General features: G+C 72.0%; 116 protein-coding genes, 2 tRNA genes, 1 rRNA gene and 1 pseudogene (1 of these 120 only partly in view). 86 read left to right on the forward strand and 34 right to left on the reverse strand.

The annotated features are described in order from the left end of the window. From ACFQRF_RS03725 to eccD, 9 genes are all read right to left on the reverse strand, one after another. Positions 1 to 36,990, reverse strand: partial view of an ADP-ribosyltransferase gene (locus ACFQRF_RS03725; protein WP_379868782.1) — the 5' portion only. The gene continues 30,099 nt to the left of window position 1, outside the view; only the first 36,990 of its 67,089 coding nucleotides appear in the window; its start codon is at positions 36,988 to 36,990; its stop codon lies beyond the left edge, outside the window. A gap of 11 nt (positions 36,991 to 37,001) precedes the next feature. After that, a complete protein-coding gene (locus ACFQRF_RS03730) occupies positions 37,002 to 37,382 on the reverse strand; it encodes a hypothetical protein (RefSeq protein ID WP_379868784.1) in 381 nt (126 codons plus the stop codon). A gap of 118 nt (positions 37,383 to 37,500) precedes the next feature. Next, a complete protein-coding gene (locus ACFQRF_RS03735) occupies positions 37,501 to 40,950 on the reverse strand; it encodes a hypothetical protein (protein ID WP_379868786.1) in 3,450 nt (1,149 codons plus the stop codon). Positions 40,951 to 40,959: 9 nt separating this feature from the next. Further along, entirely contained in the window at positions 40,960 to 41,331 is a 372-nt protein-coding gene (locus ACFQRF_RS03740) for a YbaB/EbfC family nucleoid-associated protein (protein WP_379868788.1), read from the reverse strand. Next, positions 41,243 to 44,554, reverse strand: coding sequence for a hypothetical protein (locus ACFQRF_RS03745; RefSeq protein ID WP_379868790.1), 3,312 nt, complete (start codon positions 44,552 to 44,554; stop codon positions 41,243 to 41,245). The genes ACFQRF_RS03740 and ACFQRF_RS03745 overlap by 89 nt, the downstream gene beginning before the upstream one ends. 106 nt (positions 44,555 to 44,660) lie before the next feature. Continuing rightward, positions 44,661 to 44,960: a WXG100 family type VII secretion target gene (locus ACFQRF_RS03750; protein ID WP_379868792.1), complete on the reverse strand. Its 300-nt coding sequence runs from the start codon at positions 44,958 to 44,960 to the stop codon at positions 44,661 to 44,663. Positions 44,961 to 45,054: 94 nt separating this feature from the next. Further along, positions 45,055 to 45,381 carry a hypothetical protein gene (locus ACFQRF_RS03755; RefSeq protein WP_379868794.1) on the reverse strand — a complete coding sequence of 109 codons (327 nt, stop codon included), beginning with the start codon at positions 45,379 to 45,381 and terminating at the stop codon, positions 45,055 to 45,057. Positions 45,382 to 45,412: 31 nt separating this feature from the next. Beyond that, the gene (gene eccB, locus ACFQRF_RS03760; protein ID WP_379868796.1) at positions 45,413 to 46,861 is read right to left on the reverse strand and encodes a type VII secretion protein EccB; all 1,449 of its coding nucleotides are present in this window, start codon (positions 46,859 to 46,861) and stop codon (positions 45,413 to 45,415) included. 4 nt (positions 46,862 to 46,865) lie between these two features. Then, positions 46,866 to 48,269: a type VII secretion integral membrane protein EccD gene (eccD, locus tag ACFQRF_RS03765; RefSeq protein WP_379868798.1), complete on the reverse strand. Its 1,404-nt coding sequence runs from the start codon at positions 48,267 to 48,269 to the stop codon at positions 46,866 to 46,868. Between the two features lie 225 nt (positions 48,270 to 48,494). On the opposite strand from eccD, the gene eccCa reads away from it, so the two are divergent. Further along, on the forward strand, positions 48,495 to 52,463 hold the full coding sequence (eccCa, locus tag ACFQRF_RS03770) for a type VII secretion protein EccCa (RefSeq protein ID WP_379868800.1): 3,969 nt from the start codon (positions 48,495 to 48,497) through the stop codon (positions 52,461 to 52,463). A 103-nt stretch (positions 52,464 to 52,566) separates the two neighbouring features. Here the strand turns inward: eccCa and ACFQRF_RS03775 are convergent, their stop codons facing one another. Further along, complete coding sequence (locus ACFQRF_RS03775; RefSeq protein ID WP_379868801.1) at positions 52,567 to 53,898, reverse strand: S8 family serine peptidase; 1,332 nt, start codon at positions 53,896 to 53,898, stop codon at positions 52,567 to 52,569. Positions 53,899 to 54,894: 996 nt separating this feature from the next. Between ACFQRF_RS03775 and ACFQRF_RS03780 the strand changes: the two genes are divergently transcribed. From ACFQRF_RS03780 to ACFQRF_RS03835, 12 genes are all read left to right on the forward strand, one after another. Then, positions 54,895 to 55,398, forward strand: coding sequence for a hypothetical protein (locus tag ACFQRF_RS03780; protein ID WP_379868803.1), 504 nt, complete (start codon positions 54,895 to 54,897; stop codon positions 55,396 to 55,398). Then, on the forward strand, positions 55,392 to 56,258 hold the full coding sequence (locus ACFQRF_RS03785) for a hypothetical protein (protein WP_379868805.1): 867 nt from the start codon (positions 55,392 to 55,394) through the stop codon (positions 56,256 to 56,258). The genes ACFQRF_RS03780 and ACFQRF_RS03785 overlap by 7 nt, the downstream gene beginning before the upstream one ends. Positions 56,259 to 56,522: 264 nt before the next feature. Then, on the forward strand, positions 56,523 to 57,188 hold the full coding sequence (locus ACFQRF_RS03790; RefSeq protein WP_379868807.1) for an SAF domain-containing protein: 666 nt from the start codon (positions 56,523 to 56,525) through the stop codon (positions 57,186 to 57,188). Continuing rightward, the gene (locus tag ACFQRF_RS03795; RefSeq protein WP_379868809.1) at positions 57,188 to 57,934 is read left to right on the forward strand and encodes a hypothetical protein; all 747 of its coding nucleotides are present in this window, start codon (positions 57,188 to 57,190) and stop codon (positions 57,932 to 57,934) included. Before ACFQRF_RS03790 ends, ACFQRF_RS03795 begins: the two co-directional genes overlap by 1 nt. Next, the gene (locus ACFQRF_RS03800; protein WP_379868811.1) at positions 57,931 to 59,295 is read left to right on the forward strand and encodes a CpaF family protein; all 1,365 of its coding nucleotides are present in this window, start codon (positions 57,931 to 57,933) and stop codon (positions 59,293 to 59,295) included. The genes ACFQRF_RS03795 and ACFQRF_RS03800 overlap by 4 nt, the downstream gene beginning before the upstream one ends. Further along, a complete protein-coding gene (locus ACFQRF_RS03805; RefSeq protein WP_379868813.1) occupies positions 59,292 to 60,164 on the forward strand; it encodes a type II secretion system F family protein in 873 nt (290 codons plus the stop codon). The genes ACFQRF_RS03800 and ACFQRF_RS03805 overlap by 4 nt, the downstream gene beginning before the upstream one ends. Positions 60,165 to 60,279: 115 nt before the next feature. Continuing rightward, positions 60,280 to 61,182, forward strand: a complete 903-nt coding sequence (locus tag ACFQRF_RS03810) for a type II secretion system F family protein (protein WP_379868815.1) — start codon at positions 60,280 to 60,282, stop codon at positions 61,180 to 61,182. 41 nt (positions 61,183 to 61,223) lie between these two features. Continuing rightward, positions 61,224 to 61,394 (forward strand): hypothetical protein, encoded by a 171-nt coding sequence (locus ACFQRF_RS03815; RefSeq protein WP_379868816.1) that lies wholly within the window; start codon positions 61,224 to 61,226, stop codon positions 61,392 to 61,394. A gap of 2 nt (positions 61,395 to 61,396) precedes the next feature. Then, positions 61,397 to 61,792, forward strand: coding sequence for a TadE/TadG family type IV pilus assembly protein (locus tag ACFQRF_RS03820; RefSeq protein WP_379868818.1), 396 nt, complete (start codon positions 61,397 to 61,399; stop codon positions 61,790 to 61,792). Next, positions 61,789 to 62,211, forward strand: a complete 423-nt coding sequence (locus ACFQRF_RS03825) for a TadE/TadG family type IV pilus assembly protein (protein ID WP_379868820.1) — start codon at positions 61,789 to 61,791, stop codon at positions 62,209 to 62,211. The genes ACFQRF_RS03820 and ACFQRF_RS03825 overlap by 4 nt, the downstream gene beginning before the upstream one ends. After that, a complete protein-coding gene (locus ACFQRF_RS03830) occupies positions 62,208 to 62,663 on the forward strand; it encodes a TadE/TadG family type IV pilus assembly protein (RefSeq protein WP_379868822.1) in 456 nt (151 codons plus the stop codon). Before ACFQRF_RS03825 ends, ACFQRF_RS03830 begins: the two co-directional genes overlap by 4 nt. A gap of 18 nt (positions 62,664 to 62,681) precedes the next feature. After that, a complete protein-coding gene (locus ACFQRF_RS03835) occupies positions 62,682 to 66,095 on the forward strand; it encodes an OmpA family protein (RefSeq protein ID WP_379868824.1) in 3,414 nt (1,137 codons plus the stop codon). Positions 66,096 to 66,172: 77 nt separating this feature from the next. Here ACFQRF_RS03835 and ACFQRF_RS03840 read toward each other — a convergent pair. Both ACFQRF_RS03840 and ACFQRF_RS03845 read right to left on the reverse strand, forming a co-directional pair. Continuing rightward, positions 66,173 to 66,265: pseudogene (locus ACFQRF_RS03840) on the reverse strand (DUF397 domain-containing protein); the annotation flags it as partial. 24 nt (positions 66,266 to 66,289) lie between these two features. Further along, on the reverse strand, positions 66,290 to 66,844 hold the full coding sequence (locus tag ACFQRF_RS03845; RefSeq protein WP_379868826.1) for a DUF1697 domain-containing protein: 555 nt from the start codon (positions 66,842 to 66,844) through the stop codon (positions 66,290 to 66,292). A gap of 132 nt (positions 66,845 to 66,976) precedes the next feature. Between ACFQRF_RS03845 and ACFQRF_RS03850 the strand changes: the two genes are divergently transcribed. Next, entirely contained in the window at positions 66,977 to 67,201 is a 225-nt protein-coding gene (locus ACFQRF_RS03850; protein WP_379868827.1) for a hypothetical protein, read from the forward strand. Between the two features lie 87 nt (positions 67,202 to 67,288). On the opposite strand, the gene ACFQRF_RS03855 is transcribed toward ACFQRF_RS03850, so the two are convergent. From ACFQRF_RS03855 to ACFQRF_RS03870, 4 genes are all read right to left on the reverse strand, one after another. Further along, positions 67,289 to 68,629, reverse strand: coding sequence for an enolase C-terminal domain-like protein (locus tag ACFQRF_RS03855; protein ID WP_379868829.1), 1,341 nt, complete (start codon positions 68,627 to 68,629; stop codon positions 67,289 to 67,291). Between the two features lie 221 nt (positions 68,630 to 68,850). Beyond that, entirely contained in the window at positions 68,851 to 69,843 is a 993-nt protein-coding gene (locus ACFQRF_RS03860) for a CehA/McbA family metallohydrolase (protein ID WP_379868831.1), read from the reverse strand. A gap of 221 nt (positions 69,844 to 70,064) precedes the next feature. Further along, the gene (locus ACFQRF_RS03865) at positions 70,065 to 70,382 is read right to left on the reverse strand and encodes a winged helix-turn-helix transcriptional regulator (RefSeq protein ID WP_379869038.1); all 318 of its coding nucleotides are present in this window, start codon (positions 70,380 to 70,382) and stop codon (positions 70,065 to 70,067) included. Positions 70,383 to 70,429: 47 nt separating this feature from the next. Beyond that, on the reverse strand, positions 70,430 to 72,181 hold the full coding sequence (locus ACFQRF_RS03870; RefSeq protein WP_379869039.1) for an ABC transporter ATP-binding protein: 1,752 nt from the start codon (positions 72,179 to 72,181) through the stop codon (positions 70,430 to 70,432). A gap of 108 nt (positions 72,182 to 72,289) precedes the next feature. On the opposite strand from ACFQRF_RS03870, the gene ACFQRF_RS03875 reads away from it, so the two are divergent. The 3 genes from ACFQRF_RS03875 (at position 72,290) to ACFQRF_RS03885 (ending at position 76,078) form a co-directional block, all read left to right on the forward strand. Next, complete coding sequence (locus tag ACFQRF_RS03875; RefSeq protein WP_379868832.1) at positions 72,290 to 72,859, forward strand: TetR/AcrR family transcriptional regulator; 570 nt, start codon at positions 72,290 to 72,292, stop codon at positions 72,857 to 72,859. Between the two features lie 295 nt (positions 72,860 to 73,154). After that, positions 73,155 to 74,135, forward strand: coding sequence for an aldo/keto reductase (locus ACFQRF_RS03880; RefSeq protein ID WP_379868834.1), 981 nt, complete (start codon positions 73,155 to 73,157; stop codon positions 74,133 to 74,135). A gap of 719 nt (positions 74,136 to 74,854) precedes the next feature. Then, positions 74,855 to 76,078 carry a styrene monooxygenase/indole monooxygenase family protein gene (locus tag ACFQRF_RS03885; RefSeq protein ID WP_379868835.1) on the forward strand — a complete coding sequence of 408 codons (1,224 nt, stop codon included), beginning with the start codon at positions 74,855 to 74,857 and terminating at the stop codon, positions 76,076 to 76,078. Positions 76,079 to 76,322: 244 nt separating this feature from the next. On the opposite strand, the gene guaD is transcribed toward ACFQRF_RS03885, so the two are convergent. The 3 genes from guaD to ACFQRF_RS03900 all read right to left on the reverse strand — a co-directional run bounded on the left by guaD (position 76,323) and on the right by ACFQRF_RS03900 (position 80,256). After that, on the reverse strand, positions 76,323 to 78,653 hold the full coding sequence (guaD, locus tag ACFQRF_RS03890) for a guanine deaminase (protein WP_379868837.1): 2,331 nt from the start codon (positions 78,651 to 78,653) through the stop codon (positions 76,323 to 76,325). 564 nt (positions 78,654 to 79,217) lie between these two features. After that, positions 79,218 to 79,308, reverse strand: a tRNA-Ser gene (locus ACFQRF_RS03895). Between the two features lie 528 nt (positions 79,309 to 79,836). Beyond that, positions 79,837 to 80,256 carry an ATP-binding protein gene (locus ACFQRF_RS03900; RefSeq protein WP_379868839.1) on the reverse strand — a complete coding sequence of 140 codons (420 nt, stop codon included), beginning with the start codon at positions 80,254 to 80,256 and terminating at the stop codon, positions 79,837 to 79,839. A gap of 167 nt (positions 80,257 to 80,423) precedes the next feature. Here ACFQRF_RS03900 and ACFQRF_RS03905 point away from each other — a divergent pair, with 167 nt between their 5' ends. From ACFQRF_RS03905 to ACFQRF_RS03940, 8 genes are all read left to right on the forward strand, one after another. Further along, positions 80,424 to 80,735 (forward strand): putative quinol monooxygenase, encoded by a 312-nt coding sequence (locus ACFQRF_RS03905; RefSeq protein WP_379868840.1) that lies wholly within the window; start codon positions 80,424 to 80,426, stop codon positions 80,733 to 80,735. Next, positions 80,728 to 81,930: a helix-turn-helix domain-containing protein gene (locus tag ACFQRF_RS03910; RefSeq protein WP_379868842.1), complete on the forward strand. Its 1,203-nt coding sequence runs from the start codon at positions 80,728 to 80,730 to the stop codon at positions 81,928 to 81,930. Before ACFQRF_RS03905 ends, ACFQRF_RS03910 begins: the two co-directional genes overlap by 8 nt. Positions 81,931 to 82,075: 145 nt before the next feature. Next, positions 82,076 to 82,483, forward strand: coding sequence for a plasmid replication, integration and excision activator (locus ACFQRF_RS03915; protein WP_379868844.1), 408 nt, complete (start codon positions 82,076 to 82,078; stop codon positions 82,481 to 82,483). Between the two features lie 132 nt (positions 82,484 to 82,615). After that, a complete protein-coding gene (locus tag ACFQRF_RS03920) occupies positions 82,616 to 82,864 on the forward strand; it encodes a hypothetical protein (protein WP_379868845.1) in 249 nt (82 codons plus the stop codon). After that, positions 82,864 to 84,276, forward strand: coding sequence for an FtsK/SpoIIIE domain-containing protein (locus ACFQRF_RS03925; protein ID WP_379868847.1), 1,413 nt, complete (start codon positions 82,864 to 82,866; stop codon positions 84,274 to 84,276). The genes ACFQRF_RS03920 and ACFQRF_RS03925 overlap by 1 nt, the downstream gene beginning before the upstream one ends. After that, positions 84,276 to 85,949, forward strand: coding sequence for a replication initiator (locus ACFQRF_RS03930; RefSeq protein ID WP_379868848.1), 1,674 nt, complete (start codon positions 84,276 to 84,278; stop codon positions 85,947 to 85,949). Before ACFQRF_RS03925 ends, ACFQRF_RS03930 begins: the two co-directional genes overlap by 1 nt. Then, positions 85,946 to 86,161 (forward strand): helix-turn-helix transcriptional regulator, encoded by a 216-nt coding sequence (locus ACFQRF_RS03935; RefSeq protein ID WP_379868850.1) that lies wholly within the window; start codon positions 85,946 to 85,948, stop codon positions 86,159 to 86,161. The genes ACFQRF_RS03930 and ACFQRF_RS03935 overlap by 4 nt, the downstream gene beginning before the upstream one ends. Then, complete coding sequence (locus tag ACFQRF_RS03940) at positions 86,158 to 87,543, forward strand: tyrosine-type recombinase/integrase (RefSeq protein WP_379868852.1); 1,386 nt, start codon at positions 86,158 to 86,160, stop codon at positions 87,541 to 87,543. Before ACFQRF_RS03935 ends, ACFQRF_RS03940 begins: the two co-directional genes overlap by 4 nt. A 191-nt stretch (positions 87,544 to 87,734) precedes the next feature. Here the strand turns inward: ACFQRF_RS03940 and ACFQRF_RS03945 are convergent. Beyond that, positions 87,735 to 87,806: transfer RNA gene (locus ACFQRF_RS03945), tRNA-Arg, on the reverse strand. A gap of 106 nt (positions 87,807 to 87,912) precedes the next feature. Here ACFQRF_RS03945 and ACFQRF_RS03950 point away from each other — a divergent pair. From ACFQRF_RS03950 to rho, 8 genes are all read left to right on the forward strand, one after another. Then, on the forward strand, positions 87,913 to 88,296 hold the full coding sequence (locus ACFQRF_RS03950) for a response regulator transcription factor (protein ID WP_379868854.1): 384 nt from the start codon (positions 87,913 to 87,915) through the stop codon (positions 88,294 to 88,296). Next, positions 88,293 to 89,582, forward strand: a complete 1,290-nt coding sequence (locus ACFQRF_RS03955) for a DALR anticodon-binding domain-containing protein (protein WP_379868856.1) — start codon at positions 88,293 to 88,295, stop codon at positions 89,580 to 89,582. Before ACFQRF_RS03950 ends, ACFQRF_RS03955 begins: the two co-directional genes overlap by 4 nt. Positions 89,583 to 89,681: 99 nt before the next feature. Beyond that, positions 89,682 to 91,073 (forward strand): diaminopimelate decarboxylase, encoded by a 1,392-nt coding sequence (lysA, locus tag ACFQRF_RS03960; RefSeq protein ID WP_379868857.1) that lies wholly within the window; start codon positions 89,682 to 89,684, stop codon positions 91,071 to 91,073. 117 nt (positions 91,074 to 91,190) lie between these two features. Continuing rightward, complete coding sequence (locus tag ACFQRF_RS03965; RefSeq protein WP_379868859.1) at positions 91,191 to 92,483, forward strand: homoserine dehydrogenase; 1,293 nt, start codon at positions 91,191 to 91,193, stop codon at positions 92,481 to 92,483. A 104-nt stretch (positions 92,484 to 92,587) separates the two neighbouring features. Continuing rightward, entirely contained in the window at positions 92,588 to 93,484 is an 897-nt protein-coding gene (locus ACFQRF_RS03970; protein ID WP_379869041.1) for a 3-methyladenine DNA glycosylase, read from the forward strand. Between the two features lie 201 nt (positions 93,485 to 93,685). Then, a complete protein-coding gene (gene thrC, locus ACFQRF_RS03975) occupies positions 93,686 to 94,750 on the forward strand; it encodes a threonine synthase (RefSeq protein ID WP_379868861.1) in 1,065 nt (354 codons plus the stop codon). Between the two features lie 34 nt (positions 94,751 to 94,784). Continuing rightward, complete coding sequence (thrB, locus tag ACFQRF_RS03980; protein WP_379868862.1) at positions 94,785 to 95,768, forward strand: homoserine kinase; 984 nt, start codon at positions 94,785 to 94,787, stop codon at positions 95,766 to 95,768. A gap of 435 nt (positions 95,769 to 96,203) precedes the next feature. Then, a complete protein-coding gene (rho, locus tag ACFQRF_RS03985) occupies positions 96,204 to 98,219 on the forward strand; it encodes a transcription termination factor Rho (protein WP_379868864.1) in 2,016 nt (671 codons plus the stop codon). A 161-nt stretch (positions 98,220 to 98,380) separates the two neighbouring features. Here rho and ACFQRF_RS03990 read toward each other — a convergent pair whose 3' ends face one another. Beyond that, complete coding sequence (locus ACFQRF_RS03990) at positions 98,381 to 98,764, reverse strand: PIN domain-containing protein (RefSeq protein WP_379868866.1); 384 nt, start codon at positions 98,762 to 98,764, stop codon at positions 98,381 to 98,383. Then, on the reverse strand, positions 98,761 to 99,039 hold the full coding sequence (locus ACFQRF_RS03995; protein WP_379868867.1) for a hypothetical protein: 279 nt from the start codon (positions 99,037 to 99,039) through the stop codon (positions 98,761 to 98,763). Before ACFQRF_RS03995 ends, ACFQRF_RS03990 begins: the two co-directional genes overlap by 4 nt. A 293-nt stretch (positions 99,040 to 99,332) precedes the next feature. Between ACFQRF_RS03995 and ACFQRF_RS04000 the strand changes: the two genes are divergently transcribed. The 20 genes from ACFQRF_RS04000 (at position 99,333) to ACFQRF_RS04095 (ending at position 117,518) form a co-directional block, all read left to right on the forward strand. Further along, the gene (locus ACFQRF_RS04000; protein ID WP_379868869.1) at positions 99,333 to 101,123 is read left to right on the forward strand and encodes an L-lactate permease; all 1,791 of its coding nucleotides are present in this window, start codon (positions 99,333 to 99,335) and stop codon (positions 101,121 to 101,123) included. Between the two features lie 262 nt (positions 101,124 to 101,385). After that, the gene (locus tag ACFQRF_RS04005) at positions 101,386 to 102,675 is read left to right on the forward strand and encodes a serine hydrolase domain-containing protein (protein ID WP_379868871.1); all 1,290 of its coding nucleotides are present in this window, start codon (positions 101,386 to 101,388) and stop codon (positions 102,673 to 102,675) included. A gap of 177 nt (positions 102,676 to 102,852) precedes the next feature. Beyond that, positions 102,853 to 103,062, forward strand: a complete 210-nt coding sequence (gene rpmE, locus ACFQRF_RS04010; protein ID WP_379868873.1) for a 50S ribosomal protein L31 — start codon at positions 102,853 to 102,855, stop codon at positions 103,060 to 103,062. A gap of 147 nt (positions 103,063 to 103,209) precedes the next feature. Then, on the forward strand, positions 103,210 to 104,277 hold the full coding sequence (gene prfA, locus ACFQRF_RS04015) for a peptide chain release factor 1 (RefSeq protein WP_379868874.1): 1,068 nt from the start codon (positions 103,210 to 103,212) through the stop codon (positions 104,275 to 104,277). Next, positions 104,274 to 105,131 (forward strand): peptide chain release factor N(5)-glutamine methyltransferase, encoded by an 858-nt coding sequence (gene prmC / locus ACFQRF_RS04020; protein WP_379868876.1) that lies wholly within the window; start codon positions 104,274 to 104,276, stop codon positions 105,129 to 105,131. Before prfA ends, prmC begins: the two co-directional genes overlap by 4 nt. A gap of 165 nt (positions 105,132 to 105,296) precedes the next feature. Continuing rightward, positions 105,297 to 106,097, forward strand: a complete 801-nt coding sequence (locus ACFQRF_RS04025) for an L-threonylcarbamoyladenylate synthase (RefSeq protein WP_379868877.1) — start codon at positions 105,297 to 105,299, stop codon at positions 106,095 to 106,097. A gap of 270 nt (positions 106,098 to 106,367) precedes the next feature. Then, positions 106,368 to 106,994, forward strand: a complete 627-nt coding sequence (locus tag ACFQRF_RS04030) for a hypothetical protein (protein ID WP_379868878.1) — start codon at positions 106,368 to 106,370, stop codon at positions 106,992 to 106,994. Between the two features lie 188 nt (positions 106,995 to 107,182). Then, on the forward strand, positions 107,183 to 108,364 hold the full coding sequence (locus ACFQRF_RS04035) for a glycosyltransferase family 4 protein (protein WP_379868880.1): 1,182 nt from the start codon (positions 107,183 to 107,185) through the stop codon (positions 108,362 to 108,364). 223 nt (positions 108,365 to 108,587) lie between these two features. Then, positions 108,588 to 109,046 carry a hypothetical protein gene (locus tag ACFQRF_RS04040; RefSeq protein WP_379868881.1) on the forward strand — a complete coding sequence of 153 codons (459 nt, stop codon included), beginning with the start codon at positions 108,588 to 108,590 and terminating at the stop codon, positions 109,044 to 109,046. A gap of 87 nt (positions 109,047 to 109,133) precedes the next feature. Further along, a complete protein-coding gene (locus ACFQRF_RS04045) occupies positions 109,134 to 109,352 on the forward strand; it encodes an AtpZ/AtpI family protein (protein ID WP_379868883.1) in 219 nt (72 codons plus the stop codon). Positions 109,353 to 109,446: 94 nt separating this feature from the next. Beyond that, positions 109,447 to 110,310, forward strand: coding sequence for a F0F1 ATP synthase subunit A (gene atpB / locus ACFQRF_RS04050; RefSeq protein ID WP_379868885.1), 864 nt, complete (start codon positions 109,447 to 109,449; stop codon positions 110,308 to 110,310). Positions 110,311 to 110,420: 110 nt separating this feature from the next. Continuing rightward, positions 110,421 to 110,630 carry an ATP synthase F0 subunit C gene (gene atpE / locus ACFQRF_RS04055; RefSeq protein ID WP_181874303.1) on the forward strand — a complete coding sequence of 70 codons (210 nt, stop codon included), beginning with the start codon at positions 110,421 to 110,423 and terminating at the stop codon, positions 110,628 to 110,630. A 59-nt stretch (positions 110,631 to 110,689) separates the two neighbouring features. After that, positions 110,690 to 111,226 carry a F0F1 ATP synthase subunit B gene (locus ACFQRF_RS04060; RefSeq protein ID WP_379869043.1) on the forward strand — a complete coding sequence of 179 codons (537 nt, stop codon included), beginning with the start codon at positions 110,690 to 110,692 and terminating at the stop codon, positions 111,224 to 111,226. Next, positions 111,226 to 112,035, forward strand: a complete 810-nt coding sequence (locus tag ACFQRF_RS04065; RefSeq protein WP_379868886.1) for a F0F1 ATP synthase subunit delta — start codon at positions 111,226 to 111,228, stop codon at positions 112,033 to 112,035. The genes ACFQRF_RS04060 and ACFQRF_RS04065 overlap by 1 nt, the downstream gene beginning before the upstream one ends. Positions 112,036 to 112,110: 75 nt before the next feature. After that, positions 112,111 to 113,754: a F0F1 ATP synthase subunit alpha gene (atpA, locus tag ACFQRF_RS04070; RefSeq protein ID WP_379868887.1), complete on the forward strand. Its 1,644-nt coding sequence runs from the start codon at positions 112,111 to 112,113 to the stop codon at positions 113,752 to 113,754. Between the two features lie 3 nt (positions 113,755 to 113,757). Continuing rightward, complete coding sequence (locus tag ACFQRF_RS04075; RefSeq protein WP_379868889.1) at positions 113,758 to 114,675, forward strand: F0F1 ATP synthase subunit gamma; 918 nt, start codon at positions 113,758 to 113,760, stop codon at positions 114,673 to 114,675. 4 nt (positions 114,676 to 114,679) lie between these two features. Then, a complete protein-coding gene (atpD, locus tag ACFQRF_RS04080) occupies positions 114,680 to 116,122 on the forward strand; it encodes a F0F1 ATP synthase subunit beta (protein ID WP_379868891.1) in 1,443 nt (480 codons plus the stop codon). Between the two features lie 94 nt (positions 116,123 to 116,216). Beyond that, positions 116,217 to 116,630 carry a F0F1 ATP synthase subunit epsilon gene (locus tag ACFQRF_RS04085; protein ID WP_379868892.1) on the forward strand — a complete coding sequence of 138 codons (414 nt, stop codon included), beginning with the start codon at positions 116,217 to 116,219 and terminating at the stop codon, positions 116,628 to 116,630. 19 nt (positions 116,631 to 116,649) lie between these two features. Beyond that, positions 116,650 to 117,132 (forward strand): DUF2550 domain-containing protein, encoded by a 483-nt coding sequence (locus tag ACFQRF_RS04090; RefSeq protein ID WP_379868894.1) that lies wholly within the window; start codon positions 116,650 to 116,652, stop codon positions 117,130 to 117,132. 77 nt (positions 117,133 to 117,209) lie between these two features. After that, positions 117,210 to 117,518 carry an MTH1187 family thiamine-binding protein gene (locus ACFQRF_RS04095; RefSeq protein WP_379868895.1) on the forward strand — a complete coding sequence of 103 codons (309 nt, stop codon included), beginning with the start codon at positions 117,210 to 117,212 and terminating at the stop codon, positions 117,516 to 117,518. 39 nt (positions 117,519 to 117,557) lie between these two features. On the opposite strand, the gene ACFQRF_RS04100 is transcribed toward ACFQRF_RS04095, so the two are convergent. Beyond that, on the reverse strand, positions 117,558 to 118,154 hold the full coding sequence (locus tag ACFQRF_RS04100) for a cob(I)yrinic acid a,c-diamide adenosyltransferase (RefSeq protein ID WP_379868897.1): 597 nt from the start codon (positions 118,152 to 118,154) through the stop codon (positions 117,558 to 117,560). Positions 118,155 to 118,420: 266 nt separating this feature from the next. Beyond that, a complete protein-coding gene (locus ACFQRF_RS04105; protein WP_379868898.1) occupies positions 118,421 to 119,125 on the reverse strand; it encodes a FadR/GntR family transcriptional regulator in 705 nt (234 codons plus the stop codon). Positions 119,126 to 119,277: 152 nt separating this feature from the next. On the opposite strand from ACFQRF_RS04105, the gene ACFQRF_RS04110 reads away from it, so the two are divergent. Further along, positions 119,278 to 120,612 carry an SLC13 family permease gene (locus tag ACFQRF_RS04110; protein ID WP_379868900.1) on the forward strand — a complete coding sequence of 445 codons (1,335 nt, stop codon included), beginning with the start codon at positions 119,278 to 119,280 and terminating at the stop codon, positions 120,610 to 120,612. A 192-nt stretch (positions 120,613 to 120,804) separates the two neighbouring features. Next, a complete protein-coding gene (locus ACFQRF_RS04115; protein ID WP_379868902.1) occupies positions 120,805 to 122,295 on the forward strand; it encodes a carboxyl transferase domain-containing protein in 1,491 nt (496 codons plus the stop codon). 103 nt (positions 122,296 to 122,398) lie between these two features. Here ACFQRF_RS04115 and ACFQRF_RS04120 read toward each other — a convergent pair whose 3' ends face one another. Both ACFQRF_RS04120 and nucS read right to left on the reverse strand, forming a co-directional pair. Continuing rightward, complete coding sequence (locus ACFQRF_RS04120) at positions 122,399 to 123,937, reverse strand: M28 family metallopeptidase (RefSeq protein WP_379869044.1); 1,539 nt, start codon at positions 123,935 to 123,937, stop codon at positions 122,399 to 122,401. 272 nt (positions 123,938 to 124,209) lie between these two features. Beyond that, on the reverse strand, positions 124,210 to 124,887 hold the full coding sequence (gene nucS, locus ACFQRF_RS04125) for an endonuclease NucS (protein ID WP_379868904.1): 678 nt from the start codon (positions 124,885 to 124,887) through the stop codon (positions 124,210 to 124,212). A gap of 261 nt (positions 124,888 to 125,148) precedes the next feature. Here nucS and ACFQRF_RS04130 point away from each other — a divergent pair, with 261 nt between their 5' ends. After that, positions 125,149 to 125,535 (forward strand): SCO5389 family protein, encoded by a 387-nt coding sequence (locus ACFQRF_RS04130; RefSeq protein ID WP_379868905.1) that lies wholly within the window; start codon positions 125,149 to 125,151, stop codon positions 125,533 to 125,535. A gap of 73 nt (positions 125,536 to 125,608) precedes the next feature. On the opposite strand, the gene ACFQRF_RS04135 is transcribed toward ACFQRF_RS04130, so the two are convergent. After that, the gene (locus ACFQRF_RS04135) at positions 125,609 to 126,622 is read right to left on the reverse strand and encodes an LLM class flavin-dependent oxidoreductase (RefSeq protein WP_379868907.1); all 1,014 of its coding nucleotides are present in this window, start codon (positions 126,620 to 126,622) and stop codon (positions 125,609 to 125,611) included. A gap of 168 nt (positions 126,623 to 126,790) precedes the next feature. Here ACFQRF_RS04135 and ACFQRF_RS04140 point away from each other — a divergent pair, with 168 nt between their 5' ends. The 5 genes from ACFQRF_RS04140 to ACFQRF_RS04160 all read left to right on the forward strand — a co-directional run bounded on the left by ACFQRF_RS04140 (position 126,791) and on the right by ACFQRF_RS04160 (position 131,677). Next, on the forward strand, positions 126,791 to 128,005 hold the full coding sequence (locus tag ACFQRF_RS04140) for a 3-hydroxyacyl-CoA dehydrogenase (RefSeq protein ID WP_379868909.1): 1,215 nt from the start codon (positions 126,791 to 126,793) through the stop codon (positions 128,003 to 128,005). Between the two features lie 60 nt (positions 128,006 to 128,065). After that, positions 128,066 to 128,380, forward strand: a complete 315-nt coding sequence (locus ACFQRF_RS04145; RefSeq protein ID WP_379868910.1) for an ATP/GTP-binding protein — start codon at positions 128,066 to 128,068, stop codon at positions 128,378 to 128,380. Positions 128,381 to 128,438: 58 nt separating this feature from the next. Then, on the forward strand, positions 128,439 to 129,170 hold the full coding sequence (locus tag ACFQRF_RS04150; protein WP_379868911.1) for an alpha/beta hydrolase: 732 nt from the start codon (positions 128,439 to 128,441) through the stop codon (positions 129,168 to 129,170). Between the two features lie 417 nt (positions 129,171 to 129,587). Continuing rightward, on the forward strand, positions 129,588 to 129,989 hold the full coding sequence (locus ACFQRF_RS04155; RefSeq protein WP_379868913.1) for a DUF485 domain-containing protein: 402 nt from the start codon (positions 129,588 to 129,590) through the stop codon (positions 129,987 to 129,989). Further along, positions 129,986 to 131,677, forward strand: coding sequence for a solute symporter family protein (locus ACFQRF_RS04160; RefSeq protein ID WP_379868914.1), 1,692 nt, complete (start codon positions 129,986 to 129,988; stop codon positions 131,675 to 131,677). Before ACFQRF_RS04155 ends, ACFQRF_RS04160 begins: the two co-directional genes overlap by 4 nt. A gap of 147 nt (positions 131,678 to 131,824) precedes the next feature. Here the strand turns inward: ACFQRF_RS04160 and ACFQRF_RS04165 are convergent, their stop codons facing one another. Both ACFQRF_RS04165 and mce read right to left on the reverse strand, forming a co-directional pair. Then, positions 131,825 to 133,135 (reverse strand): DivIVA domain-containing protein, encoded by a 1,311-nt coding sequence (locus ACFQRF_RS04165; RefSeq protein ID WP_379868916.1) that lies wholly within the window; start codon positions 133,133 to 133,135, stop codon positions 131,825 to 131,827. A 440-nt stretch (positions 133,136 to 133,575) separates the two neighbouring features. Continuing rightward, positions 133,576 to 134,058, reverse strand: a complete 483-nt coding sequence (mce, locus tag ACFQRF_RS04170; protein ID WP_379868918.1) for a methylmalonyl-CoA epimerase — start codon at positions 134,056 to 134,058, stop codon at positions 133,576 to 133,578. 49 nt (positions 134,059 to 134,107) lie between these two features. On the opposite strand from mce, the gene ACFQRF_RS04175 reads away from it, so the two are divergent. From ACFQRF_RS04175 to ACFQRF_RS04245, 15 genes are all read left to right on the forward strand, one after another. Continuing rightward, positions 134,108 to 135,295, forward strand: a complete 1,188-nt coding sequence (locus ACFQRF_RS04175) for an acetyl-CoA C-acetyltransferase (protein ID WP_379868920.1) — start codon at positions 134,108 to 134,110, stop codon at positions 135,293 to 135,295. A gap of 73 nt (positions 135,296 to 135,368) precedes the next feature. Continuing rightward, positions 135,369 to 136,319, forward strand: coding sequence for a methylmalonyl Co-A mutase-associated GTPase MeaB (gene meaB / locus ACFQRF_RS04180; RefSeq protein ID WP_379868921.1), 951 nt, complete (start codon positions 135,369 to 135,371; stop codon positions 136,317 to 136,319). Between the two features lie 115 nt (positions 136,320 to 136,434). Beyond that, on the forward strand, positions 136,435 to 136,959 hold the full coding sequence (locus ACFQRF_RS04185) for a MarR family winged helix-turn-helix transcriptional regulator (protein ID WP_379868923.1): 525 nt from the start codon (positions 136,435 to 136,437) through the stop codon (positions 136,957 to 136,959). A gap of 77 nt (positions 136,960 to 137,036) precedes the next feature. After that, entirely contained in the window at positions 137,037 to 138,728 is a 1,692-nt protein-coding gene (locus ACFQRF_RS04190; RefSeq protein ID WP_379868924.1) for an acyl-CoA mutase large subunit family protein, read from the forward strand. Between the two features lie 84 nt (positions 138,729 to 138,812). Beyond that, positions 138,813 to 139,742 carry a tetratricopeptide repeat protein gene (locus ACFQRF_RS04195; RefSeq protein WP_379868926.1) on the forward strand — a complete coding sequence of 310 codons (930 nt, stop codon included), beginning with the start codon at positions 138,813 to 138,815 and terminating at the stop codon, positions 139,740 to 139,742. Positions 139,743 to 139,936: 194 nt separating this feature from the next. After that, positions 139,937 to 140,650, forward strand: a complete 714-nt coding sequence (locus ACFQRF_RS04200) for a cytidylate kinase-like family protein (RefSeq protein WP_379868928.1) — start codon at positions 139,937 to 139,939, stop codon at positions 140,648 to 140,650. Positions 140,651 to 140,857: 207 nt separating this feature from the next. Then, entirely contained in the window at positions 140,858 to 142,261 is a 1,404-nt protein-coding gene (locus ACFQRF_RS04205; RefSeq protein WP_379868929.1) for an NAD-dependent malic enzyme, read from the forward strand. 35 nt (positions 142,262 to 142,296) lie between these two features. Then, positions 142,297 to 142,881, forward strand: coding sequence for a YqgE/AlgH family protein (locus ACFQRF_RS04210; RefSeq protein WP_379868930.1), 585 nt, complete (start codon positions 142,297 to 142,299; stop codon positions 142,879 to 142,881). Positions 142,882 to 142,937: 56 nt separating this feature from the next. Then, on the forward strand, positions 142,938 to 143,189 hold the full coding sequence (locus ACFQRF_RS04215; RefSeq protein ID WP_379868931.1) for a DUF3039 domain-containing protein: 252 nt from the start codon (positions 142,938 to 142,940) through the stop codon (positions 143,187 to 143,189). 430 nt (positions 143,190 to 143,619) lie between these two features. Continuing rightward, positions 143,620 to 144,405 (forward strand): class E sortase, encoded by a 786-nt coding sequence (locus tag ACFQRF_RS04220; RefSeq protein WP_379868933.1) that lies wholly within the window; start codon positions 143,620 to 143,622, stop codon positions 144,403 to 144,405. 7 nt (positions 144,406 to 144,412) lie between these two features. After that, complete coding sequence (locus tag ACFQRF_RS04225) at positions 144,413 to 144,697, forward strand: hypothetical protein (protein WP_379868934.1); 285 nt, start codon at positions 144,413 to 144,415, stop codon at positions 144,695 to 144,697. 134 nt (positions 144,698 to 144,831) lie between these two features. Beyond that, entirely contained in the window at positions 144,832 to 146,550 is a 1,719-nt protein-coding gene (locus tag ACFQRF_RS04230; RefSeq protein WP_379868936.1) for a DEAD/DEAH box helicase, read from the forward strand. 190 nt (positions 146,551 to 146,740) lie between these two features. Continuing rightward, positions 146,741 to 147,709: a zinc metalloprotease gene (locus tag ACFQRF_RS04235; RefSeq protein ID WP_379868938.1), complete on the forward strand. Its 969-nt coding sequence runs from the start codon at positions 146,741 to 146,743 to the stop codon at positions 147,707 to 147,709. Between the two features lie 213 nt (positions 147,710 to 147,922). Next, positions 147,923 to 150,334: a serine/threonine-protein kinase gene (locus ACFQRF_RS04240; protein ID WP_379868940.1), complete on the forward strand. Its 2,412-nt coding sequence runs from the start codon at positions 147,923 to 147,925 to the stop codon at positions 150,332 to 150,334. A 122-nt stretch (positions 150,335 to 150,456) separates the two neighbouring features. Beyond that, positions 150,457 to 151,467, forward strand: coding sequence for a tryptophan--tRNA ligase (locus ACFQRF_RS04245; protein WP_379868942.1), 1,011 nt, complete (start codon positions 150,457 to 150,459; stop codon positions 151,465 to 151,467). A gap of 458 nt (positions 151,468 to 151,925) precedes the next feature. Here ACFQRF_RS04245 and ACFQRF_RS04250 read toward each other — a convergent pair whose 3' ends face one another. Both ACFQRF_RS04250 and ACFQRF_RS04255 read right to left on the reverse strand, forming a co-directional pair. Further along, the gene (locus ACFQRF_RS04250; RefSeq protein WP_379868943.1) at positions 151,926 to 152,498 is read right to left on the reverse strand and encodes a nicotinamidase; all 573 of its coding nucleotides are present in this window, start codon (positions 152,496 to 152,498) and stop codon (positions 151,926 to 151,928) included. A gap of 37 nt (positions 152,499 to 152,535) precedes the next feature. Beyond that, a complete protein-coding gene (locus ACFQRF_RS04255; RefSeq protein ID WP_379868944.1) occupies positions 152,536 to 153,843 on the reverse strand; it encodes a nicotinate phosphoribosyltransferase in 1,308 nt (435 codons plus the stop codon). Positions 153,844 to 154,069: 226 nt separating this feature from the next. Between ACFQRF_RS04255 and clpS the strand changes: the two genes are divergently transcribed. Both clpS and ACFQRF_RS04265 read left to right on the forward strand, forming a co-directional pair. Continuing rightward, complete coding sequence (gene clpS / locus ACFQRF_RS04260; RefSeq protein ID WP_379868945.1) at positions 154,070 to 154,360, forward strand: ATP-dependent Clp protease adapter ClpS; 291 nt, start codon at positions 154,070 to 154,072, stop codon at positions 154,358 to 154,360. A gap of 58 nt (positions 154,361 to 154,418) precedes the next feature. Next, positions 154,419 to 154,964 (forward strand): DUF2017 domain-containing protein, encoded by a 546-nt coding sequence (locus ACFQRF_RS04265; RefSeq protein WP_379868946.1) that lies wholly within the window; start codon positions 154,419 to 154,421, stop codon positions 154,962 to 154,964. 48 nt (positions 154,965 to 155,012) lie between these two features. Here ACFQRF_RS04265 and ACFQRF_RS04270 read toward each other — a convergent pair whose 3' ends face one another. After that, positions 155,013 to 155,828 (reverse strand): GH25 family lysozyme, encoded by an 816-nt coding sequence (locus tag ACFQRF_RS04270; protein ID WP_379868948.1) that lies wholly within the window; start codon positions 155,826 to 155,828, stop codon positions 155,013 to 155,015. Positions 155,829 to 156,178: 350 nt separating this feature from the next. On the opposite strand from ACFQRF_RS04270, the gene ACFQRF_RS04275 reads away from it, so the two are divergent. The 5 genes from ACFQRF_RS04275 (at position 156,179) to ACFQRF_RS04295 (ending at position 159,967) form a co-directional block, all read left to right on the forward strand. Beyond that, complete coding sequence (locus ACFQRF_RS04275; protein WP_379868950.1) at positions 156,179 to 156,601, forward strand: M67 family metallopeptidase; 423 nt, start codon at positions 156,179 to 156,181, stop codon at positions 156,599 to 156,601. 172 nt (positions 156,602 to 156,773) lie between these two features. Continuing rightward, positions 156,774 to 157,052: a MoaD/ThiS family protein gene (locus tag ACFQRF_RS04280; protein ID WP_379868951.1), complete on the forward strand. Its 279-nt coding sequence runs from the start codon at positions 156,774 to 156,776 to the stop codon at positions 157,050 to 157,052. A 5-nt stretch (positions 157,053 to 157,057) separates the two neighbouring features. After that, positions 157,058 to 158,005: a PLP-dependent cysteine synthase family protein gene (locus ACFQRF_RS04285; protein ID WP_379868953.1), complete on the forward strand. Its 948-nt coding sequence runs from the start codon at positions 157,058 to 157,060 to the stop codon at positions 158,003 to 158,005. Between the two features lie 112 nt (positions 158,006 to 158,117). Further along, on the forward strand, positions 158,118 to 158,966 hold the full coding sequence (locus ACFQRF_RS04290) for a thioesterase family protein (RefSeq protein WP_379868954.1): 849 nt from the start codon (positions 158,118 to 158,120) through the stop codon (positions 158,964 to 158,966). A 212-nt stretch (positions 158,967 to 159,178) separates the two neighbouring features. Continuing rightward, positions 159,179 to 159,967: an MBL fold metallo-hydrolase gene (locus ACFQRF_RS04295; protein WP_379868956.1), complete on the forward strand. Its 789-nt coding sequence runs from the start codon at positions 159,179 to 159,181 to the stop codon at positions 159,965 to 159,967. Between the two features lie 12 nt (positions 159,968 to 159,979). Here ACFQRF_RS04295 and ACFQRF_RS04300 read toward each other — a convergent pair whose 3' ends face one another. Then, the gene (locus tag ACFQRF_RS04300) at positions 159,980 to 160,690 is read right to left on the reverse strand and encodes a hypothetical protein (protein WP_379868957.1); all 711 of its coding nucleotides are present in this window, start codon (positions 160,688 to 160,690) and stop codon (positions 159,980 to 159,982) included. 250 nt (positions 160,691 to 160,940) lie between these two features. Here ACFQRF_RS04300 and rph point away from each other — a divergent pair, with 250 nt between their 5' ends. Both rph and rdgB read left to right on the forward strand, forming a co-directional pair. Beyond that, a complete protein-coding gene (gene rph, locus ACFQRF_RS04305; protein WP_379869046.1) occupies positions 160,941 to 161,618 on the forward strand; it encodes a ribonuclease PH in 678 nt (225 codons plus the stop codon). Positions 161,619 to 161,626: 8 nt separating this feature from the next. After that, entirely contained in the window at positions 161,627 to 162,247 is a 621-nt protein-coding gene (rdgB, locus tag ACFQRF_RS04310) for an RdgB/HAM1 family non-canonical purine NTP pyrophosphatase (protein WP_379868959.1), read from the forward strand. A gap of 49 nt (positions 162,248 to 162,296) precedes the next feature. On the opposite strand, the gene ACFQRF_RS04315 is transcribed toward rdgB, so the two are convergent. Then, entirely contained in the window at positions 162,297 to 163,544 is a 1,248-nt protein-coding gene (locus tag ACFQRF_RS04315; RefSeq protein WP_379868960.1) for an Nramp family divalent metal transporter, read from the reverse strand. Positions 163,545 to 164,407: 863 nt separating this feature from the next. On the opposite strand from ACFQRF_RS04315, the gene ACFQRF_RS04320 reads away from it, so the two are divergent. Next, positions 164,408 to 164,506 (forward strand): 16S ribosomal RNA (locus ACFQRF_RS04320); the annotation flags it as partial.

The following is a 164,506-nucleotide window of genomic DNA, read 5'->3' on the forward strand; positions in this document are numbered from 1 at the left end:
CTCCGGCGGGACCTGGGACGGCCGGGGCGGTGGGGCGGGTGCATCGGTCTGGACGGGGGGAGCGGCGGGCGCCAGAGGCACGTCGGCCCGGGGGGACGGCCGCCAGCCCGCCGGAGGCCGCCACCCGGTGGGGACCACCTCGGCCTGGACCAGCCAGCGATCCCCGACCCGCTGGACATCGTGGATCACGTACGTCGTGTTGCGCGGCAGCACGAGTTCCTGCTGTTCGGGGAACGGGCTGTCCGGCACGTTCATCACGTTCAGCGCGGGGTAGCCCTGTGGCACCTTGAGCATGACGGTGATCGGCCGTTCGGAGAACGTGATGCCCTCCGACGCCATCGAGGTCGACTGGTAGGCGACGTCGGTCAGCGTCCGCCCGACGATGGCGTACATGCTGTCCGGGTCGTGCGCGTACGCGCCCACTTCCGGGAGCGCCTTCGCATTGCGGAAGACGATCACCGTGTCCGGGGTCGTGGACTTCTGGATGGCGCTGTCGACGCGCTCGACCGTCCTCGCCAGCTCGGCGCGGGCCTCCGGCGAGAGGTCGGGCCGCTCGCCGTGCAGTGCCCCGTTGATGTATCCGCCGTGCATCGCGTATTCGATGACGCCGTAGTGCTCGTCCGGCGTGAGCGGGGGGACCGTGAAGTTCTGCGCCCACGCCCGGGCGTCGGCCTCCGAGCCGAACCGGATGGCGTTCGCCATGCCGGTTCCCCAGTACGCGGTCCAGTCCGCGGCCGGCGGTGCCGCGGTGTGGGCCGGCGCCGGGACGGAGCCCGGGGAGGAGTGCTGCTGCCCGGTGCCCGCGCTGGACGAGCCCTCGCCGTGGCCGAACGTGTCCCGGGCACGGTGCCCGAACCTGCGCAGCCGCTCGCGCACGGGGAACGCCGTGATGTCGCTGCTCTGTGCGCCGGTGATCGCGCGCATCTGGGCGTCGGCGATGGCGTTGTAGCGCGCCGTGTGGGTGGCGGCGCGATCGCGGGCGGCGGCGGCCTGCTCGGTCAGTTCGTCGGCGCGCGCGGCGTCCTGGGGCCGGTGCGCGGTGGCCTCGTCCGTGAGGCGCACGGCGTCCCGGTAGGCGTCCAGGGCCTGGCGGAGTTCACTGCGGGCGAGTTCGCCGAGCGCCCGGGCGTGGGCGAACCGTCCCGGGTTCGGGGCGTCGTTCTCGGTTCCGCTGTCCGCTCGATCGATGGTCGAGGTGGCGAAGGACTGACCGGCGGTGTCGGGGATCGCGGGGCTGTGCCGGTCAGGGGTGCCGTCGTCGTTGAAGGTGCCGCCGTTCTGGGTGAAGCGTTCGCGGGCCTGGTCGAGGGCCGATCGGGCGTTGTCGAGTTCGGCCTGGGCGCGGGCCATTTCCTCCCGCGCGGTCTCGGTGCCCATGCGGCTGCCGCGGGCGTCGTCGAGGCGGGCCTGGGCGAGGTCGATCTCGGCTTCGGCGGCGGTGACGCGGCGCTGCGCGGCGTCCACGAGCCCGCCGAGGTAGGAGGGGTCGTCCTCGGTCAGGCCGAAGTTGACGCGGGCGGTCTCCAGGTCCGTCTCGAACCGCACCACCTCGGCCTGGGCGCGGGCCACCTCGGCGCGCGCCTCGTCCACGGATCGGCCGCCGTGGCCGCCGTTCGGAGTGGCGTCCGTGAGCGCCTGGTTGACGGTGAGCGTGTCGTTCCAGGGGAGCGCGTGGCCGGTCAGCGGATGGGCGTCGGGGTCCCGCTCGGAGTCGGTGTCGGACCGGCCGTCGTCCGTGCCGGAGTCCTCGACCAGGGAAGGGACGGACTCGCTGGAGGTGTCCGAGGCGGCGTCGGAACCGAAGTCATCCGCGTCGCTGTCGGAGAAGAGCGTCGCGGAGTCGTCGTCGGCGTCGCTGTCGACGAGGGTCGCCGAATCGTCGGAGAAGAGGGACGTGGCCGCGGTACTCGCGGAGCCGGCGCTCTCCGAGCCGGAGTCGTCGCTGTGGATCGAGGAGACGTCGCCACCGGAGTCTGCGGCGCCGGGCGCGGTGGCCGGGTTGTCGAAGGCGTCGTCGTCGCGGGTCTGGTGCTGCTGCTGGGCCCAGTTGGTCCAGTTCCAGGAGGGTGCGTCCGCCCAGTTCCAGTCGACCGACTCCGTCTCGGAGAACACGCTGTCGGAGTCACCGTCGTACCCGTCCTCGGACGGTGCGGGCGACGCGGACCGCCCTGCCGCCTCGTCATCCGGCGTCGCCGGTGCGGGACGGTCCGGGGCGCCGTCGGTGGTGGAGGTGCCGCCGGCCCGGGTGAAGCGGTCACGGGCCTGGTCGAGGGCCGATCGGGCGTTGTCGAGCTCCGTTCGGGCGCGGGCGAGTTCCTCGCGGGCGTTCTGGGTGCCGCTCAGGCTGCCCTGGGCGTCCTCCATGCGGGCCTGGGCGAGGTCGACCTCGGCCTGGGCGGCGGTGACCCGGAGCCGGGCGGCTTCGACCAGCCCGCCGAGGTAGTACGGATCGTCCTCGGACAGGTTCTGGCGTTCGCGGGCGTTCTCCAGCTCGGTCTCGTAGCGGACGACGTCGGTCTGCGCCTGAGCGACCCGGGCGCTCGCGTCGTCCACCGGCCGGCCACCGGCGTCGGGCCGCGTGCCGGTTCCGGAGGGGGCGGCGGTGCCGGGCCGGGCGTCCGGACTCGGGTCGGTGAGCGCCGGGTAGATCCGCACGTCGTAGCCGTCGCCGGGGTCGCCATCCGCGTGGCGGGCGTCCCTCCCCTCACTCAGCAGCCCGAGGAGGTCCAGCACCTCCTCGTCGGTCCAGTTGACGACCTGCTCATCGTCCTGGTCGCGGCGGTCGTCGTTCGTGCCGATGCCACCGGGTTCGTCGTCGCCGCCCTGCGAGGGCAGGGGCGGGGGCACCCGCAGGGCCGGGGGGATTCTGGCGCCGTTCGCCGCCAGGAGGTCGAAGACGTCGTCGAGCGCGCCGGAGTGGTGCCACTGGTCCCACTGCTCGCGGATGCGCCGTTCGATTCCCTCCTGGAGAAGCGCCTCGATCTCGGGCGCCTCCTGAGCGGTGCTGCGGAAACGCGCGACGAGATCCGGCATCGGGACGCCCTGCTTGAACTCGAGATAGGCGTTGAAGAGCTTCGCGGCGCTGTCGCGATCGAGCCGGGTGTCCCGTTGCAGGCGATCCGTGATCCCGTCGCCCAAGGACGCGGATGGGTCGCGGGGCACGGCGGGCGGTGTGTTGTCGACGAGGAACGGATCGATCTGGGTCCAGAGGCCGTCGGGGATGGGCACGCCGTTGGTCTGGAGTGTGCCGGTGGCCCAGAAGAGCGACCCGGATCGGCGCCAGCGGTCCCATTGGTCCAGCAGGGCGGGCGCGACCTCTTCGGGCAGCGGGACGCCGTTGACGTGGTGGTTGTAGTAGGCGGTGAAGAGCGGGAAGGCGGCTTCGGGGGGCAGGTCGGGGTGCAGGCTGGTGCTGAGTTCCCGGGTGATCTCGTCCTGGGCCTGCTGGGGGATGTCGGTGGGGCGGGGCGCGGTGTGGATCTGGGGGCCCGGGTCGAAGGGATCGATCTGGGTCCAGAGGCCGTCGGGGATGGGCACGCCGTGGGTTTGGAGCGTGAGGTGGGCCCAGAAGAGCGACCCGGATTGACGCCAGCGGTCCCATTGGTCGAGCAGGGCGGGTGCGACGTCTTCTGGGAGTGGGACGCCGTTGACGTGGTGGTTGTAGTAGGCGGTGAAGAGCGGGAAGGCGGCTTCGGGGGGCAGGTCGGGGTGCAGGCTGGTGCTGAGTTCCCGGGTGATCTCGTCCTGGGCCTGCTGGGGGATGTCGGTGGGGCGGGGCGCGGTGTGGTTCGGGAGGCCGGGGTCGAAACCCAGGAGGGACGGGTCGATGAACACCGGGAAGGCCCGCACGGGGTCGTGCTGCCCGGCGCGCTGGTCGGCCGGTAGGTCGGCGGGCAGCGGCTCGGGCGTCCGCGTGCTGCCGGACTCGTGCGCACTGTCGCGGCCGGCGTCACCGGTCGGCTGCGGGCCGAGAGCCGCGGAGAAGCGCGCCAGCAGGTCGTCGGAGACGGCCGGCGCCGGGGTGGTGGCGGGGCGGGCGTCCTCCGGTGTTCCGGTGGCCGCCGGGCGAGGGGCGGCGGAATCGGTGCCGGACGTCTGCGGCTGCACGGCGGGCCGGAACGTCTCCGGAGCCGGAGGCCGGCCGGTGTCCCCGGGCACCGTGGGCGCGGGGCGCACCGGGGAGCCTTCGGGGGTGAAGGTGCCGCCGTTCTGCGTGAAGCGGTCGCGGGCCCGGTCCAGGCCGGTTCGGGCGGTGTCGAGTTCGGTCCGGGCGCGGGCCATCTCGTCCCGCGCCGTTTCGGTGCCCATGCGGCTGCCGCGGGCGTCCTCCAGGCGCGCCTGGGCGAGGTCGATCTCCGCCTGGGCGGCGTCGACCCGGCGCTGCGCGGCCTCCACGAGCCCGCCGAGGTAGTAGAGGTCGTCGTCGGCGAGGTCCAGGTTGGTCCGGCTCTGCTCCAGGTCGGTCTCGAACCGCACGACGTCGACCTGGGCGCGGGCCACCCGATTGCGCGCGTCGGCCACCGCGCGGTCGGCCGATCCGTCCGGCGCGGTGCGCGGCGCCGTCGGGTCCACCTCCACCCGCATGACCGTGACGTCGCCGGTCGGCTGGTTCGCGGGCGGCGCCGCCGTCGGCGTGTTCGCCCGGCCGGCCTCGCCGAACTCCGGCAGCCGTACGGTGCGCGGCCCGGACGTGTCTCCCGGCGACTCCTGTGCGGCATCGTCGGCCGGGCCGGTGCGCACGGCCGGGTCGCCGATGTGCCGCCGGGCCTTCCCCAGCTCGCCCCACCAGGTGTCGAACTTCTTCTCGAAGTCCTCGCGGGCCTTGCCGTACGCCGTTTCGGCGTCCTCGTACTCCGTGCGGGCCGCACGGGCGTCCGCCACGGCGTTGCGGAGGTCATCCCGTGCCCGGGCGATGACCTCCACGTCGCGCTCGGTCTCGTCACCGTCGCGGCGCGCCCCGTCGGCGAACCTGCTCGCCGCGGCGAGCGCGTCCCGCGCGTCGTCGACGGCGCGGTCGGCCGCGGTGAGCCGGTCGACCAGCTGCGGCAGTTTGGCGCGCTCCGTGTAGTACTTCTTCTCGGCGGTGGAGAGATCCTTCTGCGCCTTGGCGACGGCGTCCCAGGCCCGCGTCCACTCCTTGGCGTCCTCCGGGTCCTGGGGCAGCAGCCCGAGCTCACGGGCGTCGGACTCGTTGATCCAGCCGGTGACCCTCGACGGCACGCTCGCCATGCCGATGGTCGTCCCACGGCCGAAGCCGGGGATGCGGCGGTGGGTGTACTGCGCGGCCATGACCCAGTCGGTGGGGACCGAGACCAGGTAGGAGCGCTTGGAGTCGGCCGGGGGGCTGTTGACGGTGTGCCCGCCGTCGGCCTCGTCGTCGGTGCGGGTGGCGCGGTCGCCGGTGCCCGTGTCGAAGCCGAGCTGGCCGGACAGCAGGACGGTGTCCCCGCGCATTCCGTCGGAGGTGGTGCCGCCGGTGGTCCCGCCCTGGGCGGCGCCCGGACTCCCCTCGGTGAAGATGCCCGCCGGCCGGATCGCCATACCCCCGCCGGTGGAGCCGGACGTGGGGACCGCGGTGGACGTGGTGGTGCTGTGCGAACGGAGGTCCTTGGCCTGAGAGTCGACGGCGACGTCGATGACGGTGGCCTCGTGGTACCGCGGCTTCGCGCCGAGCTTCCACTCGGTCCGGCCGATGTCGAGCAGGTCGACCCCGTCCGGCTCGGCGGCGTCGTTGAAGTAGGCCCGGACGGCGTCCCGGTTGATGTTGCCGCTGATGGGGTCGTTGTCGCGCCGGATCCCGGCCTTCTTGATGGCGTGGTCCTTGGCCTGCTGGAGCGCCGCGGAATCGAGATCGCCGGTGTGCGACCAGCCGTGGGCGCGGGCGATCGCGACGTATCCGGCGTCGGTGATGCCGTGGCCGTCGGCCTCCACCGAGAGGGGGATGAACTTGATGGTGGGACGGTCGGCCGATCCGGACCGTCCGTCTTCGGGGGTCCAGTCCCGGATGGCGTCCCTGAACAGGGCCGGGGCGGTCTCCGGCCGCGGCGTCGGTGCGGTCCCGCTACCGCGCTCATCGCGCCGGGTGCCGTCCTGCCCGTCGGAAGCCGGGGTCTCGGCCGTCCGCTCGGTGGCGACCGTGGTGCCGTCCTGCCCGTCGGAGGCCGGGGTCTCGGCCGTCCGGTCGCCGGTGGAGCCGTCACCGTCCTGGCCGCCGGTACCGGAGCCGGTGGTGCCGGTTCCGGCCGGGGTGTCCTTCGCGGTGAGGTAGGCGGCGTGGAACGACTCCTTGACGGTGGCGTAGTCGCCCTCAAGGGTGAACCGGCGGCTGCCGTACTCGACGGTGAGCCGGATGTGCTCCGGTGTCTCGGCGACGGCGTAGGGGCCGATGAGTTCGGAGATCCAGGTGGTGGTGTCCTTCTCCGCCGTGCTCGTGTTCTCGCCCTCGGAACTGGAGACCCCGATGCGCGGCGCCGGTGTGATGTTCGTGAAGCGGTTCGGCGGGAGCTCGCTGGGCAGGTTCCGCGGCTGGTCCCCGCCGGGCAGCGGCGTGGGGATCAGCGGCGCGACCTCGATGCGCGTGCCGGTGCTGGAGCTCTCGCCCTCCTTCTCCTTGGTCTTGCCGGCCAGGGAGATCTCGTGCCCGAACGTCGCCCCGCCGCCGGCCCGGGTGATGCTCGGGCGCCCGCGGACCGTCTCCACCTGGATGGTCGCGTCGCGGGTCTGGTTGTCGAACTCGACGCGCGGCCGCTCCCGCCGGTCGTCCCCCTGTCCCCGGGAGGCGCGGCCCTCGTCGGCGTACAGCTTGACCGGAACGCTCTTCGGCGCCTTTCGCGCGGTGGCGTGCGCGTTGATCTCGGCCAGGACCGCCTCGCGGCTCTCGCCGGTCAGTACGTAGTTGTCCTGCTTCAGCCGGTCGGCGAGTTGCACGCCGAGCGGGTCCGCCCCGGCCCCCGGCGGGGGAGTCCGCGGGACGCTCTTCAGCCGCTGGCCCCGGTCCTCGAACCCCGGCCGCACCTCGAACCGGTCCGGGCGCAGGTCCGGGTTGGGCTGCGGCTCGGTCCGGCCGGTGCTCCGGCTCTCCGGAGTTCCGGTCTCGGCGCCGTCCGGGGGCGTCTCAGGTGGGAGGTACCGGTCGTTGACGAGCCCCGCGTCGTACAGATCGGGCAGCGGCGCGTAACCGAACTCCTCGTTGCCGATGGTGTGCTGGAAGCCGCGGTGCTGGTCCCCCTTGGCGTGGCGGGGGACGTTCATCATGAAGTCGAAGTCGCGGCGGACCTCGGCGACCTCGGTCTGCCGCACGTCCGAGTTGTAGGTCCGCACCCCGCCATGCGGCTTGAAGCTCGTCTTCTCCGTGAAGGTCGCGGACTCCGACGTGCCGTCGCTCCACCCGCGGCCCAGGCTGAACAGGTTCCACGCCGCCTGGATGCTGGGGTTGCTCGCGTCGTTGGCGCGGAGCAGTCCCCGGTTGGGGTCGTTCGGCCCCTGGGCGTTGCGCGCGGAGTTGGCGCTTTCGTTCGGGTTGCCGATCGCGCGCACGTCGCCTTCGAGGGACAGGCTCTTGGAGGTGCCCGCACTCCGGCTGATGCTGGTCTCCTGCTGCGTGGTGAACTTCAGCGTGGAGTTCGGCAGCAGGTCGTGGAAGGCCACGTTGGTGCGGTCGGCGAACAGCGCGACGGTCTGCCGGCCGCTGAGGAAGAATCCGCGCAGCCAGTTGCGCGTCCGGTGCCCGGGCGAGGTCGAGAACAGCCGCTCGGCGTGTCCGGCCAGGGTCTCCCCGGAGAAGAAGGTCGGGAAGAAGTCGTGGCCGGCCGGACGCTTGAGGAAGCGCTGCAGTCCGGCGGCGCCGGCGAGGATCTCATAGACCCGCTGGCGCTGGCTGCGGTCGCCGGTCGCCGAGCTGATGTTCGACGTGTACGTGGGGATCTGGTTCAGCGCGGCGGTCAGCGGTGTCCGGGCCGGGGCGTCCGGCCGGCCGCCGTTGATCATCCGCCGGGCCGCGTCCGGGGTCAGCTTGACGGACTCGTTCCGCGCGGGCGCGTCGACGGCGCTCTCCGGCTGCGCTTCCCGGGCCGTCTGGTCGGGCTGGGCGGGGGTCTCCAGCTCCATGCGGGCGGTGATGCGTACCGGCTGGCCGTTGGCGTCGGTCATGAGGTCGACGCGGTGGCCGTCGTAGCGGTTGGGGCCGCGCTCGTCCTGGGGCCGGAAGGTGTCGCGGGCGGAGCCGGTGCGTACTTCGCGCTGGTCCGGGGGGAGGTCGTCGAACTTGCGGAACTTGCCCATCTCGGCGTGCAGGTCGATCCGGTACGACCAGATGTCGGTGTCGCCCTTGTGGCTGAACGCCGCGGTGCGCTTCTCGGACTGGCCGGTCTCCAGGCCGGTGCTCGTCGAGTACGACCCCTGCGCCCGGACCCCGCCGCCGGCCTGGAGCCGCGGCATCAGCCGGGCGTCCCGGTCGCCCATGTCCCGGAACATCGCGCGCACCCGCACGCCGAGAGTGTGGCCGCGCTCGTGCTCCTCGCTGCGCTGCCGGCCCGCGGTCCCGGCTCCGGAGTCGGCGGTGCGGTTCTTGGTGACGGTGCCGCCGAACTCCCGGTCGTGCGGGGTGGCCGTCAGCCGCACGGTGACGATGTCGGGGAGGAACCACCCTTCCTTGTCCGGGTTCCAGGGGTTGAAGTTGCTGAGGTCGGGATTGACCTGGGCGGTCTCGTAGAGGTGCAGGTCGACGCCCTCGTTGAACCAGTCGCCGGTCTGGCCGCGGCCGGTCAGGTTCTGCTCGGAGATCGTCTCCAGGACGCGAGCCGTGTTGTAGATCGCGACGGGGTGGCTGCGGCGGAAGTGGTTCTCGCGGGAGAAGAACGCGTCGTCGTGCTCGTCGCCCGGCCGCAGCGCGTAGTCCTCGCGGGCGCGCGCCATCTCGGGCACCACGAGGCCCGGGTACCTGCGGGCGATCCCGTCGAGCACCTGCTGGGCGTAGGCGTCGAACACCGTCCGCGGCGGGGCGGTGGCCCGCTCCCCGTCCGGCGGGGTCCCGGCCGGGTCCGCCGTGCCGGTCTCCCGGCCGTCCTGGCGCACGGTGTCGCTCTCCGGCCGCGCGGTGGCCGGCGCCTCGGTGGTCCGCGGAACATCGGACGCCGTGTCCGACGCCGTGTCCCGCGCCGTGTCCGGCTCCCGGGAGGCGTACCGGTTGCCGTCCTCCCAGGTGATGCCGCGGATGGTGGTTCCGCCGAGGTGGTCGGGGCGGTCCCGGCGCAGGTGCGGGTAGACCGGGGCGTGGTCGCGGCGTGCCTGTGCGTCGGCGTCGTTGCGGTGCGGGTCGGCCAGGAGCTGGGCGTCGTCGACCGCCAGCACCTCGACCGTGTTCCCCGTGAACCGGTGCGGGGTGTCCTCGCCCTCGAACTGCAGGTAGTAGTTCCGGCGCACGTCGTAGATCGCCGCGTCGCCGGTCTTCGCGATCGCGTTGGACGTGCCGCCCGCGCTCCGCGAGTTCCCCACGGACCGGTCCCGGTCGTGCCGGTAGTCCACCATCGGGACGTCGAGCCGCAGCAGGCTGCCGAGGATCTGCACGACCGCGCCGACGCCCAGGCCCGCGCTGAGCCCGCTGTTGCGCTGGAGTGAGCCGTCGGCCTCCTTACCGGTCTCGGTCTTGCGGTCCAGATCCAGCTTCGTGGGCTGGTCGTCGAATCGGCTGAACCTCTCGGGGACCGACCACATCTTCGCGAGGTGCTCGCGGCCGCTGTTGTCGGTGACGACGAGGGGCACCGGTCCCCGGGTGAGGTCCGGCAGCATGTCGCGGATCGAGTCGTCCGACAGCGCCTCGCGGATGTCGTCGGCGTTCTTCGGGTTCGGCTTGTAGTGCCGGAGGAAGTTCGGCAGCGTCGCGTCCTTGAACCGCTGCCAGAGCGTCCGGGACCGCGGCCGGTTGACGTGGTCGACCACCCAGTCGGTGAAGGACCGGGAGTCCGGGCCCGTGTGGCGGATGCCGTTGACGGCCGCTCCATGCGTCCCGGCGGCACGCGGGCCGACCGGGTTGCCGGCCGGCGCGGTGTCTGAGGCGCGCGGGGCGAAGGGATCGTGGAGCGTGAACTCCGCGGGCGCCTCGGTGGTGGTGCGGTCCGCGAGTTCCACGGTCATGGTGATGCCGTCGTCCTGCCGGAACGACGTGGTTCCGGAGAAGGGGATGTCCTCGCCGTCGGTGGACTCGGCGGAGTCGCTGGACTCGGGGGCGGCCGTGTCCGGCGTGACGGTGAGCTCGGCCGTCAGCGAGGTCGAGTAGTCCACCGCCTTGCCCGAGACGGCCGTCTCCGTCTTGGCGCCGACGCTCTGGTTGACCGTCTCCGAGACGGACGGCTGGTTCCACGAGACCTGCAGCATCGGCACGATGGCGGGACCCGCGCGCCCGATGGGCACCACGTCCATCGGGCTGATCGTGACGGACCCGCCCAGGCCGCGCTGGGCGCTGCCGCCGCGCGTGTCGGTGTGCTTGGTGTCGCGCGAGGTGCCGTCCGCGCTGTAGGCGTTCGGCGTGCCGTCATCGAGCTTGGCGCGCGGATCGCCCACGCGGCGCCAGTCGTTGCCCGTGGACCGCAGCCGCAGCTTGACCTTGCCGTTCGCGGTGTTCACGGTGTGGCCGTCGTGGCTGAAGAACGGGTAGGGGTCGCGGGCGAAGTCGGCCTTGAACCGCGCCCGGGCGTCCGCGTCGAGATCGCCGAACCGGTTCAGGACGGCGTCGATGCCGCTGAGATCGCCGTCCGTCACGTTCAGCTTGACGCGGTGCGGGTCCAGCAGCTCACTGCCGAGCAGGTGGTCGAGCTGCCGGGAGTAGGTGCCGAGGTCGTCCTCCCGGGTCTTGCCGGGCACGTCTTCGAGGGCGTCGACGCGCGGCTGCAGGCGGCGGATCGTCTCCGCGGCCTCCTCGGACAGCTCGCGGCCCTCCGTGCGGTACTCGTCGAAGGACGCGGCCTTCTCCCGGTCCTCGGCGGACTCCTGCGCCGCGTTCCGCTCGCCGTCGCGGACGACGGCGCTCGCGCGCTCCCACTCGGTGTTGCGCTGCTCGTACGTGCTCTGGGCGTCGCTGACCCGCTGTTCGGCGGTGGAGATCTCCTCGGGCAGCGCCGCCGCCCGGTCGCGGGCCGCGGCCTCCGCGGCGGCGTCGCCGTCCCGGACCGCGCGGTCGATCGTCGCGGGGAGACCCGCCTGCTCATCCAGCAGGGCGTCGCGGTCCCGCACCGCGCGGTCCCGCACGCCCGCCGCCTCGTCGCGGGCGCGCCGCGCCTCTTCGGCGGCCGACCGGTGGTGGTCGGCGAGGGCGTCGCGCAGTCCGTCCCGGATGCCGACCAGCCGCTGACCGGCGTCCGCGGCGCTCTGGAGAAGGTCGCCGTAGGCCCGCCCGGCGCGGGCGAGGTCGTACTGGTCCCGCAGCAGGTTGCGCTCGTCCCGCTCCCGGATGTCGCGCGCCTTGCGCAGCTCCTCGTCGGCGTCATGGACGGCGCGGTCGTGCGCGGACGTCCGCTCCGAGAGGATGTGCCGTTCCCGGCGCACCGCGTCATGGTCGCGCTCGGCGGTGCGGACGTCGTCCGCGAGACGCTCCTCGTCCCGCTGCCGCCGGCCCCGGGCGGTGCGGAGGGCGTCGTCGGCCTCCCGCACCATCCGGTCGGCGCGGGCGTTCTCGGCGTCCCGGTCCTGGTCCGCCTGGCGTTCGACCGCGTCGGCCCGGGCGTTCGCGGCCTCCGGGTCGGCGGACCGGCCGGCGGCGGTGCGGATTTCGGCGGCCTGGTCGAGGGCCGCGCGGTGTGCGGCCTCGGCCGAGGTGCGAATACCGGCCGCGTTCCGGGCGGCCTCCTCGCGGGCCTGCTCGGCGTCGCGCAGCGCGTCCGCGGACCGCCCGAGGCGCTCGCGGGACTCCGCCGCCCGGCGGTCGGACTCGGCGGCCCGGCGCTCGGCGTCGGCGACACGCGTCCGGTGGCGGTCCACCTCGGTCTGCCGGTCCGTCCGCGCCTGGTTCGCGGCCTCTTCGGCCTTCTCGTGCTTGGACGTCGAGGAGGTGACCGCTTCCTGGGAGTCATCGACCCGGGTCTCGGCCCTTTCGAGGTCCGCGGCGGCCTCCTGCACGCGCTGCCGCAGGTCGGTGTAGGCGGTGTGGGCGGCGGCGGCCTCGTTCTGCCGTTGCCGCACCGGCTCCGGCAGCGGCTCCGGCTGCTCCGTGCCCGTCACCGCGAAGTCGCGGACGACAGGGGCGTGCGGGTCGTCGTACTCTCCGGCCGGCCGCTCGAAGGGCGGGATGCTCTGGTTCAGCGCCGATTCCGCGACCGCGTCCACAGGGGCGGACAGCAGATCGCCGGTGGCCCGCGACGTGGAGGGGACGGCCGGCGCGCTCGTCGTCAGGTCGAAGAGCGCCCAGACCTCCGGGGACTCCAGGTCGGGGACGGACTCGGCCAGGTCGCGGAAGCCGTTGGAGCTCTCGACGGTCTGCGGGTCGGGGGTGCGGTCCGGTGTGCCGCCGGTGGTCGTGGTCGTGGCGGAGTCGAACCGGATGGGGGTGTCGGGGGTGCCGTCGGGGCGGTAGGAGCCGCCGGCGCGCTCGAAGTTCTCGCGGGCTCGGTCGAGGTCGGCTTGGGCGCGTTGGAGTTCGTTCTGTGAGCGCTGGTCTTGTTCTGGCGCGCGGGCTTCGCTGAGGTTGCCGTCGCGTGCGTCTGCTTTGAGGGCTTGGGCGAGGTCGATCTCGGCTTGGGCGGCGGTGAGGCGGCGTTGGGCGGCTTCGACCTTGCCCCCGAGGTAGCTGAGGTCGTCGTCGGCCAGGCCGAGGTCGCGGCGGGTGTCCTCCAGGCCCGTTTCGAAGCGGAGGACGTCGGCGTTGGCACGTCCGACGCGGGCGTACGCGTCGTCCACCGGCGTCGGGGGCGTGCGGTCGCCGTCGGTGGCGTCGCGCGGGACCGGGACGCTCGGGTCGATCTCCGCCCGCATGACGGTGACGTTGGTGCCGCCCCGGCGCGTGGAGGGGCCCGGGTCGGAGGTGGGAGCCCCGCGACGGGTGGACGGGCCCGGGTCGGAGCCGGGATCGCCCCGCCGGCCGGTGCCGGCGTCGTACAGCGAACCGTCGATGGGGGTGCTGCTGCCGGACTCGTGCGGCGAGCTCACGGTGGGGGTCGCCGTGCCGGACCAGGCGCCGGGGTGGCCGATCGTGGCGCGGGCGCGGTCCAGCGCGTCCCGCCAGGCGGCGAACCGCTTCTCGAACTCCCGCCGTGCCTTCTGGTAGTCCCGCTCCGCGGCCGTGTAGTCGTCGAGCGCGTCCCGGTCGCCGGGGTCGGCGAGCAGCCGCCGGACCAGCGGCGGCAGCTTGGCGCGCTCCTCGTAGTAGGTCTTCTCCGCGTCGCCCAGCCTCTCCTGGGCGTCCGCCACCCGGTCCCACGCCTTGGACCGGGTCTGGTCCAGCAGGCCGAGGGCACGGGCGTCGCTCTCGCTGATCCAGCCGGTGACCGTGGACGGGGCCTCGGCCATCCCGCGCGTCGGCTGCCGGCCCAGACCGGGGATCGAGCGGTGCGGCACCTCGGCGGACACCACCCAGTCGACCGGGACGGTGACCAGGTAGGAGCGCTTGGACGTGGCGTCCGGGCCGGGCACCGGGTGGTCGCTGTCGGTGCGTCCGTCGGTGCGGGTCCCGCTGCGCTCTCCGCTGGGGTTGAGGTCGGCTCCGCCGGCCAGGCCGGCGCTACGGGTCGGCGCGGTGGGGGTGTCCTGCGGCGGATCGTCGGCGGTGGTCCCCGCCGGCCGGAGCGGGATGGAGCCGCCGGTGCTGCCCGCCTCGGTGACCGCCGACGTGTGCGAGGTGCTGGTCGAACGGGACTCCTTGGTGGAGGAGTCGACGGCGACGTCGATGAGGGTGGCGCGGTCGGTGTGCAGGTTGGCACCGAGCCGCCAGCGGGTCCGGCCGATGTCGAGGAGTTCCGTGCCGTCCTGCTGACGCGCGCCGTTGAGGTAGGCCTTGAGGGAGTCGTCGTTGATCGTGGTGAGGACGGGGTCGTTGTCCGGCCGGATCCCCGCGTTCCTGATGGCGTGGTCCTTGGCCCGCTGGATGTCCGCGGGCTGGAGGTCGCCGGTGTGCTGCCAGCCGTGGGCGCGGGCGATCGCGACGTAGGCGGCGTCGGTGACGTTCGTGCCGTGGTCCTGGACGGTCAGCGGCGCGATCGGCACGTCCGGCCGCCGGCCGTCGCCGTCCGGCCGCGGCGCCCGGTTGCGCCAGTCCTGGATCGAGCCGTCCAGTCGCCCGGTCGGGTGCACCACCCGTGGCGCCGGCGCCGGGCCGTTCCCCTGTGCGGCGCCGCGCTCGTCGGTGCCGGCGCCGTCCACGAGTTCGAGGTAGGCGGCCGGGAAGGACTCCCGGATCGTGGCGTAGTCGCCCTCGATGGTGAAGGAGCGGTCGCCGTACTCGACCGTGAGCCGGATGTGCTCGGGGGTCTCGGCGATCGCGTACGGGCCGTCCACCTCGGTGGTCCAGGTGGTGGTGGTCTTCTCGGTGTCGCTGTCGGTGCGGGTGGTCGAGGACGCGCCGGCGACGTTGGGCGCGACCGCGACGTTGGTGGGGCGGTCCCGCGGGAGTTCGCTGGGCAGATTCCGCTGCTCATCCGATCCCGGGAACGCCGTCGGGAAGATCTCCGCGACCTCGAAGCGGGTGGCCCTTCTCGTGGTCCCGGGCTTGTTCACCGTGTCGGAGGTCGCCAGCGACGTCTCGTTGCCGAACGTCGCCTTCCCGCCGAGGTCGGTGACCGTGGGGCGGCCGCGCACCGTCTCGACCTTGATCGTGCCGTGCCGGATCTGGTTGCCGACCTCGACGCGCCGGTCCGCGCCGTCCGGCCCCCGGGAGGCGCGGTTCCCGAGCGCGACCAGCTTCACGTCCAGGGTCTTGGGCGCCCCGCGGCCGGTCGTGTGCGCGGTGATCTCTTCCAGGACCGCCTCGCGGCTCTCGCCGGTCAGCATGTAGTTGTCCCGCCGCAGCCGGGCGTCGAGCTGGACGCCGGTGGGCCGGTGGCCGGTGCCGCCCTGCCCGTCGGGGTTCGGTACCGGCCGCGGCAGGCTGCCCAGGTGCTGACCCGCGCTCTCGAACCCGGGCCGGACCCGGAACCGGTCGGTGCCGAGCCGCGGGTTCGGCTGCGGACCCGCCTCGCCGGTGGCGGGGTCGTACCGGTCGTTGACGAGCCCCGTCCGGTACAGGGCCTGTGCGGGCGCGTAGCCGAATTCCGCCTGCGCGGCGCCGAACTGCTCGGCGCGGAAACCGTCGTCACCGGGACGCCGCGGGATGTTGACCGCGAAGTCCCAGTCCTTGCGGATCTCGGCCGCCCCGGTGATGCTCAGGTCCGCGGTGTAGGGGACGCTGCCGCCCTGCGGCTGGAAGCTCGTCTTCTGTGAATAGGTCGCCGACTCCGCCTGCGACGTGGCGGAGATGGTCCGGGACCCGGTGAAGGGGTTCCAGACCGCCTGCGTGGTGGGGGCGTTCGCCTGGTCGGCGCGGAGCCGGTCCGAGCCCTGTGACGCGCGCAGGCCCTCGGCGGACGGGTTGGGGTTACCGGCCCCGCGCGCCTCGGTCTCGATGCCGCCCGTCCAGGAGGAGCCCTTGCTCCGGGTGATGTTCGTGTCGTGCTGCGAGCTGATCTTGACGGAGGAGTTCGGCCGCGGGTCGTGGAAGGTGGCGTCGGTGCGGTCGGCGAACAGCGCGGTGGTGTGCCGGCCGCTGAAGAAGAAGTCCCGCATCCAGTTCCGCGACCGGTACCCCGGAGGGGCCGTGAACAGCCGGTCGGAGTGCGAGGCGAGCTGCCCGCCCGCGTAGTGGGCGGGGTAGAAGTCGTGCCCGGCGCGTTCCTTGAGGAACCGCTGCAGCCCCGGAGCACCGTCGAGCACCCCGTAGACCCGCTGCCGCATGTCGACGTCGCCGACCGTGGTGCTGATCTTCTGGGTGTAGGTCGGGATCGTGTCGAGCGCCTCGGCCCGCGGCGTGCGCTGAGGGGCGTCCGGCCGGCCACCGTTGATCATGTTCCGGGCGCTGTCCGGGCCCAGCCGGGTGGAGTCCGCCTGCTCCGCCTCCGGACGGGCCGGCGCCTCGGTCTCGCGGGCGTGCGGGTCGAGCTGGGCGGGGGTCTCCAGCTCCATCCGGGCCTGGAGGTCGACGGGCCGCCCGTTCGCCGTGGTCATCAGGTCGACGCGGTGCCCGTCGTACCCGGAACGGACCGGCGGGGTGCCGGGCGGCAGGTCGTCGGCCTTGCGGAACTTGCCCATCTCGGCGTGCAGGTCGAGGTCGTACCGCCAGATGTCGGTGTCGCCCTTGTCCTGGAACTCCGCGGCGAGCTTGTCGGCGCCGCCGGTCTCCAGACCGCGGCTGGACGAGTACGTGACGTGCGCCCGCACGCCGGCGCCGCCCTGGGTGCGCGGCATGCCGCGCGGGTCCTGGCCGGGGATGTCCCGGTACACGGCCCGGGCCCGCACCCCGCCGGTGTGCGACCGGCCGTGCTCCTCGACGCGGCTGCGCCCTGAGGTGCCCTCGGTCGACCCCGACGTGTGGTTCTTGGTGATGGTGCCGCCGAACTCTCGGTCGTGCGGGGTGGCCTTCAGCCGCACGGTGACGATGTCGGGGAGGAACCAGCCCTCCTTGTCGGGGTCCCTGGGGTTGAAGTTGCTGAGGTCGGGGTTGAGGACGGCGGTTTCGATGAGGTGGACGTCGATGCCCTCGTTGAACCACTTGTCGGCCTGCTCCTGGTCGGACAGGTTCCGCTCGGAGATCGTCTCCAGGATGCGGACGGTGTTGTACACCGCGACGGGGTGGCTGCGGCGGAAGTGGTTCTCGCGGGAGAAGAACGCGTCGTCGTGCTCGCCCGCCGGCCGGTGTGCGAAGTCGTCCTTCGTGCGCGCCATCTCGGGCACCACGAGGCCGGGGTAGGTGCGGGCGATCCCGTCGAGCACCTGCTGGGCGTAGGCGTCGAACACGGTGCGGGGCGGCGGTGCGGCGGTCCCGCCACCGTCGGCGGCCGGCTGCCCGGCGGGGTCCCACGGCGTGTAGCGGCGGCCGTCGCGCCAGGTGACGCCGCGGACGGTGGTGCCGCCCAGGTGGTCCGGGTGGTCCCGGCGCAGGTGCGGGTAGACGGGGACGTGGTTGGCGCGGTCCCGGGCGTCGGCGTCGTTGCGGTGCGGGTCGGCCAGGAGCTGGGCGTCGTCGACCCCGAGCACGTCGACCGTGGTCCCGGTGAACCGGTGCCGGGTGGCCTCCCCGTCGAACTGCAGATAGACGTTGCGCCGCACGTCGTACATGGCGGTGTCACCGGTCTCGGCGGCCATGCTGGTGGTGCCGCCGGACGAGCGCCCGTTGCCCAGACCCCGCGACCGCTCGTGCCGGTAGTCGAACATCGGGAGTTCGATCCGGAACAGGCTGCCGACGGTCTGCAGCACCGCGCCGATGCCGAGGCCGGGGCTGAAGGTGTCGCTGCGCAGGAACCGGCCGTCGGTGGACTTCGCCGAACTGGTCTTGTCCTTCAGGTCCAGCTTGGCGGGCGCGTCCGGGATCCGGGCGAAGTCGGTGGGGACCGACCACATCTTCGCGATGCGGGTCCGCCCGGTGTTGTCCACGAACGACAGGTACTCCGGCCCCCGGGAGGCGTCCCGGAGGATGTCCCGGATCGAGTCCTCGGACAGCTGCTCGCGGATGCGGTCGGCGCGGGCCGGGTCGGGGCGGTGCCGGCGCATGAAGTTCGGCAACCGGTCCTTGACCGCGTCCCACAGGCTCCGCCGGCGCGGCTGGTTCAGGTAGTCGGCCACCCAGTCGGCCATGGTCGTGGGCCGGCCGGCCGGTCCCTGGGCGTTGTCCGGGGCGTGGTAGATGCCGTTCACCTTCGCGGTGTGGCCGCCGGGCGCCCTGGTGCCGATGTCCTGGGCGCCGTCCTGCCGCGGGCCGGAGGCGAACGGGTCGTGCAGTGCGAAGTGGTCCGGAGCGTCCGAGGCGCGGTCACCGAGCTCCACGGTCATGGAGAGCCCGTCGCGTTCCTGGACCGTCTGGTGCGTCTGGAGCGGTACGCCCTGGCCGTCGCCGTCCGTCCGGCCCGGGTCGACGGTCAGCTCGGCGACCAGGTCGGTCGTGTAGCCGACGTCCTTGCCGCCGATGCTCGTCTCCGTCTGCGCCGACGTCTGCTGCCCCACCGTCTGGCTCGTGGAGGGCTGGTTCAGCCCGACCGAGAGCGAGGGGTTGATGGCCGGGCCCACGATCAGGCCCGGGCCGGCCGGCATCGGGTTGATGTAGATGCCGCCGCCCACGGTGCGGCGGTTGGCCCCGCCCCGGGTGACGGTGTGGCTGACCTCCCGCGCGGCGGTGTCGGCGTTGCCGAGGTCCGGCGCCGAATCGCTCGGCCGGACGCGCGGGTCGCCCGACCGGCGCCAGTCGTTGTTCGCCGAGCGCAGCTTCAGGGTGACCGAGTCGTCCCCGATCCGTACGGTGTGTCCGCGGTCGCTGTAGAACGGGTATGGATTGTCGGCGAAGTCGGACCGGAAGCGGTCGGCGAAGCGGTCGAAGCCGGTCAGACCGGCGGGCAGGCCGGGCCGGAACCGGTCCAGCAGGTTGTCCAGCGGGCTCCGCCCGTCGGGGCCGGAGACGTTCAGCCGGACCCGGTTGCGCTCCAGCACCTCGCTGCCGAGCAGGTGGTCGAGCCGGCGCGAGTAGCTGCCGAGATCGTCCTCGCGGCTCTTCCCGGAGTCGCGCTCCGCGGCGTCCACCCGCCGCTGGAGGTCGTCGGCCCGCTCGGCCGCCCCGTCCAGCTCCTCGACCCGGACGCGGTCCTCCTGGTAGCGGGTGCCCTCCTGCTGGGCGTGCTTGCGGGCCGTGTTGTACTCCCGCTGGACCGTGGCGAGGTCGTTCTGCGCCTGCCTGGCCTCCTGCTCGCGCTGCCGGAACTCCGATTCGGCGCGCCGGTACTCCTGCTCGGCCCGGACGCCCTCTTCGGGCAGCGTCCGGGTGCGCTGCTCGACGTACTCCCGCTGCTCGTCGTACCGGCGGACGGCCTCAGCGTCCGCCGGGTCGGGGTCGGTGTCGTTCAGGTGCTCGATGAGCCTGCGGATCCGGTCCCGCTCCCGCCGGAGACCGTCCAGGCGCCGCTGCGTCTCGTCGCGCTTCTCGCGTGCCTGATCACGCGCGGTGTCCGCGGCTTCGGAGGTCTCCGAGTAGTGGGACAGCCGCGCGTCGTGGTAGGCGCGGAAGGCGCGGTTCCACGCCTGGCCGGTTTCGAGGCCGCGTTCCAGGGCGTCGCTCAGCTCGTCCTGCGCGCGGGCGAGGTCGAGCTGATCGCGCAGCCGGTTGCGGTCGTCGCGCTCCATGGCCTCGCGGGCCTGCCGGAGCGCGTCGTCGGCCGCGGTCGAGGCGCGGCCGTGGCGGGAGGCGGTCTCCCGCCGGACGTCCCCGTCGCGCTGGGCGGCGCGCGCGTCGCGATCAGCGGTGCGGGCGGCGTCCCGCGCCGCCTCGCGGGCCCGCCCGGCGTCCGCTTCGGCCTGGCGGCGGGCGTCGTCGGCCGCCTTCTCGATCCGGGCGGCCTCGCGCTCGGCCTCGGTGGCCTCCGCGCGCAGCGCGGCCGCGTCATCGCGGGCGCTCCGCTGCTGAGCCGGCGATCCGCCTTGCGCGTCCCGCAGGACCTGGGCGGCCTGCCGCCGGGTGTCCTCGGCTTCGCCGCGAAGCCGGGCGGCCGTGGCGCGCGCCTCGCGCTGCTCCTCCCGGGCGGTCTGGACGGCCTCCTGAGCCTCCTCCGCCCGCGCCCGGGCGGCCTGCGCGTCCGCCCAGGACCGGTCCGCCCGGGCCTGCGACGCGTCGGCGCGTCCGGTGGTGCGTTCCACCTGGCGCTGCTCTTCCGCCCGGGGACGCTCCGCGGCGGCGAGGGCTTCGTCGTACTTCTTCTTGGACGTCCGGTAGGCGTCCTCGGAGTCCTTCGCCCAGGACTCGGCCTGCTCGACACGGCGCGCGGCGGCGTCCGCGTCCGCCCGGGCGGAGTCGACGTCGGCCGCCCGCCGGTTGACGTCGGCCGCGAGGTCGCGGACGTGGTCCGGTTCCGGGCCGCGCGGCCCCTCCGTCTCGGGGCTCTGCGAGGTGGAGGTGCCGGTGCCCTGGTTCTGCGCCTCCGAGGGCTGGGCCGTCGTGCCCTCGTCGCCGTCTCGGGGCGCCTGCGGATCCTCCCCCGGGTCGGCGGACGGCGCGCCGCCGCGATGGGTGAGGGTGTCACTCCAGCCCGCGCCGGGCGTGGCCTGCTGCAGGGCGTCGAGGGCGGGCTGCAGGACACCGCTGTCCCGCCAGTGGCGCCACGCCTCCTGGAGCAGGGCCGCCCGCTCCTGCGGGGTCGCGCTGCGCGACCCACCGGCGCGGTCGGGCGCTTCGATGCCCCCCAGGCTGTCGGCGACCTGTTCAAGGCTGTGGCCGCGTACGTGGTGGTCGTAGTAGGCGCCGAGAATCTCGCGCGCCGTCCCGGGATCGGCGAGGATGCCGCCGGCGCGTGTCAGCGGGGCGATGGCCGGGTCGGGGAGGTCGGCGACGCGGACGGGCACCCGGTACGGGACGGGTCCGCCCTTGTCGTCGGTGGGACGGTCGAGCGCGGGCCGGACGATGTCGGTGAGCTGGTCGATGTGATGCTGGCGCAGCCCGGCGAAGGACGTGTCCGTCCGCGCCATGATGTTCGCGGGGGCGTCGTCCACCCTGGATTGGTCGGGACGGGCCCGCAGCACGCTGGGGTCGCTGTCGGCCGCCCGGAAGTACTCGTCACGGAGCCCGAACATGTGCAGGATCTCGTGCACGATGCTGGCCGGGCGCCCGTCCACGGACCAGTTGCGCATGCTGTTCCGGGGGACGGCCCCGTTGACCGTGGGGTGCCAGGTGACCTCGTAGTCGGCCGGCCCCGTGACGCCGGGGTCGTCCACGTTCAGGACCCGGAGGTGGAGCTGGTCGCCCGCGGTGCCGTCCCGGTCGGTGAGCCGGTACTGCTCGTTGGCGAGCTGGTCGAGCTTCTGCCGGACCGCCGCGAAGCGCTCGGCGATCAGCTCGGGGGCGATCCCGTTCCGGTCGAACTTGACGCGGATGGTGAGCTCGGCGACGTGGGTGGGGCCGTCCGGTGTGCGGTGTTCCGGAGGAATGGGGATCCGCCGGACCTCCATGCGGCGCGCCGTCTTGAAGCCCACCATCTTGCTGGGGACCACGCGTTCCGGCACGCCGTCCGGGCGCCCCGGGACGTCTCGGCCGGCGGGATCGCCGACGTGGGTGGGGCGAGCCGGACGGGAGGAGCTTCTGTAGTCGCCGCCGATGATGACCATGCCGGAGTCGGCGGCCCGCGAACCGATCGTGGTGACGGGCGCTCCATCACGGCCGCCCTCCCAGGCGCTGATGGGCGCGAGTCCCGGGTACCTGTGAGCCGGCCGGCTGGTGGGCTCCGCGGTGAGCGCGGAGATTCGGGACAGGGCGGCGGCGGTGACCCGAGGCGGGGAGGCGTCGCGGACCGCGTCCTGCTGGGCGGGGTCGTGGAGGCGGAGCCGCTGGATCCGGGCGTCGATGACGTCGGTGAACGCGCGGTAGGCGACGGCTTCGGCCCGCATGGTATCGGCCTCGGCCCGGCGGGCGGTGTCGTGCGCCGACGGCGTGGTGCCGGGGGCCGCCGGCGGAGGCGTGGGGTGCAGGTCCCGGGCTTCCCGCTGGTACGCCATGGCCTCTGCGGCCCGTTCGCGGGCCTCGGCCAGCTTGGCCAAGGCGCCGGGCAGGTCGCCGCGTGCGGCGAGGCCGCCGGCCTGCGACCGCGCGGTGCGCGCGATGTCCGCTACGGCCCGGGCCTCCTCGCGCGAGTCCTGGGATTCGACCCAGTCGTCGTCCGTGGGATCGGGGAGGCCGCGGGTGGCCCGGGCCTCCTCCTCGTTGGCCCGTCTCAGCTGCTCTTGCGCGTTGGTCTCATCACGCTCGGCCTGGGCCTGCGTCCGGTCGGCCTGGGACCGGGTGGATTCGGTGAGGCCGAACCACGCCAGGATGTCGGGTCCCACCGTGGTGTGGCCGGGGCGCGTCCCGGTGGTGGTCGCCGGGTCGTCCCATTGGACGTGACCGTGGTAGGACGACCGGTCGGGCACGTCGGCGGGGTCGAGCAGCTCGACCTTCAGCCGGAGTTCGCTGCCGTCGCGCAGCGTGTAGGGGACGCGTTCCCGGGTGCCGCCCTGGCCGTCAGGGATCGGCCGTCCGTCGTTGATCTGGGATTCGAGGTCCCTGACCAGCCGTTGCTCGGCCTGCCGGGCGGTGTCCGGGTCCACTCCGGCGGGCGGCCGGTGGCGCACCAGCCGTACCTTGACCTCCACGATGTCGCCGCCGTCCCGGTGGATGCGGTTCCACTCGAAACGCGGTGCGACGGGGCGCGGGCCACGCTGGGTGATGCGAGCGGGCAGCGTGGTCCCGTCGTCCGTCGTGACGGAGAAGACCTGGGACTGGCCGGGGATGTTGCCGAACTTCTCCGCCATCGACTCGGGGAGCGGCACGGAGCGGCCGGTGGGGTCGACGATGCTCTCCCAGCCGTCGCGCGGTGGCGGGAAGCCCACGCTTTCGAGGCCGTGCAGGGCGTCCAGGAGCGCGCCGCTCTCCCGCCAGTAGGCGGTGACGTCGAGGAATCGCTGCTCCGCGTCGAGGTCGCCTTGGAAGATGCTGTCGAGGCTGCGCCCGTCGACGTGGTGGTCGTAGTACGCCTCCAGCAGCGTGGCGGCCTCGTGCCCCTTCAGACCGTCGCGTCCGCCGATCACCGGATCGTCGTCGGGAGCCTGCGGGAGGTCGTCGGTGGTAAGGGGGACCCTGGGCGCGCTGGTGTACCGGGCCAACATGGACGCGCCATCGGCCGCCGTCTCGGGTGTCGTGGTGGCGGGCCGGACCGGTGAGCCGTCGGGGTGGTAGCTGCCACCGGCCTGGGTGAACCGTTCGTGCGCCCGGTCGAGGTCGGCGCGGGCGCGGTCGAGTTCGCTCTGAGCGCGGTTCAGCTCGCCGCGCGCGATCCGGGGGCTGGCGTCGCCGTCGCGGGCGGCGTCGATGCGCGCCTGGGCGAGGTCGATCTCGGCCTCGGCCGCGGTGACGCGGCGTTCGGCGGCCTCGATGAGCCCGCCGAGGTAGTACGGGTCGTCATCGGACAGGTCACGGGCGGTGCGGATGTTCTCCAGGCCCGTCTCGAACCGCACGACGCCGGCCTGGGCGCGGGCGACACGGTCGCGCGCCTCGTCCACGGAACGCGTCTCGGTCCGGAAGGGCGCGGCATCGCCGGGGCGGCCGTCCGGGTCGGGGTCGGTGAACGCCGTGTAGACCTGGACGTCGTCGTCGGAGGACTCGTCCATGTCCTCGTCGGAGTCGGAGTCGCGGGTCGAGCCTTCCTGGTACCCCTCGTGGATGTCGCCGTAGGGGGAGGGCGACCAGTCGGGGCCGGGGGTCCAGCCGAGGGGGACGATCTCGGCTTCGAGGAACCACAGGGGCTTCCGCTCGCCGCTTTCGGGCTGGACGGCTTCTTCCCGGTAGGCGGCGTGGAAGACCATCGTGGTGTTGCGGGGCAGGATGATCTCGCGTTCCCCGGCGGCGGTCTCCACGAACGGCATGGTGCTGAGACCGTCGTGCCCGGCGGGCACCCGGATGGCGATGTAGACGTCGCGTTCCAGCGGGCTGGTGGCGCCCAGCGAGCCGGACAGGTAGCCGGGGTCGGTGTAGACCTGGCCCACCAGATTCCGCATGGCGGCGGGGCTGTCGACGTTGCCGCCGAGCATGTTGATGAAGTCGGTGTTGACCCCGCGCTGCATGATGAACGGCTGCGGGAACGGGCGGTGGGTGAGGGCGCCGTCCAGGTTGGCGACCATGTTGAGCAGGCGTGCGCGGTCCTGGGGCGGGAGCTGGCCTTGGCCGCGCAGCGCGCTGTTGACGAAGTCGAAGTCGTCGCGGGCGTAGCTGCGGACGGTATCGACCTGGTGCGGGGGGAGCAGGTCCTGCACGCGGCTGCCACGGTCCTGGCCTTCGAGTTCCCGGATGGAGAAGTAGCCGGCCTCCTCGTCGGAGAGACGGTTGGTGCCGCCGCGGCTCATCCCGGTGCCGGTGGCCGGAAGTTCCGCGGGGCCGGGGTTCCAGGTCCGCGGCGCCGGGATGAGGCGGGGCCAGGCGGTGTCGGGGACGGGGACGCCGCCGTACTGGCTGAGGGTGTCGAAGGCACGGAACAGGTCGCCGGTGCGGTGCCAGTGGTTCCACTGACCGCGCAGCGCCTGTTCGACCGAGCCGGCGTTGTTCGGGTCGCCACCGGTGAACCGGGCGACGACGTCGCCGAACGGGACCCCGCGCATGACGGCGTCGTGGTACCCGGTCAGGAACGGTAGGGCCAGGTGCGGTTTCAGGCCGGGAAGCATGTGCTGCCCGAGTTGGGCCCCGACATGGGACTGGACCTGGGCGGGGGTGGCGGGCGGCACGGTGGCCTGGGTGCTCGGCCCGGCCTCCGCCGGGTCGGTGAACACCATGTTGACCTCGGCCACCGGGTTGTTCTGCCACTCCCGCAGTGCGGCGTCCGCCCGGTCGTCGGTGGGGGTGGTCCGGGAGGGCGGCACGTCGGTGGTCGTGGACGGGCGGGTCTCGTCGGCGTCGGGAGTGACGTGCGGGGTTCCGGCCGCGATGACCGGCGGCTCGGGTGCGGGCCGGACCGGTGTGCCGTCGGGGTGGTAGGTGCCGCCGGCGTGGGTGAACCGTTCGTGCGCCTGGCCGAGGTCGGTGCGTGCGCGGTCGAGTTCGGTTCGGGCGCGGTTCAGCTCGCCGCGCGCCAGTTCGGTGCCGGTGCGGCTGCCGCGGGCGTCCTCCAGGCGTTCATGGGCGAGGTCGATCTCGGCCTCGGCGGCGGTGACCCGGCGTTCGGCGGCCTCGATGAGCCCGCCGAGGTAGTACGGATCGTCGTCGGCCAGGCCGAAGTTGCGGCGGGTGTCCTCCAGGTCGGTCTCGAACCTGACCACGTCCGCTTGCGCGCGCGCGACGCGGTCCCGCGCCGCGTCCACCGGCCGGCCGTCGGCGTCCGGAGGTGTCGCGGTGGCCGGGACCGGCTCGGTGCGCACCGTGTAGACGTTGACGTCGTCGTCGGAGTAGTCGTCGAGGTCGTCGTCGGAGTCGCGGGTGGAGCCTTCCTGGTACCCCTCGTGGATGTCGCCGTAGGGGGAGGGCCGCCAGCCGGGGCCGGGCCTCCAGCCGAGGGGGACGATCTCGGCTTCGAGGAACCACAGGGGCATGCGGTCGCCGCTTCCGGGCTGAACGGCCTCGGCCTGGTAGGCGGCGTGGAAGACGATCGTGGTGTTGCGGGGCAGCAGGATCTCGCGTTCCCCGGCGGCGGTCTCCACGAACGGCATGGTGCTGAGGCCGTTGTATCCGGCGGGCACCCGGATGGCGATGTAGACGTCGCGTTCCAGCGGGGTGGTGGCACCCAGCGAGCCCGACATGTAGCCGGGGTCGGTGTAGACCTGGCCCACCAGATTCCGCATGGCGGCGGGGCTGTCGACGTTGCCGCCGAGCATGTTGATGAAGTCGGCGTTGACACCGCGCTGCATGATGAACGACTGCGGGAACGGGCGGTGGCCGAGCGCGCCGTCCAGGTTCTGGACCATCGGCAGCAGCCGGGCGCGGTCCTCGATGGGGAGGTAGCCCTGGCCGCGCAGCGCGCTGTTGACGAAGTCGAAGTCGTCGCGGGCGTAGCTGCGGACCGTCTCGATCTCGTGCGGGGGGAGCAGGTCCTGCACGCGGCTGCCACGGTCCTGGCCTTCCAGGACGCGAATGGAGAAGTAGCCGGCCTCCTCGTCGGAGAGACGGTTGGTGCGGTGGGTCATGCCCACGCCGCCCGGTTCGCTCGCGTTGGGCGTCCATGGGCGGGGTGGGGGCAGCAGCGTGGTCCAGGAGGGGTTGGGCACGTAGACGCCACCGGACCGGTTGAGCGTGTCGAACGCCCAGAACAGGTGGCCGGAGCTCCACCACTGGCCCCACTGGTTGCGCAGTGTCTGTTCGACCGATGCGTGGGCGCTGGGGTCGCCGCCGGTGAATCTCGCGACCACGTGGGGCATCGGCACCCCGTTGACGTGGTTGTCGTAGAACGCGGTCAGGAAGGGGTACGCGTGGCCGGGGTTCAGACCGGGGGCCATGCGCTGCCCGAGCCCGGCGGCGATCTGCGCCTGGACCTGCGGATCGATGGTGCCGGGCTGCGGCGTGGTGAAGTGAGCGCCCGTGGGGATGGTGGTCGGCGGGTCGGTGAACGCCATGTTCACCTGATAGCCGGGATCGCTCCGCCACTCCTGAAGGGCGCGCTCCTCCCGTGAGCCGGGGTCGGTCCTCCGGTTCGCCGTCCCGCTCTCGGTGTTCTCGACGGTCTGCGGGTCGGGGGTGCGGTCCGGTGCGCCGCCGGTGTCCGTGGTCGTGGTCGTGGCGGAGTCGAACCGGACGGGGGTGTCGGGGGTGCCGTCGGGGCGGTAGGAGCCGCCGGCGCGGTCGAAGTTCTCGCGTGCCCGGTCGAGGTCGGTGTGGGCGCGCTGGAGTTCGTTCTGCGCGCGGTCCAGTTCGCCGCGCGCGGTCTCGGTGCCGGTGCGGCTGCCGCGGGCGTCGTCGAGGCGCGCCTGGGCGAGGTCGATCTCGGCCTCGGCGGCGGTGACCCGGCGCTGGGCGGCCTCCACGAGCCCGCCGAGGTAGGAGAGGTCGTCGTCGGCCAGGCCGAGGTCGCGGCGGGTGTCCTCCAGACCCGTTTCGAAGCGGACGACGTCGGCCTGGGCGCCGCCCACGCGGGCGCGCGCCTCGTCCACCGGCGTCGGGGGCGTCCGGCCGTCGGCCGTGGCGTCGCGCGGGGCCGGGACGCTCGGGTCGATCTCCGCCCGCATGACGGTGGGGTTGGTGCCGCCCCGGTGCGTGGAGGGGCCCGGGTCGGAGGTGGGAGCGCTGCGGCGCATGGGGGGCGCCGGGTCCGGTGCACGGAAGTAACCGCCGCCACGTCGGCTGGAACCGGGGTCGCCGGGAGGGACTTCCCGCACTGGGGTGAGGGGAGCGGAACCGTGCTCTGAACCGTGCGGCGACCGGCCCGACCTCGGGGTGCTGAACCCGGACTCCGCGGCTTCGGGGTGGCCGATCGTGGCGCGGGCGCGGTCCAGGATGTCCCGCCAGGCGGTGAACCGCTTCTCGAACTCCCGGCGCGCCTCGTCCGTGGCCTGCTCGGCGGCAGCGTAGTCGGCGCGGGCCTGCTGGTCTCCGGGGTCGGCGAGCAGCCGCCGGACCAGCGGCGGCAGCTTGGCGCGCTCCTCGTAGTAGGTCTTCTCCGCGTCGCCCAGCTTCTCCTGGGCGTCCGCCACCCGGTCCCACGGCTTCGAGGGCACGTTGTCGAGCAGGCCGAGGGCGCGGGCGTCCGCCTCGCTGACCCAGTCGGTGATGGTCGACGGGGCCTCGGCCATCCCCTGGGTGGACTGTCGGCCGATGCCGGGAATCGAACGGTGCGGGACCTCGGCCGTGACGACCCAGTCCATCGGGATGGACACCAGGTAGGAACGCTTGGACGTGGCGTCCGGGCCGGGCACCGGGCGGTCGCTGTCCGTGCGGGTGTCGGTGCGGTTGCCACCGCCATCACCGCTGGGGTTGAGGGCGGTCTGGCCGGCCACGCCCGTGCTGAGCATGCGGGCGGTGGGGTCGTCCTCCGGCGGGGCCTTCCCCGTCGTTCCCGCCTCACGGAACGGGGCGGAGCCGCCGGACGTGGCGGTCGTGCCGACCGTGGTCGAGCGGGAGGTGCCGTGCGACCGGGAGTCCCTGGTCGAGGAGTCGACGGCGACGTCGAGGACGGTGGCGCGGTCGGTGTGCAGGTTGGCCCCGAGCCGCCACTTGGTGGAGCCGATGTCGATGAGCCCGACGCCGTTGCCGCGCTTGGCGTCGTTGAGGTAGGCCTTGAGGGAGTCCTCGTTGATCGTCGCCGGGACGGGGTCGTTGTCCGGCCGGATCCCCGTCTTCTTGATGGCGTGGTCCTTGGCCCGCTGGATGTCCGCGGGGCGGAGGTCGCCGGTGTGCTGCCAGCCGTGGGCGCGGGCGATCGCGACGTAGGCGGCGTCGGTGACGTTCCTGCCGTGGTCCTGGACGGTCAGCGGCGTGAACGTCGCGTCCGGCGGCAGCGCGGCCCCGTCCGGCCGCGGCGCCCGGTTGCGCCAGTCCTGGATCGAGCCGTCCAGGTTCCCGTGCGGGTTCCGCAACCGGGGCGGGGGAGCGGGCGCGGTCGGCCGCCGGCCGGTGCTCTCGCCTTCCCCGGACGTGTTCCGCCCGCCGGGACCGACGGAGGGGCGGTCGGGCAGCACGTCGAGGTAGGCGGCCTCGAAGGACTCCTGGACGGTGGCGTGGTCGCCCTCGATCGTGTAGGAGCGGCCGTCGTAAGAGACCGTGAGCCTGATGTGCTCAGGGGTCTCGGCGATGGCGTAGGGACCGGTGAGCTCGGTGGTCCAGGTGGTGCCGTCCTTGCCCGTCGTGGTGTCCGTGCGGCTCGTCCCGGACGACGCACCGTAGGTGGGGGCGGGCGTGACGTTGATGAGCCGGTTGCGGGGCAGCCCGCTGGGCAGCTCGCCGGGCTCGTTCTGGCCGGGCAGCGGAGTCGGCACCATCGGTGACAGCTCGAACTGCGTCCCGGTGCTCCTGGACGCGGAGTCGGTGTCGCCCTGCGAGGTCGACAGGGTCGTGTCCTCGCCGAACTTGCCCTTGCCGCCGAGGTCGGTGATGACCGGCCGGCCGCGGACGGTCTCGACCTTGATCGTGCCGTGCCGGATCTGGTTGGTGGTCGGCCCGTCGACGCGGAACAGCTTGACGTCCAGGGTCTTGGGCGCGCCGCGGCCGGTGATGTGCGCGGTGATCTCGGCCAGGACCGCCTCGCGGCTCTCGCCGGTGAGCCCGTAGTTGTCCCGTCGCAGCCGCGCGTCGAGCTGCACACCCGTCGGAGTGCGGCCACCGCCGGCCCCGTGCGGCCGGGGCGTGCTGCCGAGGTGCGTGCCCTGGTCCTCGAAGCCGGGGCGGACCCGGAACCGGCTGGTGTCGAGGTGCGGATTGGGCTGCGGCTCGGCCCGGCCGGTGGTCTGCCCGTTGGCGGGCGGCACGTACCGGTCGTTGACGAGACCGGCCTGGTAGGCGGAGCGCGCCGGGACGTAACCGAACTCGGCCCGGTCGGCGGTGAACCGCTGGCCGCGGTAGTCGGCGCCGCTGGTGTGCCGCGGGATGTTGACCGCGAAGTCCCAGTCCTTGCGGACCTCCGCCGCGCCCGTGACGTTCAGGTCGGCGGTGTACGGGATGGCGCCGCCCTGCGGATCGAAGCTCCGCTTCTGAGAGTAGGTCGCCGACTCCGCGTTGCTGTGGCCGGAGGTCCACGACTTGGTGAGGGGGTTCCAGGTCGGCTGGAAGGTGGGGGCGTTCGCCTGGTCGGCGCGGAGCCGGTCCGGCCCCTGTGACGCGCGCAGGCTCTCGGCGGACGGGTTGGGGTTGCCGGCGCCGCGGACCTCGGTCTCGATGCCGCCCGTCCAGGAGGAGCCCTTGGTGCGGCCGATGTTCGTGTCGTGCTGCGAGCTGATCTTGAGGGAGGAGTTCGGCCGTGGGTCGTGGAGGGTGGCGTCGGTGCGGTCGGCGAACAGCGCGGTGGTGTGCCGGCCGCTGAAGAAGAAGTCCCGCATCCAGTTCCGCGACCGGTGACCCGGGGCCGGGGGCATCAGGTGCTCGGCGTTCGCCGCGAGCTGGTCCTCGGAGAAGTGCGTGGGCACGAAATCGTGCGAGGCCGGCCGTTCCTTGAGGTAGCGGGGCAGACCGGGGGCCTTGTTGAGCAGGCCGTAGAGCCGCTGGCGCAGGTCGACGTCCTCGACCGTGGTGCTGATCTTCTGGGTGTAGGTCGGGATCGTGTCCAGACCGGCGGCCTGGGGCGTCCGGGCCGGGGCGTCCGGCCGGCCGCCGTTGATCAGATCGCGGGCCTGGTCGCTCCGCAGCCCGGTGGTGTCGTCCTGCGCGCGAGTGTCCTGCCGGGTGGGCTCGGTCTCGCGGGCGTGCGGGTCGAGCTGGGCGGGGGTCTCCAGCTCCATGCGGGCGGTGATGCGTACCGGCTGGCCGTTGGCGTCGGTCATGAGGTCGACGCGGTGGCCGTCGTAGCGGTTGGGGCCGCGCTCGTCCTGCGGCCGGAAGGTGTCGCGGGCGGAGCCGGTGCGCACTTCGCGCTGGTCCGGGGGGAGGTCGTCGAACTTGCGGAACTTGCCCATCTCGGCGTGCAGGTCGATCCGGTACGACCAGATGTCGGTGTCGCCCTTGTCCTTGAACTGCGAGCCGAGCTTGTCGGTACCGCCGGTCTCCAGGCCACGGGTGGACTGGTGCGTGACGTGTCCCCGCACCCCGACGCCCCCCTGGGCGCCCGGCATCGCCCGGACGTCCTGGCCGGGGATGTCGCGATACACCCCCCGGACCCGGATCCCGCCCGTGTGCGACCGGCCGTGCTCCTCGTGGCGCTTGCGTCCGGAACTCCCCTCGGTCGAGACCGAGGTGTGGTTCTTGGTGACGGTGCCGCCGAACTCCCGGTCGTGCGGCGTCGCCGTCAGCCGCACCGTGATGATGTCGGGGCGGAACCAGCCCTCCTTGCCGGGGTCCCAGGGGTTGAAGTTGCTCAGGTCGGGATTGATCTGGGCGGTCTCGTAGAGGTGGACGTCGACGCCCTGGTTGAACCAGTCGTCGGCTCGGGATTGGTGGGACAGGTTCTGCTCGGAGATCGCGTCCAGCACCTTGAAGGTGTTGAGCACCGCCACGGGGTGGTTCCGCCGGAAGTGGTTCTCCCGGGAGAAGAAGGCGTCGTCGTGCTCGCCCTCCGGGCGGTGCGCGAACTCGTCCCTCGGACGCCCGAGGTCGGGGATCACGAGACCCGGGTACCTGCGGGCGATGCCGTTGAGCACCTGCTGGGCGTAGGCGTCGAACACGGTACGCGGCGAGGGGACGTCGTCGGACGCCTCGTCCCTGCTGGACGCGCCGTCGCCCTCGTCGGCCACCGGCCGGCCGGCGTACCGGTTCCCGTCCTCCCAGGTGATGCCCCGCACGGTCGTGCCGCCCAGGTGCTCGGGCTTGTCCCGGCGCAGGTGCGGGTAGACGGGGACGTGGTTGGCGCGGTCCCGGGCGTCGGCGTCGTTGCGGTGCGGGTCGGCCAGGAGCTGGGCGTCGTCGACCCCCAGCGCTTCGACCGTGGTCCCGGTGAACCGGTGCGGGCTGTCCTCCCCGTCGAACTGCAGGTAGAAGTTCCGGTTCACGTTGTACATGGCCGTGTCGCCGGTTTCGGTGGCCATGCTCGTGGTGGCGCCGGACTGCCGCGAGTCGCCCAGACCGCGCTCGCGGTCGTGCCGGTACTCGAACATCGGCAGTTCGATCCGGAACAGGTTGCCGACGGTCTGCAGCACGGCGCCGAAGCCGAGCCCGGGGCTGAAGACGTCGCCGCGCATGAACTTGCTGTCGGTCGTCTTCGCCGAGCTGGTGCCGTCCTTGAGGTCCAGCTTGGCGGGAGCGTCCGGAATCCGGGTCAGGTCGGTGGGGACCGACCACATCTTGGCGATGCGGGACCGCCCGCGGTTGTCCACGAGTTCCAGGTAGACGGGACCGTGTGTGGAGTCCCGCACCAGGTCGCGCACCGCGTCGTCGGAGAGCTGCTCACGCACCCGGTCGGCGCGGCCCGGATCGTTGGCGTGGCTGCGCACGAAGTCCGGCAGGAACGTGTCCTTGACCCACTGCCACGGGGTCCGGCTCTCCTGGTTGATGTGGTCGGCCACCCAGTCGGCCATGGTCGTGCGCGGGCCGCCCGCGCCTTCCTGCGCACCGTCCTGGGCGGGGGCGTGGTAGACCCCGTTCACCTTCCCGGTGTGGCCGGCCGGCGCGCGTGCGCCGATGTCCTGGGTGCCGTCCGGCCGCTCGCCCGAGGCGAACGGGTCGTGCAGTCTGATGCGGTCCGGCGCCTCGGACGTGCGGTCGCCGAGTTCCACGGTCATGTTCAGACCGTTGGGGACGTTGACCCGGTTGATGTCCTGCAGGGGCGCACCCTGCTGCCCGTCGCCGTCGCCGGGCGCCGGGTTGCGGGTCAACTCGGCGACCAGGTCGGCCGTGTAGTCGTTCCGCGCGCCCCCGACCGTCGCCTCGGTCTTGGTCGAGGTGTCCTGCCCGACCGTCTCGCTCGCCGACGGCTGGTTGAACGCGAACGCGAGCGAGGGGTTGACGGCCGGCCCCACCGTCACGCCCGTGGCGGGCTGCATGGGGTTGATGTAGACGCCGCCGCCCACGGTGCGGCGGCTGCCCGCGGTCCGGCTGTCGGTGTGGCCGATCTCCCGGCCGGCGGAGTCGGCGTTGCCGAGGTCCGGCACCGAGTCGTCCCGCCGGGTACGCACGTCGTCGGACCGGCGCCAGTCGTTGTTCGCCGAGCGCAGTTTCAGGGTGGCGGAGTCGTTCCCGCTCCGCACGGTGTGGCCGCGGTCGCTGAAGAACGGGTACGGGTTCGACGCGAAGTCCGACGCCAGGCGGGCGCGGAGGTCATCGGTCAGGTTCCCGTCGAACCGCTGCAGGAGGGCGTCGATCCCGGTGCGCCCCGCGGGGTCCGGCACGTCCAGCCGGACCCGGTCGCGCTCCAGCAACTCGTTGCCGAGCAGGTGGTCGAGCCGCCGGTTGTAGGTGCCGAGGTCCTCCTGGCGGGTCTTCCCGGAGTCCCGCTCCGCGTCCGCCACCTGCTGCTGGAGGTCCCGGATGTTCTGGGCGGACTCGGGCGACCGCAGGTCGTCGGCCCGCGACGCGCGCTCGTCCAGCGCGTCGCGCTCCTGGAGGGCCTGTTCCCGGGCCTCCTGGGTCTCATGCCGGACCCGCTCGGCGTCCTCCTGGGCCTGCTGGAACTCTCTTCTGCGCTGCCGCCACTCGGTCGTGGCGTCGTCGAACCGCTCCTGCGTCTCCCGGATCTGTTCGCGCAGGTCACGAGCGCGCTCGTTGGCCCGGGGGCGCTCGGCCTCGAACCGCTCGGGATCGGTGTCGCGCAGCCGCTCCATGTACGCCTGGAGCCGCCGGCCCTGCTCGTTGAGGCGGGTCAGGTCGTCCCTGGCCGCGCGCCGCTCCTCGGCCGCCTCGTCGAGCGCGTCCCGCGCGTTTTCGGCGGCCTCCGCGAAGTGCGTCATCCGCGCCCGGTGGTACTCCCGGTACGCGTCGAGCCACCGGCGGCCGGCGCCTGCGGCGTCCCGGAGCGCGGTTCCGAGGTCCTGCTCCGCGCGGGCGAGATCGAGCTGGTCGCGCCACATGTTGCGCTGGTCGCGCTCCATGGCCTCGCGCGCGTCTCGGACCGACTCGTCGGCCGCGGCGACGGCACGGTCCTGGCGGGAGACCGTCTCCCGCCGGACGTTCTCGTCGCGCTGCCGGATGCGCGCGTCCTGTTCGGCGGTCCGGGCGGCCTCTCGCGCCGCATCGCGGGCCTGCTGGGCGGCCTCCTCGGCCCGGGTGCGGGCGTTGTTCGCCTCCGTCTCGACCTGGGTGGCCCTGCGTTCCATCTCCGTCGCGTCCGCGCGGAGATCGTTCGCCGCGTCGCGCGCACTGGCCTGGCGGGCCGGCGAGCCGCCGCGAGCGTCCCGCAGGATCCGCGCGGCCTCCTGCCGGGCGTCCGCGGCGTCCGTGCGCAGGCCGGTGGCCTGCCTGCGCGCCTCCCGCTGCTCGTCCCGGGCGTCGTGGACGGCCTCCTCGGCCCGCTCCGTCTGCTCCCGGGCCTCCCGGGCGGCCTGCTCGGACTGCTCGGCCTGCTCCCTTGCGGCGTCCGCCCGGTCGGTGGCCGCGTCCACCTGGCGCTGCTGCTCCGCCCAGGTGTCCTCCGCGGCGGTCTGGGCGTCGTCGTACTTCTTCCTCGACGCGTTGTAGGCGTCGGTGGAGTCCTTCGCCCAGCCCTCCAGCTGCCGGACGCGCTGCTCGGCGTCCTCGACCTGCCGGCGTGCGGTGTCGAGTTCGGTGGCGCGCAGGTCGGCGTCCGCCCTGAGGTGCTGGATGTTCTCCGGCAGCTGAGGCAGCGGGCGCGGTGCCGCCTGCCCGTCGCCCTCGTCCTCGGAGCCGGACTCGGACTCGGAGTCCGAGACGTCGTCACCGTCGGCGTCGGACGCCGCCTCGTCGTCGCTGCCGGACTCCTGGTCGTCGCCGGGTCGGCGCACGGGGCCGCCATCGGCACCCTGGCCGTCCTCTGCGGGCGACCGGGTGGTCTCGTCCTGCCGGACGGGGCCCGATTCCAGGGCGGGGCCGGGCAGGTGCTGGTCGGTCGCCGTGCGGGTACGCGAGGAGCCGGGGTCGCCGTACAGGTCGTCGCCGTCGGACTCCGCGTCGCTCTCCGGCCCGGTGTGCGGCCGCCCGGTCGTCTCGGTGGGCGGTGCCGTCGTGCGCGAGGAGCCGGGGGCCTCCTCGCCGGACGCCGTGCGGAGCCCCTGCCGCGAGGTGTCGGAGCCACCGCCCTCGGTGGAGCGGTTCGGCGGGGCGGCGCCGCTCTGCTGGCCGGTTCCGCCGGTCCCGGAAGTGTTCCCTTGCGGCGCCGGCTGCCCGGCGGCCGGTGGCGGAGCGGTGCTGTTCTGTCCGTTGCCGTTCGCGCCGTTGGTCTGGATCTCGGGCACCGCGTAGACCTGGACGACGTTCTGGCCGCCCTGCCCCAGGCCGGGCAGGAAGTCCGGACCGGTGGTCTGCTGCCCCGGGTTGAGGATCTGGTTGATCAGCGACATGACGTCCGAGCCGTCACCCGGGGAGGTGCGGTTCTGGCCGGACGGCTGCTGGCCCTGCGCGTTCTGCGGTGCGGGGGACTGCTCCGGAGCCGGGGTGCGCCGCTCCTCCGGTGTGGGGTCGTCGCGCTGCTCGGGGGCGGGGACGTCGCGCTGGTCGCTGTCCGGCACGGGGGACTGCTCCGGAGCCGGGGTGCGCCGCTCCTCCGGAGCCGGGTTGCCGCGCTGTTCCGGCGCGGGGACGTCGCGCTGATCGTTCGTCCGGTCGCGGTCGGGCGGCGCCGGGGTCTCGGTGGAGACCGTGGCCGGGGGGCCGTTCGTGCCACGGTCGCTCCGGGGGACCGGGATCTCGATCTCGTCCTGGTCTCGCGCGCCGTCGCTGCCCCCGCGGCTGGAGGTGCCGCCGCTGGAGTCGTTGCCAGAGTCGTTGCCGCCGGAGTCCTGGCCGTCGCCGCTGCCGTTCGGCGCGGGCGCGCCCGACGGGGCGGGCGAGTTGTTCGGGCCGCCGGAGGCGGTGGAGTCGTTCTCCAGGGTCGGCGGGGGCGGGAGATCGATGGGCCCCATGTTCTTCAGGGCGTTGATGGCGGCGACGCCGCCCATGGTGGCCAGGACCTGCAGGCCGCCGCTGGCGGCGCCGGCCACCGCGGACATGCCGTTCGCCTTCCACTCCTGCTCCGGGGAGAACAGCAGGTTGGTGAGACCCTCGCCGACGTAGCCCTCGATGGCGCCGGAGCCCATGGCGAAACCGAGTTGCTGGAACCGGTCGGACCACCGGCTGCCGAACTCGTTGAGCGTCTTGGTGAGGGTGTCGTTGACACCGTTGGACAGGAAGTCCCGGGTGCTCTGCGGCAGCGGGGTGGGCTGGTTGGCGAGCACGTCGTCGAGGCTGCTGCGGAGTTCGGGCTTCCCCCAGTTCTTGGCGAAGGTGTCGGCGTAGTCGCTGCCGAGCTGGCGGGCGGCGTCGCGGCCGATGGTGTTGCCGAACTGGCGCTCGAACAGGTTCGCCATGTCGTCGCGGAACTGCCGGGCGGTCTTCGGGTCCAGCCAGCCGACGTCGTTGCGCCACGGGGCCAGGATCTGGTCCCCGTTCTTGCCGAAGATCGTGGACAGGTCCCGGTTGAAGTCGGGGGTGATCGCGCCGTCGGGGTTGTCGATGGGGGTCTCGCGCTCGCGCACGCCGAGCAGCGGGATGTCGTCCCCGGTGTCGTCGGCCACGCTGGACGGGATGTCGTCGGAGGCGTTGTCCGGGGTGGTGCGCGTGGCGTCGTCGGGCGCGTGGTTCCCGGTCGGGGTGGGTGTCGGGGTGTCGTCCGGCGCCTGTTCGGGGGTGTCGCGGGTGGGCGGGGTCTCGGTGACGTCGTCGGAGTCGTTACGCCCGGAGGAGGGAACGTTCGGGCCGTCCCCGAAGGCGTCCGGGCCCGTGACGTCGTCGGGGTCGGGCCGCGGCTCCGGCACCGTTTCGGGGGTGTCCCGGGGCGGGGGCGGCGTGTCGATGTCGAGGTCGCGGACCGGCGGGGGCGGGTCGATGTCGGCGAGGTCGTCGAGGTTCTTGCCGAGGATGTTGGACAGCTCTTTGCTGATGATGACGTCGAAGCCCGTGGAGAGCCCGGCGCTCAGCAGTCCCTCGACGACCCCGCCCAGGAGGGCCATCCGGGTGAGTTCGTCGTCGTTCTCCTCGCGGTTGCCCTGCGCGATCTGGATGCGCTGGATGATCGCGTCCATCGCGTAGGCGAACAGCACGGCGATGGCGATGTTGCCGAGGAGGGTCCACACCAGCCAGTTGAGGATGCGGCGGATCATCATGTTCCGGATGAACCGGAACATGGGGATCCAGGCCAGTGAACTGCCGCCCGTCCAGAAGGACATGGAGATGGCCCAGGCGATCTCCAGCGCCAACTGGATGAGCTGCGCGATCACCATCCATTTCGCGTACTCGACCTGGTTGGCCGCCTCTTTGGCGTACTTCTCGATCTCGGCGGCGAGTTCGGCGGCCTTCCCGACGTAGTCGTTCTTGCCGGCCGTGAACTGGTCCAGCGACTCCTGGAAGTACTCGTTGGAATGGCCGTCGAAGGTCACCTCGACCTTGCGGCGGAGAATGACGACGAGTTCGGGAAGGTCGGTTTCGAGGATGTATTTGGTGGTGCCGTAGACATCACCGAGCTGCCGCAACCGTGTCTCGTCCACCTTTGGCCACTTCGTGCCGGTGAGACCGTAGAACAGGTCGGCGAGTTCGTTGGGCAGCTCCATCCCCATGGCGGGCTAGTTCACCCTCTCCGCGGCCCGCCACCGCCACCGGGCGTGCCGCCGGGGTCGGTGTCGAAGTTGTTGTTCAGGCCCTCGGTGATGTCCAGGTTGGCGTCCTCGGAGTTCAGGAACGTCCGCCGGGTCTTCAGCGTCTCGTCGGCGGTGTCGTTGAACGCGGTGACCAGCGACCCGAGCAGTTCGTCCAGGTTGTCCAGCATCGGGGTGAGGTTCTTCTCCAGCTGGTCCCCGATCTCTTCGCCGCCCTCGTAAATGACCCCGAGGTTGGCGCGCTGCGCCCTCAGGTCCGTCCGGACCTTGTGCACGAGATTGCCGGCGTCGTAGATCTCATTACCGGCCCGGCCGAGTTCGTCGGGGTTGGCGCCGAAGTGGTGCTCCGCCATCGTCTGCTCCTTTCTGTTCCGTCCGGCGCTGCGTTCCGTGGCCCCGGCACCGGGACGCGCGCCGTCGAGGGCGCGCGTCCCGGTGCCGGACGTTGGACGTCCGTGTTCGGGAGGGAGATTACTTCTCTTCTTCCTCTTCTTCGTCCTCGGGCCCGTTGCCGCCGCCGTAGCCGCCGCCACCGCCACCGCCACCGCCGCCACCGCCGGTGCTCTGGGAGCCGAACGGCTGCCCCATGATCGCGGTGAGCTTCTGGGCGTTGAGTTCCTGGTCGTCCTCGAGATCGGACCACCTGAGCATGCTCTCGCTCAGTTGGGTCGAGATCCGCGTCATCTCCACTTCGAGCTTGTCCAGCTCGGTATAGATGTCCTTCAGGCCCTGGTCGACCCGCGACTGGAGCGTGCCGACGATGGGGAGGTGTTCGGGGTTCCCGGCGAGGAGGTGCGGGCCGCCCTCCTGGTAGGGCTCGAGATTCAGCTTGTGCGCGGCGGCCTTGTCCCGGATCCCGATCACGAAGTCCTCGTTGAACTTCTTGATCTCGCTCAGGCGGATCGTGGTGACGTCGCCCTCGGGGTCGCCGTTGCCGTTGCCGTTCCCGTTGCCATTTCCGTTCTCGTCGTCGCCCTCTTTCTTGTCGTCCTCCTCCTTGTTCTCCTCGTCGCCCTCTTTCTCCTCGTCGCCCTCCTTCTTGTCATCGTCCTCGTTCTTGTCTTCCTCTCCGTCCGGGTCTCTGGACTCGGTCGGATCCAGCCGCGTCGAGTCCTCCTCGTCCTCCTCGTCCTCCTCGCCGGACGGCTCTTCCCCCTCGGCTTCGGGGCTGCCCGTGCGCGGCGTGTCCTCGTCGCCGGGGGAGTCCTCCTCGCCGGGATCCGGCTCGTAGGGGGCGAGCGCCGACCGCGGCTGGCTCTGGCTCGTCTCGGGCTGCGGGGACGTGGGGTCGGTGCCCTCCTGGCCGTTGGAGGGGGCGTCCTCGTTCAGGACGGCCTGGACGGGCTCGCCGTTCTGTCCCCCCGGGCCCTGCTCCTGCTCCTCCGGTGGGGTGAGCGTGATCTCGCCCGTCTCCGGGTCGACCCCGACCTGGTTCTCACCCAGTTCGGCCCGGACCGCACCGGTCTCCGGGTCGACGATGATCCGGCCGTCGGGGCGGTCGACGATGATGTCGCCGGTCTCCGGATCGACGCTGATCCGCGCGTCACCGTCCTCCAGCGGGGTCCCCTCGCCAGGAGAGGTGCCGTCGCCGTTCCCCTCGGTGTCGGCGGGGTCACCGACGATGAGCTCGCCGGTCTCCGGATCGATGCGGACCCGGTCGTTGCCGGTGTCCATCGTGACCTCGCCCGTTTTCGGGTCGATGGTCAGGCCGTTCGGTCCGACGGTGATCTTGCCCGTCTCAGGGTCGACGGTCACCCTGCCGTTCGGGTTGCCGGGATCGCCGCCCTTCGGGGTGAAGACCAGCTCGCCGGTCTCCGGATCGGCCTGCAACTCGCCGACATCCGGGTCGACGGTCACGGACCCGTTCCCGTAGTCGACCTCGGTTTCGCCCGTTTCGGGGTCGGTGCGCACCGCGCGCGTGGGTTCCGCCTCGGCCGTGGGCTGGCCGGCGGCGGTCTGGGGGGTGCTCTGCGTCGGCTGCAGCAGCTCTCCCCGCTGCCGTTCTCCCGCCTGCAGCGGCTCGCCCTCCTGCGGCTGCTCACCCGCTCCCTCGCCGGTTCCGGGCTCCTGCCCCGAGACCTGCTCGGTGGGAGTGCGTTCGAGGCCGGGCTGATGGTCGGAGAGGCGCTCCATCTGCCTCTCGGGCTCCTCGCCCGGTGAGCCCTCGCCCGGTGAGCCCTCTCCTTCGGGGGTCTCCCCGGGGGCGGGGGTGCCCTGGCCGGTGGAGAGAGGGCCGGTGCCGGGGTTCGTGTCCCCGGCGGGGACCGTCTTGGTGGGGGTGCCGGGGCCCGGCTCGGGGGCGGTTCCCTCCTCCGCACCGGGCCGGTCGTCGTTCGCCGGCAGGGTCCGCGGCCGGTCTTCGGAGTCCCCGGCGGGGACGTCGTCGCGACCGTCGCCCTGTCCCCGGCCCTGCGGCGCGTCCTGCTCCGGGGTGTGCCCCTGGTTCGGCGGAATGCCGGGGTTCGTGTCCCCGGCGGGGACCGTCTTGGCCGGGGTGCCCGGGCCCGGCTCGAAGGCGGTTCCCTCCTCCGCACCGGGCCGGTCGTCGCCCGCGGGTAGCGTCTCGGGCCTGTCCTCGTCACCGGCGGGAACGGCGTCGTTGCCACCGCCGCCAGCGCGCTCCTGGTCCTCGGCGGGGGTGACGGTGACCTTGCCCGTCTCCGGGTCGACGCTGACACCACCGTCGCCGAGTTCGACGCCGACCGCGCCGTCCTCGGGGTTGATCGTGATCCGGCCCTCGGGGCGGAACACCTGGATGAGCCCGGTCTCCGGGTCGACCCGGACCAGCACCTCGCCGGGGTTGGGCATCGGCACGCCGACGCCGGTCGCGCCGAGCTCCGCCGCGGCGAGCGACGCCGGGTCGCCCATCGTCAGCATGCCGCTCTCCGGGTCGATGGCGAAGGCGCCCTCGGAGTCGAGGGTGACCTCGCCGGTCTCCGGATCGATGGTGACCTTGCCGGCGCTGTGCAGGATGCTGAGCAGCCCACTGTCGGGGTCGACGCTCACCTGCCCGGGCGGCGACACCGCCTTGCTGCCCTCGGGCGTGGCGGTGAACAGCCCGGTCTCGGGGTCCATGCCGATGTCGTGGTCGCCGTGGTCGATGTGCACCATGCTGGTGCCGTTGTCGACGGTGACCAGGCCGCTGTCGGGATCGATCTCGATGCCGGGGGTGCGGTCCTCACCGGTGCCGTCGGAGCTTGCGGGGACCGCCGGCTCGCCCTTCACCGAAGGGGCCGGCTCGCCGTACATGACCGGCTCCGCCGGGCCCGTCCGCATCGTCTCGGCCGGAATCGCGGGCTCTGCCCGGGTCAGGGGCTCCACCGGAATCGCGGGCTCCGCCCGGATCCGCTCGGCGGGCACCAGGGGCTCCAGCCGCTGCGCCTCTCCCTGCAGGGGCTCGCTGAAATCGTCCGCGGGGACCGAGCGCTCATTCGTCCGGTCGGGGTGGAGGGCGCGCGCGAACACCGAGGCGGTGTCCGTCGTCTCGGCCATAGGGGTCTGCTGCTGCGTGAGCTGCTGCTCCTCGACGGGATGCTGGTTCTCGCCGGTGTGGGTACCGCCCCCGTCCCCGCCGTGCCCGGGCTGGCCGGGCTGCTGGGCTCCGGGCCGGACCTCGTGCCGGGGCAGGTTCTGCTTCAGGGCCCGGAACGCCTCGACGGTCGCCTCGCCGTCCTCGCCCACGGTGACGATGCCGGTCTCGTCGTCGACGCGGACCGGCTGGTCGCCGGCGTCCAGCATCGTGACGTCGCCGTCGTCCTGCGTGATGCGCACGTCCCCGGTCGCGGGGTCGGTGCTGACGCTGTCACCGGCCGAGGCGGCGACCGGCGCCATCATGGCCACGGTCCGCAGTACCTCGCGCGGGGAACTCGGGTCGCCCTCCTCGGAGGGGACGGGGGTGGAGCTGTCCCGGTTCTCGGTCATGGTCGTCTCCTAGCCCGCCTCGGGGCGTTCGCTCCTGCCGGGCACGTCCGTGCCCATGGGGAAGGGGAGGTCGAGTTTGCCCATCATCTTCGTCGGGTCGATTCGACCGTTCATCGCGTCGGCCATGTTCACGCCCTCCGGGGCGAAGCGGCCGAGTGTCTCGGCGACGTGCGCGGACATCTGGTTGCGGGCGCGGTCGATGACGTCCTTGATCGCGCCGGCCAGCTCCGCGGGCGCCATCTGGCGGTACTTCTGCGTGGGGAACTTCAGCTCCACCAGCTCGCCCTTGGCGTTAACCTTCGCGCTCACCGCCCGATCCTTGGACACGGCCTCTTCGGTTGCCGACTCCAGGCTTGCGTTTGCCTGCGCGAACTCCGCCATCTGCGTCCGAAGACGTGCGAGTGCCTGTTCCACCTGTTCGGGCATCGATGTACTCACGTGCCGCTCCCTTCTTCTCTTCACCGGGCACGGGACGCCCGAGGACGGACTTGCGGTCCTTGCCGGCGGTGCCCCAGACCTTCTCGTCCTCCGATAGCCAGGTCGAGCGGTTGCGGTCCTGCCCGTTCTGCTGGCCCATGCCCGGCGGCATCATGGGCGGCATACCGCCGCCCATGGGGGCGCCGGCTCCGTTCTGCATCTGGTTCTGCGCCGAGGGGTTCGGCGATGTCAAAAAGCCGCTCTCGCCGGGGGCACCGGACGGCCCTCCCGCGCCGTTCTGCCCGCCGGGACCGGCGAACAGGCTGGAACGGTCGGACGAGCCGGGCCCCTGGCCTTCGCCGCCGAAGCCGCCCGAGCCGGGACCACTGCTGGTCGTGGGACCGCCGTAGTCCGGGATGTCGATCCGCGGCGGGGCGGGCAGGCCGGAGCCGCCGCCCGGTCCGCTGCTCGTGATGGGCAGCCCCGTCTCGGGGTCGATCCGCAGCCCGGTGTCGGGGTCGATCGGATAGGTCTCCCCGGTCTCCGGGTCGAACCTCATCTGGTACCCGGTGTCGGGGTCGTACGGCAGCCCCGTACCGGGGTCGATCGGGAAGGGCTGGCCGGTGTCCGGGTCCACCAGCACCGGCAGGCCGGTGTCGGGGTTGTACGGCAGCTCAGTGTCCGGATCGATGGGGAAGGGCTCGCCGGTCGCGGGATTGATCGGAATCCCGCTGTCGGGATCGGTCGGGAAGCCACCGCCGCCCGGACCGCTGCTCGTGATCGGTTCGCCCGTCATCGGGTCGATCCCGATCGGCCGGCCGGTGGACGGGTCCATCTGGATCGGCAGGCCCGTGTCCGGGTCGTACGGCATCCCCGTGTCGGGGTCGATGGGGTACGGCTGGCCGGTGTCGGGGTCCAGGGCGACGGGGAGCCCGGTGTCGGGGTTGTAGGGCAGGCCGGTGTCGGGGTCGATCGGGAAGGGCTGGCCGGTTTCGGGGTTGATGGGCAGCCCGGTGCCGGGGTCGGTGGGGAATCCGCCGGGGAAGCCTCCGCCGCCGGGGCCGCTGCTGGTGATCGGCTGACCGGTGATCGGGTCGATGCCGACCGGGCCGCCGGTCTCCGGATCGAACTGGATCGGCAGGCCGGTGTCCGGATCGACGGGCCCGCCGGTGATCGGGTCGATGGGGTACGGCTGGCCGGTGTCGGGGTCGAGGGCGACGGGGAGCCCGGTGTCGGGGTTGTAGGGCAGGCCGGTGTCCGGGTCGACCGGGAACGGCTCGCCCGTGTCCGGGTTGATGGGCAGCCCGGTGTCCGGGTCGGTGGGGAATCCGCCGGGGAAGCCTCCGCCGCCGGGCCCGCTGCTGGTGATCGGCTGGCCCGTCATCGGGTCGATCGGTGTCGGCTGACGCGTCTCCGGGTCGATCGCGACGGGCAGCCCGGTGTCGGGGTCGTAGGGCAGGCCGGTGTCCGGGTCGACCGGGAACGGCTCGCCCGTGTCGGGGTTGATGGGCAGCCCGGTGTCCGGGTCGACCGGGAACGGCGTCCGGTTGCCCGGCCCGCCGGTCCGCTGACCGGGCGGTGGCGGCATGCTGCCGTTACCGGGGCCCCCGCCCGGATACATGGGCGGGGGCGGCATGGTGCTGCCGTCGCCGGGGCCGCTGATGTCGCCGGGAGGTGGCGGCATGGTGCTGCCGTTGCCCGGCCCGCTGATGTCTCCAGGGGGTGGCGGCATGGTGCTGCCGCTGCCCGGCCCGCTGATGTCGCCGGGAGGTGGCGGCATGGTGCTGCCATTGCCGGGGCCGCTGATGTCGCCGGGGGGCGGCGGCATGGTGCTGTTGTTGCCCGGCCCGCCGAAGGAGTCGGTGGGCGGCGGCATGCCGCCGCCCCCGCCCGGGCCGCTGAAGGACTGCATGGGCGGCGGCTGGTACTGGTCGTTGGCCGGCGGCGGCAGGTCGCTGCCGCCACCCGGCCCGCCGTAGGTCTCCGTGGGGGGCGGCTGGTACTCGTTGTAGGGCGGCGGCTGGTACTCGTTCTCGGGCGGCGGCGGCCCCATGCCGCTGCCCGGCCCCGGACCCGGCGGCGGCTCGTACTCGTAGTCGGGCGGCGGCTCGAACTCCAGCTTGGGCGGCGGAGTGTTCATGTAGTCGTCGAGCCAGTCCGGCGGGTTCTCCCACGGGTTGTTGCCCCCGTTCGGCCCGCCCTCGCCCTCGGGCGGGGTGTACCCCGGCGGGTTGCTGCCCGGGGTCGGGGTGATCCGCTTGATCCGGCCGGCGATGGTGTCGTAGTGGGACTCCATCGTTTTGTGCAGCTCGGCGGCGGCCTCGATCACACCGTCGAGCTGCTTGCGCCAGCGGTCGTGCAGTAGCGCGTTGACCCGGGCGTCGGTCGCCGCGTCGCCCACGATGCCGTAGTCGTTCGTCTCCGGGTTGACGAGGACTTCCATCTGGTCGCGGCCCTCGTTGAACCGCAGGCCGGCGTTGGCGGTGTTGTACCAGTCGTAGACGAGTTCGTAGATGCCCTTGTAATTGGTGTTCCAGGCGTCGATCTCATTGGCCAGCGTCATGATCGCCGCCGTGATGCCGGGGCGGACGTCGTTGACGGCGTTGTGGAACACGTCCAGCTGCTGGGTCAGCGACTCCAGGTAGGTGCCCAGGCTGTACAGGTGGGCGGCGAACGCCGCGGCGCCGTCGCCCTGCATCGGGCTGTCGGGGACGTCGATCTCGTTGAACCGCTTGAAGATGCCGTCACGCTGAGTGGAGAAGAACTCGTCCGCGGAGGCGATCTCACCGGCGATGTCCCAGTGCGTCTGGGTCGCGTAGTTGCCGGAGCGCATCGAGTTGCCGACCACCGCGACGTTGCGCAGGTCGAGCAGCCGGTTCCGGAACTTGTTCTCCGCCGAGTCGGCGCCGTAGAGGTTGGGCTCGAACCAGTATCCGGAGTAGTCGGTGCCGCCGTAGTAGGACCACGTGTAGCCGGTCCACGTGGAGGTGGACTCGTTCCAGCTGAACCACAGGTTCATGTTGTTGAAGCTGTGGCCGTGGATGAAGTGGTCGTCCTCCCAGAAGTGGTAGTAGCCGTGGGTGAGCCAGGGGTCCTTGGTGACCTCGCTCATCGCGGGCATGGGCGGATGGTCTCCGTCGTCCTTGGAGTCCGCGAAGATGTTCATCGTCTCGTGCAACTCGGGCACGGGCTCCTCCTCGCCGTCTTCGCCCAGTCGGCCCACGTGGGGCGGTCACCGTCAGGGGAGGAGGGCGGCCACGGCAGGTCGTCCGGGACCGCCCTCCAGGGGTCGGCTACTGCAGCGCCTGCCAGCTCGCCGCCTCGCGGCGGTCGGTGTAGTCGTAGTTCTGGGCGATGTCGCCCAGGGCGAGCTGACCGCTGTTGAGCAGGGTGCGCATGTCCTCGACGTTCAGCCGCCACCGGGCGATCGCCGCGTCGAAGTCCTCCGCCGTGAAACCCAGGTTCTGCGATTTGACGGACATCATCTGCGTGGCGAGGGTCTCGATCGCGTTGGCGACGACCTCGGTCTGCTGGCGAAGCGCTTCCTCGCCCATGGTCGTGCCTGCGTACTGGATGGAAAAGCCGTCGGTCATGGGTCGTCCTTCTGCGTTGCGTGGATGGGCAACCGGGGCGGCTCATGGAACGCCGCGCGGACGCGGCCGGTCATGAGCCCGGGTGGATGGGGAATCAGACGCCGGCCTGGTTGGGGTTGAGCGCGCTGGTCCAGCTCGACGCCTGGATGACGTTGGAGTCCTCCATCGCGTGCATCGTGTTCACGGTGCCGCCGAAGGTGCTGATGAAGCCGTTCATCTCGTTGGTGATGAGCCGCAGCTCCTCCAGCCACAGCACGAGGGCCTCGAAGTACTTGTTGGCGGCCGCACCCTGCCAGGCGCCCCGGAGGCTGTCGCGCGTGTTGTCGACGCTGGTGTAGACGTTGTTGCAGGTGCCGTAGGCCTCCTGCAGGGCGGACTGCGCTAGCCGGTTGGCTGCATCCTGATTCTGCATCTGGGACATGGCCCGGATTCCTTTCGGTCGTCGGGTCGGTTCACTCGGGACAGTCGGTCTGCGGCGGCTCCGGATCCCGCGCCACGGGAAGCGGCGCGGCGTCAGGAGCCAGTAGTGGGCCGGTGGGGATCAGCCTCAGCAGCGACGTCGGCACGGCGGTGGCCGTGGCCGGGTCGAAACCGAGGGCGCCGACCGTGTCGGTGTCCGACACGGGGAACTTGGCGGCGGAATCCGTGACCACGTAGTAGGTCGGGGTCTCGGTGCTGCCGCCGACGGGCCGTGCCTCGACCAGGGCGCCGCCACCGGAGGGGATGCCCATGAGGTCGGGGGTGGGGCAGCCGGGGGCGATCGCCGGCGCCTCCTGCACCGGCCAGGCGCGGATGTCGTCGACCGGCCGGATCGCCAGGCCCAGGCCGCCGTCGGCGCCGAGCCGCAGGCAGGCGGTGTCGCCGTCGAGCGGGACCAGCTCCGGCGGGCTGGCCGGGAACGGGCTGTCGCCCGGGCGGTCGACGCCGCCGCCCTCGGCGAGCACGCCCCGCAGGTCGGCGGGCGTCAGCGGCACGGCGGTCGGGGTCTCGCCTCCGTAGGCGTCGGCCTGGACTGCGGGGTGGGTGAGGAGCAGCCGGGAGTCGGTGGCGGTGAGCGGGACGAGCCCGTCGCGGGTGAGCAGGTAGTACTGGTCCTGCTGCCCGTCACCGCCGACGACGAACACCTGGCCGACGGTGGCCGGGCGTCCGGCGATGGCCGGTCCCTGCTCGCCCAGACCGGCAACGGTGGGGGCGGCGAGGTCGGGGGCGGCCGGCACGGTGTCCAGGAAGGCGTCGGTCACCGGGAGGACGGGGCTGGTGCCGTAGCCGAGCGCCTCCAGCGCGCCGTTGTCGGTGTCCAGCCGCAGCCGGGTGCCGCGCCACAGCAGGTGGCGGTCGCCGTCGGGGTCGGCGACCAGCACCCCGAAGTCATTGGGGAGGGCGGCGGCGGTGGCCTCCGGGGTGACGGTCAGCGCCGTGCGGGCGTCGTGGTCCGAGGTCGGCGGGATGGCGCACAGCAGCCACGTTCCCGCCTCCCCGTCCGCGGCCGGCAGCGTGTCCGGGGCGCCGGGGATGCCCACCGCGCCGCCCTTGGGCACGCCCTCCAGGGATGCGCTCGACACCGACGCCACCGTCATCTGCGCGCCCTGGATCAGCCGGGCGGACGCGTAGTTGGCGACCGGCCGCAGCACGCCGTCGGCGTACAGGTAGGTGGCGCCCGTCTCCTTTTCGACGATGAGCCGCCCCTCCTGCCGCCAGGACTGGGCGCCGCCGGGGAAGATCAGCCCGAAGACCAGGAAGCCCACGCACAGGAGCGCGCCGATCGCCAGCCCGATGAAGCTGCCGTTGCGCGTGCGGCGCATCGGGGCGTCCACCGCGTCGGGATCGGCTTCGAGCATCGCCGTGCTGAGCCGCCCCACCACGAAGGTGTGCGCCTGGACCCGGTCGCGTCGTGTCTGCACGGGTTCACCCGCCGATTCCACGCAGGGCGGTGAAAACGCCCAGGTTGGCGAGCACGAGGGACAGCAGGGCGACGGCGAGCAGCGTCTGGATGATCTCCGCGGCGCGGCCCCAGTGCGGCAGCGGACGGCGGCCGGGCAGCGTCCACGAGACCAGTGCCAGCGAGGTCGTCACGGCGTACAGGCCGAGCAGGGTCAGCAGCCGCGCCAGCACGCCGACGTCCCAGACGGAGAAGAGCAGCAGGGTGGTCAGCCCCACGCACGGCGGCACGACCATGTACATCCGCTGCCAGGCGCTGGCCAGCCCGCGCGTCTGCAGCAGCATCACCAGCGCGAACACGATGCACAGCGTGACGGACACCCAGCCGGGGGTGCGCGCCAGCAGCACCAGGCAGCCGCCGAGGACCACGCCGGTCGAGGCGAGCAGTGCGCTCTGGTAGCCGTCGGCCAGCCGGGTCCGGTCCAGCACGTCGCGGGCCGGGTAGGGGTCGATGGCCTCCTGGAGCTGCTTGGGATTGGCCGGCAGCGGTGGCAGCCGCATACCGGAGATGCGGAAGGCGAGCTGCGGGGAGAAGGTGCTCAGCAGCAGGGCGAGCATCCCCACCAGCCCCGCGCACCCGGCGAGCGTGGCGCTGGGCAGGAACATCAGGCTGACGGCGAAGAGCACGCCGAAGATCTGGACGACGAGGGCCCCGAGGAAGAACGGCACCGATCCGGCGACCGCGGCGAGGCCGAGCACGGTCGCTCCGGCACCGGCCATGGAACCGGCGAGGATCCGGGCGCCGAGCAGCGAGGTTCCGGGCTCTCCGGCGGGCATGGCGGCCCCGGCCAGAGCCATGTAGAGGATCGCGGCCCCGGCCAGGCCGGTGGCCGCGAGCGGGTCGCCCATCGCCCGGGAGGCGGCCCAGGCGGCCAGCAGCATCAGCACCGCGGAGGAGGCCCCGATCAGCGCGGTCAGGCCGCCGGTACCGCCCAGGACGAGGACTCCGAGGCCGAGCAGCAGCACACCGAGGCCGAGGCCCTGCAGCAGCATCCGGGTGAACGCGGGCCGCCACCGGTCGGGGCGCTCGGCCATGCCGTTGGCGACACCGTCCACGAGATCGTCGAAGTGGATCGGGGGTAACTGGTCCCGGCGGGGACGAAGGTATAGCGTCTCGCCGTGGCACAGACCGAGCGAGCTGATCGTCTCGTCCTCGTCGAGCGGGTCGTCCCCGAGCTGCTGCAGCACCCAGCCGTCGTGCTCCAGGCCGCTCTCGTCGAGGTCCTCGCCTTCGTCACCCTCGGCGTACAGCACGAAGGTCGGCAGTAGCTCGGCGATGGGAACATCAGAGGGAGCGGCGATCTCGAAGGTGCGGCTGGGGGCTCGAATCACCAGCCTGCACAGCTCCGTGGCGGTGGAGGAGTCGCTCATGCGGGCCTACTCGTCGGGGGTACGGACTGCGCGGCGGACGGGAAGTGACGTTAACATCGCCCCATCCCTTTTGGAATTGGTTGAGACCAAGATTTTGGTCATGTGACTTTGGGTCGTAACGATACCGTTTTACGCGCGTGCTGTAGTGCATAGTCACACGGCGTATCTGAAATCCGGACATCTGATCCCAGACCGCCCCGTAGCGCTCCAGGAGGGCGTCATTCTGTGAGCACCATCCTCGTTCGCCGGCCTCCGCGCCGTCCGGGACCGGACATGCCGTCCGGCGATATCAGCCTGCAGGAGCCGCCGGAACTGCCGGAGATGCAGTCCAGCGTTTCGTCGGTCTTCATGTACCTGCCGATGGCGATGACCTCGCTGGCCATGATGATGCTGTTCATCCGGCCCGGCGGATCCGGCGGCGGAGTGATGCCCTACATCGCCGGCGGCATGATGCTGACCGGTGCGGTGCTGATGCTCGCCGGACAGTACGTGCGCACCATTCTGGAGCGCCGCCGCAAACTCAACGACGACCGGCGCGACTACCTGCGCTATCTGAACCAGATGCGCACCCGGCTGCGCCAGGTCGTCACCGAACAGCGCGACGCCATGCTATGGCGCGCCCCGGACCCGGACGCGCTCTGGGCGATCGTCCGCACCTCCCGGCTGTGGGAGCGCCGCTCCACCGACGACGACTTCGCCGAGGTACGACTGGCCGTCGGCGAGCAGGAGATGGGGATGACCATCTCCCCGGTGTCCTCCAAGCCGGTCGAGGACCTGGAACCGCTGAGCGCGCACGCGCTGCGGCGGTTCATCAGGGCCTACGCCACCGTCGAGAACCAGCCCATCTCGGTCTACCTGCGCGGCTACGCCCACGTGTCGCTGCGCGGTGACGCCGAGGCGTCCCGGGCGATGGTGCGGGCGCTCATCGGCCAGCTCGTCGTCTTCCACACCCACGACGACCTGCGGGTCGCCGCCTGCGTCGCCGACGACCGCCGCGCCCACTGGTCGTGGCTGAAGTGGCTGCCGCACGCCCAGCACCCCACCGAGCACGACGGGGCCGGTGCCCTTCGGCTCATCGCGCAGGACGCCGTCGAGCTGGAGGGACTGATCGGTGAGGAGTTCGCCGACCGCCCCCGGTTCGACCCGGCGGCAGCGCCCAGCCGCGACGAGCCCTACACGGTGATCATCGTGGACGGCGGGCAGATCCCGCCCGGGTCGCGGTTCATCGGCGGCGGGTTCCGAAACGCCGTCATCATCGACGTGGACGACCCCCTGCCGCCCGAGCACGACCCCTACACCCTGGGGCTGGACGTCGCGCGCGACCGGCTGCAGATGATCTCCCAGGACCACAGCGGCCGCACCGTGTACTCCCCGCTCGGCCGGCCGGACCGGCTCAGCCGGACCCGCGCCGACAGCCTGGCCCGGCTGCTCGCGCCGTACCGGGTGAGCGTCGCCCAGGAGATCACCGAGCCGCTGACCACCGACTTCGAGCTGACCACGCTGCTCGGCATCACCAACCTGCACGGCCACGACGTCCACCGGATGTGGTCGGAGCTGCACCCGAAGAACCGGCTGCGCGTCCCCATCGGGATGACCGCCGACGGCGCGCCCCTGGAGCTCGACCTCAAAGAGTCGGCGCTCGGCGGAATGGGCCCGCACGGCATGCTGATCGGCGCCACCGGGTCCGGCAAGAGCGAGCTGCTGCGCACCCTGGTGCTCGCCCTCGCGCTGACCCACTCCTCCGAGACGCTCAACTTCATCCTCGTCGACTTCAAGGGCGGCGCCACCTTCATCGGCCTCGACCGCCTCCGGCACACCTCGGCGCTGATCACCAACCTCGCCGACGAGGCCATCCTCGTGGAACGCATGCAGGACGCCCTGCACGGCGAGCTGGTCCGCCGCCAGGAGCAGCTGCGCGCCGCCGGCAACCACAGCTCCATCCACGAGTACGAGAAGGCACGGCAGTCCGACCCCACCATGGAGCCGATGCCCACGCTGTTCGTCGTGGTCGACGAGTTCAGCGAGCTTCTCGCGGCGCACCGCGACTTCATGGACCTGTTCGTCATGATCGGCCGGCTCGGACGCAGCCTCGGCGTGCACCTGCTGCTCGCCTCCCAGCGCCTTGACGAGGGGCGCATGCACCAGCTGGAGAGCCACCTGTCGTACCGGATCGGCCTGCGCACCTTCTCCGCGATCGAGAGCCGCGGCGTCCTCGGCGTCCCCGACGCGCACCAGCTGCCCTCCGCGCCCGGTAACGGCTACCTGAAGAGCGACACCGAGACCCTCACCCGGTTCAAGGCCGCCTACGTGTCCGGCCCGTACCACGCCCGGCAGCGCAGTAGCGCCCGCAGCGAAGTCCTCGCCGAGGTGGTGCCGTTCCTGGACGGCTACGTGCCGGGCCGGGCTCCGGTCCAGGAGGTCGAGGAGGAGGTGGCCACGGACGAGAACAGTGAACCGCTGCTCGGCGTCGCGCTCACCCGGCTGCACGAACAGGGACCGGCCGCCCGGCGGGTCTGGCTGCCGCCGCTCGACGTCCCGCCGCTCATCGACGAGCTGCTGGAGATGCTCGGCGTGACGCTCCCGGAGGGCGGCCTGCTCTGGTCCGCGGAGAGCAAGCTGACGGTGCCGCTGGGCATCATCGACCGCCCCTTCGAGCAGATGCGGCTGCCCCTCAAGGCCGAACTCGCCGGTGCCGGCGGCCACGTCGGTATCGCCGGCGGTCCCCAGAGCGGCAAGAGCACGCTGCTCGCCCTGCTCATGACCTCACTGGCGGTGCTGAACACTCCGGCCCAGGTGCAGTTCTACTGCCTGGACTTCGGCGGTGGCGTGCTGCAGGCGCTGAGCGGTCTGCCGCACGTCGGAAGCGTGGTCGGGCGCACGGACTCCCGGCGCATCAACCGCACCATCATGGAGCTGACCGAACTGCTCGACCGCCGGGAGGCGCAGTTCGCCGAGCACGGGGTCGACTCCATGGCCACCTACCGGCGCCGCCGGGCCGCCGGGGAGTTCGCCGACGACGTCTACGGCGACGTCTTCCTCGTCATCGACGGCTGGGCCACCATCCGGCAGGACTTCATGGACCTCATCGCGCCGATCCTGCAGATCGCGCAGCGGGGTCTCAACTACGGCGTGCACGTCGTCGCGGCGTCGCCGCGCTGGGCCGACTACCACAGCGGGGTGCGCGACCTGATGGCCACCCGCTTCGAGCTCCGCCTGGGCGACGCCGTCGACTCGATGGTCAACATGCGCAAGGCGAAGACCGTGCCGCGCATCGTCGGCCGCGGCATCACCGAGGACCAGCACCACTTCCTCACCGGCCTGCCGCGCGCCGATGGCAACGCCGACCCGGTCAGCCTGTCGGCGGGCATGACGGAGATCATCGAGCGGGTGCGCGCGGCCTGGGACGGCCCGGCGGCCCCTCCGGTCCGTACGCTGCCCCCGAAGCTGCGCGCGGCGGAGCTGCCCGCGTCCGAGCTCACCGCCGGGGGCGCACTGCGGGTGCCGCTCGGGCTGGAGAGCCGCCGGATGCAGCCGTTCTGGCACGACTTCTCCGCCACTCCGCACCTGCTGGTGGTCGGCGACACCGAGACCGGCAAGACGACACTGCTGCGGCACATCACCAACGCGATCCGCGCCCACTACAACCCGAACACCGCGCGGGTGGTGCTCGTGGACCAGCGCCGCGAGCTGTACGACGCCATCCCGTCCGAGATGCAACTCGGCTACGCGGTCGCCGCCGATCCGGCGCGCGAGATGATGGCCGCCGCCGCCGGGGCCATGAAGGAACGGCTCCCCGGACCCGACATCACCCCCGACCGCATCCGCAAGCGCGACTGGTGGTCCGGGCCGGAGCTGTTCCTCATCGTCGACGACCTGGAGATGATCAGCGGCAGCGGGCCGAGCCCACTGGCGCCGCTGCTCCCGATGCTCTCCCAGGGCGCCGAGATCGGCATGCACCTGATCGTGGTGCACGCGGCCGGCGGGTTCGGGCGCGCCTCGATGGAACCGGTCCTCCGCTCGCTCATCGACGGAAACACACCGGCCATCATGCTCTCCACCCCGCCGTCGGAGGGCATGCTGTTCGGCAACGTCCGCGCGCAGAACATGCCGCCCGGCCGGGCGCTGTGGATCTCCCGGCGCGATCCCGTCGAGGTCCAGCTCGCCATCGCCGAGGGCGCCGACTGGGACCGCTGACCCGAATGACGCTGGGGCCGGTGCACCGCACCGGCCCCAGCGTCATTCGGGCGTTCTCCGGCGCCCGGCCGGACGTGACTCGCAGGCGGACCCGGAGACCGGGTCAGGGGCGGTCGCCCGACGTACCGCCGGGGCCCCACCGGTTGTCGATGTCGGGCGGACGCTCGCCGGCCGCCGCCGGCCGCCACTTGCGGGCGCGCCCGTTGCGCAGGACCGCCGCGGCCAGGGCGGAGAAGACGACCACGAACCCGGCGGCGCCGACCACCGCGGCCGTTGTGGCGGCCTGCACCGAACCGCGGGGAGAGGGATCGGGGACGTACTCGTCGCCCGGCACGCGCGTGTCGCCGGCGGCCGGCCGGTTGGTCAGGGCGGCCAGCGGGTCGATCCGGCCGTGGCCGGACAGCGGGTCATCGGCGCCGCCGGGGGAGGCGTAGGCGGTCGAGGCGAGCCGTTCCCGCACCTGGGCCTCGGTCAGGTCGGCGGCGTGCGAGCGCAGCAGCGCCGCCGTGCCGGCGGCGAACGCCGCGGCCACGCCATCGCCGGCGCTGACGAAATGCCCGTCCCCGCCGGGGCCCACGCCCATGACCCGGTCGCCGGGCGCGGTCACGTCCACGCGGGCGGGCTCATCGTCCTCGCCCGTGAGCGGGGTCTCCAGCACCGGGACGCCCGCGACGTCGTGCGCCGCCACGCTCAGCACGTCGGGGTTCTGCGCCGGATGGCCGGGCAGCGGGCCGTCGGGGCCCTGGGCCGTCGCCGGGGCGACGACGACCGCGTCGGCGGCGACGGCGGCGGCCACCGCCTCGTCCAGCGCCGTGGAGCCCGCCAGCGCCGCCGTACCCACCAGGATCACGTCGGCGTCGGCGGCGACCGCGTCCCGGATGCCCGAGGCGATCTGGCCGGCGGAGGTGAGACCGGTGTCGCTCTCGCCGGTCGGCACGGCGGTGATCCGCGCCCTCGGCGCCACACCGACGAATCCGCTGTCGGACTGCGCGCGGGCGGCGGCGACTCCGGCGAGGAAACTGCCGAATCCGAGGCAGTCGGTGCCGGCGCCGGCCACCGCCCCGGAGAGTGCGCCCGCGCCGTCGTCGACGGCGGTGGCGAGGACGGCGACGGTCGTCCCCGAACCGCGGCTCAGTTCGTGCGCCTCGGCGAGCCCGAGGGCGTTGTGCGTCCAGGGTGCCTCGGCCACCACCTCGGCGCCGGCGCTCGCGCAGGGATCGTCCGGCGTCTTGAGCGAGGCGATCTGCGGCAGCGCGGCCGGTTCGGCGCTGGGTGAGGCGGAGGGCTCGGGACCGGCGGCATGCGCTGGGGCCGCCACCGGAACGAGGGCGAGCAGCGCGACGGCGGCCGTGCCGCGCAGCGGTGCGCGCAGGAGGGGCAGCGCGCGCCGCGCACCCGGCGAACGACGCCCGCGCGACGGGGCACGCCGCGTCATGGTCCGGTACTCCATCGGCAGGGTTCCCTTTCCAGGCTGCCGCTCGGGCTCGGGGCTCGAACACTCTAGCCATGTGCGCGGTGGCGTCCCGCAGGTGCTAGTGTCCCCCGGTCGGCGCCGGGCGCGGGGACCGCGGGGCTCGGGGCGCCGGGCCGGAGAACCCGGCCGCGGGCTCGCCGCACCGCCAGCATTCTCTTACCGCTGGACGAGCCGTGACATGGGAATACGTGGTGTCCCGAAGTTGAACGGCGAGAAGTTCCAGGTCGAGGGCTTGTGTGAGGTCTGCCACTTTCTTAGGCTCACGTGAAGCCAACGGGAAGAGCATATGATGCCACATGCGTCTGCCTCGGAGTGGTGAGCGGCCGGAGCGGCCCCGACGGGTCCTGTCCCAGGTCGGGGCGGCGGCGGGTGCGACCCGCGTCCTGCCCATCGAGGCGCGTCCGCCATCGCGAGATGGCATTTCGATAAAGAAATGGAGTCGGCAGCGACTCGAAATTAACCCGCCATTTTCATTTCAGACATCCAGGCGAACACGTCGATCACGGTGAACGCGATCGGCTCTTGGAACGTGGCCGGATATTCGGCGGCGGATGGAAACGTTGAACGCATCGGCGCCGGAACCCGGCCGCCGCATGAAGCGTTGCCATCGCCCACGCCGGAGGGGCGACTTCGGCGCGGAAACTCCAGCTGGCCGAGGGAAAAGGGTGCGGTCCGGGTGATCGTCCGGCGCCGCGCGGCCGCGATTCCGGGCGCTGTCCCGCCGGGGCGGGAGACGCCGGGCGGCAGCACCGACGCGGCCCGCTTTTCGGTCCGACCGTACTTTCCGGTAATGGTTGCCTTTACTCTTTCCGGCCTCTAGGATCGCTCACGGTAAAGGCCGGAGATCCGGCCGGATCCGGTCGAAAAATCGGTACCCGACACCGTTCGGGCCAGCGCATTTCCGCCCCCGGAATCTGGAACACCGCTGGTCAGAACGGATGGAACAGGGGTGAGGAGATGATGGCCTCCAGCGCGGGCCGCCGGACGACCGCGGTGGGATGCGCCGCGGTGCTCCTCCTCACCGCCGGCTGCGGGGGCTCGTCGGACTCCGCGACCGACCCGGCGGCGACCCCGGCCGCGAGCCCCGCCCCCGCGACCGAGGAAGCGGCGGTGCAGGCGTACACCGACATGTGGGACATCGTCGTGGCGGCCTCGCATGAGGGCGACGCCGATCCCGACGGTCTCGACCGGCACGCCACCGGGGATGCCCTCATCCTCATGCGCCATGCCCTCGAAGGGGCCGCCGACGCCGAGGTCACCGGCGAACCCGTCCTGAACCCTCGAACGGAGCTCACCGAGCCCGATCAGGTCGAGATCACCGACTGCGTGGACGACTCGACCTGGAACATCGGTGGCGGTGCCGGGGGAGCGGGGCAACGCCGCGTCGACGCCGCCGTCACCCACGACGGACTCGTCTGGCGCGTTTCCGAACTGCGAATCTGGGAGCCCGGCACATGTTGAGACGAACCTCCGCCACCGCGGTGGCGGTCACGACGATCGTGGTGATCAGCGCGGCCCCCGCGCACGCCCAGCCCTCCTCGTCCTCCTCCTTCCTCGGCCAGATCGAGTGCGGCACGAACGGCGGGAACGGGTGCACGGTCTCGATCCAGGGGGTGGAGGAGCGGGAGGGCTCCGCGGGGACCCCGGCCACCGGTGGCCAGGAGAGCGGCGGTCAAGCCGCGGGCGGGTCTGAGTGGGACCACGTCGACTGGGACGCCGTGGACTGGGACGCGGTCGACTGGGATGCCGTCGACTGGGACGCGATCGACTGGGACTCCATCGACTACAGCGGCGGGCAGCCCGAGGAGGGCCAGCCGCCGGTGAACCCCGAGCGGCTCATCCAGGAGGCCATGGGCTCCTTCGAGGTCCCCTCCCCCGAGATCGCCACCTCCCCCGGCGCCGGCTCGCCGGTCCTGGTCCGCACGCCGCTGTGGCTCTGGCTCGACCCGGAGTCGTGGGAGCCCGCCACCGCCACCGCCGAGATCCCCGGCTGGTCCCTCAGCCTCACCGCCACCCCCACCCAGGTCAAGTGGATCATGGGCGACGGCACCGAGCTGGTCTGCGACGGTCCGGGCACCCCCTTCGACCCGCAGCGGCACGACCCGGAGTCGGAGTCGCCCGACTGCGGCCACGTCTACGAGCGCTCCTCGGTCGGCGAACCCGGCGAGACGTTCACCGTGCGCGCCGAGATCTCCTGGGGGATCGACTGGGACTCCTCCGACGGCGGCGGCGGCGAGATGGCGCCGATCACCACATCGTCGGAGATCGACCTGCGGGTCCAGGAGTCGCAGAGCCTGGTCACCGACACCGGACGGAACTGACGGGCCGCGGCGCGCGTCGCCGGCCCGGCCGGGGCTCCCGGCTCCGCAGCCGCTCGGGGCTTTTCCGGCTCCGCAGCCGCTCCGGCTGAGCCCCGCCCCCGGACGACCCGCGTCGGCGGACCCGACCGATACCCGGGTGCCGTCCGCCCCGTGGCACGCGGCGCGCTCCGGTCCTCCCGGCCGGAGCGGCTGCGGCGCGGAAGACACGGACGGCACCCGCCGGGGGCGCGAGCCCCCGGAGAACAGACCTACGAGGAGAGTTTGGTGGAGACAGCGACGACCGGACCGAAGCCGCCCGCCGCAGGCGGGACCCCGGTCCGGCTGCTGGGGAGCGGGCCGCGGCGCTGGCGCTGGCTCGGGTTCGGCGTGGCGCTCATGGCGGCCGGCGGCCTGGTGGCCGCCGTCGCCGTCGAGGGGCTGGACGAACGCCGCGGCGTGCTCGTCGCGAGCGGTGACCTGCCCGCCGGCCACGTCGTCACGGCCGGCGACCTGCGGGTCGCACGGCTCTCCGGCACCGACGACCTCTCCGTGGTCGGCGAAGACCAGCTGGCCGCCACCGTCGGCCGCACCCTCACCGTCCCGGTCACCGAGGGCGCCGTGCTGCCCGAGACCGCGCTCGGCCCGGAGTCCGGCTACCCCGAGGCCGGCCAGGCGATGGTCGGCGCCTCCCTGCCGCCCGGCCGGTTCCCGGTCTCCCTGCGCGCGGGAGCGCGGGTGTCGGTCGTCGTCACCAACGGCCAGGCCGGCGGCGCCCGCGGCGCCGGAGTCGAGGCGTACGCCGCCCACGTGCAGACCTTCGAGGCCGCCGCGGCCGACGGCCCGGCCGTCATCGAACTGGTCGTCGACGCCGGTGATGCCGCGCAGATCTCCGCCGCGGCGGCGGCCGAGCAGATCACCGTGGTGCAGGTATCGCCGAACGGGGGCGCCTGATGCCCCGCACCGTGGCGCTCTTCTCCCTGGGCGGCGCCCCGGGCGTGACGACGCTCGCCATGGCGCTGGCCAGCGTGTGGCCGGAGGAGTCCGGGGCCGTGCTGGTGGAGGCCGACGCCGCGGGCGGCGACATCGGCACCTGGCACCGGCTGCCCGCCTCACCGGGACTCACCGACCTCGCCGCCGCCTCGCGGCACCGCCAGCCCGGTGCCGGTGAGGGGCCCGGCGCCCACACCCAGACCCTGCCCGGCGGGCTGGCCGTCTGCGTCGCTCCCGTCACCGCCGACCGCGCGGGGGGAGCGGTCCGGCTGCTCGCCGACAACGCCCCGACGCTCGCCACCGGCCCCGGCCCCGCGGTGATCGTGGACCTCGGCCGCCTCGCCCCGCGATCCCCGACCGCGCGCCTGGCGCTGCACGCCGACACCGCGCTCCTCGTCACCCGGGACGACACGGCGCAACTGCGCCGGGTCAAGGAGTCCGTCCCGGCGTTCACCGAGTCCTTCAGCCGGCTGCGGCTCGTGGTGGTCGGCGGCGGAGAGTCCGCCAAGGAGATCGCCAACGTCATGGGCATCCCGGTGCTCGGCCGGATCCGCTCCGACGACAAGGCCGCCGCCTTCCTGCGCGGCGAGCGCCGGATCTCCCGCCCGCAGCGCCGCCCGCTCTTCAAGGCCGCCGCCACCCTGGCCGGACGGCTGGCCGAGCCCACCTCGCCGGTGAGCCCCCAGCCCGCGGGGACGGCGGCATGAGCACCGACGAAATCCCCTTCCACGAGGACCCGGGCCAGGTCGTCGACCGCGACCTGCTGCGGCAGGTGGACGAGTGGACCGCCTGGGTCGCCGCCGAGGCCACCCGGCGGCTCAGCGCGTCGATGCGCGACGGTGCCGAGGAGACCGGACCGGAGCACCGCCGCCGCGCCGAGCGGGTCATCGCCCAGATCCTCGACCAAGTGGCCAGCGACGCGCTCTCCGAGGGGCGCCCGGTGCTCGACCCCGACACCGAGTCGATGATCGCCCGGCGGGTGCTCGCCCAGGTGTCCGGGCTCGGCCCGCTCCAGCCGCTGCTGGACGACCCCGAGATCGAGAACATCAATATCAACGGCACCAAGGTCTGGGTACGCTACGCCGACGGCCGGCGCGAACAGCGGCCCGCGGTCTTCCACAGCCCCGAGGAACTCATCGCCCTGGTGCGGCGCATCGCCGCGGAGTCCACCACCGGCGAGCGGCGCTTCGACCCCGGCGCCCCCATCCTCGACATGCCGCTGCCCGGCGGCGAGCGCATGAACGCCATCATGGAGGTGGCGCGCGAACCCGCCGTGTCCATCCGCCGCCACCGCTACAGCAGCACCACCCTGGAACGCCTCCGGGAACTCGGCACGCTCGACGACACCCTGGTGGCCCTGCTGCGCGCCGCCGTGCGCTCCCGCCGCAACATGGTCATCACCGGCGGCACGGGCGCGGGCAAGACCACGCTGCTGCGCGCCATCGCCTCCGAGATCCCGCCCAGCGAGCGGCTGGTCACCATCGAGGACGTCTTCGAGCTCGGCCTCGACCGCGACACCGCCGCGCACCCCGACTGCGTCGCCCTGCAGGCCCGCCCGGCCAACATCGAGGGCGTCGGCGAGATCACCATCGCCGACCTGGTGCGCACCGCGCTGCGGATGTCGCCCGACCGGGTGATCGTCGGGGAGACGCGCGGCCACGAGACCGTGCCGCTGCTCAACGCCATGAGCCAGGGCAACGACGGCAGCCTCACCACGCTGCACGCCAGCGACTCCGCCGGAGCGTTCACCAAGTTCGGCGCGTACGCCGCGCAGTCCGCCGAGCGGCTGCCCCTGGAGGCGACCGCCGCCCTGGTCGCTTCGGCGGTGCACCTCGTCGTGCACGTGTCCGCCTCGCCGACCGGCGGCCGGCGGGTGACGAGCGTGCGCGAGGTCGTCGGCGCGGAGGACCGCAAGGTCGTCTCCAACGAGATCTACCGCCGCGGCCCGGACGGCCGGGCGCTGCCCGCCGCCCCGCCCGGACCGGACACCATCGACGCGCTGGTCGAGGCCGGTTTCGACAACTCCCTGCTCCGGGTGGACGCCGACGTGAGCGGGTGGTCCGCGTGAATCCGATCATCGCGACCATCACCGTCATCACCGCGGGCGCCATCGTGGGAGCCGGCGTCTGGCTGGTCCTCGCGGCGCTCGCCGACCCCGAGGCCGGCCGTCGGCTGCGCCGGCTGCGCTCCGCCCCCTTCGAGCAGGGCCGCCCGCTCAAGCTCACGGTGGCCGTCGTCGGCGCCCTCGCCGTGTGGACCGTCACCGGCTGGCCGGTCGCCGGACTGCTCGCCGGAGTGGGCTGCTGGTGGCTGCCCGCCATGCTCGGTCCGGACCGGCACCACCAGCACCAGGTGGAGCGGATCGAGGCGGTGGCCGCCTGGGCGGAGATGCTCCGCGACCTGATGGCCGGCGCCTCCGGGCTCCACCAGGCCATCACCGCGACCCTGCCCATCGCGCCCACGCCCATCCAGGCCGACGTCGCCCGCCTCAGCGAGCGGCTGCGCCTGGGCCGGCCGCCGGAGGAGGCGCTGGCGATGTTCGCCGACGACGTGGACAACCCCACCGCCGACCTCGTCGCCGCCGCCCTGAGCACCGCGGCCTCCCGGCACGCCGCCGACCTCGGCACCCTGCTGGGCACGCTGGCCGAGGCCGCCCGCGAGCAGTCGGCGATGCTGGTCCGGGCCGCGGCCAACCGCGCCCGGGTGCGCACGTCCACCCGCATCATCATCGCCGTCACGCTCGGCATGGCGGTGATGATGATGCTGCTCAGCCCCGAGTACCTGCAGCCGTTCGACGGCTTCCTCGGGCAGCTGGTGCTCGGCGGCATCGGAGCGCTGTGGGCCGCCGCGCTGACCTGGCTGGTCCGGCTGTCCCGGCCCAAGCTCGGGCCGCGGGTCCTCGCCCCCGGCAAACGCCCCGAGGAGGTGCCGGTCTGATGCTCCTTTCCAGCAGGGAAACCGAGGCCCGGGCGGCCTCGGCGGCCGGATACCCGGATTCCGGCGGTACCGACACGCCCCGGCACGGCGTTCCGACCCGAGGAGGTGCCGCCGCATGAGCACCGAAACGCTGCTGCTCGCCATCGTCAGCGGAATCCTGGTGGGGTTCGGCCTATGGCTGGTCGTGGCCGTGCGCTTCGCGCGGCCCAGCCTGGCCGAACGGCTCGCCGACCCGGCGCCGATCGCCCCGGCGCGGCCGGCCGGCACCGGGAACGAGGGCTTCGCCGCCCGGCTGGGCACCGTCGGGGTCCCGATCCTGTCGACGCTCGGCCTGCCCACCGCCCGGACCCGTCGCGACCTGGCGGTGTGCGACCGCGACGCCGCCCGGTACCTCGCCGAGAAGTTCACCAGCCTGCTCCTCGGCCTGGCCGCCCCTCCGGCCATCGGCGCGATGATGACGTTCGCCGGAGTCGACCTGCCCGCGCTTCCGGCCCTCGCCGCCTGGGGGATGTTCGCGGTCGTCGCCTGGATCGCGCCCGATCTGTCGCTGCGGGACGAGGCGCGCAAACGCCGCGAGGCGATGCGGCACGCGCTCGCCGGATTCGCCGACCTCGTCGTGGTGTCGCTCGCCGGCGGCGCCGGGGTGAACGGCGCGCTCACCGACGCCTCGTCGGCCAGCACCGGCTGGGCCATGACCCAGATCCGCCGCACGCTGCGCACGGCCGCCCTCAACCGCCGGCCGCCGTGGACCGCGCTGCGCGAGCTCGGGGACCGCTTCGAGGTGCCGGAGTTCGCCGAGCTGTCCGCGAGCCTGCAGCTCGCCGGAGCCGACGGAGCCCGGGTGCGGGGTTCACTCGCCGCCAAGGCCCGCACCCTGCGCACCCAGCACCTCGCCGAGCTCGACGCCGACGCCCAGTCCGCCACCGAACGGATGAGCCTGCCGGTGGTGCTGCTGTTCGCCGGTTTCCTCGTGCTGGTGGGCTACCCGGCCATCAGCCACATCTTCACCAGCCTTTAGACCACCAGTCCCGACCGACCACGAAGATCCAGGAGCATTCCGTGAACCGAATCCGCGCCTTCCTCCTCCGCCGCCGCACGCACGGCCGTGACGGCGGCTACTCGACGGAGACCGTGCTCGTCATCGCCCTGCTGGTCGCGCTCGCCGCAGGCGCGGTCGGGGCCATCTCCACGGCCGTGATGGACAAGGCCGAGTCCATCAGCCTGGACTGACCGTGCGACCGAACCGCCGATCCGACGACCGCGGCAGCGCCGAGCTCGCCGTCGCGACGCCGCTGTTGCTGCTGCTCGTCCTGCTCGTCGTGCAGGTCGCGATCTGGATGCACGGCGACCACGTGGCGACCAGCGTCGCGCAACGGGCGATCGACGCCGCGCGGACCGCGGAAGAGGGCGACGCTCAGTCCTACGCCGAGTCCGTCGCCGACGACCTCGGCGGGTCCATGCTGTCCGAACGGAGCATCGTGATCGAGCGCGGAGCCACCACCGCCCGCGTCGCCGTGTCGGCGGAGGTGCCCACCATCATCCCCGGGTTCTCGTGGCCGGTCCGGCATGAGCTGACCGCGCCGGTGGAACGCTTCGTCCCGCCGACCCCGGCCGAGGTGGCGCCGTGATCCGGCGCGGCGCGCGGCGCGAGCGCGGGTCGGCGGCAGCGGAGCTGGCCATCCTCACCCCGATGCTGATCGCGTTCGCGCTGGTGATGATCCTGGCCGGCCGGGTCGTCGGCGCGCGCAGTACCGCCGACGAGGTGGCGCACGCCGCCGCCCGCGCCGCGTCGATGGAACGCGACGTGGCGCAGGCGGAGGCGGCGTCCCAGCAGGTCGCGGCGGCGGCGCTCGCCAGCCACGGGCTCCGCTGCGCCGACTACACGCTGGAACTCGACCACGGCGGCCTGGAACCGGGCGGCGCCGTCACCGCGTCGCTGAGCTGCCACGTGGCGCTCAGCGACCTGTCCGCCCTCAACGTGCCCGGCAGCTACACGGTGCAGGGCGAGTCGACCGCCGTCATCGACACCTACCGGGGGACCCCATGAACACCGGACCGTCGGGCCGTCCCGGTGCGCGCCGCGCGCACCGGGACGGCCCGCGTGCCGACCGCCGCGACCGCGGCCAGGTGACCGCCTTCGTCGTCATCATGACGTCGGCGTTCCTGCTCTGCCTCGGCCTGGTCTTCGACGGCGGCGGCGTGCTGCGCGCCCGCAACCAGGCCGCCATGCTCGCCCAGGAGGCGGCGCGGGTGGGCGCGCAGCAGATCGACATGGTCGCCTACCGCGCCGGCGAACCCACCCGGCTGGACGCGATCGAGGCCGGCGCCGCCGCCCGCGCCTTCCTTTCGGGCTCCGGCGTGGCCGGCGAGGTGAGCGTGAACGGCGACACCGTCACGGTGACCTGCACGGTCGACTACGACTTCGCTCTGCTGCCGCTCGGAGGTACCACCGTCGACGGCACCGCCAGCGCCCGCCCGTATTCTGAACCGACCGCGTAGCGTCTTGTGGAGGCGGCCATGCGACGAATCCGACGGCTCAGCGCTCTCCTCCTGAGCTCGGCCCTGCTGGTCGGGCTGCCCTACGTGCTGCTGGTGCACCTGACCTGGCCCGAGCCCGACCTGTCGTGGACCGGCCTGCTCGTCCACCTGAGCAGTTTCCGGCTGCCGCCGGGCCTGTTCACCGCCTTCCTCATCTGCACGCTGTGGGCGCTGTGGGGGCTGTACGCGCTCGGCCTCGTGGCCGAGATCGTGGCGCGCAGGCGCGGCGGGACCCGCTGGTTCCGCCCGCTCGGGCCGCTCCAGATCATCGCGGCCACCGCGATCGGCGGCACCGTGGCCGCCCCCGCGCAGGCGATGGCGGACACCGTGCACACCACCACGATGACGGTCGAGGACACCGAGACGTCCTCCGCCGGTGAGCAGACCGCCCCGCCCACCGCGGCGCCCGACGCGGGGACGCGGAACAAGGCGACCGAGCGGGTGCGGGTCGTCACCGGGTTCGCGCTCAACTCGGCCGAGCCGACCCAGGAGATGCGCGACGACCTCGCCACCACCATCGAGCTGATCCGCAAGCACGGTGACACGGACGCCGTCGTCCGCGTCACCGGGCACACCGACGCCTCCGGCGGCGCCGACGTCAACCGGTGGCTCTCCGAGCAGCGCGCCCAGGGCATCGCCGACCACATCGCCGAGCAACTGGGCGACGCGGCACCGGAGATCGAGGTCCAGGGGCTCGGGTCGGAGCAGCTCCGGGAGGACGTGGACGCGGCGGCGCAGCGGCGGGTGGAGATCAGCTACACCGTCCGCACCGGACCGGCCGCGAACCCACCGGCCGCCGCCGCGTCCGCCGAAGGCGACGAGGCGGACGGCGAGACGGCCGGCAACGCGGACGAGACCGAGCGCGAGGACGAGCGCTCGAACGAGGACACGGCTACCGCATCCGGCGCCGAGGACACCGGCCGGGCCGACGCCGAGGACGACACGGACGACACCGCCGACGGCACCGTTGCCGCCTCCGGCGCGGAGTCCACGGCCGAGGAACCCCCAGCCGAGGAGCCGGCCGACGAGACGGAACTGGAGTCGGCCGCGCTCGTCGGCGCCACGTCCTCGACGGAGGAGGCCGTGCAGGCCGCGGCCGCGGACGGCGCGGCCGGAGTCGTGGTGCTCGCGATCCCCGATGAGGCGCTGCTCGGCGGCGCCGCGTTCGCCGGCATCCTCGGCGGCTACCTCATCGGCCGCCGCGGCCGCCGCCTCGGCGCGCCCCGGCTCACCCTCTCCCTGCCCCGGGCGCTGACCGCCGGTCCCCGGGACAAGCCCGACGACTCCCCGGAGCCGCGCCCGCTGCCGCCCACCGACGTCGACGCACGGGTCTTCGTGGAGCTGAACCACGTGCCGGGCATCGGCATCACGGGCTCCGGCGCGCGCGGCGCCGCCCGGCGGCTGATCGCCAACGCCCTGACCCCGAGCGCCGAACACCCGGCCCGGGTGCTCATCACGGACGCCGACGCGGTGGTCCTCCTCGGTACGAACGGCAAGCGGCGGCTGGCCGAACGCGACCTGGAGTCGGTCCGCGTCGTGGACTCCATGCACGAGGCGCTGACCGAACTCCAGCGCGAGCTGCACGCCCGCGCGGACAGTTCCATCCGGTCCGACGACCACGACCCGCTGATCCTCATCGCGACCCCGCGCCCGGAGGACGAGGACGCGCTGTCCGGCCTGCTGCTGCACGGCCAGGAGCGCGGGATATCCGCGGTCCTTCTCGGCCGCTGGCCGCTCGGCGGCAGCTGCACCATCGAGGCCGACGGCCTGATCACGGAGACGAGCCCGCCGCTCAACGGCATCTACCACGCGTACTGGCCCGGCCTCGACGCGGCGCGCGTCAACGAGATCATCCGCCGCCAGCGGGGAGCACGCCGGGACGAGGACGCGCCCGGGGACTGGAAGGAACTGTTCGCCCAGATCGCCGCCAACGCACCGGAGGAGTCGCCGGCACCGGCCACGGCCGACCGGACGGGGGAGTCGTCCCCGGCGGAGCAGATTGCGACGGAGGAGACGGCGGCCGAACAGCCCCAGACCGAATCGGCCACGACCGGACGGACCGCGACCGAGCAGAACGAAGGGGCGCGGACCGAGCGGGCGGGCGCCGCGATGACGGAGGAGTTCGACCCGTTCTACTCGTCCGAGACGGCCGAACGGGACGCCTCGGAGCGTCCGGCGGCCACCGAGGCAGCGGTGCAGACGGAGAGCGAGTCGGCCGAACCGGCGAACCCGTGGCTTGCGGACGCCCCCACGGTGAGCACGGGGAGCACCGGCGGCACGGGCGGCAGATCCGCCGCGAACTGGCGCGAATCCGCTGAGACGGTGGGAGCGGACGGCGGCACCGTCACCGAATCCGCCGCGGAGACCCCGCGACAGGACGAGGCCCGTGACGAGGCGGTCGCACCGGGCACCGGTACCGAGCAGGAAGTACAGCGGCCGGTGCCGGCCGACGCCGCCGCGCCGACCGAAGCCCCGGCCGACCCGCTCGACGCGCCCACCGGCTCCACCGAGGCCGAACCCGACGAGCCCGGCCGGTCCGTGACCGCTCTGGCCGAGGCGGTCCAGCAGCAGCCGGAATCCGCCACCCCCGCGGCAGCGGACCCGGCGGACCGGCGGCCCGCCGCTTCCCAGCGGACGGGCGCCCCGGCCTCCGGGTCGGCCGGGCGAGCCGCGAGCCCTCGGCGCCCGGCGGCACCACCGTCGGCCCGCCGGTGGCCCAAGCGCCCGCTCACCCCCGCCGCGAACCGGGGTGCGGCACCGGCCGCGGCGGAGACTCCGGCGACGGCGGAGACTCCGGCCTCGGCAGAGCCCCCGGCCATGGCAGAGACCGGCGCCGAGTCGGCGCCGCAGAGCCCGGCTCCTCCGTCACCCGCTCCGGCGCCCCGGAAGGAGTACCAGCCCGAGCCCGAACCGGTCGCGGCGGCCGAGCCGACCCCGACCCCTGCCACCGAGCCGACGCCCCAGCCTCAGCCTGAGTCCCAGCCTCAGCCTGCGGCCACGAGCGGCCTGGACTTCTCGGTGCTCAACCAGCCGGGCGAAGCGCCCCGGTGGTCCGGCAGCAGCCCCGAACCGCAGGACGACGCCCGGCCGAGCGATGCCGCACCGTCGCGCACCCGATCCCGGAAAGAAACGGCCGAGCCCGCACGAGCGGCGACCCGGACCCGTGGCCGGCAGGATGGCCGAGAGTCCGGGACCGGCGACGACCGGCCCCGGCAGGCGTCGGGAGGCCCGTCGCCGGAGAGCGCCGAGCCGGACGGCGAGGCGACGCCGGTGCGCACCGCGACCGGCTTCAAGCCGCGCAAGGCGGGACGCGGTCGGGCATGGCGCCCCAAGAGCACCGTCGAGCAGGCATCGAGCAAGGCGACGCCGACCGGTCAGCCGGACGCGGACTGACCGGAACCGGCTCGGCGTCTCCGGACGTGACGCGAAGCGGCCGACTCCCGAGTGGGGGTCGGCCGCTTCGGTCGTCGTTAGAGCTCGCCGTGTTCGGCGGCGGCGAGGAAGGCGGACCACTCGGCCGGGGGGAGCGTGAGGTGGCCGTGGTGGGGGTTCTTGGAGTCGCGAAGGGCGACGGCGGGGGAGCGCGGTCAGCCGGTGGGCGGGTGGTGGTCCGCCCCCTCGGCCAGAGCCAGCAGCCTGGTGACGGTGTTCCAGTTCCGCACCGTGCCGGGCGCCGCGAGGTGCCGGCCGAGGACGGCGGGCATCTTGGCGCGGCCGAGGCCGTCCGGGAAGTACATGTACAGCTCGCGCTCGCCGGGGACCAGTTCCTCGGGGGCGAAAGCGGCGTGATCGACGGCGGCCAGCCGGTCCCGGTCCACGGGCATGTTGAGGAACGACACCGCGCACTTGGCCGGGTCGCGGACCTCGAAGGGCAGTCCTTCCACCACCCGGCGCAGATCGGCGGCGGTGCGGACCATGACGGTGACCGTGAGGCCCAGCTCGGCGGCGATCCGCGCCTCGATGTCGGCGCCGATCGCGGCGGCCGGCCGCTCCGGTGCGGTGAACACGGCGTTCCCGCTCTGCAGCAGCGTCGCGACCTCGGTGTGGCCGAGCCCCGAGAGCAGCGCCCGCAGGTCGGCCATCCGCACCTTCCGGTTTCCGCCGACGTTGATGCCGCGTAACAGCGCGACGTACCTGGTCATGGTGCCCCCGTGTCCGCTCCATCCTGCGGACGCCAGGCTAGCGCGCTGGTCCGACATGTCGCGGTTTGCCGGTGTTCCCAGCCGGGCAACATGATCGTGCTTCCGTCCCCCAGCACGGAGAGGCCCCCAGCAATGACGCGAGACGACGAACGGCGCCGCCGCGAGCGCGAGGAGCGGCGCCGCCGCGAGGAGGAGCGCCGCCGCAGGGACGACGCGGCCCAGCAGCAGTCGGCGGCGAACCTGTACGTGGCCACGGAAGACTCGTCCACGAGCTACTCGTCCTCGTCCGGCGACTCCGGATACGGCTCGTCGTCCAGCGACTCGTCATCCGGCTCCTACGACGACGACCGCTGGTGACCGCCACGGGCGCGGCCCGGCGGGCGGCCGGGCGGCGCCCGTGATGCTCGCCGCGCGGGGGGCGCCCGGTCCAGCGCCCCTCGGCTCTCACCGGTCCAGCGCCGGCCGCTTCGGGTCGAAGGTCCATCCCGGGACGAGCCGCCGCATCGGGATCGCGTCGTCGCGGGCACCGAGGCCGTGCTTCAGGTACAGCTCGTGGGCCTGCTCGACCTCCGCCATGTCGAGGTCGACGCCCAGTCCAGGGCGGTAGGGGAGCGCGATGGCGCCGTCCACGATCGGGTACGGCTCGCGGGTGAGACGCTGGCCGTCCTGCCAGATCCAGTGCGTGTCCACGGCGGTGATCTCGCCGGGGGCGGCCGCGGCGACGTGGGTGAACATGGCCAGCGACACGTCGAAGTGGTTGTTGGAGTGCGAGCCCCAGGTGAGCCCCCACGCGTCGCAGAGCTGGGCGACCCGGACCGAGCCCTGCATCGTCCAGAAGTGCGGGTCGGCGAGCGGGATGTCGACGGCGCCGCCGCGCACGGCGTGGCCGAGCTGCCGCCAGTCGGTGGCGACCATGTTGGTGGCGGTGGGCAGGCCGGTGGCGCGGCGGAACTCGGCCAGCACCTCGCGGCCCGAGTAGCCCGCCTCCGCGCCGCACGGGTCCTCGGCGTAGGCGAGGACCCCGGTCAGCGCGCGGCCGATCTCGATGGCCTGCGCCAGCGGCCAGGCGCCGTTGGGGTCGAGAGTGACGCGGGCCTCGGGGAAGGTCTCGGCGAGGGCGCGCACCGCCGCGACCTCCTGCGGCGCGGGGAGCACGCCGCCCTTGAGTTTGAAGTCGCGGAACCCGTAGCGGTCCCGGGCGGCGGTGGCCTGCCGGACGATGGCGTCGGGGTCGAGGGCGGGCTGGTCGCGCAGCCGGAACCACGCGTCCGCGCTGCCGGGGTCGGACCGGTAGTCCAGGTCGGTGCGCGCGCTGTCGCCGACGAAGAACAGGTAGCCGAGCACCGGGACCGAGCGCCGCTGCACGCCGTCGCCGAGCAGCGCGGCAACGGGGACGTCGAGGTACCGGCCGAGCAGGTCGAGCATCGCCGACTCCACGGCCGTCACGGCGTGCACGGCGACCCGCAGGTCGAAGGTCTGCAGGCCGCGGCCCTGCGCGTCCCGGTCGGCGAGCCGGCGCCGCATCGCGTCGAGCACGGCGGTGCGCTCGCCGAGCGTCGCGCCCTCGACCAGATCCCGCGACTCTTCAAGAGCGGCCCGGATGGGTTCGCCGCCCGGCACCTCGCCGACACCGGTACGGCCGTCAGAGTCGGTGAGCACCACGAGGTTGCGGGTGAAGAAGGGCGCGTGGGCGCCGCTGAGGTTGAGCAGCATGCTGTCGCGTCCGGCGACCGGGATCACCCGCATGTCGGTGACGGCGGGCACGGCGGTGCGGGAGGTGGGCATGGGCGTCCTTCCCTGAGAAGCCGGACGGAGCGAGTCGTCGTCCGGCCCGGTGAGTCCGGCGGAGACACAGCGGCGCCACCGAAGCTAATCCGCGCCGCGCATGCCCGTCCAACATCGATTCGGTATTGGTCGATGCCCGCAGAGCACGAAGGGCGACGCCTGCCGCCCGTGGCCTGGCGGCGAAGTACCGCCGCCTGCGCACCGCACGTTGCAGCGATCGGTCAGGTCAGGATGATCGGATTGGTGAGTGCGGCGACGGTCCCATCGGGATGGCGGATCTCGATGCGGACGAACGCCGACTCCTCCGCCGTTGTGCGCCACCGCACCACACCTGCTCCGTCACCGGGAAGGGCCGCGTGGTGGACCTTCCCTCGGTCGGTGTGGAAGCCGACGGTCGCCGCAGGCACGCCCTGTACCGCTGCGCGCAGTTCAACGTGCCCACCGTATGTCGCGAGCCGTTCTCCCACTCCGGCGCTGCGACCCTCCACATGGGCCGTGAACGACACCTCCACGGCCGTCGACTCGGCGATCCAGCTCCGGCCCGAGCGGATCCCGGCCAGGATCGCCTCCGTACTCAGCTCCTCGGCGAACACCACAGTGTGCGGAATGCCGATCTGGCCCGCCAGGTGCGTGTCGCTGTTGCCCATCGCCGGCCGCCATGAACCCGCGCGAACGCCGGCCGCGAGGCTCCGCCCCCATTCGGCCAGTGCGGCCTCGTTGTCGGCATTCCAGGGCAGGTCCGACGACCAGAGTCCGTTCCACACCTCCACCACATCGAAGCCCTGGAAGGAGTACCGGAATTCGCCCGTGGGATACGGCGCATGCGGGTGCGCCGCCACGCACAGGCCCCCCACTCGATGGACCTGGTCCAAATACCGATTGATCCGTCCGTCTCTGAACCCGTAATCGCAGTCGACGAGCTGGCCGGGACGAAGGCCGAGCGCGAGCCAGTGCCCGGTCCGCGTGGTCACTTCCTCACCGAGAACGACCAAGAAGTCATCGGCGGCCAGATGGCCCCATGCACCTGGTTCGGCAGCGGAACCGTGCTCTGTCGTCGCGATGAAGTCGAGCCCGGCGGCGCGGGCTCGGAGCGCCAGCTCTTCCGGAGTGAGTTCTCCTCCGCTTGAGCGCACGGAGTGGACATGGCAATCACCGCGGTACCAGGCCGCTCCGCGTCCGACCGCCCGCACCGGCGGGAAGCTCAAGCTCGACAAGGCTCTCCCCTCATGGACCTGTCGACGCAACGCGCAAGCAAAGCACGTGGTTCCGTGACATGACCGAGTTCCACGCACCAAGAAACCGAGATCACCGTTCGATCCTGAAACGATCAATAAGGGCGGAAGGTGTGAAGAGCCCGTCAGCGGCCGTGGGAACGGCGAGTCATGCCCGACCGGCATGCCACGGGGCCGAAGCCGGTCAGGGCCTCGGCTGACGGCTATGCGTCGGCCCTGTTGTCGTACGCCCGCTGGGCGTTCTGAATTTCCTCGCTGTGCTCGACGGTCCAGGTGTAAAGGCGCTTGAAAGGGCCGCGCAGGGACTCACCCAGCGCCGTTAGCGAGTACCCGACGCCGACCGGGGAGGTCGGCAGGGCTTTCCGCTGGATCATGCCGTTCCGCCCAAGTCGGCGCGGTGCCTGAGTGAGGACACGCTGCGTCACGCCTTCCGAACGCCGCCTGAGGAGCTGCTGCGCGGCGGCACGCGCGGACGATCCGGCCCGGGCCGGCCGACGCCGAGACGGCCGCCCGGGCCGCAGCCGCGCTCGCGTGGCTCCCTGGAGCGGTCACCGCGGGCGCGCCGCCGTCAGCTCGCCGCCGGGCTCGGTGTTCCGGCCAGGCGCAGGGCGGCCACCAGCTCCCGGTACAGCTCGTCAGTCGCGAGCAGCTCCTCGTGGGTGCCCTGGGCGCGGACCCGGCCGTGTTCCAGCACGGCGATGCTGTCGGCGTCGACCACCGTGGACAGGCGGTGGGCGACCGTGACGACCGCGCCGACGGCCGCCCGCTCGCGGACGCACGCCTGCACGGCGGCCTCGGTGAGCCCGTCGAGCTGCGCGGTGGCCTCGTCCAGCAGCAGCACGTCGGGGGTGCGGAGCAGCGCCCGGGCGAGCGCCACGCGCTGGCGTTCGCCGCCCGAGATCTGGGTGGTGGACAGCGGGGTGTCCAGGCCGTCGTCGAGGGCGGAGATCTTCCCGTCGAGCCGTACCGCCGCCAGCACCCGGGCGAGTTCGTCGTCGGTGGCGTCGGGGTGGGCGAGCAGGAGGTTCTCCCGGATCGTCCCGGGCAGCACCGGGGTGTCCTGCTCCACGTACGCCAGCCGGGCGCGGATCGCGTCGAGGGTGTGCTCCTGGTAGGGCCGGCCGTCGAGGTACAGGGCGCCGTCCCGGGGTTCCAGAAAACCGAGCACGAGGGAGAACAGCGTCGTCTTGCCCGCACCGGAGGGGCCGACGATCGCGAGGTGGCCGCGGCGGGGGACCACCAGGTCGACGCCCCGCACCGCGGGCTCGGCCTCCCCGTAGCCCGCGGTGACGCCGCGCAGTTCGAGGACCGGTCCCTCCGGCGCCTGCGGCGCTTTCGGGGCCGCAGCGCCGGCCGGCGGCCCGGCGGGCTCGGGTGTGACCGTCTCCGCCTCGACCTCCATGGCGTCGACCGCGCGGATCCGCTCGGCCGCGGCGATGCCGGACTGCAGCGCGGTGACGTTCTGGCTCAGTTCGGTGATGGGGTCCATGAGGCCGAACGCGTAGAGCAGGAAGGCGATGAGGCTGGAGACCTCCAGCTGCCCCGCGCTCACCCGCCAGGCGCCGACGCCGAGGATGAGGATGATCGCCAGTTGCACGCCGGACCAGGCGATGGTCCAGGCGGTCGCTTCGGCGCGGACCGCCCGGACCCCGTGGTCGGCGGACGCGCGCGCGTGGGACAGCAGGCGATCGCCCTGCCGTTCCTCGGCGCGGCCGACCTTCACGGTCCGGATGGCGCGCAGCGTGCCTTCCAGGACGCCGCCGAGGCGCCCGATCTGGTCCTGAGCCTGCTCCTGCGCCCGGGCGATCGCCGGCATGAGCAGCGCGAACAGTGCGAAGACCACGGCCACCGCCGCGGCCGTGACCCCGAGCAGGGGGAGGTCGAGCACGCCCATGAGGACGAGGGTGCCGACCAGCATGACGGCGCCGTTGATGAGTCCGACCACGCTGGAGGTCGCGGCCTCGCGCAGCAGCACGGTGTCGGAGGTCACCCGGGTGACCAGCTCCCCGGTGGGGTGGCGGGTGACGGCGGGGACCACGGCGCGCAGGAACCGCCGCACCAGGGACTCGCGCGCCTCCAGGACGACGCGTTCGCCCAGCGCCCCCAGCGTGACCCACTGCCAGCGGGTGATCACGGCGCCCACCACGAGCAGCGCGAGCAGCGCGAGGATGGGGCCGAGCAGCGATCCGCCGCTGTCGAGGGCGTCGAGCACCCATTTGGTGACCATGGGAGAGGCCAGGCCCAGTGCCGACCCCACCAGCCCGAGCACGAGGCCGAGCACCAGCGTGCCGGTGTGCGGCCGGGCGAACGACCACAGGATGCGCAGCCGGGGAAATCTGTCTGGAACGTTCACGATTCCCGATGGAACACGACTGTTCCAAATATGTCAATGTGGTTTCACGGCGGCGCATCGCGCTACCGTAGCTCCATGAACACCGCCGCCCCGACCGGCACCCGCGCGCGCACCCGGCGGGCGATCCTCGACGCGGCCGTGTCCGTGCTCGCCAGGAACATCGCCGCGTCCCTCGCCGACATCGCGGCCGCGGCCGGAGTGGGGCGGACGACCATCCACCGCTACTTCCCCGAGCGCTCCGACCTGCTCGCCGCCCTCGGCACGCACGTCATGGAACAGGTCCGCCAGGCGACCGAACGCGCCCGCCTGGACGACGGCACGGCCGCCGAAGCCCTGGAACGCCTCTGCCAGGAGTACTTCGAGATCGGCGACGGCCTGCTGCTCACCTTCGACAACCCGGACGTGGCCAACTGGGCGGACTGGGAGGACGACCCGGAGACCGACCAGAGCATGACCCGGCTGGTCGAGCGGGGGCACGCCGACGGCACCATCGACCCGCACATGCCGGCGCAATGGGTGATGGGGCTGCTGTGGGCCCTCCTGTACGCGGCGTGGCACCACGTGCGCGAGGACGGCGCCACCCGGCACGGCGCGGTGGACCTGTGCCTGCGCACCCTGCGGCGGTCGATCCGGCCCGGCGACTGAGACCGGGCGCGCGTCGCGCGGGCGGCGGTGAGCGGCCGGTCGGCGCCGCCCACCATCCGGGCTCCCCGAGGCGGCGGCCGGGCCCCTGACCGCCGTTCCTGGGTGTGACAGGGCTCCGCACCGCTCTTCTCCCGGGGTGCGCGGCGCGGCCAGACTCGGGGGCGGAGCCGTGAACGGCACGGCACCGGCGCCGCGCCGTGGCCATGCCCGCCCGCGTGGGGCGCGGCCGTCCTCTGCCGGGCCGTCGCGCCGGACGGACCGAGCCGTCGGCGCCGGCACAGAGAGGAGACAGGCGATGGAGTACACCCGTCTGGGGACGTCCGGTCTGAAGATCAGCCGGATCGCGCTGGGCTGCATGAGCTTCGGGGCCCCGTCCGACCTGACGTCCTGGACGCTCGGCGAGGAGGCGGCCGAACCGCTCTTCCGGCAGGCGGTCGACCTCGGCATCACCTTCTGGGACACCTCCAACAGCTACGGGCTGGGCACCTCGGAGGAGATCACCGGACGCGCGATCCGCAGGTACACCCGCCGCGAGGACGTCGTCCTGGCGACCAAGCTGTTCTTTCCGATGGGCGCGGGGCCCGGCGGCTCCGGGCTGTCGCGCAGGGCCGTCATGGAGCAGATCGACGCCTCGCTGCAACGGCTGGACACCGACTACGTCGACCTCTACCAGATCCACCGGTTCGACCCGGAGACGCCGGTGGAGGAGACCATGGAGGCGCTGCACGACGTGGTCAAGGCCGGCAAGGCCCGCTACATCGGTGCGTCGTCGATGTGGGCGTGGCAGTTCGCCAAGATGCAGCACGCCGCGGAGGCGAACGGCTGGACCCGGTTCGTGTCCATGCAGGACCAGTACAGCCTGGTCCACCGTGAGGAGGAGCGGGAGATGTTCGGCCTGCTCGCCGACCAGGGCGTGGGGTCCATCCCCTGGAGCCCGCTCGCCGCGGGCCTCGTGGCGCGGCCGTGGGGCGAGCGCGGCACGAGCCGCGCCCAGGTGAATCCGGCGACCGACCGGAAGGGCCGGCCGCTCTTCCTCGACAGCGACAAGGCCATCGTGGACGCGGTCCAGCGGATCGCCGCGGAACGCGGCGTGCCGATGGCGGCGGTCGCCATGGCCTGGGTGCTGAAGAACCCCGTGGTCTCGGCGCCGATCGTGGGCGCCACCAGGCCGCAGCACCTCGCCGACGCCGTCGCCGCGCTCGACGTCGAGTTGACGGACGACGAGGTCCGTTCCCTGGAGGAGCCCTACGTGCCGCGGCTGCCCACGTACTTCTGACTCCTGCTCCGCCACCCCGAGGGGCCGGCGGCCGGCACGTCCGGCCGCCGGCCCCTCGCGCCGTCCCGGCCGGACCGTTTCCGGTGGCCCGGCCCATTGCGGCGCGCCCCGCGGGGAAAGTAAGGAAATGGCGCCGCCCGGCGATCTCGCACCACGATTTCACAGGTGCGGCGGACCGTCCGCGTCCCGGCGGAACCGCGAGGGGAGGGAGCGGCCTGCCTTCCGTTCCGGGGTGCCACGGTACCGGCTGAGCTGGGAATATCCCGGAAATACGGAGCCGCGCGGCCGGGCGCGACCGTGGGCGTCCGGGGCCCGTTCCGGAGGGGGAGTGGGTGATGTTTCGCGTATCGCAGCGCACCATTATCAACTTCCGTTGCGAAACGTTCATAAAGCAGCATCCATCGATTGCTAGGTGGAATGTGACATTTCATCTATAGTGGCTCGCGAGATTCGGGTGCTGCGCGAAAGCGGGATTAAGTGTCCGTTACTGGTTCCCAGGGAGCCCGGGTTTTCCCGGTGCCGGCCGGGAGGGCTTCGACGCCCCCGCCCCTGCGAACAACGGAACGCCGCGCACGGTCACCGCGACCGCATCGATCGCCCCAGGCCGCGCCCGCGGACGGCGCTCGCGTGACCTGGCCGCCACCCTCCCCGTCGCACCGTCCCCTGCCTGGGCCGCGGGGCCCCGCCCCCGTACCTGACCGAACCCAGAAAGCGATCCCATGCGAAGAATCCTGGTTGTCGGCGCCGGCCAGTCCGGCCTGTACCTCGCCCACGGCCTCCTGGCGCTCGGCTACGACGTCACGCTGCTGACCGCGCGCACGTCCAGCGAGATCCGGTACGGCAAGGTCGCCGTGACCCAGCTGACCTTCCCCACCGCGCTCTCCCACGAGCGCGCGCTCAACCTGGACTTCTGGAAGGGACGGGCGCCCTCGATCGACGGGATGATCGTGGAGGCGGGGCCGCGCGGCGCCGGCCGCTTCTCCTTCGCCGGCGCGTTCCACAGCAGCGGCGTCTCCATGGACCGGCGCGTGAAGATGGCGGACTGGCTGGAGGCGTTCGAGGACCGCGGCGGCAAGGTCGTCGTGCACGGGGTGACGGTCACCGACCTGGACTACCTGGCCGGGATGTTCGACCTCACCATCGTGGCCACCGGGCACGGCGAACTCGGCCAGATCTTCGACATCGACCGCACCCGCTCCCGGCGCGGCCGGCCCCGGGTCGCCGTGGACGCGTTCGTGTACGGGGTGGAGGAGCACCGGGAGAACACCCTCGACATGGGCTTCTACGCGTTCGGCTCCATGTTCGTCGTCCCCTCCTACACCCCCTACGGCCCCGGCCACTCACTCGCCCTGTTCGGCAAGCCCGGCAGCCCCCTCGACCTCTCGGGCGAGCGGCTGAACCCGGTGCAGCTGCACGCGCGGGTCCTGGACCTGTTCTACCTGCACGCCCCGCACCTGTACGAGCAGGTCCGCCGCAGCGAACTGGTCGACGGCCAGAGCGTCGGAATCGAGTACGCCGACACCTACGTCCGCGACCCCGTCGGGGTCCTGCCCTCCGGGCGGACCGTACTGGGCATGGCCGACAGCGTCCTGTCCGTCACCCCCATCGCGCTCCAGGGCTGGAACAACTCCACGATGTGCGCCCGGACCTACCTGGAACGCATCGTCGCCCACGGCGACGCCCCGTTCGACACCGCGTTCATGCGGGACACCTTCGACGAGTACTGGGCGTTCGGCCAGCAGGCCATCCTGATAGCCGACCACATCGGAGGCGTCATCGAAGGCGAGGCGCCGCCACACGTGGCGGAGATCCTCACCGAGTGCGCGAGGAACCAGACCGTCGCCGACGACATCCTCTCCGCCCTCGACGACCCGCCACTGCTCGCCCGGATGCTGGCGACCCCCGACTACCTGGAGGGGGTGCGCGCGGGCACGGGCGTCTGAGGCGGCACGGTGACGCAGGATGGGTGGGTCGGGCGTGTTGGGAGCAACGCCGTTCCCGGCACCGGCCGTCCGCAGGACCGCCCGGATCGGCGCGCGGCCGACGGCGGGCCGCGCTACGGGGCCGCCGGTGCAGCGTTCTGCCCCGGCCGGGACCGTGCGCCGGGCCCCGTCCTTCACGGTGCGGCTCCCGGGCCCGTGCGAGCCACGGACCCGGGAGCCTCGGCCTTCCGTACCCGGCCGGGATTCACTCCGTGAAGTAGGCGGTGTACAGCTGTCCGTGATAGGCCGTCAAACCGGTTCCGGAGAATGAGACGGCATTGATCCGGGTAATGGGGCGCGGGTCGGTCCATTCCGCTACATCGGCGCCTTGCTGTGCCCACCAGATGTTCTTGTGCTTCTTACCGGACTCCCACCAGGAGCCGATCGCATAGAGGAGTCCGTTGTAATGAGCGATCTTCGGCTGGTCGGTCCCGGCCGTTCCGGGCAATTTCCTGTGGGGCCACCACTCGGTGTCCGGAAAGCGAGCCGTCCACATGATGTCGGAGTCGGGGCCTGGGGAGTACACGACGTAGAGCCGCCCCGCATAGGCGGCGATACTCGGCCAACCGCCCTTCACAATGTCGCCGTTCCCGTTCTTCCAGGGCACCCACCCCGTCCACGAGGCCGTTTTCGAGTGGTAGGTGTTCCAATGCAGGCGCCGATCGCCGTCGACGGCCAGCACGTGAAGGTGGTCGCCGTACGCGGTGACCGCCGGAGGCTGCTGGGATGAGAGCCCGGGGATCGCGGTTCCCGGGCTCCAGGGCCGGCTCGGATCGTCATTTCGGGTCCGCCACCAGATCTTCCCGTCCATGGAGTAGAAGCAGTAGAGCAGGTCGTGATAGGGAGCGATCGCGACACCGGCGTATGACCGCACCCCCAGACTCCTGGGCTCGCTCCAGCTGCCCGGTCGATCGTCCTTCTGGGTGAAGACCGTCCAGTGCAGCATGTCGGTCGGGTCGTTGTAGACGCAGTGCAGCCCTCCGGCATAGGCCTCGATCGCGGGAACCCGCCACCCCCTCATGGGCGTGACCTGATCGGGAAGCCAGGAACCGGACTTCCAGTCGTACCTGCTCCAGGCGAAGGGGAAGTTCCGCCGATCCCGTTTCTTCCCACCGTCCTGTGCGCGCGCGTAGCGGCGGCGGCCGGCGACGTAGGTGGCCTCCACCGCGTCGGTGTCCCCGGCCAGCGCCAAGGCGAACAGCAGATCCTCGATGGAGCCGTCACCGGTCCGGCTCCGCTTCGTCAGGAGCGGTGTGGCATGGGGATCGAGCACCACGAAGTCGGCTTCATGGCCCGCTTCCAGCGAACCGATCTGGTGGTCCATGCGCAGCGCCTTGGCACTGCCGAGCGTGGCCAGGTAGAAGAGCCGGAGGGCATCGATCGGGTTGCCGTCCAAGGCGCCGACCTTGTACGCCTCGTTCATGGTGGTGAGCATCGACAGGCTCGTGCCGCCGCCGACGTCGGTGGCCAGTCCCACGGTGACCGGCCGGCTCGGGGTCTTGGCATCCCGGAGCCGGAACAGGCCGCTGCCGAGGAACAGGTTCGAGGTCGGGCAGTGGGCGATCGCGGCCCCGGTGCGATGGCAGGTGTCCAGCTCCGGCAAGGTCAAATGCACCCCGTGGGCGAGGACCATGCCCGGCTTGAGGAGTTCGTGGTTCTTGAAGACGTCGAGATACGTGCCGCATTCGGGGAACATCTTCCGGCCTTCGAAAACCTCATCGCTGTTCTCCGCGATGTGGGAATGCATGAGTACGGAAGGGTGTTCTTTCCAAAGCTTTCCCGCCGCCGCGAGCATCTCCCTCGAACACGCGAGCGGAAACCGCGGCATTATGGCGTAGACGTTGCGGGTGCCTGCCTTGTTGTGCCATCGCTCGATCAGTTCTCTGGTCTGGCTGATGGCCTCGCCGACGCTGCTGTCAAGAAGCCGAGGTGGCGCATTCCGGTCCATCAGCACCTTGCCGGCCGCCATGCGCATTCCGTACTTCGCCGCCTTTTCAAAGAGAATGTCGACGGAGTGCGCATACGTAGAGGTGAAGACCAGCGCCGTGGTGGTCCCGTTCCGCAACAGTTCCCGGCAGAAGAGTTCCGCGCCCTCTTCGGCGTATTTTCGGTCCGAGTACTTCATTTCTTCGGGATAGACGTACTTGTCAAGCCAGTGGATCAGCCGTTCGCCGTAGGAGGCGATCATCCCCACCTGTGTGTAGTGAACGTGCGAGTCGACGAACCCCGGAGTGATGACGTGATCGCGGTAGTGGACGACCGCGACGTCGGAGGGGACGCGGTCCGCACGGAACCGGCCCGAATAGACGATCTTGCCGTTCTCGCAGATCAGCAGGCCATCCTTCTCGTAGCGGATGGCTTCCGTAGGACCGCAGAGAAAGGGATCATCGCGGAACCACACGAGGCGCCCACGGACGGCGGTCACCGAATCGCGACGCCGTTCCTCCGGTGCATGGGAACGATGTACGTCACCCGCGGCCTCCGGCGCGATCGGCGCTTCGTCCGGTACCTGATTTCCCGACGCCTCCATGGTCATTCCTCCATGACTGCAGTGAAAACTCGTTCAGCGCTGCCACGTTCGCCGGCCGACCCGAAAAAGCCGTGGCAATGGGATGACCTGTATCCAGGATGATGTGCGAATAACCCGGCGCCGGTTGACTTCATCAAGTCTTTGGATTGCCGGAGATCCATGGCGGAGGCATTGGGTGGCGCTTTGCTCATGGCTTCCCGCCCAGGAAAGACCGGAAACTCAGCTACCGGGAGCGTCCGTAGCGAAAAGATCATCGACATGAGCACGATGTTCGCGGGCTCCAATGTCGCATGTGAACCCGAAAATGCCACCCCGCCTGGACGAGCCGGAGCGGGCCGAACAGTCCTCGCCTCCGTGCACGTCGGCGAGTTCCAGGAGCGGCGCCTGACCACGCCACCGAGTCCTGCCTCGGCGGCACTCGGCCAACGGACCGCCGAGCCACGCCGCACCTGTTCGGGGAATCCCGACACCGCGCCGCCTCCGGCGGTATCCGGTTCCTGCGACCGGACATGACGAAACCCGGCGCCGAACCATCAAGGCCGGTCGACCGGGTCTTCGCCGCTCAAACGATGGTGCCCCCTGCAGGATTCGAACCTGCGCACACGGCTCCGGAGGCCGGGTTCCGGGTCAGTGGGGGAGTGGCGTTGACCTGCAACGGAGCGTCGATTCCGTGTTCTGAGTGACGCCAGATTCCGCGTATATTCCGCCGACGTCGGGAAGGCGGACAGGGAGAGCGGAGGCGCGCTGTTGGCGCTTGCCTCAGACTGCGCCCCCAACAACCCCGGCGGCGAGCAACCACGGTATCGGGGCCGCGTGGGTTCCGGCGCGATCGGTCCGCGCCACGTACACGTCCGGTGTCGCGCCGGGTTCCGCGCGGCGTTGCGGGGGTCCATGGGGGCGGAAGCCCCCTGGTTCCACCAGTCCGCAACCAACAGCCGAGCACCAGCAGGGCGCCGCTCCGCGAACCCGGCCCCGTAGCGACGGCGCGCCCCCGAAGCGGGCCAGATGCGGACAGGCGGCGACCACCACCGCGCGCCCCGGCCGCCGGCCGCGCGCTCGGGACCGGGCGGCAGCCCGCAGCCCGAGCGGGCAGGCCGCACGGCCGGCGACGGCGCGGAAGCGCCGTCGCCCTTGATCCCATACAGCCCAATTCGGCAATCGTCACGCTGGGGGAGCGGCTGTCAGGGGATCAGAAACAGTCCAGCTCGAACCACACGGCTTGTTTGAGGAGCCCTTCGGTGACGCCCCAGCGACTCGCGATCAGGTCAACGAGGAACAGGCCGCGTCCGCCTTCTTCGTCCTCGGGGACGGCGAGCTTGAGAGTCGGGGTGTCTCCTCCCCCGGCGTCGTGAACAGAGATCCGCACGGTTCGGCGTGGCTCATGGAGGATGCCGACCAGGAATCCGACATGCCACTTGCCCGACGCCCCGTGCTTGATGGCGTTGGTCGCGACCTCGCTTGCTAGTAGAACGGCGTCTTCGACGCGAGAACACCCTTCCAAGCAGTAAGCGACAAATGACCGTACGTGTGCGATCTGGTTTCGATGCCCCGGAAACCATCGGTATTGCGCGGTAGCGGGTTGCTGTTCGCGGTTGGTGCTGATCGCCATCGCGGATTCACCTCGCGAGTTTGGCAACTCACAGACAGCTGAGCTGCGCCACTAGTACTATTAGTATCGTCAACGTACACTAAGTACGCGTGACTTCACATATGGATGGCGCACAATAAGTACTGATTGCAGAAACGGTCGACGATGTCAGGGAGTAAGGAGGGCTCATGTTTGGCCTGGTGGTGCGGTTCACGCTCAAGGATCCAGAGAGTGCCGGCGGCTTTGATGAGCTGGTGGGGCAGACGATCAGCAAGATCCGCGACAACGAACCGGCGACGCTGGTGTATGCCGTCCACCAGGTGGAGGGACAGCCGTTGCAGCGGATCTTCTACGAGCTGTACCGCGATCGTGCGGCGTTCGACTTCCACGAGGAACAGCCCTACATCAAGCGCTTCCTTGCCCAGCGTGAGGACTACCTGTCGTCCACCGTCGTGGACTTCCTGAACCTCCAGTCCGTCAAAGGGGTGGAGGGTGAGTGACTATCAGAAGGCACTTGGCCGCAAGATCGCCCAGAACCGCCGACGGCGGGGACTGTCTCAGCGAGAGTTCGCCCGACTGATCGACAGGTCTGAAGCGTGGGTCTCCCAAGTCGAGCGGGGCGTACGCAAGGTTGACCGGATGTCAGTGCTTGAGACACTGGCGGAGGTGCTGGACGTCCCGGTTGCGGACCTCGCCGCAGAAGCTCCCATCGTCGCTGCTGCCACTGAGGAGACGCCGGGGAACACACGCCTGCGGCTCGTCCTCAGTGGCGCACATGCCTTGAACGCGATGCTGAGCAAGCGACCTCCGGCTGACATCCAGGATCTCCGGGCGCGAAGTGAGGAAGCCTGGGCATTCACTCACGAGGGACGCTATCTGGATTTGACGGTGGTGCTGGAATCCTTGGTCCCTGACCTGGAAGCCGCCGCGCGTTCCGTCACGAACGGGGAGCGGGCGGAGGTGTTCCGCTTGCTAGCGGCCACATACCAAGCCTGTTCCTCCGCGCTGACGAAGATGGGGGAGTTCGAAGCGGCGTGGATCGCGGCCGATAGGGCGATCATGTCCGCCGAGCGCGCCGAAGATCCGCTTCTCATGGCAGCTGGTGAGTTCCGGCTGTGTTTGACCTTCCTCGGTGCCCGTCATCTCGATCAAGTCGAGATGACGGGTCGCACGGCGGCGGAAGCGCTGGCCCCTTTGGTCGCTCAAGGGCGCCCTGAGGCGCTGTCGGTGTTCGGCGCGCTCACGCTGCAACGAGCGATCGGTGCGGCTCGGCGCAATGATGCGGATGCGGCTTACCGGTACATCGCGGCAGCCAAGGAAGTGGCCGATCGGCTCGGCGAAGACCGCAACGACTTCGACACCGAGTTCGGACCGACGAACGTTGCGCTCCACGAGATCGCGGCTGCGGTGGAGCTTGGGGATGCGGGCGTCGCTCTCCGCGCTGCTGAGGGGGTGGACGCATCCAACCTGTCATCGGAACGCCAGGGGCGTTTCCAGATCGACGTTGCCCGGGCTCACCTGCAGCGACGCAACGCTGATCAGGCCATCGCCGCGCTGGAACGCGCGGAAGCGGTGACCCCGGAACAGACGCACGCGCATCCGCTGGTCCGTCAGGCCATCGCGGACCTGCTGACCATCCAAGATCCCCCGGGACCTGCACTTTTGGGACTGGCTCGCCGGGCGGGCGCACTCTGAGTGCCACCTAGTACTTGATCTACTAGACAAAACAAAAAGTACGGGTTAGCGTGTGAGTCATCACCGCTCACCTTCCGTACGCGGAAGGGGCGATGACTCACACGCTTTTGTGTGCCTGCGTCAAACGATCAAGTGAGGTGCTGACATGGCGATTCAGGGTGCTCTTCCGGTGGAGTTCGGTGTCGTGTTCCCGCACGGGGCCTACGCCCTCGGGGTGGAGGCGATCACGAACTTCGAGACGAAGCGTCCCGAGGTGGACAAGGACACGGGTCTGCCCATGTGGGCGGTGGACGTGATCGACGCCGACCCCGAAGCGCGGGGCAAGGCCAAGTCGGTGAAGGTGAAGATCGCCGCTGAGGTGTGCCCGACGCTGCCCGATGAGGCGCCCGGTCTGCCGTTCCGCCCGGTGGAGTTCGAGGGCATGGCCGTGCGGCCCTACATCGAAGAAGTGGGGCGTGGCCGGAACCGGATCGCGTACTCCCTGCGGGCGCGTGGGGTGAAGGCCCCCGGCGCCGCTGGGCGCCGCTCCACCTCGGCTAAGGACGCTGCCTGACCAAACGAAGTGGGGCGGCTGGTGCTCCAACATCAGCCGCCCCCTTGGGGCCACCGGATGCGCCAACATCCCCGGCCCGCCGACTCTCCCCGTTTCCGCCTGCCAGCGAAGAACAGAAGAGGTCTGTTGATTATGTCCGAACACCGTCCGCGCGTCACGATCCGCGAGATCCGGGACCTGCTGCGCATGGTCCGTGACCGACACAACGCCACGAAACCGCTGTCCCCGGCTGAGGAAGTCGCGCTCCTGCGGCGTAAGGCCGACGTGCTGTCCCGGATCGCGGCCGACTCCGATGACCCGGCCGCGCACCGGGTCGCCCGGGAAGCCTGCGCCGAGCTCGGTGCTGCTCTGAAGCGTCACCTGTCGGGGGGTGTGGCCTGATGATCCGCGACAACAAGCCCGGCACGTCCCAGGTTCAGCAACCGACCGCCCCCGTTCCGGCGCAGACGTTCCGGTTCTCCACCCCGGTCGTCCCGACCCCGGCCGTGTTCGTGATCGGCGGGTGGATCGCCCGGTTCGTTGGGTTCCTGGTCCGGTTGCCGTTCCGCTTCCCGGTCCTCGTCGCCTCCCTCGCGGGATCTGCTGCTGTCGCGTACTGGTTCGGGTGGGGGCCGCTCGTCGTGGTCCTGGTGCTCGCGGGTGCGAGTCTTGCGGGCTGGTGGTGGCGCTGGCGTACCTCGTTCCGCCGGCTGGTGGGGTTGCGGGTGTTGGGGGCGTGGCGGTGGGTGTGGGTCTACCACCGCCACTGGCAACCCGTCCTCGTCGTCGCCGGACTCGCTGAGTCCTACCTTGAGCGCCAGTACCTCCCGAGGATCCGCCGGGTGACGTGCTCGGACTGGTCGGACCGCGTCCGCGTGAAGCTGGTGGCCGGCACGTCTCCGGCCGACTTCGAAGAACGCGTTGTCGAGCTGGCGCACGGCTTCGGCGCCCCGTCGTGCCGGGTCACCGTGCGGGGGCCGCGCGACATCGTCCTGGAGTTTCCGCGCCGGGACATGCTCGCCGACACGATCGGCGCAATGCCCGTCCCGGCTGACGTGGACTTGAAGGCGCTGCCGATGGGGACCTGTGAGGACGGTTCCCCGTGGCTGCTCCGCCTGCACGGAACCCACGTCCTCACGGTCGGCGTGACGGGGGCCGGTAAGGGCTCGGTGATCTGGTCGGCCGTGCGGGCGATGATGCCTGCGATCGAGGCGGGGACGGTGCGGGTGTGGGCGGTCGATCCGAAGCGGATGGAGTTGTCCTACGGCCGCACTCTGTTCGCGCGCTACGCCGATGACGGGGAAGCCGCCGTTGAACTCCTTGAGAGAGCGGTGGCCGCGATGCAGGACCGGGCGGCGCGCTATGCCGGCAAGCAGCGCGCTCACATCCCGACCGTGGATGACCCGTTCCTCGTGATCGTGGTCGATGAGGTCGCCTTCCTGACCGCCTACCACCCTGACCGCGACGTCAGGCGACGGGCGGAGAACGCGCTTGCCACCCTCACCTCGCAGGGGCGTTCGGTCGGCGTCGCCGTTCTCGCCGCTCTTCAAGACCCGCGCAAAGAGGTCCTCAACCTCCGGAACCTGTTCCCCGACAAGATCGCCCTCCGACTGGATGAAGCCTCGCAGGTGGACATGGTGCTCGGCGAGGGTGCCCGGGACCGTGGGGCGAACGCGCACCTGATCGACCCCGACCTTCCCGGCGTCGCCTTCGTCCGCTTGGAGGGCTCGTCCATCCCCGTCCGTGTCCGGGCGGCGTACGTCTCCGATGAGGACATCACCGCCATGGCCACCGACATGGAAGGGGTGGCCTGATGCCCACCCCGACCGGCAAGACCACACGGGCTGAGCGGATGGCCCAGCCACTCGCGCGTGAGGTGGCGGAGCGGATCGCGGCTGATAAGGGCGTGTGCATCCAGCCCGTGGCCCTGCGCCGCACCGACCTCGCCACCGGCAAGACCGAGATCATCGACGTGCCGTGCGGGTCCACTCTGGAGTCGCGCTGCCCGGCGTGCGCGAAGCGCAAGCGGTCGCTGCGCCGGACCCAGTGTGAGGAGGGCTGGCACCTCACCGAGGAACCGACCGTGACGCCGAACCCGCCAACGGACCAGCAGACATGGTGGGTGGAGTGGCGGGCTCGGGTCACCGCTGAACGTGACGCCCTGGCCGCTTCCGGCACCGCTGACGCCGATGACCTGGCGGCGCTGGATGAGGTGATCACGGAGCTGGATGAGGAGATCACCGCGTCCGGGCTGCGGGGCAAGGTCGCACCGCCCCCAGACCAGCAGCGGGCACGCCGTGTTCGCTCCACTCGGCGCCGTCAGGACGCCCCGGACCTCCCCCGCCGGCCGATGACCCGCCGAACGGTCGGCCAGACCTTCGAAGACCCCGCGTCGGGCAAGGTGTTCCGCCCATCGCTGTTCGTCACGCTCACCTGCGACACCTACGGCCGCGTCCGCTCCGACGGCACACCGGTGGACCCGGCCACGTATGACTACCGGCGGGCCGCGCGGGACGCGCTGCACTTCTCCAAGCTGATCGACCGGTTCGTTCAGAACCTCCGCCGCGTGGCCGGGTTCGACGTCCAGTACTTCGCCACGGTGGAGCCGCAACGCCGGTTGGCGCCGCATCTGCACATGGCCACCCGGGGCACCATCCCCCGCGCGGAGCTACGGCAGATCGCCGCCGCCACCTACCACCAGGTCTGGTGGCCCCCAGCGGACACCGTCCGCTACGACGGCGCCAACCTCCCCGTCTGGGACGAAGGCACGGGGAACTACGTCGATCCGGCCACGGGTGAGCTGCTGCCGACCTGGGATGAGGCCCTGGACGTCCTCGACGCTGACCCTGAGGCCGAACCCATGCACGTGGTTCGCTTCGGCCCCCAGATCGACGCCAAAGGCGTTCTGGCAGGTTCCCCGGACGCTGAGCGGTGCGTCCGGTATCTGGCGAAGTACCTGACCAAGGACATCGCCGAATGCCACACCGTCGAAACGGACGCGCAGCAGCGGCACGTGGACCGCCTCGTGGAAGCCCTGCGGTTCGAACCGTGCTCGCCCCGGTGCGCGAACTGGCTGCGCTACGGGATCCAGCCTCAGGACGCCAAAGGCGGGATGCGGCCTGGTTTCTGCCGTTCGAAGGCGCACAAGCGTGAGCACCTGGGCTATGCCGGCCGCCGCGTCCTGGTCTCCCGCAAGTGGTCCGGCAAGACCCTGGCCGACCACAAGGCCGACCGCCTCGCCTGGGTCCTCGAACAGCTCGGCATCGACCCGTCCCGTGACGAGGACCAGGGCGCGAACGGCTCCGCCTGGCCGGTCCCGGTTTCTTCCGGCAACCACGCCTGGGAACTCGCCCGACCCACCGACCCCGACGTGGCGCCCCGAGAACACCGCCTCCTGCGCGCGGTCGGCGAAGCGCTGAAACGCCGCGCCCAACTCGACCACGCACGCCACACCAATCATTCGGCAACCGAGGAAAGGGCGGCATGAACAGCGCTACCGTCCCCCTGCGTGAGCACGACCGATTGATGACCGTCCCCGAAGTTCTGGACGAGCTCGGAGGGGTCTCCCGGCGGACCTTCTACCGTTGGCGCGAGATCGGGCATGCCCCGGAGAGTGTCAAGCTGCCCAATGGCGAACTTCGCATCTGGCGAAGCGACTTCGAGGCGTGGTTGGAGAGCCTTCGGGAGCGTGCCGCGTGAAGTCCTACGATGTCCGGTTCTGGTCGATCAAGACCAACCGCAAGACTGACGCGAAGTCGGGCAAGAAGCGGATCGTCTCGCATACCGTCCGCTGGGTCGTGGCCGGACGTGAGAAATCCAGCACCTACCAGAACAAGTCGGCGGCTGAGAACTTCCTCTCCGATCTTCGTCAGGCTGCCAGGAAGGGCGAGCCGTTCGACCTGGACACGGGTCTGCCTGACTCGTTGGCGCTTGAGAAGAAGAAGGTGACCTGGTTCGAGCATGCTATCGCGTACGTGGATCACCAGTGGTCAGGTGTTTCGGCGAAGGAGCGGGTCTCCCTCTACGAGGGCCTGACAGCAGTGACCGTGGTCCTCGTGTTGTCCAAGCGGGGGGCTCCTGCCCCTGACGTTCTCCGGCGGGCGCTGCGGTGCTGGGCCTTCAACGTCCCTCGGCGCGACGAGAGCAAGCCTCCCGAGATCGAGGCGGCCCTTCGATGGCTCGAGCGGAACTCGGTTCCCATCATGGCGCTCGAAGAGGTCCGGACGGTTTCCAAAGCGCTGGAGGCATGTTCCCGGAGACTTGATGGGAAGCCCGCGGCCCCGGAGTACTACCGGCGTCGTCGGCGGGTTTTCTCCGGTGCCCTGAAGCACGCGGTTCGGCTGGGGCGGCTGCGGGCGAACCCGCTTGATGACAAGAACGCCGACGACTGGAAACCGCCGGCAGTCGTGAAGACGCTGGACCGGCGGCGCGTGGCCAACCCCAAGCAGATGAAGGCGCTCCTCGACGCCATTCGACGTATCGGCAAGACCCAGGGGCCACGACTGGTCGCGCTGTACGGGTGCATGTACTACGGGATGCTTCGGCCGCAGGAAGCCATCTCGCTGGAAGCGAAGTCCTGCGAGTTGCCCGCTGATGGGTGGGGCGTGCTGGACTTTGAGACGGCGTATTCTGCGGCTGGCCGGGCCTGGACCGACGACGGCGAGGTTCACGAGCGACGGGGGCTCAAGGGGCGAGCGCCCAACACGCGCCGACGAGTTCCGATTCCTCCTGAGCTGGTGACGCTGCTGCGGGAGCACATCGACACCTACGGCACCGACGAGGAAGGCCGGCTCTTCCGCACCTACCGGGGCGCCAAGTACCACCCATCGACGCTGTGGCGGGTCCTGCAGGACGCTCGCGTGAAGGCGTTCAGCAAGTCTCAGGTGGAATCACCCTTAGCGTCGACACCGTATGACTTCCGGCACGCAGGGGTGTCACTGCGGCTGAACGCCGGGACGCCTCCGGCGCTGGTTGCGGAGTGGGCGGGGCACTCGGTGGAGGTGCTGTACCGGGTCTACGCCCACTGCCTGGACGGCGACGATGATCGCTGGTTCGGGCGGATAGATGACGAACTGGATTAGCGCGGAACCCCGGCCTACGGTCGGGGTTTTTCGCTGCCTGACCTCAGCGGATGGGCTCTGGAACCATTCCGCGCATATTCCGGGAACGCTGGCAACGGGCGGCTTCCGGCGGCATACGGCTGCCTACATGACGAAACCCGGCACCAAGCCATCATGCCTGGTCAGCCGGGCTTTCGCTGCTCCTCGTGGGGTGCCCCCTGCAGGATTCGAACCTGCGCACACGGCTCCGGAGGCCGTTGCTCTATCCCCTGAGCTAAGGGGGCGCTTTGCGTGAACAACTCTAGCAGGGGTGGCGGGTGCCTTGCGCAGTCGTGGCCGGAGTGCGCATATCGCAGCGGGCGGCGGGGGTGGGGCGCTAGTCTCGCGGCCGTGGGTGATGCGCTGGGTCGGGTTCTGGTGGTCGACGACGATGAGGTGATTCGTCAGTTGATCGCCGTCAACCTGCAGTTGGAGGGCTTCGAGGTCCATACCGCGGTCGACGGGCAGGACTGCCTGGACCGGGTGGGGGCGGTCGGGCCGGACGTCATCACGTTGGATGTCATGATGCCCCGGCTGGACGGCTGGGTCACCGCGTTGCGGCTTCGGGAAGGGGACGGCCGGGGTGCCAAGGTCGTGCTGATCACCGCCCGCGCGCAGGAGGACGATCTGCGGCGTGGCCGGGAGATCGGAGTGGACGCCTACCTCACCAAGCCGTTCGACCCGTCCGAGCTGATCCGGATCGTGCGGGATCTCGCCGGAGTCGGGCCGGGGTGATCGTGGACGCGCTCGCCGGTCTCTGGCGGGAGGAGGGGGCCACTCCGCTCGGGGTCGACGCGTTGCTGCGGTCCGCCGCGGCGGGCGCCGCCGGTCTGGCGCCCGAAGCGGTGCCGGGCGCCGAGCCGTACCGGGTGCCCGCGGGCCGACCCGGGGACTACGCCACGGCGCTCGCCCAGCGGCTCGCGCGGAGGGCCGGGGGCGACCCACGGACGCTCGCCGCCGGTATCGCGGCCGAGGCGCGCCGTCGGCCGGACGTGCTGGACGCGCGGGTCGAGGGGAACGGGTTCGTCAACCTCACCGTCACCGGCACCGCCCGCGCGCGGTCCGTTCGGGCGGCCGTCCGTGGCCTGCCCTACCTGCGGGGACCCGCCACCCTCCGCACCGCGGCCCCGGCTCCTCCGGCCGCCGGAGCGGCGGCCGCCGACGACGGCATCGCGCTGTCCGACCTGTCCGCCGCCGCCGACCTCCCCGCCGCCCGGCGGCTGGCCCGGGACGACGCGCGGCGCCGCATCGCCCTGGCGCTGACCGGGCACCCGGGCGTGGGGCTGGACGCCGCGGCGGTCTGGCCGGTGCGCGCCCACCTGGACCCCGGCACCGGTGACGTCACCTGGCGGGACCCGCCGCCGGACACCGCCGCGGCCGTGGGCGGTGATGCCGCGTCCGCCGCCGAGCCCGCCCGGCTGCTCGCCGTGATCGGGGAGGCCACCGCCCGGATCGCGTTCTGCCGGTCGGCCGCCGAGCGGCCGCGCGCCGGCGAGCTCACCGGGCCCGGCCTGCCGGCGCTGCCCACCCCGGAGCACCCCGGTGCCTGGGCCCGCCAGACCGACGCCAACCCCGCCTTCGGCATCCGCTACGCCCACGCGCACGCCGTCCGCAGCCGCGAATGGATCGCCGACGCCGCTCGCGCCGCCGGTGCCGAGCCGCCCCCCGGTGCCCCGTTCGCCGCATTCGACGCTCCCGCCGCCGTGGCCGTTCTCACAGCGCCGCCCGCCGCAGCCCTCCTCGGGGCGCTGTTCGACGGCCCCGGGCACCTGGCCGGCGCGGGACGGCGGCGGGAACCGCATATTCTGGTGCGATACCTGGAGGGCCTCGCCGCTGCCTACCATGACTGGCGGGAGACCTGGGGGACGAGCACGGGAGAGCACGCCGGTACCACGGCCCACGACGCCGGGCGGTGCTGCCGGGACACCATCGCGGCGCGGTCCGCGCTGTGCGCCGCGGCGGCGGCCGTTCTCGCCGCCGGACTGTCCCTGCTCGGTGCGGCGGCGCCCACAAGGCTGTAGCCCGCACCGCCGCGCCCGCATCCCCGGGTACACAGCCACCACACACCCCGCGCCGCCCTCGGCCGGCGCGGCCCGCCGACCGACCGAGAGTGTGCGCTCATGAGCCGTTACGCCCACCCCGCCGGCCCGCGTCACGCCGACGTGCTGCCGGAGGAGCACCCGCCGATCCCCCCGCACGACCTCACCGAGCTCGACCCCGCGGTGTGGCCGCGCTCGGCCGCGCGCGCCGACGGGGAGCTGACGGTCGGCGGCGTGCGCGTGACCGAGCTGGCCCGCGAGTACGGCACGCCGCTGTTCGTGCTGGACGAGGCCGACTTCCGGGCCCGCGCCCGGGAGTACCGCTCCGCCTTCGGCGACGCCGACGCCGACGTCTATTACGCGGGCAAGGCGCTCCTCACCAAGGCGGTCGCGCGCTGGGTGCACGAGGAGGGCCTGAAGCTGGACGTATGCAGCGGCGGGGAGCTCGCCGTGGCGCTCGCCGCGGGCGTGCCGCCCGAGAGCATCGGACTGCACGGCAACAACAAGTCGCCGGCCGAACTCGTCCGCGCCGTCGAGGCGGGGGTCGGCCGGATCATCGTGGACTCCTTCCAGGAGCTCGACCGCCTGGCGGAGATCGCCGCCGAGCGCGGCCGGGTCGCCGACATCCTCATCCGGGTCACCACCGGCGTCGAGGCGCACACGCACGAGTTCGTCGCCACCGCCCACGACGACCAGAAGTTCGGCCTGGCGCTGAGCAGCGGCGCCGCGGCCGAGGCGGTCCGGCGCGCGCTGGACTCCGCCCACCTCAACCTGGTGGGCCTGCACTCGCACATCGGGTCGCAGATCTTCGACACCGCCGGTTTCGAGGTGGCCGCCCGCCGCCTCGCCGAGTTCCTCACCGCGATCCACACCGAGCACGGAGCCGTCCTGCCAGAGCTCGACCTCGGGGGCGGTCTCGGCATCGCCTACGTCACGGGCGACCGCCCGCTGGAGCCGAAGGTCATCGCCGACCGGCTCCTCGGCATCGTGCGGCGGGAGTGCGAGGCGCACGGTCTTCCCATGCCGCGCATCGCCGTCGAACCCGGCCGCGCCATCGCGGGTCCGTGCGGGGTCACCGTGTACGAGGTCGGCACCATCAAGGACGTCGAGGGGCTGCGCAGCTACGTCAGCGTCGACGGCGGCATGAGCGACAACATCCGCACCGCGCTGTACGGCGCCGACTACACGTGCGTGCTCGCCTCGCGCGCCAGCGACACCGAGCCCACCCTGTCCCGCCTGGTCGGCAAGCACTGCGAGAGCGGCGACGTCCTGGTCCGCGACCTCTACCTCCCCGGCGACCTGCGGCCCGGCGACCTGCTCGCCGTCGCCGCCACCGGCGCTTACTGCCACTCCATGGCCAGTAACTACAACCACGTGGCCCGGCCGGCCGTGGTCGCGGTGCGCGACGGCGCGGCCCGCACCCTCATCCGCCGGGAGACCGAGGAGGACCTGCTGCGCCGGGACGTAGGCTGACCCTGGCCGTCATCCAGGTCGTCCGGGCCCCCGGGCACCGGGCGCGCGCGTCCACGGCGTCGCCGGGGGCGGGCACACGGAGCGAAGTACGAGCGAAGAAGTGGGAGTCACCCCCTGATGGCACTCAAGGTGGCGCTGCTGGGCTGCGGAGTCGTCGGCTCGGAAGTGGTGCGGCTGATCAACGACCAGTCCACCGAACTCGCGGCGCGGGTCGGAACGTCCCTGGAGATCGGAGGCATCGCGGTGCGCCGGCTCGGGCGCGCCCGTGACACGGGTGTGGACCCGGCGCTGTTCACCACCGACGCCATGACCCTGGCGACCCGCCCCGACATCGACCTGGTGGTCGAGGTGATCGGCGGCATCGAACCCGCCCGCTCGCTGATCCTCGCCGCGATCAAGAGCGGCAAGTCCGTGGTGACCGCGAACAAGGCGCTGCTGGCCGAGGACGGCGCGGCCATCCACGCCGCCGCCCGGGACGCCGGCGTCGACGTCTACTACGAGGCGAGCGTCGCCGGCGCCATCCCGCTGCTGCGCCCGCTGCGCGACTCCCTCGCCGGCGATCGGGTGCACCGGGTGCTGGGCATCGTCAACGGCACCACGAACTACATCCTCGACCGCATGGACAGCCTGGGCGCCGGGTTCGCCGAGTCCCTGGAGGAGGCGCAGTCCCTCGGCTACGCCGAGGCCGACCCCACCGCCGACGTCGAGGGCTTCGACGCCGCGGCCAAGGCCGCGATCCTCGCCCGCCTGGCCTTCCACACCCAGGTGACCGCGGCCGACGTGCACCGCGAGGGCATCACCGAGGTGACCGCCGCCGACATCGCCAGCGCCAAGGCCATGGGCTGCGTCGTCAAGCTGCTGGCCATCTGCCAGCGCTCCGCCGACGGCTCCTCCGTGGGCGTGCGCGTGCACCCGGTCATGCTGCCCCGCGAGCATCCGCTCGCCACCGTCACCGAGGCGTACAACGCCGTCTTCGTGGAGGCCGAGTCCGCCGGGCGGCTGATGTTCTACGGCGCCGGCGCCGGCGGGGCACCCACCGCGAGCGCGGTGCTCGGCGACGTCGTGGCGGTGGCCCGCAACCGGCTGGCCGGCACCCACGTCGCCGAGGGAGCGCACGACACCGGCCTGCCCGTTCACCCGATGGGCGAGACCGTCACCCGCTACCACGTGGCGCTCGACGTCGACGACCGCCCCGGCGTGCTCGCCCGGGTCGCCGACGTCTTCGCCGGGCACGGGGTCTCCATCAAGAACGTCCGCCAGGAGGGCTCGGGAGAGGACGCCCAGCTGGTCCTGGTCAGCCACCGCGCCCCCGACGCCGCGCTCGCGCGGACGGTGGCGGACCTGCGCGACCTCGACATGGTGCGCGCGGTGGCCAGCGTGATGCGGGTCGAGGCGTTCGGGCACGGCTGACGTGCGGCGGGAACGGATGGACCTCTCCCGTGGCGAGTGAAGGTAAGGGCGAGGTGCGGGACGGCGCCGCCGCGAGCCGCGGCGGCTCCGAGGACCACGTCACGGTGCTGGACCAGGACGAGTGGCGGCCGCTGCGCGACGCCCACGAACGGCGGGTCGACGCGCTCACCGAGCCGTACCTGCGCCGCCGCGAGCGCGGCGTCCGCCACCCGGTCGAGGACTTCCTGTTCGAGTACTACAGCCACCGCCCGGCCCGGCTGCGCCGCTGGCACCCGGGCGCCGGCACGGTGCTGCTCGGCCCCGAGGCGGCCGAGCGCGCCGGCTGGCGGTGGCACCGCACGGTGCCCGCCACCGGCCGCGGCGGAGCAGAGGCCACCGGCGTCACCTTGGACGTCCCGGCGTTCCTGGCCGACCGTGGCCGCACCGTCGAGTTCGTCGCGGAACTGCTCACGGCTACGGCCGGGCGGACCGGGCATTTCGGCTGCTTCGGCCTGCATGAGTGGGCCATGGTCTACCGGCTGCCGCCCGAGGAGGTGCGGCACGCGGCGCTGCCGCTGCGCCTGGGGGCGGCCGGAACCGACGCCGTGGTCGAGGCGCACCAGATCCGCTGCTCGCACTTCGACGCCTACCGGTTCTTCACCCCACCGGCCCGGCCCCGCAACCAGTTGCGGCCCGAACGGTCCCGGCAGGCCGAGCTGGAGCAGCCCGGCTGCCTGCACGCCAACATGGACCTCTACAAGTGGGCCTACAAACTCGAACCCGCCGTGCCCGGCGATCTCGTGGCCGACTGCTTCGAACTCGCCCGCGACGTCCGCGTCCTCGATATGCGCGCATCGCCGTACGACCTGAGCGGGTACGGCCACCCGCCGGTCCGCATCGAGACCCCCGAGGGCAAGGCCGAGTACGTCGCCGCGCAACGGGGGTTCGCCCAGCGTGCCCGGCCGCTGCGCGAACGGCTGCTCGCCGTTTGCCGCCGGCTGCTGGCCACCGCGGGCCGCTGACCCGCCGTGCCGGGGCCGTACCCGGACGCGGACGCGGAACCGGTCGCGCGTCGGCGTAGACTGAGGGAGCGAATCCGCAGGTCTTCATCGTCGCTTCCGGCAGCCGTCCCTCGGCTGCCCGCCTCCGCGCCCGGGCCGGGGCACCGGAACCGTCCCCATGACAGACCCCGCAGTTTGGAACACCGCCTTTCGGAGGACCCTGTGCGTACGCCTCGTTCCTGGCGTGGAGTGATCGACGAGTACCGCGATCGGCTCCCCGTCACGGACACGACCCCCGCCGTCACCCTGCTGGAGGGCGGGACCCCACTGGTTCCGGCGCCCCGGGTGTCGCAGCTGACGGGCTGCGAGGTCCTTCTCAAGGTCGAGGGGCTCAACCCCACCGGTTCCTTCAAGGACCGCGGCATGACCATGGCCATCACCAAGGCGGCCGAGGACGGCGCCAAGGCCGTCATCTGCGCCTCCACCGGCAACACCAGCGCCAGCGCCGCCGCCTACGCCGTGCGCGCCGGCATGACCTGCGCGGTGCTCGTCCCCCGCGGCAAGATCGCCATGGGCAAGCTCGCGCAGGCGCTCGTGCACGGCGCCCGCCTGCTCCAGGTCGACGGCAACTTCGACGACTGCCTCGAACTCGCCCGCAAGCTCTCGGTCGACTACCCCGTCGCGCTGGTCAACTCGGTGAACCCCTACCGGCTGCAGGGGCAGAAGACCGCGGCCTTCGAGATCGTGGACACCCTCGGCGACGCCCCCGACGTGCACTGCCTGCCCGTCGGCAACGCCGGCAACATCTCCGCCTACTGGATGGGGTACAAGGAGTACGCCGCCGACGGCATCGCCACGCGCACCCCGCGGATGTTCGGCTTCCAGGCCAGCGGCGCGGCGCCGATCGTCAACGGCGAGCCGGTCGCCCAGCCCCGCACCATCGCCACCGCGATCCGGATCGGCAACCCCGCCTCCTGGCAGCTGGCCGAGCGCGCCCGTGACGAGTCGCAGGGCCGCATCGACGCCGTCACCGACCGCAAGATCCTCTCCGCCTACCGCATGCTCGCGGCCGAGGAGGGCGTGTTCGTCGAGCTCGCCTCGGCGGCCAGCGTCGCCGGTCTGCTCCAGGCCGTCGAGGCCGGACAGATCGAGCGCGGCAGCCGGGTCGTCTGCACGGTCACCGGCAACGGCCTGAAGGACCCCGACTGGGCCCTCGCCGGCGCCTCCTCCGCGACCACCGTCCCGGTCGACGCCCACGCGGCGGCCACCGCACTCGACCTGGCCTGACCCCCGCACCCGCCTGACACCGGAGCACCCTGCCATGCCACAGCCGCGCCGCTCGGAGGTGCGCGTCCGCACCCCGGCGACCAGCGCGAACCTCGGTCCCGGGTTCGACGCCCTCGGGCTGGCCCTGGCGCTGCACGACGAGGTGACCGTGCGCCTCCGCGACGACGACCGCGTCACGGTCCGCGTCGAGGGGGAGGGCGCCGGGGAGGTCCCCACGGACGCCTCGCACCTCGTCGTCCGCGCCCTGCACACCGCCTTCGAGGCGGCCGGTGAATCGCCGCCTGGCCTCGACCTGCACTGCCGCAACCACATCCCGCACGGCCGCGGCCTCGGCTCCTCGGCGTCGGCCATCGTCGCCGGCGTCACCGCGGCAGAGGCGCTGCTCGGCGCCGCGCCGGCCGACGGCTTCGACCGCGACCGGGTGTTCCGGCTGGCGGCCGACATCGAGGGGCACCCCGACAACGTGGCGCCCTGCGTCTACGGCGGTTTCACGGTGGCCTGGCGCGACGCCGAGGCGTGGCGTGCGCTGTCGATGGCGCCGTCCGCGCGGCTGCTCCCGGTGGCCTGCGTCCCCGACCAGCGGCTGTCGACGGAGCGCGCCCGCGGCCTGCTGCCGGCGGCCGTTCCGCACGCCGACGCCGCGTTCACCGCGGGCCGTGCGGCGCTGCTGGTCGCGGCGGTGACCGCGCGCCCGGAGTTACTGCTGACGGCCACCGAGGACCGGCTGCACCAGCCCTACCGCGGCGCCGCCATGCCGGCCAGCATCGGCCTCGTGCGCGACCTCCGGGAACGTGACGGAGTCGCCGCGGTGATATCGGGCGCCGGCCCCACGGTGCTGGCGCTCGGTTACGCGCCGGAGCCGGGCTCACCAGGGCCGGAAGCGGCCGCGTCGCCGGATCTCCCGCAAATCAGTGGGGAGCTGGCGGATTCAATTGGCAACCGAACGGGTACTGGTTGGCACATACGCCCCTTAAGAATCGATCCGGCAGGGGTATGTATCAGTTCTCCCCGTTCATAGACTTGTGTCGAGGAATAGCTGTGGGCTCCGGTGATGTTAGGCTAGGTGAGGCACCAGATGCCCCAATGCGGGGCGTGTGCTCATCCGCCGCAGTGTCTTCCGCGCCTTCCGCACAAGTGGTCTCTTCCACGCGCGCGCTGTGCACGGCCGGCACTGTGTCGAGTTCACGGCGCGCCCGTGGCTCTGCCCAGTTCACTTCAATCCCGCATTCCGTACACAGGAACGACAGGATGATCCGCGGGCAGCACCAGCGAGCCCGACGCCCCGACGTCTGGTTGTACCCAGAGCCCGCCGCGATTGGGTAGAGAACCGCCGTTCGACGGTTCTCGGCAGCAACGTGGGGCACGCCCGACCCGGCCCCTGCCGGTTCGCACCACCGGGCTGGCCGTTCGACCATGATGACGGCATCAGCCCGCTCCTTGGGAAGGACCCTTAGTGAGCGACACGACCGAACTCCACACGGACGCGGCGGTCAGCACGCAGAACACGACCGTGTCCGGTGAGGCCGGCGACGCCGCGCCCCCAGCCGGCAAGAGCGCGCCTACCCGGACCCGGAGCCGCTCCGGCGGCACCGGACTGGCCGCCCTGAAGCTGACCGAGCTTCAGCGTCTGGCGTCGAGTCTCGGTATCACGGGTACGGGGCGCATGCGTAAGAACGACATCATCTCCGCCATCGAGGCCAAGCAGGGCGGCCCGATCGACGCGCCGCGGTCCGCCAAATCGGCGAAGTCCGCCGATGTCGCAGGCGCAGCCGGTAAGGTCGACGCCACCGACGGTTCGTCCTCGGGCCGGCGTTCCGTCCGGAAGACCTCGGCGAAGAACGGCGAGGCCGTCGGGAGCGCGACCGAGGGCGAGGCTCCGGCCGCCACCGAGGCCCCCACCGCGCCGAGCGAGGGGGTGGCGGAGCAGGCCGAACGCTCCGACCGGCCCACGCGCGGCCGTCGGTCGTCCCGCAGGCGCGGGGACGAGTCCGGCGAACAGCAGCCGCCGACCGACGGCACCGATTCCTCTACCTCCGCGAGCAGCGTGACCAAGACATCCAACACTTCGCAGACCAGCGGCGCCGAGTCCGGCCAGAACGGGCAGGGCGGCCGGGAGCGGCAGCGTAACCGCCGTAACCGGGACGAGCGCCGCACCAACCGCGACGACAGCACCGGTACCGACCAGCAGCCGCAGGGCGGCGGTCAGGGCCGCAACAAGCAGGACGACGACGATGACTTCGGCGGCGGACGCCGGCGCGGCCGGCGGCGCGACCGCCGGGACCGTCGCGGCGGCCGTGACCGGCAGGACGCCGAGCCGGTGATCAACGACGACGACGTCCTGCTGCCGGTGGCCGGCATCCTGGACATCCTCGACAACTACGCCTTCGTGCGCACCACGGGCTACCTGCCCGGCGCCAACGACGTCTACGTGTCGCTGGCCCAGGTGCGCAAGAACGGGCTGCGCAAGGGCGACGCCATCACCGGCGCGGTCCGCCAGCCCCGCGAGGGCGAGCGCAGGGAGAAGTTCAACGCCCTGGTCCGGCTCGACACCATCAACGGCATGGCGCCCGAGCAGGCCCGGCACCGCCCGGAGTTCTCCAAGCTCGTCCCGCTGTACCCGCAGGAGCGGCTGCGGCTGGAGAGCGAGCCGAACATCCTGACCACCCGGATCATCGACCTGATCGCGCCCATCGGCAAGGGCCAGCGCGGCCTCATCGTCTCGCCGCCCAAGGCCGGCAAGACCATGGTGCTGCAGGCCATCGCCAACGCGATCACCGAGAACAACCCCGAGTGCCACCTCATGGTCGTCCTCGTCGACGAGCGGCCGGAAGAGGTCACCGACATGCAGCGCACGGTCAAGGGCGAGGTCATCCACTCGACCTTCGACCGTCCGGCCGAGGACCACACCACCGTCGCCGAGCTGGCCATCGAGCGGGCCAAGCGGCTGGTGGAGATGGGCTTGGACGTCGTGGTGCTGCTCGACTCCATCACCCGGCTCGGCCGCGCCTACAACCTGTCGGCCCCGGCGAGCGGGCGCATCCTGTCCGGTGGTGTCGACTCCACCGCGCTGTACCCCCCGAAGCGGTTCTTCGGCGCGGCGCGCAACATCGAGAACGGCGGCTCGCTGACGATACTCGCCACCGCCCTGGTCGAGACCGGCTCCCGGATGGACGAGGTCATCTTCGAGGAGTTCAAGGGCACCGGCAACATGGAGCTCAAGCTCAACCGCCAGCTCGCCGACAAGCGCATCTTCCCGGCGGTCGACGTCGTCGCCTCCAGCACCCGGAAGGAGGAGATCCTGCTGTCCGGCGAGGAGCTGAGCATCATCTGGAAGCTCCGCCGGGTGCTGCACGCGCTCGACACCCAGCAGGCGCTGGAGCTGCTGCTGGACAAGATGAAGGAGAGCAAGAGCAACACCGAGTTCCTGCTCCAGGTGCAGCAGACGACGGTGGGTCCGAACGACCGCTGATCCAGGTCGTGATCGGGGTCCGTTGCCCTTCCCACGGGGGAAGGGCAACGGACCCGCATTTTTTTCGCGCTCCGCCGCCACGGGGTAGCACCGGCGGCGATAATGCAGGAGGCGTCCCTCCCCACCTTCACTGGGGAGGGACGCCTCGGCGCTCCCGGTGATCAGACCTCTTGGATCCTGATGTCCGGATGGAGCTTGCGGAGGTCGTGCGGATCGGACGTGAGCACCGGCCAGCGGGTCTCGAACGCCAGCAGAGTGACGTGAGCGTCGACGATGTCACTGGTTCCGGAGTCGCGCAGCATGTGCCCGATGAGCCGTGCGCCCTTGCCGTCGATCGACACGACCTCGACGTTGCGGAGTTTCAGCAACCAGCCGATCCGTGCCTGGTTCGGTTCGGCGCGCCACACCTGGGCGACGACACCGGCCGACACCAGCAGCCGATCTCCCATGCGGCGCGACCGATCCAAGAACCGTACCCACTCGGAGCGGCCCTTCTCGATCGCGATGAGAACGCCGGAGTCGAGAACGTATCCGTGTGCGCTCACGCGACGCCCCGCCTCTGCGCCTCGATCGCTTCGGAGTGGCGCCGCCAGACCTCGTCCCGGGCGAGCAATTCCTGGTAGCGATCCTCCTCCTCGGCCGTCGTCCGTGCCATCACCTCCGCGACGAAGTCCGCCCACAAGCGCTCGCCTTCACGCTCTTCGAGGTGGCGAGTCAGGACTTCGGAGACCCAGCCTGAGACGCTCTCGTCTCCGGCCGCCTCCTTGATCTTCTCCATGAGTTCCTCCTGGATACTGACAGTCAGTCGCTTGATCGCCATGCGGACAGCATAACTTGTTATGTGCCAAGGTCACTACCGCTTTCTGTGCCGCGTGGCCCAGCGACGCGATCACCATAGCGGCGCGGCGGCCACTCCGCACCGCGACCAATTGGGCGCAACGCGTGAAGAGTGGTGAAGTCGGGCGCGATTTACTGTTTACGGCGCAGTCCGAATCTGGATTTCCGGGCGTGAATGTGCCCTGAGTCACGATCACGGCTTTACGTCGCCCCCGTCACCGGTTTACCTTTCAACCAGTAACCAGCCGTGCACTCCAACCCCCAGGAGGCCGCCGGATGGACAACCTCGCGCTGCTCAGCCTGGTCGCGCTGGCGCCGATCCTCGTCGTGGGAGTGCTGCTCGTCGGGCTGCGCTGGCCGGCGAAGTACGCCATGCCGGTCGGCTACCTCGTCGTCGTGGCGGTGGCCGCGCTGGTCTGGCGGGTCGACTGGGTGGTGATCGCCGCGTCGACCCTGCAGGGGCTCATCCTCGCGGGCGGGCTGCTGTACATCATCTTCGGCGCCCTGCTGCTGCTCGCCACGCTCACCAAGAGCGGCGCGATCCAGACCATCCGGGCGACCTTCACCGGAATCAGCCCGGACCGGCGGGTGCAGGCGGTCATCATCGGATGGCTGTTCGGCGGCTTCATCGAGGGCGCCTCCGGGTTCGGCACACCGGCGGCCGTCGTCGCCCCGCTGCTCCTCGCGCTCGGGTTCCCCGCCATGGCCGCGGTGATGGTCGGGCTCGTCATCCAGAGCACCCCGGTGAGCTTCGGCGCGGTCGGCACCCCGATCCTCGTGGGCGTGGCCGGCGGCCTCGAAGGGGCGCCGGAGGCAGCCGCGCGGGCCGCCGAGCTGGGCCTTACCACCCCCGGACTGGTGGCCGAGATCGGCCTGCAGACCGTGCTGCTGCACGCGGTGTGCGGCACGCTCGTCCCGGTCTTCCTGTGCTGCATGTTGTGCGGCTACTACGGCGGACCGGGTGGGGTCGCGGCGGGGCTGCGCGTCTGGCCGTTCGCGCTGTTCTCCGCCTTCGCGCTGACCGTTCCCTCGGTCCTGTACAACGCCTTCCTCGGGGTGGAGTTCACCTCCCTGCTCGGCGGCCTCACCGGCCTGCTCATCGTGGTGGCCGCCGCCCGCCGAGGATTCCTGCTGCCCCGGACCACGTGGGACTTCCCGCCGCGGGAACAGTGGCCCGCACGGTGGAGCGGCTCCCTCGACCCGGGGCCGGGCGACGAGGCCGCCGGGGAGGACGCCCGCAGGATCGGGTTGCTGCGCGCCTGGACGCCCTACCTCGCCGTCGCCGCACTGCTGGTGCTCACCCGGACCGTCCCGCCGGTCACCGACGCGCTGACCGCCGTGCGGGTCGGCGCCGACGACATCTTCGGCACCTCGATCGGCGAGGCGGTCCAGCCGCTGTACTCGCCGGGCGGCGTCTTCATCCTGGTGAGCCTGGCGACGTTCGCCCTGCACCGGATGGGCCGCCGGCGGATCGCCGCGTCATGGCGGATGGCCGGCGGCCAGATCGCCGGGGCCGCGGTGGCGCTGCTGTTCGCGGTGCCGCTGGTGCGCGTCTTCATCAACAGCGGAGCGGAGTTCGGGGCCACCGACCTTGCCAGCATGCCGCTCACCCTCGCCGAGGGCGCGGCGTCGCTCGCCGGGGGCGCCTGGCCGGTGTTCGCGCCGTGGATCGGCGCGCTGGGGGCGTTCGTCGCGGGCAGCAACACCGTGTCCAACCTGATGTTCGCGCTCTTCCAGTTCGCCACCGGCGAGCGGATCGGGGTGCCGCCGGAGACCATCGTGGCCGCCCAGGCGGTCGGTGGCGCCGCCGGGAACATGATCACGGTGCACAACGTCGTGGCCGCCTCCGCCGTGGTCGGGCTGGCCGGGCGGGAGGGCGACATGATCCGGCAGACGCTGATCCCGCTCGGCTACTACCTGCTGCTCGCCGGCGCGGTGACCTACCTGGCCGTCTACGGGGTGGGCGCCAACCTCGGCGCGGCCCTGCTGCTGGGCGTGCTCGCGGTCCTCGGCGGGGCCGCGGTCATGGTGCGCCGCGCCGGACGGGCCGCGGAAAAGGCCGCCTAATTCCCGTCAGACCCCCGTTTCACACCTCCGCTGCTTCGTGAAACTGGTCACGCTGTTCGGGCCGGTGATGGCGCCCGTCACCGGTCCCGCCGGGCGTCCGCCCGGCGCGGGCGCGCGCGACGACCCCCGTGGGCAGCGACGGCGCTCCTTCTACGCCCGCTTGCACACCGTCGCCCCGGCCCCGCGATCCCCCCGTCCCGGACGGATCGGGCGGCTCCGGAGTGTTCGCCAAATCAGGGGTTCCGTGCTTCGATTCCTGGCGATGGTCAGTAAACGCGGGGCCGTAGTCGCGGGCGTGGTCGCGGCGGCCGCCGGACTGGCGATCCTGACGCCCGCCCTCCACCCGCTGGAGTGGATCGAGCCCGGATCCGCCTCAGAAGCCACGCAATCGCCCGCCCCCAGGGAGGAGCCCCCGCCGCCGCCCCGGATCTCCCCGTCCGAGCGCGTCCGGCTGCAACGGGCGCTCAACGAGGTGGTCGCGGAAGGCTCCAGCGGTACGGTCGCCGAACTCGTCGAGACCAACGCGGGCGGTAGCGACACCTGGAACGGCGTGGCCGGTGTCGCCGACCGCACCACCGGGCAGCCCGTCGACCCCGGCGCGCACTTCCGGATCGCCAGCCTGTCCAAGCCGTTCGCCGCGGCGGCGCTCCTTCAGCTCGTCGGTGAGGGCAGGGCCGGGCTGGACGACACCGTGGAGCAGCACCTGCCCGGCGTCGTCGAGGGCGGCGACGCCATCACGCTGCGCATGCTGATGAGCCACACCAGCGGGGTGTTCAGCTTCAACCGGGCCATGCCGAGCGTGCTCGGCGACCGTGACCGGGTGTGGCGTCCCGAGGAACTGGTGGAGGTCGCCAACGCCGAGCGTCCGGTCTTCGAGCCGGGCACCGATGTCGCCTATTCCAACACCAACTACGTGCTGGTCGCGATGGTCATCGAGGCGATCACCGGGCAGCCCTACGACGAGGTGATCCGCGGGCGCATCCTGGAACCGCTCGAACTGTCGGACACCTACATCCCGCGCGACTCCGCGATGCCGGAGCCCGTCATGCACGCCTACCTGGCGGTGCGCCCCTACCCCGGCGCCCCGCACGAGCCGGTCGACATCACCGAGTTCAACCCCACCCGCTGGTACGGCACCGCGCAGCTCGTCTCCACCGTCAGCGACGTCAACCGGTTCTACTCGGCGCTGTTCGGTGGACAGGTCCTCGACGACGCGATGCTCGCCGAAATGCTCGACATCCAGGCGACCGACGACGACGGGTACGGCTACGGACTCGGCCCCCGGCACTACACCCTGTCCTGCGGGGAAGAGGTGTGGATGCACTCCGGCAACATCCCCGGGTACCGCAACTGGACGGTGCACAGCGAGACGCGGCACTTCACGATGTTCCAGGCCCGCTACGTCGCCAACCCCGACCCTCCGGCGTGGAGCGTCATCGAGACCGCGATGTGCCCCCAGGGCGGCGCGCGGCCGGAGCCGACGCCCAGCGACTTCCCCAGCGAGCAGGTCACCGGACCGGAGCAGCAACAGGGGTCCGGGTCGGCCGGGTGAACCCGCGCGGCCGGGACCGGGGCGCGCGGGAATACCGGCTGGACACGGGAGGTTTCAAGGTCTGGCAAACTGGTATATCGAACCGCCGCGGTACCGGTTCGCGCATGCCCGAACACAGCAGCCACGCTCATCGTGCTGCGCGTGCGTCCGGCGACCGCCACTAGCGAGGAGATCCACGTGAAAGCCGACATCCACCCCGAGTACGTCGTCACCACGGTGACCTGCACCTGCGGCAACACCTTCGTCACCCGCAGCACCGCCACGAGCGGTTCCATCCGCGCCGACGTGTGCTCGGCCTGCCACCCGTTCTACACGGGCAAGCAGAAGATCCTGGACACCGGCGGCCGGGTCGCCCGCTTCGAGAGCCGTTACGGCAAGCGCAAGTAGCGTCCTGCCCGTGGCGGCGCCGGCCCGGACACGCACGTGTCCGCGGCCGGCGCCGTGGCACTAGGCGGTGACCAGGGACGTGCGGCGCCGCCGCGCGCCCGCTCGGCGAGCCGGGCGAACCGACGCTATCGACGGGACTGACGAGAAGTGAAGCTGGACGACCTTCTGGGCGAGTACTACGAACTTGAGCAGCGGCTCGCCGACCCCACCGTGCACGCCGACGCCTCGCTGGCCCGCAGACTGGCGCGCAGGTACTCCCAGCTCACCCCCGTCATCGCCGCCTACCGTGAGCTGCGGCAGGTCGAAAGCGACATCGAGGCGGCCGAGGAACTCGCCGCCGAGGACTCGTCGTTCGCCGAGGAGGCCAAGCAACTGGCCGTCCAGCGCGACGAGCTGGTCGAGCGGCTGCGCCGGCTGCTCATCCCGCGCGACCCCAATGACGACAAGGACGTCATCCTGGAGGTCAAGGCGGGCGAGGGCGGCGAGGAGTCCGCGCTGTTCGCCGGCGACCTGGTGCGCATGTACCTGCGCTACGCCGAGCGCCAGGGCTGGAAGAGCGAGGTCATCGACGCCACCCACTCCGACCTGGGCGGCTACAAGGACATCACCATCGCCTTCAAGGCCAAGGCGGGTGCCGAGCCCGGCCAGGGCGTCTGGACGCAGCTCAAGTTCGAGGGCGGCGTGCACCGCGTGCAGCGGGTGCCGGTCACCGAGTCGCAGGGCCGCATCCACACCTCCGCCGCCGGTGTCCTCGTGGTGCCCGAGGCGGAGGAGGTCGACGTCGAGATCCACGAGAACGACCTGCGCATCGACGTGTTCCGCTCCTCCGGGCCGGGCGGCCAGAGCGTCAACACCACCGACTCCGCCGTCCGCATCACCCACCTGCCCACCGGCATCGTGGTGTCCTGCCAGAACGAGAAGAGCCAGCTGCAGAACAAGGAGCAGGCGCTGCGCATCCTGCGGTCCCGGCTGCTGGCCGAGGCCCAGGCGGCGGCCGACGCCGAGGCACAGGCCGAGCGCAAGAGCCAGGTGCGCACCGTCGACCGCTCCGAGCGGGTCCGGACCTACAATTTCCCGGAGAACCGCATCTCCGACCACCGCGTCGGTTACAAGGCCTACAACCTCGACCAGGTCCTCGACGGCGACCTGAGCGGCGTCCTGCACGCCCTGATCGAGGCGGACACCAAGGAAAGGCTGGAGCAGGCGTCGCAATGAACTTCCTGCTCGACGAGGTCGCGCGGGCCACGCTTCGGTTGGCCGAGGCGGGGGTCGCGTCGCCGCGTGCGGACGCCGAGGAACTGGCGGCGTACGTGCACGGCGTTCGTCGAGGGGAGCTGCACAATGTCGCCGACGGCGACTTCGACGCGCTGTACTGGGAGTGCGTCGCCCGCCGTGCGGCCCGCGAGCCACTGCAGCACATCACCGGGCGCGCCTACTTCCGCTACCTGGAGCTGCGCGTCGGGCCCGGCGTCTTCGTCCCGCGGCCCGAGACCGAGATCATGGTCGGCTGGGCCATCGACACGTTGCGGGCCATGGACGTCGCCGACCCGCTCGTCGTCGACCTGGGGACCGGCTCCGGCGCCATCGCCATCTCCATCGCCCAGGAGGTGCCGCGCTCCCGCGTGCACGCGGTCGAGCTGGACCCGGAGGCGCTCGCCTGGGCGTGCCGCAACATCGAGGCGAGCGGCCACGCCGACCGGGTGACCGCGCACCACGGCGACATGCGCACGGCCCTGCCGGCGCTCAGCGGCCGGGTGGACCTGCTCATCAGCAACCCGCCCTATGTCCCCACCCAGGACGCCGACCGGATTCCGCCCGAGGTCCGCAACTTCGACCCCGCTCCGGCGCTGTGGTCCGGTGACGACGGGCTGGACATGATCCGGGAGCTGGAACACGTCGGCCGCCGGCTGCTGCGCCCCGGCGGCGCCATGGCGATCGAGCACGGGGACGGCCAGGGCATCGACATCCCGCGGCTGTTCCCCGAGGAGCTGGGCTGGCGCGACGTGCGCAACCGTAAGGACCTCGCGCACCGCGACCGCTTCGTCGTCATGCGCCGGGCCGACGACTAGGGTGCCGTTCGGACGTTCCCGGAGACCATGGGGCGCCCCCGTCCGGGGCAGGGGAACCGGAGAGACCTGAAGGCCCGGAGGACTCCGGACCCGCAGAACGCGGCGCGTGCCGGCCGCAGGCCGCGGCGTCCGCGCGCAACGACCAGCCAGGAGGAGTGAGTTCGCGTGAGCCGCAGTTACGACTGTGCCGACGACGAGGAGCGCACGAAGGGCATCGCCGACGCCGCGTCCACGGTGCGCCGCGGTGAGCTCGTCGTGCTGCCGACCGACACCGTCTACGGGATCGGGGCCGACGCCTTCAGCCCGGCCGCGGTGGCCGGGCTGCTCGGCGCCAAGGGCCGGGGGCGGGACATGCCGCCGCCGGTCCTGGTCGGGTCGGTGCGCGCCGCGCACGCCCTCATCGACGACCTCGGAACCCGCGGCCAGGACCTGATCGAGGAGTTCTGGCCCGGTCCGCTCACGATCGTCTGCACGGCCACCCCCAGCCTGTCCTGGGACCTCGGCGACACCAAGGGCACGGTGGCGGTCCGGATGCCGATGCACCCGGTCGCCCTGGAACTGCTCAAGGAGGTCGGCCCGATGGCGGTGAGCAGCGCCAACCTGTCGGGCAGCCCGGCCGCGACGACCGCGGCGCAGGCCGCCGAGCAGCTCGGCGACCGGATCGCCGTCTACCTCGACGGCGGACCGTGCGCCGACTCCGTTCCGTCGACCATCATCGACCTCACCTACGCGGTGCCGCGCGTGCTGCGTGCCGGCGCCATCTCGATCGACCGGCTGCGCGCGGTGTGCGGCACGGTGATCGGGCTGTCCAAGAAGCCGGCCGCCCAGCCGGAGGCGACGCCCGCCACGGAGGCGGAACCGGCGGCGGAGACCGGGGACGGCGGGTCCGCCGCGGCTCCCGCCGCCGCGGGAACCGCCGAACCCGCCCGCGACGTCGAAGAGCGGAAGAAGCCGGAAGACGGGTGACCGGCGCCGCCGCCCGCGTCGGCGTGCGGTCCTCCGGCGGTGGCCGGAGTGCGGGCTCCGTGACGGTGAACGGAGCCGCATGCCGCCGCCCGGTTCGGTACCGACGTTGCGAGGCGGTGGACGGTGGAGAGAGGGGAGACGCCCGCCCGGGACCACCCGGAAGGGGCCGCCGGAGGGCGGCGGCCGGTCCCGGCGGACCGTGCCCTGGCGCGGACGCCCGCGCGGAGTGACCGCGGACCGTGGCCGCGCGCCCGTCCTTTCGCGTGGCCGGTGCCGCTGGCCGTTCCGGCCCTCCTCGCCGCACTGGCCTCCGTGGCCGGTTGCGGCCTCGCCGCCGACCCGCCGGCCGGCTCCGTCGCCGAAGCCGTGCCGGAGCGGTTGCGGCCCGACGAGCCGCTACCCGACGGCGTCACCATCGTCGCCGAGGCGCCGCCCGAGACCGCGGAAGTGGACGGGGTGGTCTACGACTACCGGGGCGCGGTACGCGCCGTCCTGAACCTGCACGCGGCCCTCCTACGGGGCGAGTACACCGGGGGAGCGGACACCTCGGCGCTGGACCGGACCCACGAGGGGAGCCCAGCCGCGGACCATGTGCGCGAACGGCTGGCCGCCGCCCCGGACGGTCCGGCACCGGCCGGCGGTTACGTGTTGTACGGTTTCGAGGTCGGCGGTTACGCTCCGGACCTGCTGCAGGTGGACGCCTGCCTGGACCGGGGCCGGGCGCCGGCCTCCGGCGCCCCGGCCACCGGCGGCCGGGGTGAGAGCTCCGGGCCCGGCCCCGGCGACGTCCTCTGGGTGGGGCACACCATGCGCCCGGACGACGCCGGTGCGTGGCGGGCCGCCGTGGTGGAGGCCATCCCCGTGGGGAACGATCCCGGGCATCACTGCGCCCGGTGACCGGCCGGCCGGCGACCGTGTCGCGTGTCCGTGGATGTGCGCACCGTGCGCGATTCCGCTCCCGCCATTCGCGGATCACGCGGAAAACGACGGTGGAGTAGTGCTAGCGTCGTTCCCATCCTCAGCTCCGTCCCGTGCCGGCGCGTTCGATCGGCGCGGAAGTTCCATGGAAGGCTCCTGGAAAAGCCGTGCGTGAGTACGCGCTGACGTTCATCATCGCCGTGGCGGTCACCTACCTGCTGACCCCCTTCGTGCGGCGGGCCGCGATCGCCTTCGGTGCGGTGCCCCCGGTCCGCGACCGGGACGTGCACACCGAACCCATCCCGCGGCTCGGCGGTGTCGCCATGTACGGCGGGTTCGCGGCCGCGCTGCTCATCTCCGCGCAGCTGCCGCATCTCCAGCAGGTCTTCCTCGGCCCCACGTGGCGCGGGCTGCTGGTGGCCGGCGGGCTCATCACGATCATCGGCATCATCGATGATCGCTGGGGCATGGGCCCCATCCCCAAGCTGGCCGGCCAGATCGCCGCCGCCGGCATCCTGGTGGCGCAGGGGGTGCAGCTCCTCTGGCTGCCGCTGCCGGGCACCACGCTGCTGCTCGGCCGGGAGCTGGGGACCGTCCTGTCGGTGCTGTTGATCGTGGTCACGATCAACGCGGTGAACTTCGCCGACGGCCTGGACGGGCTGGCCGCGGGGATCGTCGCCATCTCGGCCTTCGCGTTCTTCGCCTACTACTACGTGGTGGCCGTGGATCGCGGCTTCGACCGGCAGTCGTATCCGGCGATGATCGCCATCATCCTGGCCGGGGTCTGCGTGGGCTTCCTGTTCCACAATTTCAACCCGGCCCGGGTGTTCATGGGCGATACCGGGTCGATGCTGATCGGCCTGCTGCTGGCCTCCATCACCATCACGGTGACCGGCCAGTTCGACGCCAACGCCTCGCGTGACTTCAACGCCGGCGGCCTGGTGGTCTTCCTGCCGATCCTGCTGCCGCTGCTGGTGCTCGCGCTGCCCCTCGCCGACCTGGTGCTCGCCGTGGTGCGGCGCACGCTCGCGGGCAAGTCGCCGTTCGCCCCCGACAAGAAGCACCTGCACCACCGGCTGCTGGAGCTGGGCCACTCCCACGCCCGGGCGGTGCTGCTGATGTACCTCTGGGCGGCCATCATCGCCTTCGCGTCGGTGGCGCTGTCGATCTTCAACGCACCCTTCACCGTGCTGACGGTGACCGTCATGGTCGCGATCTGCGCGGTGGGCCTCATCACGCTGCCGCGGCTGCGCCGCCGCCGCGAACCGGCCCGGGCGGGCGCCGCCAGGGCGGGGAACACGGGAAGCGACACGGGGGAGGTCGGTACCGACCACACGCCCGCCGCCTGACGGTCGCGCCGCCCGGCGAGGCGCCGCGGATTCGCTCGGGGTTCACCCGTGGATGCCGCCGATCTGCGGTGACATAACCGACATCGATTACCAAAACCGCTGCTGTTGGGGCAGTTCACCCCCGGGGTAAGGCCGGCATAAAGGCCACCCTGGATCGGGTCCAAAAATCCTTGTGATAGCTTTCACGAGCAGGCACCCCATCGAACAGCACCGGAGCTTCTTCATGCAGGAACACGACGCCCGGATCCTCCGCGGCGCCGCGATTCCGACCGCCGTCGTCGGCGCCATCGCATCGGTCATCGCATTCGCCATGGCCGGTCTGCACGGGCTCACGGGCGCGGTTGTGGGCACGGTTCTGGTCATCGTCTTCTTCGCCGTATCCGCGATCGTCCTGGCGTGGGTCGGCAAGAACTGGCCACCGCTGGTCCTCATGGCCGGCCTGGCCACCTACACCGTCAAGGTCGTGGTCCTGGGCATCGTGCTGATCTTCTTCGGAGGGACCACGGTGTTCGACGGGAACGCGTTCGCCCTCACCGCCGCCGTTTGCGTCGTCACCTGGCTCACCGGCCACTCCATCGGCAGCATGAAGGTCCGTCGGCTCTATGTCGAACCCGCCGAGTCCCCGGCCGCGGAGCACGGGACCGAGGCGGAGCGGACCGGTACCGTCGAGGATCGACGGTGACCCGGCGAGCTGTGCCGTTCCCCGCCGCGGAGGCGGTCCGGGGTGATGTGCGAACGGTGTTCACTTACTGCTATCTTCCGGAGCGAGATGAACGATCGTCCGGGCGCCGACCAGGAACCGCAGTCGCGCGCCGATGGAATGACGGTCGTCTCGTACCTGCTGGGAGGGCTGGCCGTCTGGGGCGGCGCGGGCTGGTTGGCGGACTGGGCGCTCGGGTTCGAGACGCCGGTGTTCCTGCCCATCGGCCTGATCCTGGGGCTGGCCGGCGCGATCTATCTGATCGTCACCCAGTACGTCCGGTCCTGACCGTCAAAACCGGTGCCGTGCGGCTCCCGCGTGAGCGGCGCGCCACCGCCCAATACATCGAGGATTGAGTTGCGTCACGACGAAAGGGTTCGCCGTGAGTGCTGACGTGCGCACTGTGGTGGCCGCCGCGGCGGACGGCTGCGAGGACCCGCATATCTTCAACGACTTCGGATGCGGCTTCGAGGCCCCCACCACAAGCCTCTTCTTCCCGACGCCGTGGCTCGACTTCGGCCTTCCGGCCACCTCCGGAATCACGAAGTACACGGCGCTGCTGGTCGTGTCGGTACTCGTGGTCATCGGCTTCTGGCTGTTCACCACGCGGCGGGCGAAGGTCGTCCCCGGCCGTGGGCAGAGCATGGCCGAGATGCTGGTCGTCTTCATCCGCGACCAGATGGTCCGCCCCGGCATGGGTAAGCGCGGCGACGCCTACCTGCCGCTCATGGTCACCCTGTTCATGTTCATCCTGACGATGAACGTCATGGGCATCATTCCGGGCGCCCAGCTCCCGGTGACGAGCAACCTCGCCTTCCCGGCGGTGCTCTCGCTCAGCATCTACCTGCTGTGGAACTACATCGGCATCCGCGAACACGGCTTCGCGGGGCACTTCAAGGGCAAGCTGGTTCCGGCCGGCGCCCCCGGCTGGATCCTGCCGGTCCTGGTGCCGATCGAGTTCATCTCCAACTTCGTCTTCCGTCCGGTGACGCACGCGGTCCGGCTCTTCGCGACGATGTTCGCCGGCCACATGCTGCTCGCCGTGTTCGCCGCGGCCGGGTTCTACCTGTTCAACCCGGACGCCGGTGGCATCCTCAGCGTCGTCTCGGTGGGCTACTCCGGCATGGCGCTGGTCGGCTTCCTGGTGTTCACCGCCTTCGAGCTGTTCATCATGGGCCTGCAGGCCTATGTGTTCGTCCTACTGGCCTCCTTCTACATCGGTGAGGCCATCGAGGGTGCGCACTGACCCGTCGGTCGCACCCCCTGTTGACCCCAGTCCGGTAATTCACGTCAGTTCGGCGGCACCAATCGGCCCGTCGGCGCGTTTGATGTCAAAAAAGTAAAGGATCAATCGAAATGACCGGTACCCTCGCCACCATCGGTTACGGCCTCGCCTGCATCGGCCCCGGCATCGGCGTCGGCATCATCTTCGGTCTCGGTGTGCAGGCCATCGCCCGTCAGCCCGAAGCCCGCGGCATCCTGCAGGGTCAGATGATCCTCGGTATGGCCGTCATCGAGGCGCTCGCCATCCTCGGCTTCGTTCTCGCCTTCATCCAGGCGGGTTGATCGGGCCGGATCCGACCATTCGGAAGTAGTACGAGCGCGAAGGGATGCCAGCCGTGATCATGGCAGCCGAGCAGGAGAACATCCTGCGAATTCACTGGGATGAATTCACCTTCGGCCTCATCGCCTTCCTCATCATCCTCGGCGTCGTCACCAAGATGTGGCCGCGGCTGACGAAGGCGCTGGACGAGCGTGCCAACCAGATCGAGGGTGGCATCGAGCGTGCGAAGAAGGCCGAGGCCGAGGCCGAGGAGATTCGCCAGCAGTACCGCGAGAAGCTCGACGAGGCGCACCGCGAGTACGCCCGGGAGCTGGAGAAGGCCAAGGAGCAGCGCGCCGCCATCATCGCGGAGGCGCGTGAGGAGGCCCAGGTCGAGGCCCGCCGCATCCTGGACGCGGCGCACGCCCAGATCGAGGCCGACCGCCAGCAGGCCCTGGTCCAGCTGCGGAACGAGATCGGGGGGCTGTCCACCGACCTCGCCAGCCGCATCGTCGGGGAGACGCTGGGCGACAGCGCCGCGCAGAGCCGCGTCATCGACCGGTTCCTCGCGGAACTGGAGCAGGCTGAGGGCGCGCAGCAGCAAGCCGAGGTGCGCTGATGCGGGGTGTCAGCCGAACGTCGCTGGACGAGGTGACGCGTCGTCTCGACGCCATCCTGCCCTCGGCCAACGCCGCCACGCTGGGACACGAACTCTTCGAGGTCGTGGCACTCCTGGAGCAGGAGCACTCCCTGCGCCGGTGGCTGGCCGACCAGGCCAACGCGCCCGAGAGCAAGTCCGGGCTCGTCGGCCACCTCCTGGAGTCGAAGGTGTCGCCGGCCACGGTCCTCGTGGTCAGCGACATCGTCCAGGCCAAGTGGTCGAGTGGCCGCGACCTCGTCGACGCCACCGAGCGGACGGCCGTCTTCGCGACGGTCGCCACCGCCGAGAGCGCCCAGCGCCTCGGTGAGCTGGAGGACGACCTGTTCCGGTTCGGCCGGATCGTCGCCGCCGAGCCGGAGCTGCGTGCCGCCCTCACCACCGAGGGCGTCGCCGTGGAGCACAAGCGGACCCTGGTGGAGAACCTGCTCTCGGGCAAGGTCGACGCCGCCACGTTGTGCCTCGTCACCGAAGCGGTGACGCGGCCGCGGGGACGTACCCTGGAACAGGGTCTGGACCACTTCGGTCACCTGGTCGCCGAGCGCGCCAAGCGGTACGTCGCCGTGGTGCGCACGGCCGTGCCGCTGACCGAGGCCCAGCAGACGCGGCTGGAGGCCGTGCTGACCCGGGTGTACGGGCGGGCCATCCACCTGAACATCGACATCGCGCCTGAGGTCGTGGGTGGGCTCTCCATCCGCGTGGGCGACGAGGTCATCGACGGCACCGTCGCCGGGCGGATCGCAGAGGTCCGGCGGCGCCTGGCCGGCTGACGCGACGAACCACGCAACCGCAAGACGCACGGCGCCGGGGAACGCGGCGCCAACGAGAGCAAGGACATACGTGAGATGGCGGAGCTGACCATCCGGCCGGACGAGATCCGGGACGCGCTGCAGCGCTTCGTCCAGTCGTACGAGCCTGACGCCGCCGCACGCGAGGAGATCGGAACCGTCACCTACTCCGGTGACGGCATCGCGCGCGTCGGCGGCCTCCCCTCGGCGATGGCGAACGAGCTGCTGGAATTCGAGGACGGAACGCTGGGCCTGGCCCAGAACCTGGAGATCGGCGAGATCGGCGTCGTCGTCCTGGGTGACTTCACCAGCATCGAGGAAGGCCAGTCGGTGCGCCGCACCGGTCAGGTGCTCTCGGTGCCGGTCGGCGACGGCTACCTGGGCCGCGTGGTCGACCCGCTGGGTCGCCCGATCGACGGCCAGGGCGACATCGAGACCACCGAGCGTCGCGAGCTGGAGCTGCAGGCTCCCAGCGTCATGCAGCGCAAGCCGGTGCACGAGCCGCTGCAGACCGGCATCAAGGCGATCGACTCGATGACCCCGATCGGCCGTGGCCAGCGTCAGCTGATCATCGGCGACCGGCAGACCGGCAAGACCGCGGTCTGCATCGACACGATCATCAACCAGAAGTCCAACTGGGAGTCCGGCGACCCGGAGAAGCAGGTCCGCTGCATCTACGTCGCGGTCGGCCAGAAGGGCTCCACCATCGCCGGCGTGCGCGGCGCGCTGGAGGAGGCCGGCGCGATGGAGTACACCACCATCGTGGCCGCGCCCGCCTCCGACCCGGCCGGCTTCAAGTACATCGCCCCCTACACCGGTTCGGCCATCGGCCAGCACTGGATGTACCAGGGCAAGCACGTCCTGATCGTCTTCGACGACCTCACCAAGCAGGCCGAGGCCTACCGTGCGGTGTCGCTGCTGCTGCGCCGCCCGCCGGGCCGCGAGGCCTACCCCGGCGACGTGTTCTACCTGCACTCCCGGCTGCTGGAGCGCTGCGCCAAGCTGTCGGACGACATGGGTGCCGGTTCGATGACCGGTCTGCCGATCATCGAGACCAAGGCCGGTGACGTCTCCGCCTACATCCCGACCAACGTCATCTCCATCACCGACGGCCAGGTCTTCCTGGAGGCGGACCTGTTCAACCAGGGCCAGCGGCCGGCCATCAACGTCGGTGTGTCGGTGTCCCGTGTCGGCGGCGCCGCGCAGACCAAGGCCATGAGGAAGGTCGTGGGCTCGCTCCGGGTCGGCCTGGCCCAGTACCGCGACCTGGAGGCGTTCGCCGCCTTCGGCTCGGACCTGGACGCCGCGTCCAAGGCCCAGCTGGAGCGCGGTGCCCGGCTGATGGAGCTGCTCAAGCAGGGCCAGTACTCCCCGTTCCCGGTGGAGCGCGAGGTCGTCTCGATCTGGGCCGGCACCACCGGCCAGCTCGACGAGGTCCCGGTGGAGGACGTGCGCCGCTTCGAGGAGGGCTTCCTGGACTTCCTCGGCCGTGAGCACGGCAAGATTCTCGACAACATCCGCGAGAGCGGCAAGTTCGAGGACGAGACCGCGCAGGCCCTCAAGGACGCCATCACCGACTTCAAGCGGACCTTCCAGACCAGCTCCGGCAGCATCCTCGGCACCGAGGAGGAGGCCGAGGCACTGGAGGAGGAGCAGGTCGGCCAGGAGACCATCAAGGTAGCCAAGACCGGCGGGAAGTAGTTCATGGGAGCACAGCTTCGCGTCTATCGCCGGAGGATCCGCTCGACCAAGTCGATGGCGAAGATCACCCGCGCGATGGAGCTGATCGCCGCCACCCGGATCACGAAGGCACAGCGGGCGGCCGAGGCCGCCGGGCCCTATGCCCGGGAGATCACCCGGGCGGTCTCGGCGCTCGCCAGCCGCGTCAGCGACCACCCGCTGCTGACCGAGGCCGCCAACCCGACCCGGGCCGCGATCCTCGTCGTGACCTCCGACAAGGGGCAAGCGGGCGCCTACTCGGCCAACGCCATCAAGGAGGCCGAGAGCCTGACCCAGCTCCTGCGCGAGCAGGGCAAGGAAGTCCTCACCTACATGGTGGGACGCAAGGGCGTGGCCTACTACCGGTTCCGTGAGCGGCCTCTGGAGCGTAGCTGGGAGGGCATCACCGAGCGTCCGGCCTACGCCGACGCCAAGGAGGTCGGCGCGGCCCTGATGGAGAGGTTCATCCAGGACACCGCCGATGGCGGTGTGGACGAGATCCACATCGTCTCGACGGAGTTCGTCTCCATGCTGACCCAGCGTGCGGCCGCCCACCGGGCGCTGCCGATGGAGCTGGAGGAAGTCGACGCCGCCGAGCTCGTGGACGACAAGGGCCGTGCCCTGCCGCTCTACGAGTTCGAGCCCTCCGCCGAGGAGGCGCTGGACCGGCTGCTTCCGCAGTACGTGACGAACCGGATCTACTTCGCGCTCCTGGAGTCGGCGGCCTCCCAGTGGGCGTCGCGGCGGGCGGCCATGAAGGCGGCCACCGACAACGCCGAGGACCTTGTCAAGAACCTGACCCGCCAGGCCAACCAGGCCCGCCAGGCGGAGATCACCAACGAGATCAGTGAGATCGTCGGCGGCGCCGACGCCCTCGCTGCTGCCAGCGCGGGAAGTGAGTAGAGAAGTGACTGCGACTGTTGAAGGGACGGCCGCGCCTGGCACCGCCACCGGCCGTATCGCCCGGGTCACCGGCCCGGTCGTCGACGTGGAGTTCCCGGCGGACTCGCTGCCGGCGATCTACAACGCTCTCAAGACCGAGGTGACCATCGGGGACCAGACCTCGACGGTGACCCTTGAGGTCGCCCAGCACCTCGGCGACAACCTGGTCCGCACCATCAGCCTCCAGCCGCAGGACGGCCTCGTCCGAGGCGCCGAGGTCCGCGACACCGGCGAGCCGATCAGCGTCCCGGTCGGCGACGTCGTCAAGGGGCATGTGTTCAACACGCTGGGCGAGTCGCTGGACGTGCCCACGTCCAGCCTGAAGGTCACCGACCGGTGGCCGATCCACCGCCCCGCCCCGGCCTTCGACCAGCTGGAGTCGAAGACCGAGATGATGGTGACCGGCATCAAGGTCATCGACCTGCTGACGCCGTACGTGCGCGGTGGCAAGATCGGTCTGTTCGGCGGCGCCGGTGTCGGCAAGACCGTCCTCATCCAGGAGATGATCACCCGTATCGCCCGCAACTTCGGCGGTGTGTCGGTGTTCGCGGGTGTGGGGGAGCGGACCCGTGAGGGCACCGACCTCTTCCTGGAGATGGACGAGATGGAGGTCCTCCAGGACACCGCCCTGGTGTTCGGGCAGATGGACGAGCCGCCGGGCACCCGGCTCCGGGTGGCGCTGTCGGCCCTGACCATGGCGGAGTACTTCCGGGACGTCCAGAAGCAGGACGTGCTGCTGTTCATCGACAACATCTTCCGGTTCACCCAGGCCGGCTCCGAGGTCTCCACGCTGCTGGGCCGGATGCCCTCCGCGGTGGGGTACCAGCCGAACCTGGCCGACGAGATGGGTCTGCTCCAGGAGCGGATCACCTCGACCCGGGGTCACTCGATCACCTCGATGCAGGCGATCTACGTGCCGGCGGACGACTACACCGACCCGGCGCCGGCCACCACGTTCGCCCACCTGGACGCGACGACCGAGCTCTCCCGGCCGATCTCGCAGAAGGGCATCTACCCGGCGGTGGACCCGCTGGCCTCCACCTCGCGCATCCTGGACCCGCAGTACGTCGGCCAGGAGCACTACGACGTGGCCCAGCGGGTGATCCAGATCCTGCAGCGCAACAACGACCTGCAGGACCAGATCGCCATCCTCGGTATCGACGAGCTCTCCGAAGAGGACAAGATCATCGTTCAGCGCGCCCGTCGCGTGGAGCGGTTCCTGTCGCAGAACATGTTCGTCGCCGAGAAGTTCACCGGCAACCCGGGCGTGTTCGTGCCGCTGGAGGAGACCATCGCCTCCTTCAAGGCGCTGTGCGAGGGCGAGTACGACCACCTGCCCGAGCAGGCGTTCCTCGACGTCGGCAACATCGAGATGGCCGTCGAGAAGGCCAAGACGCTGCAGGGCTAGTCAGGACCGGGAGGAGGGCCCGGACCGGCCGCCGACGCGGCCGCCGGGCCCCCTCTCTCCCGGTTCCCGCCCTTTACCGGAGGAGTTTGTGGCAGTGTCGAAGAAGCTTTTCGTCGAGCTCGTCTCGCCCGAGCGGGAGCTCTGGGCGGGCGAGGGCGACATGGTGATCGCCAAGACGGTCGACGGCGAGATCGGCATCCAGCCCGGCCACATCCCGGTGCTGGCGCTGCTGGCGCCGGGCGCGGTCGTGCGGGTCCTCGGCGGCCGGGAGAACGGCGAGGTCCGTGCCGCGGTGCACGGGGGGTTCATCTCCGTCTCCGAGCACAACCGGGTCTCCATCCTCGCCGAGACCGCCGAGCTGGCCGAGGACATCGACGTCGCCCGTGCGCGGGAGGCGCTGTCCAAGGTCGAGGCCGAGGGCATCAGCGCGGAGAACGTCGAGGCGCAGGAACGCGCCGCCCGCGCGCGCAGCCGGCTGGAGGCGGCCGGAGAGGCCGTCCGGGCCTGAGCGCGACCAGGACGTGAGAGTGGGGGAGCCGCTGTCCAGCACAACGTGGGTGCCGGTCGCCGAATGGCTGCTGTGCGCACTGCTCGTCCTGGTGCTGCTGGCTCTCGTCACCGTGATCGTGCGCCGCTTCGCGCTGGAACGCGGTGGCGGTGCCGTGGAGTGTTACCTGCGCTCCGGCACCGCCCGGCGGCGGGCCTGGCGCATCGGCTGTGCCCGTTACGGCACGGAAGAGTTGCGCTGGTATCGGATCTTCTCCCTGTGGCCGCGGCCGACAGCAGAGCTGTCGCGCCGCGGTCTCGTCGTTATGGGCCGCCGTGCCCCCACTGCCGAGGATCTGCGCGAGCTGACCGCCGACCTGGTGGTCATCCAGGTCGGCCGGCTGAGCTCCTCCGGCGCCGACCCCGAGCGGCCGGAGTACGAGCTCGCCATGACCGAGGGCGCGCTGACCGGCTTCCTGTCCTGGCTGGAGTCCATGCCGCCGGGGACGATCTGGCAGTCCTGAGCCGAGGGGAACGAGGCGGCGAGCGCGACCGGGGGCCGTCTCCGTCCCGGACGCGCGGGTGGCCCTAGGCTGGAGCCATGATCGTGGCATTCTCCGTGAGTCCGATGGGCGTCGGCGAGTCGGTGGCTCCGGCGGTGGCCCGCGCCGTCCGGGTGGTCCGTGAGAGCGGGCTGCCCAACCGTACCGACGCCATGTTCACCACCGTCGAGGGCGAGTGGGACGAGGTCATGGACGTCGTGAAGCGCGCCGTCGCCGCCGCCGGCGAGGGCGCGGGCCGGGTCAGCCTGGTGCTCAAGGCCGACATCCGCGACGGCGTCACCGACGGGATCACCGGCAAGGTGGCGTCGGTGGAGGCGGAGCTGGCCCGGCAGGACGGCTCCGGGTGAGCCGGGCCGGGCCCGCCCGGCTGGCGGGCCCGGCCCGACTCAGCGTTGACCGCCGGGCTTCCAGAGCACCTCGCCGGTGTCGCGGCTGACCACGCGGCACAGGATGAACAGCAGGTCGGACAGCCGGTTCAGGTACCGCGCCGTGACGGGGTTGACGGAGTCGCCGTGCGCCTCGATGGCGGCCCAGGTGCTGCGCTCGGCACGGCGGGTGACCACCCGTGCGGTGTGCAGCAGCGCGGCGGTCGGGCTGCCGCCGGGCAGGATGAAGCTGCGCAGGGTGGGCAGCCCGGCGTTGTGGGTGTCGCAGGCGTCCTCCAGCCGCCGCACGTAGTCGTCGTCGACCCGCAGCGGGGGGAACTCGGGATCGGGCACCACGGGGCAGCACAGGTCGGCCCCCACGTCGAACAGCTCGTTCTGCACCCGGCCGAGCAGCGTGCGAACGTCGTCCGGGGGGTCGCCGAGCGCGAGTGCGGTGCCGATGGCGGCGTTGGCCTCCTCCACGTCGGCGTACGCGGCCAGCCGGGGATCGGTCTTGGCGGTCCGGCTGCCGTCGCCGAGGGCGGTGCCGCCGTCGTCGCCGACCCGGGTGTAGATCCTGGACAGGACGACGGGCTTGTCGGGATCACGCTTGCTCATGTCAGCCACCCTAGACGGCGGATTCGGCGATGTCCCGGTCGCCGGTGGCCGGGTAACCGTTACGCATCGACGCGTGAAACCGATTCAGGCCGCTGATACGGTGTGGAGTCACCGGGACACGTTCCGTAGTGCTCCCTGGTGGAGCGCCGTGCCGAAGCTCCGGACGACACACGGGGGCCGTCCGAGGCGCCCTCGGCGGTGGAACGGCCCGGCGGTGGGCGGGGCGGTGGGGGACCGCCCCACCCGCCCCTTTTTCCGGCCGACGCTCAGGACGTGGCCGGCGGGCTGACGTCGGAGACCAGCAGCAGGTGGGCGCGCATGGCGTCGGCCGCGCGCTGCCGGTCACCGGCCCGGATCGCGGCGGCGATGCGTTCGTGCCCGGCGAGTGAGGCGGTCGGCCGGTCCGGCTGGGACAGCGACTCCACGCGGGTCTCGGTGATCATCGGCGAGATCTCCGCCATCATCCGGGAGAGCAGCCGCGAGCGTGCCGCGTGCGTCACGGCGGCGTGGAAGCGTTCGTCGCCGGTCACCCCGCGGTCGCCGGCGCGGATCTCGGCGCGCATCTGGTCCAGGGCGGCGTCGATCTCGGCGAGGTCGGCCTCGGTGCGGCGCTCGGCGGCCAGTTCGGCGAGCTTGACCTCCAGCGCCTGACGGGCTTCGATGATCTCGGCGCGGCGGTTGTCGCGGTCGCGGAGCAGCGCGAGCACCTGCTCCTCGGCCACGGTGCGCCGGATGATGGCGCCGTCTCCGTGCCGCACCTCGATGACCCCCTGCACCTCCAGTGCCACGAGGGCCTGGCTCAGCGAGGCGCGGCTCACGCCGAGCGTGACGGCCAGTTCGCGTTCGGGGGGCAGGCGGTCGCCGGGGGACAGGCGGGCGTCCCGGATGTACTCGCACAGCCGCTCCACCAGTCGCTCGTACAGACGCGGTCGGGTCAGGGGGCGCGGTCGGGGTGTCGGCTTGGCGTGCATGGACGGCGTCAGTCTCCTCTACCGCAACAATCTTGCCCGAGTATTGACAAACCGGGCGACTGGCATATTGGCTAGGCCACCGAGTCACTTGATCTTGCTCACACTCAGTGGTGACTCTACCGCCCTGCCTCTCAGTCATTGATCGGTCCGCTATGTCACCGGAAATCATCTCGATTCTCGCGCTGGTGGCCATGTTCGTGGTCGCCACGGTATTGCCCATCAACATGGGCGCGCTAGCTTTCGTCGCCGCGTTCCTGGTGGGCACGCTCGCACTGGGCATGGACACCGACGCCATCCTGGGGGGCTTCCCCGGCGACCTGTTCCTCACCCTGGTGGGCATCACCTACCTCTTCGCCATCGCGCAGAACAACGGGACGGTGGACCTGCTGGTCCGCGGTGCCGTCCGGCTGGTCGGCGGGTACGTCGCGGCCATCCCCTGGGTCATGTTCGGGATCACCGCGGCTCTCACGGCCATGGGCGCCCTCAGCCCGGCGGCCGTCGCCATCATCGCCCCCATCGCGCTCGGGTTCGCCGCCAAGTACCGGATCAACCCACTGCTGATGGGCATGATGGTGGTGCACGGCGCGCAAGGCGGCGGCTTCTCGCCCATCAGCATCTACGGCGCCACGGTCAACGGCATCGTCGCCGACACCGACCTCGCCGCCTCGCCGACCACCCTGTTCATCGCCAGCCTGCTGTTCAACATCGGCATCTCCCTCATCCTGTTCTTCGCGCTGGGCGGGCGGCGGCTGATCGGGGTGCACGCCAGCGAGTTCGAGAAGGTCGAGGTCGGTGCGCACGCCGAGGGCGCCGAGCGGGTCCCGGTGAGCGGGCACGGCTCATCGGCGTACCGGGCGGAGGAGCCGGGCTCCGAGCCGCCCGCCGCCGGCTTCCGGTTCGACCAGGTCGCCACGATCCTCGGCCTGCTCGTCCTGGGCGTGCTGGCGCTCGGCTTCAAGCTGGACGTCGGGTTCGTGGCCATCAGCGTCACCGTGGTGCTGGCGATCCTCTCCCCGAAGGCGCAGAAGGGAGCGGTCAACAAGATCAGCTGGTCGACCGTGCTGCTGCTCGGCGGCGTGCTCACCTTCGTCGGGGTCATGGAGGAGGCCGGCACGATCGAGTACGTCGGCAACAGCGTGGCCGGCATCGGCGCCCCGCTCCTGGTGGCGGTACTGCTCTGCTACATCGGCGGCATCGTGTCGGCGTTCGCCTCCTCCACCGCGATCCTCGGCGTCACCATCCCGCTGGCGGTGCCGTTCCTGCTGGCCGGAGACATCGGCGCGATCGGGATGATCGCCGCGCTCTCCGTCTCGTCCACCATCGTCGACGTCAGCCCGTTCTCGACCAACGGCGCCCTGGTGCTGGCCAACGCCAAGAACGTCGACCCCGAGCGGTTCTACCGCCAGATGCTCGTCTACAGCGGCATCGTGGTCGCGGTCGGCCCGCTGGTCGCCTGGGCCGTCATGGTGCTGCCCGGACTGATGTGACCGGCTGACCGTTCGGCGTGACGGTTCGGCCCGGCCGCGTGCGGCCGGGCCGAACCGTCGGTGTTTCCGCGGAGAACCGTACGGGCCGGACATGTGGCGCCGGGAAGGTCGTCAAGGGCGGAGATATTGACAGATCGGGCAGTGGCTTATTGGCTAGTCCAATAAGCCACCTGCTTCGAGTGGAGGACACGGATGCCATCTCGGTACCGCGCGCGCGAGCTGCTCGACCGGACCCTGGACGCCGGTTCCTTCGTCAGCTGGGACACCACCCCGGTCGACGTGCACCCCGGTCCCGAGTACGCCGCGGAGCTGGCCGCCGCGCGGGAGCGCAGCGGCTGCGACGAGGCGGTGATCACCGGTGAGGGACGGCTGCGCGGGCGCCGGGTCGCCGTCGTCGCGTGCGAGTTCTCCTTCCTCGCCGGCTCCATCGGGGTGGCCGCGGCCGAGCGGCTCGTCGTCGCCATCGAACGCGCCACCGCCGACGGGCTGCCGCTGCTCGCCGCCCCGGCCTCCGGTGGCACCCGGATGCAGGAAGGCACCGTGGCCTTCCTGGCCATGGTGAAGATCTCCGCCGCGATCGCCGCCCACAAGGCCGCCGGGCTGCCCTACCTGGTGTACCTGCGCCACCCGACCACCGGTGGCGTTCTCGCCTCCTGGGGCTCACAGGGGCACGTCACGGTCGCCGAACCGGGCGCGCTCATCGGCTTCCTCGGCCCCCGCGTGTACGAGGCGCTGTACGAGCGCCCGTTCCCCGAGGGGGTGCAGACCGCCGAGAACCTCTACCGGCGCGGGCTGGTCGACGCGGTGCTGGAACCCGAGGACGTTCCCGCCATCGCCGAGCGGGCCTTCAACGTGCTGCTCGCGCACGAGGAGGGGCTGCCGCCGGCGCCCGAGCCGGCCGCCGCCGAGATCCCGGACGTGCCGGCGTGGGAGTCCATCACCCGGTCCCGCCGACCGGACCGGCCCGGCGTGCGCCGGCTGCTCCGGCACGCGGCCACCGACGTCGTACCGCTCAACGGCACCGGCGACGGCGAGTCCGACCCCGGGCTGCTCCTGGCGCTCGCCCGGTTCGGCGGCGCGCCCTGCGTGCTGCTCGGCCAGGACCGGGCCCGCCAGACCGTGGAGCACCCGCTGGGCCCGGCCGCGCTACGCGAGGCGCGCCGCGGCATGCGCATGGCGCGGGAACTGCGGCTCCCGCTGGTCACCGTGATCGATACGCCGGGGGCGGCGCTGTCCAAGGACGCCGAGGAACGCGGCATGGCCGGGCAGATCGCCCGCTGCCTCGCCGAACTCGTCACCCTGGAGGCGCCCACGGTCGCGGTACTGCTCGGGCAGGGCACCGGCGGCGGCGCGCTCGCGCTCGTCCCGGCCGACCGGGTGATCTCGGCCCAGCACGCGTGGCTGTCGCCGCTGCCGCCGGAGGGCGCGAGCGCGATCGTGCACCGGACCACCAAGCGCGCCGCCGAACTCGCGGACCAGCAGGGGGTGCGCAGCACGGAGCTGCGCGGCAACGGCATCGTGGACCGGATCGTCCCGGAGCTGCCCGACGCCGCCGACGAGCCGATCGCCTTCTGTGAGCGGATGGGCGCGGCGCTGCGCTACGAGCTGACCGCACTGCTGGCGGCCGACCCCGCCGAACGCCGGGCCGCCCGCCATGGCCGGTATCGCCGGCTCGGCCTGTGACGCCCGGCCGGCATTCGCGGAGCCGGCCGACGCGGCCGACTAAGGACGGACGCCCGCGGCGGGGCGGAACCCCGCCGCGGGCGCCCGGGTGGCGGTGGGACGGTCACCGCACCCAGAGGTCGGCCCGGCGGTCGAACCCGGTCTGGTCCTGAGCCCGCGCGGTCCGCTGCTGGACGCCGTTCACCGGCAGCGTGCTGTCGGCGTACGTCTCCACCGCATACGCGATGGCGCCGCTCATCTGCTCGACGCTGGTCCAGCTGATGTTGTCCAGGTCGTCCCGCGGGGTGTGGTAGTTCGGGTCGAAGTCCGCCCCCGCGGTGCCGCCGTAGTACTCGACCTGCTCCTCGGTCTTGGCACCGTCGCCGCCGCTGAAGAGGCCGCCGGAGGGGATGCCCGCCTCGATGAACGGGCCGTAGTCCGACCGCCCGTTGAACGCGGTGGGCTCGCTCACCAGGTTCTGCCCGGTGAAGTAGTCCTGGAACAGCTTCTGGATCGCCGCGGACCCGGCGGGCGGCGTGGCGGAGTCCGGCAGTTCGCCGCGGCCGTCGTAGACGAACCTCCCGAAGTTCGGCGAACCGATCATGTCGAAGTTCAGGTAGAGCGCGATGCGGTCCCGCTCGCGCTGGCTGAGGCTCTCGACGTACTCGGTCGACCCGACGAGGCCCTCTTCCTCGGTGCCCCAGAACGCGAAGCGCACCCGGTTGTTGACGTCGTCCAGCTTGGGCAGCTGGCGGGCGACCTCCAGCACGGCGGCGGTGCCGCTGCCGTTGTCGTTGATGCCCGGGCCCTCCGGCACGCCGTCGAGGTGCGCGCCCACGACGACGACGTTGTCGCGCGCGCCGCCCTTCGTCTCGGCGATCACGTTGTAGGAGGTCTCGGTGCGGATCTCGGCGTCGACCGTGACCGTCAGCTCCAGTCCCTCGCCCGCCTCGACCAGGGCGGCGCCCACCTCCGGGGTGGTGCCCACGACCGGGATGGCCGCCTCGTTGGTCAGCGTGCCGTTGACGGGGCCGGTGTCGGCCGGGTCCTCGGTCGCGCCGTGGTTGAAGACCACGAGGGCGGCGGCGCCCGCCTCGGTGGCGTTATCGGCCTTCTGCTCAAAGGTGCAGGTGCCGCGCTGGACGATCGCGATCGCGCCCTCGGGGAAACCGGCGAAGTCGGCAGACTCGCACCCGCTGGCGTTGCTGCCGGGGTTCACCGGCACACCGGCCGCGGACACGTCGCCGGATCCGGAATAGGTCATGGTGCGGAAATCGGTGTCGTGCGCGAACTCGTGCGCCTCGGGTGCGGTCTGCGCGAGCACCGGCGTGGCGTTCTCGACCCACCGCTCGAACTCGTACTCGACCTTGCGCGGCTGGTAGCCCGCCCGCCGCAACTGGTCGATGACGTACCGCGCGGCCACGTCGTACCCAGCGGTGCCGTGCGCGCGGTTGCCGCCGTTGTAGTCGGCGATGGTCTGCAGGTTCTCCAGGTGCGTCCGCACGTTGTCGACCGTCACCAGATGGGGCAGGACGGCGGCGTCGGCGTGGGCGGCGGGGGCGGCGCCCAGCCCGAACGCCAGGAGCACCGCCGCGCCGGCGGCCGCGCCGCTCCGGAGGCGGTGGGACGAGCGGGGCGAGGCTGTCGGAGATCGTCGGGGAATGCTGCGCACGGTCGTCCTCTCAACCGGAGCGTCCGGTACGTGGGGTAACAGCACGGACGCGAGTTGTGCGAAGTTCAGAGCAGCTTGTCACCCGGCGATGGTCGGGTTCAAGGCGCGACGCCCGACGTTGCCACATTCAGCCAAACCGCTATGACGGCGACACAGCGGCGTGATCTGATGGAACATTCACGACATTTCGGATGGCGTGCCGGACGGCGCCGGACCGGGTGGGCGGCCGTCCGCCCACCCGGTCCGGCGGTCCGCACCCGCGGTCAGAACAGCCGGGGAACGTCCGGTTCGATGCCGCGCAGCGCGTCGTAGTCCAGCGTGACGCAGGAGATGCCGCGGTCGGTGGCGAGCACCCGCGCCTGCGGCTTGATCTCCTGCGCGGCGAAGACGCCGCGCACCGGCTTCAGCGCGGGGTCGCGGTTGAGGAGCTCCAGGTAGCGGGTCAGCTGCTCGACGCCGTCGATCTCACCGCGCCGCTTGATCTCCACGGCCACCGTGCCGCCGTCGGCGTCGCGGCACAGGATGTCCACCGGCCCGATGGCCGTGGGGTACTCCCGCCGCACCAGCGTGTAGCCCTCGCCCAGCGTGGTGATGTGCTCGGCGAGCAGTTCCTGCAGGTGCGCCTCGACGCCGTCCTTGCGCAGCCCCGGATCGACGCCGAGTTCGTGCGAGCTGTCGTGCTCGATCTTCTCGATCGTCAGCACCAGCTTCTCCCCGGACTTGCCGTGGGTCACCGTCCAGACGGCGCCGCCGTCGTCAGCCGCGGTCTCCCGCAGCGTGCACGGCGGATTCATCCAGTTCAGCGGCTTGAAGGCGCGGTCGTCGGCGTGGATGGACACCGAGCCGTCGGCCTTCATGAGGATCAGCCGCGGGGCCATGGGCAGGTGAGCGGTGAGCCGGCCGACGTAGTCGACGCTGCACCGGGCAATGACGAGACGCACGGAGGCCAGCCTACGGCGCCGGCCGTACCCCGGCCGCCGTTCCGCGACGGATCCGCTGGTACGTGGACGTGCGGCCGGTGTTCACAATGACAATGAAATCCATTGTTCCCTTACGTCGCCGATAGGGATCTCTGACCGTCCGGTCCCGTGACGTTGCCGCAAACGGCATCTAACGTCACAACAGGTTCGCAACTTCGCAGATGACAACGCCGTCTCTGCCTCCGGGCCGCGCGATGGCCCGACACCCTGGGAAGGACGTTCATGTCGCTCACGGTTTCCCCCGAACTCCTCGACAAGGCCCAGCGCGGCCCCGTCACGGACGCGGACTTCGTCGACTGCATCCGGGAGTCCCTGCCCTACGCGTGGGGCGTGATCAGCGAGCTGGCCGAGCGCGCCCGGACCGGCGCCGAGGAGTTCCAGGCCAACGAGGTCCCGCCGCCGGGAGAGGCCGAGCGCGGCCAGCTGCTGCGGCTGCTCGCCAGCGACGCCATGCGGGGAGCGGTCGAGCGGCACTTCGGCCTGCGGCTGGCCTTCCAGAACTGCCACAAGGTCGCGCTCTTCCGGCCGGACGCCGAGGCCGCGTACCAGGAGTTCATCACGCCGCGCGCCCAGCTGCTCAACCAGTCGCCCGAGCTCGTGGACTGCTGACCCGGCGCCATTGCGCGCCCGCCGGCGGCGCCGACCGCACGCCACGTGCCCTCGGCGCCGCCGACGGCCACCGTCAGTCCAGCGCCGCACGCACCGCCGGCAGCACCTCGGCGCCGAGCCGGGTGACGTTCTCCAGGACCGCCGCGGGCTCGCCCGCGGCCTCCACCATGAGGATCAGCTCCGCGGCGCCCGAGGTCCGCGCCTGCTCCACGAGCCGCTCCACGCAGCCCTGCGGCGAGTCCACCGCGTGCGCGTCGCACAGGAACCGGGCGTACTCCCGCGGATCCTTCGGCGCCCGGGCCCGGCCGTCCACCGGCACGTAGCCGGCCAGCCCGGGACCCAGCCACCGCGGCAGCGCGTCCAGCACCACCTTCCGGGCCTGCTCCCGGGTGTCGGCCACGTGCGCCAGCGAGGCCAGGACGTGCCCCGCCCGGCCGTGGCCCGCCGCCTCGGCGGCCCGGTCGTGAGCCGCGATCCGGGCGGCGTGCTCGGCCGGTACGCGGTCCATGCCCAGCAGCATGGGCAGGCCCAGCCGCGCCGCCAGCTCCAGCGTGGAGTCCGACGTCGCCGCCACCACCACGGGCGGGTGCGGCCGGGTGCGCGGCCCCGGCACGATCTCCACCTCACGGAAGCCGAACGTCGCCCCGTCCGCGCGCATCCGGCCGCCGCGCAACGCCGCGAGCAGCACCTCCAGCGACTCGGGGAAACCGCGCTCGTACCGCTCCAGACCGGTGCCGAACACCTCCAGGTCCACCCACGGGCCGCCCCGGCCGACCCCCAGCCGGAACCGGCCACCGGAGAGCTGGTCGAGCAGGTTGGCCTGTTCCGCCAGCGCCACCGGGTGCTGGGTGCTCAGCACGCTGGTCGCGGTCCCGACCCCGATCCGCTCGGTCCGGCCGAGGACGAACCCGGCCATGGTGACCGCCGACGGGCACACGCCGTAGGACATGAAGTGGTGCTCGGCCAGCCAGACGTCGTCGAACCCGGCCCTCTCCGCCGCGACGGCGGCCGCGAGCGTGGACTCCAGGACCGAGGTGTGATCCCGCCCCGGGAACTGGGCGGCGAGCAGGAAGGCTCCGATACGCATCCCCACATTCTCGCCATCCCGCCGGCCGCGGTGCACCGAAACGGCGGGATTCACCGGCCCCGCCGCGCATCCGGCGGCGCCGTACCCGGTCCGCGCCGACGGAACGGGACACGCGGTCGAACTCCCCGGCGGGAGGACGCGGGGACGGCGGAGCTAGGCTGGGATGCCATGGTGCGCGAATTCGAGACTGTCGGCGTGGTCGGACTCGGGACGATGGGCGCCGGTATCGCCGAGGTGTTCGCCGGGGCCGGGTTCAAGGTCATCGGCGTGGAGATCGACGCGGCGGCGCTCGACCGCGGGCGCGGCCACCTGGAGTCCTCGCTCGCCCGCTCGGTGGCCAAGGGACGGCTCACCGAGGAGGAGCGCGGGAACATCCTGGCGCGGATCGCGTTCAGCACCGCGCGCACGGACCTGGCGGACGCCGACTTCGTCGTCGAGGCCGTGCCCGAGCGCATGGACCTCAAGCGCGACGTCTTCACCGAACTCGACCGCGTCTGCCCGCCCGGGACCATCCTCGCCACCAACACCTCCTCGCTGTCGGTGACCGAGATCGCGACGCTGACCAAGCGCCCCGGCAAGGTGGTCGGGCTGCACTTCTTCAACCCCGCGCCCGCCATGAAGCTGGTCGAGGTGGTGCACACCGTCCTCACCGAGCCGGGCGCCGTGGAGATCGGCACCGAGGTCGCCAAGCGCCTCGGCAAGACCCCGGTCGGCGTCACCGACCGCGCCGGCTTCGTCGCCAACGCCCTCCTGGTGCCCTACCTCAACGACGCCGTGCGGGTGTACGAGCGGCGGATCGCCTCGCGCGAGGAGATCGACGCCGCGGTCACCACCGCCGCCGGGCTGCCCATGGGGCCGCTCACCCTGCTCGACCTCGTCGGCCTGGACGTCACCCTCGCCGTGATGGACGTGCTGTGGGAGGAGTTCCGGCAGCCGCGCTACGCCGCCGCTCCACTGCTGCGCCGCATGGTGGCCGCGGGCCTGCTCGGCCGCAAGAGCGGACGCGGGTTCTACGACCACTCGGGGGCCGGAAATCCGGCCGAGGCGCTGCCGGCCGGCCCGCTCGCCGAGGTCGTGCGCGACCAGGTGCACCGCTTCGACCTCGCCGACCTGCTGCTCGTCCCGCACATCGACGACGCACTGCGGATGGTCGGCGACGGCTACGCCACCGCCGCCGACGTGGACACCGCGATGCGCCTCGGCTGCGGTTACCCGAAAGGCCCCTTCGAGATGCTCGCGGACCGTGGCGCCGACGCGGTCGCCAACGCGCTGGGCGGCCTGGCCGACGCGGGGCTCACGCCCGCCTACGCGCCGGCGCCGCTGCTCGCCGCCGACCTCGCCGCGGGCGGCCGGATCCTCCGCACGCTCGGCGCGGCGGGCTGACCCCGCGCCGCGGGCGGCCCCGTGGCCGGGGCACCTCCGGTGCCCTCCTACCCTGGATGCGTGAGTCCGCGCCGCAACGCCCCGCGCCGCAAGGCCGGCCAGCGCCAGGAGAACGCCGAGGACGCACTCGTGCTGCGCGTCACCGGCGCCGAACAGCGCGAGACCGGTCCCGACGGCGAGTGGGTGCTGCGCCGGATCAGCGGCGCCGCCGCCGCGAAGGTGTACCGCTGCCCCGGCTGCGCGCAGGACATCCCGCCGGGCATGGCGCACGTCGTCGCCTGGCGGCCCTACGGCGACGGTGCGGACCGCCGGCACTGGCACTCGTCCTGCTGGCAGCGGCGAACGCACCGGTCCGCCCGCCCGCCGCGCCGCTGACGGGCCCGGAGCCCACCCGCGCCGAGCCCGGCCAGATTCCGCCGTCCCCAGAGGAGCCATGGACATCCGCGCCAGTACGGTGCTTCCGGCCGAGCGCCGGCCCGTCACCCTGCACACCGCCGACGGGCTCGGCCTGGTCGGCGAACTCGCCCTGCCGGCCGGCACCGACCCGGTGGCCACCCTGATCTGCCTGCACCCGTTGCCCACCCACCAGGGCATGATGGACAGCCACGTGCTGCGCAAGGCGTCGTTCCGGCTGCCGGCGCTCGCCGGGGTGGCCGTGCTGCGGTTCAACACCCGCGGCACCACCTCCCGGCACGGCACCAGTGAGGGCGAGTTCGGGGAGGGCGAGACCGAGCGCCACGACGTGGCCGCCGCGATCGAGTTCGCCGAGTTCGAGGGACTGCCCCGGCCGTGGCTGCTGGGCTGGTCCTTCGGTACCGAACTGGCCCTGAAGTGGGGCTGCGACCCCGAGGTCGCCGGCGCCATCCTGCTGTCCCCGCCGCTGCACCGCGCCACCGACGCCGACCTGGACGTGTGGGCGCGGTCCGGCAAGCCGCTGGTCGCGCTGGTGCCGGAGCTCGACGACTACCTGCGCCCGGCCGAGGCGCGCGAGCGATTCGCCCGGGTCCCGCAGGCCGAAGTCATCGGGGTCGACAACGCCCGCCACCTGTGGGTCGGCGAGCCGTACGTCCGCATCGTGCTGGACGAGGTGGTCCGCAGGGTCGCTCCCGGCGCCCACCCGCTGCCCACGGAGTGGGACGGCCCGTACGAGAAGGACGTGCTCTGAGGCGCTGGGCGCCGACGGAACGCGGCCTCCACTCGTCGGCCGTGGGGCGCGAGCGTGCGCCGGGCGGGTGCGCCGATCGGCCGGCCGTGTCAGCTCGCGACGCCGGAGGCGAGGCCGCCGACGCGTTCGGGCCGGACGTCATCCAGGGGGAGTGAGCGGCCGGGCGGGCCGGGCTCCGGCGTGCCGCGCCGACCCGGTACCCCGGGCCCGGGGTCCGGCGCAGGGCTCCGGGAGGCGCCGTGCACCGGGACGTCCCCGACGGGTATCGCACGGCCGCGACAGCGCTCCGGAGCCATGAGTGACGCATTCGTGACGCAATCGCCATGACGTGTGAGCTTGCCCACCCTTACCCTTCTGTGATGCCCGCCATATCCGCCAGGGCGGGTCGACGGTAACACCGCGCAGAGAGGGGCCGCCATGACCACCGCCTCCCGAGGATCCCCCGAGCACGGCGAGTCGGCCGAGGCCGACTTCACCCGCCGATCGGTGGCGATGCACAGCGACCCGCGATTCGTCGAACTCAGGCGACGGCTGCGGGTCTTCATCTTTCCCATGAGCGCCGCGTTCCTGGCGTGGTACCTGCTCTACGTACTGATGTCGGCCTACGCCCGCGACGTGATGTCGATCGTGCTGTTCGGCCACGTCAACGTCGCCCTCCTGTTCGGCCTCCTGCAGTTCGTCACCACCTTCGGCATCGCGATCCTGTACGCGCGCTACGCCGGTCGGCGGCTCGACCCGCTGGCGGAGCAGATCCACGACGAGCTCACCACCGGTTCCGCCGCTCCGGCGGCCGACGACGAGAAGGAGGCCGGCGCGTGATCCTGGCAGCCGAAGCCGCGGGCGCGGGCAGCCGTGGCCTGACCATGACCCTGTTCCTGGTGCTCGTCGCCGCGACACTGGGCATCACCATCTGGGCGAGCCGGCGCACCAAGACCGCCACCGACTTCTACGCCGGTGGCCGGGGCTTCTCCGGCGTGCAGAACGGCCTCGCCATCGGCGGCGACTACATGTCCGCCGCGTCCTTCCTGGGCATCGCCGGGATGATCGCGCTGTTCGGCTACGACGGCTTCCTGTACTCCATCGGGTTCCTGGTGGCGTGGCTGGTCGCGCTGCTGCTCGTCGCCGAGCTGCTGCGCAACTCCGGCCGCTTCACCATGGCCGACGTCGTCTCCTACCGCATGCGGCAGCGTCCGGTGCGCACCGCGGCGGCGTTCTCCACCATCACCGTCTCGATCTTCTACCTGCTCGCCCAGATGGTGGGCGCGGGGGCGCTCATCGCGCTGCTGCTCGGCATCCAGTCGGGGGACACCTTCCTCGGCCTCACCGCCGAGCAGGCCAAGATCGTCACCATCGTGCTCGTCGGCATCCTGATGATCGTCTACGTTACGTTCGGCGGGATGAAGGGCACCACCTGGGTGCAGATCGTCAAGGCGGTCCTGCTGATGACCGGCGCGGGGCTGCTGTCCGTCCTGGTGCTCGCCAGCTACGGCTTCGACTTCGGCGCCCTGCTGGCCGACGCCGCCCGCGCCAGCGGGCAGGAGGGCACCCGGTTCCTGGAGCCCGGCCTGCGGTACGGGGTCGAGACACCCGGCGACCCGATCGCCACGCTGTGGAGCAAGCTCGACCTCATCAGCCTCGGCATCGCGCTGGTGCTCGGCACGGCCGGCCTCCCGCACATCCTCATCCGGTTCTACACCGTGCCCAACTCGCGGGCGGCCCGGACCTCCGTCAACTGGGCCATCGGCCTCATCGGCACGTTCTACCTGCTGACGCTGGTCCTCGGCTTCGGCGCGGCGGCGCTGGTGGGCCGGGACGCGATCCTCGCCCAGGACCCGGCCGGCAACGCCGCGGCGCCGCAGCTCGCCGAGCGGGTCGGCCAGAGCCTGGGCGGCGACGCCCTCGGCGCGGTGATGCTGGCGCTCATCGCCTCGGTCGCGTTCGCCACGATCCTGGCGGTCGTGGCCGGGCTCACGCTGGCCTCCTCGTCGTCGATCGCGCACGACTTCTACGCCCAGGTCATCCGGCGCGGCAAGGCCACCGACAAGGAAGAGGTGCGGGTCGCGCGGTTCTCCGCCCTGGGCATCGGAGCCGTGTCCATCGTGCTCGCGGTCTTCGCCCAGAACCTGAACGTCGCGTTCCTCGTGGCACTGGCGTTCGCGGTGGCCGCGTCGGCGAACCTCCCCGCGCTGCTGCTCTCGCTGTTCTGGAAGCGGTTCAACACCGCGGGCGCGGTCGCCGGCATCTACGGCGGGCTCGTCTCGGCGGTCGGGCTGGTGTTCTTCTCCCCGATCGTCTCCGGCAAGGTCGACCCCGAGACCGGGGAGAGTCTGTCGCTCTTCCCCGCGGGCGTCGACTTCTCCTGGTTCCCGCTGGAGAACCCCGGCCTGGTGTCGATCCCGATCGGCTTCCTGTGCGCCGTGGCCGGCACCCTGCTGTCCAAGGAGCGGGACGTCGACAAGCACGCCGAACTTGAGGTCCGCGCCCTCACCGGGGCCGGCGCCCACTAGGCCACGGCCCGGTTCCCCGGCCGCCGGAGCGCGGCAGGGGCGCAAGAAAACGGAAGGGGCCCGATCCGGTGGATCGGGCCCCTTCGCCGTCTGCGGCCGGGCCGCCGGTGCGTGCCGCCGACGCCGGTCAGCGCCGCCGGCCGCCGGTCACTCCTGCCACCAGTCCTCGTCGTCGTTCTTGCCGCTCTTGGCGGCCACCGCCGGGCGCTTCGGGGCGGCGCCGCCCCCTGCGGACCCGGTGGCCTCGATCGCCGCCGGCTCCTCGCCGCCCGCGGCCACGGCCGGCGCCGGCGCGGGCGGGGCCGAGAAGCTCGCCCCGGCGCCGCCGCCCAGCAGCTGGCGCAGCTGCTGCAGGTGCGACTGGATGCTGTCCCGCTGACGGGTGAGCTCGTCGACCTTCTGCTGCGCGGCCGTCATGATGCGGTCCGCCTCGGACTTGGCGTCGCTGACCAGGTGCTCGGCCTTGGACTTGGCCTCGGTGGTCACCTGCTCGGCGTTCTTCTTGGCGTTCGCGACGAGCTGCTTGGCGTGCTGCTCGGCGTCGCGGCGGGTCTGCTCCGCCTGCGAGCTGGCCTTGGTGGCCCGCTGCTCGGCGCTGGCGGCGCGCTCCTCGGCCTCGGCGACCAGCTTCTGCGTGGCGGCCTGGGCGGCGGCGAGCCGCTCGGCGTCCTGCCGCTCGGCCTCCTCGCGCCGGTTGGCGAGCTGGATCTCGAACTCGGCCTCGTCCTGGGCGCGCTTGGCCTCGCTCTCCTCAAGGGTGCGCTGGGCCTGGGCGCGCATTTCGTCGGCCTGACGCTTGGCCGCCTGGATCGTCTCGTCGCGCTCGCGCTTCGCCGAGGCGCGCGCCTGGGCGCACTCGCGCTCGGTGGTGGTGCGCAGCTTGGCGATCTCACCCTCGAAGGTGGCGCGCTTCTCCGCGATCTCGTGGTCCACCGCGGAGCGCTTCTTCTGCACCTCGCGCTCGGTGGTGGAGGTGAGGTCGTCGGCCTCGCGACGGGCGGTGGTGCGGATCTCCTCGGCCTCACCCTCGGCGGAGGAGCGCATCTCGTCGGCGTCGCGCTGCGCCGTGGTGCGCAGGTCCGTGGCCTCGTTCTCGGCGGCGGCCCGCATCTCCGCGGCCTCGACCTTGGCGGCGGCCTTGATGTCGTTGGCCTCGGCGCGCGCTGCCTGCACCAGTTCGGTGGCCTGCTCCTCCGCGAGCCGCAGCAACTGCTCGATGCGGGCGCCCAGCCCCGAGTAGGTGGGGCGCTCCTGCTCCTGGAGTTGGCGCTTGGCGTCGGCGAGCTCGTTGCGGGCCTTCTGCGCCTCCTCCTTGGCCGAGCGCAGGTCGGCGTCGAGCTGGCTGATGTAGTTGTCGACCTGGTGCCGGTCGAAGCCGCGCAGCACCACATCGAACTCGCGGGGTTGAGGGCTTTCCTCGAAGAAGTTGCTGAGCTGGGCGTCAATATCGGACGACATGTGGCGGAATCCTGAACGTGGTGACGGGACGGCTACATTACGGATGTTGGTTTCGAGTCGGGCACGAGCGTCACGGCGTCCGGCCGAGGCCACTTCACACGCCTCAATCCGGTGGTCACTGCTACGGGAGCGTACTCCGGCACTACCAATCGCGCGGTCAAGTTCACCCCATCGGTATGGAGTGCTGCGCTCAGGAGCAGACGTGGTCGCCCGGCCAACCCGAATCGCGGGCCTGAACCAGGGGGGACAGGAGTTGCGCCCAAGGGAGACCTTGGTGGATAGCAGACTTTACCAAGTCCACGCCTACACGGAAGGGTTTCCGGGGGCCGAACGCGGAATTTCGGGCGACGCTCACATGTCCGGACCTGGTCGGAACTGAAAGGTAACCATTGCGTTACCCGGTCATGTCCGCGCTATCGACGTGTCTTTTCGCGCATCTGTCATTCCGGCCCGCCGTCCCGGTCCGCCGACTGGACCAGTTCGGTCAGCACCCCACCACAGTCCTTCGGGTGCAGAAACGTGATGCGTGAGCCCATGCTCCCGGGCCGCGGCGGGCCGAGAACCCGCACGCCCCGCTCGCCCACCGCCTCTGCGGCGCCGGCGACGTCGTCGGTGCCGAACGCCACGTGGTGCACCCCTTCCCCGTGTCGCGCCAGGAAGCGCGCCACCGGTGAGTCCTCGCGGATGGGCTCCAGCAGTTGCACGTAGGTGGCCGCGCCGTCGTCGGTGCCGTTGGTGCGCAGCATCGCCTCGCGGACCCCCTGCTCCTCGTTGACCTCCTGGTGGGTCAGCTCGAAGCCGAACGTGCGGCGATAGAAGTCCAGGGTCGCGTCGAGGTCATGGCAGGCGATGCCCACGTGGTCGATGCGGGTGAACCGGGCGAACACGGTGTGCGACCTCCGGTCGGGGCGTACGACGGGCATGTATGTATGGTGGCAGACCAGGTGCGGTGAATCACATGGGAGGCTGGCAATGCCCGGTTCCGTCATCGTCAGTGGAGCCCGGACCCCGATCGGCCGGCTGCTCGGATCGCTGGCCGGTTTCTCCGCGGTGGAGCTGGGGGCGATCGCGGTCCGCGCCGCGCTGGAGCGCGCCGGCATCACCGGCGAGCAGGTCGGCTACGTGGTGCTCGGCCAGGTGCTGCAGGCCGGCCAGGGCCAGATCCCCTCGCGGCAGGCCGCCGTGGCCGCCGGGGTGCCGATGAGCGTCCCCTCCCTCACCATCAACAAGGTGTGCCTGTCCGGCCTCGACGCCATCGCGCTGGCCGACCAGCTCATCGCCGCCGGAGAGTTCGACGTCGTCGTCGCCGGCGGCATGGAGTCCATGACCAACGCCCCGCACCTGCTCCCCAAGGCGCGGCACGGGTACAAGTACGGCTCCATCGAGGTACTCGACGCCACCGCCCACGACGGCCTCACCGACGCCTTCGACGGCGACTCCATGGGCGCCTCCACCGAACGGCACAACGCGCGCCTGGGCATCACCCGCGAGGAGCAGGACGCGTTCGCCGCGCGCTCGCACCAGCGCGCCGCCGCCGCGATCAAGGACGGGCGGTTCGACGCCGAGATCGTCCCGGTGGCCGTCCCGCAGCGCCGCGGCGAGCCGCGGCTCTTCGACGAGGACGAGGGCGTGCGCGCCGACACCACGGCCGAGACCCTGGCCCGGCTGCGCCCGGCGTTCGACGAGAACGGCACCATCACCGCGGGGTCGTCCTCGCAGATCTCCGACGGCGCGTGCGCGGTCGTGGTGATGAGCCGGCGGCGGGCCGAGGAGCTCGGCTGCCCGGTCCTCGCCGAGATCGGCGCGCACGGCAACGTCGCCGGGCCGGACAACTCGCTGCAGTCCCAGCCCTCGAACGCGATCGGCCACGCCCTGGGCAAGGCGGGTGCGCGCGTCGGCGACCTCGACCTCATCGAGATCAACGAGGCGTTCGCCAGCGTCGCCGTGCAGTCGATCCGCGATCTCGGCGTGCCGGACGACATCGTCAACGTCAACGGTGGCGCCATCGCGCTCGGGCACCCCATCGGCGCGTCCGGCGCCCGGATCGCCCTGCACCTGGTGCACGAGCTGCGCCGCCGCGGCGGCGGGCTCGGCGCGGCGGCCCTGTGCGGCGGCGGCGGCCAGGGCGATGCGCTGCTGCTCCGCGTACCGGCGAGCTGACCGGCGCCCCGCGCGCGGGCCGGCCACGGGCGGCCGGGCCCGGCCGCCCGTGCCACGGAAGCGAAGGAGCTGCATGGACGTCTCCGATCTCGTCGCGCGGGTGCTGCGCGGCGAGCGCCGGGCGGTCGCCCGCGCCATCTCGCTGGTCGAGGACGCCTCGCCGGTGCTGCGCGATGTGATGGCCGCGCTCGCGCCGCACACCGGACGGGCACGGGTGGTCGGCCTCACCGGCGCGCCCGGGGTCGGCAAGTCGACGTGCACGGCGGCGCTGGTGGCCGCGCTGCGCGAGCGGGGTGTGCGCGTCGGCGTCCTCGCGGTCGATCCCTCCTCGCCGTTCACGGGCGGCGCGCTGCTCGGCGACCGGGTCCGCATGCAGCAGCACGCCTCCGACACCGGGGTGTTCATCCGTTCCATGGCCAGCCGCGGCCACCTCGGCGGACTCTCCTGGGCCACACCGCACGCGCTGCGGGTCCTGGACGCGGCCGGGTTCGGCACCATCCTGGTGGAGACCGTCGGGGTCGGCCAGGCCGAGGTCGACATCGCGGCGCACGCCGACAGCACGCTCGTCCTCGTCGCGCCGGGCATGGGCGACAGTGTGCAGGCCGCCAAGGCCGGGGTGCTGGAGATCGCCGATGTGTTCGTGGTGAACAAGGCCGACCGCGAGGGCGCGCAGACGGCGGTGCGCGAGCTGCGCCAGACGTCGGCGCAGACGCCCCGCGGGCCAAACGAGTGGCGCCCGCCCGTGGTGAGCACCGTGGCGGTCCGCGGTGAGGGCATCGGCGAGCTGGTCGAGCGGCTGGACCGGCACGAGCGGCACCTGCGCGCCTCGGGCGAGTGGCGGCGCCGCCGGCACGCGCGCGCACGGGAAGAGGTCGAGGCCATCGTGCTGGCGGCCCTGCGCGAGCGGTTCGGCGCGATGCCCGGGCACGCCGACCTCGACCGGCTCGCGGCCGAGGTCGCCGCCGGCCGACTCGACCCCTACGCCGCCGCCGGCACACTGCTGGCCGCCCTCGGGAGCGCCTGACACCGCCCGGCCGCACGGCCGGCAGCGCCCTGACCAGGCACGCCGCGGCGCCGGCCGCCGCCCGGAGTCCGCGCTCCCGCCCGGAAGGGGCACCCGGTGTCGCTACAGTGGTGCCGTGGGAAACCCGCTGAACCTTCCGTTCGACCCCATCGAACGCGCCCATGAGAACTGGACCAAACGGTGGGGCGCGTCGCCGGCCATGGCCGCGGTCACCTCGATCATGCGGGCGCAGCAGATCCTCATCAGCCAGCTCGACGCCACCCTCAAGCCGCACGAGCTGACGTTCGCCCGCTATGAGGCGCTGGTGCTGCTGACCTTCAGCTCCACCGGAGCGCTGCCCCTCGGCAAGATCGGCGAACGGCTCATGGTGCACCCCACGAGCGTCACCAACACCATCGACCGGCTGGAGCGCCAGGGCCTGGTCCGCCGCCGGCCCAACCCCAGCGACGGCCGCGGCACGCTCGCCGAGATCACCGACGAGGGCCGCCGGGTCGTGGAGGAGGCCACCGCCGACCTGCTCGCCATGGATTTCGGGCTGGACTGCTACGCCGACGAGGAACTGTGGGAGATCCACCGGCGGTTCCGCAGCCTGCGGGTGAGCTACGGCGACTTCCCCGACGACGCCGAGCCGCGCGGCTGACCCCCGCACCCGGCCGGATCCGGTACCGGAGGCCCCGCGCCCTACCGGAAACTAGTAGGTCATCCTAGTATCGAGGTATGGCCGAGGACATCGAGGCGGGCCGCGCCCGCTGGCAGGCACGGTACGACGCGGCGCGCAAGCGCGACGCCGACTTCACCACACTCTCCGGGCAGCAGGTCGACCCCGTCTACGGACCACCGCCGGGCAGCACCGTCCCGGGCTTCGAACGCGTCGGCTGGCCGGGGGAGTACCCCTACACCCGTGGGCTGCACCCCACCGGCTACCGGGGACGCACCTGGACCATCCGGCAGTTCGCCGGCTTCGGCAACGCCGTCCAGACCAACGAGCGGTACAAGATGATCCTCGCCTCCGGCGGCGGGGGCCTGTCGGTCGCCTTCGACATGCCCACCCTCATGGGGCGCGACTCCGACGACCCGCACTCCCTGGGCGAGGTCGGGCACTGCGGGGTGGCGATCGACTCCGCCGCCGACATGGACGTGCTCTTCGACGGCATCCCGCTCGGCGAGACCACCACGTCCATGACCATCAGCGGGCCGGCCATCCCGATCTTCTGCATGTACCTCGTCGCCGCCGAGCGCCAGGGCGCCGACATCGGCGCCCTCAACGGCACCCTGCAGACCGACATCTTCAAGGAGTACATCGCGCAGAAGGAGTGGCTGTACCCGCCGGAGCCGCACCTGCGCCTCATCGGCGACCTCATGGAGTACTGCGCCGAGCACATCCCCGCCTACAAGCCGCTGTCGGTCTCCGGCTACCACATCCGCGAGGCCGGTGCCACGGCCGCCCAGGAACTCGCGTTCACGCTGGCCGACGGCTTCGGCTACGTCGAACTCGGCCTCTCCCGTGGCATGGACGTCAACGCGTTCGCCCCCGGGCTGTCCTTCTTCTTCGACGCGCACATCGACTTCTTCGAGGAGATCGCCAAGTTCCGCGCCGCGCGCCGGATATGGGCCCGATGGATGCGCGACCGCTTCGGCGCCACCAGCGAGAAGGCGCAGTGGCTCCGCTTCCACACCCAGACCGCCGGGGTCTCCCTCACCGCCCAGCAGCCGTACAACAACGTGGTGCGCACCGCCGTGGAGGCGCTCTCGGCCGTGCTCGGCGGCACCAACTCGCTGCACACCAACGCCCTGGACGAGACGCTCGCGCTGCCCACCGAGCAGGCCGCCGAGATCGCACTGCGCACCCAGCAGGTGATCATGGAGGAGACCGGCGTCACCAACGTCGCCGACCCGCTCGGCGGATCCTGGTACATCGAGGCGCTCACCGACCGGATGGAAGAGGAGGCCGAGCGGATCTTCGCGCACATCCTGCGCATGGGCGCCGGCCGGGACCACGCCATCGGCCCCGTCACCTCCGGCATCCTCGCCGGCATCGAGAGCGGCTGGTTCACCTCCGAGATCGCCGAGTCGGCGTTCCGCTACCAGCAGGCCCTGGAGAAGGAGGACAAGCGGATCGTCGGCGTGAACCGGCACACCTCCACCGTCTCCGGCGAACTGGAGATCCTGCGGGTCGGCCACGAAGTGGAGCGCGAGCAGCGGCGGGTGCTCGCCGAGCGGCGCGCCGCCCGCGACCAGGCCGCCGTCGACGCCGCCCTCGCCGACCTGCTCGCGGCCACCCGCGACCCCGGCTCCGGCAACCTCATCCCGCTCATCCTGCGCGCCGCCCGCGCCGAGGCGACCCTCGGCGAGATCTGCGGCACCATGGGCGAAGAGTTCGGCGAGTACACGGAGGACCCGCGGTTCTGACCCCGCACCGCGGTGCGGGCGTCCCGGCACGTCACCCCCGGCGCGGTTCACCGCGCCGGTGCCGGATGCGGCAGGATGGAGAACATGCAGCCTTCGGACTTCTCCATGCAGAGCGCGGTCGACCTCGGAGCTCGCAAGGCGGCCTTGGAACGCGAGGCCAAACGGCAGGCCGAAGCGTCCTCCGGCACCGCGAATCCGTACGCCATCGACATCACCGAGGAGAACTTCCAGACGGAGGTCCTCGAACGATCGCTGCGCGCGCCCGTCGTCCTCGCCGTGCTCGCCACCTGGTCCGAGCAGGCCAAGCAGGTCGAGACGGCCCTAGACCGGCTCGCCACCCAGGCCGGCGGGCAATGGTTCCTCGCCAAGATCGACACCGACGCCACCCCGCAGCTCGCCCAGGCGCTGCGCGCCCCCGCCGTCCCGATGGTGGCCATGGTCATCGGCGGCCAGGTGCTGCCCGGTCCCACCGGCCCCGCCACCGAGCAGCAGCTGCGCGAGTGGCTGAGCCAGATCTTCGAGGGGCTGCGCCAGCAGGGGGTGCTGCCCCAGGACTACACGGGCCTCGGCCCGGCCGAGGCCGAGCAGCCGGAGCCCGAGTACAGCCCGGCGCAGGACGAGGCCGCGGCCGCCATCCAGCGGGGCGACTACGCCGCCGCCGAAGCCGCCTACACCAAGGCGCTCGAAGCCGACCCCGGCGACGAGGCGGCCAAGGTCGGGCTCGCCCAGGTACGGCTCGTCGCCCGGGTCCGCGAGCTGGACGCCAACGCCGTGCGCCGGACCGCCGCCGAGAACCCCGACGACGTCGACGCCCAGTGCAAGGTCGCCGACATCGACATGTACGGCGGCAAGTTCGAGGACGCGTTCGACCGGCTGGTCGGCACCGTGCGGCGCACCCGCGACGAGGCGCGCGACCAGGCGCGCAAGCACCTGCTCGGTCTCTTCGAGGTGCTGCCCCCCGGGGACCCGCGCGTCGCCAAGGCCCGCCGCGCGCTCACCTCCGCGCTGTTCTGACCGCGGCACCAGCGGCACCGCCGCGGCGTCCGGCGGTCACGTCCGGCCACCCCGGCCGCCCCCACCCGGTGCGGCGGCCGGCGCCGGCCCACCCGGCACGCCACCGCGACGAGGTCGGCACCCCGTAACGGGAGTCACCCGCCGCCACACGGGTACGAACCGGAACACAGCCGTCCGGCCCAAGGCGGTGCCCCATGACGCATCCCAGCAGCTACGTGGTGACGATCTCGGCGACCTACGGCGCGGGCGGCAGCGTGATCGGCCCGACGGTCGCCCGGCGGCTCGGCGTGCCCTTCCTCGACCGCGCCATCCCCGGCGAGGTGGCCCAGCGCATCGGCTGCTCGCTGGAAGACGTCCTCGAACACGACGACCGCGCGCCGATCGGGCTGGAGCGCCTGCTCTCCAGCGCGGCGCGGATGCCCAGCGTCACCCTCGGCAGCATCGACACGACCTTCATCGGCGCGACCGACTCCGAGGGCCGGCTCCTCTACGACAAGGAGTTCGTCGAGCACACCGAACGCATCATCGGCCAGGTCGGCCGCACCGGCGGCGTCGTCCTGGGCCGCGCCGGCGCCCTGGTCCTCGCCGAGCACGCCACCGCTCTGCACGTCCGCCTCGACGGCCCCAAGAGCCGCCGGCTGGCCCGCGCCGCCGCCATGCGCGAAGAGTTCCACGGCGAGGCGCTGCGCCGCGGCGAGAACGCCGTCGAGAGGTGGCGCCCGCCGACCATGCGGGACCTGGAGGACAACGACCGGGCACGAGCCGCCTACGTCCGCCGGTTCTACCGGGCCGACGCCGCCGACCCGCGCCTCTACCACCTCGTGATCGACTCGACCGCCATGGGGCTGACCGCCTGCGTCGACGTCATCGAGCGGCTGGCCCGCGACCGCGCCGCCCGCCCCGGCTGACCTGGCGCTGTGGCACGTCTCACCCGCCCGGCCGCCCCGGGCGGGCGCGGCACCCGGAACGCGCCTGAACAGCCGTGCCGCCGGGCCGGGGCGCCCGTTCTGGAACCGGACCCGCTACCGTTGGCCGGCGCGCAGGTCAGCCGCCGGCGGTGGCACCATGAGGAATGCGCCTGTGCGCGGTATATCGGTGACATTGAGGAGCTTCACGTGGCCACCCTTCCCAGCGTTTCCTACTCGATCACGGTCCGTCTGGAGCTTGACGGGCACGGCAGCGCGGTCGGCAGCCTGACCAACGCCGTCGAGCACGTGGGGGGCGTCATCACGGCTCTCGACGTGACCTCCGCGGGGCACGAGCGCATCCGCATCGACGTGACCTGCGCCGCCCGTGACACCGACCACGCCAAGGCCATCGTCGACGCCCTCGGCGCCATCGAGGGCGTCACCGTTCACAAGGTCAGCGACCGCACGTTCCTCATGCACCTGGGCGGCAAGATCGAGATCAAGTCCAAGGTGCCGCTGCGCAACAGAGACGAGCTGTCCATGGCCTACACGCCGGGCGTGGCGCGCGTCTCCTCCGCCATCGCCGCCAACCCCGACGACGCCCGCCGTCTGACGATCAAGCGCAACAGCGTCGCGGTGGTCACCGACGGTTCCGCCGTGCTCGGGCTCGGCAACATCGGGCCGGAGGCGTCGATGCCGGTCATGGAGGGCAAGGCCGCGCTGTTCAAACGCTTCGCCGACATCGACGCCTGGCCCATCGCGCTGGACACCCAGGACGTGGACGAGATCGTGCGCACCGTCCAGGTCATCGCCCCCGGGTTCGGCGGCATCAACCTGGAGGACATCTCCGCCCCCCGCTGCTTCGAGGTCGAGGCGCGCCTCCGCGAGCTGCTGGACATCCCGGTCTTCCACGACGACCAGCACGGCACCGCCATCGTGGTGCTCGCCGCCCTCAAGAACGCGCTGCGGGTGGTCGGCAAGGAGCTCGGCGAGGTGCGCGTCGCGATGTCCGGCGCCGGCGCGGCCGGCACCGCCATCCTCAAGCTCCTCATGCACGCCGGCGCCAAGGACGTCATCGTCTGCGACGTGCACGGCGCCGTGCACCGCGGGCGGGACAACCTCGACTCCAACCTGGAGTGGATCGCCGCCAACACCAACCCCGCAGGCTACGCCGGCGACCTCAAGGGCGCGGTGCGCGGCGCCGACGTGTTCATCGGCGTCTCCGCGCCCGACATACTGGACGGCGACGACGTGGCCGAGATGAACGACGACGCCATCATCTTCGCGCTGGCCAACCCCGACCCCGAGATCGACCCGGACATCGCGCAGCTGCACGCCGCCGTCGTCGCCACCGGCCGCAGCGACTACCCCAACCAGATCAACAACGTGCTCGTCTTCCCCGGCGTCTTCCGTGGCCTGCTGGACGCGCAGAGCCGTACCGTCAACTCCGACATGATGGTGGCCGCCGCCGACGCGCTCGCCGCCGTCGTGACCGACGACGAGCTGGGGCCGCACTACATCATCCCCAGCGTCTTCCACTCCGGACTGTCCCAGCACGTCGCCGAGGCCGTCCGCCAGGTGGCCGTCCGGGAGGGGCAGGCGCAGGTGTAGCGGGTGGCCCCGGGACTGCCGGGTAAAGGTGGGACATGGACCAGCCGAGACTGACCGGCCACCTGCTGGTGGCCACACCGATGCTGGACGATCCGAACTTCCGGCGCTCCGTCGTGTTCGTGATCGACGACGATGACGCCGAAGGTACCCTCGGCGTCATCGTGAACCGCCCCTCCGACCTGCCGGTGGCCGACGTGCTCGCCGACTGGGGTTCCTACGCCAGCCGGCCCTCGGTGATGTTCGCCGGCGGTCCGGTGGGCACCGGAGCGGGCCTGGCGCTCGGTGAGCCCGGCCGGGACGACGCACCGCTCGGCTGGCGGCCGCTGGCGAACCTGGCGGGCGGGTCGAGCGTGTCGCGGCTGGGCACCATCGACCTGGACACTCCGCCGGAGCTTCTCGGTGGCGCGCTCGGCCGCCTGCGGGTCTTCGCCGGCTACGCGGGGTGGGGCGAAGGCCAGGTGGCGGAGGAGATCGAGGAGGGGGCGTGGTACGTGCTTCCGGCCACGGCCGACGACGTCTTCTCGACCGACCCCGACGCGCTGTGGTCGCGGGTGCTGCGGCGACAGGGCGGCGACCTGGCCCTGGTATCGACCTTCCCCGACGATCCGACGCTGAACTGACCGCGCCGGCGCGGCGCGGATAACGTGAGACGAGACGCAGGAGGTGTGAGGTCAGGATGTCGACCGACGTTTTGGACGTTGTGAACAAGGTGGTCCCCGAGAGTGAGACACGGCCGGACGTGTCCCACGACGACGGCGACCGCGAGCGGTTCGCGCACTACGTGCAGAAGGACAAGATCACCGAGAGCGCCGTCACCGGCAACCCGGTGATCGCGCTCTGCGGGAAGGTGTGGGTGCCCAACCGCGACCCCAACAAGTTCCCGGTCTGTCCCGAGTGCAAGAAGATCTACGAGGAGCTCATGGGCTGAGCGCGGTGCGCCCCGCGCGGGCCGGCGGCGTGAGGGGGCCGGACGGACCACGATCCGTCCGGCCCCTCGCCTGTGCCCGGCTGGCCCGATTCGGTCATCGTGCCGCGGAGGTGACGCGTGGGCTGCGGCGGGCCGCCGCGCGAGGTGGGCGGATCCGCCCGCACCGGGGTTTCGCGGCTGACCGGGCGGGAGAGTCGCGATACCCTCCGGAGGACAGATCGCGGCAAATGGCGGAACGGCAGGGTTTCCGGCGCCACGGGAAGCGCTCACCGCCCGCGAGCGGCACCGCCCGCGGGCCCGCGCTCGCGCCCCGCTCGCGCGGCCGTGCGCGCCCGCGTTCCCGACGCGGCACGGCCGGCCGGGACCGCACCGCCGGACCGCGCGGCGGCCGCGTGTCCGGGACCATGAGCGGTAACCACGGGTAGGTCACATGACGTACACAACCGAACGACACTCGTCGGGCCGCGGCCGGCGTCGCGCCGGCGGCGCCAGGGGCCGGCGCCGGGCCCCCTCCCGCGGCGTCCGTGGACGCAGCGGACCGCGCACCGCCGGCGACGTCGCGCGGGCCACCTTCCGCACCCTCGGCGAGGTGCTGTTCACCGCCGGCCTGGTCATGCTCTTCTTCGCCGCCTACCAGGTCTACGGCAAGCAGGCCCAGACCGACAACGAGCAGAGCCGGCTCGACCAGGCCGTGGCCGAACAGTGGGAGTCCGAGGCCCGCGGGCCCGACTCCGAGCCGCTCCCGGGCTCGGCGAACAGCCGGTTGTACATCCCCCGGCTCGACCAGAAGTGGGTCGTGGTCAACGGGGTCGCGCCCGACGACATCCGGTACGGTCCCGGCCACTACCCGGGCACCGCCGAGGCCGGGCAGGTCGGCAACTACTCGGTGGCCGGGCACCGCGTGGCCGCCGTCTTCTGGGACCTGGACCAGCTCGTCGACGGCGACGAGATCGTCCTGGAGGACCGCGACAACTTCTACACCTACCGGGTCATCGAGACCGAGATCGTCACCCCTGACCAGGTGCGGGTGGTAGCGCCCGACCCCTTCGACCCCGAGGCCGAGCCCACGCGGTCGCTGCTGACCCTCACCACGTGCCACCCCAAGCTGCAGAACTCGCACCGGCTGATCATCCACGCCGAGCTGAGCGAGACGCGGCCCAAGTCCGACGGCATGCCGGCGAGCATCGCCGACATGGCCCCTGAGCAGGCGGAGTGAGGAAACCGTGTACGGTCTGATCTGGCGCGCGCTGCCCGGCCCCGCGTTCGTGAAGCTGCTGCTCGCGCTGGCGCTGGCCGGTGGCGCGGCGGCGCTGCTGTGGTACGTGGTGTTCCCCTGGGCCGACCCCTATCTGCCGTTCAACGACGTCACCGTCGAGGGCGGCGAGGGAGCACCGGTCCCCGGCGGTGCGGAAGGCGGCGACGGCGAAGGCATCATCGGCGTGGACGTGCCGGTCGGTGGGGCGTCCACCTCTCCGGCCGCCCCGGACGCCGGTGGGGCGGCGAACTGACCGGACGCGCCACGGAGCCCGCGGAACCCCTGGCGGCGGCGGGCGGGGAGTGACCGACCCGCCACGCGTTCCTTGCCGTTCCGGCGCCCGGCTCCGGATACCCTCGTCCACGTGAGCACCCCGGGATCCACACGATGACGCTCGCCCAGACCGATACGACCGAACGACTGAAGAGCCTGCGCGCCTGGCAGCGCGAGGCGTTCGAGGAGTACTTCCGGCGCGAACCGCGCGACTTCCTCGCCGTCGCGACGCCGGGGGCGGGCAAGACCACGTTCGCGCTGACCCTCGCCAGCGAACTGCTGGCGCAGCACCGGGTGCGGGCGATCACCATCGTCTGCCCCACCGAGCACCTGAAGAAGCAGTGGGCCGAGGCCGCCGCCCGGTTCGGCATCGCCATCGACCCCGACTTCCGCAACGGGCAGGGCGCCCTCGGCCGCCAGTACATCGGTGCGGCGGTGACGTACGCGCAGGTGGCCGCGCACCCGATGCTGCACCGCAACCGCACCGAGGCCCGCCGCACCCTCGTGATCTTCGACGAGGTGCACCACGCCGGAGACGCGCTGTCATGGGGCGACGCCGCCCGCGAGGCGTTCGACCCGGCGGCGCGCCGGCTGTCACTGACCGGCACCCCGTTCCGGTCCGACGTCAACCCCATCCCCTTCGTCGACTACGTGCAGGACCACAACGGCGTCCGCCGCTGCTCGTGGGACTACAGCTACGGCTACGCGCCGGCGCTGGCCGACGGGGTCGTGCGGCCGGTCATCTTCATGGCCTACTCCGGCGAGATGCGCTGGCGCACCAAGGCAGGCGACGAGCTGGCGGCACGGCTGGGCGAGCCGCTCACCCAGGACGCGCTCGCGCAGGCGTGGCGGGCCGCGCTCGACCCCAAGGGCGACTGGATCAAGAAGGTGCTCGCGGCCGCGGACCGCCGGCTCACCGAGGTGCGCAACAGCACCCCGGACGCCGGTGGACTCGTCATCGCCACCGACCACGAGAACGCCCGCGCCTACGCGCGCATCCTGCGCCAGGTCACCGGAAGCGGCGCCACCGTGGTGCTCTCGGACGATCCCACGGCCAGCCGCAAGATCAAGCAGTTCGCCGAGTCCGACGATCGGTGGATGGTCGCGGTCCGGATGGTGTCGGAGGGAGTGGACGTGCCCCGGCTGATGGTCGGTGTGTACGCCACCTCGACGAGCACGCCGCTGTTCTTCGCCCAGGCCGTCGGCCGATTCGTGCGGGTGCGGCGCCGCGGCGAGATCGCGTCGGTGTTCCTGCCCTCGGTCCCCACGCTGCTGGAGTTCGCGGGGGAGATGGAGCGCGAACGGGACCACGCCCTCGACCGGCCGATCAAGGACGGGGAGTTCAACCCCGAGCAGGACCTCGTGGACGAGGCGCGCCGCAAGCGCGACACCCCCGACGTCGGGGAGGAACTGCCGTTCGAGACGATGGAGGCGTCGGCGGAGTTCGACCGCGCCCTCTACGACGGCGGCGAGTTCGGCGGCGGCGCGCCCGGGTCCCCCGAGGAGGAGGACTTCCTCGGCCTGCCCGGACTGCTGGAACCCGACCAGGTGGCCACGCTGCTGCGCAAGCGCAAGGCCGAGCAGCGCGCCCAGGAGCTGCGGGCGCCGCGCGAGGAGCCGCAGGAGGCGGCGGCGCACGAGGTGCTCGCCGACCTGCGCCGCGAGCTCAACGGGCTGGTGGGTGCCTGGCACCGCCGCACCGGGCAGCCGCACGGGATGATCCACAGCGAGCTGCGCCGGACGTGCGGCGGCCCGCCGATCGCCCAGGCCACGGCCGAGGAGATCCGCGCCCGGATCGCCAAGATCCGCAGCTGGGCCACCGGCGGTTCCTGACCGCCGCGGACCGTCCGACGTGCGCGTTGCGGCCCTGGATCACCGGAAACGCCTGCGGCGTCGGCGTTTCCGTTCCTAGAATTCCACTCGGGACGCCGCCGCGGCCGGCGGCGTCCGCGCACGTAAAAGCTCCGCAATCCGGACGTGCCCGGCCGGGCGCTGCGGTTCGGAATGACTACAGTGCGTAATCATGGTGGACGCGGAGAGTGAGCGACGGTTGCGCAACGCGGGTACATGGGGCGGACTGGCAGTGAGCGCGATCGCGCTGGCCGGGGTCATGGCGGCCACGGCCGGCCAGGGAACCCCGCCGACGGAGCGCGCCGCCCCCACCGCCGCCCAGGAGCCGGGCTGCCCGCCTGAGACCGGTACCTCCCGGCTCGCCGACCCCGCCATGCCCGACCCCGCCACGGTCACCCCGCAGCGCGCCGCCGAACTCGACCGGCGGCTGACCGAGGCCGCGGCCGGCCAGCGGATCCCCACCGCCGACTCGCCGGTGACCATCCCCGTCATCGTCCACGTCCTCTCTCGCCAGGACGGCACCGGCAACGTGTCCCGGGCCAAGATCGACGCCCAGATCGCCGGCATGAACAAGGCGTACAGCGGCGGCCACGGCGGCGCCGACACCGGCATCCGGTTCGAGCTGCACGACGTCACCCGCACCGCCGACGACCTGTGGTTCCGTGACTTCATGGGGAACGAGGAGGCCATCAAGCGCGAGCTGCGGCGCGGCGACGGCGGGACGCTCAACCTCTACACCGCCGACCTGGGGCGCGGAATCCTCGGCCGCTCCACGTTCCCGCAGGACTACAGCGTCAACGACTGGGCCGACGGCGTCACCGTCGACTACCGCACCCTTCCCGGCGGCGGGCGCGAGAAGTTCGACCTCGGGCACACCGCCACCCACGAGACCGGCCACTGGCTCGGCCTGTTCCACACCTTCCAGAACGGGTGCAGCCACCCCAGCGACTACGTCGACGACACGCCGTACGAGCGCCAGCAGTCGGCCGGCTGCCCGGAGGGCCGCGACACCTGCCCGAGCCGGCCGGGCGAGGACCCCGTCCGCAACTTCATGAACTACAGCGACGACGCCTGCATGCGCGAGTTCACCGAGGGGCAGGGCGAGCGGATGCGCCGCGCCTGGGCCGCGTTCCGGGCCTGACCCCAGCGCGGGCCGGTACGGCGCCGCGGCACCGGACGGAAAGTACCGGGAACCGCGGAGGCGTCCGGCGCGTCCATTCGGCGGGCGGAGCCCCGGCCGCGCCGCCTCCGGCGGCCGGGCCATGCCGGTGACCGGCATGGGCGCGCCCGCACCGCGTGCGCCGCCATCGATCCCGACCCCAGGAACAGAAGCGCCGAGACCATGTCCTCCTCCATGGATCCCACGACCCCCTCTCCTCAATTACCGTCCGGCTTCAGCCCCCTCACGCCCGACGACCCACGCGTCATCGGCCCCTTCCGCATCGTCGGCCGCGTCGGCGCCGGCGGCATGGGAGCCGTCTACGGCGCCCTCGACGACACCGGCCGCCAGGTCGCCGTCAAGGTGATCCACCCGCAACACGCCGCCGACGCCGAGTACCGCCGCCAGTTCGCCCGCGAGGCCGAGCTCGTCCGCCGGATCGACGCCGAGTGCGCGCCCGAGTTCCTCGGCGCCGATCCCGCGGCCGAACAGCCCTGGCTGGCCACCGAGTTCGTGCGCGGCCAGACCCTCAAGGAGCACGTGGCCGAAAACGGCCCGCTCACGGGCGCCGCCCTGCTGTCGTTCGCGGCCGGTACCGCCGAAGCGCTCGCCGCCATCCACGCCGCCGGGGTGCTGCACCGCGACATCAAACCCGGCAACGTGATGCTGTCGGCCGACGGCCCCCGCGTGCTCGACTTCGGCATCGCCCGGGCCGCCGGCGACGACGACGCCGAGCACGCCGTCTACGGCACGCCCGGGTGGATCGCGCCCGAGCGGCTCGGCAACGCGGCGGCCACCGCGCGATCCGACATGTTCGCGTGGGGCGGGCTGGTGGTGTACGCCGCCACCGGGCACGGCCCGTTCGGCGACGGCGACGCGCGCACGCTGCTCGACCGCAGCCGCGAAGGGACGCCCGACCTCGACGGCGTGCCCGGCGAACTGCGGCCGCTCGTCGAACGCGCCCTGGACCCCGACCCGGCGGATCGGCCGGACGCCGCCGAGGCACTGGACGCCGTCCTCGCCCTCGCCGGAGTCGAGCCCACGGAAGCCGGTGCCGACCAGCGGTCCCGGCTGCGCGCCCTCCTGGCGGCGAGCTGGCTCGGCTTCGGGACCGTCGGGCGCGGCGCGGGCCCGTGGATCGCCGCCGTCGCGCTGGGCGCCGCGGCGGTGCCCAACGCGGGCGCGGTCGCCGGTGCCGGCGCGGCCGGCGGGATCGCCGCCGGCGGGGCCGCGGGTGGCACCGTGGGAGGAGCGGCCGGTGGGGCTTCGGCCGCCGCGGCCGGGGGCACCATCGCGGGGATGAGCAAGGCCACCGCCCTCATCGCCGCCGGTGCCACCGCCACCGCCGTCGTCACGGGCGGCTGGATCGGCGGCCGGATCTACGCCGGTGAACCGATCCTGCCGTTCGGCGCGGACGCCGAGGAGACCGCCGCCACCCGCGACGGCACCCCCGTGGAGTTCCAGGGCCTGACGCTGTGGCTGCCGGACGGCTGGCAGGTCGAGCGGATCCGGGACGAGTTCGGGCCGCTGTCGGCCCCTGAGCCCCGTGTCGCAGAGGAGTGGCTGGTGCTCTACCCCGGCGGCCAGGAGGGCTGCGCCGACGTCGACTGGATGTGGGCCGACACCAACGTGTCCTCCTGCGAACACGTCCGGGTGTTCGGCCGCAGCGGCATCGCCTTCGGCGGTCCCGGGTACGGCCCGATCAGCGCCGAGGACGAGCCCGCCCCCCAGTTCATCCCGGCCAGCGAGGTGCCGGGATGCCCCGAAGGCCGCAGCCTCTACACCGAGGACGACCCCGGCTACCCGGCCGAGGTCGCCGAGACCCGCCCCGTCGGCGGCCAGGACGCCGCCTACCGTGAGGTGTCGGTGCCCTGCAGCCACCAGGAGGACCCGGCCGACTGGAGCAGCCCGGTCAACCTCCGGTACTACGACCAGCGGTGGTGGCTGCTCCCCGACTCCGAGATCTTCATCCTGGACGGCTACGGCATCGAGGCGCTGGACGGCATCCTCGCCGACGCCGAAGTGCGGGCGCCCGAGCGCCCCGCCACCCAGGAGGTGCGGTTCCGTAATCTGACCTTCGAGGTCCCGGGCGAGTGGGAGGTCTACCGCAACGAGGGCGACTTCGAGCCGCTGGGCCGGCCGGCCGTCAGTGACGAGTGGCTGCTCATCGGGACCGACCCCGGCAGCCCGTGCTCGGCGACCGGATCGTGGAACAGCCACCACGGCTGCCCCAGCATCATGCTGTTCGGCCCGGGAGGCATTTCGACCGGCTTCACGATGGGCGCCATCGACGAGAGCCTGCCCTACCACCCGGTCGCCGGCCCCTACAACTGCGACCCGTCCTACGACACGTCGGCGCCCGACCCCGGGGACTCGCGCGCACCTCAGGAGGCCACGCTCGCCGACGTCGGCGACCGCCGGGCGTTCTACCGGGTGTGGTACGTGGGCTGCACCGACGCGCCCGGCGACCGCAGCTGGGACGACGGGCCCGACGTGTTCTACGAACAGCGCTACTGGCTGCTGCCCGAGTCGCAGATCCTCATCGTGGACAACCACCGGACCGAAGGTCTGGCCGACCTGCTCCGTGCGGCGGAGGTGAGCGCCTAGCCCGTCCGGGGGGCGCCCCGCCACGGGGCGCCCCCCGGACACGGGGAATCCACAGGTCGCCGACCGCCGTGCGGCCGTCCGCGGCGCGATGGCCGGGCGATCACCCCGTTAAAATCGGTGCCATGGCAGCGACCAAGACCTTCCTGACGGGCATCCAGACCTCAGGCGAGCCGCACATCGGCAACTACGTCGGAGCGATCAAGCCGGCCCTGGCGGCCGCCGCGTCCTCCGACACGCTGTACTTCCTCGCCGACTACCACTCGCTGAACACCGTCAGGGACCCCGCCCGGCTCCGGCACAACATCCGGTCGGTCGCCGCCACCTGGCTGGCCTGCGGACTCGACCCCGAGCGCACCATCATCTACCGCCAGTCCAGCGTTCCCGAGGTGTTCGAGCTGTCCACCATCCTGGCCAGCTTCACCGGCAAGGGCCTGATGAACCGGGCGCACGCCTACAAGGCGGCCCGCGACCGCAACGCCGAGGCGGGCGCCACCGACCTCGACGCCGGGGTGAACATGGGGCTGTTCAACTACCCCATCCTCATGGCCGCCGACATCCTCATCATGGAGACCGACTACGTGCCGGTCGGCCGTGACCAGGCCCAGCACCTGGAGTACGCCGCCGACATCGCCGGCTCGTTCAACCACCTGTACGGGGAGTCCTACAGCTTCCCCATCCCGCAGGGCGTCTACAACGAGGGCGACGCCGCGGTGCTGCCGGGCATCGACGGCCGCAAGATGAGCAAGTCCTACGACAACACCATCCCGCTGTTCCTCCCCGAGAACCGGCTGCGCAAGCTGGTGCGGCGCATCCCCACCGACAGCACCCCGGTGGAGGAGCCCAAGAACGCCGACACCTCGGTGGTGTTCCAGCTGCTCACGCACTTCGAGGAGCCCGGCCGCCTCACCGAGACCCGCAAGCGGCTGGAAGCCGGTGGCATGGGCTGGGGCGAACTGAAGAACCAGCTGTTCGAGGCCATCAACACCGAGGTGGCCCCCATGCGGGAGCGCTACGAGCGCCTCATGGAGCCCGATTCCGACCTCGACGCAATCCTCGCCGCCGGTGCCGTCAAGGCACGTGAGCGGAGCAGCCGGGTCCTGGCCAAGGTCCGGCGCGCCGTCGGCATCGACTGACGTCCACGGAGCGCGAGCCGCCGAGCGTCCGGAGCCGTCAATGCCCTCGCGCGTAGCGCCTTTCGCGTTGGCGGTGGAGGGGAGTGAGGTGGCGAGCGCGACCAAGTGGCACAGGGCGACGAGCCGCCGAGCGTCCGGAGCCGTCGACGCCTTCTGCCGTAGGCCCCTCGCGTTGGCGGTGGAGGGGAGCGAGGTGGCGAGCGCGACCGGGGGCGTGGAGCGCGAGCCGCCGAGCGTCCGGAGGCGCCGACGGCGCTGCCGAAGGCCCACCCTCGTTGGCGGTGGAGGGGAGTGAGGTGGTGAGCGCGACCAAGTGGCACAGGGCGACGAGCCGCCGAGCGTCCGGAGCCGTCAATGCCCTCGCGCGTAGCGCCTTTCGCGTTGGCGGTGGAGGGGAGCGAGGCTGCGAGCGCGACCAGAACGGGACCGCCCCGTCGCTCGGGGCGCGCCCCGAGCGGTCACGCCCCGGCCGGTTCGCCCTCCAGCGTGACTCCCGCGGTGCGCAGCTCCGCCAGCGCCGCGGCCACCGTGCCGGGGGAGACCCCGGCGGACAGGCCGAGCAGCACCCGGGTCGCGAAACCGGCCCGCGCCGCGTCCAGGGCGGTGGCCCGCACGCAGTGGTCCGTCGCGATGCCCACGACGTCCACCTCGGTCACTCCGCGCTCGCGCAGCCACGCCTCCAGCGAGCTGCCGTCCGGCGCGGTGCCCTCGAACCCGCTGTAGGCGGCGGAGTAGGCGCCCTTGTCGAACACCGCCGCCACCCGCGAGGTGTTGAATGCCGGGTGGAAGTCGGCACCCGGCGTGCCCGCGACGCAGTGCGGCGGCCACGAGTGCACGAAGTCCGGGGTGGTGGAGAAGTGCTCGCCCGGATCGACGTGGTGGTCCCGTGTCGCCACCACGTGCCGGTAATCACCGCGGCGTGCGGCGATGAGCTCCGAGACCGCCTCGGCCACCCGGGCGCCGCCGGTCACCGCCAGGCTGCCGCCCTCGCAGAAGTCGTTCTGCACATCGACCACGATCAGCGCTCGCACGGTGCTCTCCTCTCCGTCCGCCCTCGGCGGGCACACCTCACACCTGCCCGAACAGGGTCGGGATCGCCGGCTCGCCCCGCGACATCTGCTGCGCCGTGAGCGGCAGCTCGGCCATCGCCGCGCGGTGCCGTTCCCGCGCCGCCTGCAGCGGCTCCCGGCCCACGATCTCGCCGGCGGCCACCAGCCGGCGCAGCAGCGGGCGCTCGTTGGGCGCCGGTTCGGGCTCGCGGTCGTACACCAGCTCGGCCCGGGCCGTGCCGTCGTCGGCCAGCCGCCGGGTGCTCCACTTGCGTCCGCCCTTGCTCGGCTTGCCGACCGACCGCTTGGCCACCGGCGACATCGGCACGTCCGGGCCCTCGCCGTGCGCTCGCGCCACGAGCTTGTACACCAGGGACGCGGTCGGCGCCCCCGAGCCGGTCACCAGCGCGGTCCCCACCCCGTAACCGTCCACCGGAGCGATCGCCAGCGCCTGGATCGCGTGTTCGTCGAGATCGCCGGTCACCACGATGCGGGTCGTGTCCGCCCCGTTCTCGTCCAGGAGTTTGCGCACCTCGCCGGCGAGCACGGCGAGGTCTCCGGAGTCGATCCGCACCCCGCCCAGCCGGTCGCCGGCCAGCTCGATGCCGGTGCGGACGGCGCGCACCACGTCGTAGGTGTCCACCAGGAGGGTGGTCTCCGGGCCGAGCGCCGCCAGCTGCGCGGCGAACGCGTGCCGCTCGCTGTCGTGCAGCAGCACGAACGCGTGCGCGCTGGTGCCCGCGGTGGGGATTCCGTACGCGCGGCCGGCCGCCAGGTTGGAGGTGGTGTCGAAACCGGCCAGGTACGCCGCGCGGGCGGCGGCGACCGCGGCCGCCTCGTGCGTCCGGCGTGACCCCATCTCGATCAGCGGCCGGCCGCCCGCCGCCGTGACCATCCGTGAGGCGGCCGAGGCGATGGCGCAGTCGTGGTTGTAGATGGACAGCGCGACCGTCTCCAGGAGCACCGCCTCGGCGAAGGGGGCCTCCACGACCAGGATGGGCGAGCCCGGAAAGTAGCAGTCGCCCTCGCCGTAGCCCCACACGTCGCCGCTGAACCGGTAGCCGGCCAGCCACTCCAGCGTGCGATCGTCCACGATCGCCGCGTCGGAGAGGTAGTCCAGAGCCGTGGTGTCGAAGCGGAAGTGCTCCAGCGCGTCCAGAAAGCGCCCGGTACCGGCGACGACGCCGTAGCGGCGCGCCTCCGGCAACCGCCGGGCGAACATCTCGAACACCGTTCGCCGGTGCGCGGCGCCGCTGTGCAGTGCTCCCTGCAGCATCGTCAGCTCGTACCGGTCGGTGAGCAGCGCGCTGTTCCAGCAGTCGGTCATGAGATCCAAGCCTAGTTTGTGCCTATCAGGAACAAAATCCGGCCCACCTCTCGCGAAGTCACCAGCCCCGCCGGAAGGGATGGAACAATACGAACTACGGGGACGAGCAAGGGTCCAGCAACGGCCGCGCGGCGAAACGCGCGGCGGGCTCAGGTCGTTAGACCAGAGAGCGCGGCGCCGATGGAGGGGCGCCGGGGGCCGACAGACGGGGAAGGATGATGTATCCATGACGACCGCGCCGGTCGAACTCGAACGGCCGGACACCAAGGAGCACGTGCGGCCGGATCTCCCCTGGGTGACGATCGTCTGGAACGACCCGATCAACCTGATGTCGTACGTGACCTATGTCTTCCAGACCGTGTTCGGCTATTCCAAGCGCAAGGCGCACAAGCTGATGCTGGACGTGCACCACAAGGGCCGGGCCGTGGTGTCCAGCGGCTCCCGCGAGGAGATGGAACGCGACGTCGCCACCCTCCACGAGTACGGCCTATGGGCGACCCTCCAGCAGGACAAGTGACCGCCCACCGCCGCACGCCCTCGCCGGCGGCGGCAGCGACGAGTATGAACGAAGGACGATGACCACGGGATTCCGGAGCGCGCCCCACGGCGGGGTCAGCATCGACCTCGACCGCGACGAGGCCGCGGTGCTGCGGTCCATGGCCAACCTCGTGCTCGAACTGGTGGAGCCGCCCGCGCCGCAGGACGAGTTCGCCGAGATGGTGGGAATCGGCGGCAGCAGCGAGAAGCCGGACGATCCGGTCCTGGCGCGGCTGTTCCCGGACGCCTACGCCGACGACACCGAGTCGGCCGGCGACTTCCGCCGTTACACCGAGGACGGGCTGCGCCGGCACAAGCGGGAGAACGCCAATGCCGTCCTGTCCGCGCTGCCCGAGTCGGGCGGCCGCATCACCCTGGGGCGGCCCGAGGCGCTGGCCTGGATGAAGTCGCTGAACGACGTCCGGCTCGCGCTGGGCACCCGGCTCGGCGTCGAGGAGGAGAGCTACCAGGCGCACCTGCGGGGTGAGCGGAACGCGGCCGACTCCTCCAACGAGGCCGCCTTGCACATCTACGACTGGCTGGGCGGGCTGCAGGACACCCTCGTCCACGCCCTCATGCGCTAGCCGCCCGGGCCCGGCGGCCGCCCGGAGGCGGTCGCCGGAGGCCCCAGGTCACGGGGTGTTGTTCGCCAGTGCGATCAGCCGGGCCTCGCTGCCGTTGAAGACGTTGCGGTCCACGTTGCCGCCGATGCCCGGCACCGAGCCGGTGCTGGTGTACTGCCAGAAGGTGTGGACGCCGAACCCGCTCGGCATGGTGGGGCTGGGCGCCGTGGTCCAGCTCGCCACCCACAGCGGGTTCGTCGCGGCGAAGGCGTTGCTGCCGCCGGCGCAGTCGTCCCACCAGCCGCGGCTGGTGTAGATCACCACGTCGCGGCCGGTGCGGGCGCGGTAGGTGTCGCTGAAGTCCCGCGTCCAGGCGACGATCTGCGCGGGCGTCATGCCGTAGCAGTGCGGCTGGCCGGCGGTGTCCTCCAGGTCCAGGGCGCCGGGGAGGGTGCGGCCGTCCGCGGACCACGCTCCGCCGTTGCCGGCGAAGTAGTTCGCCTGGTCCGCGCCGCTGGAGCGGTTCGGCTCGGCGAAGTGGTAGGCGCCGCGGATGATGCCGGCGTTGTAGGCGTTGACGTAGTTGGCGTTGAAGTTGGGGTCCCGGTAGTTGGTGCGCTGGGTGGCCTTGATGTAGGCGAAGCGCACCCCGGACGCCGCGACGGCCCCCCAGTCGATGCCGCCCTGCCAGTGCGAGACGTCGATGCCGGGGACACCGGCGGGCGCCGCGCGGGTGGCGAGTTCCGCCGGGGAGGATTCCTGGGCGTGCATCGCCATCTGGCGGGCGTCGGCCGGCCGGGCGGGGTCGGCGAGTGCGGGGGCGGGGGCGAGGACGGCGGCGACGGCCAGGGCGGCGGACGCGATTCGGGCCAGGGGTCTTCTCATGGAGCGTCTCGTGGACACGGCGGTTCTCCTTGCGGGGTGAGCGGGGGATCCCGCAGCGGTGACGGCGCACGTCCGGTGGGTCCGCGACGCTGTGTGAGCGCTCCCTGATCGTCCGTGCGCAGATGACATTGCACACGGGACATAAGTCGGGCGGCAATAGGCCCACGGGCCCATTGCGGACCGGGACCGGCCGGGCCCGCCAGCGCCACGTGCGGGTTCGCCGATACCGGGCGGGCGTGGCCTCAAGCGGTCAGCGCACGGCGCGCGCCGTTCGCGGAGGACACCGCCGGGCCACCGAGGTCTCCTACCCAGCCGGTGGGTATGGAACGACATTCGGCTAGGCTGAGGGCATGCTGAGGATTGATCGCTCGATCTACGACGAGATCGTGGCGCACGCCCGCCGCGACCACCCCGACGAGGCGTGCGGCGTGGTCGCCGGCCCGGCCGGGTCCGACCGGCCCGTCCGGTTCGTCGAGATGATCAACGCCGAACGCTCCCCGACCTTCTACCGCTTCGACTCCCTGGAGCAGCTCAAGGTCTGGCGGGAGATGGACGAACGCGACGAGGAACCGGTCGTGATCTACCACTCCCACACCGCGACCGAGGCGTACCCCTCCCGCACCGACGTCTCCTACGCCTCCGAGCCGAACGCCCACTACGTCCTGGTCTCCACCCGCGAGCCGGACACCGTGGAGTTCCGCTCCTACCGGATCGTGGACGGCGTGGTCACGGAGGAACCCGTCGAGATCTCCGGCGGCGCCGGCCACCCCTGACCGGCCGGCCGCCTTCCGGAATCACAGGGCGCCCGCCCACGTTGCACACGTACGCGAGAGGCCGACGACGCGGCGCGGAACGCGGCATTCAGTGCCACCGCACCGGTGCACCGGACCGCGCCGAAGGCCCGACGACACCGACGAGCACCAGAGCGCTACGGAGAACACACCCATGGCCATCGAGGTCAGCATCCCGACCATCCTGCGCAACCTCACGGGCGGCGCCAAGACCGTCGAGGGCGAGGGCGACACCATCCGCGCACTCGTCACCGATCTCGACAAGCGCCACCCCGGCCTCGCCGAGCGGCTCGTCGAGAACGACGCGCTGCGCCGGTTCGTCAACGTCTACCTCAACGACGAGGACGTCCGGTTCATCGGAGGCATCGACGCGCCGGTGAGCGACGGCGACACCGTCACGATCCTGCCGGCCGTCGCCGGCGGCATGCGCTAGCCGCCATGCGGTTCGACTCACTCCTGGACTCCCTCGGCAGGACCCCGCTGGTGGGCCTGCCGCGGCTGTCCCCCACGCCCGACGTCCGCCTCTGGGCGAAACTGGAGGACCGCAACCCCACCGGCTCGGTCAAGGACCGCGTCGCCGCCTACATGATCGAGCAGGCGGAGAAGGACGGCCGGCTCACCCCGGGCCGCACCATCCTGGAACCCACATCGGGCAACACCGGCATCTCGCTCGCCATGGTGGCCCGGCTCCGCGGCTACCGGATGGTGTGCGTCATGCCGGAGAACACCTCCGCCGAACGCACCCAGCTGCTGCGCATGTGGGGCGCGCAGATCCACTACTCGCCGGCCGAGGGCGGGTCCAACGAGGCCGTGCGCGTCGCCAAGCGCATGGCCGAGGAGCACCCCGACTGGGTGATGCTCTACCAGTACGGCAACCCGGCCAACGCCCGGGCCCACTACGAGACCACCGGGCCGGAACTGCTCGCCGACCTGCCCGGCATCACGCACTTCGTCGCGGGCCTCGGCACCACCGGCACCCTCATGGGCGTCGGACGCTACCTGCGGGAACAGCGACCCGGTGTCCAGATCGTGGCGGCCGAACCCCGGTACGGCGAACTCGTCTACGGGCTCCGCAACCTCGACGAGGGATTCGTGCCCGAGCTCTACGACGAGAGCGTCCTGACGACCCGGTTCTCCGTGCCGGCCGAGGCCGCCCTGCGCCGGACCCGCGAACTGCTCGACCAGGAGGGCATCTTCGCAGGCATCTCCACCGGCGGAGCCCTGCACGCCGCACTCGGGGTGGCGGCGCGCGCCGTCCGGGCCCGTGAGCGCGCCGACATCGCGTTCATCGTCGCCGACGCCGGATGGAAGTACCTGTCCACCGGCGCCTACGAGGGCACCCTTGAGGAGGCCGAGTCCCGCTTGGACGGCCAGCTCTGGGCCTGACCCGCCACACGCGCCGGGGCCGCCCGGTCCCGGCGCGTCCGGCGGGCGTTCCCCCGGCGCCAGAGGCCCCCTGCCCGCCCGCGCCGCGGACCCGGTTCGGTTCAATGTCCCAATGAGCCGATTCGACGACGCCACCTCCGTCACCAAGAGCGCGGACGCCCCCGATGGCCCCGGCACGGGCAGGTACTCCGCCGACCTCGATCCCGGCTACCTCATCGGCACCGCCATCAACGGCGGCTACCTGATGGCGGTGCTGCAGCGCGCCGCCCTCGCCGAGTCCGGGCACCCCCACCCCGTCTCGTCCTCCTACCACTTCCTGCGCCCCGCCACCGCCGGCCCCGCCGACGTCGAGGTGACCGTGCTGAAGCACGGGCGCACCGTCACCACCAGCCAGGTGCTCCTGCGCCAGGACGGCCGCCCGCTCGTCACCGGGCTGATCACCTCGGCGACCCTCGACCCGGCCGCCGGCCCCGCGTACGGAGCGCCGGCCCCGGCCATCCCACCGATCGAACGGTGCCGCGCCTTCGACCCACGGCAGAGCCGCGACACCATCGGCGGCTTCGCCGACCGGGTCGAACTGAACTTCGCCCCCGAGAGCCACCGTGCCCTCAGCGCCACCCTCGCCGCGGACGCGCCGCGCGACGAACCGCCCGGCACCGCCGAACTCCACGGCCACGTCGGCCCGGCCGCGACCGACGGCGCACCGGCCGACCCCGTCGCGTTCGTCCCGCTGGCGGTGGACGCCCTGCCCCCCATCGTCGCCGTGCTCCAGCCCTGGCGGTGGGCGCCCACCGTCGAGCTCACCTGGCACCTGCGGGCCCTCCCGCACCCCGGGCCCCTCGCCTTCCGCTCCCGCGCCGACCTCGTCAGCGACGGCTGGTTCGACGAGACCGTGGACCTATGGGACATCAAGGGCCGGCTGGTCGCGCAGAGCCGCCAGCTCGCCCGCGTCGGGCGGTGACCCGGACGCGCCGGGCACACCCCGTTTGACGTGGCCGAACCCGGCGCGGGGTAACGTGTGACGGAGTCACATGTGATTCACACCGCCTGAGACCCGGACCACATTCGGTACCGCCTGACCAGGCATTGGGGTAGACCCGTAACACGGAGACGGCGATCTCGTAACATGCGGAGGCCCTCCGCGGAGGCAACTCACCGAAAAGGCAGTTCGACGTGCGACTCACGATCATCGGCTCCTCCGGGAGCTTCCCCGGCCCGGCCAGCCCCGCCTCGTGTTACCTCGTGGAGGCCGACGGGTTCCGGCTGCTGCTGGACCTGGGGAACGGCGCGCTCGGCGCGCTGCAGCGCTACACCGACATCTACGCCATCGACGCCGTCTACCTCAGCCATCTGCACGCCGACCACTGCTTCGACCTGTGCTCCTACTGGGTGGCCCGCACCTACCCGGTCAGCGGCCGCAAACCCCGCATCCCCGTGTACGCCCCGCGCGGCGTCGCGGACCGCATGGCCGAGGCGTACGGTCTCGACCCCGACCCCGGCATGCGCGAGACCTTCGACTTCCACGAGCTGACCCCCGGCCGGCACTGGATCGGCCCCTTCGGCGTCCACGTGCAGCGCGTCAACCACCCCGTCGAGGCGTTCGGCATCCGCCTGGAACACGGCGGCGCCGCCCTCACCTACTCCGGTGACACCGGGCCGTGCGACGAACTCGTCCACCTCGCCCGCGACACCGACCTGTTCCTGTGCGAGTCGTCCTTCCACGACCACCAGGACCACCCCAAGGACATGCACCTCACCGGCAGCGAAGCCGGCGAGCACGCCCGCCGCGCCGGCGCGCGCCGTCTCGTGCTCACCCACCTCGTGCCGTGGAACGACGACGAGCGCAGCCTGGCCGAGGCGCGCACCACCTACACCGGCCCCGTGGACCTCGCCCGGCCCGGCGCCGTCTACGAGATCACCGGATCCGGGGTGCGCGCCGCACAGCGCGCCGGAGTCTCCTGACCCCGGTCCGCCTCAGCCGTCGCCCTCCTCCAGCAGGTCGCGGGCCGTCGCCACCGACACCTCCAGCAGGTCCTCCTCGCTGACCCGCCCGGCGTTACTGGTGCTCGTCACCTGCAGCCCCGGAAGGTGCAGCGCGACCCCGGAGAACACCCCACCGCGGCGCCACTGCGCGATGCCGCCCAGCTCGGCCACCTCCTCGGTGCTGAAGAAGTCCGGATCGGCCGCCACCGAGGCCGGCACGTGCCCGGGGTACTCCACCAGGCTGCCGGACGGCGTGTAGGTCACCATGACCACCTCGCTCCAGTCGTCGCGGCTGAAACCCGCCCACGAGCATTCCAGCCGGGTGTCGGTGCGCACCTCCTCGAACTCGGGCTCGGACAACCGGTCGGCGAACGCCGCCATGTGGTCGGTCAGCCCCGTCTCGGTGCACGACTCCGGGAGCGGCAGCGGCTCGACCGGCTCGGCGCTCGCACCGTCGCTCGGCGTCGGCACCGGCCGGGCGTCGACCTCCGACGGCGGCGGCGACTGCGGTGCGGACGCGGCGCCCCCCGCCTCGGCCGGGTCGCCGGCCGGTGCACACGCGGCCATCAGGGGCACCACCACCACGGCGGTCGCGCCGGCGCTCAACGTGCGCGTCCACCGGGCCCGCCCGCCGGTGAACCGGCGGACGGTGCCGGGGAGCAGGGCGCTGGCGGGCGGGATCGTTCTCGGGGCGTGGCTCATGGTGTGGCGACCTTCAGCATCCGTGCGACCGGGGGGACGCCGGCGCCCGGCGAGCCTGTCGCGGACGTCGGCGCCACCATGGTGTCATCCCCGCGGTAACGGATCGATGGAGAGCGCCGCTGCGCAGCCTCTTCGGCCGGGCCCGGCCCCCGCCGCGGTCCGCACCGTCCCGGCCATCCCCACCCGGCGCCACCGATAGGCTCGCTACATGGCTCGACCCGACGGACGCGCTCCGAACGAACTCCGGCCCGTGACCATCAGCCGCAACTGGCTCCGGCACGCAGAGGGCTCCGCTCTCGTCGAATTCGGCGACACCCGCGTGCTGTGCGCGGCGTCGGTCGAGGACGGCGTCCCGCGCTGGCGCCGCGGCACCGGCGAGGGCTGGGTGACCGCCGAATACGCGATGCTGCCTCGCGCCACCGACACCCGCGGCGCCCGGGAATCCGTCAAGGGCAAGATCGGCGGACGCACGCACGAGATCTCCCGCCTCGTCGGGCGCTCACTCCGGGCGGTCGTCGACTTCAAGGCGATGGGCGAACACACCATCACCCTGGACTGCGATGTCCTGCAGGCCGACGGCGGTACCCGGACCGCCGCCATCACCGGCGCCTACGTCGCGCTGGTCGACGCGGTGAAGTTCCTCCGCAGGCAGCGCAACCTGAAGAAGAACCCGCTCACCGGCTCGGTCTCGGCCGTGAGCGTGGGCGTCGTCCAGGGGCAGCCGCGGCTCGACCTCAACTACCTGGAGGACTCCGTCGCCGAGACCGACATGAACGTCGTGGTCACCGGTGAGGGGCGCTTCATCGAGGTGCAGGGCACCGCGGAGCGTGAGCCGTTCGACCGCGGCACCCTGGACAGCCTCCTCGACCTCGCCGTCTCCGGCTGCACCCAGCTCGCCGAGCTGCAGAAGAAGGCCCTGGCGGGATGAGCGGCGTCATGACCACGCGCACCATCGTGCTCGCGACTCGCAACGCCAAGAAGGTGCCCGAGATGCGGGCCATCCTCGCCGAGGCCGGCCTCGACGTCGAGGTGGTCGGGCTGGACCGCTACCCCGATGCTCCCGAGGTGCCCGAGACGGAGCCCACCTTCAGCGGCAACGCCCTGCTCAAGGCCCGGGCGATCGCCCGCCACACCGGCCTGCCGGCCGTCGCCGACGACTCCGGGCTGCAGGTGGACGAGCTGAACGGGATGCCCGGGGTGCTGTCCGCCCGCTGGTCCGGGAGCTTCGGCGACCGGTCGGGCGACCGGGACGCCGCCAACCTCCGGCTCGTCCTCGACCAGCTCGCCGACACCCCGGCCGAGCGGCGTGGCGCCAGGTTCGTCTCGGCGGCGGCCATCGTGCTGCCCTCCGGCGAGGAGCGGGCGGTGGAGGGAACGGTCGCCGGCCACGTCATCACCGCGCCGCGCGGCGGCAACGGCTTCGGCTACGACCCGATCTTCGTACCCGACGGCGAGACCCGGACCATCGCGGAGCTGACCGCGGAGGAGAAGAACGCCATCAGCCACCGGGGCGTCGCGTTCCGCCGGCTGGCGCGGGTGCTGCGCGAACTTCTCTGAGCCACCGGGCGCCGTGCCCGCGGCCGGCCGGCCGCGGGCACGGCCCATGTCAGCCGCCCTGGACGTAGCCCAGGATCTCGTGCACGCAGAGCACGATGAACAGCAGCCCGGCGACGGCCAGGCCCACGTTGCTGACGATCCCGTTCCGCCACTCACCCGGCACCCGCTTGCTGTTCAGCAGCCACAGCAGCGTCAGCGCCAGGAACGGCATGAAGAACGCGCCCAGCACGCCGTAGATGACGACGAGCTGGAACGGGCGGTCGAACAGCAGCAGCAGCATCGGCGGGAAGGTCAGCCACAGCAGGTAGCCGCGGAACTCCCAGCTGCGCTCCCGCTCCTCCACCGGGCGGTTCGCCCGGCCGCGCAGGTGGCCGATGAAGTCGGCGAACATCAAGCTGACTCCGTGCCAGACGCCCAGGATCGAGGAGAACGCCGCCGCGAAGAACCCCACGAGGAACACCACGGAGAGCACCCGGCCGAACCGCTCCTCCAGGACCCCCGCGAGGTCCAGCAGGCCGCGGTCGCCCTCCGAGAGCGCGATGTTCGTGGCGTACAGCAGCTCCGCGCCGACGATCAGCATGGCGATCACGAAGACACCGGTCATGACATAGGCGACCCGGTTGTCCCACCGCATCATCCGCATCCAGGTGGCGTCCCGCCATCCCTTGGCGTTCACCCAGTAGCCGTAGGCGGCCATGGTGATCGTGCCGCCGACCCCGCCGATCAGCCCGAGGGTGTACACGGCCGAGCCCTGCGGCAGCAGGGGGACGAGTCCCTTGACGGTGGCGACGATGTCGGGGGTGACGAACAACGCCAGGCCCACGACGGTGACGAACATCAGGCCGATGAGCGCCGTCATGGCCTTCTCGAAGACCGCGTACTGGTTGAACCACACGAAGAGCAGGCCGGCGACGCCGCACAGCATCGCCCACGCCCAGAGCGGCAGAACCGGGAAGAGCGCCGCGAGGGGCAGGGCGCTGGCGGACATCGCGGTGGCGCCATAGAGGAAGCCCCAGATGACGATGTAGGGGCCGAAGTAGAAGTGCGTCCAGCGGCCCAGGCTGCTCCACCCATCGAAGATCGTCCGCCCGGTGGCGAGATGCCAGCGGCCGGTCGCCTCGGCCAGCGCGATCTTCACGAGGCAGCCCACGATGGTCGCCCACAACAACGTGTAGCCGAACCGCTCCCCGGCGATCAGGGTCGCCACCATGTCGCCAGCGCCGACCCCGGTCGCCGCGACGACGATGCCCGGGCCGATGAGTTTCCAACTTGTCGTGCGTTGTTCGGTCAGTGCCACGGTGTCCCTTCCCCAACCACGAACGGTGCGAAAAAGCGTATTTCCGTCATCGCGCCTGGCAACGGGTGTGGCCAAGTCGTCGCCTGATCGATATGACCTGGATCACGCAGGGTGAGCAGCGCTGTCGTTCGGACGTCGGCCGGCGGCTCTCCGGTGAGAGCGCGGCGTGCCGGCGACGGGGTGGTTCGGACACCCGACGCGGAGTGGGGCCCGGCTTGCGTCCTCGGCGGGATGGGGTAATGTTCTCCGAGTCGCCACATGAGAGCCCCTCGGGTTTCGCATGCGGCGCCGACTTCGGGCGAGCCGGGTCGGAGCAGCGGCTCCGGGGCGGTACACTCGGAGTCACGGGTCCAGGAACCGGACACCCCCATGGGGTGGGCGGCTGGAGCCACCTCCCTCGGACGAGACGGACGCGGATAGCGGCCGTTTTCCCGGAATTCCTACCAGGTGCACACCGCGAGTTCGTGGTGGAAACCTGGAATCGTTCCGAAATGTGCGTTGTTCGCGCTTTTCGGAATGAACAGGATAAGTCCGATTGTCGGAGTTGAAACGCCGAAACCAGCGATTTGGTGAAGCGGAACGGCTCTGATAAAGTGGAGACACAACAAAGCGGATTCGCCGCCTCGATAGAAGAGCTGGTTCCGGGTTGTTCCGGTTGCTTGTATACGAGTGAAGCGGTTGTTTCTTGAGAACTCAACAGCGCGTGTTTGTTTTCTTTGTGCCAAAGTTTGTTTTGGCCCCGTGGCATCATCGATGGATGGTGCCGGGGTTCCTTTGATTGACCGGCCTTTCGGGGCCGATCGTCAGGGTTTCTCTTCGAGGTTTACCGCCATCTGGGTTTCTGGGTGGTGGTTGTTCGGCCTTTGATGGAGAGTTTGATCCTGGCTCAGGACGAACGCTGGCGGCGTGCTTAACACATGCAAGTCGAGCGGTAAGGCCCTTCGGGGTACACGAGCGGCGAA

It is taken from the genome of Marinactinospora rubrisoli (genome assembly GCF_042664915.1).
Lineage (GTDB): Bacteria > Actinomycetota > Actinomycetes > Streptosporangiales > Streptosporangiaceae > Marinitenerispora > Marinitenerispora rubrisoli.

Excerpts from the sequence above, each read along its gene's own strand:
- ACFQRF_RS03730 (WP_379868784.1), bottom strand. The coding sequence starts at position 37,382 with ATGGCGGAGCACCACTTCGGCGCCAACCCCGACGAACTCGGCCGGGCC.
- ACFQRF_RS03735 (WP_379868786.1), bottom strand. The coding sequence starts at position 40,950 with ATGACCGAGAACCGGGACAGCTCCACCCCCGTCCCCTCCGAGGAGGGC.
- ACFQRF_RS03740 (WP_379868788.1), bottom strand. The coding sequence starts at position 41,331 with ATGGCGGAGTTCGCGCAGGCAAACGCAAGCCTGGAGTCGGCAACCGAA.
- ACFQRF_RS03750 (WP_379868792.1), bottom strand. The coding sequence starts at position 44,960 with ATGACCGACGGCTTTTCCATCCAGTACGCAGGCACGACCATGGGCGAG.
- ACFQRF_RS03755 (WP_379868794.1), bottom strand. The coding sequence starts at position 45,381 with ATGTCCCAGATGCAGAATCAGGATGCAGCCAACCGGCTAGCGCAGTCC.
- eccD (WP_379868798.1), bottom strand. The coding sequence starts at position 48,269 with ATGAGCGACTCCTCCACCGCCACGGAGCTGTGCAGGCTGGTGATTCGA.
- ACFQRF_RS03775 (WP_379868801.1), bottom strand. The coding sequence starts at position 53,898 with ATGACGCGGCGTGCCCCGTCGCGCGGGCGTCGTTCGCCGGGTGCGCGG.
- ACFQRF_RS03780 (WP_379868803.1), top strand. The coding sequence starts at position 54,895 with ATGATGGCCTCCAGCGCGGGCCGCCGGACGACCGCGGTGGGATGCGCC.
- ACFQRF_RS03785 (WP_379868805.1), top strand. The coding sequence starts at position 55,392 with ATGTTGAGACGAACCTCCGCCACCGCGGTGGCGGTCACGACGATCGTG.
- ACFQRF_RS03795 (WP_379868809.1), top strand. The coding sequence starts at position 57,188 with ATGCCCCGCACCGTGGCGCTCTTCTCCCTGGGCGGCGCCCCGGGCGTG.
- ACFQRF_RS03800 (WP_379868811.1), top strand. The coding sequence starts at position 57,931 with ATGAGCACCGACGAAATCCCCTTCCACGAGGACCCGGGCCAGGTCGTC.
- ACFQRF_RS03810 (WP_379868815.1), top strand. The coding sequence starts at position 60,280 with ATGAGCACCGAAACGCTGCTGCTCGCCATCGTCAGCGGAATCCTGGTG.
- ACFQRF_RS03830 (WP_379868822.1), top strand. The coding sequence starts at position 62,208 with ATGAACACCGGACCGTCGGGCCGTCCCGGTGCGCGCCGCGCGCACCGG.
- ACFQRF_RS03835 (WP_379868824.1), top strand. The coding sequence starts at position 62,682 with ATGCGACGAATCCGACGGCTCAGCGCTCTCCTCCTGAGCTCGGCCCTG.
- ACFQRF_RS03845 (WP_379868826.1), bottom strand. The coding sequence starts at position 66,844 with ATGACCAGGTACGTCGCGCTGTTACGCGGCATCAACGTCGGCGGAAAC.
- ACFQRF_RS03850 (WP_379868827.1), top strand. The coding sequence starts at position 66,977 with ATGACGCGAGACGACGAACGGCGCCGCCGCGAGCGCGAGGAGCGGCGC.
- ACFQRF_RS03855 (WP_379868829.1), bottom strand. The coding sequence starts at position 68,629 with ATGCCCACCTCCCGCACCGCCGTGCCCGCCGTCACCGACATGCGGGTG.
- ACFQRF_RS03875 (WP_379868832.1), top strand. The coding sequence starts at position 72,290 with ATGAACACCGCCGCCCCGACCGGCACCCGCGCGCGCACCCGGCGGGCG.
- ACFQRF_RS03880 (WP_379868834.1), top strand. The coding sequence starts at position 73,155 with ATGGAGTACACCCGTCTGGGGACGTCCGGTCTGAAGATCAGCCGGATC.
- ACFQRF_RS03885 (WP_379868835.1), top strand. The coding sequence starts at position 74,855 with ATGCGAAGAATCCTGGTTGTCGGCGCCGGCCAGTCCGGCCTGTACCTC.
- guaD (WP_379868837.1), bottom strand. The coding sequence starts at position 78,653 with ATGACCATGGAGGCGTCGGGAAATCAGGTACCGGACGAAGCGCCGATC.
- ACFQRF_RS03900 (WP_379868839.1), bottom strand. The coding sequence starts at position 80,256 with ATGGCGATCAGCACCAACCGCGAACAGCAACCCGCTACCGCGCAATAC.
- ACFQRF_RS03905 (WP_379868840.1), top strand. The coding sequence starts at position 80,424 with ATGTTTGGCCTGGTGGTGCGGTTCACGCTCAAGGATCCAGAGAGTGCC.
- ACFQRF_RS03915 (WP_379868844.1), top strand. The coding sequence starts at position 82,076 with ATGGCGATTCAGGGTGCTCTTCCGGTGGAGTTCGGTGTCGTGTTCCCG.
- ACFQRF_RS03920 (WP_379868845.1), top strand. The coding sequence starts at position 82,616 with ATGTCCGAACACCGTCCGCGCGTCACGATCCGCGAGATCCGGGACCTG.
- ACFQRF_RS03925 (WP_379868847.1), top strand. The coding sequence starts at position 82,864 with ATGATCCGCGACAACAAGCCCGGCACGTCCCAGGTTCAGCAACCGACC.
- ACFQRF_RS03930 (WP_379868848.1), top strand. The coding sequence starts at position 84,276 with ATGCCCACCCCGACCGGCAAGACCACACGGGCTGAGCGGATGGCCCAG.
- ACFQRF_RS03935 (WP_379868850.1), top strand. The coding sequence starts at position 85,946 with ATGAACAGCGCTACCGTCCCCCTGCGTGAGCACGACCGATTGATGACC.
- lysA (WP_379868857.1), top strand. The coding sequence starts at position 89,682 with ATGAGCCGTTACGCCCACCCCGCCGGCCCGCGTCACGCCGACGTGCTG.
- ACFQRF_RS03965 (WP_379868859.1), top strand. The coding sequence starts at position 91,191 with ATGGCACTCAAGGTGGCGCTGCTGGGCTGCGGAGTCGTCGGCTCGGAA.
- thrB (WP_379868862.1), top strand. The coding sequence starts at position 94,785 with ATGCCACAGCCGCGCCGCTCGGAGGTGCGCGTCCGCACCCCGGCGACC.
- ACFQRF_RS03995 (WP_379868867.1), bottom strand. The coding sequence starts at position 99,039 with ATGGCGATCAAGCGACTGACTGTCAGTATCCAGGAGGAACTCATGGAG.
- ACFQRF_RS04000 (WP_379868869.1), top strand. The coding sequence starts at position 99,333 with ATGGACAACCTCGCGCTGCTCAGCCTGGTCGCGCTGGCGCCGATCCTC.
- ACFQRF_RS04005 (WP_379868871.1), top strand. The coding sequence starts at position 101,386 with ATGGTCAGTAAACGCGGGGCCGTAGTCGCGGGCGTGGTCGCGGCGGCC.
- prmC (WP_379868876.1), top strand. The coding sequence starts at position 104,274 with ATGAACTTCCTGCTCGACGAGGTCGCGCGGGCCACGCTTCGGTTGGCC.
- ACFQRF_RS04040 (WP_379868881.1), top strand. The coding sequence starts at position 108,588 with ATGCAGGAACACGACGCCCGGATCCTCCGCGGCGCCGCGATTCCGACC.
- ACFQRF_RS04045 (WP_379868883.1), top strand. The coding sequence starts at position 109,134 with ATGAACGATCGTCCGGGCGCCGACCAGGAACCGCAGTCGCGCGCCGAT.
- atpE (WP_181874303.1), top strand. The coding sequence starts at position 110,421 with ATGACCGGTACCCTCGCCACCATCGGTTACGGCCTCGCCTGCATCGGC.
- ACFQRF_RS04060 (WP_379869043.1), top strand. The coding sequence starts at position 110,690 with ATGGCAGCCGAGCAGGAGAACATCCTGCGAATTCACTGGGATGAATTC.
- ACFQRF_RS04065 (WP_379868886.1), top strand. The coding sequence starts at position 111,226 with ATGCGGGGTGTCAGCCGAACGTCGCTGGACGAGGTGACGCGTCGTCTC.
- atpA (WP_379868887.1), top strand. The coding sequence starts at position 112,111 with ATGGCGGAGCTGACCATCCGGCCGGACGAGATCCGGGACGCGCTGCAG.
- ACFQRF_RS04075 (WP_379868889.1), top strand. The coding sequence starts at position 113,758 with ATGGGAGCACAGCTTCGCGTCTATCGCCGGAGGATCCGCTCGACCAAG.
- ACFQRF_RS04095 (WP_379868895.1), top strand. The coding sequence starts at position 117,210 with ATGATCGTGGCATTCTCCGTGAGTCCGATGGGCGTCGGCGAGTCGGTG.
- ACFQRF_RS04100 (WP_379868897.1), bottom strand. The coding sequence starts at position 118,154 with ATGAGCAAGCGTGATCCCGACAAGCCCGTCGTCCTGTCCAGGATCTAC.
- ACFQRF_RS04105 (WP_379868898.1), bottom strand. The coding sequence starts at position 119,125 with ATGCACGCCAAGCCGACACCCCGACCGCGCCCCCTGACCCGACCGCGT.
- ACFQRF_RS04110 (WP_379868900.1), top strand. The coding sequence starts at position 119,278 with ATGTCACCGGAAATCATCTCGATTCTCGCGCTGGTGGCCATGTTCGTG.
- ACFQRF_RS04115 (WP_379868902.1), top strand. The coding sequence starts at position 120,805 with ATGCCATCTCGGTACCGCGCGCGCGAGCTGCTCGACCGGACCCTGGAC.
- ACFQRF_RS04130 (WP_379868905.1), top strand. The coding sequence starts at position 125,149 with ATGTCGCTCACGGTTTCCCCCGAACTCCTCGACAAGGCCCAGCGCGGC.
- ACFQRF_RS04135 (WP_379868907.1), bottom strand. The coding sequence starts at position 126,622 with ATGCGTATCGGAGCCTTCCTGCTCGCCGCCCAGTTCCCGGGGCGGGAT.
- ACFQRF_RS04140 (WP_379868909.1), top strand. The coding sequence starts at position 126,791 with ATGGTGCGCGAATTCGAGACTGTCGGCGTGGTCGGACTCGGGACGATG.
- ACFQRF_RS04150 (WP_379868911.1), top strand. The coding sequence starts at position 128,439 with ATGGACATCCGCGCCAGTACGGTGCTTCCGGCCGAGCGCCGGCCCGTC.
- ACFQRF_RS04155 (WP_379868913.1), top strand. The coding sequence starts at position 129,588 with ATGACCACCGCCTCCCGAGGATCCCCCGAGCACGGCGAGTCGGCCGAG.
- ACFQRF_RS04165 (WP_379868916.1), bottom strand. The coding sequence starts at position 133,135 with ATGTCGTCCGATATTGACGCCCAGCTCAGCAACTTCTTCGAGGAAAGC.
- mce (WP_379868918.1), bottom strand. The coding sequence starts at position 134,058 with ATGCCCGTCGTACGCCCCGACCGGAGGTCGCACACCGTGTTCGCCCGG.
- ACFQRF_RS04175 (WP_379868920.1), top strand. The coding sequence starts at position 134,108 with ATGCCCGGTTCCGTCATCGTCAGTGGAGCCCGGACCCCGATCGGCCGG.
- meaB (WP_379868921.1), top strand. The coding sequence starts at position 135,369 with ATGGACGTCTCCGATCTCGTCGCGCGGGTGCTGCGCGGCGAGCGCCGG.
- ACFQRF_RS04190 (WP_379868924.1), top strand. The coding sequence starts at position 137,037 with ATGGCCGAGGACATCGAGGCGGGCCGCGCCCGCTGGCAGGCACGGTAC.
- ACFQRF_RS04195 (WP_379868926.1), top strand. The coding sequence starts at position 138,813 with ATGCAGCCTTCGGACTTCTCCATGCAGAGCGCGGTCGACCTCGGAGCT.
- ACFQRF_RS04200 (WP_379868928.1), top strand. The coding sequence starts at position 139,937 with ATGACGCATCCCAGCAGCTACGTGGTGACGATCTCGGCGACCTACGGC.
- ACFQRF_RS04210 (WP_379868930.1), top strand. The coding sequence starts at position 142,297 with ATGGACCAGCCGAGACTGACCGGCCACCTGCTGGTGGCCACACCGATG.
- ACFQRF_RS04215 (WP_379868931.1), top strand. The coding sequence starts at position 142,938 with ATGTCGACCGACGTTTTGGACGTTGTGAACAAGGTGGTCCCCGAGAGT.
- ACFQRF_RS04220 (WP_379868933.1), top strand. The coding sequence starts at position 143,620 with ATGACGTACACAACCGAACGACACTCGTCGGGCCGCGGCCGGCGTCGC.
- ACFQRF_RS04230 (WP_379868936.1), top strand. The coding sequence starts at position 144,832 with ATGACGCTCGCCCAGACCGATACGACCGAACGACTGAAGAGCCTGCGC.
- ACFQRF_RS04235 (WP_379868938.1), top strand. The coding sequence starts at position 146,741 with ATGGTGGACGCGGAGAGTGAGCGACGGTTGCGCAACGCGGGTACATGG.
- ACFQRF_RS04240 (WP_379868940.1), top strand. The coding sequence starts at position 147,923 with ATGGATCCCACGACCCCCTCTCCTCAATTACCGTCCGGCTTCAGCCCC.
- ACFQRF_RS04245 (WP_379868942.1), top strand. The coding sequence starts at position 150,457 with ATGGCAGCGACCAAGACCTTCCTGACGGGCATCCAGACCTCAGGCGAG.
- ACFQRF_RS04255 (WP_379868944.1), bottom strand. The coding sequence starts at position 153,843 with ATGACCGACTGCTGGAACAGCGCGCTGCTCACCGACCGGTACGAGCTG.
- clpS (WP_379868945.1), top strand. The coding sequence starts at position 154,070 with ATGACGACCGCGCCGGTCGAACTCGAACGGCCGGACACCAAGGAGCAC.
- ACFQRF_RS04265 (WP_379868946.1), top strand. The coding sequence starts at position 154,419 with ATGACCACGGGATTCCGGAGCGCGCCCCACGGCGGGGTCAGCATCGAC.
- ACFQRF_RS04270 (WP_379868948.1), bottom strand. The coding sequence starts at position 155,828 with ATGAGAAGACCCCTGGCCCGAATCGCGTCCGCCGCCCTGGCCGTCGCC.
- ACFQRF_RS04275 (WP_379868950.1), top strand. The coding sequence starts at position 156,179 with ATGCTGAGGATTGATCGCTCGATCTACGACGAGATCGTGGCGCACGCC.
- ACFQRF_RS04280 (WP_379868951.1), top strand. The coding sequence starts at position 156,774 with ATGGCCATCGAGGTCAGCATCCCGACCATCCTGCGCAACCTCACGGGC.
- ACFQRF_RS04285 (WP_379868953.1), top strand. The coding sequence starts at position 157,058 with ATGCGGTTCGACTCACTCCTGGACTCCCTCGGCAGGACCCCGCTGGTG.
- ACFQRF_RS04290 (WP_379868954.1), top strand. The coding sequence starts at position 158,118 with ATGAGCCGATTCGACGACGCCACCTCCGTCACCAAGAGCGCGGACGCC.
- ACFQRF_RS04300 (WP_379868957.1), bottom strand. The coding sequence starts at position 160,690 with ATGAGCCACGCCCCGAGAACGATCCCGCCCGCCAGCGCCCTGCTCCCC.
- rdgB (WP_379868959.1), top strand. The coding sequence starts at position 161,627 with ATGACCACGCGCACCATCGTGCTCGCGACTCGCAACGCCAAGAAGGTG.